Origin of the sequence: Actinoplanes regularis (genome assembly GCF_900188005.1) — a bacterium.
GTDB classification, from domain to species: Bacteria; Actinomycetota; Actinomycetes; order Mycobacteriales; family Micromonosporaceae; genus Actinoplanes; species Actinoplanes regularis.
In genome coordinates this window covers 1-230,686 of sequence record NZ_FZNR01000015.1, presented here as the reverse complement: position 1 = coordinate 230,686, position 230,686 = coordinate 1, and the positions used below count along the sequence as shown (strand labels likewise).

General features: G+C 71.0%; 205 protein-coding genes, 3 pseudogenes and 1 riboswitch (1 of these 209 cut by a window edge). Of the genes and pseudogenes, 145 read left to right on the top strand and 63 right to left on the bottom strand.

From position 1 onward, the window contains the following. Both CHC09_RS31785 and CHC09_RS31780 read right to left on the bottom strand, forming a co-directional pair. Positions 1-441, bottom strand: partial view of an SRPBCC family protein gene (locus CHC09_RS31785; protein WP_089296930.1) — the 5' portion only. It extends 24 nt beyond the left edge of the window; 441 of the gene's 465 nt are visible here — the first part of the coding sequence; it begins with the start codon at positions 439-441; its stop codon lies off the left edge, out of view. Further along, on the bottom strand, positions 438-836 hold the full coding sequence (locus CHC09_RS31780; protein WP_089296929.1) for a DUF2795 domain-containing protein: 399 nt from the start codon (positions 834-836) through the stop codon (positions 438-440). The genes CHC09_RS31785 and CHC09_RS31780 overlap by 4 nt, the downstream gene beginning before the upstream one ends. Positions 837-894: 58 nt before the next feature. Here CHC09_RS31780 and CHC09_RS31775 point away from each other — a divergent pair, with 58 nt between their 5' ends. The 6 genes and pseudogenes from CHC09_RS31775 (at position 895) to CHC09_RS31750 (ending at position 7,440) form a co-directional block, all read left to right on the top strand. Further along, positions 895-2,478 carry a phytoene desaturase family protein gene (locus CHC09_RS31775; protein WP_089296951.1) on the top strand — a complete coding sequence of 528 codons (1,584 nt, stop codon included), beginning with the start codon at positions 895-897 and terminating at the stop codon, positions 2,476-2,478. 146 nt (positions 2,479-2,624) lie between these two features. Continuing rightward, complete coding sequence (locus CHC09_RS31770; protein WP_089296928.1) at positions 2,625-3,794, top strand: glycosyltransferase; 1,170 nt, start codon at positions 2,625-2,627, stop codon at positions 3,792-3,794. 82 nt (positions 3,795-3,876) lie between these two features. Then, a pseudogene (locus tag CHC09_RS31765) lies at positions 3,877-4,771 on the top strand (ABC transporter ATP-binding protein). A 2-nt stretch (positions 4,772-4,773) separates the two neighbouring features. Beyond that, the gene (locus tag CHC09_RS31760; RefSeq protein WP_089296927.1) at positions 4,774-5,514 is read left to right on the top strand and encodes an ABC transporter permease; all 741 of its coding nucleotides are present in this window, start codon (positions 4,774-4,776) and stop codon (positions 5,512-5,514) included. A 28-nt stretch (positions 5,515-5,542) separates the two neighbouring features. Continuing rightward, positions 5,543-6,805, top strand: coding sequence for a sensor histidine kinase (locus tag CHC09_RS31755; RefSeq protein WP_089296926.1), 1,263 nt, complete (start codon positions 5,543-5,545; stop codon positions 6,803-6,805). Further along, entirely contained in the window at positions 6,802-7,440 is a 639-nt protein-coding gene (locus CHC09_RS31750) for a response regulator (RefSeq protein ID WP_089296925.1), read from the top strand. The genes CHC09_RS31755 and CHC09_RS31750 overlap by 4 nt, the downstream gene beginning before the upstream one ends. A gap of 83 nt (positions 7,441-7,523) precedes the next feature. Here CHC09_RS31750 and CHC09_RS31745 read toward each other — a convergent pair whose 3' ends face one another. Beyond that, positions 7,524-8,027, bottom strand: coding sequence for a hypothetical protein (locus CHC09_RS31745; RefSeq protein ID WP_089296924.1), 504 nt, complete (start codon positions 8,025-8,027; stop codon positions 7,524-7,526). Positions 8,028-8,202: 175 nt separating this feature from the next. Beyond that, complete coding sequence (locus tag CHC09_RS31740; RefSeq protein ID WP_089296923.1) at positions 8,203-9,252, bottom strand: class I SAM-dependent methyltransferase; 1,050 nt, start codon at positions 9,250-9,252, stop codon at positions 8,203-8,205. Positions 9,253-9,420: 168 nt separating this feature from the next. On the opposite strand from CHC09_RS31740, the gene CHC09_RS31735 reads away from it, so the two are divergent. Beyond that, positions 9,421-10,071 carry an MBL fold metallo-hydrolase gene (locus tag CHC09_RS31735; protein WP_239138586.1) on the top strand — a complete coding sequence of 217 codons (651 nt, stop codon included), beginning with the start codon at positions 9,421-9,423 and terminating at the stop codon, positions 10,069-10,071. Positions 10,072-10,101: 30 nt separating this feature from the next. On the opposite strand, the gene CHC09_RS31730 is transcribed toward CHC09_RS31735, so the two are convergent. Next, the gene (locus tag CHC09_RS31730) at positions 10,102-11,772 is read right to left on the bottom strand and encodes a RecQ family ATP-dependent DNA helicase (RefSeq protein ID WP_089296921.1); all 1,671 of its coding nucleotides are present in this window, start codon (positions 11,770-11,772) and stop codon (positions 10,102-10,104) included. 18 nt (positions 11,773-11,790) lie between these two features. Next, the gene (locus CHC09_RS48535) at positions 11,791-11,919 is read right to left on the bottom strand and encodes a hypothetical protein (protein WP_275407904.1); all 129 of its coding nucleotides are present in this window, start codon (positions 11,917-11,919) and stop codon (positions 11,791-11,793) included. 142 nt (positions 11,920-12,061) lie between these two features. On the opposite strand from CHC09_RS48535, the gene CHC09_RS31725 reads away from it, so the two are divergent. The 8 genes from CHC09_RS31725 to CHC09_RS31690 all read left to right on the top strand — a co-directional run bounded on the left by CHC09_RS31725 (position 12,062) and on the right by CHC09_RS31690 (position 17,858). Next, the gene (locus tag CHC09_RS31725) at positions 12,062-13,591 is read left to right on the top strand and encodes a glycoside hydrolase family 3 protein (RefSeq protein WP_089296920.1); all 1,530 of its coding nucleotides are present in this window, start codon (positions 12,062-12,064) and stop codon (positions 13,589-13,591) included. 91 nt (positions 13,592-13,682) lie between these two features. Further along, a complete protein-coding gene (locus CHC09_RS31720) occupies positions 13,683-14,000 on the top strand; it encodes a hypothetical protein (RefSeq protein ID WP_089296950.1) in 318 nt (105 codons plus the stop codon). 43 nt (positions 14,001-14,043) lie between these two features. Next, entirely contained in the window at positions 14,044-14,862 is an 819-nt protein-coding gene (locus CHC09_RS31715) for a DUF1206 domain-containing protein (protein ID WP_089296919.1), read from the top strand. A gap of 123 nt (positions 14,863-14,985) precedes the next feature. Beyond that, positions 14,986-16,182 (top strand): mechanosensitive ion channel family protein, encoded by a 1,197-nt coding sequence (locus CHC09_RS31710; protein ID WP_089296918.1) that lies wholly within the window; start codon positions 14,986-14,988, stop codon positions 16,180-16,182. A 65-nt stretch (positions 16,183-16,247) separates the two neighbouring features. Beyond that, positions 16,248-16,679: a phage holin family protein gene (locus CHC09_RS31705; RefSeq protein ID WP_089296917.1), complete on the top strand. Its 432-nt coding sequence runs from the start codon at positions 16,248-16,250 to the stop codon at positions 16,677-16,679. After that, entirely contained in the window at positions 16,676-17,035 is a 360-nt protein-coding gene (locus tag CHC09_RS31700; protein ID WP_089296916.1) for a DUF3618 domain-containing protein, read from the top strand. The genes CHC09_RS31705 and CHC09_RS31700 overlap by 4 nt, the downstream gene beginning before the upstream one ends. Then, positions 17,035-17,307, top strand: a complete 273-nt coding sequence (locus CHC09_RS31695) for a DUF4235 domain-containing protein (protein ID WP_089296915.1) — start codon at positions 17,035-17,037, stop codon at positions 17,305-17,307. The genes CHC09_RS31700 and CHC09_RS31695 overlap by 1 nt, the downstream gene beginning before the upstream one ends. Before the next feature lie 347 nt (positions 17,308-17,654). Beyond that, a complete protein-coding gene (locus tag CHC09_RS31690) occupies positions 17,655-17,858 on the top strand; it encodes a cold-shock protein (protein WP_011905669.1) in 204 nt (67 codons plus the stop codon). 310 nt (positions 17,859-18,168) lie between these two features. On the opposite strand, the gene CHC09_RS31685 is transcribed toward CHC09_RS31690, so the two are convergent. Next, on the bottom strand, positions 18,169-18,417 hold the full coding sequence (locus CHC09_RS31685; RefSeq protein WP_089296914.1) for a hypothetical protein: 249 nt from the start codon (positions 18,415-18,417) through the stop codon (positions 18,169-18,171). Beyond that, positions 18,411-19,388 carry an aldo/keto reductase gene (locus CHC09_RS31680; RefSeq protein WP_089296913.1) on the bottom strand — a complete coding sequence of 326 codons (978 nt, stop codon included), beginning with the start codon at positions 19,386-19,388 and terminating at the stop codon, positions 18,411-18,413. The genes CHC09_RS31685 and CHC09_RS31680 overlap by 7 nt, the downstream gene beginning before the upstream one ends. A 65-nt stretch (positions 19,389-19,453) precedes the next feature. Here CHC09_RS31680 and CHC09_RS31675 point away from each other — a divergent pair, with 65 nt between their 5' ends. Beyond that, on the top strand, positions 19,454-20,209 hold the full coding sequence (locus tag CHC09_RS31675) for a trans-aconitate 2-methyltransferase (protein ID WP_089296912.1): 756 nt from the start codon (positions 19,454-19,456) through the stop codon (positions 20,207-20,209). An 8-nt stretch (positions 20,210-20,217) separates the two neighbouring features. Further along, positions 20,218-21,234, top strand: coding sequence for an adenosine deaminase (locus CHC09_RS31670; protein ID WP_089296911.1), 1,017 nt, complete (start codon positions 20,218-20,220; stop codon positions 21,232-21,234). Between the two features lie 4 nt (positions 21,235-21,238). Here CHC09_RS31670 and CHC09_RS46665 read toward each other — a convergent pair whose 3' ends face one another. From CHC09_RS46665 to CHC09_RS31655, 4 genes are all read right to left on the bottom strand, one after another. Then, positions 21,239-21,385: a hypothetical protein gene (locus CHC09_RS46665; RefSeq protein ID WP_179277361.1), complete on the bottom strand. Its 147-nt coding sequence runs from the start codon at positions 21,383-21,385 to the stop codon at positions 21,239-21,241. Positions 21,386-21,439: 54 nt separating this feature from the next. After that, positions 21,440-23,542 carry an RICIN domain-containing protein gene (locus CHC09_RS31665; protein ID WP_239138587.1) on the bottom strand — a complete coding sequence of 701 codons (2,103 nt, stop codon included), beginning with the start codon at positions 23,540-23,542 and terminating at the stop codon, positions 21,440-21,442. 335 nt (positions 23,543-23,877) lie between these two features. Beyond that, on the bottom strand, positions 23,878-25,272 hold the full coding sequence (locus tag CHC09_RS31660; protein WP_089296910.1) for a HAMP domain-containing sensor histidine kinase: 1,395 nt from the start codon (positions 25,270-25,272) through the stop codon (positions 23,878-23,880). A 2-nt stretch (positions 25,273-25,274) separates the two neighbouring features. Then, on the bottom strand, positions 25,275-25,964 hold the full coding sequence (locus CHC09_RS31655; RefSeq protein WP_089296909.1) for a response regulator transcription factor: 690 nt from the start codon (positions 25,962-25,964) through the stop codon (positions 25,275-25,277). A 96-nt stretch (positions 25,965-26,060) separates the two neighbouring features. Between CHC09_RS31655 and CHC09_RS31650 the strand changes: the two genes are divergently transcribed. From CHC09_RS31650 to CHC09_RS31640, 3 genes are all read left to right on the top strand, one after another. Continuing rightward, positions 26,061-26,978 carry an ADP-ribosylglycohydrolase family protein gene (locus tag CHC09_RS31650; RefSeq protein WP_089296908.1) on the top strand — a complete coding sequence of 306 codons (918 nt, stop codon included), beginning with the start codon at positions 26,061-26,063 and terminating at the stop codon, positions 26,976-26,978. Between the two features lie 97 nt (positions 26,979-27,075). Next, entirely contained in the window at positions 27,076-29,073 is a 1,998-nt protein-coding gene (gene thrS, locus CHC09_RS31645; RefSeq protein WP_179277360.1) for a threonine--tRNA ligase, read from the top strand. An 81-nt stretch (positions 29,074-29,154) separates the two neighbouring features. Continuing rightward, positions 29,155-29,685, top strand: a complete 531-nt coding sequence (locus tag CHC09_RS31640; RefSeq protein ID WP_089296948.1) for an HIT family protein — start codon at positions 29,155-29,157, stop codon at positions 29,683-29,685. A 19-nt stretch (positions 29,686-29,704) separates the two neighbouring features. Here CHC09_RS31640 and CHC09_RS31635 read toward each other — a convergent pair whose 3' ends face one another. Beyond that, the gene (locus CHC09_RS31635) at positions 29,705-30,280 is read right to left on the bottom strand and encodes a TetR/AcrR family transcriptional regulator (RefSeq protein ID WP_089296906.1); all 576 of its coding nucleotides are present in this window, start codon (positions 30,278-30,280) and stop codon (positions 29,705-29,707) included. 54 nt (positions 30,281-30,334) lie between these two features. Between CHC09_RS31635 and CHC09_RS31630 the strand changes: the two genes are divergently transcribed. Beyond that, the gene (locus CHC09_RS31630) at positions 30,335-31,513 is read left to right on the top strand and encodes an FAD-dependent monooxygenase (RefSeq protein ID WP_089296905.1); all 1,179 of its coding nucleotides are present in this window, start codon (positions 30,335-30,337) and stop codon (positions 31,511-31,513) included. An 8-nt stretch (positions 31,514-31,521) separates the two neighbouring features. Here the strand turns inward: CHC09_RS31630 and CHC09_RS31625 are convergent, their stop codons facing one another. Continuing rightward, the gene (locus CHC09_RS31625) at positions 31,522-33,675 is read right to left on the bottom strand and encodes an elongation factor G-like protein EF-G2 (protein WP_089296904.1); all 2,154 of its coding nucleotides are present in this window, start codon (positions 33,673-33,675) and stop codon (positions 31,522-31,524) included. 174 nt (positions 33,676-33,849) lie between these two features. Here CHC09_RS31625 and pgsA point away from each other — a divergent pair, with 174 nt between their 5' ends. From pgsA to CHC09_RS31605, 4 genes are read left to right on the top strand one after another with little or no spacing between them, the layout of a single operon-like run. Continuing rightward, a complete protein-coding gene (gene pgsA, locus CHC09_RS31620; protein ID WP_089296903.1) occupies positions 33,850-34,470 on the top strand; it encodes a phosphatidylinositol phosphate synthase in 621 nt (206 codons plus the stop codon). Beyond that, positions 34,467-35,333: a phosphatidylinositol mannoside acyltransferase gene (locus CHC09_RS31615; protein ID WP_089296902.1), complete on the top strand. Its 867-nt coding sequence runs from the start codon at positions 34,467-34,469 to the stop codon at positions 35,331-35,333. The genes pgsA and CHC09_RS31615 overlap by 4 nt, the downstream gene beginning before the upstream one ends. A 10-nt stretch (positions 35,334-35,343) precedes the next feature. Beyond that, positions 35,344-36,480, top strand: coding sequence for a glycosyltransferase family 4 protein (locus CHC09_RS31610; protein WP_089296901.1), 1,137 nt, complete (start codon positions 35,344-35,346; stop codon positions 36,478-36,480). Positions 36,481-36,523: 43 nt separating this feature from the next. Then, complete coding sequence (locus CHC09_RS31605) at positions 36,524-37,057, top strand: hypothetical protein (protein WP_089296900.1); 534 nt, start codon at positions 36,524-36,526, stop codon at positions 37,055-37,057. Positions 37,058-37,349: 292 nt separating this feature from the next. Here CHC09_RS31605 and pdxS read toward each other — a convergent pair whose 3' ends face one another. After that, positions 37,350-38,246 carry a pyridoxal 5'-phosphate synthase lyase subunit PdxS gene (gene pdxS, locus CHC09_RS31600; RefSeq protein ID WP_089296899.1) on the bottom strand — a complete coding sequence of 299 codons (897 nt, stop codon included), beginning with the start codon at positions 38,244-38,246 and terminating at the stop codon, positions 37,350-37,352. Positions 38,247-38,423: 177 nt separating this feature from the next. Between pdxS and pdxT the strand changes: the two genes are divergently transcribed. From pdxT to CHC09_RS31585, 3 genes are read left to right on the top strand one after another with little or no spacing between them, the layout of a single operon-like run. Further along, positions 38,424-39,029: a pyridoxal 5'-phosphate synthase glutaminase subunit PdxT gene (gene pdxT / locus CHC09_RS31595; RefSeq protein WP_089296898.1), complete on the top strand. Its 606-nt coding sequence runs from the start codon at positions 38,424-38,426 to the stop codon at positions 39,027-39,029. Between the two features lie 15 nt (positions 39,030-39,044). Further along, on the top strand, positions 39,045-39,797 hold the full coding sequence (locus CHC09_RS31590) for a YebC/PmpR family DNA-binding transcriptional regulator (RefSeq protein WP_089296897.1): 753 nt from the start codon (positions 39,045-39,047) through the stop codon (positions 39,795-39,797). Positions 39,798-39,828: 31 nt separating this feature from the next. Beyond that, positions 39,829-40,395: a Uma2 family endonuclease gene (locus CHC09_RS31585; RefSeq protein WP_089296896.1), complete on the top strand. Its 567-nt coding sequence runs from the start codon at positions 39,829-39,831 to the stop codon at positions 40,393-40,395. Here CHC09_RS31585 and CHC09_RS31580 read toward each other — a convergent pair. Continuing rightward, complete coding sequence (locus CHC09_RS31580; protein WP_089296895.1) at positions 40,392-40,931, bottom strand: hypothetical protein; 540 nt, start codon at positions 40,929-40,931, stop codon at positions 40,392-40,394. The two genes, CHC09_RS31585 and CHC09_RS31580, sit on opposite strands and share 4 nt — an antisense overlap. Before the next feature lie 97 nt (positions 40,932-41,028). Here CHC09_RS31580 and ruvC point away from each other — a divergent pair, with 97 nt between their 5' ends. From ruvC to CHC09_RS31540, 8 genes are all read left to right on the top strand, one after another. Then, on the top strand, positions 41,029-41,556 hold the full coding sequence (ruvC, locus tag CHC09_RS31575; protein WP_089296894.1) for a crossover junction endodeoxyribonuclease RuvC: 528 nt from the start codon (positions 41,029-41,031) through the stop codon (positions 41,554-41,556). After that, positions 41,553-42,155 carry a Holliday junction branch migration protein RuvA gene (ruvA, locus tag CHC09_RS31570; protein WP_089296893.1) on the top strand — a complete coding sequence of 201 codons (603 nt, stop codon included), beginning with the start codon at positions 41,553-41,555 and terminating at the stop codon, positions 42,153-42,155. The genes ruvC and ruvA overlap by 4 nt, the downstream gene beginning before the upstream one ends. Beyond that, entirely contained in the window at positions 42,152-43,195 is a 1,044-nt protein-coding gene (gene ruvB, locus CHC09_RS31565) for a Holliday junction branch migration DNA helicase RuvB (protein WP_089296892.1), read from the top strand. Before ruvA ends, ruvB begins: the two co-directional genes overlap by 4 nt. A gap of 185 nt (positions 43,196-43,380) precedes the next feature. Continuing rightward, positions 43,381-43,728 carry a preprotein translocase subunit YajC gene (yajC, locus tag CHC09_RS31560; protein WP_089296947.1) on the top strand — a complete coding sequence of 116 codons (348 nt, stop codon included), beginning with the start codon at positions 43,381-43,383 and terminating at the stop codon, positions 43,726-43,728. A 169-nt stretch (positions 43,729-43,897) separates the two neighbouring features. After that, positions 43,898-45,814 carry a protein translocase subunit SecD gene (secD, locus tag CHC09_RS31555; protein ID WP_089296891.1) on the top strand — a complete coding sequence of 639 codons (1,917 nt, stop codon included), beginning with the start codon at positions 43,898-43,900 and terminating at the stop codon, positions 45,812-45,814. Between the two features lies 1 nt (position 45,815). Further along, complete coding sequence (gene secF / locus CHC09_RS31550) at positions 45,816-46,964, top strand: protein translocase subunit SecF (RefSeq protein ID WP_089296890.1); 1,149 nt, start codon at positions 45,816-45,818, stop codon at positions 46,962-46,964. 107 nt (positions 46,965-47,071) lie between these two features. Continuing rightward, positions 47,072-47,617, top strand: a complete 546-nt coding sequence (locus CHC09_RS31545; protein WP_244911621.1) for an adenine phosphoribosyltransferase — start codon at positions 47,072-47,074, stop codon at positions 47,615-47,617. A 175-nt stretch (positions 47,618-47,792) separates the two neighbouring features. Further along, positions 47,793-50,255 (top strand): RelA/SpoT family protein, encoded by a 2,463-nt coding sequence (locus CHC09_RS31540; protein ID WP_089296889.1) that lies wholly within the window; start codon positions 47,793-47,795, stop codon positions 50,253-50,255. Positions 50,256-50,536: 281 nt separating this feature from the next. Here the strand turns inward: CHC09_RS31540 and CHC09_RS31535 are convergent, their stop codons facing one another. Then, the gene (locus tag CHC09_RS31535) at positions 50,537-51,373 is read right to left on the bottom strand and encodes a peptidylprolyl isomerase (protein ID WP_089296888.1); all 837 of its coding nucleotides are present in this window, start codon (positions 51,371-51,373) and stop codon (positions 50,537-50,539) included. A gap of 29 nt (positions 51,374-51,402) precedes the next feature. Beyond that, complete coding sequence (locus CHC09_RS31530) at positions 51,403-52,266, bottom strand: peptidylprolyl isomerase (protein WP_089296887.1); 864 nt, start codon at positions 52,264-52,266, stop codon at positions 51,403-51,405. Between the two features lie 148 nt (positions 52,267-52,414). Between CHC09_RS31530 and CHC09_RS31525 the strand changes: the two genes are divergently transcribed. Then, positions 52,415-53,113 carry an MBL fold metallo-hydrolase gene (locus tag CHC09_RS31525; RefSeq protein WP_089296886.1) on the top strand — a complete coding sequence of 233 codons (699 nt, stop codon included), beginning with the start codon at positions 52,415-52,417 and terminating at the stop codon, positions 53,111-53,113. Positions 53,114-53,121: 8 nt separating this feature from the next. Next, positions 53,122-54,438 carry a histidine--tRNA ligase gene (gene hisS / locus CHC09_RS31520; protein ID WP_089296885.1) on the top strand — a complete coding sequence of 439 codons (1,317 nt, stop codon included), beginning with the start codon at positions 53,122-53,124 and terminating at the stop codon, positions 54,436-54,438. Between the two features lie 105 nt (positions 54,439-54,543). On the opposite strand, the gene CHC09_RS31515 is transcribed toward hisS, so the two are convergent. Continuing rightward, positions 54,544-55,065, bottom strand: coding sequence for a PaaI family thioesterase (locus CHC09_RS31515; protein ID WP_089296884.1), 522 nt, complete (start codon positions 55,063-55,065; stop codon positions 54,544-54,546). Between the two features lie 55 nt (positions 55,066-55,120). On the opposite strand from CHC09_RS31515, the gene CHC09_RS31510 reads away from it, so the two are divergent. The 7 genes from CHC09_RS31510 to CHC09_RS31480 all read left to right on the top strand — a co-directional run bounded on the left by CHC09_RS31510 (position 55,121) and on the right by CHC09_RS31480 (position 64,312). After that, positions 55,121-55,636: a winged helix-turn-helix transcriptional regulator gene (locus tag CHC09_RS31510; RefSeq protein WP_089296883.1), complete on the top strand. Its 516-nt coding sequence runs from the start codon at positions 55,121-55,123 to the stop codon at positions 55,634-55,636. 68 nt (positions 55,637-55,704) lie between these two features. Beyond that, positions 55,705-56,592, top strand: a complete 888-nt coding sequence (locus CHC09_RS31505) for a cyanophycinase (protein ID WP_089296882.1) — start codon at positions 55,705-55,707, stop codon at positions 56,590-56,592. Then, on the top strand, positions 56,483-59,233 hold the full coding sequence (gene cphA / locus CHC09_RS31500; protein ID WP_089296881.1) for a cyanophycin synthetase: 2,751 nt from the start codon (positions 56,483-56,485) through the stop codon (positions 59,231-59,233). Before CHC09_RS31505 ends, cphA begins: the two co-directional genes overlap by 110 nt. Positions 59,234-59,582: 349 nt before the next feature. Then, entirely contained in the window at positions 59,583-61,514 is a 1,932-nt protein-coding gene (locus CHC09_RS31495; RefSeq protein WP_239138588.1) for a serine/threonine-protein kinase, read from the top strand. Between the two features lie 323 nt (positions 61,515-61,837). Continuing rightward, a complete protein-coding gene (locus tag CHC09_RS31490; RefSeq protein ID WP_089296879.1) occupies positions 61,838-62,089 on the top strand; it encodes a hypothetical protein in 252 nt (83 codons plus the stop codon). Positions 62,090-62,292: 203 nt separating this feature from the next. Next, positions 62,293-63,195 (top strand): sigma-70 family RNA polymerase sigma factor, encoded by a 903-nt coding sequence (locus tag CHC09_RS31485; protein ID WP_089296878.1) that lies wholly within the window; start codon positions 62,293-62,295, stop codon positions 63,193-63,195. 76 nt (positions 63,196-63,271) lie between these two features. Then, on the top strand, positions 63,272-64,312 hold the full coding sequence (locus tag CHC09_RS31480) for an alcohol dehydrogenase catalytic domain-containing protein (RefSeq protein WP_089296877.1): 1,041 nt from the start codon (positions 63,272-63,274) through the stop codon (positions 64,310-64,312). Positions 64,313-64,320: 8 nt separating this feature from the next. Here CHC09_RS31480 and CHC09_RS31475 read toward each other — a convergent pair whose 3' ends face one another. The 7 genes from CHC09_RS31475 to CHC09_RS31445 form a co-directional block, all read right to left on the bottom strand. Beyond that, positions 64,321-65,076, bottom strand: a complete 756-nt coding sequence (locus CHC09_RS31475; RefSeq protein ID WP_089296876.1) for an urease accessory protein UreD — start codon at positions 65,074-65,076, stop codon at positions 64,321-64,323. Positions 65,077-65,089: 13 nt separating this feature from the next. Further along, positions 65,090-65,863, bottom strand: coding sequence for an urease accessory protein UreG (gene ureG, locus CHC09_RS31470; RefSeq protein WP_089296875.1), 774 nt, complete (start codon positions 65,861-65,863; stop codon positions 65,090-65,092). Next, positions 65,853-66,497: an urease accessory protein UreF gene (locus tag CHC09_RS31465; protein WP_089296874.1), complete on the bottom strand. Its 645-nt coding sequence runs from the start codon at positions 66,495-66,497 to the stop codon at positions 65,853-65,855. The genes ureG and CHC09_RS31465 overlap by 11 nt, the downstream gene beginning before the upstream one ends. 13 nt (positions 66,498-66,510) lie before the next feature. Then, positions 66,511-68,229: an urease subunit alpha gene (locus tag CHC09_RS31460; protein ID WP_089296873.1), complete on the bottom strand. Its 1,719-nt coding sequence runs from the start codon at positions 68,227-68,229 to the stop codon at positions 66,511-66,513. Continuing rightward, positions 68,226-68,549 (bottom strand): urease subunit beta, encoded by a 324-nt coding sequence (locus tag CHC09_RS31455; protein ID WP_089296872.1) that lies wholly within the window; start codon positions 68,547-68,549, stop codon positions 68,226-68,228. The genes CHC09_RS31460 and CHC09_RS31455 overlap by 4 nt, the downstream gene beginning before the upstream one ends. Beyond that, positions 68,546-68,848, bottom strand: a complete 303-nt coding sequence (locus CHC09_RS31450) for an urease subunit gamma (protein WP_089296871.1) — start codon at positions 68,846-68,848, stop codon at positions 68,546-68,548. Before CHC09_RS31450 ends, CHC09_RS31455 begins: the two co-directional genes overlap by 4 nt. Positions 68,849-68,939: 91 nt before the next feature. Continuing rightward, positions 68,940-69,515, bottom strand: a complete 576-nt coding sequence (locus tag CHC09_RS31445; RefSeq protein WP_179277359.1) for a TetR/AcrR family transcriptional regulator — start codon at positions 69,513-69,515, stop codon at positions 68,940-68,942. Positions 69,516-69,558: 43 nt separating this feature from the next. On the opposite strand from CHC09_RS31445, the gene CHC09_RS31440 reads away from it, so the two are divergent. Further along, complete coding sequence (locus CHC09_RS31440; protein WP_203833264.1) at positions 69,559-72,726, top strand: bifunctional cytochrome P450/NADPH--P450 reductase; 3,168 nt, start codon at positions 69,559-69,561, stop codon at positions 72,724-72,726. Between the two features lie 85 nt (positions 72,727-72,811). On the opposite strand, the gene CHC09_RS31435 is transcribed toward CHC09_RS31440, so the two are convergent. The 5 genes from CHC09_RS31435 to CHC09_RS47960 all read right to left on the bottom strand — a co-directional run bounded on the left by CHC09_RS31435 (position 72,812) and on the right by CHC09_RS47960 (position 79,854). Beyond that, the gene (locus CHC09_RS31435; RefSeq protein WP_089296869.1) at positions 72,812-74,218 is read right to left on the bottom strand and encodes a serine/threonine-protein kinase; all 1,407 of its coding nucleotides are present in this window, start codon (positions 74,216-74,218) and stop codon (positions 72,812-72,814) included. A 269-nt stretch (positions 74,219-74,487) separates the two neighbouring features. Beyond that, positions 74,488-76,284 carry a serine/threonine-protein kinase gene (locus CHC09_RS31430; RefSeq protein ID WP_089296868.1) on the bottom strand — a complete coding sequence of 599 codons (1,797 nt, stop codon included), beginning with the start codon at positions 76,282-76,284 and terminating at the stop codon, positions 74,488-74,490. Positions 76,285-76,646: 362 nt separating this feature from the next. Next, a complete protein-coding gene (locus CHC09_RS31425; RefSeq protein WP_089296867.1) occupies positions 76,647-77,027 on the bottom strand; it encodes a RidA family protein in 381 nt (126 codons plus the stop codon). Beyond that, complete coding sequence (locus CHC09_RS31420) at positions 77,027-78,319, bottom strand: amidohydrolase family protein (protein WP_239138589.1); 1,293 nt, start codon at positions 78,317-78,319, stop codon at positions 77,027-77,029. The genes CHC09_RS31425 and CHC09_RS31420 overlap by 1 nt, the downstream gene beginning before the upstream one ends. Continuing rightward, positions 78,316-79,854, bottom strand: a complete 1,539-nt coding sequence (locus tag CHC09_RS47960) for a helix-turn-helix domain-containing protein (RefSeq protein ID WP_239138590.1) — start codon at positions 79,852-79,854, stop codon at positions 78,316-78,318. The genes CHC09_RS31420 and CHC09_RS47960 overlap by 4 nt, the downstream gene beginning before the upstream one ends. Before the next feature lie 74 nt (positions 79,855-79,928). Here CHC09_RS47960 and CHC09_RS31405 point away from each other — a divergent pair, with 74 nt between their 5' ends. Beyond that, positions 79,929-81,557 (top strand): beta-N-acetylhexosaminidase, encoded by a 1,629-nt coding sequence (locus CHC09_RS31405; RefSeq protein ID WP_089296866.1) that lies wholly within the window; start codon positions 79,929-79,931, stop codon positions 81,555-81,557. 98 nt (positions 81,558-81,655) lie between these two features. On the opposite strand, the gene CHC09_RS31400 is transcribed toward CHC09_RS31405, so the two are convergent. Then, entirely contained in the window at positions 81,656-82,576 is a 921-nt protein-coding gene (locus CHC09_RS31400) for an aminoglycoside phosphotransferase family protein (RefSeq protein ID WP_179277358.1), read from the bottom strand. 53 nt (positions 82,577-82,629) lie between these two features. Here CHC09_RS31400 and CHC09_RS31395 point away from each other — a divergent pair, with 53 nt between their 5' ends. The 4 genes from CHC09_RS31395 (at position 82,630) to CHC09_RS31380 (ending at position 87,211) form a co-directional block, all read left to right on the top strand. After that, positions 82,630-83,820 (top strand): alanine racemase, encoded by a 1,191-nt coding sequence (locus tag CHC09_RS31395; protein WP_089296864.1) that lies wholly within the window; start codon positions 82,630-82,632, stop codon positions 83,818-83,820. An 89-nt stretch (positions 83,821-83,909) separates the two neighbouring features. Next, positions 83,910-84,254, top strand: coding sequence for a hypothetical protein (locus tag CHC09_RS31390; protein WP_089296863.1), 345 nt, complete (start codon positions 83,910-83,912; stop codon positions 84,252-84,254). 255 nt (positions 84,255-84,509) lie between these two features. Further along, positions 84,510-86,312 carry an aspartate--tRNA ligase gene (gene aspS, locus CHC09_RS31385; RefSeq protein ID WP_089296862.1) on the top strand — a complete coding sequence of 601 codons (1,803 nt, stop codon included), beginning with the start codon at positions 84,510-84,512 and terminating at the stop codon, positions 86,310-86,312. Between the two features lie 410 nt (positions 86,313-86,722). Next, the gene (locus CHC09_RS31380) at positions 86,723-87,211 is read left to right on the top strand and encodes a GyrI-like domain-containing protein (protein ID WP_239138593.1); all 489 of its coding nucleotides are present in this window, start codon (positions 86,723-86,725) and stop codon (positions 87,209-87,211) included. A gap of 330 nt (positions 87,212-87,541) precedes the next feature. Here CHC09_RS31380 and CHC09_RS31375 read toward each other — a convergent pair whose 3' ends face one another. Continuing rightward, the gene (locus CHC09_RS31375) at positions 87,542-88,588 is read right to left on the bottom strand and encodes a questin oxidase family protein (RefSeq protein WP_089296943.1); all 1,047 of its coding nucleotides are present in this window, start codon (positions 88,586-88,588) and stop codon (positions 87,542-87,544) included. A 125-nt stretch (positions 88,589-88,713) separates the two neighbouring features. Between CHC09_RS31375 and CHC09_RS31370 the strand changes: the two genes are divergently transcribed. The 18 genes from CHC09_RS31370 to nusB all read left to right on the top strand — a co-directional run bounded on the left by CHC09_RS31370 (position 88,714) and on the right by nusB (position 109,909). Continuing rightward, positions 88,714-89,316 (top strand): winged helix-turn-helix domain-containing protein, encoded by a 603-nt coding sequence (locus tag CHC09_RS31370; RefSeq protein WP_089296860.1) that lies wholly within the window; start codon positions 88,714-88,716, stop codon positions 89,314-89,316. Then, on the top strand, positions 89,313-90,593 hold the full coding sequence (locus CHC09_RS31365) for an MFS transporter (RefSeq protein ID WP_089296859.1): 1,281 nt from the start codon (positions 89,313-89,315) through the stop codon (positions 90,591-90,593). The genes CHC09_RS31370 and CHC09_RS31365 overlap by 4 nt, the downstream gene beginning before the upstream one ends. Then, the gene (locus tag CHC09_RS31360) at positions 90,593-90,808 is read left to right on the top strand and encodes a hypothetical protein (protein ID WP_089296858.1); all 216 of its coding nucleotides are present in this window, start codon (positions 90,593-90,595) and stop codon (positions 90,806-90,808) included. Before CHC09_RS31365 ends, CHC09_RS31360 begins: the two co-directional genes overlap by 1 nt. 127 nt (positions 90,809-90,935) lie before the next feature. Next, positions 90,936-92,684 carry a replication-associated recombination protein A gene (locus CHC09_RS31355; RefSeq protein ID WP_089296857.1) on the top strand — a complete coding sequence of 583 codons (1,749 nt, stop codon included), beginning with the start codon at positions 90,936-90,938 and terminating at the stop codon, positions 92,682-92,684. A gap of 4,337 nt (positions 92,685-97,021) precedes the next feature. Beyond that, positions 97,022-97,819, top strand: a complete 798-nt coding sequence (locus CHC09_RS31345; RefSeq protein ID WP_089296855.1) for a hypothetical protein — start codon at positions 97,022-97,024, stop codon at positions 97,817-97,819. Positions 97,820-97,899: 80 nt separating this feature from the next. Next, positions 97,900-98,349 carry a DUF948 domain-containing protein gene (locus tag CHC09_RS31340; RefSeq protein ID WP_089296854.1) on the top strand — a complete coding sequence of 150 codons (450 nt, stop codon included), beginning with the start codon at positions 97,900-97,902 and terminating at the stop codon, positions 98,347-98,349. A gap of 26 nt (positions 98,350-98,375) precedes the next feature. Next, positions 98,376-98,666: a hypothetical protein gene (locus CHC09_RS31335; protein WP_089296853.1), complete on the top strand. Its 291-nt coding sequence runs from the start codon at positions 98,376-98,378 to the stop codon at positions 98,664-98,666. Next, on the top strand, positions 98,663-101,344 hold the full coding sequence (alaS, locus tag CHC09_RS31330) for an alanine--tRNA ligase (RefSeq protein WP_089296852.1): 2,682 nt from the start codon (positions 98,663-98,665) through the stop codon (positions 101,342-101,344). The genes CHC09_RS31335 and alaS overlap by 4 nt, the downstream gene beginning before the upstream one ends. A 242-nt stretch (positions 101,345-101,586) precedes the next feature. Next, positions 101,587-102,048: a Holliday junction resolvase RuvX gene (gene ruvX / locus CHC09_RS31325; RefSeq protein ID WP_244911619.1), complete on the top strand. Its 462-nt coding sequence runs from the start codon at positions 101,587-101,589 to the stop codon at positions 102,046-102,048. After that, positions 102,049-103,233, top strand: coding sequence for an endolytic transglycosylase MltG (gene mltG, locus CHC09_RS31320; protein WP_089296850.1), 1,185 nt, complete (start codon positions 102,049-102,051; stop codon positions 103,231-103,233). Positions 103,234-103,375: 142 nt separating this feature from the next. Next, positions 103,376-104,563 carry an endolytic transglycosylase MltG gene (gene mltG, locus CHC09_RS31315; RefSeq protein ID WP_089296849.1) on the top strand — a complete coding sequence of 396 codons (1,188 nt, stop codon included), beginning with the start codon at positions 103,376-103,378 and terminating at the stop codon, positions 104,561-104,563. Positions 104,564-104,621: 58 nt separating this feature from the next. Then, complete coding sequence (locus CHC09_RS31310) at positions 104,622-105,488, top strand: shikimate dehydrogenase (RefSeq protein WP_089296848.1); 867 nt, start codon at positions 104,622-104,624, stop codon at positions 105,486-105,488. A gap of 110 nt (positions 105,489-105,598) precedes the next feature. Beyond that, positions 105,599-106,777 (top strand): chorismate synthase, encoded by a 1,179-nt coding sequence (gene aroC / locus CHC09_RS31305; protein ID WP_089296847.1) that lies wholly within the window; start codon positions 105,599-105,601, stop codon positions 106,775-106,777. Next, a complete protein-coding gene (locus CHC09_RS31300; protein ID WP_089296846.1) occupies positions 106,777-107,286 on the top strand; it encodes a shikimate kinase in 510 nt (169 codons plus the stop codon). Before aroC ends, CHC09_RS31300 begins: the two co-directional genes overlap by 1 nt. Before the next feature lie 78 nt (positions 107,287-107,364). Next, entirely contained in the window at positions 107,365-108,426 is a 1,062-nt protein-coding gene (aroB, locus tag CHC09_RS31295) for a 3-dehydroquinate synthase (RefSeq protein ID WP_244911618.1), read from the top strand. Then, entirely contained in the window at positions 108,423-108,842 is a 420-nt protein-coding gene (gene aroQ / locus CHC09_RS31290) for a type II 3-dehydroquinate dehydratase (RefSeq protein ID WP_089296844.1), read from the top strand. Before aroB ends, aroQ begins: the two co-directional genes overlap by 4 nt. 75 nt (positions 108,843-108,917) lie before the next feature. Continuing rightward, positions 108,918-109,475: an elongation factor P gene (gene efp, locus CHC09_RS31285; RefSeq protein WP_089296843.1), complete on the top strand. Its 558-nt coding sequence runs from the start codon at positions 108,918-108,920 to the stop codon at positions 109,473-109,475. Next, positions 109,475-109,909, top strand: a complete 435-nt coding sequence (gene nusB / locus CHC09_RS31280) for a transcription antitermination factor NusB (protein ID WP_089296842.1) — start codon at positions 109,475-109,477, stop codon at positions 109,907-109,909. The genes efp and nusB overlap by 1 nt, the downstream gene beginning before the upstream one ends. Positions 109,910-110,055: 146 nt before the next feature. Here the strand turns inward: nusB and bldD are convergent, their stop codons facing one another. Then, complete coding sequence (bldD, locus tag CHC09_RS31275; RefSeq protein ID WP_014446326.1) at positions 110,056-110,544, bottom strand: transcriptional regulator BldD; 489 nt, start codon at positions 110,542-110,544, stop codon at positions 110,056-110,058. A 290-nt stretch (positions 110,545-110,834) separates the two neighbouring features. On the opposite strand from bldD, the gene pyrR reads away from it, so the two are divergent. The 20 genes from pyrR to CHC09_RS31175 all read left to right on the top strand — a co-directional run bounded on the left by pyrR (position 110,835) and on the right by CHC09_RS31175 (position 132,981). Further along, positions 110,835-111,419 (top strand): bifunctional pyr operon transcriptional regulator/uracil phosphoribosyltransferase PyrR, encoded by a 585-nt coding sequence (gene pyrR / locus CHC09_RS31270; RefSeq protein WP_373871976.1) that lies wholly within the window; start codon positions 110,835-110,837, stop codon positions 111,417-111,419. Further along, the gene (locus tag CHC09_RS31265; protein ID WP_089296840.1) at positions 111,416-112,336 is read left to right on the top strand and encodes an aspartate carbamoyltransferase catalytic subunit; all 921 of its coding nucleotides are present in this window, start codon (positions 111,416-111,418) and stop codon (positions 112,334-112,336) included. The genes pyrR and CHC09_RS31265 overlap by 4 nt, the downstream gene beginning before the upstream one ends. Then, positions 112,333-113,601 (top strand): dihydroorotase, encoded by a 1,269-nt coding sequence (locus CHC09_RS31260; protein WP_089296839.1) that lies wholly within the window; start codon positions 112,333-112,335, stop codon positions 113,599-113,601. The genes CHC09_RS31265 and CHC09_RS31260 overlap by 4 nt, the downstream gene beginning before the upstream one ends. A 23-nt stretch (positions 113,602-113,624) precedes the next feature. Beyond that, positions 113,625-114,749 carry a glutamine-hydrolyzing carbamoyl-phosphate synthase small subunit gene (gene carA, locus CHC09_RS31255; RefSeq protein ID WP_089296838.1) on the top strand — a complete coding sequence of 375 codons (1,125 nt, stop codon included), beginning with the start codon at positions 113,625-113,627 and terminating at the stop codon, positions 114,747-114,749. 5 nt (positions 114,750-114,754) lie between these two features. Continuing rightward, positions 114,755-118,069 carry a carbamoyl-phosphate synthase large subunit gene (gene carB / locus CHC09_RS31250; protein WP_089296837.1) on the top strand — a complete coding sequence of 1,105 codons (3,315 nt, stop codon included), beginning with the start codon at positions 114,755-114,757 and terminating at the stop codon, positions 118,067-118,069. Next, positions 118,066-119,094 (top strand): quinone-dependent dihydroorotate dehydrogenase, encoded by a 1,029-nt coding sequence (locus CHC09_RS31245; RefSeq protein ID WP_089296836.1) that lies wholly within the window; start codon positions 118,066-118,068, stop codon positions 119,092-119,094. The genes carB and CHC09_RS31245 overlap by 4 nt, the downstream gene beginning before the upstream one ends. Next, positions 119,091-120,365 carry an adenosylmethionine--8-amino-7-oxononanoate transaminase gene (locus CHC09_RS31240; protein WP_089296835.1) on the top strand — a complete coding sequence of 425 codons (1,275 nt, stop codon included), beginning with the start codon at positions 119,091-119,093 and terminating at the stop codon, positions 120,363-120,365. Before CHC09_RS31245 ends, CHC09_RS31240 begins: the two co-directional genes overlap by 4 nt. A gap of 21 nt (positions 120,366-120,386) precedes the next feature. Continuing rightward, positions 120,387-121,217, top strand: coding sequence for an orotidine-5'-phosphate decarboxylase (pyrF, locus tag CHC09_RS31235; protein ID WP_089296834.1), 831 nt, complete (start codon positions 120,387-120,389; stop codon positions 121,215-121,217). 174 nt (positions 121,218-121,391) lie between these two features. Next, positions 121,392-121,709, top strand: coding sequence for an integration host factor, actinobacterial type (gene mihF, locus CHC09_RS31230; protein ID WP_067705076.1), 318 nt, complete (start codon positions 121,392-121,394; stop codon positions 121,707-121,709). Between the two features lie 32 nt (positions 121,710-121,741). Continuing rightward, a complete protein-coding gene (gene gmk / locus CHC09_RS31225; RefSeq protein WP_089296833.1) occupies positions 121,742-122,359 on the top strand; it encodes a guanylate kinase in 618 nt (205 codons plus the stop codon). 10 nt (positions 122,360-122,369) lie between these two features. Further along, on the top strand, positions 122,370-122,633 hold the full coding sequence (gene rpoZ / locus CHC09_RS31220) for a DNA-directed RNA polymerase subunit omega (RefSeq protein WP_067705078.1): 264 nt from the start codon (positions 122,370-122,372) through the stop codon (positions 122,631-122,633). Between the two features lie 102 nt (positions 122,634-122,735). Continuing rightward, positions 122,736-123,953, top strand: a complete 1,218-nt coding sequence (gene coaBC, locus CHC09_RS31215; protein WP_089296832.1) for a bifunctional phosphopantothenoylcysteine decarboxylase/phosphopantothenate--cysteine ligase CoaBC — start codon at positions 122,736-122,738, stop codon at positions 123,951-123,953. Between the two features lie 42 nt (positions 123,954-123,995). Further along, a complete protein-coding gene (gene metK / locus CHC09_RS31210; protein WP_089296831.1) occupies positions 123,996-125,186 on the top strand; it encodes a methionine adenosyltransferase in 1,191 nt (396 codons plus the stop codon). A 309-nt stretch (positions 125,187-125,495) separates the two neighbouring features. Then, complete coding sequence (locus CHC09_RS31205) at positions 125,496-126,059, top strand: histidine phosphatase family protein (RefSeq protein WP_179277356.1); 564 nt, start codon at positions 125,496-125,498, stop codon at positions 126,057-126,059. An 85-nt stretch (positions 126,060-126,144) separates the two neighbouring features. Further along, positions 126,145-128,184, top strand: coding sequence for a primosomal protein N' (locus tag CHC09_RS31200; protein ID WP_179277355.1), 2,040 nt, complete (start codon positions 126,145-126,147; stop codon positions 128,182-128,184). Between the two features lie 48 nt (positions 128,185-128,232). Beyond that, positions 128,233-128,790, top strand: coding sequence for a peptide deformylase (gene def, locus CHC09_RS31195; protein ID WP_089296829.1), 558 nt, complete (start codon positions 128,233-128,235; stop codon positions 128,788-128,790). A gap of 4 nt (positions 128,791-128,794) precedes the next feature. Beyond that, entirely contained in the window at positions 128,795-129,721 is a 927-nt protein-coding gene (fmt, locus tag CHC09_RS31190; RefSeq protein WP_089296828.1) for a methionyl-tRNA formyltransferase, read from the top strand. Between the two features lie 55 nt (positions 129,722-129,776). Beyond that, complete coding sequence (locus CHC09_RS31185; protein WP_089296827.1) at positions 129,777-131,246, top strand: RsmB/NOP family class I SAM-dependent RNA methyltransferase; 1,470 nt, start codon at positions 129,777-129,779, stop codon at positions 131,244-131,246. A 54-nt stretch (positions 131,247-131,300) separates the two neighbouring features. Then, on the top strand, positions 131,301-131,975 hold the full coding sequence (gene rpe, locus CHC09_RS31180) for a ribulose-phosphate 3-epimerase (RefSeq protein WP_089296826.1): 675 nt from the start codon (positions 131,301-131,303) through the stop codon (positions 131,973-131,975). A 1-nt stretch (position 131,976) separates the two neighbouring features. Then, the gene (locus CHC09_RS31175; protein WP_373871977.1) at positions 131,977-132,981 is read left to right on the top strand and encodes a GGDEF domain-containing response regulator; all 1,005 of its coding nucleotides are present in this window, start codon (positions 131,977-131,979) and stop codon (positions 132,979-132,981) included. A gap of 2 nt (positions 132,982-132,983) precedes the next feature. Here CHC09_RS31175 and CHC09_RS31170 read toward each other — a convergent pair whose 3' ends face one another. Together CHC09_RS31170 and CHC09_RS31165 are read right to left on the bottom strand one after the other, a co-directional pair. Beyond that, positions 132,984-133,628 (bottom strand): lysophospholipid acyltransferase family protein, encoded by a 645-nt coding sequence (locus tag CHC09_RS31170; protein ID WP_089296941.1) that lies wholly within the window; start codon positions 133,626-133,628, stop codon positions 132,984-132,986. Between the two features lie 5 nt (positions 133,629-133,633). Continuing rightward, positions 133,634-134,194 (bottom strand): TetR/AcrR family transcriptional regulator, encoded by a 561-nt coding sequence (locus CHC09_RS31165; protein ID WP_239138595.1) that lies wholly within the window; start codon positions 134,192-134,194, stop codon positions 133,634-133,636. A gap of 110 nt (positions 134,195-134,304) precedes the next feature. On the opposite strand from CHC09_RS31165, the gene CHC09_RS31160 reads away from it, so the two are divergent. From CHC09_RS31160 to ribH, 5 genes are all read left to right on the top strand, one after another. Next, the gene (locus CHC09_RS31160) at positions 134,305-135,486 is read left to right on the top strand and encodes an aminotransferase class V-fold PLP-dependent enzyme (RefSeq protein ID WP_089296824.1); all 1,182 of its coding nucleotides are present in this window, start codon (positions 134,305-134,307) and stop codon (positions 135,484-135,486) included. 61 nt (positions 135,487-135,547) lie between these two features. After that, a riboswitch (FMN riboswitch) is annotated at positions 135,548-135,720 on the top strand. 137 nt (positions 135,721-135,857) lie between these two features. Beyond that, positions 135,858-136,955: a bifunctional diaminohydroxyphosphoribosylaminopyrimidine deaminase/5-amino-6-(5-phosphoribosylamino)uracil reductase RibD gene (gene ribD / locus CHC09_RS31155; protein WP_089296823.1), complete on the top strand. Its 1,098-nt coding sequence runs from the start codon at positions 135,858-135,860 to the stop codon at positions 136,953-136,955. Then, positions 136,956-137,555 (top strand): riboflavin synthase, encoded by a 600-nt coding sequence (locus tag CHC09_RS31150; RefSeq protein WP_089296822.1) that lies wholly within the window; start codon positions 136,956-136,958, stop codon positions 137,553-137,555. It abuts the gene before it with no gap. Continuing rightward, positions 137,548-138,756, top strand: coding sequence for a bifunctional 3,4-dihydroxy-2-butanone-4-phosphate synthase/GTP cyclohydrolase II (locus CHC09_RS31145; RefSeq protein ID WP_089296821.1), 1,209 nt, complete (start codon positions 137,548-137,550; stop codon positions 138,754-138,756). Before CHC09_RS31150 ends, CHC09_RS31145 begins: the two co-directional genes overlap by 8 nt. Before the next feature lie 48 nt (positions 138,757-138,804). Further along, positions 138,805-139,284 carry a 6,7-dimethyl-8-ribityllumazine synthase gene (gene ribH, locus CHC09_RS31140; protein WP_089296820.1) on the top strand — a complete coding sequence of 160 codons (480 nt, stop codon included), beginning with the start codon at positions 138,805-138,807 and terminating at the stop codon, positions 139,282-139,284. A gap of 141 nt (positions 139,285-139,425) precedes the next feature. On the opposite strand, the gene CHC09_RS31135 is transcribed toward ribH, so the two are convergent. Genes CHC09_RS31135 through CHC09_RS31125 form a run of 3 tightly spaced genes read right to left on the bottom strand, consistent with a single transcriptional unit; the run spans position 139,426 to position 141,873 of the window. Then, positions 139,426-140,166 carry an amino acid ABC transporter ATP-binding protein gene (locus CHC09_RS31135; RefSeq protein WP_089296819.1) on the bottom strand — a complete coding sequence of 247 codons (741 nt, stop codon included), beginning with the start codon at positions 140,164-140,166 and terminating at the stop codon, positions 139,426-139,428. A gap of 1 nt (position 140,167) precedes the next feature. After that, entirely contained in the window at positions 140,168-141,007 is an 840-nt protein-coding gene (locus CHC09_RS31130) for an amino acid ABC transporter permease (protein WP_089296818.1), read from the bottom strand. Then, positions 141,004-141,873, bottom strand: coding sequence for an ABC transporter substrate-binding protein (locus tag CHC09_RS31125; RefSeq protein WP_089296817.1), 870 nt, complete (start codon positions 141,871-141,873; stop codon positions 141,004-141,006). Before CHC09_RS31125 ends, CHC09_RS31130 begins: the two co-directional genes overlap by 4 nt. A gap of 77 nt (positions 141,874-141,950) precedes the next feature. Here CHC09_RS31125 and CHC09_RS31120 point away from each other — a divergent pair, with 77 nt between their 5' ends. The 9 genes from CHC09_RS31120 to pheT all read left to right on the top strand — a co-directional run bounded on the left by CHC09_RS31120 (position 141,951) and on the right by pheT (position 149,771). Further along, entirely contained in the window at positions 141,951-142,214 is a 264-nt protein-coding gene (locus CHC09_RS31120; RefSeq protein ID WP_089296816.1) for a phosphoribosyl-ATP diphosphatase, read from the top strand. A gap of 41 nt (positions 142,215-142,255) precedes the next feature. Continuing rightward, entirely contained in the window at positions 142,256-143,098 is an 843-nt protein-coding gene (gene hisG, locus CHC09_RS31115) for an ATP phosphoribosyltransferase (protein WP_089296815.1), read from the top strand. Next, a complete protein-coding gene (locus CHC09_RS31110; protein ID WP_089296814.1) occupies positions 143,098-143,553 on the top strand; it encodes a PH domain-containing protein in 456 nt (151 codons plus the stop codon). The genes hisG and CHC09_RS31110 overlap by 1 nt, the downstream gene beginning before the upstream one ends. Before the next feature lie 376 nt (positions 143,554-143,929). Next, entirely contained in the window at positions 143,930-144,538 is a 609-nt protein-coding gene (infC, locus tag CHC09_RS31105) for a translation initiation factor IF-3 (protein ID WP_089296813.1), read from the top strand. Positions 144,539-144,596: 58 nt separating this feature from the next. Beyond that, positions 144,597-144,791 (top strand): 50S ribosomal protein L35, encoded by a 195-nt coding sequence (rpmI, locus tag CHC09_RS31100; RefSeq protein ID WP_089296812.1) that lies wholly within the window; start codon positions 144,597-144,599, stop codon positions 144,789-144,791. Between the two features lie 38 nt (positions 144,792-144,829). Further along, a complete protein-coding gene (gene rplT, locus CHC09_RS31095) occupies positions 144,830-145,222 on the top strand; it encodes a 50S ribosomal protein L20 (protein WP_089296811.1) in 393 nt (130 codons plus the stop codon). Positions 145,223-145,288: 66 nt separating this feature from the next. Next, positions 145,289-146,062 carry a TrmH family RNA methyltransferase gene (locus CHC09_RS31090; protein ID WP_089296810.1) on the top strand — a complete coding sequence of 258 codons (774 nt, stop codon included), beginning with the start codon at positions 145,289-145,291 and terminating at the stop codon, positions 146,060-146,062. A 171-nt stretch (positions 146,063-146,233) separates the two neighbouring features. Continuing rightward, on the top strand, positions 146,234-147,298 hold the full coding sequence (pheS, locus tag CHC09_RS31085) for a phenylalanine--tRNA ligase subunit alpha (protein ID WP_089296809.1): 1,065 nt from the start codon (positions 146,234-146,236) through the stop codon (positions 147,296-147,298). Between the two features lie 4 nt (positions 147,299-147,302). Further along, positions 147,303-149,771: a phenylalanine--tRNA ligase subunit beta gene (gene pheT, locus CHC09_RS31080; protein WP_089296808.1), complete on the top strand. Its 2,469-nt coding sequence runs from the start codon at positions 147,303-147,305 to the stop codon at positions 149,769-149,771. A gap of 352 nt (positions 149,772-150,123) precedes the next feature. Here the strand turns inward: pheT and CHC09_RS31075 are convergent, their stop codons facing one another. Then, positions 150,124-150,477, bottom strand: a complete 354-nt coding sequence (locus CHC09_RS31075) for a hypothetical protein (RefSeq protein ID WP_089296807.1) — start codon at positions 150,475-150,477, stop codon at positions 150,124-150,126. Positions 150,478-150,566: 89 nt separating this feature from the next. Here CHC09_RS31075 and CHC09_RS31070 point away from each other — a divergent pair. Then, positions 150,567-151,310, top strand: a pseudogene (locus CHC09_RS31070) (hypothetical protein); the annotation flags it as partial. On the opposite strand, the gene CHC09_RS31065 reads toward CHC09_RS31070, so the two are convergent. From CHC09_RS31065 to CHC09_RS31055, 3 genes are all read right to left on the bottom strand, one after another. Beyond that, on the bottom strand, positions 151,295-152,038 hold the full coding sequence (locus CHC09_RS31065; protein ID WP_089296805.1) for a GNAT family N-acetyltransferase: 744 nt from the start codon (positions 152,036-152,038) through the stop codon (positions 151,295-151,297). The pseudogene CHC09_RS31070 and the gene CHC09_RS31065 sit on opposite strands and share 16 nt — an antisense overlap. A 136-nt stretch (positions 152,039-152,174) precedes the next feature. Then, positions 152,175-153,545: a M20/M25/M40 family metallo-hydrolase gene (locus CHC09_RS31060; protein WP_089296804.1), complete on the bottom strand. Its 1,371-nt coding sequence runs from the start codon at positions 153,543-153,545 to the stop codon at positions 152,175-152,177. Positions 153,546-153,593: 48 nt separating this feature from the next. Then, positions 153,594-154,151: a TetR/AcrR family transcriptional regulator gene (locus tag CHC09_RS31055; RefSeq protein ID WP_089296803.1), complete on the bottom strand. Its 558-nt coding sequence runs from the start codon at positions 154,149-154,151 to the stop codon at positions 153,594-153,596. On the opposite strand from CHC09_RS31055, the gene CHC09_RS31050 reads away from it, so the two are divergent. Beyond that, positions 154,048-155,655, top strand: coding sequence for an FAD-dependent monooxygenase (locus CHC09_RS31050; protein WP_342352363.1), 1,608 nt, complete (start codon positions 154,048-154,050; stop codon positions 155,653-155,655). The genes CHC09_RS31055 and CHC09_RS31050 overlap by 104 nt on opposite strands. A 121-nt stretch (positions 155,656-155,776) precedes the next feature. Here CHC09_RS31050 and CHC09_RS31045 read toward each other — a convergent pair whose 3' ends face one another. After that, positions 155,777-156,472 (bottom strand): SanA/YdcF family protein, encoded by a 696-nt coding sequence (locus CHC09_RS31045; protein ID WP_089296939.1) that lies wholly within the window; start codon positions 156,470-156,472, stop codon positions 155,777-155,779. Between the two features lie 200 nt (positions 156,473-156,672). Next, positions 156,673-158,919: an exo-beta-d-1,3/1,6-glucosidase gene (locus tag CHC09_RS31040; protein ID WP_089296801.1), complete on the bottom strand. Its 2,247-nt coding sequence runs from the start codon at positions 158,917-158,919 to the stop codon at positions 156,673-156,675. Between the two features lie 282 nt (positions 158,920-159,201). Here CHC09_RS31040 and egtA point away from each other — a divergent pair, with 282 nt between their 5' ends. The 12 genes from egtA (at position 159,202) to argG (ending at position 171,585) form a co-directional block, all read left to right on the top strand. After that, entirely contained in the window at positions 159,202-160,407 is a 1,206-nt protein-coding gene (gene egtA, locus CHC09_RS31035) for an ergothioneine biosynthesis glutamate--cysteine ligase EgtA (RefSeq protein WP_089296800.1), read from the top strand. Between the two features lie 64 nt (positions 160,408-160,471). After that, complete coding sequence (gene egtB, locus CHC09_RS31030) at positions 160,472-161,761, top strand: ergothioneine biosynthesis protein EgtB (protein WP_089296799.1); 1,290 nt, start codon at positions 160,472-160,474, stop codon at positions 161,759-161,761. Next, positions 161,761-162,504: an ergothioneine biosynthesis protein EgtC gene (gene egtC, locus CHC09_RS31025; protein WP_089296798.1), complete on the top strand. Its 744-nt coding sequence runs from the start codon at positions 161,761-161,763 to the stop codon at positions 162,502-162,504. Before egtB ends, egtC begins: the two co-directional genes overlap by 1 nt. Before the next feature lie 30 nt (positions 162,505-162,534). Next, entirely contained in the window at positions 162,535-163,506 is a 972-nt protein-coding gene (egtD, locus tag CHC09_RS31020; RefSeq protein WP_089296797.1) for an L-histidine N(alpha)-methyltransferase, read from the top strand. Between the two features lie 219 nt (positions 163,507-163,725). After that, entirely contained in the window at positions 163,726-164,727 is a 1,002-nt protein-coding gene (gene argC / locus CHC09_RS31015) for an N-acetyl-gamma-glutamyl-phosphate reductase (protein ID WP_089296796.1), read from the top strand. Continuing rightward, a complete protein-coding gene (gene argJ, locus CHC09_RS31010; RefSeq protein WP_089296795.1) occupies positions 164,724-165,893 on the top strand; it encodes a bifunctional glutamate N-acetyltransferase/amino-acid acetyltransferase ArgJ in 1,170 nt (389 codons plus the stop codon). Before argC ends, argJ begins: the two co-directional genes overlap by 4 nt. Beyond that, positions 165,890-166,756, top strand: a complete 867-nt coding sequence (argB, locus tag CHC09_RS31005; RefSeq protein WP_089296794.1) for an acetylglutamate kinase — start codon at positions 165,890-165,892, stop codon at positions 166,754-166,756. The genes argJ and argB overlap by 4 nt, the downstream gene beginning before the upstream one ends. 55 nt (positions 166,757-166,811) lie before the next feature. After that, the gene (locus tag CHC09_RS31000; protein ID WP_089296793.1) at positions 166,812-167,966 is read left to right on the top strand and encodes an acetylornithine transaminase; all 1,155 of its coding nucleotides are present in this window, start codon (positions 166,812-166,814) and stop codon (positions 167,964-167,966) included. Next, positions 167,963-168,895 carry an ornithine carbamoyltransferase gene (argF, locus tag CHC09_RS30995; RefSeq protein WP_089296792.1) on the top strand — a complete coding sequence of 311 codons (933 nt, stop codon included), beginning with the start codon at positions 167,963-167,965 and terminating at the stop codon, positions 168,893-168,895. The genes CHC09_RS31000 and argF overlap by 4 nt, the downstream gene beginning before the upstream one ends. A 49-nt stretch (positions 168,896-168,944) precedes the next feature. After that, on the top strand, positions 168,945-169,451 hold the full coding sequence (locus tag CHC09_RS30990; RefSeq protein WP_089296791.1) for an arginine repressor: 507 nt from the start codon (positions 168,945-168,947) through the stop codon (positions 169,449-169,451). Further along, on the top strand, positions 169,448-170,344 hold the full coding sequence (locus CHC09_RS30985; protein ID WP_089296790.1) for a hypothetical protein: 897 nt from the start codon (positions 169,448-169,450) through the stop codon (positions 170,342-170,344). Before CHC09_RS30990 ends, CHC09_RS30985 begins: the two co-directional genes overlap by 4 nt. Continuing rightward, on the top strand, positions 170,341-171,585 hold the full coding sequence (gene argG, locus CHC09_RS30980; protein ID WP_089296789.1) for an argininosuccinate synthase: 1,245 nt from the start codon (positions 170,341-170,343) through the stop codon (positions 171,583-171,585). Before CHC09_RS30985 ends, argG begins: the two co-directional genes overlap by 4 nt. Before the next feature lie 58 nt (positions 171,586-171,643). Here argG and CHC09_RS30975 read toward each other — a convergent pair whose 3' ends face one another. Together CHC09_RS30975 and argH are read right to left on the bottom strand one after the other, a co-directional pair. After that, on the bottom strand, positions 171,644-172,048 hold the full coding sequence (locus CHC09_RS30975; protein ID WP_089296788.1) for a hypothetical protein: 405 nt from the start codon (positions 172,046-172,048) through the stop codon (positions 171,644-171,646). 236 nt (positions 172,049-172,284) lie between these two features. After that, the gene (argH, locus tag CHC09_RS30970) at positions 172,285-173,721 is read right to left on the bottom strand and encodes an argininosuccinate lyase (RefSeq protein WP_089296787.1); all 1,437 of its coding nucleotides are present in this window, start codon (positions 173,719-173,721) and stop codon (positions 172,285-172,287) included. 125 nt (positions 173,722-173,846) lie between these two features. On the opposite strand from argH, the gene dapE reads away from it, so the two are divergent. Beyond that, on the top strand, positions 173,847-174,905 hold the full coding sequence (gene dapE, locus CHC09_RS30965) for a succinyl-diaminopimelate desuccinylase (protein ID WP_089296786.1): 1,059 nt from the start codon (positions 173,847-173,849) through the stop codon (positions 174,903-174,905). A gap of 59 nt (positions 174,906-174,964) precedes the next feature. Here dapE and CHC09_RS30960 read toward each other — a convergent pair whose 3' ends face one another. Continuing rightward, positions 174,965-175,831: an ABC transporter permease gene (locus CHC09_RS30960; protein ID WP_089296785.1), complete on the bottom strand. Its 867-nt coding sequence runs from the start codon at positions 175,829-175,831 to the stop codon at positions 174,965-174,967. Positions 175,832-176,495: 664 nt separating this feature from the next. Continuing rightward, positions 176,496-177,545 (bottom strand): LacI family DNA-binding transcriptional regulator, encoded by a 1,050-nt coding sequence (locus CHC09_RS30955; protein WP_089296784.1) that lies wholly within the window; start codon positions 177,543-177,545, stop codon positions 176,496-176,498. Positions 177,546-177,728: 183 nt separating this feature from the next. Between CHC09_RS30955 and CHC09_RS30950 the strand changes: the two genes are divergently transcribed. Genes CHC09_RS30950 through pulA form a run of 5 tightly spaced genes read left to right on the top strand, consistent with a single transcriptional unit; the run spans position 177,729 to position 188,665 of the window. Continuing rightward, positions 177,729-178,985, top strand: a complete 1,257-nt coding sequence (locus CHC09_RS30950; protein ID WP_089296783.1) for a sugar ABC transporter substrate-binding protein — start codon at positions 177,729-177,731, stop codon at positions 178,983-178,985. Continuing rightward, positions 178,985-180,556 (top strand): ABC transporter permease subunit, encoded by a 1,572-nt coding sequence (locus tag CHC09_RS30945; RefSeq protein ID WP_143232694.1) that lies wholly within the window; start codon positions 178,985-178,987, stop codon positions 180,554-180,556. The genes CHC09_RS30950 and CHC09_RS30945 overlap by 1 nt, the downstream gene beginning before the upstream one ends. Beyond that, positions 180,553-181,401, top strand: a complete 849-nt coding sequence (locus CHC09_RS30940) for a sugar ABC transporter permease (RefSeq protein ID WP_089296782.1) — start codon at positions 180,553-180,555, stop codon at positions 181,399-181,401. Before CHC09_RS30945 ends, CHC09_RS30940 begins: the two co-directional genes overlap by 4 nt. Continuing rightward, positions 181,398-183,194 carry a glycoside hydrolase family 13 protein gene (locus CHC09_RS30935; RefSeq protein WP_089296781.1) on the top strand — a complete coding sequence of 599 codons (1,797 nt, stop codon included), beginning with the start codon at positions 181,398-181,400 and terminating at the stop codon, positions 183,192-183,194. Before CHC09_RS30940 ends, CHC09_RS30935 begins: the two co-directional genes overlap by 4 nt. A 38-nt stretch (positions 183,195-183,232) precedes the next feature. After that, the gene (gene pulA, locus CHC09_RS30930; RefSeq protein ID WP_089296780.1) at positions 183,233-188,665 is read left to right on the top strand and encodes a pullulanase-type alpha-1,6-glucosidase; all 5,433 of its coding nucleotides are present in this window, start codon (positions 183,233-183,235) and stop codon (positions 188,663-188,665) included. A gap of 63 nt (positions 188,666-188,728) precedes the next feature. Here the strand turns inward: pulA and CHC09_RS30925 are convergent, their stop codons facing one another. The 3 genes from CHC09_RS30925 to CHC09_RS30915 form a co-directional block, all read right to left on the bottom strand. Further along, positions 188,729-191,131 carry a putative bifunctional diguanylate cyclase/phosphodiesterase gene (locus CHC09_RS30925; protein WP_089296779.1) on the bottom strand — a complete coding sequence of 801 codons (2,403 nt, stop codon included), beginning with the start codon at positions 191,129-191,131 and terminating at the stop codon, positions 188,729-188,731. Between the two features lie 58 nt (positions 191,132-191,189). Beyond that, complete coding sequence (locus tag CHC09_RS30920; protein WP_089296778.1) at positions 191,190-192,086, bottom strand: sulfite exporter TauE/SafE family protein; 897 nt, start codon at positions 192,084-192,086, stop codon at positions 191,190-191,192. An 85-nt stretch (positions 192,087-192,171) separates the two neighbouring features. Continuing rightward, the gene (locus CHC09_RS30915; RefSeq protein ID WP_239138596.1) at positions 192,172-193,182 is read right to left on the bottom strand and encodes a hypothetical protein; all 1,011 of its coding nucleotides are present in this window, start codon (positions 193,180-193,182) and stop codon (positions 192,172-192,174) included. A gap of 382 nt (positions 193,183-193,564) precedes the next feature. Here CHC09_RS30915 and CHC09_RS30910 point away from each other — a divergent pair, with 382 nt between their 5' ends. Next, complete coding sequence (locus tag CHC09_RS30910) at positions 193,565-193,768, top strand: hypothetical protein (protein ID WP_143232692.1); 204 nt, start codon at positions 193,565-193,567, stop codon at positions 193,766-193,768. Between the two features lie 129 nt (positions 193,769-193,897). Then, positions 193,898-195,547, top strand: coding sequence for an alkaline phosphatase D family protein (locus CHC09_RS30905; protein ID WP_089296775.1), 1,650 nt, complete (start codon positions 193,898-193,900; stop codon positions 195,545-195,547). 280 nt (positions 195,548-195,827) lie between these two features. Here CHC09_RS30905 and CHC09_RS30900 read toward each other — a convergent pair whose 3' ends face one another. Then, a complete protein-coding gene (locus CHC09_RS30900; RefSeq protein ID WP_089296774.1) occupies positions 195,828-197,297 on the bottom strand; it encodes a PucR family transcriptional regulator in 1,470 nt (489 codons plus the stop codon). Between the two features lie 111 nt (positions 197,298-197,408). Between CHC09_RS30900 and CHC09_RS30895 the strand changes: the two genes are divergently transcribed. The 6 genes from CHC09_RS30895 to CHC09_RS30870 all read left to right on the top strand — a co-directional run bounded on the left by CHC09_RS30895 (position 197,409) and on the right by CHC09_RS30870 (position 204,871). After that, positions 197,409-198,824: an aldehyde dehydrogenase family protein gene (locus tag CHC09_RS30895; RefSeq protein ID WP_239138597.1), complete on the top strand. Its 1,416-nt coding sequence runs from the start codon at positions 197,409-197,411 to the stop codon at positions 198,822-198,824. Further along, entirely contained in the window at positions 198,821-199,840 is a 1,020-nt protein-coding gene (locus CHC09_RS30890; protein ID WP_089296773.1) for an ABC transporter ATP-binding protein, read from the top strand. Before CHC09_RS30895 ends, CHC09_RS30890 begins: the two co-directional genes overlap by 4 nt. After that, positions 199,830-201,032, top strand: coding sequence for an ABC transporter substrate-binding protein (locus CHC09_RS30885; RefSeq protein ID WP_089296772.1), 1,203 nt, complete (start codon positions 199,830-199,832; stop codon positions 201,030-201,032). The genes CHC09_RS30890 and CHC09_RS30885 overlap by 11 nt, the downstream gene beginning before the upstream one ends. Before the next feature lies 1 nt (position 201,033). Further along, a complete protein-coding gene (locus CHC09_RS30880; protein WP_089296771.1) occupies positions 201,034-201,891 on the top strand; it encodes an ABC transporter permease in 858 nt (285 codons plus the stop codon). Continuing rightward, positions 201,888-202,703 carry an ABC transporter permease gene (locus CHC09_RS30875; RefSeq protein WP_218827179.1) on the top strand — a complete coding sequence of 272 codons (816 nt, stop codon included), beginning with the start codon at positions 201,888-201,890 and terminating at the stop codon, positions 202,701-202,703. Before CHC09_RS30880 ends, CHC09_RS30875 begins: the two co-directional genes overlap by 4 nt. 161 nt (positions 202,704-202,864) lie before the next feature. Beyond that, the gene (locus tag CHC09_RS30870) at positions 202,865-204,871 is read left to right on the top strand and encodes an ATP-binding protein (protein WP_179277354.1); all 2,007 of its coding nucleotides are present in this window, start codon (positions 202,865-202,867) and stop codon (positions 204,869-204,871) included. 78 nt (positions 204,872-204,949) lie between these two features. Here CHC09_RS30870 and CHC09_RS30865 read toward each other — a convergent pair whose 3' ends face one another. Together CHC09_RS30865 and CHC09_RS30860 are read right to left on the bottom strand one after the other, a co-directional pair. After that, positions 204,950-205,807 carry a hypothetical protein gene (locus CHC09_RS30865; protein WP_089296769.1) on the bottom strand — a complete coding sequence of 286 codons (858 nt, stop codon included), beginning with the start codon at positions 205,805-205,807 and terminating at the stop codon, positions 204,950-204,952. 53 nt (positions 205,808-205,860) lie between these two features. After that, a complete protein-coding gene (locus CHC09_RS30860; protein WP_089296936.1) occupies positions 205,861-206,370 on the bottom strand; it encodes a hypothetical protein in 510 nt (169 codons plus the stop codon). Between the two features lie 162 nt (positions 206,371-206,532). Between CHC09_RS30860 and CHC09_RS30855 the strand changes: the two genes are divergently transcribed. Next, positions 206,533-208,791 carry a HelD family protein gene (locus CHC09_RS30855; RefSeq protein ID WP_089296768.1) on the top strand — a complete coding sequence of 753 codons (2,259 nt, stop codon included), beginning with the start codon at positions 206,533-206,535 and terminating at the stop codon, positions 208,789-208,791. A 50-nt stretch (positions 208,792-208,841) separates the two neighbouring features. Here CHC09_RS30855 and CHC09_RS30850 read toward each other — a convergent pair whose 3' ends face one another. From CHC09_RS30850 to CHC09_RS30840, 3 genes are all read right to left on the bottom strand, one after another. Continuing rightward, on the bottom strand, positions 208,842-210,215 hold the full coding sequence (locus CHC09_RS30850) for a M1 family metallopeptidase (protein ID WP_089296767.1): 1,374 nt from the start codon (positions 210,213-210,215) through the stop codon (positions 208,842-208,844). Further along, positions 210,212-214,129, bottom strand: a complete 3,918-nt coding sequence (locus CHC09_RS30845) for a Pls/PosA family non-ribosomal peptide synthetase (protein ID WP_089296766.1) — start codon at positions 214,127-214,129, stop codon at positions 210,212-210,214. The genes CHC09_RS30850 and CHC09_RS30845 overlap by 4 nt, the downstream gene beginning before the upstream one ends. 275 nt (positions 214,130-214,404) lie before the next feature. Continuing rightward, positions 214,405-215,019, bottom strand: coding sequence for a DNA-3-methyladenine glycosylase (locus tag CHC09_RS30840; protein ID WP_089296935.1), 615 nt, complete (start codon positions 215,017-215,019; stop codon positions 214,405-214,407). 117 nt (positions 215,020-215,136) lie between these two features. Here CHC09_RS30840 and CHC09_RS30835 point away from each other — a divergent pair, with 117 nt between their 5' ends. Continuing rightward, positions 215,137-216,435, top strand: a complete 1,299-nt coding sequence (locus CHC09_RS30835; protein WP_089296765.1) for a hypothetical protein — start codon at positions 215,137-215,139, stop codon at positions 216,433-216,435. Here the strand turns inward: CHC09_RS30835 and CHC09_RS30830 are convergent. After that, positions 216,393-216,644, bottom strand: coding sequence for a hypothetical protein (locus tag CHC09_RS30830; protein ID WP_089296764.1), 252 nt, complete (start codon positions 216,642-216,644; stop codon positions 216,393-216,395). The two genes, CHC09_RS30835 and CHC09_RS30830, sit on opposite strands and share 43 nt — an antisense overlap. A gap of 240 nt (positions 216,645-216,884) precedes the next feature. On the opposite strand from CHC09_RS30830, the gene CHC09_RS30825 reads away from it, so the two are divergent. The 3 genes from CHC09_RS30825 (at position 216,885) to CHC09_RS30815 (ending at position 218,816) form a co-directional block, all read left to right on the top strand. After that, positions 216,885-217,760 carry a helix-turn-helix domain-containing protein gene (locus tag CHC09_RS30825; protein WP_089296934.1) on the top strand — a complete coding sequence of 292 codons (876 nt, stop codon included), beginning with the start codon at positions 216,885-216,887 and terminating at the stop codon, positions 217,758-217,760. Continuing rightward, on the top strand, positions 217,753-217,965 hold the full coding sequence (locus CHC09_RS30820) for a DUF397 domain-containing protein (RefSeq protein ID WP_089296763.1): 213 nt from the start codon (positions 217,753-217,755) through the stop codon (positions 217,963-217,965). Before CHC09_RS30825 ends, CHC09_RS30820 begins: the two co-directional genes overlap by 8 nt. Positions 217,966-218,081: 116 nt before the next feature. Continuing rightward, on the top strand, positions 218,082-218,816 hold the full coding sequence (locus tag CHC09_RS30815; protein WP_089296762.1) for a CAP domain-containing protein: 735 nt from the start codon (positions 218,082-218,084) through the stop codon (positions 218,814-218,816). An 11-nt stretch (positions 218,817-218,827) separates the two neighbouring features. Here CHC09_RS30815 and speB read toward each other — a convergent pair whose 3' ends face one another. Then, positions 218,828-219,862 carry an agmatinase gene (speB, locus tag CHC09_RS30810; protein ID WP_089296761.1) on the bottom strand — a complete coding sequence of 345 codons (1,035 nt, stop codon included), beginning with the start codon at positions 219,860-219,862 and terminating at the stop codon, positions 218,828-218,830. A gap of 86 nt (positions 219,863-219,948) precedes the next feature. Here speB and CHC09_RS47945 point away from each other — a divergent pair, with 86 nt between their 5' ends. The 3 genes from CHC09_RS47945 to CHC09_RS30795 are packed head-to-tail and all read left to right on the top strand — an operon-like array spanning position 219,949 to position 221,828. Then, on the top strand, positions 219,949-220,548 hold the full coding sequence (locus CHC09_RS47945; protein WP_239138598.1) for a type II toxin-antitoxin system PemK/MazF family toxin: 600 nt from the start codon (positions 219,949-219,951) through the stop codon (positions 220,546-220,548). A 26-nt stretch (positions 220,549-220,574) separates the two neighbouring features. Continuing rightward, a complete protein-coding gene (locus CHC09_RS30800) occupies positions 220,575-221,147 on the top strand; it encodes a hypothetical protein (RefSeq protein ID WP_089296760.1) in 573 nt (190 codons plus the stop codon). 21 nt (positions 221,148-221,168) lie between these two features. After that, positions 221,169-221,828, top strand: coding sequence for an adenylate kinase family protein (locus tag CHC09_RS30795; RefSeq protein WP_089296759.1), 660 nt, complete (start codon positions 221,169-221,171; stop codon positions 221,826-221,828). A gap of 129 nt (positions 221,829-221,957) precedes the next feature. Here CHC09_RS30795 and CHC09_RS30790 read toward each other — a convergent pair whose 3' ends face one another. After that, positions 221,958-223,340 carry an MFS transporter gene (locus tag CHC09_RS30790; protein ID WP_089296758.1) on the bottom strand — a complete coding sequence of 461 codons (1,383 nt, stop codon included), beginning with the start codon at positions 223,338-223,340 and terminating at the stop codon, positions 221,958-221,960. Positions 223,341-223,412: 72 nt separating this feature from the next. Here CHC09_RS30790 and CHC09_RS30785 point away from each other — a divergent pair, with 72 nt between their 5' ends. From CHC09_RS30785 to ptsP, 5 genes and pseudogenes are all read left to right on the top strand, one after another. Next, positions 223,413-224,342 (top strand): LysR family transcriptional regulator, encoded by a 930-nt coding sequence (locus CHC09_RS30785; RefSeq protein WP_089296757.1) that lies wholly within the window; start codon positions 223,413-223,415, stop codon positions 224,340-224,342. 10 nt (positions 224,343-224,352) lie between these two features. Then, positions 224,353-225,114: pseudogene (locus tag CHC09_RS30780) on the top strand (PTS transporter subunit EIIC); the annotation flags it as partial. A 270-nt stretch (positions 225,115-225,384) separates the two neighbouring features. Then, on the top strand, positions 225,385-225,693 hold the full coding sequence (locus tag CHC09_RS47200; RefSeq protein WP_203833268.1) for a PTS sugar transporter subunit IIBC family protein: 309 nt from the start codon (positions 225,385-225,387) through the stop codon (positions 225,691-225,693). Then, positions 225,686-226,132: a PTS mannitol transporter subunit IIA gene (locus tag CHC09_RS30775; protein ID WP_089296755.1), complete on the top strand. Its 447-nt coding sequence runs from the start codon at positions 225,686-225,688 to the stop codon at positions 226,130-226,132. Before CHC09_RS47200 ends, CHC09_RS30775 begins: the two co-directional genes overlap by 8 nt. Further along, positions 226,125-227,780 carry a phosphoenolpyruvate--protein phosphotransferase gene (gene ptsP / locus CHC09_RS30770; protein ID WP_089296754.1) on the top strand — a complete coding sequence of 552 codons (1,656 nt, stop codon included), beginning with the start codon at positions 226,125-226,127 and terminating at the stop codon, positions 227,778-227,780. The genes CHC09_RS30775 and ptsP overlap by 8 nt, the downstream gene beginning before the upstream one ends. 68 nt (positions 227,781-227,848) lie before the next feature. Here the strand turns inward: ptsP and CHC09_RS30765 are convergent, their stop codons facing one another. Then, on the bottom strand, positions 227,849-228,319 hold the full coding sequence (locus tag CHC09_RS30765; protein WP_143232688.1) for a hypothetical protein: 471 nt from the start codon (positions 228,317-228,319) through the stop codon (positions 227,849-227,851). A 32-nt stretch (positions 228,320-228,351) separates the two neighbouring features. Continuing rightward, entirely contained in the window at positions 228,352-229,119 is a 768-nt protein-coding gene (locus CHC09_RS30760) for a polyphosphate kinase 2 family protein (RefSeq protein WP_089296752.1), read from the bottom strand. A 60-nt stretch (positions 229,120-229,179) separates the two neighbouring features. Here CHC09_RS30760 and tyrS point away from each other — a divergent pair, with 60 nt between their 5' ends. Next, complete coding sequence (gene tyrS, locus CHC09_RS30755) at positions 229,180-230,439, top strand: tyrosine--tRNA ligase (protein ID WP_089296751.1); 1,260 nt, start codon at positions 229,180-229,182, stop codon at positions 230,437-230,439. Positions 230,440-230,686: the final 247 nt, after the last annotated feature.

Below are 230,686 nucleotides of genomic sequence, written 5' to 3'. Positions count from 1 at the left end.
GCCCCGCCAGCCACCGGTGGCGATGCCACCGCGGCTCTCGATGAACTCCTTGAAGCGGTGCAGGTCGCCCTTGATCCGGCGATCCACCAGGCCGAGCTTGTCACCGGCCTTCTCCATGAAGCCCTGCGGATCGAAATCGAGTTGAACCGTCACCCGGGTGTGCGTGTTGTCGAGCCGGTGGAAGGTGACCACGCCGGCCTGCTTCTCGCCCTCCGTGGCGGTCCAGGCGACCCGTTCGTCCGGTAGCTGCTCGGTGATCTTCGCGTCGAATTCCCGCGTGATCCCCGCGATGTGGGTCTTCCAGTGCATGTGGGTGTCGTCGAGCTGCTGGATCTCCTCCACGCCCTCCATGAAGCGCGGAAATTCCTCGAACTGGGTCCACTGGTCGTAGCAGGTTCGGACCGGGACGTTGACGTCAACGAATTCGGTGACCGTGCTCACGCGCTTCCTCCCTCGGTTGCTCTCCATGCTTCGGCGGCGTTCTGGAAGGTTCTGTCGTACGGCAGGGCCGCGATGCGCCGCATCACGTCGTCCGGAGCGGACATGGCCCGCGCCGAGGCCTCCAGCGCGGCCTGGTCGCCCGGGAACGCGGACCGGCCGAGAAAACTCCCGAACCGGCTGAACGCCTCGCCCTGCGTGCTGCCGACGCCGCCCGGGATGTTCCGGCCGAAGTCGCCGTTGGGTGCCATGGCGACTTCCGGCTGGTCATCGCCGGCCGGCTCGGGCATGTGCCATTCCTCGGCACGGCTGCCGGCGGGGCTTCGGAAGATGTCCCGCACCTCCTGAGCCATCCACTCGTCGAGCACCGCGCCGTGCTTGCTGTTTCCCCGTTCCATGATCTCGAGGTGCCCGCGCGGATGCGGGCTAAACGTGGCTAACGTGCGGGATGTGGACATGGTTGACGCGGTCGTCGTCGGGGCGGGGCACAACGGGCTGGTGGCGGCGAATCTGCTCGCCGACGCGGGCTGGTCGGTGCGGGTGCTGGAAGCGACCGGGGCGCCGGGCGGCGCGGTCCGGTCCGGCGAGATCACCGCCCCCGGATACGTCTCCGACCTGTTCAGCGCGTTCTACCCGCTCGGGTACGCCTCCCCGGTGCTGCGCGACCTGGAGTTGAACCGGTACGGGCTGACCTGGACGCACGCGCCGGCCGTTCTCGCGCACCTGCTGCCGGACGGGCGCTCCGCGACGCTCCACCGCGATCTGGCGCGGACGATGGCGTCGCTGGAGGAGTTCGCGGCGGGCGACGGGGAGCGGTGGCGGCGTGCGTACGACGAATGGACCGCCGTCTCCGGCCGCATGCTGGACGTGATCCTGCGGCCGTTCCCACCGGTCCGGGCGGGTCTGGGCCTGGCTCGCGGCCTCGGCGTCGCGGATTCCCTGCGGCTGGGCCGCCGGATGGTGCTCTCGGCACGCGAGCTGGGATCGGAGCTGTTCCGTGGGGAGGGGGCCAAGGTCCTGCTGGCCGGGTGCGCGCTGCACACCGACCTGTCGCCGGAGGAGGCGGGCGGTGGGGTGTACGGCTGGCTGTTGACCATGCTCGGCCAGCAGGTCGGCTGGCCGGTGCCGGTCGGCGGGGCCGGACAGCTGACCGAGGCGCTGGTACACCGGCTGCGGGCCCGGGGCGGCGAGATCGTCTACGGCGCGCCGGTGAGCCGGGTCCTGGTGGCGCGTGGGCGGGCGATGGGCGTGCGGACCGCGGACGGGCGGGACTGGCGGGCCGCCCGGGCGGTGATCGCGGACGTGCCAGCACCGGCGCTCTTCCTGGACCTGGTCGGCGAGCGATGGCTGCCGTCCCGGATGGTCGAGGATCTCGCGCACTTCCGCTGGGACGGGGCGACGATCAAGGTGGACTGGGCGCTCGACGCACCGATCCCGTGGTCGAACACGGAGGTCTGCGGGGCGGGGACGGTGCACCTGGGAGCGGATCTGAACGGGCTGACGCGGTACGCCGCGAAGATCGCGACCGGGGAGGTCCCGGAGGATCCGTTCCTGCTGCTCGGGCAGATGACCACGGCTGATCGGAGCCGGTCACCGTTCGGGACGGAGAGCGCGTGGGCGTACACCCACCTGCCACATCGGGCGGAATGGTCGGTCCAGGAGATCGCCGCGCGGGTCGAGCGGATCGAGGCGGTGATCGAGGGGCAGGCGCCCGGGTTCCGCGGCCGGATCGTCGGGCGGAACGTGTTCGCGCCGGGTGACCTGGAGCGGGAGAACCCGTCACTGGTCGGCGGGGCGCTCGGCGGGGGGACGTCGGCCGCCTTCCAGCAGCTGTTCTTCCGGCCGGTTCCGGGGCTGGGGCGCGCCGACACCCCGGTCGACCGGCTCTTCCTGGGCAGCTCGTCGGCGCATCCGGGCGGTGGGGTGCACGGCGCACCGGGGGCGAACGCGGCCCGGGCGGCGCTGGCCCGGGATCGTGGGCTGTTCGGGGGCGCCTATCGCGCGGCCGTCAGCGGCGCACAGCGGGCGATCTACGGCTGAGCGCCGGCGAAGTCGAGGAGTGCCGCGAAAGGGCTGGTGGTTGACCGGTAACCCCCGACCGGCGCGGCTCTCGATGTTTACGCTGAGGGCCGACGGGCAACGTGTCCTGCCGTCACAACCTTTGTTCAGTCGCGTGAGGAGACCCCGTGCGGATTGCGATGATCTCCGAGCGCGCCAGCCCGCTCGGCGTGGCCGACCTGTCGAAGGCGCTTGTCGATTCCGGGCACGAGGTGCGGGTCTACACCCGCCGCACCGATCCTGACGCCGCCGAGGTCGTCACCGTCGCGGACGGCGTGCGCGTCCTCCACGTGCCGGCCGGCCCGGCCCGGCCGCTGCCCGCCGAGGAGCTCCTGCCGTACATGGGCGAGTTCGCCCGGCTGCTCGGCGAGTACTGGCAGCGGGACGGCTGGACCCCCGACGTGCTGCACGCCCACTCCTGGACCAGCGGCCTGGCCGCGGTCACCGCGGCCAAGCAGATCAACATCCCGGTCGTGCAGTCGTTCTACGAGCTCGGCGCGATCGAGCCGCACCGGCCCGGCCCGTCCCGCACCGGTTACGAGCGAGCGCTCGGCCGGGCCGTCGACCGGGTGGTCGCGCAGAGCCATGACGAGATGCTCGGTCTGGTCCGGATCGGGGTGCCGCGGGCACAACTGACCGTCGTCCCGGGCGGCGTGGACAGCGATCGCTTCAGCCCGGACGGCCCGGCCGTCCCGCGCGACCCGGATCGGCCCCGCATCCTCTCGGTCGGCCGGCTGGTCGAGCGCAAGGGTTTCGGCGACGTCATCCAGGCGATGCGGTACGTGCCCGGCGCCGAGGTGGTCGTCGTCGGCGGCCCGCCGGCCGATCAGCTCCCCGCCGACCCGTGCGCCAGGTCGCTGCGCGCGCTCGCCGAGCGCCTCCAGGTCGCCGACCGGTTCCGGTTGGTCGGTTCGGTGCCGCACCGCGACATGCCGAGCTGGTACCGGTCCGCCGACCTGCTGGTCGCCGCGCCCTGGCAGGAGGAGTTCGAGCGGTCCGCGCTGGAGGCGATGGCCTGCGGCGTGCCGATCATCGGGACGGCGGTGGGCGGTCTGACCGAGACCGTCGTGGACGGTCTGACCGGCGATCTGGTCCCGGCGCGGGACCCGCACGCGCTCGGCGGCGCGGTGCGCCGCCTGATCAACGACAAGGTGCGGCGGTTCACGTACGCGACGGCCGCGCTGGACCGGGCCCGGCAGGCGTACTCCTGGAAGCGGGTCGCCGCGCAGGTCGGCTCGGTCTACTCGGCGGTGACCGGCCTGCGCCGCAGCAACACCGAGCCGGAGACGGTGGTGTAGTCCCCCATCCACCGATCGGTGGATGAAAGGGTTCGCTCGCTGGTCGATTCGGGCACCGGGGCCGGTCCGTGACGCTGGATCCATGACAGTGATCGAGGTCAGTAACCTCAGCAAGCGTTACGGGGACACGGTCGCGGTACGTGACGTGTCGCTTGCCGTCGAGGCGGGGGAGATCTTCGGGATCCTCGGCCCGAACGGGGCCGGCAAGACCACCACGGTCGAGTGCGTCGCCGGGCTGCGGACGCCGGACTCCGGCACGATCAGCGTCCTCGGCCGCGCTCCGCGCGATCCCGCCCTGCGCACCGAGGTCGGTGTGCAACTCCAGGACGGCCAGCTTCAGGAGAAATTGACGGTACGGGAGGCGCTCGAGCTCTACAGCGCCTTCTACCCGAACCCGGCCGACTGGCGGGTGCTCGCCGGTGACCTGGGGCTCGAGGCCAAGCTGCGGGCGTCGTACGGAAAACTCTCCGGTGGCCAGAAGCAACGCCTCTCCATCGCTCTCGCCCTGATCGGCAATCCCCGGATCGCGATCCTGGACGAGCTGACCACCGGCCTCGACCCGCAGGGACACCTGGGACCTGATCGAGTCGATCCGCGACCGCGGCGTCACGGTCGTGCTGGTCACCCACTTCATGGAGGAGGCCGAGCGGCTCTGCGACCGCCTCGCCGTGATCGACAAGGGTCTCGTGATCGCCCTGGACACCCCGGCCGGCCTGGTGGAGGGCACCGCCGTGGAGCAGACGATCCGCTTCCGCCCCTCCGCGCCGTTCGACGACGCCCTGCTCACGAGCCTGCCCGAGGTGCGCAAGGTGCGCCGCCAGGGCAGCCGCGTCGAGGTGGTCGGCACCGGCAACCTGCTGCACGCGGTGAGCTCGGTGCTCGCCGTCCACCAGATCGTCGCCGCCGACCTGCGGGTGGAGCAGGCCAGCCTCGACGACGCCTTCGTCCGGCTCACCGGCCACGAGATCCAGGAGTGACCATGACCGTCTTCGCCAAGACCACCCGGACCGAACTCAAGCTGCAGCTCCGCGAACCGGTCACGGCCTTCTTCACGCTCCTCTTCCCGACCATCCTGGTCGGCATCCTGGGCAGCATCCCGGACTTCCGCGAGCCGTCCCCGGAACTCGGCGGCGCCCGCACGATCGACGTCTACGTCGGCATCGCGATCGCCCTGTCCCTGGCCATGGTCGGCCTGCAGGTGATGCCGGCGGTGCTGGCCACGTACCGGGAGAAGGGCGTGCTGCGCCGGATCGCCACCACTCCGGTCCGCCCGCTCACCCTGCTCGCCGCGCAGATGACGGCGTCGGTGCTGATCGCTCTGGTCTCCTCGGCGCTCTGCATCGCGGTCGGCTACTTCGCCTTCGATGTGCCGCTCGCCGGCAACCTCGCCGGTTTCGCGCTGGCCTTCCTGCTCTGCGCGGCCGGGGTCTTCTCGATCGGGCTGCTGATCGCCGCCCTGGTCCCGACCGGTAAGGCCGGCAACGCGGTCGGCACGCTGCTCTTCTTCCCCTCGATGTTCTTCGCCGGGCTCTGGACGCCGCGCGAGATGATGCCGGACTGGGCGCAGCAGGTCGGCGACTACACCCCGCTCGGCGCCGGGGAACGGGCCCTGCACGAGACGATGACCGGGCACTGGCCGAACTGGCTCTCCGCGGTCGTCCTGATCGGATACCTGATCATCTTCGGGCTCGGGGCCGCGCGCCTCTTCCGCTGGAACTGACAGACTGAACACGGAGAGGGGAGCGTCGATGAGTGGGGAAGCGAGGACCGGGGAGCGCCCGGAGCTGAACGCGCGCCGGTTGATCTTCGTGTCCCTCGGCCTGCTGATCGGCTCGACCGTGCTGGCGATCCTCACTCTGCACACCGAGGTGCCGCAGCAGCCGCTGCCGGTCACCCTCGCGGCGGTGGCCGGCACCGCGGCCTGGGTCCTCGGCGGGATCCGGCTGCTGGCCCGTTTCCGGCAGCCGGGCCCTGCCTCGGCGGTGTTCGTCATCGGGTACGTCGTACTGTCCGGCCTGTTGATCTGGTGCAACCCGTTCTTCGGCTTCTTCGCCTGGAGCGGCTACCTCTTCATCGTGCACACGCTCTCCGAGCGCTGGCTGATGGCCGGTGTTTCGGGCGTCGCGCTGGTGACGGCGCTTTCGCAGACCGGTGGATTCGAGACGTTGCAGGACACCGGCGGGCGGGTCTTCTTCGCCGGCCTGTTCCTGGCCAACGCGGTGCTGGCCTTCATCATGACCCGCTTCCAGCTCGGACAGCTGCGGAACTCGCAGCGGCGGCTCGCGGTGATCGACGAACTGGCGCAGGCGAACGCGAAGCTCGAGGCGGCCCTGAAGGAGAACGCCGGCCTGCACGCCCAGCTGCTGGTCCAGGCGCACGAGGCGGGCGTGCTGGACGAACGGCAGCGGATGGCCGGTGAGATCCACGACGTGCTGGCGCAGGGCCTGACCGGCATCGTCACCCAGCTCGAGGCGGCCGAGGCGCAGCCGGGGGAGCGGGACCGGCACCTGGGCGCGGCGAAACGCCTGGCCCGGGAGAGCCTCGCCGAGGCGCGCCGGTCGGTGCGGGCGCTGCGCCCGCAACAGCTCGACGGCGCCGGCCTGCCGGCCGCGCTCGGCGAGGTGGTGGAGACGTGGGCCAGCCTGCACGACATCCGCGCCGATCTGATCATCACGGGCACCGAGCGGCGGCTGCTGCCCGAGATCGAGGCGACCCTGCTGCGTACGGCCCAGGAGGCGCTGGCCAACGTGGCCCGGCACGCCGGCGCGGGCCGGGTCGGACTGACCCTTTCCTACATGGAGGATCTGGTGACGCTGGACGTCCGCGACGACGGCGCCGGTTTCGACCCGGAGGAGCCCCGCGAGATCACCGAGACCGGCGGGTTCGGCCTCGCCGCGATGCGCGAACGGCTGACCCGGATCGCCGGCACCCTGGCGGTCGAATCCGAACCGGGCGCCGGCACCGCGCTGTCGGCCTGTGTCCCGGCGATCGCCCTCGGAGGTACGCCGTGATCGGGCTGCTCATCGTCGACGACCATCCGGTGGTACGGGACGGGCTGCGAGGCATGTTCTCCGGCGACGACCGGTTCACGGTGCTCGGCGAGGCCGGGGACGGGCGGGAGGCGCTCGCGGTCGCCGCGGCGGTGCACCCGGACGTCATCCTGATGGATCTGCGGATGCCGGTGATGGACGGCGTGACGACGATCCACTCGTTGAAGGAGGCCGGGTCGGCGGCTCGGGTGCTGGTGCTGACCACCTACGACAACGACAGTGACGTGCTGCCGGCGATCAAGGCCGGGGCCACCGGATACCTGCTGAAGGACGCTCCGAGGGAGGAGCTGTTCCGGGCGGTGGTGGCCGCCGACCGCGGCGAGTCGGTGCTGTCGCCGTCGGTGGCCGGCCGGTTGATGGGCCGGCTCCGTTCCCCCGCGGCCGAGAAGGAGCCGCTCAGCCAGCGGGAGCTGGAGGTGCTGACGCTGATCGCGCGCGGTTGCGGCAACCGGGAGACCGCCCGGAAGCTGTTCATCAGCGAGGCGACGGTGAAGACCCACCTGCTGCACGCGTACGCCAAATTGGGGGTCCGGGACCGCGCCGCGGCCGTCGCCGCGGCCTTCGAACGGGGTCTCCTGGGTCGCGAACCCCGCTGAGCGGCGCGCGGCGGGGACGCGATCTCGGCGAGTCGCCCGGCGGCCGGGCCGCCTCGCCGAGATCGCGACGAAGCCGGTGGTGCTCAGCCGGCCAGGGCACTCGCCAGATGGTCGCGGAAGCTGCGCTCGTCCTCGGTCACGGTCTCGCCGCCCAGACCCAGGATGCCGCCGGTCGAGGCGGCGCCGACGACGGCGTCGGTGATCTCCAGCAGCCAGTGGCGGTAGGTCTCGGCGTCGGCCACGGAGGCCTTCGCCGACAGCAGGCCGGCGGTCTCGGCCGCCCGGTCCAGGACATCCCGGAGGTATGCGGCGGGGTTGGCCGGCTCGATCACCGGCGGCTCCTCGCCGAGCTCCGGGTCGCCGGCTTCGGCGACGGCGGCCGTGGCCACCGCGGTCACCAGGGTGCTCGCCGAAGCGCGGGCGTCGGAGATCCGGTTCAGCCCGGCCGCGCTCTCCGCCCGGGTCTTTCGCGCGCTGTCTTGGGTGGCGGCGCTCGCCGCCGTGAGTACCGCGTGCGGCAGGCCGACCAGCAGCCCCCACTCACCATCGGTGAAGCCCAGCTTGGCGTAAAGCGGTTCGTCCGTCACTCGGGTTCCTTTCGCTTCCGTCGGCTCCGACAGCGCATTCTTTCGCACCGGCGGGCCGGCGCCCTCCCACCCCCCTTTACCCGATCATGTCTCCGCTCACCCACGATGTCGACGGTGCCGGCGGCGGCGACCAGGTTCGGGTCACCGCCGCTGAACGGTCCCGCCCGGTCGCCGTTCAGGGCCGGACCTCGTAGACGATGTTGAACGGGGTTTCCGCCGCGCGCCGGAACCGGGTGAAGCCGGCATCGGTCGCCAGCCGCCGGATCGGCTCCTCACCCGCCTGGGCGCCGAGCGAATAGCCACCCTCCTGGGAGAGCGCGTTGGGCACGCACAGGAACGCGGAGAAGGAGTAGTAGACCCGCCCGACCGGGTTCAGGTTCGCCTCGACCGAATCGCCGGCCGCCGGCTCCACGATCATCCAGGTGCCGTCCGCGGCGAGCTGGGAGCGCACGTGCCGGGCCGCGCCCAGCGGATCGCCCATGTCGTGCAGCGCGTCGAACGTGGTGACCAGCTCGTACGGCCCGCCGGTGAAGCTCTGCGCCCCGGCGACCTCGAACCGCGCCCGGGAGTCCAGCCCCGCGTCCGCCACGCGTTTGCGAGCCTGGTCCACCGAGTCGGCGTGCAGGTCCGAGCCGGTGAAGACCGAGGCCGGGTACGCCGCGGCCATCAGCGCCGTCGACGCCCCGTGCCCGCACCCGACGTCCGCGACCCGGACCCCGCCGCGCAGCTTCTCCTCCACCCCGTCCAGTGCCGGCAGCCACGCGGTGACCAGGTTCGCGCTGTACCCCGGCCGGAAGAACCGCTCGCACCCGGCGAACACGTCCTCGTCGTGCTGGTGCCAGCCCAGCCCCTCGCCGGACCGGAACGCCGCCTCGATCCGCTGCTGGGCACGCAGGGCGCCCAGCGCGAGCTGGAACGCCCCCGGCGCGAAGACCGGCCCGTCCGGATCGGTCAGTGCGAACGCCTGCTCCTCGGTGAGCGAGTACCGCCCGCTCGCCGGGTCGTAGGTGACGTAGCCGCCGGCCGCCTGCCCGCGCAGCCACTCCTCGACGTAGCGTGGCGCGGTCCCGGTCCGCTCGGCGAGTTCCTCCGGTGACGACGGGCCGGCGGTCAGGCCCCGGTAGAGCCCCAGCCGGTCGCCGAGTACGACGCCGCCCGCGGCGATCGTCGCGCCCAGATCGCCGACGAATTTCTGCACGAACTCCATCAACCTGTTCTCGTCCACGCACCTGTTTCTACGGATGCGCGGCGCTCGCCGGGCCCGTTCCCGGAATTGATCTGTCGGGTGGGGGTGGGCGAGCGCCGGCTTCCGCTACGAGGCGGCGCTCGCCCACAGCCACAGTAACGACGCTGTCGAACGGGACGGGGCGTCACGGTCTGTAAGAATCACGGCGTGCGGGAAGTGGTCGACGGAGTCTTCGAGCTCCGCCTCGGATTCGTCAATGTTCACCTGGTCGTCACCGACGACGGGGTGGTTCTGCTCGACACCGGCGTGCCCGGGCAGGCCGCGGCGATCGAGCGGGCCCTGCGTCCGCTGGGTGAGCTGCACGCGATCCTGCTGACCCACCACCATCCCGACCACGCCGGCAACGCGGCCGCCCTGCGCGAACGCACCGGTGCCCGGCTGATCACGCACGCCGCCGAGGCGCCGTTCATCAACGGGGCGTTCCCGGCCGAGGAGCCGACCGGTTGGTTGCGCAAGTTCGTCTTCCGCCGGATCGGCCGGGTCGAACCCACCAAGATCGACCAGTTGATCGGTGACGGCGCCGAGCCGATTGCCGGGTTCACGGCCGTGCACACGCCCGGCCACACCCGCGGCCACTTGTCGTTCCTGCTGGACCGGGCCGGTGGCGTCCTCTTCGCCGGGGACGCCGCGGTCAGCGATCGGGGTAAGGTCGCCGCCTCCAGGGTTCTCGACGACCCGGCGCGGGCCGCCGAGAGCCTGTCCCGGCTGGCCGAGCGGGAGTTCGAGCATGCCGTCTTCGGCCACGGGCCGGCGATCAGCGGCCAGGCCGCCGCGCGCTTCCGGGAGGCGGCGGCCTGACGGAACCCGGGAGATCGAAACCGGGACGTATCAAGCCGACCGCAAGCCATGTCCGCGGCGCTCTTTGACGGGAACCAGCAGGGAGTTCTCGACGACGACCGGCACTGACAACGTCTTGTAGCCGACGTCATCGAACAGGACGGTCATCCGCTCCTTCTCGTAGCCCATCACCATGCCGGTGCCCCACTCGCCGTGCCGCACCCGGCTGTGCACCGGGAACGGGCCCTCCTCCTCGACCGCGTTCACCGCCTCGGCGCTGCCGTCCGCGCAGTTGTCGCAGTGTCCGCAGGCGCGCCGGATCTCCTCGCCGAAGTAGGCGAGCAGGGTCTCGGTGCGGCACTGCCGGCTCTCCGCGAAGCCGCGCATCATGTCGGTGCGCGATTTGATCACGGCCTGCTGCCGGGCGAACTCCGCGACCGCGGCCTCGGCGGCCGCGGCCGGAAGCGGTGCGCCGGGTGGGACGGTCAGCTTGCCGCCCTTTCCGGTACGGACAGCGCCCGCCTGCTCCAGCAGAGCCAGATACTGTCCGAGACGGCGTACACCCAGCCCGGTCTCCTTCTGCAGCGCCGTTTTGGTCGCCGGGCCCTTGTGCAGGATCCCGGCCAGCTCCCGCAGCTCGTCCCCGTCGGGGCCGCCGCCGTTGAAGAAGCGCTGGATCGCCTCGTCCTCGGCCCGCCAGAGCAGCAGGACCCGACCGGCCTCGCCGTCCCGCCCGGCCCGGCCGATCTCCTGGAAGTAGCTGTCCGGCGAGTCGGGTAGAGCCATGTGCGCGACCCAGCGGATGTTCGGCTTGTCGATGCCCATGCCGAACGCCGACGTGGCCACCATGATGTCCACCTTGTCGTCGGTGAAGTCCTCGTGGCGCTGCTCGCGCAGGCCGGCGGCCATCCCGCCGTGGTAGTGCTCAGCGGGGTAGCCCGCCTGGGTGAGCCGCGCGGCGAGCTCCTCGGCGGCGCGCCGGGTGGCGACGTAGACGATGCCCGGGCGCCGGCCCTCGTCCAGCATCGCGGTCAGCCGCTTCCACCGGTACGTCTCGTCGGGGCAGTGCGCCACCTCGAGGAACAGGTTCCGCCGGTCCAGCCCAGAGATGTGGATCTCGGGTTTGCGCAGCCGCAGCCGGTTGATGATGTCCTCACGCACCGGTGGGGACGCGGTGGCGGTCAGCGCCAGCACCGGTGGGCTGCCCAGTTCTTTGATCATGTCGCCGAGGGCGAGGAAGTCCGGCCGGAAGTCGGGTCCCCAGGCGGAGATGCAGTGCGCCTCGTCGATCGCGACCAGGCCGGGCTTCAGGGCCCGGACCTCGGCCAGCCGCTCCGGGTTGGCGAGCTGTTCCGGGGTGATGAAGAGGAACTCGGCGCGTCCGGTGCGGAGTTCCTCGATCGCCTCGCGCTGTTCGCGTGGTGTCTCGGCGGAGCTGACCCGGACCGCGCGGAGCTTCGGGTCGTTCCGCTCGTTGAGGGCGGCGATCTGGTCCTGCTGCAGGGCGAGCAGCGGGGAGACGACCACGGTCGGGCCGGGCAGCAGCACCGCCGGGATCTGGTAGATCGCCGACTTGCCGGCTCCGGTGGGGAGCACGACCAGGGCGTCCTTGCGGCGCAGCACGGCGCGCATCGGTTTGAACTGGCCGGGGCGCAGGGACGGCCAGCCGAAGTGGGCCCGGGCCACTCTGCGCAGGCGGGGGCCGTAGATGGGGAGTCTCATCGGGGCGCCTTCGTACCCCTATTTGCCGCCGAACATGCGGCGGATCGCCCAGAGCAGGAAGAGCAGGGCGAGGGCGATGCCGAGGAGCCGGACGGCGTGGATCTCGGACCAGTCGACGGTGGCTTCCGCGAGGGGGGTGAGCGGCACGACGTCACTCTACCGACGTATCGCTCACAGCTAATAGAAAGGTTTGTTGACTAATCGCTGCGAGTGATGTGACCATAGGTCGCCGAACGAGAGAGAACGTTCACATAGACGTTTGCGCCTATTGACGGAGGTACGGGGGCTCATGTCGAACCACGGCGAACTGCCGGAACTTGCCGCTGCGGTCCTCCAGCCGGGGTTCGTCGGCACCTCCGCTCCGGACTGGATCCGCCGATGGCTCGGCGACGGCCTCGGCGGCGTGGCGCTCTTCGCCCGCAACGTCGAATCGGCCGCTCAGGTCGCCGCGCTCACCGCCCAGCTGCGCGCCGAGCGCCCCGACGTGATCGTGGCGATCGACGAGGAGGCCGGCGACGTCACCCGGATCGAGTCGCGGCTGGGCAGCTCCCGGCCGGGCAACCTGGCGCTCGGCACCATCGACGACCCGCTGCTGACCGAGGCGGTCGCCCGGGACCTGGGCCGCGAGCTGGCCGCGGCGGGCATCACCCTGAACTACGCCCCGGACGCGGACGTCAACAACAACCCCGACAACCCGGTCATCGGGGTCCGGGCCTTCGGCGCGGAACCCCTGCTGGTGGCGCGGCACACCGCCGCCTTCGTGCGGGGCCTGCAGACGTACGGCGTGGCCGGTTGCGCCAAGCACTTCCCCGGCCACGGCGACACCAGCGTCGACTCGCACCACGACGTGCCGCTGATCGACCGCACCGCCGAGGAACTGGCCACCGGCGAACTGGTCCCGTTCCGCGCCGCGATCGCCGCCGGCACCAAGGTCGTGATGACCGGCCACCTGCTCGTTCCCGCCTACGACGCGGACCTTCCGGCCACCCTCAGCCCGCGGATCCTGACCGGGCTGCTGCGCGAGGAGCTCGGCTTCGACGGCCTGATCGTCACCGACGCCATCGAGATGCAGGGGGTGCGCCGCCGCTTCGGCCTGGCCGGCGCCACCGTGCGCGCCCTGGCCGCCGGGGTGGACGCGATCTGTGTGGGCGGCGACCACGCCGACGAGGAGACCGCGGTCCGCCTGCGGGACGCGATCGTCGCCGCGGTGCGCAGCGGCGAACTGCCCGAGGAGCGGCTGCGTGACGCCGTGGCCCGGGTGCGGGCGCTGGGCGACTGGACCACCCGTACCCAACGGGAGGCCGGAGTGGTCCGCGGCCCGCGACCCGCCTCGGAGATCGGCTTCGCGGCGGCCCGGCGCGTGGTCCGGGTGACCCGCGCCGAAGGCGCGCCCGAGTTGCCCGTCACCGGCGTCCCGCACGTCGTCGAGTTCGCCCCGACGCGGAACATCGCGATGGGCAGCGAGACGCCGTGGGGCATCGGCGCGCCCCTGGCCGACCTGCTGCCCGGGACCACCTCGGTCCGCTTCGGCGCGGAGGACCTGGAGGGTTCGAGCGACCCGGCGAGCCTGGTGCTGGCGGGTGCGGGCGGTCGGCCGCTGGTCCTGGTGGTCCGGGACGTGCACCGGCACCCGTGGGTCGCGGACGCTCTGGCCGACGTCCTCGAGATCCGCCCGGACGCGATCGTGGTCGAGATGGGCATCCCGGTGAAGGTGGTCGGCGGCGTCCATGTGGCCACGTTCGGGGCCACCCGCGCCTGTGGCCTCGCGGCCGCCGAGATCATCTCCGGCGCGGTGGTCCCGGAGCCGGTCGCCGCCTGATCCAGGGGCGGCGGGCCTCACGGGCCGTCCCCTCCGGGGCGACGCCCTGGCTCGGCGAGCGCCTGTCTCGTACCGTGGAAGGGTGTCGATCATGAAGCAGCGCCGCGCCGCCGCCCTCCTCGTCTCCGCCGCCCTCGGGGCGGCCCTGCTCACCGGTTGCAGCAGCGACGGTGTCGACTGCAATCTCGACCAGTGCACGGTGACCATCCAGCGGGAGACCGACGCCTCGGTCGAGGTCCTCGGCGTGGAGGCGGAGTTCGTCAGCGCCGACGACGACTCGGTCACCCTGCAGGTGGCCGGCCAGCAGGTGACGCTGGAGAAAGGGCAGCAGGCGGTCGAGGTCGGTGGCTTGCAGCTGTCCCTCTCGAGCGTGACGAAGAGCGAGGTCCAGGTCCAGGTGTCGCGGTAGCACGCGAGTTTGGCGCGGGGCGCGCCCGGTCACATTGAGAGGCATGTCCTCCAGCACCGTCAAGAATCAAGCGTCCCGCGCCGCCGACAGCAAACTTCTGGAGTACCTGGCCCGTGGTGGCTTCGTCGGGTACGGCGTCATCCATCTGCTCTTCGCCTGGATCGCGCTGGAGGTTGCCTTCGGCGGATCCCGGCAGGAGAGCGACCAGTCCGGTGCCCTGCGGGAGTTGGTCGGCCACTCCTACGGCAGGACGCTGCTGGCCGCCATCGCGATCGGCCTGGTGGCGATGGCGATCTGGCAACTCCTCGTGGCGATCGTCGGGCAGCGGGGCGAGCGGAACCGCGGCGCGATCGCCGAGCGGGTGATCTCCGCCGTCCGCGCGGTGCTCTACGTCTACCTGGCCTGGCTCGCGGTCAAGGTGATCCGGGGCGGCAACGCCTCGATGGCGGACAACTCGGAGAACAGGTCGGCCGGGTTGATGCAGGACTCCGGCGGCCGATTCCTGGTGGCCCTGGTCGGCGTGGTGATCGTCGGCGTCGGCGTCGGGATCTTCGTGTACGGCCTCAAGCGCAAGTTCGCCGAGCACCTGAGGGTGGAGCGGATGCCGGCCGCCGGTCGCCAGCCGATCCTCCGGCTCGGTATGGCCGGCTACATGGCCAAGGGCGTCGCGTACGCGATCGCCGGTGTCCTGTTCGTCGCCGCGGCGGTGACCTACGACCCGGACAAAGCCCGTGGCCTGGACGCGGCACTGAAGACGCTGGCCGGGTACTCGTGGGGCGTCTGGCTGCTCGCGTTGATCGCGGCCGGCATCGCGGCTTTCGGCGTTTACTGCCTCGCGCAGGCGAAGTATCGCAAGATCTGACTGACACACCGCGGCGGCCTGGTGTGAGCTTGTAACCACATATCCGCCACAGCGGGTGTGCCGGTGGCCGGAGCGGGCAGGTTGAAGTGCCGGCACAGCACTCGACCGTGGAGAGGAAACCTCGTGTCCGACGTTCTGACCGCCGTGCTCGGCGTCGCGGGAGCCGCGGTCGTGGCCATCGTGATCGTCGAGGCGTCGCGCTGGGTGATGATCCGTATCGGCCGTGGATCCGGGCTTGTCGTCAACCTCGCGAAGGACCTGCACAAACCGTTGCTGGTAACCCTGACCCTGGTCGCGGTGCAACAAGCGATCAGGGTCTACGCCGGAGAGTTCGCGGGCCGGGCCAGCGTGGTGCACGTGCTCGTGATCGCGTGTATCGCCGCGTCCGCCTGGCTGGTGGCCGCGCTGCTCCTGGCCCTGGAGGACGTGGCCCTGGCGCGATGGCGCACCGACGTGCCGGACAACCTGCGCCGCCGCCGGATCAAGACCCAGGTGGTGATGCTGCGCCGAATCACCGTCGCGTCGATCGTGGTCATCACCGTCGGCGTCATGCTGATGACCTTCCCCGAGATCCGGGCGCTGGGCGCCAGTGTCCTCGCCTCGGCCGGGCTGCTCAGCGTGATCGCGGCCCTGGCGGCCCAGAGCACCCTCGGCAACGTCTTCGCCGGCCTGCAGCTCGCGGTCAGCGACGCCATCCGGGTCGACGACGTGGTCGTGGTCGAGCAGGAGTGGGGCCGGATCGAGGAGATCACGCTGACCCACGTCGCGGTGCAGATCTGGGACGACCGGCGGCTGATCCTGCCCACCTCGTACTTCACCACCAAGCCGTTCCAGAACTGGACCCGGACCAGTTCCGCGCTGCTCGGCACCGCCGAGGTCGACGTGGACTGGTCCACTCCGATCGAGCCGCTCCGGGCCGAGCTACGGCGCCTCTGCGAGGCCTCGGAGCTGTGGGACGATCGGGTCTGCGTGTTGCAGGTGACCGAGGCGACCGGCGGGATGATCCGGCTGCGCGCGCTGGTCAGCGCCGCCGACGCGGGCGCGCTCTGGGACCTGCGCTGCCTGATCCGGGAGGGGCTGGTCGGCTGGGTGTGGGAGAACCAGCGTGGTGCGCTGCCCCGAACGCGTACTCAGCTGTACGACTTCGACGACGAGCTGGCGCCGATGCGTCAGGCTCGGAAGATGTCCGCGGAGGTCTCCGAGGACGCCCGGGTGTTCAGCGGCGGTCACGATGGCGAGGCCCGCGGGGCCGCGTTCGGTGCCGGCGACGGACACGTGGCGGAACCCGGCGGGCCCCATCCGGCCCCGGCCGGGCGATGACGGGTTTCAAAGGATTGAGACATAGGTGATCAGGGCATACACCGGACACAGCGAAAGGGGGAACGATGGCCGATGTGCTCAATGGCAGGGCTCGACCATTGAACGAGCAGTCGACCGCGGAACTGGTGCAGCGCGCCAGTGAGCAGCTCAGCAAGTTGGTCCGGGACGAGCTGACCCTGGCCAAGGCCGAGCTGGCCGAGAAGGGCAAACACGCCGGGATCGGCGCCGGTCTCTTCGGTGGCGCGGGCGTGTTCGCCATGTACGGTGTCGGTGCCCTGATCGCGACCTCGGTCATCGCGTTGGACCTGGTCTGGCCGCTCTGGCTGGCCAGCCTGGTGGTCACTGTAGCGATCTTCCTGGTGGCCGGCGTGCTGGCGCTGGTCGGCCGGGCGCAGCTGCGCCGAGCGGTCCCGCCCGAGCCGCAGGCCGCGATCGCGAGCGTGAAGGCCGATGTCGACGAGGTCAAGCAGGCGGTCAAGGAACGAGGCCGGGCATGAGCGAGATCATCAGTGAGAGAAACGGTACGGCGAAACCTGACCTGGTGGCGCTGCGCGCGGAGATCAAGCAGACCCGGGCCGAGCTGGGGGAGACGGTCCAGGCCCTGGCCGCGCGGGCGGACGTGAAGGCCCGCGCCCGCGAGCAGGTCTCGCAGACCAAGCAGCGGCTGCTCGATCAGGCGGCGCTCGCCACTGGACGGCTGCGGGACGCGACGTCGAGCGCCAAGGACACGTCCGGCGACCTGGCGCACGGCGCCGTCGCCCGGGTGCGGTCGAATCAGCTTCCCGCGGCGCTGATCGTGGCCGGTCTGGCCGCGGTGGTCGGGGCCATTCTCATCATGCGGGGGCGGCGCTGATGGCGGGCAGGCTGGGGAAGGTGGCGCTCAAGCCGGTGAATCTGGCGCTGGGCGTCGCCGCCGGTGCGCTCGCCGGGGTGCTTTTCAAGCAGGTCTGGAAAATGGCCTCGGGTGATGACGACGCTCCGGACGCCGGTGACGAGGAACGCGGCTGGGGTGAGGTGCTCGCCGCCGCCGCGTTGCAGGGCGCGATCTTCGCGGTGGTGAAGGCGGCTGTCCATCGTGGCAGCGCGATCGGCACCCGGCGGCTCACCGGTCAGCGGCCCGACTAGATCATCACCGGTATAGACAGGAGTCTTGACGGCTCCCCTCTTCGTAAGCGCGAAGTGGGGAGCCTTTTCCATATCTGGCACGCTTTATTGGATTCCTTCGAGGGGCAGCTTTGCGGCCCGTTTTTCGGGTACAGTGTGGCCAGTTTTTGCGTACGTGGTTCGCTGCTTCCGCCAGGCGGCGCGACACCGACCCGATCCCGGGAGGGTCACCAGGTGTCTCAAAGCCGAACGGATGGGACGTCCTCTGAAAGGGCCGCCTCGCGGCGCCGCTGCTCGAAAACGGTCATCGGCCCCGCGCTCCGCTGCCGCGGTCGGGCGGGCCGGCATTTTCAGAAGGAGAGTTCAGCATGGCGCAAGGAACCGTGAAGTGGTTCAACGCAGACAAGGGCTTCGGCTTCATCACCGTCGACGGCGGGGGTGCTGACGTGTTCGTCCACTTCTCGGCCATCCAGACGAGCGGCTACCGCACTCTGGAGGAGAACCAGCGGGTCGAGTTCGAGATCGCCCAGGGCCAGAAGGGCCCGCAGGCGGAGCAGGTTCGCCCGCTCTGAGACCAATCCGCCGGTCGCGAGGCCGGCATGCCGGCCGCCTGGCGGAGGCCGGCCTGACCGTGGCCCCGCACCCTCGCCGAGGTTGCGGGGCCTCTTCTGTACGGCCTTTGTTGCGGGCCGCATTATCGACCAATTCAGTGACGATCCGGTCGCGTGCGACGCCCACCTGCCAAGAGGTGGTCGCCGGGCGCGACCGGTCGCGCTTCATGGGCCGCCCCGCCTTCGTTCCAATGGCGCGTGTCGATGGTTGCGGCGGATATCGGCGGTTCTGTGGTGTTCTTGCCGCCGTGCTGGTGGCGGAGGTCGATGGTTATGCGGTTGTCTTGCCGCCGCTGCGCCGACGCATGCCGATCACCACGAGCGCCAGGCCCAGCAGGGCCACGACACCGCCGACCGCGGCCCAGGCGGTCTTGCCACTCATCAGTTCGTGCTCGAACAGGTCAAGCCCCTGCAGGGTCCAGACCGAGCCGAGCACGATGCAGACCAGGCCGAGGGACATGGTCAGCCACCCGCGCAGCCGGACCGGCTCAGCCGCGGTGCCGGTTTCATTGTTCACCATTTGTCGTGCACCTGAGGGCGAATCAGCTCATCGTAGACGGCGATGATCTTTTCCTGGGTTTCCGGCGAAAGGGATGCCAGTTCGGCGGCGTGCGCGTTGGCGCGAGCCTGTTCGGGATTACGAGCACCGGGGATCACCACAGTGGTCCCCCGCTGATCGAGGATCCAGCGCAGTGCGAATTGCGCCATCGTGACGCCGTCCGGAACGAGCGGCCGGAGCCGGCGAACCGCTTCCAGCCCGGTGGCGAAGTCCACTCCGGAGAAGGTCTCGCCGACGTCGAACGACTCGCCGTGCCGGTTGTAGTTGCGGTGGTCGTCGGCGGCGAACGTGGTGTTCTCGTCGTACCGGCCGGAGAGCAGGCCGCTGGCGAGCGGGACCCGGGCGATGATGCCGACCCCGGCCTCGGCGGCGGCGGGTAGCACCCGCTCCAGCGGCTTGAGCCGGAACGCGTTCAGGATGATCTGGACGCTGGCGACACCGGGACGAGCGATCGCGGCGAGCGCCTCCTCGACCTTCTCGACGCTCACGCCGTACGCCGCGATCCGCTTCTCCTGCACCAGCGTGTCGAGCGCGTCGAAGACCTCGGCGCTGTGGAACACCGGGGTCGGCGGGCAGTGCAGCTGAACCAGGTCGAGAGTGTCCACCCCGAGGTTGGCCCGGGAGCGGTCGGTCCAGGCGCGGAAGTTGTCCAGGTGATAGTTCGCCGGCTCCTGGGGGAGTCGGCGACCCATCTTGGTCGCGACGGTGAGGCCGGGCTTGTCCTTCACGAACGCGCCGACGATCTGCTCGCTGCGGCCGTCGCCGTAGACATCGGCGGTGTCGATGAAGGTGACCCCGGCGTCCACCGCGGCCTGAAGGGTGGCGTGCGCGTCGGCCTCGCTGACATCGCCCCAGTCGGCGCCGAGCTGCCACGCGCCCAGCCCGATCACCGAGGCGTCGCGGCCCATCCGGCGAAAGCTTCGTTTTTCCACGTGGAGACCCTACCGCCCGCCTGTTATTTTCAAACAAAACGTACGTACGGTTTAAGGGGTGCGGCATGTGGGATCCCGCTGTCTACCGGCGCTTCGGCAACGAGCGCTCCCGTCCGTTCTTCGATCTGACCGCCCGGATCGGCGCCGACTCGCCGCGGACCGTGGTGGACCTGGGCTGCGGGCCCGGCGAGTTGACCCGGACCCTGGCCGAGCGCTGGCCGGGCGCCAGGGTGACCGGTCTGGACTCCTCGCCCGAGATGATCGCGAAGGCGTCCGCCGCATCCGGTGGCGTGGAGTTCCGGCTGGCGGACATCGCGAGCTGGCGGCCCGGGCCGGAGACCGACGTGGTCGTCACCAACGCCGCCCTGCAGTGGGTGCCGGGGCACCAGGAGATGCTGTCGCGCTGGGTGGCCGGTCTGCCGGGCGGGGCCTGGCTGGCCATGCAGGTGCCGGGGAACTTCGACGCGCCCTCGCACCGCCTGCTGCGGGAGACCGCCGCCGAATTCGGTGTCGACCGGGTGCTCCGCGAGTCACCGGTCGACGAACCGGTCGAGTACGCGGAGCGGCTGACCGCGGCCGGCGCCACCGTCGACGCCTGGGAGACCACCTACCTGCACCTGCTGCCGGCCGACGACGCCGAGCACCCGGTACTGCGCTGGATGGAGGGCACCGCGCTGCGCCCGGTCCGGGCCGCGCTGGACGAGCCCGGGTGGGAACGGTTCCGCGCCGCGCTGCGGAATCGACTGGTCACGGCGTATCCGGCCGGACACGGCCACGTGGCGTTTCCGTTCCGCCGTATCTTCGTGGTGGCTGCTATCTAGGAGAGACTTTGACGGACCTGACGAAATTCATCGCCGGCCTGCCCAAGGCCGAGCTGCACGTGCACCACGTGGGCTCGGCCTCCCCGCGGATCGTGGCCGAGCTGGCCGCCCGGCACGAGGGCACCTCGCCGGTGCCGGCCGATCCGGCGGCCCTCGCGACGTATTTCGAGTTCCGGGACTTCGCCCACTTCATCGAGATCTACCTCAGCGTGGTCGACCTGATCCGGGACGCCGAGGACGTACGGCTGCTGACCTACGAGATCGGCCGGGAGCTGAGCCGGCAGCAGGTGCGGTACGCCGAGCTGACCGTCACGCCGTACTCGAGCGTCAAGCGGGGCATCCCGGCACCGGCGTTCTGCGAGGCGATCGAGGACGCCCGGACCGGCGCCCGCCGTGACTTCGGGGTCGACCTGGCCTGGTGCTTCGACATCCCGGGCGAGGCGGGCCTCCCCGCGGCCGAGGAGACGCTGCGGGTCGCGCTCGAGGAGCGGCCGGACGGTCTGATCAGTTTCGGACTGGGCGGGCCCGAGATCGGGGTGCCGCGGCCGCAGTTCAAGCCGCACTTCGACCGGGCGCGGGCGGCCGGGCTGCACAGCGTCCCGCACGCCGGGGAGACCACCGGACCGGAGACCATCTGGGACGCGATCCGCGAGTTGGGCGCCGAGCGGATCGGGCACGGCATCGCGGCGGCTCAGGACGAGAGCCTGATGGCGTACCTGGCCGAGCACCAGATTCCGCTGGAGGTGTGCCCCACCTCCAACCTGCGCACCCGGGCGGTCACCGACCTCGCCGAGCATCCGATCGCCAAACTGGTCGCGGCCGGGGTGCCGGTCAGCGTGAACTCCGACGACCCGCCGATGTTCGGCACGACGCTGGAGCAGGAGTACGCCGTCGCCGCCGACCTGCTCGGCCTCGACCGGGCCGGCGTGACCGAGCTGGCCCGCGGCGCCGTGCGGCACAGCTTCCTCTCCGCGAGCGGCAAGGCCGCGCTGCTCGCCGAGATCGACGCCTACGCGGCCGGCTGACCGCCTACGGGTACAGCGGGTCCTGCCAGCAGGCCAGCATCACCAGGGTGCCGACGGTGAGGATGGTCAGCCAGCGGACCAGCCGCCGCCGGTTGAACCGGGCCGGATCCTCCTCCGGCCCGGTCTCGGGCCTGCTCACCACGTCGCGCATCGCTTCTCCTGTCGTTCCTGGTGGTCCAGCTGCCACACCGGCTGATGAAGGGTGTCAGCTGGGCACAGCGGTCCAGCTCTGGTGGCGTTGCCCGGTGTCCGGTTCCAGGGCCAGCACCCGGTGCCAGCCGAAACGCTGGCCGCCGACGCCGACCGTCAGGTCGCCGGTCTCGCTGCGCAGCGTGAAGCCGAAGGCCGAGGCCTGCAGGCGCCAACTGGTGCCGGGGCTCTGGCAGTCGCCCTGGACCAGCGGCGCGCCGGCCACCGGGGCGCCGCCGAGCGGCATCAGGCACTTGCCGCTGGCCCGGGAGACCAGGGTGTAGCTGCCGGAGTCGGCCGCCGGCACCAGCTGCCACTGCTGCTGGTTGCCGCCGTCGGCCGGGCCGAGCGTGGCCGGGGTCCCGTCGGCGGCGCGGGCCGCGTAGAGGTCGGCGGCGCCGCCGGTGAGGGAGTTCGTCAGCACGAACCACGAGTTCTGCACCGGCCGGGCCGCCGGGGCGGTCCGCGCGGAGCCGGTCGCGTGGTAGTCGAGCGTCTTGCTCTTGATCTCCACCCGGTACGTGGTGTCCGGCTTCAGCCCGATCAGCAGGGCCCGGGTCGCCTTCGTCGTGGCCACCGGCTCGCCGTCCACGGAGACCTCGTACTTCGCGTCGTCGGAAGCGGCGCTCCAGTTCAGGCGGACCGACATGCTGGTCGCGTCCCGGATCTCCAGCGCTGCCTGCCCGGCACCGGGCACCGGCGCGCCCGAGTCCTGGTCCCCGGAACCCTGGTTGCCGCTCCCGGCGTGGAACGCGGCCGGCTCGGTCTCGAGGCCGTCCACCGGTCCGGTGCTGACCCCGGGCAGCGGCGACGAGGTGCTCGGCGACGCGCTGGGACCGGCCGTGGGGGCGCTGGTCGGCGCGGCGGTGCTGGGCGACGGGTCCGGCCGGGCCGGCGTGCTGGTGGCCGGCGCGCTCGGCCGGACACCCGGGACCGCGCCGGGGACGTCCGGGATGTCGTCGCCGCCGTCGCTGCGCAGCAGGAAGTCGCTGAGCGCCACGTTCCAGTGCGTGTCCAGGTAACTGCCGGGCCTCGGGTTCGTGTTGAAGTAGTCGTCGTGGCCGCAGTCCAGGCGCACCTCGTGCGACTTCGGGCAGACCGAGCGGACCTCCTTGCCGGACCGGTCCCGGCCGCAGAGCAGGTCGTAGTCGTCCAGGCAGCCGCCCGCGCCGGTGCCGTTCGGGGCGCCGTTCAGCACCGCGCCGAGGATGCGGGTCAGCTCGCGCGCGGCCATCGCCGAGCTCCAGCAGCCGGAGTCGACCCGGGCGTACGACGGCCCGGCGTTGTTGCGGTTGGTGCGGCCCGCGCGCTTGTCGTCGACGTACGTGCCGATCCCGCAGTAGACGTTCGCGTCGGAGAAGAGCAGGTACTTGCGGTCGGCGCGGTTGTAGCCGAGGTTGCCCAGCGCCTTGACGGTCGCGGCGAACGAGTCGAGCGACCCGGCCGGCAGCTCCACCTCGGAGACCGAGACCGCGCACTCCGGAGTGGTCACATAACGCACGTGCCGGGAACCGCCGGTCTCGCCCGCGCTCGCGTCGAAGATCGCGTCGACGCCGGCCGCCCAGGTGCGGAACGAGTCGACGTACTCGTTGTAGCGGGTGGTCGTGCCGGCGGCGTACAGGTACAGCGGCTGGACCCGCTTGCCGTTCTGCCCGTCACCGTCGCAGGCCACGCCGTCCGGGCCGAGGACGAAGTCGGCGTTGCCCGGTGCCGGGTCCGCGATCAGGGCCGGGGCGGCCGGGGTCAGCGCGCTGCCGCCCAGGTCCCGGGCGATCTCGGCGTCCGAGGGCACGATCACGGGCTGCATCGTGCTGACCGTGCCGGGCAGCCGGGTGGCGGTGGTGACCGGGCTGACGTCCGTACGGACGTTCAGGCCGGTGGGCGCCGGGTCCGGCCCGGCGGTGCAGGTCTCGTCGAAGAGCAGATACGACCCGGCGCAGAGCCGGTCCGCCGCGGCCGGCTTCAGCCCCGCGTAGACCAGTCCCTGATCGGGAACGTCCTGGGGGAGCGCGGTCAGCTCGAAGTTGCCCGGGTCGTCCGCCGAGGAGGCGCCGATCACGCTGGGCCCGACCACGCCGCCGACCCCGAGCAGGGCCAGCCCGAGAGCCACCGGAAGCATCCGGCTGGTGACGGAGCGTGATGATTGTCGCTGCTCGGCCTCGGCGCGGCGCCGCCCGGCGGGCGACCCACGGAACGCTGACCGGCGATGCGCGGGCAAAGCGTCTCCTCGTCGAGCTGGCACGCGGTGGGAGGTGGCCATGGGGTGCCCGCCTCCCACCACGCCGGGGCTCCGCCGGCCGCGGCGATGGGGACGTGCTGCGGTGAGCGAACCGGGGAGCCGGTTGGGATCGGAGCGAACACTGCCAGGCCGCAAGAGCCAGGGGAACACTCTTAAAACAGATCTAAGCAACTCTTGTTCCGTCTGGGGGAGTAGTCCGTCACTGCTCTTGCACTTCAGCTGCCGCGCTGCCCACGGCGGCCGCGGGGACCGCGACCGACCAGGCCGAAGCGGCTCGGCGTCTTCGGGGTGGCCTCCGCGTCGGCGATCAGCATCACCACGCTCGCGCCGCCCATCGCCGCCCGGTCCAGGCTGACCGAGCCGCCGCTGGACTGGGTCATCCGGCGGGCGATGTCCAGGCCCAGGCCGGTGGAGCCCTGCTGGCTCTGGCCCCGGCGCAGCGCCTTCTCCGGGTCCGGGATGCCCTGGCCGGCGTCGTCGACCCGCAGCGCCACCCAGCCGTCCCGGCGGGAGAGCGCCACCTCGAACGCCGTGCCCTGCGGGGTGTACCGGAACACGTTGCCGAGCACCGCGTCCAGCGCGGCGGCCAGCTCGGCGCGGGCCACCGGCACCGGGATCCGCATCTGCGCTCCGAGCACGCGGTGCTGCCGGTTCTGGTCGTCGGCGAGCGCGGACCAGAACGTCATGCGTTCCCGGACCACCTCGCTGGCGTCACAGAGCCCCTCCTCCGAGGCCGCCGCCACCTGCGCGGCGACCGCCTGCCGGGTGGTGTTGATCAGCTGGTTGACCTCGTCGTCGAGGGAGGCGATGGCCTGCCGGATGCGCCGGATGCCGCGGCGGCGGTCGACCTCCTCCGCGGTCAGATCGATGATCTGGGTGTCGTCGGGGTCGAGCGCCTCGGCGTCCAGCCGCAGCGCGGTCAGCGGGGTGCGCAGCCGGTGCGACAGGTCCGCGACCAGCTCCCGCTCGTCGGTGCGGGAGGTGACCAGGCGGTCGGCCATCCGGTTGAACGCGTACCCGACCTCGGCCAGCTCGCGCGGGCCGGAGGGGTGGATGCGCACGCCCAGATCGCCGTCACCGACCGCCAGGGCCGCCTCGACCAGATTGTTGGCCGAGTCCACGGCACCCCGGGCGAGCCGGTCCACCACGATCACCGAGCCGCCGACCAGCAGCACCGCCAAGCCGAGCAGCAGCCACCAGTCACGCGCGGTGTTCTCGCCCAGCGCGGCGTCCGGCACGAAGGTCTCGATCACCCACGACTTGCCGTTCGCGGTGACCGGGTGCAGGCGGATCACGCCGCCGGCGACGTCCAGGGTGCTGGTCTCGGCGCCGGTCGCGGCCCGGTCGATCTCGGCGGCGCTGGCCCGGCCGCCGGCGCTGGGCGCCAGGCCGGGGGTGTGCACCACCGGGTCGCCGGCGGCCTCGACCGCCGCGGCCACGCCCTTGTCCCCGGCGCCGGCCACCAGCGCGCCGGCGACCGTCGCGGTCTGCAGCGCGGCGTCGGACAGCGCCTTCTCCCGATGGTCGGAGCGCAGGCCCCAGCCGAGTGGGACGAGGAAGACCAGGGCGGCGACGGCGGTCGTGGCGGCGGTGATGTACGCCAGCCGCAACCTCAGTCCGGCGCCACCAACCGGAATCCGACCCCCCGCACGGTGCGCAGGTAGCGGGGCTTCGCCGCGGATTCGCCCAGTTTCCGGCGCAGCCAGTACAAATGCACGTCGATGGTCTGGTCCTCGCCGACCGAGGGCTGCCGCCATACCTCCTCCAACAGCTCACGACGGGAAACCACTCGGCCCGGGCGGGCGGCGAGGTACGCCAACAGGTCGAACTCCTTGCGAGTCAGAGCCAGTGACTGGTCGCCGAGCGTAGCGCTGCGCTCGCCCACGTCAACCCGCAATTCACCCACCTCGTGGACGGCCGGCTGGGCGGCGCGGCTGGCGCGGCCGACCCGGCGCAACACGGTGGCTATCCGGGCGTCCAGGTGTGCACCGGTGAACGGCTTGACCATGTAGTCGTCGGCGCCGGCCCGGAGCAGGCGCACGACGGTCTGCTCGTCGTCCCGCGCGGTGGCGATGATGATCGGCACGTCGGTGATGCCCCGGAGCATCCGCAGCGCGTCCGAACCGTCCAGGTCGGGCAGCCCGAGATCGAGCACGACCAGGTCGGGAGTCTCCGCGGCGACCCGCCGGAGGGCCTCCAGCGCGGTGCCGACGGCGTGCACGGCGTGCCCCCGGTCGGCGAGCGAACGGAGCATGGCGCCACGCACGACATGGTCGTCTTCGACGAGCAACACCGTGGCCATGCGAAGACCGTACCGGCCCCCGCTGGCAGAACCTAAAAGGTGATGGAGCGAGATGTTTTGATGACTCTCAGTGATGGAATACGATCTGAGGCACCGATGTCATTCACTCTCTTTCCTGACACGCGACTCGCGCTGGCCCGCGAGAGCCTGGCCGGCCTCAGTGTCGGTGACGCGCTCGGAGCGCAGTACTTCGTACCCGGCAACCACCCGTCCGACCTGCTCGAAGCGCGGGTCCCGGACCCGCCGTGGGACTGGACCGACGACACCGAACAGGCCTGTTGCCTGGTGGCGACGCTCGCCGAGGGCGACTTCGACCGGGACGCGTTCGCCGAACGGCTGGGCCGGTACTTCGAGCCGTACCGGGGGTACGGTCCGGGCGCGGTGGTGATGCTCCGCCAGATCCGCGAGGGGCTGCCCTGGCCGATCGCCGCCGCCGCGGTCTTCGACGGCCAGGGTTCGTGCGGCAACGGGGCGGCCATGCGGGCCGCGCCGCTGGGGGCCTGGCACGCGGACTCCCTCGCCCGGGCGGCGACCCAGGGGGCCCGCGCCGCCGAGGTGACCCACGCGCACCCGGAGGGCGTCGCCGGCGGGGTGGCGGTCAGCGTGGCCGCGGCGTTCGCGGCGGCCTCCCGCCTCGACGGGCACCGGCCGGACCCGGGGCAGTTGCTGCGCGTCGCTGCGGCGCACACCGCGCCGAGCGTGGTCCGGGACGGGCTGACCGAGGCGGCCACCCTGCGGGTCCGGCTGGCGGAGGCGGCGGAGCGGCTGGGCAACGGGGGCCAGGCGACCGCGCAGGACACCGTGCCGTTCGCGCTCTGGGTCGCCGACCGGTACCTCGAGGACTACCCGGCGGCCGTGGCGGCGTGCGTGGTCGCGGGCGGGGACGTGGACACCACGGCGGCGATCGCCGGGGGAGTCGTGGCGGCGTACACGGGAATCGACGGGATCCCCGGTGAGTGGCTCGGTCACCGCGAGCCACTGCCCGCCTGGCTGGTCGCCGACGGCGACGAGTGAAGCTTGCGCGCCGCGCGAAAAGCGGATATCCGCGACGGATAGCATTCTTGACGGCCCGGAGCAGCCGGGTCGTCACTCTTGGCGAATGGAGATCACCGTGTCTGCACCCCGTACACCCGTCGCGGCCGACCCCCTAGTCGTCCCGGCCGGGACTACGGCGGCCGACGCGGTGGCCGCCGCCGGGCTCCCGGCGAACGGGCCGAAGGCGATCGTCGTGGTCCGCGAGGCCGACGGGCGCCTGCGCGACCTGGCCTGGGCGCCCGCGGCCGACACCGAGGTCACCCCGGTCGCGATGGACGAGCCGGATGGGCTGGACGTGCTGCGCCACTCGACCGCGCACGTGCTGGCCCAGGCCGTGCAGGACGTGTTCCCGGAGGCGAAGCTGGGCATCGGCCCGCCGATCCGGGACGGGTTCTACTACGACTTCGACGTCGAGAAGCCGTTCCAGCCGGACGACCTGACCAAGCTCGAGAAGCGGATGCAGGAGATCGTCAAGGCCGGGCAGACGTTCCGCCGCCGGGAGTACTCGTCGCTCGACGAGGCCAAGGCGGAGCTCAAGGACGAGCCGTACAAGCTGGAGCTCGTCGACATCAAGGGTGACGTGGACGCGGAGGCCGCGGCGGTCGGCGCCGGCGAGCTGACCCACTACGACAACCTGGGCAAGGACGGTGAGCGGGTCTGGGGCGACCTGTGCCGTGGCCCGCACCTGCCGTCGACCCGGCTGATCCCGGCGTTCAAGCTGATGCGCTCGGCCGCCGCCTACTGGCGGGGCAGCGAGAAGAACCCGCAGCTGCAGCGGGTCTACGGGACGGCGTGGCCGTCGCGGGACGAGCTCAAGGCGTACCTGAACCGGCTCGCCGAGGCCGAGCGCCGGGACCACCGCAAGCTCGGCACCGAGCTGGACCTCTTCTCCTTCCCGGACGAGATCGGCTCCGGTCTCGTGGTCTTCCACCCGAAGGGTGGCGTGATCAAGCGGGAGATGGAGGACTACGTCCGGGCCCGGCACATCGAGGAGGGCTTCCAGTACGTCGGCAGCCCGCACATCACCAAGGAGGGCCTGTTCCACACCTCGGGACACCTGCCCTACTACAAGGACACGATGTTCCCCCCGATGGAGCTGGAGGGGGCGAACTACTACCTCAAGGCGATGAACTGCCCGATGCACAACCTGATCTTCAGGTCGCGCGGGCGGTCCTACCGTGAGCTGCCGATGCGGCTGTTCGAGTTCGGCACGGTCTACCGGTACGAGAAGTCCGGTGTGGTGCACGGCCTGACCCGGGTGCGCGGCCTGACCCAGGACGACTCGCACTCCTACTGCACCGCCGAGCAGGCCCCGGCCGAGATCAAGCACCTGCTGAACTTCGTCCGCTCGCTGCTGGACGACTTCGGCCTGGACGACTACTACCTGGAGCTGTCGACCCGGGACCCGAACAGCGACAAGTTCATCGGGACCGACGAGCAGTGGGCGAAGGCGACCAAGGTCCTCGAGGACGTGGCGACCGAGTCCGGCCTGGAGCTGGTGCTCGACCCGGGCGGCGCGGCGTTCTACGGCCCGAAGATCAGCGTGCAGGCGAAGGACGCGATCGGCCGCACCTGGCAGATGTCGACCATCCAGTACGACTTCAACCAGCCGGCCGGATTCGGTCTGGAGTACCAGGCGGCGGACGGTTCCCGGCAGGAGCCGGTGATGATCCACTCGGCGAAGTTCGGCTCGATCGAGCGGTTCTTCGGCGTGCTGGTCGAGCACTACGCCGGCGCGTTCCCGGCCTGGCTGGCGCCGGTGCAGGTGGTCGGCATCCCGATCCGCGACGACCACGCCGGCTACCTGGAGGAGTTCGTCACCCGGCTGCGCAAGGCCGGCATCCGTGCCGAGGTGGACCACTCGCCGGAGCGGATGCAGAAGAAGATCCGGACCGCGCAGCAGCAGAAGATCCCGTTCATGGCGATCGCCGGCGACGACGACGTGAACGGCGGCACCGTGTCGTTCCGCTACCGGGACGGCTCGCAGCGCAACGGGGTCTCGCTCGACGAGGCCGTCGCGCACGTGACCGAGGTGGTCCGCTCGCGGGTCAACACCGGGCCGTCGGCGGTCTGACCCCGTCCCGCCGCCACGCCGACCGGCGTGGCGGCGGCCACTGTCCCAACCCGGCGGACACCCGCATAGGATGCGATGGTGATGGAAGCCACGGGCGAGCCGGACGGTCTGGAACGGCTCTGGACTCCGCACCGGATGACCTACATCACCGGTGAGGACGCGCCCGAGGGTGGGTATGAGAAGCCGTCCGGGTGCCCGTTCTGTCTGGCGCCCGGGGTCTCCGAGGCGGACAGCCTGGTGGTGGCCCGTGGCGAGCTGGTCTTCGCGGTGCTCAACCTGTACCCGTACAACCCCGGTCACCTGATGGTCTGTCCGTACCGGCACGTCGCCGACTACACCGAGCTGACCGAGCCGGAGACGGCCGAGGTGGCCGCCTTCACCCGGACGGCGATGCGGGTGATCCGCACGGTGAGCCGGCCGCACGGCTTCAACCTGGGGATGAACCAGGGCTCGGTGGCGGGCGCCGGGATCGCCGCCCACCTGCACCAGCACGTGGTGCCGCGGTGGGGCGGCGACGCGAACTTCATGCCGGTGATCGGGCGGACGAAGGTGCTGCCTCAGCTGTTGACCGACACCCGGCTCCTGCTGTCGAAGGCCTGGCCGGCGGAGTAGCCGGCGACCCCGCCCCACCTCAAGCGGCCGGTGGCACGACCGCGTTCAGCGCCCGGATCCCGGCGACGATCTCCTCCGCGGACGGCGCGTTCTTCGGGTCGGTGAGCCACTGCGTGAGCACGCCCGACATCAGGGCCATCTGCACCGAGCCCAGCGAGCGCACGGTCGCCTCGTCCAGCTGATCCTCCGGCGTGCCGGTGAGCATCGCCGCCATGCCCGAGCGCCCGGCCTGGATCCCGCCGGCGAGCTGTTCCCGCAGCTGGGGGTTGTGCTCGGCCTGCAGCGCGACCTCGATGCTGGCCAGCCAGAGCGGCCGATCGGTCTGGATCGACCGGATCACCCGCCGCCAGAAGTCGAGCATCGGGTCGTCGCCCGCCGCCGGCTCGCCGAGGGCCCGGCCGACGGTGTCGCCCCACTCCTCCATCGCGCTGAGCATCGCGGCGGTCATCAGGGCCTCGGTGGAGCCGTAGTGGTAGCCGATCGACGCCAGGTTGGTGGCGGACAGCGCCACGATGTCCCGGGCCGTGGTGCGGGCGTAACCCTTCTCCAGCAGCGCCTTCTTGGCGCCTTCCAGCAGCTGTTCGCGATGCCCCATGGTCAGTGATCCTAGTTTCTATACAAGCGTATAAGACATTTGTATAGTAGCGGCATGACGAACTCACGGGTACTGATCTCAGGCGCCGGCATCGGCGGTCCGGCTCTCGCCTTCTGGCTGGTCAAGCGCGGCTTCCAGGTGACCGTCGTGGAGCGGGCGGCCGAGCTGCGCGCGGCGGGCTACAAGGTGGACGTGCGCGGCGCCGCGACCGAGGTGCTGCGCAAGATGGACCTGCTCGCCCCGGCCCAGGCCGCCGACACCGGCATGCGGCGGATCACCTACGTGAAGCGCGACGGTGGCTCGATCGCCGAGCTCCCGGCCGACCTGCTGATGGGCCGCCGCGGCGACGACCTCGAGATCATGCGGGGCGACCTGACCCGGATCCTGTACGACGCCACGGCCGCCGAGGTGGAGTACGTGTTCGGTGACTCCGTGACGTCCCTGGTGGACGGCCCCGACGGCGTGGACGTCACCTTCGAGAAGGGCGCGCCCCGCCGCTTCGACCACGTGGTCGGCGCGGACGGGCTGCACTCGGCCACCCGGCGGCTCGTGTTCGGCGAGGTCCCCCTGGACCACCTGGGCGCCTACATCTCGATCTTCTCGCTGCCGAAGGTGCCGAACGACCTCGGTGTGGTGCGCGAGGAGCTGATGTACTCGCGCCCCGGCCGGCTCGTCTTCGCCTACGCGATGGACCCGGACCAGCCGGCCCGGGTCGGTATGGCCTACGCGTCACCCGAGGTGGCGTTCGACCGCCGCGACACCGCCGCGCAGAAGGCGATGGTCCGCGCGGCGTTCGCGGGGCAGGGCTGGCGCGTCGACGAGTTCCTGGCCGCGATGGACGCCGCGCCGGACTTCTACTTCGACTCGATGAGCCAGGTCCAGCTGCCGTCCTGGTCGTCCGGCCGGGTGGCGCTGCTCGGCGACGCCGCCCACTGCCCGTCGCCGGCCTCCGGCCAGGGCACCAGCCTGGCCCTGGTCGGGGCGTACGTGCTGGGCCGGCACCTGGGCGAGCCGGACGGCTTCGCGGCCTACCAGGACGCGATGCGGCCGTACGTCGAGAAGAACCTCGCCTTCGGCCGGAAGATGGCCAAGGACATGGTCCCGAGCAGCCGCCTCAGCATCGCCTTCCGCAACTACGGCATGCGGACCCTGAAGTTCCACCCCTGGAAGGAGCAGATGATCGACAGGGTCCTTGCGCCGATGCACGAGGCGGCCAACGCCATCGCGGTGTGACCCGGTGGCTAGTGCTGCTGCTTCTTGACCGCCTCGGCGAGATGCGTGGGCATCGGCTCGTGCCGCAGGTACGAACGGGAGAACGTGCCCGCCCCGGACGACAGGGCGCGTAGCTCCACCGCGTACCGGACCAGCTCGATCGCCGGCACCTCGGCCCGGACCAGGCTGTGCCCGCCGTCGTCCTCGGTCTCCGTGCCGAGCGGCCGGCCCCGCCGGCCGGACAGATCACTCATCACCGCGCCGACGTAGGTGTCCGGCACCCGCACCACGATCTCGTCCACCGGCTCCAGCAGCGTCATCTGTCCCGCGCCGGCCGCCTCGCGCAACGCCAGTGCCCCGGCGGTCTGGAACGCGGCGTCCGAGGAGTCCACACTGTGCGCCTTGCCGTCGAAGAGCGTGACCTTCAGGTCGATGACCGGGTAACCGGCCACGAGGCCCTTCTCCAGCTGCGCGCGGACACCCTTCTCCACGGACGGGATGTAGTTGTGCGGCACGGCGCCGCCGACCACCTTGTCGACGAACTCGAAACCGGAGCCGCGGGGGAGCGGTTCGACCTCCAGGTCGCAGACCGCGTACTGCCCGTGGCCGCCGGACTGCTTGACGTGCCGGCCGTGCCCCTTGGCCGACGCGCCGAAGGTCTCCCGCAGCGCCACCTTCACCGGCTCGGTCTCCAGCTCGACACCGCCGGCGCGGAGCCGGTCCAGCACCACGTCGGCGTGGGACTCACCCATCGTCCAGAGCACCAGCTGGTGGGTGTCCGCGTTGCGCTCCAGGCGCAGCGTCGGGTCGCCGGCGACCAGCCGGGCCAGGTTCTTCGCGAGGGCGTCCTCGTCCGCGCGGGACTTGGCGACCACCGCGATCGGCAGCAGCGGCTGCGGCATCGACCAGGGTGCCATCAACACCGGGTTGTCCTTGCTGGAGAGCGTGTCACCGGTCTCCGCGCTGCCCGACTTGGTGATCGCGCAGAGGTCGCCGGCGATGCACTGGGAGACCTCGCGCAGCTGCGCGCCGAGCGGCGTGTAGATGTGCGCGACCCGCTCGTCGGCGTCGTGGTCGGGGTGGCCACGCTCGGCCAGGCCGTGCCCGGAGACGTGCAGCGTCTGGTCCGGCCGCAGGGTGCCGGAGAAGATCCGGACCAGCGAGACCCGGCCGACGTGCCGGTCGATCGTGGTGCGGACCACCTCGCCCACCAGCGGGCCGTTCGGGTCGCAGGTCAGCGGCGGCCGGGGCGAGCCGTCCAGGCCGGTGATCACCGGCAGGTCGTGCTCCAGCGGCGACGGGCCGGCGTTGACCAGGCAGTCGAGCAGCGCGTCCAGTCCGACACCGGTGGCCGAGCAGACCGGGATGACCGGGTAGAAGTTGCCCCGGGCGACCGCCTTCTCCAGGTCCGGGATCAGCGCGTCGGTGGAGATCAGCTCCCCGCCGATGTACCGGTCCATCAGGGTCTCGTCCTCGCTCTCGGCGATGATCCCCTCGATGAGCTGGTTCCGGTCGTCGGCGATCGGGTTGAGGTGTTCCGGTTCGGCCTCGCCGGCGCGGGGCGGGTACCCGTTCGAGTAGTCCAGCACCTGGAGCGTGATCAGGCCGATCAACCCGACGGTCGACTGGCCGTCGTCGCCCAGCATCGGTTGGTAGATCGGCATCACGTTCTCGCCGAACGCGTCCTGGCAGTCCTGCAGCGTCTCGTCGTAGTCGGCCCGCGGGTGGTCCAATCGGGTGATTGCGACGGCCCTTGGCATGCCGACCGTGGCGCACTCCTCCCAGAGCGCGGTGGTCGCGTCGTCCACCCCATCGACCGCGGAGACCACGAACAGCGCCGCGTCCGCCGCGCGCAGCCCGGCCCGCAGCTCACCGACGAAGTCGGCGTAGCCCGGCGTGTCCAGCAGGTTGATCTTCACGTCCTGATGCATGACCGGTGCGCAGGAGAGCGCCACCGAGCGCTGCTGCCGCACCGCCGCCGGATCGTTGTCGGTCACCGTGGTGCCGTCCGCGACGCTGCCCGCGCGAGGGATGGTCCCGGTGGCCGCGAGCAGCGCCTCCACCAGGGTCGTCTTCCCCGCGCCGGAGTGGCCCACCAGCACCACGTTGCGTACTCTGCCGGGCTCTGTCACCACCGGCGCGGCCGCGCCGGCGAACCCCTTCTCCGAGCTTTTCTGCGCCATGCCGAGCGCTCCTGTCGTTTCCGGTTCGTTACACCGCTGTTCTATGAATCCCACACCCGGGGCTGCCCCGTCGCAAGGACCGATGGCCATCCGACGTTCCGGATGGTGACGATCCGGCCAACCGGGGGGCGAGCCTTACCGCTATCCGGTACACGCCGTTATGGTGGGACGGCCATGGCAAAGATCGTTCAAGTAACGGCCCGTGCCGTCGTCTCGTACGGCGTCAACCCGGTCGCACGTTTCCTGCTCAAGATCGGCGTTACCCCTAACGCCGTCACCATCGCGGGCACCGTCGGAGTGCTCATCGGTTCGTACTTCGGTGCGCGAGGACATCTCCTCGCCGGCACCGTGATCGTAACCGCCTGCGCGCTCACAGACGCACTCGACGGCACGATGGCCCGCATGAGAGGCGGAACCGGCAGATTCGGGGCACTCCTCGACTCCTCCATGGACCGGCTCGCCGACGGGGCGGTGTTCGGCGCGGTCGTCTATTACCTGGCCGGACAGGGCAATCCGTACGGCGGAGTGGTCGCCGCCCTGATCAGCCTCGTCGCGGGTCAGGTCGTCTCCTACGTGAAGGCCCGGGCGCAGAGCCTCGGCCTGAACGCCGACGTCGGCCTCGCCGAGCGTCTGGAGCGCCTGCTCATCGTCGGGGTCGGCGGCCTGCTCGGCGCGGCGGGACTGGAGTGGGGCCTGCCGGCCGCGCTCTGGGTGCTCGCGGTGCTCTCCCTGGTCACCGTCTTCCAGCGGCTCATCCACGCGGCCCGCACCGAGCCGAAGGTCTCGGCCGAGTGAAGGACCAGCTGACCACGCTCGGCTTCACCGCCGGGTGGCGCCTGGTCCGCGCGCTGCCGCTGCCGGTCGCCCAAGCGCTGTTCAGGCGGGTGGCCGACCGGGCCTGGAAGGCGAACGGCCCGGGCACCCAGCGGCTGCGCCGCAACTACCAGCAGGTGGTGGGCGCGGACATGCCGGAGACGCTGGTGCGGGACGGGCTGCGGTCGTACGCGCGGTACTGGATGGAGGCGTTCCGCCTGCCGTCGCGGACGCGCGAGCAGAACGCGGCCGGCTTCAACATGCGCGCCGACTGTCACGAAGAGATGAAGAGCGTCATCGCCGAGGGCAACGGCCTGGTCCTGGCCCTGCCGCACGTGGCGAACTGGGACGCGGCCGCCGCCTGGGTGGTCGCCAACGACTGGCGGATGATCACCGTCGCCGAGCGGCTCAAGCCGGAGGCGGTCTACCGGAAGTTTCTGGACTACCGCGAGAGCCTGGGCATGCGGGTGCTGCCGCTCACCGGCGGCGACCGTCCCCCGCTGGACGTGCTCGCCGAGCACCTCGAGCAGGGCTGGGTGGTCCCGCTGCTGGCCGACCGGGACCTGTCCCGTGGCGGCGTCGAGGTGGACTTCTTCGGCGGGAAGACCCGGATGCCGGCCGGCCCGGCGCTGCTCGCCATCCGCACCGGCGCCCCGATGTACACGGTCGACTGCTGGTACTCGGAGGACCGGGTCGAGGCGGTGCTCCGTAAGATCACACCGCCGGCGGAGGGGCCGCTCGACGAGCGGGTCAAGCGGACCGTGCAGCTGATGGCCGACGCCTTCGCGATCGGCATCGCCGACCATCCGCAGGACTGGCACATGCTCCAGAAGCTCTGGCTCTAGGGGGAGTGCCGTGCGGATCGGGATCGTCTCGCCCTACTCGTTCGACGTCCCCGGCGGCGTGCAGAACCACATCATGGACCTGGCCGAGGCGCTGATCGGCCTGGGCCATCACGTCAGCGTGCTCGCGCCCGCCGACGAGGACGCCGACCTGCCGGAATATCTGGTGCCGGCCGGGCGGGCGGTGCCACTGCCGTACAACGGCTCGGTGGCCCGGATCGCCTTCGGGCCGGTCTCCACCGCCCGGACCCGCCGCTGGCTCGCCCGCGGCGAGTTCGACGTGCTGCACGTGCACGAGCCGCTGACGCCCAGCCTGTCGCTGCTCGCGGTGCTCTCCGCGCGCGGCCCGGTGGTGGCCACCTTCCACACCGCGATGACCCGGTCCCGGGCCCTCGCCGTCGCGCAGAACTTCCTGCAGCCGGTGATGGAGAAGATCACCGCCCGGATCGCGGTCAGTGAGCTGGCCCGCAAGGTCCAGGTGGAACACCTCGGCGGCGGCGCGGTCGAGATCCCCAACGGGGTCGCGGTGCGGAAGTTCGCCACGGCGGACGCGCTGCCGGGATGGCCCGGCGAGGGCGGCACGCTCGGTTTCCTCGGCCGTTTCACCGAATCCCGCAAGGGGTTCCCGCTGCTGCGTACGGCGTTCGTCACGCTCGCCCGGCAGCGCCCCGGCCTGCGCCTGCTGGTGGCCGGCCCCGGCGACCGCGACGAGCTGTTCGCCGGGATCCCGGCCGAGCTGCACTCCCGGGTCGAGTTCCTGGGCCTGGTCAGTGAGGCGGACAAGGCCCGGATGCTGCGCAGCGTCGACGTCTACGTCGCCCCGAACACCGGCGGGGAGAGCTTCGGCATGATCCTCACCGAGGCGATGGCGGCCGGCGCGACGATCGCGGCGAGCGACCTGGACGCGTTTCGTCGGGTATTGGACGGTGGCCGGGCCGGCGCGCTCTTCCCGAACGGCGACGCGGACGCGCTCACCACCCTGCTCGGTGACCTGCTCGACAGCCCCGATCACCGGGCTGACCTGGCCTCCCGTGCTCGGGTGGCGGTCGGCGCGTTCGACTGGCCGAGTGTGGCCGCCCGGGTTCTCGAGGTCTACACCACGGCGATCGAGGCCACCGACGGGCGGGTTTTCGACGACGAACCGGCATGATCGACTCGGGGCAGGTGACAGCCGGAGACGTTTCGGCACTACGATGCCCCGCATGTGGTGGGTGGTGGGTGCCGTCGTGCTGGCCGCGATCTTCTCGGCGTACCTCGGATGGACCGCCCAGCGGGTCGAGCGGGTGCACGCCCGCGCCCAGTCCGCCGAGCGTGCCCTCGACGCGCACCTGCTGCGCCGTGCCGCGGCCGCCGCGGTGGTCGCCGAGCAGATCGAGTCGGTCGAGCTGTACGCCGCCGCCCGGCTCGCCCTCGACGCGGAGCCGGACGAGCGCGAGTCCGCGGAGAACGACCTCACCCGCCATCTGCAGGGCATCGTCCTGGACCCGGCCGACCCGGCGGCACGCACGCTGATCGGCAGCAGCCGGCGGGTGGTGCTGGCCCGCCAGGTGCACACCGACCTGGTCCGGGACGCGCTCACCGCGCGGCGGCGCAAGCTGGTGCGGGTGCTGCGGCTGCCCGGGCGGTACCCGCGGCCGCGCTACTTCGACATCGTCGAGCCGGTCATGCCGCCGCTGCCGGTGCCGAGCGCCGCGCCCGCGACACCGCAGCCGGTACAGACCGTCTGAGCGCGGTAAGCCGGGCCGCAGCCACCGGCCAACCGCGAGCGGCGTCAACCACGGCAACCAGGTGGCCACCCTGCCTGGCCAGCCAACCCCAGCCGACCACGGACCGCGGCGCGCGGCAGCGGCCCGCACGACGGCACGGCCCCGCGCGAGATCGGCACGGCAACGAGGCCGCGAGGCCTGCTCACGGGGCTCCATCGGTCGTACCGGGGAAATGGGATCTTAAAATTGATCGCCGGTCGCCTTGAGCCGAAAAAGGGCCGCCCACCAGGGCGGCCCTTCCTCGTGACAGCGATTACCAGCCGCGCTCGGCGAGGCGGTGCGGCTGCGGGATCTCGTCGACGTTGATGCCGACCATGGCCTCACCCAGGCCACGCGACACCTTGGCGATCACGTCCGGGTCGTCGTGGAACGTGGTGGCCTTGACGATCGCGGCGGCCCGCTGCGCCGGGTTGCCGGACTTGAAGATGCCCGAGCCGACGAAGACACCCTCGGCGCCCAGCTGCATCATCATCGCGGCGTCCGCCGGGGTGGCGATGCCGCCCGCGGTGAAGAGCACGACCGGCAGCTTGCCCGCCTCGGCAACCTCCTTGACCAGCTCGTACGGCGCCTGCAGCTCCTTGGCGGCGACGTAGAGCTCGTCCTCGGGCAGGGTCTGCAGCCGGCGGATCTCGGCCCGGATCTTGCGCATGTGGGTGGTCGCGTTCGAGACGTCGCCGGTGCCGGCCTCGCCCTTCGAACGGATCATCGCGGCGCCCTCGGTGATCCGCCGCAGCGCCTCACCCAGGTTGGTCGCACCACAGACGAAGGGGACGGTGAACTGCCACTTGTCGATGTGGTTCGCGAAGTCGGCCGGGGTCAGCACCTCGGACTCGTCGATGTAGTCGACGCCGAGCGACATCAGGACCTGGGCCTCGACGAAGTGTCCGATCCGGGCCTTGGCCATCACCGGGATCGAGACGGCGTTGATGATGCCGTCGATCATGTCCGGGTCCGACATGCGCGAGACGCCACCCTGAGCGCGGATGTCCGCGGGGACCCGCTCCAGCGCCATCACGGCGACCGCGCCGGCGTCCTCGGCGATCTTCGCCTGCTCGGGGGTGACGACGTCCATGATCACGCCGCCCTTGAGCATCTCCGCCATACCGCGCTTGACGCGGGCGGTTCCGACGGCGGGCTGGTTCTCAGACATACGACTCCTCGTGCGGGGTTTGTTACGGCGATCCTACGAAGTGGGCCGCCGACGCCTCGATAGCCAATCGACCCCACGGTGGCCTGCATTAGCGGTCGGCGGCTCGGGCGGGGGTTTGTCCAAGGTCACCCGCGGCCGCCTCTGACCAGCCCGGATCGGGGTCCTAGAGTTGGTGGCGTGAACATCGGAGTGCTGGCCCTGCAGGGCGACGTGCGCGAACACCTGTCCGCTCTGGCCGAATCAGACGTGCTTGCCCGGCCGATCCGGCGGCCCGAGGAACTGGCCGACGTCGACGCACTGGTGATCCCCGGGGGCGAGTCCACCGCGATCAGCAACCTCGCGATCACTTTCGGCCTGCTCGACCCGATTCGGAAGCGCATCGCGGACGGCATGCCGGTGTACGGTTCCTGCGCCGGCATGATCATGCTGGCGACCACGGTTCTGGACGGCCGCCCCGACCAGGAGTCCTTCCAGGGGATCGAGATGACCGTCCGGCGTAACGCGTTCGGCCGGCAGGTCGACTCGTTCGAGGCGGATGTGGAGATCGAGGGCATCGAGGGCGGCGACTTCCACGCCGTTTTCATCCGGGCCCCGTGGGTCGAGCAGATCGGCCCCGACGTGCGGGTGCTGGGGCGAGTGGCCTCCGGTGACGCCGCCGGTAGGATTGTCGCCGTTCGGCAGGGGAACCTGCTCGCCACGGCATTCCACCCGGAGCTGACCGGCGACCTTCGCGTCCACCGGTACTTCGTCGAGATGGTCCGCCAGGCCGCACCCGCACGGTAGACACGGAGGTTACGCATGTCCGGCCACTCCAAGTGGGCGACGACCAAGCACAAGAAGGCGGTCGTCGACGCCAAGCGCGGCAAGATGTTCGCCAAGCTGATCAAGAACATCGAGGTCGCGGCGCGTACCGGTGGCGGCGACCCGTCCGGTAACCCCACGCTCTACGACGCCATCCAGAAGGCGAAGAAGTCGTCGGTTCCGAACGACAACATCAACAACGCGGTCAAGCGCGGCTCCGGCCTCGAGGCCGGCGGCGCCGACTGGCAGACGATCATGTACGAGGGGTACGGCCCGAACGGCGTCGCCCTGCTGATCGAGTGCCTCACCGACAACCGTAACCGCGCCGCGACCGAGGTGCGCACCCGGCTGACTCGTAACCACGGCACGTTCGCCGACGCGGGCTCGGTGTCCTACCTGTTCAACCGTAAGGGCGTGGTGATCGTCCCCAAGGGTGAGCTGACCGAGGACGACGTGATGCTCGCGGTGCTGGAGGCCGGCGCCGAGGAGATCAACGACCTGGGTGACTCGTTCGAGGTGGTCAGCGAGCCGACCGACCTGGTCGCGGTGCGCACCGCGCTGCAGGGCGCCGGCATCGACTACGACTCGGCCGAGTCGCCGCTGCTCCCGACCATGACGGTTGAGGTCGACGAGGACGCCGCCCGCAAGGTGTTCAAGCTGATCGACGCGCTCGAGGACTGCGACGACGTGCAGAACATCTACGCGAACTTCGACGTCTCCGACGAGGTAATGGCACTCATTGACGCGTGACATCTAGTCGCAGGGCAACTAGGCTGAGGGGGTGCTTGCTTTGACCGAGCCATCAATACCCCTGTCCGTCATCAAAGATCTGGACGTTGATGATCTTGTCAAGCTGCCCCGCGGCCGATACGAACTGCATGACGGAAACCTCGTCATCATGACCCCTACGTCCTTTTGGCATAAGGACATGGTGTTGCGGATCTGTTCAATGCTGGTCGCGGCCGGCGCCCGAGCGTTCCAGGATCCTGGGGTGCGCGGGAGTCGGCCGCGAGACTGCCGCCTTCCGGATGTCGGTGTGGCCATCGCGCCCCCGCCGAATACCGCCGACTATTCGAATCTGCCCGGTTCTGCCTACAGCCTCGTGGCCGAAGTCGTCTCCGAAAACTCGCCGAACGGCGAGTACACCCACAAGGCGGACTGGTATGCCGAGCAGGGCATCCCGGAATACTGGATCGTCGAGCGGGATTCTGAGCGCTCCCATGACGATGCCACGGTCATCATTCAGCGGCTGACCGCAGGCGTGGGCGGCCAGGCTTATACCCATGTGCGGACCCTCAGGCTCTCCGAGCTGGAAGCCGAGTATCGCGCGAAGCGAGTTGCCGGCTAAGCCGGTGGGCCGGCGAGCCAGGCCATGGACTGGACCATGGTGGCTACCAGGAGCAGGCCGCCGATGATCAGGCGGGCGATGCGGCGGTGTTCGGAGCGGCGCCAGGCGTGGACCCAGGCGACGGTCGCGTCGGCGAGGGTGCGGAGGCCGGCCCGGGTCGTACCGTCGAGCACGGCGGCCTTGCGGAGAGCGAGGCTGGCGGCCGGGCCGCTTACCTGTGCGAAGACGCTCGCCGGCGGGCGCAGTACGCGGACCTCGACCTCGTAGATCTGATCCTCGCGCCAGGCGTGGGCCCGTTTGGAGAGGCGTTTGCGCAGGTAGAGGCCGGGGGTGTCGGAGTGGGTGAGGCGGCCCCACCAGTACAGCCGGCGCCAGTGGCCGGCCAGGTCGACCAGGGCCTCCTGGTAGATCTCGTGACCCACCGGATCGCCGCCGGCCAGGCGCAGTGCATCGTGCCGCAGCTCCTGCTCGTGAGCCGCGACGGTGCCGACGAACTCCGGCGGCGGGTCGTCGGCCATCGGCGGTATGAGGTACATGACGTCCTCCCGCCTCCATCGTCGGAGCGTGTCGGCGGTGAATGCAAGCGGTGACCGTATTAGGGTGTCGAACACACGTACGTGAGGGGAGGCCGCGGTGCGCGTACTCGGCATCGACCCGGGTCTCACCCGGTGCGGCGTCGGCGTGGTCGAGGGGGTGCCCGGCCGGCCCGGCAGGATGATCGGCTACTACGTCGTCCGCAGCGAGCCCGGCGAGGACATCGCGCTGCGCCTGCTGAACCTGGACCGGTCGCTGGCCGAGTTGATCGCCGAGCACAAACCGGACGCGGTCGCGGTCGAGCGGGTGTTCGCCCAGCACAACGTGCGGACCGTGATGGGCACCGCGCAGGCCAGCGGTGTCGCCGTGCTCGCCGGGGCACGGGCCGGACTGCCCGTGGAGACGTACACGCCGAGTGAGGTCAAAGCGGCCGTCACCGGGTCCGGGACCGCCGACAAGGCGCAGGTCACCTCGATGGTCACGCGCCTGCTGCAGCTCGACGCGCCACCGAAACCGGCCGACGCGGCGGACGCCCTCGCCCTGGCCATCTGTCACATCTGGCGCGGCGGAACCCGCGCGAAGATCCAAGCCGCGGCCCTGGCCGCCGCCCGCAGGAGCCCTCGATGATCGCCAGCGTGCGCGGCGTGGTCGCCGCGATCCTCCATGACAGTGCCGTGATCGAGGTGGGTGGTGTCGGCATGCGGGTCTTCTGCACGCCGAACACGCTCGCCGGGCTGCGCGTCGGCGCGGAGGCCCGGCTCGCCACCACCCTGATCGTCCGGGAGGACTCGCTCACCCTCTACGGCTTCGCCGACGACGACGAGCGGCAGCTCTTCGACCTGCTGCTGACGGCGAACGGGGTCGGGCCGCGGATCGCGCAGGCGGTGCTCGCGGTGCACCAGCCCGACGCGGTGCGCCGGGCGATCGGTGGCGGCGACCTGGCGGCCCTGACCCAGGTCCCGGGCATCGGCAAGCGCGGCGCCGAGAAGCTGATCGTGGAGCTCAAGGGCAAGATCGGCCCGGTCGGGCTCGGCGACGGCGGCAGCACGAGCGTGCTGGCCGGCGCCTGGCAGGAGCAGGTCCGCCAGGGTGTGCTCGCGCTCGGCTGGAGCGCCGCCCAGGCCGATCAGGCGGTCGCCGCGATCGGCGAGACGATCGAGGGTGAGCCGCCGTCGGTGCCGGTGCTGCTGCGCCAGGCGATCCGGCTGCTGGGCAAGACGCGATGAGTGACGAGCTCTCACCGGAGGCCCGGGACGAGGAACTGGACGCCGAGGCGAGCGTCCGCCCGAAGCGACTGGCCGACTTCATCGCCCAGCACCGCGTCCGTGACCAGCTCGAACTGCTGCTCAAGGGAGCGATGGGCCGCGGTTCCCCGCCCGACCACATCCTGCTCTCCGGCCCGCCCGGCCTCGGCAAGACGACCTTGGCGAACATCGTGGCGGCGGAGCTGGGCACCGGGATCAGGACCACCAGCGGGCCGGTGATCGAGCGTTCTGGCGACCTGGCCGCGATCCTGACCGGGCTCGGACCGGGCGACGTGCTCTTCATCGACGAGATCCACCGGATCGCCAAGCCGGCCGAGGAGCTGCTCTACAGCGCGATGGAGGACTTCCGGGTCGACGTGGTGGTCGGCAAGGGGCCGGGCGCCACCGCGATCCCGCTGGACGTGGAGCCGTTCACGCTGGTCGGCGCGACCACCCGGGCCGGCCTGCTGACCGGGCCGATGCGCGACCGCTTCGGCTTCGTCGCGCACCTGGACTTCTACTCTCCCGCCGACCTGGACGCGCTGCTGCACCGCTCGGCGCGGATCCTCGGGGTGCCGATCACCGCGGCGGGCGCTGCGGAGATCGCCGGACGCTCCCGGGGCACGCCGCGTATCGCGAACCGGCTGCTGCGCCGGGTCCGCGACTTCGCCGAGGTGCGGGCGGACGGCGTGGTCACCGACGAGGTCGCGCGCGCGGCGCTGAAGGTGTACGACGTCGACGAACTCGGCCTGGACCGGCTGGACCGGGCGGTGCTGCGCGCGCTGATCGAGTCGTTCAAGGGCGGCCCGGTCGGCCTCTCCACGCTCGCCGTCGCGGTGGGGGAGCAGTCCGACACGGTCGAAGAGGTGTGCGAACCGTTCCTGGTGCGGGCCGGTCTGCTCGCGCGCACCTCACGTGGCCGGGTGGCCACCGAGGCCGGTTGGGCACATCTCGGCCGCACTCCGCCGCAAGACGGCAGGTCGGGCGTGTTTCAGGGTGACCTGTTCGCACGAGATACGTAAATATCCCTCGTGATGTGAACGTGACGTGTGCCGCATTCGTAGTCTCCAGGTTGACCGATTAGACTCGCCCCCGCTCAACCCGGATGTTTTGACGCCCCGGCACACCTCAACAGAGGGTGTCGGAGGCCTACGGAAGGCTGTTTCTCGTGTACCTGGCCGCTTCCAACAGCTCCAACCCGCTGGGGATGGTTCTGCCCTTCATTCTGATCATCGGCGTGATGTATCTGCTGGTCATCAGGCCGCAGCAGAAGCGGCGGCGGGAGGCGATGGAGCTGCAGAACAAGCTCGGAGCCGGGGACGAGATCGTCACCATCGGCGGCCTGCACGGCACCGTGGTGAGCGTCGAGGACGACGTGGTGACTCTGGAGATCGCGCCCGACGTGCAGGTCCGGTTCGCCCGGCAGGCGATCTCCCGGGTGATCACCCGCGCCGACGAGCCGGCCGCCGAGACCGTCGAGGCCGAGCCGGTCGCCGCCTCGGAGACCGTCGAGGAGCCGGTGAGCCCGGTCGTCGAAACCCGGAAGCAGGACTGACAAGAGTTCGACCCCCGGACCGGGCCGCGGCGTCCCTGCCTGCGGCTCCGGTCCGTCCCGGCCGCCGTTCGAACGGTCGTCGGCCGGCCATCGATCGACAGCGCCGCGCGGTGCGCGCGGCCTGAACACAGGGAGACCTAACGCCGTGGCACGACCACCACAGGGACAGATGCATCCTGGACGCCAACTCGGCGTGCTCGGCCTGATCTTCGTCGTCCTGTATCTGCTCGTCTTCTTCGGCGGTGGAGCCAAGGGCAGCTTCGCCGATCGCCTTCAGCCGAAGCTCGGCCTCGACCTGGTCGGCGGCACGCAGGCGACGTACATCGCGAGCCAGGCCGGTGGCAAGCCGAGCAAGGACGCGATGGAGCAGGCCCGCACGATCATCAACAACCGGGTGGACGCCCTCGGCGTCTCCGAGGCCGAGGTGGTCGTCCAGGGTGACAACACCATCGTGGTCTCCCTGGCCGGTAAGGCGGACGACCAGCTCAAGGACCTTGCGCAGGCCGCCAACATGCGGTTCCGGCTGCTGATCGGCACGACTCAGGACGTCTCCGCGACCGCGTTGAACCCGCCGTCGCCGTCGCCCAGTGTCTCGGCGAGCGGCGTCCCGTCGGCGGCCCCGTCCGGCTCGGTCGCTCCGAAGAGCAGCGCCAGCGCCCCGTCGGTGGTGTCGAGCCCGTCGGGCGGCACGGGCGGCCAGGGCGGTGGCGAGGCGGTGCCCAGCGCCACCCCGTCGGCCAACCCGAGCGCCTCGGCGTCGGCCCCGGCTGCCACTCCGAGCGCGTCCTCGTCGCCGGCTCCGGTGACGGCGGACGTGAAGGCGCAGCGTGCGGAGGTCGAGAAGAAGGTCGGCGCGGCACTCTGGGCGCAGGCCGAGAAGCTGACCGCGCCGGTCGACCTGTCCAGCGACCCGAAGGCCGGCCTGGCGTACAAGCCGTTCTCCACGCTGACCCCGGCGGAGATCGCCGTGCTCAGCCCGGAGATGCAGTTCAACGTCCCGACGATCAGCTGCGACCAGCTCGACAAGCGGCCGAACGGCTCGATCGACAACGAGAAGTCCCAGGTGGTGGCCTGCTACGGTGGCCAGGCCAAGGTCCTGCTGGACAAGGCGACGGTGGTCGGTGACGACATCGCCAACGCCAGCCCGCAGCTCGACCAGCAGAACGGCCAGTGGGTGGTCTCGCTCGACTTCAAGAGCGAGGGCCAGAAGAAGTGGGCCGACCTGACCCGGGTGGCGTACAACGCGACCTCCAGCGACCCGTGCTTCACCGCCGTCCAGGCGCTCTACGGCTCGGCCGAGCACTGCGCGGTCGCGGTCGTGCTCGACAAGGAGATCCTGTCGGCGCCGCAGATCCAGGGCGTGCTGACCGGCTCGTCGCAGATCACCGGCAGCTTCACCGCGGCCTCCGCCAAGCAGCTGGCCGACCAGCTCAAGTTCGGCGCCATCCCGGTCACCTTCGAGGCCGGCCCGATGCAGACCATCTCCGCGACGCTCGGTTACCAGCAGCTTCAGGCGGGCCTGATCGCCGCTGGGATCGGCCTGGCGCTGGTGGCGATCTACGCGTTCTTCTACTACCGCCTGCTCGGCTCGGTGATCTTCCTGAGCCTGCTGCTCTCCGGTCTGCTCACCTTCGGCGCGCTGGTCTTCCTCGGCCGCACCATCGGGTACACGCTGACCCTGGCCGGTATCGCCGGCTTCATCGTGTCCCTAGGTGTCGCGGCGGACTCGTTCGTCATCTACTTCGAGCGGCTCAAGGACGAGATCCACGAGGGCCGCTCGCCGCGCAGCGCGGTGCCGCGGGCGTGGCACCGGGCCCGGCGGACGATCATCTCGGCGAACACCATCACCATCATGTGTGCGGTGGTGCTCTACATCGTGTCGATCGGCGCGGTGCAGGGCTTCGCGTTCGCGATGGGTCTCTCGACCATCCTCGACCTGCTCGTGGTGTTCCTCTTCCGGCACCCGATCATGACCATGTTCGCCAACACCAAGGCGTTCATGTCGCCGCGGGTCAGCGGCCTCGGCCGCGTCCTGCGCCGCACCCCGACCGAGGAGTCCGGCTCCTCGCGTGTGAAGGAGGCCTGACATGGCCCGTCCCGGTCTCGCGACCCGTCTCTACGCGGGTGAAGCGAACATCAACATCGTGGGCCGCCGGAAGATGTGGTTCACCATCGCGACGGCGCTGGTGCTGATCGCGATCGGCAGCTTCGTGATCCGCGGCTTCGAGCTCGGCATCGAGTTCGCCGGTGGTACCTCGTTCAGCGTGCCGGCCTCGGTCGAGGGCAAGACGCTGACCCAGGACGAGGTCGCCAAGGCGGTCGACAAGGCCGTCCGGGAGGCTGACCCGGAAGCCTCGACCACCGCGGTCCAGCAGGTCGGCGAGGGCGCCGATGCCAGCTTCACGGTGCGTGCGTCGGCGCTGTCGGCGGACGAGGTGAGCAAGGCCAAGGCCACGCTCGTCACCGATCTCGGGGTGGAGGCCAAGAAGATCAGTGACAGCCAGGTCTCGGCGGCCTGGGGCGGCAAGGTCACCCAGCAGGCCATTCTCGGTCTGATCATCTTCCTGGTCCTGGTGGTGGCGTACCTGATCGTCCGGTTCGAGTGGCGGATGGCGGTGGCCGCGCTGGCCTCGCTCGTGCTCGACCTGGTGCTCACCGCCGGTGTGTACTCGCTGGTCGGCTTCGAGGTGACGCCCTCCACGGTGATCGGCTTCCTGACGATCCTCGGTTACTCGCTGTACGACGTCGTCGTGGTCTTCGACAAGGTGCAGGAGAACACCCGGGGGATCACCGCGGGCAGCACCCGCACCTACGCCGAGGCGACCAACCTGGCGGTCAACCAGACCCTGATGCGGTCGCTGAACACCGGTCTGGTGGCGCTGCTGCCGGTCGGTGGCCTGCTCTTCATCGGTGCCGGCCTGCTCGGCGCGGGCACCCTGAAGGACCTGGGCCTGGTGCTCTTCGTCGGCATGGGCTTCGGCGTCATCTCGTCGATCATGTTCGCCGCGCCGGTGCTGAGCGCGCTGAAGGACCAGGAGCCGAAGATCAAGGCGCACAACGCCCGGGTGCTGGCCCGCCGGGCCAACCGCTCCGACGACGTGGCCCGCGGCGACCAGGGCCGCCCGGCGAACGCCACCGACTCGGACGTCCCCGCGATGGCCGGCAGCACGGCCCCGCGCCCGGGCGCCCGTCCGGCCAACCGTCGCTCCGGCAACCGTCCCGGCGGCAAGCGGTAAACCTGTAAGCAGTTCGATCGAGCGGCCCGTCACCGATGGTGGCGGGCCGTTTCGTCGGCCCGTTCCGGCCCGCCGCTAGGCTGTCCGCCGTGACTACCGAGATTCCCCTGGCGACCGGTGACTGCGGGGCCGAGCTGGCCGCTCTGGTCGCGGGCGCCAGCATCGACGTGCCGGACTTCCCCAAGCCCGGAGTCGTCTTCAAGGACCTGATGCCGCTCTTCGCGGACGCCGAGGTGTTCCGGCGGGTGATCGACGGCATCGCGGCGCACCACGGTCCCGGCTCGTTCGACGTGGTGGCCGGGGTGGAGGCGCGCGGGTTCGTGGTGGCGGCGGCGCTCGCCTACGCGGCCGGCACCGGGGTGGTTCCGATCCGCAAGGCCGGCAAGCTGCCGCGCAAGGCCCTGTCCGCCTCGTACGCGCTGGAATACGGCGAGGCCACCCTGGAGGTGCATGAGGACGCGTTCGTGGCCGGGCAGCGGGTTCTGGTGGTCGACGACGTGCTCGCCACCGGGGGGACCGCGGCCGCGGCGATGGACCTGGTGGAGCGGGCCGGTGGCACGGTCTCCGGCTTCACCGTGCTGCTCGAGTTGGGATTCTTGAACGGGCGGGCGAGGCTGAGCTCGCGTGCGGTGCGCTCGCTGCTGACCGTTTGATCCCCGTTCGTTGTTGTTCGCCCCGCCGGTCCTGGCCGAATCGGAGGTTCGGCCGGGCCAACAGCGATGTCGGTGCGGGTAGGATGGTCGTTCCAGAGGGCCACCCCTGGATGAAATCGTCTTCGACGGGCTTCAGACTCCGGCGAGGATCATGGCGAAGGTGATGAGGAGGCCGGTGTCCAGCGACGTCGTCCCTCCGGCGGAGGGCACGGTGCAACCGACCCAGAACTCGCGGACCGGCACGGGCGAGGTTTCGCCCGATGGCCAGGCTCGCCTCGACGAGAAGACCGCTTCCGACGGGGCCGCGCCCGCGGCTGTCGGTGACCCGGAGACCACCCAGCCATCCCCGCTGACCGGTGAGACGACCGGCTTCGGCTTCGCCAGCGCGCCCACCGGCCGGCGGGTGCGGGCACGACTGGCCCGGTTCAACGCACCCTGGCAGAGCACGCAGGTCAGCGAGGTCCTCGAGCCGCTGATCGCCACGCACCGGGCGAGTCACCCCAAGGGTGACGTGCGCCAGTTGCAGAAGGCGTTCGACGTGGCCGCCCGCTGGCACTCCGGGCAGTACCGCAAGTCCGGCGACCCGTACATCACGCACCCGCTCGCCGTGGCGACCATCCTGGCCAACCTGGGCATGGACACCACGACGCTGGCCGCCGCGCTGCTGCACGACACGATCGAGGACACCGACTACGGCCTCGAGCAGCTGCGCAACGACTTCGGCGCCGAGGTGGCGCTCCTGGTCGACGGTGTGACCAAGCTCGACCGGGTGAAGCTCGGCGACGCGGCGAAGGCCGAGACGATCCGCAAGATGGTCGTCGCGATGGCCAAGGACCCGCGCGTCCTGGTGATCAAGCTGGCCGACCGGCTGCACAACATGCGTACCCTCACCTTCCTGCCCCGCCCCAAGCAGGAGCAGAAGGCGAAGGAGACGCTGGAGATCCTGGCCCCGCTGGCCCACCGGCTGGGTATGAACACGATCAAGTGGGAGCTGGAGGACCTGGCCTTCGGCACCCTGTTCCCCAAACGGTTCGAGGAGATCAACCGCCTGATCGGCGAGCACCAGCCGCAGCGCGAGGCGCTGCTGCGCCAGGTGACGAACCGGGTCAGCCTCGACCTCAAGTCGGCGAAGATCAAGGCCGAGACGACCGGCCGCCCCAAGCACCTCTACTCGATCTATCAGAAGATGATCGTCCGGGGCCGGGACTTCAACGACATCTATGACCTGGTCGGCGTCCGCATCCTGGTCGACACGGTCCGCGACTGCTACGCCGCGCTGGGCGTGATCCACGCGAACTGGCAGCCGGTGCCGGGCCGGTTCAAGGACTACATCGCGATGCCGAAGTTCAACATGTACCAGTCGCTGCACACGACCGTGATCGGCCCCACCGGCAAGCCGGTCGAGATGCAGATCCGGACGTTCGCGATGCACCGGACGGCCGAGTTCGGCATCGCCGCGCACTGGAAGTACAAGGAGCAGAAGGGCGCGACGATCGTCGGCCCGCCGGCGCACATCGACGAGATGACCTGGCTGCGGCAGCTGCTTGACTGGCAGCGGGAGGCGAGCGACCCGTCCGAGTTCCTGGACGCGCTGCGGTTCGACCTGTCCAGCCAGGAGGTCTACGTCTTCACGCCGAAGGGCGACGTGATCCCGTTGCCGACCGGCTCCACGCCCGTCGACTTCGCGTACGCGGTGCACACCGAGGTCGGGCACAAGTGCATCGGCGCGCGGGTGAACGGCAAGCTGGTGCCGCTGGAGTCGACGCTCTCCAACGGCGACGTGATCGAGATCTTCACGTCCAAGTCCGCCACGGCCGGCCCGACGCAGGACTGGCTCGGCTTCGTGAAGAGCCCGCGGGCGCGGACGAAGATCCGGCAGTTCTTCAACAAGGAGCGCCGCGAGGAAGCGATCGAGGACGGCAAGGACGCGATCGTCAAGGCGATGCGCAAGCAGGGCCTGCCCCTGCAGCGCATGCTGACCAGCGACAACCTCACGACCATCGCTCGTGACCTGCACCTGGCCGACGTCTCCTCGCTCTACGCCGCGGTGGGCGAGAACACCGTCTCCGCGCAGTCCGTGGTCGCCAAGCTCGTCGCCGGTTTCGGTGGCGAGGAGGGCGCGGTCGAGGACATCGCCGAGACCGCCGTCGCGACCCGGCCGCCGCGCAACCGCAGCACCGCGCAGGACCCGGGTGTGGTGGTGAAGGGCGTCTCCGACGTCTGGGTGAAGCTGGCCCGCTGCTGCACCCCGGTTCCGGGGGACGTGGTGTTCGGCTTCGTCACCCGCTCCGGCGGGGTGAGCGTGCACCGGGAGGACTGCGCCAACTCGCAGGACCTGCGCGATCAGGACGAGCGGGTCGTCGAGGTGAGCTGGAAGCCGACGTCCGCGTCGACGTTCCTGGTCGCCATCCAGGTGGAGGCGCTGGACAGGCACAAGCTGCTGGCCGACGTGACCCGGGTGCTCTCCGAGGAGCGGGTGAACATTCTGTCCGCGACGGTCACCACGACCCGCGACCGGGTGGCGGTCAGCCGGTTCACCTTCGAGATGGCCGACCCGAAGCATCTCGGTCACCTGGTGGCGGCGGTGCGGAAGGTCGACGGCGTGTTCGACGCGTACCGGGTGACGTCCGGCGCCTGAGCCTCCATGACCGGGCTGGGGAGCGCGCGGCGCGCCTCGGCCCGAGCCGGTGCCGGGATTTGCCGTGAGCGTGCCCTGATCTGGTCCTGTGTCCGAGTTTGCGCGTGATCTAAGCCTGTTTCAGGGCTTACGTGCGGCGCGCTGCGGTCCGGGGTTGCGCGGACCTCGCGCGAGATTGCCACAGCGCTTGGGCCGGGAGGCCTGGGGGCGGGACCTCATCGGTCGTACCGCAAAGAAAAGGGCGGCCCGAAGCGGGCCGCCCGTTTCTCGTGGACCTTGCGTCAGGAAACCGTCATGGTCTTGATGTCGAGTTCCTTCTTGGGGTGACCGCCGCCGGCGCTCGCCGCGAACGCGCCGTCGTCACCGGCCTTGACCACGCTCTGCACCACGTCCATGCCCTTGGTGATCTTGCCGAGCAGGGTGTAGCTCGCGGGGAGCTGGGTGTCCTCCGCGCAGATGAAGAACTGGCTGCCGGTGGAGCCGGGCTGGCCGGTGTTGGCCATTGCGATCGAACCCGCGGGGTACGGCTTGGTGGTGTCGGTCGGCAGGTTCTCCTCGGCCATGGTGTAGCCCGGGCCGCCGGTGCCGTCGGTCTCGCGGTAGCCCTTGCCGGTGGCGAACGGGTCGCCGCACTGCAGGACCTTGAACTTGTCCTCGTTCACCAGGCGGTGGCACTTGGTGTTGTCGAGGAACTTCTTCGACGCGAGGAACTTGTAGCTGGCGCCGGTGCAGGGAGCCTTGGACAGATCGATGTTCGCCTCGATCGGGCCGAGGTTGGTGTCGAGGGTCAGCGTGCTGGTCCCGGTGTTCGGCACCGTGGCCGGCGGCATGCCGACGTCCTTGACCTTGCCACCGCCGGCCGCGCTGGACGGGGTCCAGGTGCAGGCGACCATGCCGGCCGGGACGGTGTTGGCGCTGCCCGCGGACGTCTTCTTGTCGTCCTTGCGCAGGGCGCTCGCGATCCACACGGCCGCGCCGGCGATCACCACGACGGCGAGGGCGGAGCCAATGATCGCCTGGCGGCGGCGCCGGCTGCGAGCCGACGCGGCACGCTCGGCCATCTCCTTCTCGAGCCGGGCTCGCGCCGCCGCGCGCTGCCGGTCCTTGATCGACGACACGTCGTTCCTCCTGCTGGTCTCTTCCGAACTCACGACTGCGCGCTCGCCGAGGGAGCTGCCGCGGCTGCGTCCGCGGCGACGGTCAGGCTCTTGATGGTGATCTTCTCCTTGGGCTTGACCTTGTCGCCCGCGTTGTCGGCCACCGTGGGAATTTTGCCCATCTTCGCCAGGGTGTCCAGTCCGCCGGTCACCTGGCCCACGATCGAGTACTTCGGCGCCGCCGTGGTCGGTGCGTAGTCCTTGAAGAAGATCAGGAACTGGCTGCCGTTGCTGTTGGCCGGGTTACCGATCGTGGCGACGGTGCCCTTGGGGTAGAGCACGGCGGCCTTCGCCCCGGTGCTCGCGCTCGCCGACGGCTCCGGCTGGGCCGGAGCGTTCTCGTCGTAGTAGCTGTACGTGGGACCGCCCTGGCCGGTGCCGCTCGGGTCACCACAGTGCACCGCGCCGATGTCGAGGATCTCGTGGCAGTCGGTGTTGTCGAAGAACTGCTTGCCGGCGAGGTAGGAGAAGCTGGCGGCGGCACAGGGAGCGCTCGCGACGTCCAGGCTCGCCTTGATCGGATCACCCTGGTTGGTGGCGATCGTCATGATCTCGGTGCCGGTCTCCGGAAGGTTCTTGGTGGGCGGGGTGCCCACCTCCTTCAGTTCGGCGTTGGTCGACTTGTCGAGCGGCGACCACAGGCAGACGTCGACGGCCTCGGTGGAAGTCTTCTCGTCCTTGTCGAACGCGCCACCGATCCAGGCGCCGCCCACCGCGACCACCAGAACTGCGAGAGCGATACCGCCACCGGCCAGGACGCGGCGGCGCCTGCGCTCCCGGACGGCCCGGCGAGCCATCTGGCGATCGAATTTCGCGCGCGCGAGCTTGCGCTGCCGGTCCTTGCTGGAGGCCACTTAACGCTGTCCTTCCCTGTGCATGTCAAGGGGTGCGGCACGCCACACGCCCGCAAGAGTGTACGGGTACCTCCTGAGAAAGTGGTGTGCGGCTGCCCAGCTAGGCTCGTTACAATTCGCACCTGTTTTCTGTGAGGGGGACCGGCTCGTGCTCGTCGCCAGCTTTCCGGCGCAGGCCTTCGGCACCAACTGTTATGTGTTGGCCGCCGGCCCGGGCGAGCAGTGCCTGATCGTCGACCCCGGCATCGGTGTGTTGGACCAGCTGGACGAGGTGCTCGCACAGCACCGGCTCGCCCCGGCGGCGGTGCTTCTCACGCACGGTCACCTGGACCACACGTTCTCCGTCGCGCCCGTCTGTGGGGCCCGCGGGATCACCGCGTACGTGCACCCGGACGACCGGGAGATGCTCGCCGACCCGTCGAAGGGGCTGAGCGCCGACCTGAGCTCGCTCTTCGGCGGCCGCCTGGAGTATTCGGAGCCGGACGACGTCGCCTCCCTGACGGACGGCGCGGTGCTGAGCATCGCCGGGCTGGAGATCACGGTCGATCACGCTCCCGGCCATACCGGCGGGTCGGTGCTGTTCCGCCTGCCGGGCGCGACCTCGTCCTGGGACGCGGACGAGGTCTGCCTCTCCGGGGACGTGCTCTTCGCGGGCTCGATCGGACGCACCGACCTGCCGGGTGGCAGCACCCCGACGATGATGGCCACGCTGCGGGACAAGATCCTGCCGATGGCCGACGACACCGTCGTGCTGCCCGGCCACGGACCGGCCACCACCATCGGCCGTGAGCGCGCGTCGAACCCGTACCTGCGGGAGCTGACCGCGGCGCCCGGCCGCTTCCTTTAGGAGAACCAGTGCCCATTTCCGGCTTCCCTGAGTGGCTGCCGTCCCAGCGCATGATCGAGCAGTTCACGCTCGACAAGATTCGCTCCACCTTCGAGCTGTACGGTTTCGCCCCGCTGGAGACCCGTGCCGTCGAGCCGCTGGAGACGCTGCTCTCCAAGGGCGAGACCTCGAAGGAGGTCTACCTGCTGCGCCGCCTGCAGGACACCGCCGACGCACCGGCGAAGGGTGAGGACCAGCTCGGGCTGCACTTCGACCTGACCGTCCCGTTCGCGCGGTTCGTCGTGGAGAACCACGGCAAGCTGCAGTTCCCGTTCCGGCGCTACCAGATCCAGAAGGTGTGGCGGGGGGAGCGGCCGCAGGAGGGCCGCTACCGCGAGTTCCTGCAGGCCGACATCGACGTGGTCAACCGGGACACGCTGCCGTTCCACTTCGACACCGAGATGCCGCTGGTGATCGGTGACGTGTTCCGCTCGCTGCCGATCCCGCCGGTGGTCATCCAGGTCAACAACCGCAAGGTGTGCGAGGGCTTCTACCGCGGTCTCGGCCTCGCCGACACCGGTGAGGTGCTGCGCACGGTCGACAAGCTCGACAAGATCGGCCCGGAGAAGGTGGCGGCCCTGCTGGTGGAGACCGCGGGCGCGACGGACGCGCAGGCGGCCGCCTGTCTGAAGCTGGCGGAGATCTCCGCGTCCGACGGGTCGTTCGTGGACCGGGTGCGGGCGCTGGGCGTCGACGCCCCGCTGCTCGACGAGGGGCTGAGTGAGCTCCTGCAGGTCGTGGAGACGGCCGGTGAGCACGCGCCCGGCCTGGTCCGCGCCGAGCTGAAGATCGCCCGGGGCCTGGACTACTACACCGGCACGGTCTATGAGACCCAGATGCGGGGGTACGAACAGCACGGCTCGATCTGCTCCGGTGGCCGCTACGAGACGCTCGCCTCGGTCGGCAACACCCGCTTCCCCGGCGTCGGCATCTCGATCGGCGTGTCCCGGATGCTGGGCCTGCTCTTCAAGCAGGACGCGCTGAGCGTCTCGCGCTCGGTGCCGACCTGCGTCGTGGTCGCGCTGCCCAGCGACGACCAGCGGGCCGAGTGCGACCGGATCGCGGCCGCGCTGCGCAAGCGGGGCATCCCGACCGAGGTGGCGCCGACCGCGGCGAAGTTCGGCAAGCAGATCCAGTTCGCGGACCGGCGCGGGATTCCGTACGTCTGGTTCCCGGGGTCGCCGAGCACGGTCAAGGACATCCGCTCGGGGGAGCAGGTCGAGGCGGACGCCTCGACCTGGATGCCGCCGGCCGCCGACGTGCACCCGCTGGTCACCGGAGTCTGACGGTACGACCGTGAGCGTCCCGCCCTCGTCGGCGGGGCGCCGGCGGACCTGAGCGGGCCGGGGACCGGACCTCGGACGGGTTCCGGGAGCGGGCCCGTCCGGTGGTCAGCTGGTGGGCAGGTCGAAGATCAGGCAGCTCGACGTGGCGTGGGCGATCAGGCGGCCGCGCGAGTCGGTCAGGCGCGCCTCGGCCAGTGCGGTGCGGCGGCCCTGCTGCAGGACGGCGCCGGTGCAGGTCACGATGCCGGTGTCGACGGTGATCGGGCGCAGGAACTTCACGTTCAGGTCCATGCTGGTGTAGCCGGTGCCGGCGGGCAGGGTGGACTGCACCGAGCAGGCGGCGGCGGTGTCCAGCAGGGTGGAGATGATCCCGCCGTGCACGGTGCCGATCGGGTTGTAGTGGAACTCCTGGGGATCCAGGGTGATGACGACACTGCCCGGCTCGACCACCATGCTGTTGCCGCCGATGAGCTGGAAGACCGGCGGGGGCGGGACGTCGCCGGCCGCCATCGCCCGCAGCACCTCCAGGCCGCTGCGGTGTGCGAACAGCTTGACGTGCTCGGTCGGGTCGGTCCAGGAGAAGGTGCGGGTCCGGGAAGTGACCGAAGCTTCCTGAGTCTGCGTCATAGACGCAGGCTGGCACGGGCTTGCTGCGTCTGTCAACGAGACCTAGCCTGACGGCATGGTCGGTAAGGTCACAAAGCCGAGCGCCCTCGACTGGGACGTGGACAACTGCACCATCTCGCGTGCCATGGAGATTCTCGGCGAGAAGTGGACGATGGTGGTGCTGCGCGAGGTCTTCACCGGCCTCCGCCGCTTCGACGACATGCGGGTGCGGACCAGGATCCCCCGGCAGGTGCTGGCGAACCGGCTGTCCGCGCTGGTCGAGCACGGGGTGCTGCGCCGCGAGCCGTACCAGGAGCCCGGTGCCCGGGTGCGCCATGAGTACCGGCTGACCGAGAAGGGCTTCGACCTCTATCCGGTGCTGATCGCGCTGGCCGGCTGGGGCAACCGGTACCTGGCCGATCCGGAGGGGCCGCCGATCCAGCTCGTGCACCGGGACTGCGCCGCCGAGCTGCACGTCGAGATCTACTGCGCCGAGGAGCACCCGGTGACCGAGCACCGCGACGTCCTGCCGCGGCTGGGGCCCGGTGCGCGGAGGCGGGAGGATACGACCTCCACCGAGCATTCCGATTAGGGGGTTGTTTCGGTTTTGTTCTGATTAGTCTCAGCAGTGGCCGATCTGAGCCCTGCTGAGGAGGCGCGGTGGAGGCCCGACTACTGATCATCGGAGGCGCCGCCGGGCCGGGACTGCTCGTCCGCTTCGTGGAGCTGGCCGGGGCCCGGGCGGCCCGGATCGTGGTGATCGCGACCGCGAGTGAGGCTCCGGAGACCGCCGAGGCGTTCTACGCCCGCACGTTCACCTCGCTGGGCGCGGGCTCGGTCCGCGCGCTACGCCTGAGCACCCGGGCCGAGGCGAACGATCCCGGGGCGGCGGACGTCCTGAGGGACGCGACCGGGGTCTTCTTCACCGGCGGCGACCAGGAGCGGATCACCGCGGTGCTGGGTGGTACGGCCACCGACTCGCTGCTGCAGGAGCTGGTGACGGACGGCTCCGTGGTGCTCGGCGGGACCAGCGCGGGCGCGGCGATGATGTCGGCCACCATGATCGTCGACGGGGACGGCCCCGGGGTGACCGCGGCCAGCGTGCGCACCGGCCCCGGCCTGGAGTTCCTTCCGGGCGTGCTGATCGACCAGCACTTCGCCCAGCGCGGGCGGCTGAACCGGCTGCTCAGCGCGGTCGCCCTGTACCCGCACGAGCTCGGGCTGGGCATCGACGAGGACACCGCGATCCTCACCCACGGCGACCGTTTCGAGGTGCTCGGCAGCGGTGCGGTCACGGTCGTCGACGCGGGCGCCGCCACGGACATCCGGGTGCCGGCGAGCGGGCCGATCGCGCTGGCCGGGGCACGCATCCACGTGTTGCCGGCGGGGCACACCTTCCACCTGACCGGCCGGCGGCCGGGGATTGGGGACCACTCGAATGAGGATCGAGAGTCTGCGCCGCCTGCGCGGCCCCAACGTGTACCTGTCCCGGCCGGCGGTGGTGGCCCGGCTCCGGCTGGAAGAGCTGACCGACCGGGAGACCTCTGACGTCACCGGTTTCACCGAGCGTCTGCTGCGGGCGCTGCCCGGGCTGGCCGAGCACCACTGCGCGGCGGGTGCCCCGGGCGGGTTCGTCAGCCGGCTGCGGGGCGGCACGTACTTCGGTCATGTCGTCGAGCACGTCTGCCTGGAGCTGTCCCAGCTGATCGGCCGGGACGTGAATTTCGGGCGTACCGTCCCGGCCGGCGAACCCGGTGTCTACGACGTGATCGTGGAGTGCCCGCTGGACGAGTCGCCCGAGTCACGAACGCCGGGCGAGCTCTTCGACGTCGCGGTCGACCTGGTGCTGGCCGTCCAGGCCGGGCGGGCCGGCGTGGCGCCGGACGACCGGCTCGCCGGGCTGGCCGCCTTCGCCGAGCGGGAGGCGACCGGTCCGAGCACCCGGTCGATCATCGCGGCCGCCCGGCGGCGGGGTATCCCGGTGGAGCGGTTCGACGACCTCAGCCTGGTCCGGCTCGGCTGGGGTGTGCGGCGGCGGATGGCCTGGGCCGCGATGACCGATCGGACCAGCGGGGTGGGCATCGACATCGCCGGCGACAAGGAGATCACCCGGCGGCTGCTCGGGGAGGCCGGCGTCCCGGTGGCGGCCGGCGGCGCGGCCGACAGCGCGCGGGAGGCGGTCCGGCTCCTGCACGAACTGGGCGCGCCGGTCGTGGTGAAGCCCCGGCAGGGACGGCACGGGGAACACGTCGTGCTCGGGCTGAGCACGCCGGAGGCGGTCGAGCGGGCCTTCGCCGAGGCGGGCGGCGACGTGGTGGTCGAGCGGCAGCTCGCCGGCCGGGACTACCGGGTGCTGATGGTGGCCGGCGAGCTGGTGGCCGCCGCTGAGCGGGTCGCCGCGCATGTTGTCGGCGACGGCCGGTCCACGCTGGCCGAGCTGGTCGAGCGGACCAATGCCGATCCGCGCCGCGGGGTCGGGCACTCACGGGTGCTCACCCGGATCACCCTGGACGAGGCGGCGCTGCGGCTCGCCGGCCGCGCCGCCGACGACGTGCCGCCGGAGGGCGCGATCGTCTGGCTGCGCGACGGCGCCAACCTCTCCACCGGGGGGACCAGCCGGGACGTCACCGACCAGGTGCACGAGGACGTGATCCGGTTGTGCCGGCGGGTGGTCGCGCTGATCGGGCTGGATGTCGCCGGGATCGACCTGCGGCTGCCGGAGATCGCCGCGCCGCTGCCGCCGCCCGGTCCGGAGGACCCGGTGGCCGGGGTGATCGAGGTGAACGCGGTTCCCGGGCTGCGGATGCACCTGGCGCCGGTCCGCGGCCGGGCCCGGGACGTGGGCGACGCGATCGTCCGGGCGATGTTCCCGGGCGGCTCCGACGGCCGGATCCCGACGGTCGCGGTGACCGGCACCAACGGCAAGACGACCGTGACCCGGCTGATCGCGCACCTGCTCAGCGGTGGTGGCCAGCGGGTCGGCGCGGCGACCAGCGACGGGGTCTACGTGGACGGGCGCGCGGTGTTCCTGGCCGACGCGACCGGTCCCCGCTCGGCGCAGCAGGTGCTCGGCGATCCGCAGATCGAGGTGGCGGTGCTGGAGACGGCGCGCGGCGGGCTGTTGCGGCGCGGGCTCGGCTACGACTGGTCGGACGTCGGGGTGATCACCAACATCACCGCCGACCATCTCGGACAGGACGGGCTCGACTCGGTCGAGGACCTGGCGCACGTCAAGGCGGTCGTCGCCGAGCGGGTCCGGGACGGCGGCACGCTGGTCCTGAACGCGGACGACCCGTGGGTGCGCGACCTGGCCACCCGGCCCCGGGTGCGGGCCGACCGGAAACGCCTGGTCTGGTTCGGACTGGACCCGGCGAATCCGGTGCTGACCGAGCACCTGGCGCGGGGCGGTACGGCGTACCTCCTGCACGACGGCTGGCTGACGCAGGCGACCGGAGCGCGGCGCACCCCGCTGCTGCGCCTGACGGAGGTACCCGGGGCGTACGGGGGAGCCGCCCCGTACGCCGCCGCCAACGCTCTCGCCGCGATCGCCGCGGCCCGTGCCGTCGGCGCCCGGCCGGAGACCGTGGCCACCCGGCTCGGCGAGTTCGACCCGAGCGTCGACAACCCGGGCCGGGGCACGCTGCTGCGACTCGGCGACGTCTCGATCTTCCTGGACTACGCGCACAATCCGGCCGCGCTGGCCGCGACGCTGCGCACGCTGCACCGGCTGTGGGGGATGAACCGCTGCCTGGCCGCGGTGACCCTGCCCGGCGACCGCCGCGACGACCTGCTCGCCGCGTCCGCGCAGGTCCTCGCGGACGGGCTGACCCGGGTCGTGCTCTACGACGACCAGGATCGCCGGGGGCGCCCGGCCGGGGAGGTCTCCGCGCTGGTCGAGCGGGAGATGCGGGCGCGCCGGCCGCGGATCCGGGCGGTCCGCGCGGACGGCTGGCGGGAGGCGGTGACCACCGCACTGGGCCTGGCCGCGCCGGGCGATGTCCTGCTGGTCATCTATGAAAAATGGGCGCCGATACGGGAATATCTGGAGGAATTGGGCGCGGCGCCGGCCGATACGCATCCGGTCCTGCCGGCCATGACGACGATCCGGGCGACCCCGCGACTCACCCGGCACCTCGCGGAGAGCGCCCTGGGGGTGTCCGGGAGTGTGACAGATCATGGACATCCATGATCTCTCTGTGTAATTGAACATTGACCGATCGTGCATATGTCCACGATGGGGTGACCCGGGAAGTTGAAACCGCAAGTTCCGACGAAGCGGGCAATCTTGTGTGGACCTGCGTAGGAAAGCGCTTTCCTGCCCTTTCGGGTAACTGCACGCGCCGCTCGGCTGATCCAACTGACCGTAATTATTGCCTGGTAGATCGCGTGCTGATGGGTCGAACTGAGGGGCGATAGGTACTAACATCCTCGCCGTCGATGGGAGATGCTCGGGATCCGATGGCGGGCCCGACTCGCCCGGCGTTGGACAGCATGGCGGTGCGGTCCGGCGTTTCCTCGAAGCGCGCATGTGGGGGCACATGAGCACGACGGACCTGCCCGGTTCGGGTCTGCTCGCCGGCCGATACCGGCTGGTGGAGCGGCTCGGAGCCGGCGGGATGTCAGTGGTTTGGCGAGGGTTCGACGAAGTGCTGGGGCGTCAGGTCGCCGTCAAGGTCCTGCCCCCGTCCACCAGCGCCGATCCCTCCTTCCGTCGACGGCTGCGCGCGGAGGCCCAGGCCGCGGCGCGGCTGAGTCACCCGCACATCACCAACGTCTACGACTACGGCGAGGCCACCACGATCGACGGCGAGCCCGTGCCGTACGTCGTGATGGAGCTCGTCGACGGCGAGTCGCTCGCCGCCGTGCTGGCCCGGGTCCGGACCCTGCCGTGGAACAGCGCCGTGCGGATCAGCGCCGACGTGGCGGCCGCCCTGGCCGCCGCGCACGCGCGCGGGATCGTGCACCGCGACGTCACCCCGGCCAACGTCATGCTCACCCAGTCCGGGGCGAAGGTGGTCGACTTCGGCATCTCCGCCCTGATCGGGGAGAACGACACCGACCCGGACGGCAGTCTGCTCGGCACCCCGGCCTACCTGGCGCCCGAGCGCCTGGAGGGCGGCCAGGTCAGCCCGGCCACCGACGTCTACGCGGTCGGCCTGCTGATCTACCGCATGCTGATCGGTCAGCTCCCGTGGGACGTGGGCACCACCACGGCCCTGCTCCGCGCCCACCAGTACGTGGAGCCCGATCCGCTGCCGCCGGTCGACGGGCTGCCGCACGAGGTCGACGCGCTGGTCGGCCGTTGCCTGGAGAAGCGCCCGGCGGACCGCCCGCCGACCGCCGAGGTGGCGCACCTGCTGGCCGCCGTCGCGGCGGGCGCCCCGATGCCGGGCAACAGCGGCTTCCACGGTGGCTGGGAGGACAGCGGCGAGGACACCACGATCCTTCCGTCGGGCTACCCCTACGCCGGGCTGGGACCGGCGGCCGCTGCCGCCGCGGCGCTTCCGCCCGCTTACCAGGAGATCGGCCCGCGGGGCCCGCAGCTGCGTCCCGGAGCCGGTGGGCCGTCGACCGCCCCGGCGGACAATCGCCCCCCGGCCCGCAGCCGGAAGCAGCTCCAGGCCCGCCGCGCCCTGGTGGTGGCGGGCACCGTCGCGCTGATCAGCGCGCTGACGTACGGCTGGAGCCTGGCCGCCGGCCTGACCGAGGGCGACGATCGGGCCAACGCGGTCACGCCCGGCCCCAGCCTGGTTCCGGCGGCCGGCAACTGCATCGTCAGTTACGCCGTCTGGTCGCAGGGCAACGGCCGGTTCAAGGCCCAGGTGACCCTCGCCAACCGGGACGACAAGCCGGTCGACAATTGGAAACTCTGGTTCCTGATGCCGGGCGACCAGACGATCTCCGGCCAGGGCAAGGTCGACCTGACCCAGGACCAGCGCGCGGTCACCGTCCAGTCGGCCGGCCCGCTCGAGCCGCAGAAGAACACCACCCTGCAGATCACCGGACGGTTCGCGCAGAGCAACGCCGCCCCGATGCTCTTCCAGCTGAATGGGAAGAACTGTCAGGCGTACGTGTCCAGCGAGCCGGGCGAGCCGTCCCGGCCGGTGGAGCAGCTCTCCGACGGCACGGTCCGGCTCGGCGCGCCGGCGTCGGAGTCCACGCCGACGCCCGGCATCTCCGTCGACCCGGGCGGCATCGTGCACATCACGCCCACCAGCGGCGCGCCGGCCGCGACCACGACGACCACCCCGGCTCCCGGGTCGAGCAACTCGTCGGCGCCGATCAACGGCGGCGACGATCCGACCGGTGGGCCGACCGACACCATCCCGCCGAAGCCGGGCGATTCGCCGACACCGACGACCGTGGCGTCGACCTCCACCAGCAGTCCGGCCGTGGAACCGCCGCCGGCGCCGGGCACGTCGGTGGACGGCTGCGACGTGGTCGACTGTGTGGATATCGTCGACGAGTGAGCCGATCGGGTCGGGCGTGATCGGCCGACCCGGCAGGGTTCGCCGGGGCTGAGAAAACAAGAGGTCGAATCGGTGTGAGCCGCGTTACGGTGGGATCGAGAAACGACAGACGCTCTGCTTTGATCCGCCCCGGTTCAGCGTGTTGCTCAACCGAACTTCTACTGCCGGGATTGCGGTGCTTTCGCACGGCGTGGCTGCCAACCGGCAGGCGCCTCACGGGGATCATGGTGATCACCGTGGGGCTGAGAACGGCGGCCATGTCTGCGTCCGCGTGAGCGTCGGCCGGACCAAACAAGCAGGTCGTCGCAACGGGGAGTTCGACAATGATCAGCACTGTGAAGGATCTGGCCGCCGAGGCACTTTTCGTCTCGTGCCTGCAGCCGTCTGAGTGCCCCAGCCGCATTGCCGTGGAGGAGGCGATCACCAACATGATCCTCCTGTACGGCAGCGATGGATGCGCCGCCGGCGTGGCCACCGAGTTCGGTGATCACCCCGACGTGGCGGTCCGCCGGATGCGCTGGGTGCAGACGGCGCTCGCAGAGGTCGTGACGATGTGTGTCCCGTCGCTGCACTGAAGATTTCCCAACATAGAGAGACGACCCGCAGGCCAGCCCCGGCCGAGCGGGTCGTTTTTTTGCAGTGATCTGCCGGACCTGAGGGTTTATGCGAAAAAACTCCACAAAAGCAACTGAGTTCGGGCCCCACTGCACCCGAAGGCGGCAAGTGTTCTTCTCGTCAGCCGGTTCACCAGCCGGTTCGTACGAGCGAGGAGGACTACGTGACCGCCACGACCCAAGTCCCCGCCGCCATCGGCATCACTCATGACGCGCCCTCCGCGCGCGACATCGAGGACCTGATCCGCGAGAACATGCCGATGGTTGGCCACCTGGTTCGGGAATTGCTCAACCGGGTGCCCGGCCACGTCCACGCGGACGACCTCTCCTCAGCCGGGTTCGCGGCACTGCTCGGAGCGGCTCGTTCCTTCGACGTGACCCGCGGGATCCCCTTCCACCGCTTCGCCGCCGTGCGGATCCGGGGCGCGCTGCTGGACGAACTCCGGGGTCAGGACTGGGCGAGCCGATCGGTGCGGGCCAGGGCGCGGCGTGCGGCCACCGCCCGCCAGGAGCTCACCGCCGCGCTCGGGCGAACCCCCAGCGACGCCGAGGTGGCCGAGATGCTCGGCGTCGGGGTCTCCGAGCTGGCGAGCGTCGAGGACGACGTGCAGAAGGCGTCGTTGCTGAGCCTGCAGGGCTTCCCCACCGGGGCGGCTGAGGAGATGGTGCCGGAGCTGTCCGAGGGGCCCGAGGACCTGCTGCTCAAGCGGGAACGCCTGGGCTATCTGCACCAGGCCATCCAGGCGCTGCCCGAGCGCCTGCGCCAGGTCGTGGAGGAGTCGTTCCTGCAGGAACAGCCGCTCAGCGAGGTCGCGGCCCGGCTCGGGGTGACCGAGTCGCGGATCTCCCAGCTCCGGACCGAAGCGCTGCGGCTGCTGCGGGAGGGCCTGAACAGCTCGCTCGCGCCGGAGTTGCTCACCGTCGCGGCCGGCGGACCGCGTACCCGAAAGGGATGTCTGCAGCGGCGCCGCAGCGAATACTTCGCGAAGGTGCAGCAACAGGGCAATCTGCACACGCGGCTCGCGCTGACCGACAGCCACGGCGTACCCATCGCGGTCGCCGCCTGAGGTCCGCGGGCGGCTCCCGCGCCGCTGTGCGCGGAGCCGATTGCGGCGGTACGACGTACCGCCGCACGATGTACCGATGCGTGCCGTAGTCATCGATGCCGTCCGTGCCCGGCCCGAGGTCCGGGAGGTTCCCGATCCCACGGCCCCGCCCGGCGGGGTGGTGGTCCGGGTGATGGCCACCGGGATCTGCCGCAGCGACTGGCACGGCTGGGCGGGCCACGACGACGAGATCGTCTTCCCGCACGTGCCGGGCCATGAACTCGCCGGTGTGGTGACCCAGGTGGGCCCGGGGGTCGGCCGCTGGACGGTTGGCGACCGGGTGACCGTCCCGTTCGTCTGCGGCTGCGGCCGGTGCGAGTGGTGCCGGAGCGGGCAGGCGCAGATCTGCCCCGACCAGCGGCAGCCGGGGTTCACCCACTGGGGGTCGTTCGCCGGGTACGTCGTGCTGCACGCCGCCGACACCAACCTGGTGGCCATCCCCGAACAGGTCGGCTTCGCGGCCGCGGCGAGTCTCGGCTGCCGGTTCGCCACGGCCTACCGCGCCCTGGCCGGCCGCGCGAGGGTCGCCGAGGGGGAGTGGGTGACCGTGGTCGGCGCGGGCGGCGTGGGGCTGAGCGCCGTGATGATCGCCCGCGCCCTGGGCGGCCGGGTGATCGCGGTGGACCGGAATCCGGAGGCGCTGGCCGTGGCCGCCGCGCTCGGCGCGGAGCACACCCTGCGCGTCGGTGACGCCGACCTCCCGGCCGCGGTCGCGGAACTCACCGGCGGTGGCGGCCACGTCGCCGTCGACGCGGTCGGCAGCGAGCAGGCGTGCGCCGACGCGATCCTCAGCCTGCGCCGCCGGGGCCGGCACGTCCAGATCGGCCTGCTGCCGCCGGTCGGCGGGCACCCGCGGGTGCCGATGTCGCGGGTGATCGGCTGGGAACTCGATCTGCTGGGCAGCCACGGGATGGCGGCGGCCGACTATCCGGGCATGCTGGCGCTGATCGAGCGCGGTGTGCTGCAACCCCAGCGCTTGATCGAACGCACCGTCGGGCTCGACGAGGCGGCGTCGCTGCTGCCCGGCTTCGACCAGGCGACGGTCGCGGGCATGACCATCGTCGACCCGGCCCACTGACGACCGGGTCAGGCCGGGACGGGCGCCTTCGCCGTCGGGTGAGCGGCGCAGAACGGGTCGAGGACCGCGCGGACCGCACGGATGTCCGCGTCGACCGCGGTCGCCAGCAGGCCCGGCCCCGCGAGCGGCATGACCGCCGCGTTCGGCGTGGCCGATCCGGCGGTCAGGGTGGCCGGACCCGCCGTGACGACGGTGCCGAGGGCGCGGGCGTCGCCGAGCACCGCGGCGCCGTTCCAGCCCGCCGCGCGGGGGCCGACGGCGAGCTCGTGCCGGTGCAGGGTGCTGCCGTCGTACCTGATCAGGGTGTCAGCGACGAAGTCGCCGGGGTCCTCACCGTGCCGGCCGCAGACCAGGTCGTCGCGCCACAACAGCGCCCCACCCGCCGCCACCGCGACCCTGGTGATCGCGAGGTGATCGCAGCCGGCGGCGGCGATCAGCGGCTCCGGGATCCACCGCAGCGTCCCACCCGCCGCGACCGTCGCGTTGATCGTCAACCGGGAGGCCGGCGCGGGCCGCCCCGGGAGCGCGAGCTGCGCGGCGACACTGAGCAGCTCCAGCCAGGCCCCGGGGCCGACCTCGATGTCCAGCCGCAGCTCGTCACCGCGCAACGGACCCGCGGCGCCACCGACGAGATGCACGGTGACGCCACCGGCCACCCGGGGTCCGGTCTGCCGCAGCAGCAGCGGCGACTGTCCGCGCAACACCGCGAGCCGGGTGCCGCCGAGCCCGTCCGACTCCGCGACGACCCGTGCCTCAGCCTTCAAACCGGCGCTCCCTCTACAGCTCTCGTCCGTGCTCGCGGGCCGCCACCAGGCCGCGGATCCAGTCGGCGACCGGCGCCGCGGCCCTGTCCTCGGCCAGGGACAGGAAGACCGTCGGCAGCTCGTGCCGGCGGGCCTTCGCGTCCCGTTCCATCACCGAGAGATCCGCGTTCACCAGCGGCGCCAGATCAGTCTTGTTGATCACGAGGAGGTCCGCGGTGGTCACCCCCGGCCCGCCCTTGCGCGGCACCTTGTCGCCCCCGGACACATCGATCACGAAGATCTGCCGGTCGATCAGACCCTTGCTGAACGTGGCGGTCAGGTTGTCTCCGCCGCTCTCCACCAGCACCAGGTCCAGCGGCCCGAGCGAGGACTCCAGGTCCTCCACCGCGTCGAGGTTGGCCGAGATGTCGTCCCGGATCGCGGTGTGCGGGCAGCAGCCGGTCTCCACCGCCCGGATCCGCTCCGCCGGGAGAACCCCGTTGCGCAGCAGGAAGTCCGCGTCCTCGGTGGTGTAGATGTCGTTCGTCACGACGGCCAGCCGCAGCTGTTCGCCGAGCGCCCGGCAGAGCGCCGCCACCAGGGCGGTCTTGCCGGAGCCGACCGGCCCGCCGATGCCGACGCGCAGGGCCCGCGGGCCGCTGTGCAGGGGGGCGTGCGGGTCGACACCCGGATCGGGGTGCGTGTGCGGAACCTCATCGGGGCCGTGTTCGTGCGGCTCAAGATGCTGCGGTTCAGAATGCTGCGGTTCAGGATGCTGCGGTTCAGGATGCTGCGGTTCAGGATGCAAAGAGACGCACCTCCCAGGTGGCGTGATGCTCGGCGCCGATGTCGAGCAGGGGAGCGCCCGCGGCCGGCAGTTCGTCGACCGGGTCACCGGACCGGGCCGCGGCGAGTTCCGCGATCCGGTCGCATTCGGGGGCGAGTCGCGCCAGCAGCGCGTGCACCGCGTACGGATCGAGTCCCAGCAGCCGGACCGCCGCGCTGGCCGAGCCGGTGATCGTGCCGTGCGCCGCCGCGACCGCCGCCTCGTGGGGCGACAGCCCGGCGGCCGACGCCAGCGCGCCGAGCGCGACCGGCTGATGGGGTTCGCGGCCGATCGCGGCGACCGGCCACATCGCCCGTCCGGCCCGCAGCAGCGCCCGTCCCTGCGCCCGCGACGCCTTCCGCAGCGCCGGCGACGGGGTCCGGGCGTCGAGTCCGGCGTCGAGCCCCGCGAAGGCCGCGGGCGCGGCACAGGCCGCCGCCGCGAACGCCGCCGAGACGAGCGCGCTGGTCGCCAGCTTGCCGCGGAGGAACCCGTCCAGGTCGGCGACGGACCGCACCCGGCCGGCGGAGACCTGGGCCTCCAGACCGGCCGAGTGCGCGTGCCCGCCGGACGGCAGCCGTCCGTCGGCGAGCAGCAGCAGCGTGGCGAGACTCATCGGGCTGTGCTCGTCAGAACAGGAAGTACCGCTGGGCCATGGGCAGTTCGGTGACCGGATCGGGCTCGACGACCTCGCCGTCGATCCGGACCTCGAACGTGTCGGCGCTGACCTCGATCCGCGGCATCGCGTCGTTCAGCGGCATGTCGGTCTTGCCGACCGATCGCGTGTCGCCGACCGGGACCAGCGTGCGCTTCACCCCGATCCGGTCGCCGAGCAGCGCGTCGATGGCCGCCGGGGCGACGAACGCGAGCGAGGTCTGCGCCGGGACGACACCGTAGGAGCCGAACATCGGGCGCGGCAGCATCGGCTGCGGCGTCGGGATCGACGCGTTCGCGTCGCCCATCTGCGCGTACGCGATCATTCCGCCCTTGATCACCAGAGCCGGCCGCACGCCGAAGAAGGCCGGATCCCAGAGCACCAGGTCGGCGAGTTTGCCCTCCTCGACCGACCCGACCTGGCTCGCCATCCCGTGTGCGACGGCCGGGCAGATCGTGTACTTGGCGACGTACCTCTTGGCCCGGTTGTTGTCGGCCCGCCCGTCGCCGGCCAGCGCGCCGCGGCGCGCCTTCATGACGTGCGCCGTCTGCCAGGTCCGCATGATCACTTCGCCGACCCGCCCCATCGCCTGCGAGTCGGACCCGATCATCGAGATCGCCCCGAGGTCGTGCAGCAGATCCTCGGCCGCCATCGTCGACGGCCGGATCCGGCTCTCCGCGAAGGCCAGGTCCTCCGGCACCGCCGAGTTCAGGTGGTGGCAGACCATCAGCATGTCGAGGTGCTCGGCGAGGGTGTTCCGGGTGTACGGCCGGGTCGGGTTCGTCGACGACGGCAGTACGTTGGGGTGCGACGCCACGGTGATGATGTCCGGCGCGTGGCCGCCCCCGGCGCCTTCGGTGTGGTAGGCGTGGATCGACCGCCCGCCGATCGCCCGGATCGTCTCCTCGACGAACCCGGCCTCGTTCAGGGTGTCCGTGTGGATCGCCGCCTGGACGCCGGAGGCGTCACACACCTTGAGGCAGGCGTCGATCGCGGCTGGCGTCGTACCCCAGTCCTCGTGCAGTTTGAAGCCGCCCGCACCGCCCCGGAGCTGCTCCCACATGGACTCCTCGGAGACGGTGTTGCCCTTGCCGAGCAGCAGCACGTTGATCGGGAACGTGTCGATCGCCTCGAGCATCCGCGCGAGGTGCCAGGCGTTCGGCGTGACGGTGGTCGCCTTGGTGCCCTCGGCCGGGCCGGTCCCGCCGCCGATGATCGTGGTGATGCCGGACGCGATCGCGGTGTCCAGGATGGTCGGGCTGATCAGGTGCACGTGACTGTCGATCGCCCCGGCCGTCAGGATCTTGCCGTTGCCCGCGATGATCTCGGTGCTGGCGCCGATCATCAGGGCCGGGTGCACGCCGTCCATGGTGTCCGGGTTTCCGGCCTTGCCGATCGCGGTGATCCGCCCGTCGCGGATGCCGACATCGGCCTTGACGATGCCCCAGTGGTCGAGCACGACCACGCCGGTGATCACGGTGTCCGGCGCGCCCTCGGCGCGGGTGACCCGGGACTGGCCCATCGACTCGCGGATCACCTTGCCGCCGCCGAAGACGACCTCGTCACCGGGGGCCGGCCCGGCGCTGCGGTCCTCTTCGATCTCGATCAGCAGGTTCGTGTCGGCGAGCCGGATCCGGTCGCCGGCGGTCGGTCCGTAGAGCGCCGCGTACCGGTCGCGGTCCAGCGAGGTCATGCCGGCTCTCCGCGGTCCAGCGGGCCGGCGGCCAGGCCGCGCAGGCCCGGCACCACCCGGTTGCCGGCGAGCGGGACCAGGGTGACGTCGCGGGGCATGCCCGGTTCGAAACGGACCGAGGTGCCGGCCGGGACGCCGAGCCGGTGGCCCCAGGCGGCGGTGCGGTCGAACTCCAGGGCCGCGTTCGACTCGGCGAAGTGGAAGTGCGAGCCGACCTGCACCGGCCGGTCGCCGATGTTGTGGACGGTCAGGATCAGCGTCGTCCGGCCCGGATTGATCGCGATCGTGCCGTCGCCGAGGAGGACCTCGCCCGGGATCACGAGATCGGCCCGTGGACGGTGACCAGCTTGGTGCCGTCCGGGAAGGTGGCCTCCACCTGCACCTCGGCGAGCATCTCGGGCACTCCCTCCAGGACGTCGTCGCGGGTGAGCACCCGGCGCCCGGCGTCCATCAGCTCGACGACGCTTCTGCCGTCGCGCGCCCCCTCCAGCAGGAAGGCGGTGATGATCGCGGTGGCCTCGGGATGGTTCAGCTTGAGTCCGCGGTCGCGCCGCTTCTGAGCGACGTCGGCGGCCACGTGGATGAGCAGTCGGTCCTGCTCGTGCCGGCTGAGGAACAAAGGAACCTCCTGGGTGCGCCCGGAGATGCTCGCATTTGGAAGTTTCCGACGTGTAACCGTTCCGTGTTTCACCGTGATGACGACGAGCGGGTCAGGCGCCCAGGCGGGCCTCGATTCCGTCCACGAGCAGGCTCACGGCGAGGGCGAAGCCGGCGTCGTCCGCCTCCCCGGTGCCGATCAGGCGCTGCATCGTCCCGTTGACTTCGGTCAGTAACAATCCGCCCACCATCACCGCCAGGACGGCGCCGGTCTGCTCCACCTCGGGATCGGGCAGTCCGGCGCTGCGCAGCACCACGCAGAGTGATTGCCACATCGGGCCGCGCCGCTGGATGAAGTCGTCGTCGGCGAAGGCGTGCCGCATCAGGTGCGGGTGGGCCAGGCTCAGGGCGCGGAACTCGTAGGCGAGCCGGGTCAGCTGCTCCTGCCACGTGCCCGGTCCGACTGCGATGTGTCGAGCACCCTCCGTGACGAGCCGAGTAATTCCGTCGACCACGGCTGCCTTGTTCGTCACATGGTGGTAGAGCGACATCGGGTTCACTCCGAGTAGTGCTGCCAGCTTGCGCATGCTCAGAGCCTGGATGCCGTCGGCGTCGACCATCTCCAGCGCGGTCGACAAGATCAGATCTTTTGTTAAACGTTGATCAACTGAATTTGCACCCACAGCCATACGCCGTATGGTACAGCCATACACCGTATGGCGGAGGAGCCAAGTGGAAACGAACGCCCCCATCCCCACCCCGCGTGGCCTGCCCATCGTCGGCAACGGACTGCAGGTCCCGGTGGAGGGAACGCACCAGTTCTTCGCCGACCTCGCCGCCCGCCACCCCGGCGGCCTCTTCAAGCTCAACATGGCCGGCCGGCACGTCGTCCTGGTCTACGACCCGGACCTGGTCACCGAGGTGTGCGACGAGTCCCGCTTCTACAAGCCGATCGACCCGCCGCTCGCGCACGTTCGGGACTTCGCCGGGGACGGCCTCTTCACCGCGCGGCAGGAGGAGCCGGCCTGGGGTCAGGCGCACCGGATCCTGCTGCCGGCGTTCAGCCAGCGGTCGATGAAGGCGTACTTCCCGCAGATGCTCGAAGTCGCCGAGGACCTCGTCGCGGCGTGGGACGGGAAGACGGATGTCGACGTCACCGACGACATGACCCGGCTGACGCTGGACACCATCGCCCTCGCCGGGTTCGGGCAGCGCTTCAAGTCCTTCGAGCAGCCGGAGCTCCACCCGTTCCTGCAGGCCATGGGGAACGCCCTGACCGAGGCGATGGACCGGACCCGGCAGCTGCCGGTGGTCACCGGGCTGAAGCGGCGCGCCGACGCGGCGTACCGGGCCGACATCTCCATCATGCAGGCCACGGTGGACGAGGTGATCCGCGCGCGCCGGCAGACCAACGACAAGTCGCGGGACCTCCTCGGCCTCATGCTCGACGCCACCGACCCGCTCACCGGAGAGCGGCTCTCCGACGAGAACATCCGCAACCAGGTGCTCACCTTCCTGATCGCGGGCCACGAGACCACCAGCGGCACCCTCTCCTTCGCGCTGCACCACCTGATGCGCAACCCGCACGTCCTCGCGCAGGCCTACGCCGAGGTGGACCGGATGCTGCCCGGCGACACCGAGCCGACCTACGAGACGATCATGAAGCTGGACGTGATCCCGCGGATCCTCGACGAGACGCTCCGGCTGCACTCGCCGATCACCGCGATCGGCCTGGCCGCGCGGGAGGACACGACCCTCGGCGGGCGGTATGCGATCCCGGCGAACCAGAAGATCGCCGTACTGATGAAGCCCCTGCACACCCACCCGTCGGCCTGGACCGACCCGGAGACCTTCGACATCGACCGGTGGCTGCCGGAGGCCAAGGCCACGCACCACCCGCACGCCTACAAGCCGTTCGGCAACGGGGAACGGGCCTGCATCGGCCGGCAGTTCGCCCTCACCGAGGCGCGCCTCGCGCTCGCGCTGATCCTGCGCCGGTTCGTCATCTCCGACCCGCAGGGCCACCAGCTCAACATCAAGCAGACCCTGACGATCAAGCCGCAGGAATTCACCCTGCGGATCCGGCCGCGGCAGGACCACCAGAGGCTCGCCACGGTCGCGGTCGCCGACGAGGCGCCGGCGACCGCCTCGGCCCAGGTGCAGGCTTCGGGTGTACGGATGAGAGTCGCCTACGGCTCCAACCTGGGCACCTCCGAGGACCTCGCCCAGCAGCTCGCCGACCGGGCACGGCGCTCCGGCTTCGACGTGACCGTGCAGACGCTCGACGAACTCGCCGACGACCTGCCGACCGACGGGCTGCTCACCGTCGTGACGTCCAGCTACAACGGCAAGGCGCCGGACAACGCGCAGCGGTTCGACCTCGTGGACCTTCCCGCCGGCGCCCTCGCCGGGGTCTCGTTCGCGGTGCTCGGCAACGGCAACACGCAGTGGGCCACCTACCAGGCGTTCCCCAAGCGGGTCGCGGAGAAGCTGGCCGTCGCCGGCGCCACCGAGCTGGTCGAACGAGGTGAGACGGACGCCGCCGGCGACTTCGACGGCATGGCCACCGCCTGGTCGGAGCGGCTGTGGACGGCGCTCGCCGCCTCGTTCGGCGCGACCGCCGCCGAGGTGTCCGGTCCGCGATACACCGTCGAGGTGCTCGGCGAGGACCAGGTGCGACCGGCCGTGGTGTCCGGCAACGCCCACCCGATCATGGTCGAGGCGGTGCGTGAGCTGGTCGGCGACGCGGACGGGCTGTGGGACTTCAGCAGGGAGGCGCCCCGGCCGGGCGTCAAGGCGATCACCGTGCGTCTCCCCGAGGGCATGACGTACGAGGCCGGCGACCACCTCGCGGTCTACGCGAAGAACGACCCGGAGCTGGTCGACTGGGCGCTGCACACCCTGCGCGTCACCCGCGACATGGTGATCCGTCTCGGTCAGGGCGGCGACCGGCGAACCGGCCTGCCGATCGGGGTCCCGATCACCGCCGGACTGCTGCTCACCGACTTCGTCGAGCTGCAGGAGCCGGCCACCCGCGGCCAGCTCGCCATCCTCGCCGAACACACCCAGTGCCCGTGGACGACCCGGCAGCTGGCCGCCTGGACCGCGGACACGCCCGCGGCGAACGAGACGTACGCGAACGAGATCCTGGCCAAGCGCGTCTCGGTCCTCTCCCTGCTCGAGCGCTTCCCCGCGATCGAACTGCCGTTCGCGGTCTTCCTGGAGCTGGTCGGCACGATCCGGCCGCGGTTCTACTCGATCTCGTCGTCGCCGAAGGTCGACCCGGCCGCGGTCACGATCACGGTCGGCCTGGTGGACGGGCCGTCCCGGACGGGACAGGGCCGCTACCGGGGGATGTGCTCGCAGTACCTGGCGGGGCTGACCGAGGGCGACATCTTCTACGGGCACGTGCGAGTGCCCGCACCGCCGTTCCGGCCCCCGGCCGACCCGGCCACGCCGATGATCCTGATCGGTCCGGGAACCGGCTTCGCGCCGCTGCGCGGCTTCCTCCAGGAGCGGGCGCTCCAGGCGCCGTGCGGTGCCGTCAAGGTGTTCTACGGCTGCCGCCACCCGCAGCACGACTGGCTGTACCGGGAGGAGATGGAGAAGTGGGCGCAGGACGGGGTCGCCGAACTGCACCTCGCGTTCTCGGCGGTGGACGGGCACCCGCACCGGTATGTGCAGGAGGCGCTCGCGGAGGCGGGTGACCAGGTGTGGGAGCTGCTGGAGCAGGGGGCGCACGTGTACCTGTGCGGGGACGGGGCGCGGATGGCGCCGGCGGTCCGCAGCGAGCTGGCCGCGATCTATCGGAGCCGGACCGGGGCCGGGGCGGAGCAGGCGGACGAGTGGTTGCGGTCGCTGGAAGCGTCCGGCCGGTACCAGCAGGACGTCTTCGCCTGACAGGGTGCTCATCAGGGGCCGGCGGACTCGTTGTTCGCCGGCTCCGAGCCGCTCGGATTTCCATGCGGACCGGGAGGTTGCCGGCTCACGGACCGTTTGACGGTGGGTCGCTCGGACTTGCGGGAGCGGACGACGGGGTGGTCGCCGCCGGTGTGTCCTGCCGGCCGAGCGGGGAAGAGACCAGGGCGACGGCGGTCGCGCCCCACAGGGCGGCCAGGAGTACGACGAGGATTGGTAGCCAGAGCCGCGTACCCGATGGGCTCCGGGCCGTTATGGGTTCTGCGGCCGCCGGCGGCGACAAGGGCACCGTGTCGTTCCCGATGTCGTCTTCATCGTTCGGGAGCGATAGGGGTCGTAGGTCGTTGTCGTTGGTGCCTTTACCGGCCAGCAGTGACAGGGGCACCGTGTCGTTCCCGATGTCGTCTTCATCGGTCGGGAGCGATAGGGGCCGTAGGTCGTTGTCGGTGGTGCCTTTATCGGCCGGCAGTGACAGGGGCACCGTGTCGTTGTCGGTGCTGTCTTTGCTGGTTGGCAGTGACAGGGGCATTGTGTCGTTGTCGGTGCTGTCTTTGCTGGTTGGCAGTGACAGAGGCACCGTGTCGTTCTCGGTGCTGTCTTCAGCGGTTGGCGACACTGACAGGGGTACCGTCTCGGGCTCGGTCGCGAGCAGGTGAGCGGGCGCGCCGTCGATCGCCGAGGCGGCGGCCGCGGCCATCGCCGCCGCCGACGGGTGCCGGTGCGCCGGATCCTTGGCCAGCGCCTGGGCGACCAGCGCGCGGACCGGGAACGGCAGGCTGGTGGGGAGCGGCTCCGGCTTCGCCGAGACGTGCCGCAACGCGACGGAGATCGCGTCGCCCTCGAACGGGGGCCGGCCGGTCAGGCAGTGATAGGCGACCGCGCCGAGGGCATACAGGTCGGCGGCCGGACCGACGATCTGCTTGGCCACCTGCTCCGGCGCCATGTAGCTTGCTGTGCCGATCACGTTCCGCGCCCCGGTCAGCGTGACCGACAGCGCCGAGCGGGCCACTCCGAAGTCGACCAGGACCACGTGCCCGTCCGGTTCGATGATCATGTTCCCGGGTGTGACGTCCCGGTGCACGATCCCCGCCCGGTGCACCGCGTGCAACGCCCCGGCCACCTGCGCCACCAGCGCCATCGTCTCGCCGGGGGAGAGGCGCCCGTACTCGGCGATCCGGCGGTCCAGCGGCTGTCCGTCGATCCGCGCCATCACCAGGTAGGCGCCGGAACCGAGAGTGCCGTAGTCGTGGACCGCGGCCACCCCCGGATGCCGCAGCGCGGCCATCGACCGGGCCTCATGCTCGAAGCGCTGACGAAAACCGGGTTCACCGGCCCGCTCGACCAGCAGCATCTTCACCGCGACCGGCCGCCCCAGCACCGTGTCCGTGGCCCGCCACACCTCACCCATCCCGCCGGCCGCGATGCGATCGTCCAGCCGGTATCGCCCATTCAGCGACTCACCGGGCGCGGGCATGAACTCAGCCTACCGGCAGCATCAACGCCTATCGATCTAGATGCTCTTCGGTGACGCCGCTTCCTCCAGCCGCCGGTCTCATCGGTCAGCGATAGAACGCCGGTCTCTGCTTTACGCTCCCGGTCGCCTGCCCGCTCCCGGTCGCCTGCCCGCTCCCGGTCGCCTGCCCGCTCCCGGCCGTTTGCCGCTCCCGGCCGCTCTCCGCACTCCACCGGTCGCCGCTTCCGCTGGCCGCCGGGAGAAGGCCGGAATCTACCGGTCGCTGGAGGTCAGCCCTCGTACTTGCCCGATCCGTTGTTTCCGTTGCCCGAGCCGCTGTTGTCGGTCTCACCGCCGCTGTCGTCGTCTCCGCCGTTGTCGTCGTCGCTGGAGGTCTGGGTCGGGACCGCCGTGGTCGGCTCCCGGGTCGGGGTCGTCGTCTCGGTGCTGGTCGTCTCCGCCCCGGTCGGCTGCGCGGGCCCGGTCGTCTTCGTCTTGTCGCCGGTCGGCGCACTTGTCGGCCGGGACCGACGTGGCCCGCCGGTGTTGTCACCCCGGTTCGTCCCCTTCGGGGTCGGACGGGCCGAGACGGAAGCAGAAGGTTTCCCGGTCCCGGATGGATTGCTGCCCGCAGGCTTGTCACCGAACAGCCCGAACGGATCCGCAAGCGCGATCGTCGCACCCAGCCCGAGCAGGACCAGGACGGCCGCCGCAACGGCGACCAGGGCCCGTCTGCGCGGCGCGACGTTCACACCGGAGGCCACTTCTGACGCCGTCCAGTTCACCGATGTTGGTCCTGGCGCCGCTCCGGCTCCCGGCCCTGTTGTTCTCGTCGCGGCTGCTGCTGCCGATCCTGTCGCTCCCGCTCCGGTTGCGGCTTCCGGTCTTGTTGCTCTCGTCGCGGTTGCCGCTTCTGGTCCCGTTGTTCCCGTCGCGGTTGCCGCTTCTGGTCCCGTTGCTCTCGTCGCGGTTGCCGCTTCCGGCCGTGCTGCTTCCGTCGCGGTTGCTGCTTCGGGCCATGCTCCCGCCTCGGCGGCCGATGCCACGGCCGCGTTGTCGCCGGTCGCGTTGAGCGCAGCGAGGCTTTCGTCCGCATTGGTGTTGCCGTCCCGGGCCGGACCGGTAGGCAGAGGGACCCCGAACCGAGGCCTTCCTACCATCGCTCGCCCTGCGAATCCCGCGACTGCCCCGACCGGCATCACCCGGGTAACCGCGTCCCGATCCTCGCTCTCCGGCTCCGTCTCCGCCGCCGTACCGCCCGGGAGGGCGACGCTCTCCGCAGCGGCGGCTTCCGCGGCCGTGGCCATCGCGGCAGCGGACGGGAAGCGCTCATCCGGCTGCTTCGCCAGAGCGGTGCCGATCAGGTCGCGGACCGGCTGGGGCACGTCCCCGGAGAGCGGCGAAGGCTCGTCCGTGATGTGTTGAAGGGCGACCGCCAGCGGGTTGTCCCCGACGAACGGCGGCCGTCCGGTGATGCAGTGATACGCCAGCGCGCCGAGCGCGTAGACGTCCGCCGCCGGCCCCGTGGCCCGTTTCGACACCTGCTCGGGCGCGATGTAGAGCGCCGTGCCCACCACCTCGCGTGCTCCGGTCAGAGTGACCGAGTTGGCTGAACGCGCCACTCCGAAGTCGACCAGCACCACCGTCCCGTCCGGTTCGATGATCAGATTGCCGGGCTTCACGTCCCGGTGCACGATCCCCGCCTCATGCGCGGCCTGCAACGCCCACCCAGCCTGGGCCACGATCGACATCGTCTCCGCAGCCGGGAGCCGACCACGATCGGCGAGGATACGGTTCAGCGGTTGTCCGCCAACCCGCGCCATGACCAGGTAGGCGCCGTCCTCGGTGTCCCCGAAGTCGTACACCGCGACCACACCCGGATGCCGTAGCGCCGCCATGGTCTGCGCCTCATGCCGGAACCGGTTCAGGAAGCCGGGGTCGGAATCACGACCACCCAGCAGCGTTTTCACCGCGACCGGCCGGTCGAGCACGGTATCGATGGCCGCCCAGACCTGACCCATGCCACCTGCAGCGATCCGGTCGTCCAGCAGATACCGTCCGCCGAGCAACTCTCCGGGTCTGGGCATAGGTGTTCCTCTACCCAGGAGTGCCGTCGGCTATCCCGCCCGCGCTCCCCGACGTGGGCCGTGCACGTCCACCCCACCGCCCCAGCCGACCTCCTCCCCGCGTGCGTGCTGCGTGCCGCTCTTGCCCGGGAGGCCCGATGTCGGTGTGCTGGCTCGCGTGCTGCGTGCCGCTCTCGCCCGGGAGGCCCGATGTCGGTGTGCTGGCTCGCATGCTCCGCGCCGCCCTTGCCCGGGAGGCCCGATGCCGGCGCTGGCTCGCGTATTCCCTACCTCGCCCGGGTCGGGCAGCAACATTCGAGCCGGCCAGGCCCGGCTGGCTGGCGCACGTCACGACACGACACGACACGACACGAGGCTCAGCATCACTCCCCGACGTAGAGGACGGCGTCGATCTCGATGTCGAAACCGACCAGCGGCACCGGCAGGGTCGTCCGTACCGGCAAATGCTCGCCCTTGATGTACTGCCGGTAGATCTCGTTCAGCTCGGCGAAGTCCTCGAAGTCCCGCAGGTAGACGCCGACCCGGACGGCATCGTCCAGGCTGGCCCCGGCCGCCTCGGCGACCGCGGCGAGATTCTGAAACGCGGCGTGCGCCTGCTCGGCGAAGCTACCGGTCACCCAGGTGCCATCCGGCCGGGCGGGCACGGCGCCGGCCAGGTAGATGGTGTCGCCGGCCACGACCGCATGCGAGTACGGCCCACCGGCGGGCGCCGCCTTGTCGGTGATGACAGCTCGTTTCGGCATCAGGAACTCCTCGGTCGGTTTCGCGGGAACTGTTCGGCCAGCCCGTCCACTCCCACCAGGGGCGTGGCGAGCAGGTCACGGATGTGGTGCGCGCGGCGGTCCAGGGCGGTGCGCTGCGCGTCGGTGAGCGGGACCCACGGCGCCGGCGGGGCGGGCAGCCGCGGGGTGAGCGGCCGGCCCGCCACGTAAGTCGCCTCATTGACCAGTCGAACCGGCGATACCCGGATCGTCCGGTGCGCGTCGGCGACCGGGAACTCCTCCGCTCGTACCTCGAAAACCGCGAGGTCGGCAGGAGCGCCGACGGTGAGCGTCCCGCCGGGCAGGCCCAGCGCCCGGGCCGGCCGCGCGGTGACCGCCGCGATCACCTCGGAGAGCGCGACGCCGACTGCCAGTAGCTTGGCCATCGTGGTCGGCAGGTCGAAGACTGGCCCGTGCAGCGACCGGGAGTGCAGGTCGGTCGAGATCGTGTGTGGCCGGAGCCCCGCGTCCAGCTGTGCCTCCAGCACGTCGAAGGCGAAGCCGCCGGAACCGTGCCCGAGATCCAGCAGCACACCGCGCCCGGCCGCGGCGTGCACCGCCGGGCCGAGCGGGGCGGCGATCCCGCTCGCGCAGTGAGTCACGATGTCGCCGGGCCGCAGCAGCCCGAACACCTCGTCGAGCCGCGGTGGAGCAGTCCCGATGTGGACCATCACCGGCACCCCGCAGGCCTCCGCCGCTGCCAGGCCGCGGCGTAGTGGCTCGATGCCGTTGTCTCCCACCGTCTCCCGGTCGATGCGGACCTTGATGCCGCGGATCAGCTCGCGGTTCGCCTGAACGGTGTCGATCGCCAGCGCGACGTCGCAGTTGGCCAGGTCCCGGCTCTCCCCGGTGCGCCCGGCCAGGCCGACGGCGGAGATGTTCAGCAGCGCCGGCACCCGGACGGTGGCCGTGGCGGCGACCCGGCGCAGGCCGTCCAGTGTGTACGCCCCGGCCGAACCGGCGTCCACCCAGGTGGTCACTCCGGAGTGCCAGGCCACCGGATCCGGATCGATGCCCCAGTAACCCGTACCGACATGCGTGTGCAGATCGATCAGCCCCGGGGTGACCAGCCGCCCGGCGGCGTCGATCACCTGTCGCGCGAGGCGGGGCAGATTCGGCCCGATGGCCGCGATCCGCCCGTCGCGGATTCCCACATCCCCGACCACCCCGCCGGTCAGCGGCCCAGGTTGGACCGTTCCGCCGGTCAGTGGCTCGCGTCCGGCAGCCCCGCCGGTCAGTAATGTGCCGCCGGTCAGGAGCAGGTCGAAGGTCACCGGTCACCACCCGGTGCAAGTGCGGCCCGGATCGCCAACCGGTAGAGCCGGGTGGGGCGGCCCTTGTGGTGCGGTTGAGCGCTGCCGTCGGCGGCCACCAGCCCGGCTTCGCCGAGCTTCCGGATCAGCCGGCGCCCGCTCGGATCGGTGATCCCGAGCGCCCGTGCCAACTCCCCGGGGCTGATCGGGCGCCCGGCCAGCGAACGCTCCAGCGCGGCGAGCCGGGACATCGTGGCGGCACTTAGCCCAGCGCGGACAGCCAGTTCCTCGAGGCCGCCGTGCTCCCGGTAGGTGTAGGCCAGCGGTGGCCCGGCTGCCCCGATCGGCCCGATCATCATGCCGTCCTCGGTGATCAGGTAGCCGATCGTGGAGCCGTCCCGTTCGGCGCGATCCGCGGCCTGCTCGGCCAACGCCACGCTGCTGCGCGCGGAGGCTCCGATGCCGAAGCCCGCCGCCGGGCCGCGGCCCCGCGGTGTGCCCGGGCCTGCCGCCCCATCGGCCGTCGCCCGCTGATCTGCCAGGCCCGCCTCGTCCCTGAAGGCCGCGCCACCCTCCGCCAGGTTCGGCGGCTCAGCGACCGTCGTTTCGTCCACAGCCGGACTTGACCCGGCGGCCCTTGTGCCGTCCACAGCTGGGCTCGGTGACTCAGCGGTCGTCGTGCCTGTCTCCTCCGGGCTTGGTGGCCTACCGGATGCAGCGCTGTTCGCTGCGGGGGACCGGGTGCCGTGGAAGCCGCTCATCTCGCCGAGGGGCAGGCTGACCCAGTGCTGGGTCAACGTCTCGAAGACACCCGCCGGTGCGAAGGCGATCACCCCGCGTGGCCCGTGCTCGTCGATCCAGGCGTCGGCCAACTCGGGCAGCTCGGACAGCGCCTGCCGCAGGGCCTCGCGGGCGCCCGGCTCGGGGGCGCGGAAGACCGCGGCGGCGAATCGCTGCTCATCGGCCTGCTGGCTGCGCACCCGCGAGACCAGGTCGTGCAGGTCGGCGCGGATCGTGCCGGGCGTGGCCATCGCCGGTAACACGGCGGTCCGCCCGTCCAGCGCGGCGGCCACCTCGGTGCGCACGGTGATCACGTAGGTCGCGCCGGTGCGTTCCAGATGCTCCCGGTGGAACTCCACCACCTCGCCGACCGGTTGCTCGGGCCGGAACGGGAGGGTGGCGATCGCGGCACGGTCGAGGCCGAGCGCGGCCGCCACCTCGGTGACCGTCTCGTCGGGGAAGGTGTCGATGCTGACCGGAGTGGCCGGCCAGCCGTTGCCCCGGGCGCGGGCCCAGGCCAGCGCCAGGTCGAGCGCGGCGGAGCGGGTGATCACGACGGGCAGGCCGGGCGGCAGCAGGTCGCGTGCCCGCGCGTGGGGAACCGGCCCGAGCAGCAGACCGTCCAGCGTGCCAGTGGCCAGCAGATCGCCGACCCGGTCGCGGATCTCCGCCTCCCGCTCGTAGACCGCCCACGCGAAGGAGACGCCGGTCAGCGTGCGTGCCGCCTCGGCGAAACAGCCCCGCTGACCGGAGTGGACCACGATCCCGATGACCATCTCGCCTCCTCTGGTGGTTCGTATGTGGCTCGTAGTAGCGTGCAGGAAAACGCCAGGCAGGTCAAGGAGGCGACATGAGCGAGCCACTTACGAACCTTGTTCCGCGACCTCTCCTGGCCGTTCCGGCCGAGGGCGACTTCCAACTCGACACCACGACGCCGCTCGACGCCGCTCCAGAGCTGACCGGCGTGGCCGTCTGGCTTCGTGGTGTGCTCGGCCCGGCGACCGGCTGTCAGTTGCCGCCCGGGCCCGGCGGCGTCCGCCTGCAATTTGATCCGGGACTGCCGGCCGAGGGCTATGAGCTGGACATCCGTCCCACCGGCGTCGACATCCGAGGTGGCTCCGCAGCCGGTGTCTTCTACGGCGCGCAGACCCTGCGACAGCTGCTGCCCCCGGTCACGCTACGCCGTGCACAGCTCTCCCGCGGCCCGTGGACGCTGCCCGGCGGTCGGATCGAGGACGCGCCCCGATTCGCCTGGCGAGGGGTGATGCTCGATGTCGCGCGACACTTCATGCCGGTCGCGGACGTGCTGCGCCTGATCGACCTGATCGCGTTCCACAAGATCAACATGCTGCACCTGCACCTCACCGACGACCAGGGCTGGCGTCTCGAGGTGCCGGGCCGGCCCCGGCTCACGTCGGTCGGTGGCTGGCGCCCGGCCACGATGCTGGGCTCCCGGCAACATGAGCGCCACGACGGCCGGCCGCACGGCGGTTTCTACTCCAGTGACGATCTGCGGGAGATCGTGGCCCATGCCGCGGCGCGCCAGATCACCGTCGTGCCCGAGGTCGACATGCCGGGGCACATGCAGGCCGCCATCGCGGCCTACCCGGAGCTCGGCAACGGCTACTCCGGCCCGGTCCGCACCGCCTGGGGCATCTCCCCGCACGTGCTCAATCTGGGCCCGGAAGCGCTCGACTTCTGCCGCGCCGTCCTCGACCACGTCTGCGACCTGTTCCCGAGCGGGCTGATCGGGATCGGCGGCGACGAGTGCCCGGTCGATGAGTGGCGTGACAGTCCGGTCGCCCGGGCCCGTATCCAGGCGGAGGGCCTGGCCGGACCCGAGCGCTTGCAGTCCTGGTTCACCGCGCGAATGGCCGAGCATCTCGCCGGGCGCGGCCGGCGCGTGTTCGGCTGGGACGAGATTCTGCTGGGTGGGGCGCCGCCCGGAGCGGTGATCGCCGCCTGGCGGGGCACCGGGCCCGCGGTTCACGCTGCCCGGGCCGGGCACCCCGTCGTGTCCTGCCCCGACACCTCGGTCTATCTGGACTATCGCCAGTCCGACGACCCGGCCGAGCCGACTCCGGTGGGCACCCGTCTCACCCTCGCCGACGTCCACGCCTTCGACCCCGTCCCGCCGGGCCTCACCCCGCCCGAGGCCGGCCTGGTCCTCGGTGGGCAGGCGAACCTCTGGACCGAGCACATGGAGTCCTCCCGCCGCGTCGACTACCAGGCGTTTCCCCGCCTCTGCGCGTTCGCCGAGACGGTCTGGGGTCCGGCAGGGCGCGACTTCACCGAGTTCTCCGTACGGCTTTCGACCCACCTGGGACGGCTGGACGCCCTCGGGGTGAACTATCGGCCGATGACCGGGCCTCGACCGTGGGACGCGCGGCCCGACGCCCCCGGCAACCCTCGTACGCTTGATGATCGTCTCGCGGAGTTGCGGGAGATGACCGCCGGCCTCGACCGGGTGCCGACATGATCGCCGCAGACCGCGACAGTGCAGACGGTGACCGGCCTCGGTCAGGCACCGACATGATCGTCACGGGTCGTGCCGGTGCAGGCGGTGACCGGCACGGCTCAGGGCAGCTGGGGCAACAGCAGACGCGCCAGTCGCAACGGCCGCCCGGTGTCGGCGCCGTCACCTTCGGCGTTCCAGACCTCGGAGAGCACCGCCTGCACGAAACCCCAGGCGACCACTCGCTCGATCGGCATACCGAGCCCGTCCGCGAGCTGCTCGATCCGGGTCGGCACCAGCTTCAGCACGGTGTCGTCGGCATCCATCGGATCAGGGTTGTAAAGCATGGCCCCGATCTCGTAACCGGGGTCGCCCACCACGCCGTGCGGATCGATCGCCAGCCACGGCTCTCGGCCGGCGGTGAGCACGTTGTCGTGATGCAGGTCGCCGTGCAGCACGACCCGCTGGGTCGCGGTCGCGCACAGCTCGCCGAGCAGACGCCGCGCCCTTTCGACCAGGTGCCGTGGCACCGGGCCGTCGCCGGGGAAGCGGCGCAGGTGTGCGTCGAAGGATTCGCGCCGCGTTGCCAGTTCCGGGAGCGCGATGCCGGACGGTGCCGGGCGGTGCAGGCGTCGGATCACTCCGAGCAGCGCCGCCGTGGCGACCTCGTCCCGCCCGGGCACCAGCGACCGCGCTCGTTCACCCGGCGTGGCCTCCTCGAGCAGCAACGCGCCGCGCTTGGCGTCATGACCCAGCACCGAGATCGCGCCGCGCCCGCCGAAGAACGCCAGCGCGGCCGCCTCTCGCGCCAGGTGATCCGATTCTGGTACGCCCATCTTCAGCACCGCGGTGGACCCGTCGGCCCGACGCACCCGCGTCACCCAGTTGAGACTCAGCGGATAGGCCCGCTCCAGACGGAGATCCCAGTCCCGGAGCACCTTGGTCGCGATCGCGGGCAGCTCCGTGAGCCATCGGGCGCCGGCAGCGCCCCAGTTCTCGGTGACCTGACGCGTGAACGTGTCCGGCAGGGCGATCTCCACCATGCGCGCAGTCTCGCAAGCGGCGGCAACACCAGGATCGATCGAAGGAGGCCGGAATGACGATCGACTGGCGGAGCAAGGGCTTCTGGCTTCCGCACGGGACATGGAAAGCCGAACAGAGCGCGGCGGAGCGACCGAGCATCTTCGACGGCGGCTTCACCTGGCCGCTGATGGTGGTGCGCCACGCGGCGGTGGAGGCGAACATCGCCACCATGGCTGCCTACTGCCGGCGGCACGGGTTCGACTTCGCCCCGCACGCCAAGACGACCATGGCACCCGGCCTGATCGAGGCCCAGTTGCGGGCCGGTGCGTGGGGGATGACGGTGGCCACCGCCAATCAGGCCCTGGTGCTGCGGCGGCTCGGCGTCGAGCGGGTGCTGATCGCCAACCAGGTGCTCGATCCCACCGCCCTGCGCTGGCTGGCCGCGGAGAGCGCCGCCAGCTGGGAGGTCTACTTCCAGGTCGACTCGGGGGCCGGGGTGCGGGCGGCGGCCGCGGCCGGCCACGCCCGAGTCCTGGTCGAGCTGGGCCATCCCGGCGGGCGGACCGGCGTTCGCACGCTCGACCAACTGGAAGAGGTTGCCAGGGCCGCCGTCGCCGCCTCCGGGGTCGAGCTCGTCGGCGTGACCGGATATGAGGGTCAGCTCGCCGACCGCTCCGGCGTGGACGCCTTCCTGGACCGGCTGGTCGCAGGGGTCGACCGGCTGTCCGAAGCCGCGTTGCTGCCGGAGCGGCCGCTGGTCTCGGCCGGTGGCAGCGCGTGGTTCGACCGGGTCGCCGATCGTCTCGGCGGGTTGAGCCCACGGGCACGCCTCGTCCTGCGCAGTGGGGCCTCGGTCACCCACGATGATGGGTTCTACCGGGAGCGGACGCCGTTCGCGCGGGTCCCCGGGGAGGGTCCGCTGGCCGCGGCGTTGGAGATCTGGGCGCAGGTGCTGTCCGCGCCGGAACCGGGGCTGGCGCTTGCCGGGATGGGCAAGCGGGACGCCCCGTTCGACGAGGGGTTGCCGGTGCCGCTCGGGATCCGGCGCGCGAACGGGGCGACCCGGTCGGCCGACGGGCTGCGGGTAACCCGGCTCAACGATCACCACACGTACCTCGAGGTGGCCGACGGGTGCGAGGTGGGGCCCGGAGATCTGGTCCGATTCGGCATCTCACATCCGTGTACCGCGTTCGACAAGTGGCGGGACATCCCGGTGGTGGATGAGGAACGGCGTGTGGTCGATGTGCTGCACACCTATTTCTGACCCGGCTTCGTCCTGTGGAGGCGAGAGCGTGGTCGGCAGCGGGAGAAAATGCGTGACGGACAGAAGTCGATCTTGGGAGACTGCGCGGCATGACAGCGACACTCACGCTCTGGCGGCCGACCGGACCGCAAGAGCTCGACCTGGTACGGGCTTCGGGGTGGCGGCGGTGGCCGCCGAGGCTGCCGGACCAGCCGATCTTCTACCCGGTGCTCAACGAGGACTATGCGGTGAAGATCGCTCGGGATTGGAATGTGCCGGCCTCGGGGGTCGGATTCGTGACCCGGTTCGAGGTGGATGCGGCGTTCGCGGCTCGGTATCCGGTGCGCCAGGCCGGTGGGGACACGATTCTCGAGCTCTGGGTGCCGGCCGAGGAGTTGGAGGAGTTCAACGACCACATCATCGGCACGATCGAGGTCGTCCGCGAGTTTCGCTGACCGCCGTCCCGGCGTGAGAAGAGCCCGCCGGGACGGGACCTACCGGGTCCGGGAAGCGGACGAGGCTAGGAAGCGGACAAATTCAAGAGCTGGCAAAGGCGCGGAAGCGGGGAAGGGCGAGCCAGGAGCGGCGGAAGATCAGTGCGAGTGGGTGAAGCAGAAGAAATTATCGTAAAACGGCCCGTCACACGCGGCTCGGGGCGGTCCTGACAGAATGTCAGGTGCGCCCAGCGAACTCGGTTAGGAGACATTTCCGTGATCAGGACCCATGACGCCGGAAGCCTGCGTGCGACTGACGCCGGCACTACGGTGACGCTCGCCGGTTGGGTGGCCCGCCGGCGCGACCACGGCGGTGTCATCTTCGTCGACCTGCGGGATGGCTCCGGCGTGGTGCAGGTGGTCTTCCGCGAGGAGGACGCGCACGCGCTGCGCAACGAGTTCTGCGTGAAGGTGGTCGGCGAGGTCAACGCCCGCCCGGCCGGCAACGAGAACCCGGATCTCGCCACCGGCGCGATCGAGGTGGTGGCCAGCGAGCTGACCGTGCTCTCCGAGGCCGCGCCGCTGCCGCTGCCGATCGACGACACGATCACCGCGTCCGACGACATCCGGCTCAAGTACCGCTACCTGGACCTGCGCCGCTCCGGCCCGGCGAAGGCGCTGCGCCTGCGCAGCCGCGCCAACCAGATCGCGCGTGAGGTGCTGCACGCCCGCGACTTCAACGAGATCGAGACGCCGACGCTGACCCGGTCGACGCCGGAGGGTGCGCGCGACTTCCTGGTCCCGGTCCGCCTGCAGCCCGGCACGTGGTACGCCCTGCCGCAGTCCCCGCAGCTGTTCAAGCAGCTGCTGATGGTGGCCGGCATGGAGCGCTACTACCAGATCGCCCGTTGCTACCGCGACGAGGACTTCCGTGCCGACCGGCAGCCGGAGTTCACCCAGCTCGACATCGAGATGTCGTTCGTGACCCAGGACGACATCATCGCGCTCGGCGAGGAGATCGTCAGCAAGCTCTGGAGCGAGCTGGCCGACCACGAGATCCCGCTGCCGATCCCGCGGATCACCTGGACCGACGCGATGAACCGGTACGGTTCCGACAAGCCCGACCTGCGCTACGGCGTCGAGTTGGTCGAGCTGACCGACTACCTGCGCGGCACCGAGTTCCGGGTGTTCGCCGGCGCGATCGACGCGGGTGGCTACGTGGGCGCGGTCGTCATGCCGGGCGGCGCCTCGCAGACCCGCAAGGAGCTGGACGGCTGGCAGGACTGGGCGAAGGCTCGTGGCGCCCGTGGTCTCGCCTACGTCGTGCTCGACGCGGAGACCGGCGCCCCGCGTGGCCCGGTCGCCAAGAACCTGTCGGACGCGCACCTGTCCGGCCTGGCCGACGCGGTCGGTGCCAAGCCGGGCGACGCGGTCTTCTTCGCCGCTTCGACCGAGCGGCGCGAGGCGCAGGAACTGCTCGGCGCGGCCCGTATCGAGATCGCCAAGCGTGCCAAGCTGATCGACGAGAGCGCCTGGGCGTTCTGCTGGGTTGTCGACGCCCCGATGTTCGAGAAGACCGACGAGGGCGGCTGGACCGCGGTCCACCACCCCTTCACCTCGCCGAACGACGAGTGGCTCGACCGCTTCGAGGAGGCGCCCGACAAGGCCCTCGCGTACGCGTACGACATCGTCTGCAACGGCAACGAGATCGGCGGCGGCAGCGTCCGTATCCACCGCGGCGACGTGCAGAGCCGGGTCTTCGACCTGCTCGGCATCACGCCGGAGGAGGCGCAGGACAAGTTCGGCTTCCTGCTGGAGGCGTTCAAGTACGGCCCGCCGCCGCACGCCGGTATCGCCCTGGGCTGGGACCGGACCTGCATGCTGCTCGGCGGTTTCGACTCGATCCGTGAGGTCATCTCGTTCCCGAAGAGCCGCGGCGGTTTCGACCCGCTGACCGGCGCGCCCACGCCGATCACGGCGCAGCAGCGCCTCGAAGCGGGCGTCGACGCCAAGCCGAAGGCGAACGCCGGCATGCCCGGCACCGACGGGCAGGCCGTTCCGGTCCTGCACTCGAACTGACGGGTAGCCTGGTCCGGTCCTGCACCCGAGCCGAGTGGCAGACCGCTCCGGCCGAGTGCTCGAACTGACGAAGACGCCGCGGTCCCGCAAGGGACCGCGGCGTCACTGCGTGCGGGGCTACTGCGTCACTGCGTGCGGGGCTACTGCGTCACTGCGTGCGGGGCTACTGCGTCACTGCGTGCGGGGCTACTGCGTCACTGCGTGCGGGGCTACTGCGTCACTGCGTGCGGGGCTACTGCGTCACTGCGTGCGGGGCTACTGCGTCACTGCGTGCGGGGCTACTGCGTCACTGCGTGCGGGGCTGATGGTCATCGGGTCCGCTAAGGGGCGGCCGACGCTGGCTCGGCCGACATTGCGTCACTGCGCAAGGGGAGATGCGGGGACGCGTCGATCCTGTGAGACTGTTCGGCGTGGAGCCGACCATCGTCCGGTGCGCCGAGCAGTTGTATGTCGGTCGCCGGGAATCGATCACCATGACCGAGTTCGCCCGCGTCGCCGATCATCTGCCCACCATGTTCTCCGGCCTCGCGCAGCGTGGCATCCAGGTCACCGGCGCGCCGTTCTTCCGCTATCGCATGATCGACATGGCGGCGGAGATGGTGGTCGAGGCCGGCATCCCGGTCGCCGGACGGGTTCTGGTGGAACCGCCTGACTTCATGGACAAGCTGCCAGCGGGCCGTTACGCGACGGTCTCTCACGTGGGTCATCCGGACCAGCTGATGGGAATCACCGCCCGCCTGCTGGACTGGGGCCAGCGGAACGGCCTCGTCTGGGACATGACGCCGACGCCGACCGGCGAACGGTGGAACGCCCGCCTCGAGATCCTGATGACCAATCCCGCCGAGCAGCCGGACATGCACAAATGGGAGACCGTGCTGCTCTTCAAGCTCGCCGACTGACAGTCGGGGCCTGGGTTCAACCTGCCTGGAACCTTGGCCACCTGTGCCATGTTTCAGCCACAACTTGCCAAGATCTAAACCAAGGCGGTCGTACGGCTGGAAGGCCCGTTGGTCCTGAACGCCGGGCGGCGCAGCGCGGAACAGGCCCGATCCAAGGCGCGCAGCGCATTAGCGGATGCCCATTAAAAAGGTGGGGCTGCTCCGAAAGCGGGGCCCGCGGGCAGTCAGGTGGCGGGGTCACACAAAGCTGGTCGGGTGACGAGTCTGCGAGGGGCTGTTCAGGTGACGAGGCCGCGCGGGCTGTTCAGGTGATGGAGCCGTGGGGGCGGTTCAGGTGGCGGGGCCGATCAGGTCGGTGTTGTGCCTGGCGGCGAGCAGGAGGACGGGATCGCCGGTGACCCGCCACGCCTCGACGGCGGCGTCGGCGAACTTGATGGCGTGAGGGTCGCCCGAGACGACCGCCCGGTCGAAGGTCTCGTCGGGATCCGGCGTCGAGCCCATTTCGAGCAGGACCGACCGAGCAGCCGGGTCCGGATACGGGGCTGAATAGGCCGCCGAGACAGCGGCGGCCGCGGCCCACCCGGCGGCCAGCGAAGGGGCGGCCAGCCCGGGCGGCAGCGCGGGCAGGGTGCGTAGAACAGCCGCCGGCGCGGTTGCCGCGTGCACCAGCATGACCGGGTTGCCGTACCCGTAAGTGAGATGCCGGCGCACCGCGGCCGCGACGATGCCGCGAAGCCGGTCCCGTTCCGGGCCGGCGCCGGGAACCGCGCCGGCCGCCTGCGGCCAAGCCGGAAGGTCGGCGAGCTGCGCGAGCCGGTGCCGGATGCCGAGGCGCTGATCCGGCACGCGCGGGACGGCGTCCAGCGCCGTCCGTGGGTCGGAACTCGGGTACGGCCCCTGCCCGGCCGGAACGAGAGGCTGCCACCGCGCCGCCCAGTAGGCCAGCCCCTGCCCCAGCTCCGCGACCCGCGCCGGAGTCTCCTCCGCCAGCAGCGCCCGCACGGCGTGTCCGACCCGGATCACCCCGTGCGTGGCCCCGGCCGCGATCCCCGGCAGGAGCCGGGGCCACCAGGCCGCGAGCACCTCCCGCCACGGCGCGGATTGCGCCTCCCGCTCGAAGAATGCGAGCCAGTCACCGGCACGGGAGGCGTTCCCGAGCGGTTCCCGCCACTCCTCGGCGGAGATCGGCGAGATCCCGCGAGGCGTCTCCTCGAGCCGGTCCAGGTAGCCATCGATCCATCGGTGTACGGCCGCAGAATGTCCGTTCTGAATCAGTGCTTCGGTGGCCATCGGCGCGTGATTGGAGAGCCAGCCGTCGAACTCCGGCCCGGTCCTGTGCAGCCGTTCCAGCGCTTCGTCGAGCACGTCATTTCCCATGTTCACAAGCTTGCAACTTAAACTCGCCTTTAATGCAAGTGGCAGGAACCGGCAGGTCAAAGCATATGCATGCCAGTTATGCACAAAAACTTTGCATAGATTCCATGCATAGATACTGTGGATCCATGGCCGACGAACTCAGTCACGTACACCTGACCGGCGCGCAGATCCGCGCTCTCGCGCAGCCCCTGCGCCTGCGACTGCTCGGCCAGCTGCGGCTCGCCGGGCCGGCCACCGCCACGAAGCTCGCCGCGGAGCTGGGCACCAACACCGGTGCGACCAGTTATCACCTGCGCCAGCTCGCCGAGGTCGGCCTGGTGATCGAGGAGGAGCGTCCCGGATCGGGCCGGCAGCGCTGGTGGCGGGCCGCCCACGACATGTCCGGCTTCCGGCGCAGTTTCTACGAGGGTGATCCGGAGGCCACCGCGGCCGTCGACTGGATGGAGGCGCAGCAGGTCAGCCGCTTCGCCGAGCTGGCGCAGAACTGGCGGCAGGCGCTGCCGGAGGAGAGCGAGGTCTGGCAGGACACCGCCGAGATCTCCGACTACATGGTCCAGTTGGGCTCGGCGCAGACGACCGCCATGATGCGTGAGATCGAGGAGGTCATCGAGCGGTACCGGCGCGACGGCCTGGACGATCCCGCCCCCGACGCCCGCTTCGTCGCGGTGTATGTGTCCGCGCTCCCGCTCGTCGACGGCCTCATCGAGGCGGGGGAGAACGAGTCGTGAGCCTCTCCATGCGCCAGACGCGGTTCCGCTATCTGCTGCTGATCGTGCTCCGCTGGCTCCCGGTCGGCTTCACCATCCCGGTGCTCACCCTGCTTCCGCTTGACCGGGGGCTGACCATCGCGCAGGCCGGCGCGATCGTCGCCGTCCAGGGCGTGACCGTCCTCGTCCTGGAGTTGCCCACCGGTGGTCTCGCCGACGCGCTCGGCCGTCGCCCGGTGCTGCTGCTGGGCGGCGTGATCAATGTGGTCTCGCTGGCCGTGTTGTGCGTCGCCGACTCGATCGCCCTCTTCGCGGCCGCCTGGCTGCTGCAGGGCGTCTATCGGGCTCTGGACAGTGGGCCACTCGACTCCTGGTATGTCGATCGGTCCCTGGCCGCGGATCCCGACGCCGACATCGAGACCGGACTGAGCCGCGGCTCGGTCGTGCTCAGCCTCGGCATCGCCGCCGGTGCACTGATCAGCGGTGGCCTGATCTGGCTCGGCCCGATCGGATCGGTGCGTGCGTTGACCGTACCGGTGCTGGTCGCTCTCGGGTTGAGCGTGCTGAGCACGCTGTCGGTGGCGCTGCTGATGCGGGAGGATCGCCCGGCTCGCGGAATGGCGGCCTGGGCCGCCTCGGTCCGTGGCGTGCCGGTCGCGATCGGCTCCGCTCTCGGCCTGGTTCGCAGGTCCCGGGTGGTGTTCGCGTTGATCATGGTGGAGCTGCTGTGGAGCTTCGGCATGGTCACCTTCGAGAAGCTGATGCCGATCCGGCTCAGCGAGGCCGTGTCCGGCAAGGAGGCGGCGGCTTCCCTGATGGGCCCGGTCAGTTCGGTCGGGTGGGCGGCGTCGGCGGCGGGGGCGGCGCTGATCCCGCTGCTGATCAGGCGGATCGGTGCATCGTGGACCGGCTTCGCGCTGCGAATCCTGCAGGGGCTGACGATCGTCGGGATGGGCCTGCTGGCCGGCCCGGCCGGAGTGATCACCGGATTCCTGCTCACGTACGCCGTGCACGGCGCGGCCAACCCGGTGCACGCGGGACTACTGCACCGGCAGGCCGAGGGGGAGTACCGGACGAGTCTGCTCTCACTCAACTCCATGGTCGGGCAGCCCGGCTTCGCGATCGGCGCGATCGTGTTGACCGGGATCGCACAGAGCGTGAGTGTCAGCGTGGCCATGCTCGTCGGGGCTGTGGTGCTGGCCGCGGCCGCGCCGCTCTATCTGGTGAAACCCAAGTTTCGGGAACCCATCGACGGGGGTACCAGCCCAGCATCGGCTCTCACCCCCGGAGGAATCTGATGCTCGCTATCGCCGCCGCCGTCGTCTTCGGTGTCTACCTGCTCGCTGACCTGCTGGACACGAACTTCGGCGCCCCCGACCTGTTCAACTTCAGCACCATGGCCTCGCTCGGCCTGCTGTTGCTCGCCCTTTACCTCGCGGGTGTCGGCAGGGGCTCGGCCACCGGCACCGGCACCGGCCGCCGGTTCTACGGCCGTCGCCCCGGACGCGGCTGAGTTTCCACGCTCCCGCAGGCCCGCTTATGCACGGTGAGTAGTCGTGCGTTCGCGGGCCGGGAGCTTGTCCACAGGTGCCGCGATCGCATTTCGGATCGGCCTCGAGGGGCCGGTACTGTCGGTTGCGATGGAAACGGACGGGCTTTTCTCTCTCGCGCAGCCGGACCTGTCGACCGTGGTTCCGGCCGCGGGCTTCGGCGCTCCGGCGGCCGACGCACCGCTTCCCGTCCGGATGCGCCCGACCGGTCTGGACGAGCTCGTCGGGCAGCAGCACCTGCTCGCGCCCGGCGCCCCGCTGCGGCAACTGGTGACCGGCTCCAGCCCGATGTCGGTGATCCTCTGGGGCCCGCCGGGCACCGGCAAGACCACCATCGCCCACCTGGTCGCGCACGCCACCGACCGCAAGTTCGTGGCCATGTCCGCGCTGACCGCCGGGGTGAAGGACGTGCGAGCCGTGATCGACACCGCGCGTCGCCAGCGGCGCTCCGGCGGTCCGCCGACCGTGCTTTTCATCGACGAGGTGCACCGCTTCAGCAAGACCCAGCAGGACTCGCTGCTCGCCGCGGTCGAGGACCGGACGGTCACGCTTCTCGCGGCGACGACCGAGAACCCGTACTTTTCAGTGATCTCGCCCCTGCTCTCCCGCTGCGTGCTGCTGACCCTGCAGGCGCTCGAGGAGGACGACGTGCGCGGGTTGATCCGCCGCGCGGTCTCCGATCAGCGTGGGCTGGGCGGCGCGGTCATGCTGACCCCCGAGGCCGAGGATCATCTGGTACGTCTTGCCGCCGGTGACGTCCGTAAAGCGCTCACCGCCCTGGAAGCCGCCGCCGGTTCCGCGATCGCTCAGGGCGCCACCCGGATCGACCTGGCCACCGCCGAGCGGGCCGTCGACGTGGCGGCGGTCCGCTACGACCGGGACGGCGACGCGCACTACGACGTGACCAGCGCGTTCATCAAGAGCATGCGGGGCAGCGACCCGGACGCCGCGCTGCACTATCTGGCCCGGATGCTGGTCGCCGGGGAGGATCCACGGTTCATCGCCCGGCGCATCGTGATCTTCGCGAGTGAGGACGTCGGGATGGCCGACCCGCAGGCGCTGGTCGTGGCGACCGCGGCGGCCCAGGCGGTGCAGCTCATCGGCCTGCCCGAGGCGCAGCTCAATTTGGCACAGGCGGTCGTGCACATGGCCACCGCCCCCAAGTCGAACAGTGTCACCACGGCGCTCGGCGCGGCGATGGCCGATGTCCGGGCCGGCCGCGGCGGCCCGGTCCCGATACACCTGCGTGACGCGCACTACTCCGGCGCGCGTGGTCTTGGTCACGGTCGCGGCTATCGGTACCCGCATGACGACCCTCGGGGCGTTGTCCGTCAGCAGTACGTCCCCGACGATCTAGTCGGCACCGACTACTATCGGCCGACCGAGCACGGGGCCGAGCGTGCCGTCGGCGAGAGGGTGCCGCGTCTCCGCCGGATCGTGCGAGGGCTGACGTCCCGTACCGCTTCGGCCGGCGGTGCGGACCGCGCGGCGGGTGGTGCTCCGGTCCCGGATGCGTCACAGTCGTCGGCGGCTCCGGCGTCGGTGGGTGCTCCGGCGGCTTCCGCCTCGGTGGAGGACGTGGGTGCTTCGGCGGCCTCCGTCTCGGCGGAGCGTGGTGCCGGTGCGGCGGCGGTCCCCGTTTCCGCGGGTGACGGTGACGGCGCGCCGGCTGTTCCCGTTCCGGCGGGTGGCGGCGTTGACGGGGCCGGGCCTGGCGGGGCGACGAACCCAGCGGGAACGGAGACGGGATCAGGTGCGGCGGCTGCCGGACCGGGTGCCGACAGTGACGAGAAGCGGTCAGACCAGAGCGGCGACGCCGCCGGGAAGGAACAGCCGTGACACCGCGCGGTGCCGAACGGCCCGACGACGACGCTGGACACGACGGCGGCAAGAAGGGCCGCCGCTTCGGGCGTGGCCGCGCCGAGCAGCCGGTGGAGCCGGCTGAGATTCCGCGCGAGGAGACCGGCTGGCTCGATGACCTGCGTACGGCCAAGGAACAGGCCGGCGCGATCGGTCCCGGTACGCGCCCCGGCGAGGCTCGGGTGAGCAAGTCGGGCCGGATGGCGCCGGGCCCGGACGAGACTCCCGATGACGCCGGGCCGGTCTTCGGTGGCGGCTTCGATCTCGAGCAGCCCTCCGGTGCCGGGCCGGCCGCCCGGCCCGCGGACGGTCCGCAGCCCGGCTGGCAGGCCGCCTCCGGTCAGTACGCCACCGGACGGCCGGGCGATGCAGCGGCTCAGCGGCCGCCGGCGCCCGGACAGCGTCCCGGTCAGGTGCCGGGCGGCGCTCCCGCCGCGGGAGCGGCCGCCGCGGTTCCCGGCGTGGCCGGGCCAGGGCAGGCTCCACCGGTCCGGCGGACCGGGCCGAATGCCGGCCAGGGACCGTCCGCCGTGCCGGTCAACCCGGGGGCCGGACAGGCTCCGCCGGGTTCGGGCCCCGGCAGGGCCGCGCAGGTTCCGCCTGGTCAAGGTCCCGGTGTGCCCGGGCGGGTTCCGCCCGCGCCGGTTCCTGGTCAGATGCCGCCCGCCGGCCGACCGGGTCCGGCGCCGCAGGGGCAGATGCCGCCCGGGGCGGTTCCGCCCGCTCAGCGAGGCGGCCCGATGCCCGGCCGCCAGCAGATGCCGCCCGGTCAGATGCCGCCCGGTCAGATGGCGCCGGGTCAGGTGCCGCCGGGTCAGGTGCCGCCGGGCCAGGGGGCTGCCGCACCGGTGCCGCCGTCCGCGCGGCGGGATGGTCCTGGCGCGCCTGTCGTTCCGCGTTCCGGCAATGCTCCGGAGATCCCCGGGCCGCGCTCCATGGCGCCGGATCCGAACGGCGCGGCTCCCAGTGCCCGCCCGGTTTCTCCCGGTGTACGGCCGGTTTCCCCCGGAGTGCGACCGACGTCGCCGGCCGCTCCGGCCCGTGACCGGTTCCGCACCGACGCCCAGCCGTCCGGGCCGATCCCGCCCGCCGTGTACCAGACCGGGCCGATCCCGCCCGCAGGCGGCGGATTCCCGGCCGACACGGTGCCGCCCAGCGTCTACCAGAACGATCCGGTGCCGCCCAGCGTTTACCAGACAGGCCCGATCCCGGGCGGCGAGGAGGACGGCCGCCGCTCCCGGCAGCGCCAGGGCGGTGACGGCTTCCCGGCCGAGTCTGGCGAGCCGACCAGCCGTGGACGCAACCGCCGTGCTCGCGGTGAGACGACCGGTGGTCCCGAGGGTGTCTACGGCGGCCGGCCGGAGGGCTCGCACGCCGCGCCGGACGGTACCTATGGCGGTCGCCCGGCGGAGGGCGCGCACACTTCCCACACCGCGCCCGACGGTGTCTACCCGGGTCGCGGGCCACGGCCCGTTTCCGGTGCGCCGACCTCGCATGCTGCCCCGGACGACTCGGCGCATTCCGGGCCGGGTTCCCGCGCGGCCAACGGCGGACCGGCACGTTCCGCCCCGGGACCGCAGATGGCGGGCCCGGCCGGGATGCGTGGCGGTGCCGCGCGGCCGACCTCGGGCGCACACGCTATGCCGGAGGACCGCTTCGGCCTCTCCGCGGCCGGCCCGCAGGGTGGCAGAGGCGCCCAGGACCCGCGTGAGCAGGGCAGCGGTCGGCACGAGGCGGCCGATGTCCGTGGACCCGGAGCGCCTGGACCCGGCATGCCGGGGGCCGCTCCAGGAACTCCAGGAGCCGGACCCGGGGTCTCCGGTGCCGCGGTGCCCGGACCTCGGCGGGTCGGGCCCGGTGACGGGCGGCCGATCCGGGCTGCCGCGGCCGTGGTGCCGCCCGTGGTGCCGGGCCGCCAGGGGAAGCGTTCCCCGGCGGTGCCCGGGCGGGCCGGTGCGATGGCGGAGAGCACCTCCGGAGTCATTCAGCGTCCTGCCCCGCGCAGCGGCAATGGTCAGTTGCATCCCGATGAGGACGGATTCACCACCGACCGGCGTGCCCTGGAGGGCGGCCAGACCGGTGCGGTGATTCCCAGCCAGGGCGGCGGAGTCTCGGTGCCCGGACAACCGGGTCCGGGCCGACGTGGGCCCGGTGATGCCGGAGGTGGGCCGGCGGCGGCCGATTCGCCCTTCGCGGACCTGGTCGGTGCGCAGGTCGATCCGGGCGCGAACGAGCAGGCGGCGCGCGCGGCCGGTAGCCCCGGCCGCCGGGGTGAGAGCGGCGCGCCCCGTGGCCCTCGCCGCGCGCCGGGTCCGGAGCAGAGCCAGGGTTTCCCGGCGGGTGCGGGTGGTCCTGAGCAGAGCCAGGGTTTCCCGGCCGGCATGGGCGGGCCGGACCAGAGCCAGGGCTTCCGGGCTGGCATGGGTGGTCCCGAGCAGAGCCAGGGCTTCCGGGCTGGCATGGGTGGTCCTGAGCAGAGCCAGGGTTTCCGGGCCGGTGCGGGTGGCCGTGGGCAGGGTCCGGCCACTGGTGGCCCGGGGCAGGGTCCGGGCGTGGGTGGTCCGCAGCAGAGCCAGGGTTTCCCGGCTGGCATGGGTGGTCCTGAGCAGAGCCAGGGTTTCCGGGCCGGTGCGGGTGGCCGTGGGCAGGGTCCGGCCACTGGTGGCCCGGGGCAGGGTCCGGGCGTGGGTGGTCCGCAGCAGAGCCAGGGTTTCCCGGCCGGCATGGGAGGACCGGACCAGAGCCAGGGATTCGCGGCCGGAACGGGCGCGCCGGAGCCGACCTCGCGGGGGCGCCGTCGACGGGCTGTTCCCGAGCAGAACCAGGGTGAGGGGCGCGGACCGGACCAGAGCCAGGGCTTCCCGCCCGGCGCCAGCCCCGCTACGGGCCGGCGTGCGGCGAACCCCGGCCAGGGCCCGGGTGGTCCGGGGACAGGTCGGCGTGGCCCGGGCCCGGAGCAGAGCCAAGGTTTCGTGGCCGGCGAGCCAGGCCCGGCGGGTCGCCGGGCGATGGGACCGGAACAGAGCCAGGGCTTCCCGGCCGGTGCCCGTGGGGCCGAGCGTGGAATGTCCAGCGGGCCGGTTTCGCCGGCGCCGGGACCTCGCGGTGGCGGGCCCGCGCGCGGTGGCGCGCCGGTGGGCGGCTCGGCGCGGGTCGGTGCGGCGGGCGCCGCGGCGGTTCCCGGGCCGGGTGGCCCGGGCAGCGGTTCCGCCCGAGTGCCGGGCAGCGGTTCGGCCCGAGTGCCCGGAAACGGCCCCGCCGGTCCGGACGGCCCCGCTGGGCCCCGGGGTCCCGGTGGGCCCGGTGGGCCGAATGGGCCAGGCGGACTCAACGGACCCGGCCGTGCCGGTGTGCCCGGCGGTCCCAATGGACCCGGCGGTCCTAGTGGGCTGGGTGGTCCTAATGGACCTGGCGGCCCCGGTGGGCTGGGTGGTCCCAATGGACCCGGCGGGCCCAGTGGGCTGGGTGGTCCTAATGGACCTGGCGGCCCCGGTGGGCTGGGTGGTCCTAATGGACCTGGCGGCCCCGGTGTGCCCGGCGGTCCCAATGGACCCGGCGGTCCCAATGGACCTGGCGGGCCCGGTGGGCTGAGTGGGCCAGGCGGTCCAGACGGGCCTGGCGGCTCCGGTGGCCCCAGGCGTGGTGCGGCTTCTGTCGCGGTGCCCGGCCAGGATGATCTTGATAACGGTGGGCCGGGCGGCCCGCCGCGTGGCGCGGCGTCCGTCGGCATGCCCGGGAGCAACCGGGGCACCGGCGCTGCAGCCGTGCCCGGAAACAACCGGGGTGCAGGGCAGGGAGAGAACGGGGCTCCCGGACCTGGAAGCAACCGGGCCACCGGCCCTGGAAGCAGCCGGGCTGCCGGGCCCGGAAGCGGTCCGGGTGGCCCAGCGCGCGGCACCGGAGCCGCCGCCGTGCCCGGAAGCGCCGGTTCTGCGGCGGTCGCCGGCCGTGGCACCGGATCAGCATCGGTGCCGGGAATCACATCCGCGCCGGGCGTTGGGAACAGGCCGGGTGCTGGGAACGGGCCGGGCGCTGGGAACGGGCTGGCTGGTGGGAACGGACCGGGTGCTGGGAACGGGCTGGCTGGCGGGAACGGGTCGGGTGCTGGGAACGGGCTGGGCGCCGGGAACGGGCTGGCTGGCGGGAACGGGCCGGGCGCTGGGAACGGGCCGGGCGCTGGGAATGGGCCGGGTGCCGGAAACAGGCCGGGGAACGGGCGCGGGAACGCACCTGGCCCCGGAAAGGGCCCGGGCAACGGTCCAGGACCCGAGAACGGCCAGACCGACGGCCCGGGGAACGGAACCGGAACCATCGCGGTGGCCCGCGTCGGCGCGAGCGTTCCGCCGCCCGGGAACGGTGCCGCGCCCGTACCGCGAAATGCGAACGCGGCCGGGAGCGGACCGCTCAGCAGGACCGGCGACGAGTTCGGTGCCGAGCCCGAGGGCAGCCTGTCCGAGCTGCGCCAGAAGCTGCGCACGCAGCGGCGGCTCCGGCTGATCACGCTCACCACGCTGGCGGCGCTGGTCCTGCTGGTGTTGCCGGCGTTCTTCGGGATCCGCGCGGTCAGCAGCGACCCGGTCTTCGCGTCCCTCGACGCGCTGAGCGTGCCGTCCTGGGCCGCCCAGAAGACCAAGGACAACGGCAGCGGCAGCCGCTGGTGTCTCATCGACTGCCGGTTCCGGGAACGGGTGACCGATTCGGAACGGCCGTTCAAGGAGACCACCGAGGCGTACACGAAGGCTCTCAAAGCCGCCGGTTGGACGCAGTGGAAGGTCGTGGACTGCCCGGAGTCGCCGGTCAAGGCCGAGGAGGGCACCTACACCTGCTGGAAGCGGGACGAGTTCACTCTGGACCTGGCCATCGGCCTGCCCAGCTGTGCGCTCGACCAGCTGGCCCTGGACGCGTATCCGGCGGCCGGCACCGAGGCGGCCGAGGCGGGCGAGGGCGCCCCGGAGAAGTGTGAGGGGTCGACGGTCAGCATCAAGGTGCGGAACGAGATCGCCGACGATCGGGGCAAGACCGACAAGAAGCCGGGACCGGTCGGCGTGACGCCGGAGCCGGTCCTGGACGAGAACGATCCGCTCCTGCAACAGCCGACACCAGAGGCGTCGTGACGCGCGTGGTGGTCACGGACGGTAGGGTCTGCACGTTGTCCCCACCGTTACCGTGACCACCCGATGAGGAGACGCGCTACATGAACGCCGGAGATACCGCTGGTCTGATCGCGGCGGGCGCCTTCCTGATGCTCGTCCTCGTGCTCGCTGTGCCGCTGCTGAAGCTGGGTCGTACCGTGGACGCCGCGACTCGGGCGATCAACGAGGTGACCGATCGCACCGGACCGCTGCTCGGCAACGTCAACACCACGGTGGAGAACGTGAACACCGCGCTCGGTCAGGTCCAGGTCTCTTTGGACGGTGTGAACCTCCAACTGGCCAAGGTCGACACGATGACCGAGCACGCGCAGAACGTCACGGCCAATGTCGCCAACCTGGTCACCGTGGTCTCCGCCGCCGCGGCCAACCCGCTGGTCAAGGTTGCCTCGTTCGGGTATGGCCTGCGTAAGGCCGCCGCCGCCCGCCGGCACGCCGAGGATGAGCGTGAGGTCCGCACCGAGATCAAGCGGCGCCGCAAGGCCGGTCGCTGAGCTACCCGGAAGAGGGGAACGCTGCCATGAAACGCCTGCTTTGGCTCGGTGTCGGGCTGGCCGTCGGAGCCATCGTCGTCCGCAAGCTGACGCAGAAGGCCGAGGAGTTCACCCCGACCGGAATAGCCACGTCGCTCTCGCAATCCGCTGGCGGGCTCGTCGAGTCGGTGCGTAGCTTCGTGGAAGACGTCCGCGAAGGCATGGCCGAGCGGGAACAGCAGATCCAGGCGGCATTCGCCGCCGGTGAGCTGTATGAAGACAAATTCGCCGAGCTGCGCGACGACTCGTGGCCCGGTTCGCAGGAGGGGTTTCGATGAAGACGGCGGAAGTAAAGCGGCGCTTTCTGGCGCATTTCGAGGCCAACGGGCACACGGTGGTCCCGAGTGCCCCGCTGCCGGCCATCGATGACCCGAACCTGCTGTTCATCAACGCCGGCATGGTGCAGTTCGTGCCCTTCTTCCTGGGCCAGCAGACCCCGCCGTACGCGCGCGCCGCGAGCGTGCAGAAGTGCATCCGTACGCCGGACATCGACGAGGTCGGCAAGACCAGCCGGCACGGCACGTTCTTCCAGATGAACGGCAACTTCTCGTTCGGCGACTACTTCAAGGCGGGCGCGATCCCGCTGGCGTGGGAGCTGTCCACGAAGCCGGTCGAGCAGGGCGGTTTCGGCCTCGACCCGGAGAAGATCTGGGCGACCGTGTATCTCGACGACGACGAGGCGATCGAGATCTGGAAGCAGACCGGCCTGCCCGCGGAGCGGATCGTGCGCCGCGGCAAGAAGGACAACTTCTGGTCGATGGGCATCCCCGGCCCGGCGGGCCCGTGCTCGGAGCTGTACTACGACCGAGGACCCGCGTACGGCCGGGAGGGCGGCCCGGAGGTCGACGAGGACCGGTACCTGGAGTTCTGGAATCTGGTCTTCATGCAGCACGAGATCACCGACGTGAAGTCGAAGGAAGAGTTCCGGATCGTCGGTGACCTGCCCAAGCAGAACATCGACACCGGCATGGGCCTGGAGCGCATCGCCTCGATCCTGCAGGGCGTCGACAACCTGTACGAGATCGACGAGGTCCGCCCGATCCTGGCCCGCGCGGCGGAGATGACCGGCAAGAAGTACGGCGCGCACTCCGGGCACGCGGCGAGCCAGAGCCACCCGGACGACGTCCGCCTGCGGGTGATCGCCGACCACGTGCGCACCGCGCTGATGCTGATCGGTGACGGCATCGTCCCGTCGAACGAGGGCCGTGGCTACGTGCTGCGCCGGATCATGCGCCGGGCGATCCGGGCGATGCGCCTGCTCGGCTGGCAGGAGCCGGCGCTGCCGATCCTGCTGCCGATCGCGCGCGACTGCATGTCCCCGTCGTACCCGGAGCTGGCCGAGGAGTTCGGGCGGATCTCCACGTACGCGTACGCGGAGGAGGACGCGTTCCTCTCCACGCTGAAGGCGGGCACCACGATCCTGGACACCGCGATCACCGAGACCAAGTCCGGTGGTGGCAAGCAGCTCTCCGGTGACAAGGCGTTCCAGCTGCACGACACGTACGGTTTCCCGATCGACCTGACCCTGGAGATCGCCCAGGAGCAGGGCCTGCAGGTCGACCAGGACGGCTTCCGCCGGCTGATGGCCGACCAGCGGGCGCGGGCGAAGGCGGACGCGGCGGCGCGCAAGACCGGTCACGCGGACCTGTCGGCGTACCGTTCCGCGCTGGACGCCGGCGGCAAGGTCGAGTTCACCGGTTACCAGGAGATCTCCCGGGAGTCCCGGGTCCGGGCGCTGATCACGGACCGGGGCCGGGTCGAGGTGGCCGGTGAGGGTGACTTCGTCGAGCTGGTGCTGGACACCACCCCGTTCTACGCCGAGGGCGGTGGCCAGCAGGCCGACACCGGTGTGATCAAGGTGGGCGGCGGCCAGCTCGAGGTGGTCGACGTCCAGCAGCCGATCCCCGGCCTGATCGTGCACAAGGCGCGGGTGATCCGCGGTGAGGTGCGCGCGGGTGAGGCGGGCCTCGCCGAGATCGACGTGACCCGCCGTAAGGCGATCTCCCGCTCGCACACCGCGACCCACCTGGTCCACCAGACCATGCGGAACTTCCTCGGCGAGTCGGCGACCCAGGCGGGTTCGCTGAACGCGCCGGGCCGGCTGCGGTTCGACTTCCACACCCCGGGCGCGGTCAGCCCGTCGGTGCTCTTCGACGTCGAGCAGCAGATCAACGAGGTGCTGCTGCGCGACCTGGAGGTCAACGCGTTCGTCACCTCGCAGGAGGAGGCGCGCCGGCTCGGTGCGATGGCGCTCTTCGGCGAGAAGTACGGCGACGAGGTCCGGGTGGTCGAGGTCGGTGACTACGCCCGCGAGCTGTGCGGTGGCACCCACGTGGCCCGCTCCGGCCAGCTCGGCCTGGTGAAGATTCTCACCGAGTCGTCGATCGGCTCCGGCGTGCGCCGGGTCGAGGCGCTGGTCGGCATCGACGCGTTCGGCTTCCTGGCCAAGGAGCACCTGCTGGTGTCCCGCCTGGCCGATCTCTTCCGGGTCCCCGGCGATCAGGTCGCCGACCGGGTCGAGCAGACCGTCACGGCGCTGCGCGACGCGGAGAAGGAGCTGGAGAAGCTGCGGGCGCAGATGGTCCTGGGCGGGGCGGGCGCGCTCGCCGGCCAGGCCAAGGACGTGCGCGGCGTGGCGTGGGTGGGTACGGAGGCGCCGGAGGGCGCGGCCGGCAACGACGTGCGCACGCTGGCTCAGGAGATCCGCGGCAAGATCGATCCGGCGCGGCCGGCGGTGGTCGCGGTGACCTCCCGGGCGGGCGGCAAGGCGTCGCTGATCGTGGCGATCAACGCGGCCGCGAAGGGCCGGGGCCTGTCCGCGGCCGACCTGGTCAAGGGCGCGCTCTCCGGACGCGGTGGCGGCAACGCCGACCTGGCGCAGGGCGGCGGCGTGCCGGCGACCGAGGCGGCCAACCTGCTGGCGTCGATCGAGAAGGCGCTGTCCGAGGCCGGCTGAGGCCGCGGCGGGCTGGAATGTGATTGGTAAGGGATCCGTCGCCCAGTGCGACGGATCCTTTCCTTTTCCTTGAGAATTCCTGGCTCAAGCACAGGCGGCAGTTGTAATGGGGGCCGAAGCGGTTAAGCTTTGCCCGCGATCGAGAGCAAGTTATCGGCGTAAGTCGATATAGGCCCTCGTCGCGTTACGGAGCTTGTTCGCAGGACACGGAGATGCGGTTTGCTGGTGTGCGGGGAGAGAGCGTGACGCACGGCTTCACTCGGGGGGTGCGCCTCGGGGTGGACGTCGGACAGGTGCGGGTCGGGGTCGCCAAGTGCGATCCGGACGGGATCCTGGCCAGCCCGGTGGCGACCGTGGCACGGGACCAGCAGGCCGGCGCGGACACGGTCCCCGCCGACATGGCCGAGCTGGCCCGGCTGGTGGAGGAGCACGAGGCCGTCGAGGTCGTCGTGGGTCTCCCGGTCGCACTCAACGGGCGGGAGGGCGTGGCGGCCGGCCACGTCCGGGCGTACGTGCAACGGCTCGGCGAGCTTCTCGCGCCGCGGCCGGTCGTGCTCTCCGACGAGCGGATGTCGACCGTCGTCGCCAGCCGTAGGCTGAGCGAGCGGGGCGTCAGAGGTCGTCGGCAGCGTGCGGTCGTGGACCAGGCGGCCGCCGTGGAGATCCTGCAGGGCTGGCTGGACGCGCAGCGGAGGCAGACTTAATTGAGCGACAACGACCTGGATCTTTCGTTCGCCGGAGCCGAAGACCGAGGCCGCTGGAGACATCGCGAGAGAAAAGGCGGACGAGGGCGTACGTTCCTGGCCCTCATCCTGGTCCTCGTGCTGTTCGGTGGGCTCGGCGGTGTCGCCTATGTCGGTTACGGCAAGGTGAAGGGCTTCTTCACCGCTGAGGACTACAGCGGCCCGGGCACGGGTGAGGCCGTCATCGAGGTGAAGCCCGGCCACACCGCGACCGACATCGCCAACACCCTCTACAAGGCGGGCGTGGTGAAGAGCGCGGCAGCGTTCGTCAACGCTGCCGAGGACAACCCGAAGAGCTCCGGCATTCAGGTTGGATCCTATCTGCTCCGCAAGCAGATGAAGGCCAGTGACGCGCTGGCCATGCTGCTGGATTTGAAGAACAAGAACGTCAACCGGGTGACGATCCCCGAGGGCCTCATCTCGTTGCAGATCTACGACCGGCTGTCGAAGGCGACCGGCATCCCGGTGAACGACTTCAAGAAGGCCGCCAAGGATCCGCAGAAGCTGGGCGTGCCGGCACTGTGGTTCAAGCGAACCGACGGCAAGAAGGTCGACAAGACCAACATCGAGGGCTTCCTGTACCCGGCGACCTACGAGTTCTCCAAGAACGACACGGCCACGGACATCCTCGAGGACATCATCGCGCACTTCAACGATGAGATGGAGAAGCTGGACTTCGTCAACCAGGCGAACACGAAGCTGCACATCTCGCCGTACGAGGCGCTGGTGGCCGGGTCGATCGCTCAGGTCGAGGCGCTGCTGCCGGAGGACATGGGTCCGGTGGCACGGGTCCTCTACAACCGGGCTTACACCGGGAACTTCCCGTGTACCTGCCTTCAGCTGGACAGCACGGTCAACTACTGGCTGCGGATCACCGGCAAGAGCGCGAAGTCGTCGGAGAAGCTGCTCGTCACGGAGTTGCACGACCCGAAGAACCCCTACAACTACGACGTCAAGGGCATGGCGGTCGGACCTATCAGCAGCCCGGGCGAGGTTGCCCTGAAAGGTGCGATCACCGCCCCGAAGAGTGATTACTACTTCTTCGTGACTGTCGATAAAAAGGGCGCAATGGCGTACGGCAAGACCAATGACGATCATGAGGCTAACATCAAGATCGCCTGCAAGAACGGCATTCCGATCTGCTGACGAAGTATTGCGGCATCAAGGCCGGCCGACGACAGTCGGCCGGCCTTTGTCGTAAGGTGGCGCCGATAGTGGATCCGTGACAGCCTTCGCGACATAACGCCGATCGAGGGTTTGTCATGCTGGACCCGCAGCGGAGGCGGAGATGCTCGACGACCTGGATTCGGTACTGGAGGAAGAACAGCAGTCGAAAGCGGAGGCGCCACGCAACAACACCCGTGCCGGACGCTCGACGATCGCGTTCTTCCTCAGCCTGGTCCTGCTCAGCCTGCTGGCCGGCGGCGGGTGGTTCGCGTACAGCAAGGTGACGGGCTTCTTCGTCGCCGACGACTACCCGGGCCCCGGCGGAGCCGAGGCGATCGTGCAGGTGAAGACCGGTCAGTCGGCCACCGAGATCGGCAACCTGCTGTACCAGCAGAAGGTCGTCGCCTCGGTGGACGCCTTCGTCGACGCCGCCGAGGACAACAACCGCAGCAAGAACATCCAAGCCGGCTGGTACAAGCTCAAGGTGGAGATGAAGGCGAGCGACGCGCTCGCCCTGCTGCTCGACCCGAAGAGCCGCTGGGTCGTCAAGGTCACCCTCCCGGAGGGGCTGACCTACCAGCAGAGCTTCCAGAAGCTGTCGGAGGCCACCGGGATCCCCGTGGCGGAGTTTCAGAAGGCCGCGAAGAATCCGGTCGGGCTCGGGGTGGACGAGTCGTGGTTCAAGCGCAGTGACGGCAAGAAGATCGACAAATCCAACATCGAGGGCTTCCTGTTCCCGGCGACATACGACCTGTCCCCGAAGGCCGACGCCACCGAGGTGCTCAAGACGATCATCGGGCACTTCAACTCGGAGATGGAGCGGCTGGAGTTCGTCCCGACCGTCCAGAAGTCGCGCGGGGGGATCACGCCGTACGAGGCGCTGATCGTCGCGTCGATCGCGCAGGGCGAGGCGCTCAAGGACGAGGACATGGCGAAGGTGTCCCGGGTGGTCTACAACCGCGCGTACAGCGATGACTTCCCCTGCAACTGCCTCGGGATGGACAGCACGGTCAACTATTGGCTGCGGCTCAACGGGAAGGACATCAAGGCGTCCGAGCATTTGACCCAGGCGGAGTTGCACAATCCGAAGAACCCGTACAACACGCACGACAAGCCGGGGCTGCCGCCCGGGCCGATCGGCAATCCCGGCGAGGTCGCGCTGAAGGGCGCGATGAACCCGACGAACAACTTCCCGTACTTCTACTTCGTCACCGTCGACAAGGACGGGACCATGGCTTACGGCAAGACCGCCGCCGACCACGACAGAAATCTGCAGATCGCCTGCCAGAACGGCATTCCGTTGTGTTGATGCCGGCTTCGTAGAATACGGCGGCGACTTCGATCTCTCGACCAGGACGGGACCCGCTGTGCAGACTTCCAGCCCGCGACGGGCAGCCGTCCTCGGCAAGCCGATCGCCCACTCGCTCTCGCCCGTGATCCACCGCGCCGGGTTCGCCGCCGCCGGCTTGACCGACTGGACGTATGAGGCGATCGAGTGCGCCGAGTCCGAGCTGCCCGACCTGGTGGCCGGGTTCGGCCCGGAGTGGGCCGGTCTGTCGCTCACCATGCCGCTCAAAGAGGCCGCGCTCAAGCTGGCCACCTCGGCGACCCCGGTCGCGATCGCCGCCGGCGTGGCCAACACGCTGGTCCGGCAGGCGGACGGCGGCTGGCACGCCGACAACACGGACGTCCCCGGGATGGTCCGGGTGCTGCGGGAGGCCGGCGTGGGCGCCGGCACCGGCCGGCACGCCGCCAAGGAGGCGCCGCCGCGGATCACCGTGCTGGGCGGCGGCGGCACCGCACGTGCCGCCCTGGCCGCCGCGGCCGAGCTGCGCGCCGAGGTGGTCACCGTGGTCACCCGCCGTCTCGCCGCCCTCGCCGACCTGGAGCCGGTCGCCGGCGCGCTCGGTCTGAAGCTTACGGGCGTGGCCTGGTCCGACGCGCCCGGCGCCTTCGACACCGACGCGGTGATCTCCACAGTTCCCAAGGGCGCGGCCGACCAACTGGCCGCCGAGGTCACCTGGCGGGCGGGGACGGTGCTCTTCGACGCGATCTACGACCCGTGGCCGACCCCGCTCGCCGCCTCGGCGGTCGCGGCGCAGCTGCCGGTGCTCTCCGGGCTGGATCTGCTGCTGGCCCAGGCGCTGAGCCAGTTCGAGCAGTTCACCGGCGTGGCCGAGGCCCCGGAGGAGGCTATGCGGGCCGCTCTCGACGCGGCGGTCGCCAGCCGCTGATCCAGGGATCAGATTCAAGATCCCGATTTGGTACGCCCATTGCTGTCCGGAACGCGGGACGAGGTATGCCTGGTTCCGGGCTGTTCCGGCGTCGTGCCAGACTGTGAATCGTGTTGCGCTGGCTAACCGCAGGTGAATCGCATGGACCGGCGCTCGTCGCGCTGCTGGAGGGTGTTCCCGCCGGGGTGGAGGTGACGAGCGCGGACATCAGCCGGGATCTGGTGCGTCGCCGCCTGGGTTATGGGCGTGGGGCGCGGATGAAGTTCGAGCAGGACGAGGTCGAGTTCATCGGTGGTGTCCGGCATGGGTTGACGCTGGGTAGTCCGGTTGCGATCCGGGTTGGTAACACGGAGTGGCCGAAGTGGGAGACGGTGATGTCTCCGGATCCGGTTGATCCGCGGGTGCTGGCCGAGCAGTCGCGTAATGCGCCGTTGACGCGTCCGCGGCCGGGTCATGCGGATCTGGCCGGGATGCAGAAGTACGGGCACACCGATGCTCGTCCGATTCTGGAGCGGGCCAGTGCGCGGGAGACCGCGGCGCGGGTTGCTGTCGGTGTGGTCGCGAAGCAGTTGATCCGGCAGGCGTTGGGGATCGAGATCGTCTCGCATGTGATCGAGCTTGGTCCGGTCGCCGCGAAGTCCGGTCTGATTCCGACGCCCGATGACTTCGACCGGATCGACGCGGACCCGCTGCGTTGCCTGGATCCGGAGGCGAGTGCCCGGATGGTTGCCGAGGTCGACGCCGCGAAGAAGGACGCTGACACGCTCGGCGGGATTGTTGAGGTTCTGGCGTACAACGTTCCGCCGGGTCTGGGTTCGCATGTGCAGTGGGATCGCAAGCTCGATGCCCGGCTGGCGACGGCGTTGATGTCGATCCAGTCGGTCAAGGGCGTGGAGATCGGTGACGGGTTCACTCAGGCCCGGTCTCGCGGTTCGGTCGCTCATGATGAGATCGTTCCCACGCCTGAGGGGGTCAAGCGGGTCACTGACCGGGCCGGTGGCCTGGAGGGTGGCATCACCAACGGTGAGCCGTTGCGGGTGCGTGCCGCGTTGAAGCCGATCTCGTCGTTGAACCGGGCGTTGCAGACCATCGACATCACCACGGGTGAGCCGGCCACGGCGATCAACCAGCGTTCGGATGTCTGTGCGGTGCCGGCCGGTGCGGTGGTGGCCGAGGCGATGGTCGCTCTGGTGCTGGCCGAGGCCGCGACGGAGAAGTTCGGTGGTGACTCGGTCGGCGAGATCCGCCGCAACCTCGCGTCGTACCTGGAAAACCTGGTGATCCGCTGATGCGCCCGGTCGCCGTCCTGGTCGGACCGCCCGGCGCCGGCAAGACCACGATCGGTGAAGCCGTCGCCGCGGCCCTGGGCACGGCCTTCGCCGACACGGACTCGATCATCGAGACCCGAGCCGGCAAGCCCATCCCGGAGATCTTCATCGACGATGGCGAGCCCGCCTTCCGCGCGCTGGAGCGCACGGTGGTCGCGGAGTCCCTGGAGACGTTCGACGGGGTCCTCGCTCTCGGTGGCGGTGCCATCCTGGACGAGGGCACCCGGAAGCTCCTCGTGGAGCACACGGTGGTTTTCCTCTCGGTGGAGCTCGCCGACGCCATCAAGCGGGTCGGCCTCGGCGCCGGCCGTCCGCTGCTGGCGATGAATCCGCGGGCCACGATGAAGTTCCTGCTGGAGCAGCGCCGCCCGCTCTACACCGAGGTCGCCGCGCACACGGTCAGCACCGACGACCGTGAGCCCGAGGAGATCGCCGCCGAGATCGCCGCCCTGCTGCGCGGTCCGGCTTAGGTCACCCGGAAGTCCCGGCTGGCGGAACGCGCACAACCACGGCGAACCGGAAGCCGGGGCACGGATAGGGTGACGCCCGTGGTGACGCGAATTGCAGTGACGGGTGACCGTCCGTACGACGTGGTCGTGGGCCGTGGGCTGACCAAGGAGCTGCCGCCGTTGCTGGAGGGCGCGGCCCGGGTGGCCGTGCTCCATCCGCCGGCGCTGCGGGCTCGCGCCGAGGCGGTGGCCGAGGCGACGAATCTGAAGACCGTGCCGATCGAGGTGCCCGACGCCGAGCGGGGCAAGTCGATCGAGGTCGCGGCGCGGTGCTGGGACGAGCTCGGGGCCGCGGGCTTCACCCGTACCGACGTGGTCGTCGGGGTCGGCGGGGGCGCGACCACCGACCTCGCCGGATACGTCGCGGCCGCCTGGCTGCGCGGCGTCCGCTGGATCCCCGTCGCCACCTCGGTCGCCGGCATGGTCGACGCGGCCGTGGGCGGCAAGACCGCCGTCAACATCGCGGCGGGCAAGAACCTGGTCGGCGCGTTCCATCCGCCGGCCGGTGTGCTTTGCGACCTGGACGCCCTGGACACGCTGCCGCGGGAGGACATCGCGGCCGGCCTTGCCGAGGTGGTCAAGGGCGGCTTCATCGCCGACCCGCGCATCCTGGAGCTGGTCGAGGAGAACCCCGAGGCGGCCCTGGACCCGCACAGCGACGTGCTGCGTGAGCTGATCGAGCGCAAGATCCAGGTGAAGGCGGACGTGGTCGGTGTGGACCTGAAGGAGTCCGGCCTCCGGGAGATCCTGAACTACGGCCACACGCTGGGCCACGCGATCGAGCGGCGTGAGAAGTACACCTGGAAGCACGGCCACGCGGTCGCGGTCGGCATGATCTTCGCGGCCGAGCTGGGCCGGCTCGCCGGACGGCTGGACGACGCGACCGCCGCGCGGCACAGGGCGATTCTGGAGCTGCTGGGGCTGCCCACGTCGTACCCGGAAGAGGGTTGGAGCGAGCTGCTGGCCGGGATGCGCGTGGACAAGAAGACGCGGGCCGCGACCTTGCGGTTCGTGGTGCTGGACGGCCTGGCGAAGCCGGGCGTCCTGGCCGGGCCGGACGACGGCCTGCTGCGGCGGGCCTACGCGGAGGTGGCGCGATGATCTACGTGCTGAACGGCCCGAACCTGAACCGGCTGGGCACCCGGGAGCCGGAGATCTACGGCAAGACCACGTATCAGGACCTGGTGGACATGTGTGAGAGCGTGGCCGAGGACCTGGGGGTGACCGTCGAGATCCGGCAGACCAACGCCGAGCACGAGATGATCGAGTGGCTGCACCGGGCCGCCGACGAGGGCGCCGACGTGGTGCTGAACGCGGGCGCCTGGACGCACTACAGCTTCGCGATCCGTGACGCGTGTGCCATGTTGCGCGGCACTCTGATCGAGGTGCACATCTCGAATGTCCACCAGCGGGAGGAGTTCCGGCACCATTCGGTGATCACCGGGGTTGCGACCGGGGTGATCGCCGGGCTCGGTATCGACGGGTACCGGCTTGCTTTGGAACACATCTGCCGGTAGGCCCGATTCGCCCTCACCAGGTCATCGCCGGTAAAGTGGTTCGGTCAGCGATTCGCGTCAAGATCAAGGCAGGACATGGCTTCCACCAACGACCTGAAGAACGGCCTGGTTCTCAACCTCGACAAGGAGCTGTGGTCCGTCGTTGAGTTCCAGCACGTCAAGCCCGGTAAGGGTCCGGCCTTCGTGCGGACCACGCTGAAGCACGTGCTGTCCGGCAAGGTCGTCGACAAGACCTTCAACGCGGGCACCAAGGTCGAGACCGCGACCGTGGACAAGCGTGCGATGCAGTACCTCTACCAGGACGGTGAGGACTTCGTCTTCATGGACCTGGACACCTACGAGCAGATCCACGTCTCCGGCGCCACGGTCGGTGACAACGCCAACTACCTGCTGCCCGAGGCCGAGGCCACGGTCGCGCTGCACGAGGGCGTGCCGCTCTACATCGAGCTGCCGACCAGCGTCTTCGTCGAGGTCACCTACACCGAGCCGGGTCTGCAGGGCGACCGCTCGACCGGTGGCACCAAGCCGGCGACGATCGAGACCGGCGCCACGGTTCAGGTTCCGCTCTTCATCACCACCGGTGAGAAGATCAAGGTCGACACCCGCGACGGCCGCTACCTCGGCCGCAGCTGATGGCTGAAGGTCCCAAGAAGGAACGGCTTGCGCGCCGCAAGGCGCGCAAGCGGGCGCTGGATGTCCTCTTCGAGGCCGACCTGCGTGATCTGCCGCCGCCCGAGGTACTGGTCAGCTACCTGGGGCGGATCGCCAAGCCGCACCCCGAGCACCTGGCGTACGCGATCACCCTGATCGAGGGCGTCGCCTCGAACCTGAACCGGATCGACGAGTTGATCGCCAGCTACGCCGAGGGCTGGACGATCGACCGGATGCCGGTGGTCGACCGCAACCTGGCCCGGATCGCCGTCTACGAGCTGATCTACGAGCCGGAGGTGGATGATCCGGTGGCGATCACCGAGGCGGTGGAGCTGGCGAAGGAGATGTCGACCGACGACAGCCCGCGCTTCCTCAACGGTCTGCTGGACCGGATCGCGGCGTTCGCGACGAGGTGACGACAGCCGGATCGCGGTGTTCGCGACGGTGGCAAGAAACGTGAAACGGCCTGGACCGCGTGGTCCGGGCCGTTTTCATATTGAGCAGTTGGAGAAGCCCGCGTCGATCTGGGGGGCCGACGCGGGCTCTTCTTTCTGCGGCAGGCTCAGCTGGCGAAGAACGCCCGCGGGTCGGCCACCAGAACACCCTGCTCAGTCAGTCGCTCGATCAAGCCGGACGGCGAGATGTCGTAGACGATGGCGAGGGCGCGCAGGTCGTCGGCGCGGATCGAGAGGACCCGGCCGTTGTAGTCACCACGCTGCTGCTGGATGGCCCGCGCGTACCGCGCCACGTAGGCGAGGTCCTCACCGGTGGTGTCGTACAGCTTCTCGAGGTCCAGGACGATCTTGTTGGTGGCCTCGAGTCGGATGCCACTGCCATCGGGCAGCAGCTCGGAGACGGGCACCCGGTAGAAGTCGGCCAGTTCGGCCAGACGGGACACGGTTACCGCACGGTCGCCTCGCTCGTACGAGCCGACGACAACGGCCTTCCAGCGGCCGTTGGACTTCTCTTCCACGCCCTGCAGGGACAGGCCCTGCTGCTGACGGATGGAGCGCAGACGAGCGCCCAGCGACTTCGCGTACTCAGACGGCATTCGGACACTCCCAGTACTGTGCTCGGCCCGGAGGGTTCTTCCTCACGGATCGCTACGCTGCGTGACGGTACGGAGTTTGTGAGCGCCGGTCAAGTGCTGGTTACCGATGAGTCGTGCGGGCCGCACCAAAGTTACCGACTGTATCCCTTGTTGTTAGATTTGTCCGTCTTGTTCTTGGGTAGGGCAGGTCACCCTGGTCAACGCCTTGTCCACTGGTAACGTAGCGTCAGCCATAGGGTCGGTAACCGCACGGAAACCGTCCCGACAGACGTCCTTTAACGACCCGTCCAGTGAGGCGGGGAAGGAGGTCCGCCGTGGCACAGCCACGCGCAGACGCGCCAAGCAAGATCATTCTTGCCGGATCCGACCTGTCCCGGGTCGTCGACCGGATCGCCCATCAGATTCTGGAGAAGACCTCCGGAGCCACCGGCACCGTGCTGCTCGGCATCCCCACCCGGGGTGTACCGCTGGCGCACCGCCTGGCCGCCCGGATCCACGCCTTCGAGGGCGTCGAGGTCCCGGTCGGTTCTCTGGACATCACGCTCTACCGCGACGACCTGCGGCTGCAGGCGACCCGCGCGCTCGGCAAGACCGAGCTTCCGGCCGGCGGCATCGAGGGCCTGCGGGTGATCCTCGTCGACGACGTGCTCTTCTCCGGCCGCTCGGTGCGCGCCGCCCTGGACGCGCTGAAGGATCTCGGCCGGCCCAGCTCGGTGCAGCTCGCGGTGCTCGTCGACCGGGGGCACCGGCAGCTGCCGATCCGCGCCGACTACGTGGGCAAGAACATCCCGACCGCGCACAGCGAGAGCGTGAAGGTCGCGCTCACCGAGGTGGACGGCGCCGATGAGGTGCGCCTGATCGGAGGTCTCCAGTGATCAAGCACCTGCGCTCCGCCGCGGACCTGGACGCCGCGACCGCCACCCTGATCCTGGACACCGCCGCCGAGATGGCCGCGCTCTCCGGGCGCGAGGTGAAGAAGCTGCCCGCGCTGCGCGGCCGCACCGTGGTGAACCTCTTCTACGAGGACTCCACACGCACCCGGATCTCCTTCGAGGCGGCCGCCAAGCGGCTCTCCGCCGACGTGATCAACTTTTCCGCCAAGGGCTCCAGCGTCTCCAAGGGTGAGAGCCTCAAGGACACCGCGCTGACCCTGCAGGCGATGGGTGCCGACGCCGTGGTGATCCGGCACTCGGCGAGCGGCGCGCCGCACCGGCTGGCGAACTGGGTCGAGGGCTCGGTGGTGAACGCCGGTGACGGCACCCACGAGCACCCGACGCAGGCGCTGCTGGACGCGTACACGATGCGTTCCCGCCTGGGCCGCCTCGACGGCCTCAAGGTCGCGATCGTGGGCGACGTGCTGCACAGCCGGGTGGCCCGCTCCAACGTGCTGCTGCTGACCACGCTCGGCGCACAAGTCACCGTGGTCGGCCCGCCGACGCTGATCCCGCTGGAAGTCGGTGCCGCGCTGTCGGACAAAACCCAGGTCTCCTACGACCTCGACGCGGTTCTGCCGGAGAGCGATGTGGTGATGATGCTCCGCGTCCAGACCGAGCGGATGCAGGACTCGTACTTCCCGTCCGCGCGCGAGTACAGCCGCCGCTACGGGCTCGACGTGCCGCGGCTCAAGAGGCTGCCGGAGCACGCGATCGTCATGCACCCCGGCCCGATGAACCGCGGGATGGAGATCGCGCCCGAGGTGGCCGACTCACCCCGCTCCACGATCGTCGAACAGGTCGCCAACGGCGTCAGCGTCCGGATGGCCGTCCTCTACCTGCTCCTGGGAGGCAAGTGATGGCGTACCTTCTCAAGGGCGTCTCGGTCCTCGGCGCCGCGCCGACCGACCTGCTCATCAAAGATGGCGTAATTTCCGATAAAACGGACAAGGATGCGGTCGTCATCGACGCCGCGGGGCTGGTAGCCCTGCCGGGCCTCGTGGACGTCCACACCCACCTGCGTGAACCCGGCCGCGAGGACGCCGAGACGGTCGAGACCGGCTCCCGCGCCGCGGCCCTGGGCGGCTACACCGCGGTCTGCGCGATGGCGAACACCTCGCCGGTCGCGGACACGGCCGGCGTGGTCGAGCAGGTCTGGCGGCTGGGCCGGGAGGCGGGCCTGGTCGACGTGCAGCCGATCGGCGCCGTCACCGTCGGCCTGGCCGGCAAGCAGCTGGCGGAGCTGGGCGCGATGGCCGACTCCGCGGCCACGGTCCGGATCTTCTCCGACGACGGCTTCTGCGTCGCCGACCCGAAGCTGATGCGCCGCGCGCTCGAATACGTGAAGGCGTTCGACGGCGTGATCGCCCAGCACGCCGAGGAGCCGCGGCTCACCGAGGGCGCGCAGATGCACGAGGGCGAGGTCAGCACCCGGCTCGGCCTGACCGGCTGGCCGGCGGTCGCCGAGGAGGCGATCATCGCCCGGGACGTGCTGCTCGCCGAGCACGTCGGCAGCCGCCTGCACGTCTGCCACGTCTCGACCGCCGGTTCGGTGGAGGTGCTGCGCCAGGCCAAGGCCCGGGGCGTCCGGGTCACCGCCGAGGTCACCCCGCACCACCTGCTGCTGACCGACGAACTCGCGGCCGGCTACGACCCGGTCTTCAAGGTCAACCCCCCGCTGCGTACGTCCTCCGACGTGATGGCGCTGCGCCAGGCGCTGCGGGACGGGGTGATCGACGTGGTCGCCACCGACCACGCCCCGCACGCCGTGCAGGACAAGGAGTGCGAGTGGTCGTACGCCCGCCCCGGAATGTTGGGTCTGGAGACCGCGCTGCCGATCGTGCTGAGCGTCTTCGGTGAGCAGTGGGACCTGATCGCCGACCGGATGTCGATCGCGCCGGCCCGGATCGCCGGACTGGACGGGCACGGCGGGGACCTGACGAAGGCCGGCACGCCGGCCAACCTGACGCTGGTGGACCCGTCGGCGAGCTGGGTCGTCGACCCGAGCGGGCTGGCGAGCCGCAGCAGGAACACGCCGTACGCGGGTATGACTCTGCCGGGTCGCATCGTCGCGACCTTCCTGCGGGGCGAAGCGACGGTTCTGGACGGGAAGGCAGTTAAGTGACCCCCTCTAACGATTTTCCGGGATTGCGACGGAGTCGCCCTGGAAGCGCAGCGATTCTCGTTCTCGAGGACGGGCGTTCGTTCGCCGGTACGGCGTACGGCGCCGTCGGCGAGACGTTCGGCGAGGCGGTCTTCACCACCGGCATGACCGGGTACCAGGAGACGCTGACCGACCCCTCCTTCCACAAGCAGGTCGTGGTGCAGACCGCGCCGCAGATCGGTAACACCGGCGTCAACGACGAGGACGACGAGTCGGACCGGATCTGGGTCTCCGGCTACGTGGTCCGCGACCCGGCTCGCCGCCCGTCGAACTGGCGCTCCAAGGGCGACCTGGGCGAGCGCCTGGCCGCCGAGGGCGTCGTCGGCATCAGCGGCATCGACACCCGCGCCCTGACCCGCCACCTGCGCTCGCTGGGTGCGATGCGGGTCGGCGTGTCGAGCGTCGACCTCGACCCGCACTCGCTGCTGGAGAAGGTGCGCAGCCAGCCGCAGATGCTCGGCGCGGACCTCTCCGCCGAGGTCACCACCGGCGCGAAGTACACGGTCGCCGCCGAGGGCGAGCACCGCTACACGGTCGCCGCCCTGGACCTGGGCATCAAGCGCAACGTCGCGCGGCGGCTGGCCGCCCGCGGCGTCACCACGCACATCTTCCCGGCCTCCTCCTCGATCGAGGACCTCCTGGCGGTCAGCCCGGACGCGGTGTTCTTCTCGCCCGGCCCGGGCGACCCGGCCACCGCCGACGGTCCGGTCGCGCTGGCCCGCGAGGTCATGCGCCGCGAGGTGCCGCTCTTCGGCATCTGCTTCGGCAGTCAGATCCTCGGCCGCGCGCTCGGGTTCGGCACCTACAAGCTCGGTTACGGCCACCGCGGCATCAACCAGCCGGTGCTCGACAAGACGACCGGCAAGGTCGAGGTGACCAGCCACAACCACGGCTTCGCGGTCGACGCCCCGATCGACAAGGTGATCGACACCGACTTCGGTGGTGTCGAGGTCTCGCACGTCTGCCTCAACGACAACGTGGTCGAGGGCTTGCGTGGCATCGAGGTGCCCGCGTTCACCGTCCAGTACCACCCCGAGGCCGCCGCCGGCCCGCACGACGCCGACTACCTGTTCGACAGGTTCGTCGAGCTCGTCGAGAAGAAGGGCTGACACAGATGCCGAAGCGTGAGGATCTCAAGCACGTCATGGTGATCGGGTCCGGCCCGATCGTCATCGGCCAGGCCTGCGAGTTCGACTACTCCGGCACCCAGGCGTGCCGGGTGCTGCGCGAGGAGGGCATCCGCGTCTCGCTGGTCAACTCCAACCCGGCCACGATCATGACCGACCCGGAGTACGCCGACGCGACCTACGTCGAGCCGATCACGCCGGAGTTCGTCGAGCTGGTCATCGCCAAGGAGCGCCCGGACGCGATCCTGCCCACCCTGGGCGGCCAGACCGCGCTGAACACCGCGATCGCCCTGCACGAGAGCGGCGTGCTGGAGAAGTACGGCGTCGAGCTGATCGGCGCGAACGTCGAGGCCATCCGCAAGGGTGAGGACCGCCAGCTCTTCAAGGAGATCGTCGCCAAGGCCGGTGGCGAGACCCCGCGCTCGCGGGTCTGCCACTCGATGGACGAGGTCCGGGAGACGGTCGCCGAGATCGGCCTGCCGGTCGTCATCCGCCCGTCGTTCACCATGGGCGGCCTCGGCTCCGGTATGGCGCACACCGACGCGGACCTGGAGCGGATCGCCGGCGCCGGCCTGGCCGCCTCCCCGGTGCACGAGGTGCTCATCGAGGAGAGCGTGCTCGGCTGGAAGGAGTACGAGCTCGAGCTGATGCGCGACAAGCACGACAACGTCGTGGTCGTCTGCTCGATCGAGAACGTCGACCCGATGGGCGTGCACACCGGCGACAGCGTCACCGTCGCCCCGGCCATGACGCTCACCGACCGGGAGTACCAGAAGCTGCGTGACCTGGGCATCGCGGTGCTGCGTGAGGTCGGCGTGGACACCGGCGGCTGCAACATCCAGTTCGCGATCAACCCGGACGACGGCCGGATGATCGTGATCGAGATGAACCCGCGGGTCTCCCGCTCCTCGGCGCTCGCGTCGAAGGCCACCGGCTTCCCGATCGCCAAGATCGCCGCGAAGCTGGCCATCGGCTACACCCTGGACGAGATCCCGAACGACATCACCCTGAAGACGCCGGCCGCGTTCGAGCCGGCGCTGGACTACGTGGTCGTCAAGATCCCGCGGTTCGCGTTCGAGAAGTTCCCCGGCGCCGACCCCGAGCTGACCACCACGATGAAGTCGGTCGGCGAGGCGATGAGCCTGGGCCGTAACTTCGCCGAGGCGCTCAACAAGGCCATGCGCTCGATGGAGACCAAGGCCGGCGGCTTCTGGACCACCCCCGATCCCGACGAGACTCTCGAGGAGACGCTGGCCGCCCTCCGGGTGCCGCACGACGGGCGGCTCTACACGGTCGAGCGGGCGCTGCGGCTGGGCGCCACGGTCGAGCAGGTGCACCAGGCCAGCGGCCGGATCGACCCGTGGTTCCTGGACGAGATCAAGGCCCTGGTCGACCTGCGGGCCGAGCTGCTGGCCGCGCCGGTCCTGGACGAGGAGCTGCTGCGCAGGGCGAAGCGCTCCGGGCTCTCCGACAAGCAGCTGGCCGCGCTGCGGCCGGAGCTGGCCGCCGAGGACGGGGTCCGCGTGCTGCGGCACCGGCTGGGCGTACGCCCGGTCTACAAGACCGTGGACACCTGCGCGGCCGAGTTCGAGGCGAACACCCCTTATCACTACTCGACGTACGACGAGGAGACCGAGGTCGCGCCGAGCGACCGGCCCAAGGTGCTGATCCTGGGCTCCGGTCCGAACCGGATCGGGCAGGGCATCGAGTTCGACTACTCCTGTGTGCACGCGGTTCAGGCGCTCCGGGGTGTCGACTACGAGACGGTCATGGTCAACTGCAACCCGGAGACGGTCTCCACCGACTACGACACCGCAGACCGGCTCTACTTCGAGCCGCTCACCTTCGAGGACGTCCTCGAGGTGTTCCACGCCGAGGACTCCTCCGGCAAGGCGGCCGGCGGCCCGGGCGTGGTCGGCGTGATCGTCCAGCTCGGCGGCCAGACCCCGCTCGGCCTGGCGAACCGGCTCAAGGCGGCCGGCGTCCCGATCGTCGGCACCTCGCCGGAGTCGATCGACCTCGCCGAGGACCGCGGCCTGTTCGGCACGCTGCTGAACGAGAACGACCTGCGCTCGCCCGACCACGGCACCGCCACCTCGTTCCAGGAGGCCAAGGCGATCGCCGACACGATCGGCTACCCGGTGCTGGTCCGCCCGTCGTACGTGCTGGGCGGCCGGGGCATGGAGATCGTCTACGACGAGCCCACCCTGAAGGGCTACATCGAGCGGGCCACCGAGATCTCCCCGGACCACCCGGTGCTGGTCGACCGGTTCCTGGACGACGCCGTCGAGATCGACGTGGACGCGCTCTGCGACGCCACCGGCGAGGTCTACCTGGGCGGCGTGATGGAGCACATCGAGGAGGCCGGCATCCACTCCGGCGACTCGGCCTGCTCGCTGCCGCCGATCACGCTCGCCGGCTCGCACCTGGCCGAGGTGCGCCGCTACACCGAGGCGCTGGCCCGGGGGATCGGCGTGCGCGGCCTGATGAACGTCCAGTACGCGCTCAAGGACGAGACCCTCTACGTCCTGGAGGCGAACCCGCGCGCCTCGCGGACCGTGCCGTTCGTCTCCAAGGCGACCGGTGTGCAGCTGGCGAAGGCCGCCGCCCGGATCATGCTCGGCGCCACCATCGCCGAGCTGCGGGCCGAGGGCATGCTGCTGACCGAGCGGGACGGCGGTTCCGTCCCGGCGGGCACCCCGATCGCGATCAAGGAGGCGGTGCTGCCGTTCAAGCGGTTCCGCACCCCGGCCGGGCACAGCGTGGACAACCTGCTCAGCCCGGAGATGAAGTCGACCGGCGAGGTGATGGGTATCGACGCCGGCTTCGGTCAGGCGTTCGCCAAGTCGCAGGCCGCGGCGTACGGGTCGCTGCCGACCGCCGGCAAGGTCTTCGTCTCGGTGGCGAACCGGGACAAGCGGTCGATGATCTTCCCGGTCAAGCGGCTCGCCGACCTCGGCTTCACCATCGTCACCACGGCCGGTACCGGCGAGGTGCTCAGCCGCTACGGCATCGAGTGCGAGGTCGTCCCGAAGCACTACGAGAGCCCGGTGATGAACGCCGTCGAGCTGATCCTGGCCGGCGAGATCGCTCTGATCATCAACACCCCGCAGGGGTCGGGCGCCAGCGCCCGGCAGGACGGCTACGAGATCCGCAGCGCCGCGGTCACCGCCGACATCCCGTGCATCACGACGGTGCCGGGCGCGGCCGCCGCGGTGATGGGCATCGAGGCCCTGATGCGTGGCGACATGCGGGTCCGGCCGTTGCAGGAGCTCCACGAGCTGCTCCGGAGCGAACGGTGAACCTGTTCACCAAAGCCGTCCGGCCGGTGCTGTTCCGGCTGGGCGGCGGCGACGCCGAGGCCGCCCACGAGTGGACCCTGCACCGGCTCGCCTCGATGCCACCCGCCGCCCGCGAGGTGATGCGCCGCCGGTTCGCCTTCTCCGCCCCGGTGGACGCGTTCGGCGTCCGGTTCCCGAACCGGGTCGGCCTGGCCGCCGGGATGGACAAGAACGGTCTGGCGCTGCCCGCCTGGCCGGCCCTCGGGTTCGGCTTCGTCGAGGTGGGTACGGTCACCGCCAAGGCTCAGCCGGGCAACGACAAGCCGCGCCTGTTCCGCCTCCGCGAGAGCGAGGCGATCATCAACCGGATGGGCTTCAACAACGCCGGCGCGGCCGCCCTCGCCGAGCGGCTGCGGGAGCTGGGACCGATCGGGGTGCCGCTCGGCGTCTCGCTGGGCAAGTCCAAGGTCACCCCGCTGGACGAGGCGGTCGAGGACTACCTCGAGTCCTACCGGCTGCTGCACCCGTACGCGGACTACATCGCGATCAACGTCTCCTCACCGAACACGCCCGGTCTGCGGAGTCTCCAGGACCGGGAATTCCTCACGACCCTGCTGAAGGCGCTGAGCGGCCCGGTGCCGGTGCTCGTGAAGATCGCCCCGGACCTGACCGAGCCGGCTATCGCCGAGCTGCTGGAGGTCTGCCTGGAGCAGGGCGCGGCCGGCCTGATCGCGACCAACACCACGCTGGCCCGGGACGGTCTCGCCCCGGCGGACCAGGGACTGGCCACCGAAGCCGGTGGGCTCTCCGGCAGGCCGCTCACCGAGCGGTCCCGGGCGGTGGTCAAGTTCGTGCACGACGAGACCGGTGGAAGGCTGCCCATCGTCGGGGTCGGCGGGATCCTCTGCGCCGACGACGCCGCGCGGATGCTGGACGCCGGCGCCACGCTGGTGCAGCTCTACTCCGGGTTCATCTACAAGGGCCCGGACCTGGTCAAGGCGGTCGCGCAGGGCGCCCGTCCGGCCCGCGCGCACGTGACGCGATGATCCCGGCCGGGCGCGACCTGCTTGCGCTCGACCGGGCGCACGTCTGGCACCCGTACGGCCCGATGCCCGGCAGCGGCGATCCCTATCTGGTGGAGAGCGCTGCCGGGGTCCGGCTGCGGCTGGCCGACGGCCGGGAGCTTGTCGACGGGATGTCGTCCTGGTGGGCCGCCGTGCACGGGTACCGGCATCCGGTGCTGGACGCCGCCCTGGCCGACCAGGCCGGGCGGATGAGCCACGTGATGTTCGGCGGTCTCACCCACGAACCGGCCATCACCCTGGCCACCACGCTGGTCGAGCTGACCCCGCCGGGCCTGGAGCACGTCTTCCTGTGCGACTCGGGGTCGGTGAGCGTCGAAGTCGCGATCAAGATGGCGTTGCAGGCCCAGCGGGCGCTCGGGCACCCGGCGCGGCAGAAGCTGGCGACCTGGCGTGGCGGATATCACGGCGACACTTTTCACCCGATGAGCGTCTGCGACCCGGAGGGCGGGATGCACTCGCTCTGGACCGGCGTGCTGCCCGCGCAGGTCTTCGCCGGTCCGCCGCCGGCCGGGTACGAGCCGGCGTACGCCAGCGCCCTGGCCGACCTGATCGAACGGCACGCGGGTGAACTCGCCGCGGTGATCGTCGAGCCGGTCGTGCAGGGCGCCGGGGGGATGCGCTTTCACGACCCGGGGTACCTGCGTGTGCTCCGTGAGGTGACGGCCGAGCACGGCATCTTCCTGATCTTCGACGAGATCGCCACCGGGTTCGGCCGCACCGGGAGGTTCTTCGCCGCCGAGCACGCCGGGGTGAGCCCGGACATCATGTGCCTGGGCAAGGCGCTGACCGGCGGGTACCTGAGCCTCGCCGCCACGCTCTGCACGCCCGGGGTCGCGGCGGCCATCTCGGCGGGGGAGGGCGGTGGGCTCGCGCACGGACCGACGTTCATGGGCAACCCGCTCGCCTGCGCGGTGGCGAACGCCTCGCTCGGGCTGCTGCGCGAGGGGGAGTGGGCGAGCCGCGTACCGAGGATCGAAGCCGCCCTGCGAAGCGGCCTGGAACCGCTGCGCGGCGCGGCCGGGGTCGCGGACGTGCGCGTCCTGGGCGCCATCGGCGTCGTCCAGTTGGACCACCCGGTGGACGTGCCGCGGGCGGCCGCGGCCGCGGTCGCCGAGGGCGTCTGGCTCCGGCCGTTCCGGGACCTGATCTACACCATGCCGCCGTACGTCACGGACGACGCCGACGTGGCTCGTATTACCGCCGGAATCGCCGCCGCGGTGGCGGCTAGCTGACACGGGAGAGGGGTCTGCCCCATGGAAACCTTCGGCGAACGACTGCACGCCGCGATCACTCAGCGCGGTCCGCTGTGCGTCGGCATCGATCCGCATGCCGCTCTGCTGGCTCGTTGGGGCCTCTCCGACGATGTCGCCGGCCTGGAACGCTTCGCCCGTACGGTGGTCGAGGCGCTGGCCGATCGGGTGGCTGTTCTGAAGCCGCAGGCGGCGTTTTTTGAGAGATTTGGGTCACGTGGCGTCGCGATTCTTGAGTCAACTATCCGACAGTCTCGAGAGGCCGGAGCCCTCGTCCTGCTCGACGTGAAGCGCGGCGACATCGGCTCGACGATGGCCGCGTACGCCTCCGCGTATCTCGATCCGGCGAGTACTCTCCGCTCCGACGCGATTACTGTGAGTCCCTATCTCGGAGTGGGTTCATTGCAGCCGGCCTTCGATCTCGCGTCCTCGACCGGTGCCGGAATTTTCGTACTAGCACTGACTTCGAACCCTGAGGGCGCTTCGGTCCAGCACGCCGTCGCGCCTGGTGGGAAGACCGTCGCGCAGACCGTGATCGACGAGATTTCCCAGCTCAACGCGGGTGTGAGCCCGCTCGGAAGTTTCGGCTTGGTGGTTGGCGCGACGATCGGGAAGACCGGTCACGAGCTCGGCGCCGTCAACGGTCCGCTGCTCGCGCCGGGCCTCGGAGCCCAGGGCGCGACCCCCGCCGACCTGCGCGCGGTCTTCGGCGAAAGCCTGCACAACGTGTTGCCGTCGTACTCACGGGAAGTTCTGTCGGCGGGCCCGGAGATCACCGCTCTGCGGGCCGCGGCGGACCGTGTTCTGACCGACTGTCGCACCGCGCTCGGGTGAAACAGCCTGCGTACCGGGCCGGGGAGTGGGGTACCCCCACGTTGCCGAATGCGCCGTTGACCGCTAGTTTTCCCGGCGCCGGGAACCACATGCCCCTTTGGTTCCATGGCACACCACGTTTCACAGAAGCGCCGGTATTGAACCACCGCCGCGTTAGGGACCTGAGGAGAACTGGTGCCGCTCCCGTCACTGAGCCCCGAGCAGCGCGCTGCCGCGCTGGAGAAGGCCGCGGAAGTTCGCAAGGCTCGGGCTGAGCTGAAGGAACAGCTCAAGTCCGGCAAGACCACCCTCGCCGCCGTGCTGGACCGCGCGGAGGGCGACGAGGTCGTCGGCAAGCTGAAGGTCTCGGCCGTGCTTCAGGCGCTGCCGGGCATCGGCAAGATCCGTGCGACCCAGATCATGGAGAAGCTCAAGATCGCCGAGAGCCGCCGGCTCCGGGGTCTTGGCGACCAGCAGCGCAAGGCCCTCCTGGGGGAGTTCGCTGCGAACTGACTCACCGGCTCGTGTAGGAATGAGCCGTGAGCATGGATGACGACGCGCGCCCGGCAGCACGCCTCACCGTCCTTTCCGGCCCCTCCGGGGTCGGCAAGGACAGCGTGATCGAGCTGATCCGGGCGCGCTCGCCTTGGATCCGGTTGTCGGTGTCGGTCACGACACGCAAGAAACGCGACTACGAGACCGACGGCGAGCACTACCACTTCGTGACCAGGTCCGAGTTCCAGCGTTTGATCGACGGCGACCAGCTGCTGGAGTGGGCGGAATTCGCGGGCAACCTCTACGGCACGCCCCGCGCACAGGTCGAGGGCTGGCTCCAGCAGGGCCGGCCCGTTTTGTTGAAGATCGACCTCCAGGGCGCCCGTCAGGTACGGGCCACCATGCCGGAGGCGCTTCTGGTCTTCCTGGCCCCACCGAGCGTCGAGGAGCTGCGGCGCCGGTTGATCGGCCGGGGCACCGACGACGAGGAGACGATCCGCCGCCGGCTGGCCCACGCGGACGAGGAACTCGCCGCCGAGGCCGAGTTCGACGTCACCGTGGTGAACGACTTCGTCGAGCGCGCCGCGGACGAGCTGGTAGGCTTGCTCGGTTCGTCTTTTTTAGCGCCGGCGTCCCTTATCGGACCGGCACCAGCTAACGAGCATTAAGGATTTTTCAGTGGGAACTGTCGCCAACCCCGAAGGCATCACCAACCCGCCGATCGACGAGCTGTTGGACAAGACCTCGTCGAAGTACTCGCTGGTGATCTTCGCGGCCAAGCGCGCCCGCCAGGTGAACGCCTACTACAGCCAGCTCGGCGAGGGTCTGCTGGAGTACGTGGGACCGCTGGTCGAGACCACTCCGCAGGAGAAGCCGCTCTCCATCGCGATGCGGGAGATCAACGCTGGTCTGCTGACCGCCGAGCCGACCGACCACCCGTAACCACCTGCCCTGGTGCCCTCTGTTCGCCGAAAGTGCGGACCGGGGGCACTTCGCATATCCGCTCCCAGTCGTTCTGACTGACGTGAACCCAGGAGTCGTGACGTGACCGAAGTCGTCCTCGGCGTCTGTGGGGGCATCGCCGCCTACAAGGCGTGTGAGCTGCTCCGGCTGTTCACCGAGTCCGGGCACGGCGTCCGCGTGGTGCCGACCGCCTCGGCGCTGAAGATGGTCGGCGAGCCGACCTGGGCCGCGCTCTCCGGTCGCCCGGTCGCCACCGAGGTCTGGGAAGAGGCCCACGAGGTGCCGCACGTGCGGATCGGCCGGGCGGCCGAGCTTGTCGTGGTCGCGCCGGCCACCGCCGACATCCTGGCCAAGGCCGCCCACGGGATCGCCGACGACCTGCTCACCAACACCCTGCTGACGGCCACCTGCCCGGTGGTCTTCGCGCCGGCGATGCACACCGAGATGTGGGAGCACCCGGCGACCCGGGCCAACGTCGAGACGCTGCGCTCGCGGGGCGCGATCGTCATCGAGCCGGCCGTCGGCCGGCTCACCGGCAGGGACACCGGCAAGGGCCGGCTGCCGGATCCCTCGGCGATTTTCGAGTACGCCCTGCGTGTTCTGCATCATGGTGCGAAATCTGATCTTTCGGGCCGGCACGTCGTGGTGACCGCGGGCGGGACCCGTGAACCACTCGATCCGGTGCGTTTCCTCGGCAACCGTTCCTCCGGCAAGCAGGGCTACGCGCTGGCCAGGGCCGCTCTCAGCCGGGGCGCCCGAGTGACTTTGATCGCGGCGAACGTGGGTCTGCCCGACCCGGCCGGTGCCGAATTGGTCCGCGTGGGTACCACCGAGGAGCTGCGCAAGGCCACCGTCGAAGCGGCCGCCTCGGCGGACGTCGTGGTGATGGCCGCCGCCCCGGCCGACTTCCGCCCGGCCACCGTCGCCGAGCAGAAGATCAAGAAGGCCGACGACGGGACGCCGGCGCCGATCACCCTGGTCACGAACCCGGACATCGCGGCCGAACTGGGTGCCGCCAAGCGTCCCGGTCAGCTGCTCGTGGCGTTCGCCGCGGAGACTCACGACGCACTCGAACACGCCCGGGGAAAAATGGTCCGAAAGCGGGCAGATCTCATCATTGTGAATGAGGTCGGCGTCGACCGCGTTTTCGGCCAAGACCGCAACACCGTCACTGTGCTGGGCGCCGACGGTTTTGCCGAAGCTCTCGACGAACTCTCTAAAGATGATGTGGCCGATAGGATTTTTGACCATGTCGTGGACCGGCTGGACAGCCAGGTCGGCGCCGGTCGGTCGCTCTGATTACACTTCCGCGTTACCTGTATTCGACAACTGAGGAGCACCGTGGCACGCCGCCTGTTCACTTCCGAGTCGGTCACGGAAGGCCACCCGGACAAGATCGCTGACCAGATCAGCGACGGGATTCTCGACGCCCTGCTCGCGCAGGACCCGCGGAGCCGTGTCGCGGTCGAGACCCTGATCACCACCGGCCAGGTGCATGTGGCGGGTGAGGTCACCACGCAGGCCTATGCCGACATTCCCAAGATCGTGCGGGACACCATCCTGGGGATCGGCTACGACTCGTCGAAGAAGGGCTTCGACGGCGCGTCCTGCGGCGTGAGCGTCTCCATCGGCTCGCAGTCCCCGGACATCGCGCAGGGCGTCGACAGCGCCATCGAGCTGCGCGAGGGTGACTCCGAGCACATCCTCGACCAGCAGGGCGCCGGCGACCAGGGCATGATGTTCGGCTTCGCCTGCTCGGAGACCCCCGAGCTGATGCCGCTGCCGATCGCCCTCGCGCACCGGCTGGCCCGCCGGCTCGCCACCGCGCGCAAGGGCGGCACGATTCCGTACCTGCGCCCGGACGGCAAGACCCAGGTCACCATCGAGTACGACGGCCTGCGCCCGGTCCGGCTGGACACGGTCGTGGTCTCCTCGCAGCACGCCGCGGACATCTCGCTGGAGTCGCTGCTGACCCCGGACGTGCGCGAGCACGTCATCGCCCCCGAGCTGGAGGGCCTCGGTCTCGACACCGAGGGCTACCGGCTGCTGGTGAACCCGACCGGCCGCTTCGAGATCGGTGGCCCGATGGGCGACGCCGGCCTGACCGGCCGCAAGATCATCGTTGACACGTACGGCGGGTACGCCCGCCACGGTGGCGGCGCGTTCTCCGGCAAGGACCCGTCGAAGGTGGACCGGTCGGCGGCGTACGCGATGCGCTGGGTCGCCAAGAACGTCGTCGCGGCCGGGCTGGCCGAGCGCTGCGAGACCCAGGTCGCCTACGCGATCGGCAAGGCGCACCCGGTCTCGCTGTTCGTGGAGACCTTCGGCACCGAGAACGTGCCGGTCGAGCGGATCGAGAAGGCCATCAAGGAGGTCTTCGACCTGCGGCCGGCCGCGATCATCCGGGACCTGGAGCTGCTGCGCCCGATCTACCAGCAGACCGCGGCCTACGGCCACTTCGGCCGGGAGCTGCCGGACCTGAGGTGGGAGAGCACCGACCGCGCTCAGGACCTGAAGAACGCCGCGTCCTGATCGTCGCTTTCGTGAAGCCGGCGCCCTTTCGGGGCGCCGGCTTTCGCATGTCCGGCGCCGGCCGGAGGCGCGGCAGCGGCCCGGGGCGCGTGAACCTCGCGCGGGAGCGCCACGGGACTCGGCTCGAGCCTGGCCACGGGGCTCCACAGGTCGTACCTCGGAATGGGTCTTGAGGGTTTTGAGATCTTGGCGAGGTCTGGCGGGTCGTCAAGATCTCGTTGGGCCGGGTCTTCGGTGATCCGGGGGACGGTCTTTTGCGTGATTGTTCGCATGAGAGTCCTCGGTGGCCCAAACGGCTACTCTGACGCGATGGCGGCTGTCCAAGGTGAACGGCTGTTCCTGGTCCGGCACGCGAAACCCGTGGTCGACCCGGAAGTGCCGGCTGAGCAGTGGCAACTGGCGCAGGAGAGCCGGGTCGCGGCCCGGCTGATCCGGCTACATGTCAAGCATCCGGCGTACTACGTGGCCAGCAGCGAGCCGAAGGCCGCCCAGACCATGCAGGAGATCGCCGGGGCGCAGCGGGTGGTGACCGACGACGATCTGACCGAGGTCCATCGGCCACACGTCTGGCTGACCGACGAGGACTACCACGGGGCCGCGCTGGCCTACGCGAACGGGCGCTGCCCGGACGGGTGGGAGTCACTGGAACGGGTGATCGAGCGGTTCGACGCGGCCGTGGTGCGGCATGCGGCGGCGGCCGCGGAGCGCGGGCAGACGCTGGTCGTCGGGACGCACGGGCTGGCGCCGACGGTCTGGATGGCCAGTCGCTACCGGCTGGACCCGGATCCGGCGCGGTTCTGGGAGGGTTTGCGCTTCCCGGACATCGTCGAGATCGATCTGCAGAGCCAGACGGTGAGCTGCCTGGCCCACTGATCCGGCGGACCCGGATGGTGAGCTGCCCGGCCCGCTGACCCGGTGCGCCCGGAAGTGTCAGGGGGTCCGGGCAGAATGTTCGGCGATGGCGACCAAGGGTGTGCGAGCGGATCGGGAGCCGGCGGAGCGTCTGCCGGTGGCCCGGGTCTGCGTCGACGTGCAGCTGCCGCACCTGGACCGGCCGTTCGACTACCTGGTCGCCGACGCCGAGGACGAGGCCGCGCAGCCGGGCGTGCGGGTCAAGGTGCGGTTCGCCGGGCAGCTGGTGAGCGGGTTCCTGCTCGCCCGGGCCGAGGCCTCCGAGCACCAGGGGAAGCTGGCCTACCTCGAGAAGGTGGTCTCCCCGGAGCGGGTGCTCGACCCGGAGGTCGCCCGGCTGGCCCGGGCGGTGGCGGATCGTTATGCGGGGAGCCTCGCCGACGTGCTGCGCCTGGCGGTGCCGCCGCGGCACGCCCGCGTGGAGGCCCAGGCCGCGAAGGACCAGGCGAGCGCCGAACCCGACGAGCCGGGAAGCGATGCGGCGGGAAACGACGCGGTGGATGATGACGCGGCGTCGCCGGGGCCCTGGGCGCCCGCGCCGGGCGGCTGGGATTCGTATCCGGCGGGCCCGGCCTACCTGCGGGCCCTGACCGAAGGGCGACCCGCCCGGGCCGTCTGGTCGGCGCTGCCGGGGGAGGACTGGCCGGTCCGGGTCGCGGAGGCGGCCGCCGCGACCGTCGACGGCGGCCGGGGCGTCGTGATCGTCGTCGCCGACGCCCGTGACCTGGAGCGGGTCGACCGGGCCCTGGGCCAGGTGCTCGGCCCGGGGCGGCACGTCGCGCTGAACGCGGCGCTCGGCCCGGCCGAGCGGTACCGGCGCTTTCTCGCCGCCAGCCGGCACCAGGTCCCCGTGGTCGCCGGGACCAGGGCGGCGATCTGGGCCCCGGCCGCCGAGCTGGGTCTGGTGGTGATCTGGGACGACGGCGACGACCTGCACGCCGAGCCGCGCTCGCCCTATCCGCACGCCCGGGACGTGTTGCTCACCCGCGCCCAGCTGGCGGGCTGCGCGGCCCTGGTCGGCGGCTTCGCGCGTACCGGGGAGGCGCAGCTCCTGCTGGAGACCGGGTGGGCCCGGGAGATCGTCGCGGAGCGCGGCGTGCTGCGGCGGCGCCAGCCGGCGATCTCGCCGACCGGGGACGACCCGCAGCTGGCCCGGGATCCCGGTGCGGTGACCGCCCGCCTGCCGAGCCTGGCGTGGCTGACGGCCAAGCAGGCGCTGGAGGCCGGTCATCCGGTCCTGGTCCAGGTCCCGCGGCGGGGTTACCTGCCGGCGGTCGCCTGCGCCGAGTGCCGCAGCCCGGCGCGGTGCCCGGAGTGCTCCGGGCCGCTGGGCCTGCACAGCGCCCGGGATGTGCCGGTCTGCCACTGGTGCGGGCGCTCCTTCCCGGCGTACAGCTGCCCGGTCTGCGGCGAGCGGCGGCTGCGCGCCTCGGTGACCGGGGCCCGGCGCACGGCCGAGGAGCTCGGCCGGGCGTTCCCGAATGTGCCGGTGCGCACCTCCGGCCGGGACGAGATCTTGGACACGGTGCCGGCCGGCCCGGCGATGGTCGTCGCCACCCCGGGCGCCGAGCCGGTCGCCGCCGACGGCTACGGCGCGGTGCTCCTGCTGGACACCTGGGCGCTGCTCAGCCGCGCCGACCTGCGGGCCGCCGAGGAGACCATGCGGCGCTGGCTGAACGCGTCCGCGCTGGCCCGGCCCGGTTCGCGGGGCGGCCGCGTGATCGTGGTCGCGGACGGCTCGCTGGCCCCGGTGCAGGCCCTGCTGCGCTGGGACCCGGGCTGGTTCGCCGCCCGTGAGCTGGCCGAACGCCGCGAGCTCGGCTTCCCGCCGGCGGCCCGGATGGCCAGTGTCACCGGCCCGGCGCCGGCCGTCGCCGAGCTGCTGACCATCGCCGACCTGCCGGACGGCACGGAGCAGCTCGGCCCGGTGCCGGCCGGCGAGGAGCAGGAACGGATGCTGCTGCGGGTGTCCCGGTCCCGGGCCGCCGGGCTGGCACACGCCCTGCACGTGGCCGCCGGGGTCCGCAGCGCGCGTAAGGCGGCGGTCGCGGTACGCATCCAGGTGGACCCGGCCGAGCTCTTCTAAGTCCGTAGACTGGGGCAAGTCGTTTCCAAGATTTAGGAGTTCCGCCGAGTGACCGTCCAGCCCATCCGTCTCTTCGGCGACCCGGTTCTGCGCACCGAGGCCGACCCGGTCGTCGACTTCGACAAGGAACTCCGCAAGCTGGTGAAGGACCTGACCGACACGATGCTGGACGAGGGCGGCGCCGGCCTGGCCGCCCCGCAGCTCGGTGTCGGCCTGCGCGTGTTCACCTTCGACGTCGACGACGTGGTCGGGCACATCGTCAACCCGGTGCTGTCGTTCCCGGACGAGGAGGAGCAGGACGGCCCCGAGGGCTGCCTCTCCATCCCCGGCATCTACATCGACACCAAGCGCCGGCAGAACGTGGTGGCGAACGGTTTCAACGAGCACGGTGACCCGATCCAGCTGGTCGGCACCGGGCTGATGGCGCGCTGCGTGCAGCACGAGACCGATCACCTGGACGGCGTGCTCTTCCTGGACCGGCTGGACTCCGCCGCCCGCAAGGAGGCGATGAAGCAGATCCGCTCCGCCGAGTGGTACGACGTGGCCAAGCCCCCCACCATCAAGGAGAGCCCGCACGGCCGGGGCGTCTTCGGCCTGGGACGGTGACCTGATGCGACTGGTCTTCGCCGGCACGCCCGAGGTGGCGCTGCCCAGCCTGGACGCGATCGCCGCGTCCGGGCACGAACTGCTCGCCGTGGTCACCCGGCCGGACGCTCCCGCGGGCCGGGGCCGTCACCTGGTCCGCTCGCCCGCCGGCGCGTGGGCCGACGAGCGCGGCATCGAGGTGCTGACCCCGGAGAAGCCCCGCGATCCCGAGTTCCAGCAGCGGCTGCGCGATCTGGCGCCGGACTGTGTGCCCGTGGTGGCGTACGGCGCGCTGGTCCCGCCGTCAGCCCTGGAGATCCCCAAGTTCGGCTGGATCAACCTGCACTTCTCGCTGCTGCCCGCCTGGCGTGGCGCCGCGCCCGTGCAGCACGCCGTGCTGCACGGCGACGAGGTGACCGGGGCCAGCGTCTTCGAGCTCGAGGCGGGCCTGGACACCGGCCCGGTCTACGGCACGGTGACCGACCAGATCCGGTTCAACGACACCTCCGGCGACCTGCTGGGGCGCCTCGCCCACGAGGGCGCGGGGCTGCTCGTCGCGGTGCTCGACGCGATCGAGTCGGGTACCGCCCGGGCGCACCCGCAGCCGCGGGACGGGATCAGTCTGGCTCCGAAGGTCACCACCGACGACGCGCGGATCCGCTGGAGCGACCCGGCGTTCGCGGTGGACCGGCGGATCCGGGCATGCACCCCGGCGCCGGGCGCGTGGACCACGCTGCGCGGCGAGCGGCTGAAGCTGGCTCCGGTACGGCCGATCGCCAACGGGCCGCACCTGGAGCCGGGCGAGCTGCGGGTGGAGCGCACCCAGGTGCTGGCCGGCACGGCCACCACCCCGGTGCAGCTGGGCGAGGTCCGCGCGGCGGGCAAGAAACCGATGGCCGCGACCGACTGGGCGCGCGGTATGCGTATCGAAGCAGGGGAAAAGCTCGCGTGATCGACTGCACCGCAGCGAAGCAAGGGCCAGGAGAGCACGCCGAAGGAGACCCGAAGTGACGGAACACAGGGCTTCACGGCCGCACAGCGCCGGCCCACGGCGGCCGGCCGGGCCGGGACATTCGCGTGACGATCGCAGCGGGCGGGCGCCGCGGGCCGGTCGGCCGCCGTCGGACCCGGCGCGGCAGGCGGCGTACGAGGCGATCGCCGCCGTGCACCGTGACGACGCGTACGGGAACCTGGTCCTCTCCGACATCCTCAGCGAGATGGGCCTGCACGGGCGGGACGCGGCGTTCGCCACCGAACTGACCTACGGCACGCTGCGTGCTCTCGGCACCCTCGACCTGATCGTCGCCTCGGCCGCCGGCCGGGACGTGGCCCGGATCGACCCGCCGGCCCGGGACGCCCTGCGGCTCGGCGCCTATCAGCTGCTCTACACCCGGGTGCCGTCGCACGCCGCGGTCAACCAGACCGTCGACCTGGTGCGCTCGGTGGCACCGGCGGCCTCCGGGTTCGCCAACGCGGTGATGCGCACCATCTCCGAGACTCCGCTGGACGCCTGGCTGGAGAAGGTCACCCCGAAGTACGAGGACGACCCGATCGCCAGCCTCGCGGTGCAGCATCATCATCCGCAGTGGATCGTCCGGTCGTTCGCCGAGGCGCTCGGCGGCGATCTGGAGGAGACCGCCCGGCTGCTGATCGAGGACAACCAGCCGCCGGCCGTGCACCTGTGCGCCCGTCCGGGGCGGTCCGACGCGATCGACCTGGCCGACGAGGTGAACGGGGTGCCCGGGGCGTTCTCGCCGTACGCGGTGTATCTGCACGGGGGTGCGCCGCGTGACCTGGCCGCCATCCGGACCGGTCGCGCGCACGTCCAGGACGAGGGCTCCCAGCTGGTCGCGGCGGCGCTGCTGGCCGCCCCGATCGAGGGCCGCGACACCCGCTGGCTGGACCTCTGCGCCGGGCCGGGCGGCAAGACCGGCCTGATCGGTGCGATCGCCGCCGGCCGGGGTGCCGAGGTGACCGCGGTCGAGGTGGCCGAGCACCGGGCCCGCCTGGTCGAGCAGGCCACCGAGGGCATGCCGGTGACGGTCTTCCCGCTGGACGGGCGCTCGGTGGGCCGCGACCCGGACCTGCCCGAGGAGTCGTTCGACCGGGTGCTGGTGGACGCGCCGTGCACCGGGCTGGGTTCGCTGCGGCGCCGGCCCGAGTCGCGCTGGCGCCGGCAGCCGGCCGACCTGCCGCCGCTCACCAAGCTGCAGCGGGAGCTGCTGGTGGCGGCGCTGCGGGCGGTCCGTCCGGGCGGCGTGGTGGCGTATGTGACGTGTTCCCCGCACATGGTCGAGACCCAGGTGACGGTGAGCGAGGGCGCCCGGCGCAGCGGCGTCGAGGTGGATTTCGTGGACGCGCGTCCGCTGCTGCCGCCGGGCATGCCGGGGCTGGGCGCGGGCCCGACGGTGCAGCTGTGGCCGCACCGGCACGGGACCGACGCGATGTTCCTCGCGGTCCTGCGCCGCACCAGCTGACGGGTTGTCCACAGGGCGGTCGGGAGGCTCGGCGTGAGGTCATACACTGCATCGGTGACGCCTTCACCGATCATCGCGCCGAGCATCCTGGCCTCCGACTTCTCGCGCCTCGCCGAGGAAGTGCACGCCATCGAGGGGGCGGCCGACTGGGCACACGTGGATGTCATGGACAACCATTTCGTGCCCAACCTGACGATCGGCCTCCCGGTGGTGCAGAGCCTGCGCAAGGCCACCAAGATCCCGTTCGATGTGCACCTGATGATCAACGACCCGGCGCGCTGGGCACCGGCCTACGCCGAGGCGGGGGCGTACAACGTGACGTTCCACGCCGAGGCCTGTGACGACCCGGTGGCGCTGGCCAAGACGCTGCGCGCGGCGGGGGCCAAGGCGGGGCTGGCGATCGACCGCGACACCCCCGTCGAGCCGTACCTGGAGTTGTTGCCCTATCTGGACACCGTGCTGATCATGACGATCAAGGCCGGGTTCGGTGGGCAGAAGTTCCTGCCCGAGATGCTCGACAAGGTGCGTGACGTGCGGCGCCGCGTCGAGGTCGGTGGCCTCGAGGTCCGCATCGAGGTGGACGGCGGCATCGCGGCGGACACCATCGAGCAGGCCGCCGAGGCGGGCGCGGACGCGTTCGTGGCGGGCACCGCGGTCTATGGGGCTGCCGATCCGGCTGAGGCGGTGCGTAAGCTTCGGGCACAGGCCGCCAAGCACATGGGAATCTGATGTGAGTACCGCCGAGCCGGGGCCCGTGGTCGACGACCTCGGGCTCGACGCCGAGGAGCAACGACCCGACCTGATCCTGGTCGTCGACGACGATCAGGACATCGCGAGTTTCGTCGAGTTCAACCTCAAGGTGCACGGCTTCGACGTGGTCAGCGCGCGGGACGGGCAGGAAGCGCTCGACATCATGGAGACGCACCGGCCGGACCTGGCGATCGTCGACTGGATGATGCCGCGGATGGACGGGGTCGAGCTGATCCAGGCGCTCCGGGCCGATCCGCTGACCTCGGCGCTCCCGGTGATCATGCTGACCGCCAAGAGCATGACCGTCGACAAGGTGGTGGGGCTGACCACCGGCGCCGACGACTACCTCACGAAGCCGTTCGACACCGCGGAGCTGATCGCCCGGGTGTCGACGACGTTGCGCCGCAACAAGGAGTTCCGCGAGGTCTCCCCGCTGACCGGTCTGCCCGGCAACGCCCGGGTGCGCCGGGAGATCAATGACCGGATGCGGGCCGGCGGCGACTACTCGGTCGGTTACATCGACATCGACAGGTTCAAGAGCGTCAATGACGTGTACGGCTTCGACCGCGGCGACGAGTTCATCATCGCGATGGCGCGCAGCCTGCAGCGGGCCAGCGCGTCGACCGGGAAACCGTCGATCTTCCTCGGCCACATCGGCGGCGACGACTTCGTGTTCATCTGCCACCCCGATCAGGTGTTGCCGCTGACCAAGAGCATGGTCACCGACTTCGAGTCGGCCGCCGACCGGCTCTATGACCAGAAGGACGCCCGGCGCGGCTACATCGAGGTTCCGGATCGGCGCGGCGGCAAGCAGCGGGCCGCTCTGGTCACCCTCTCGATCGGGGTCGCGCAGGCGACCGCCGGGGGCCGTCAGTTCAACGACCCGCGGACGGTGATCGCGGTCGCCTCCGAGATGAAGAAGGTCGCGAAGTCGCAGCCAGGCTCCTACGTCGCCATCGACCGCCGCCGCGAGGCGGAGAGCTAGCGTCAGCCCACTCGGGCGGGTGCGTAGGACGGGACGTACTCCTGGCCGGTGAGGGCCTGGATCCGCGCGATCAGCTCGTCGGTGAGCCGGCGGGCGTCCGCCGCCGATCCGACCTCGACCGGCAGGGCCGGGCCGAAGGTCAGCGACACCGCGTGCCGCCGGGGAAGACGGCGACCGGCCGGCCGGATTTGATCGGTGCCCCGCAGCCCCACCGGAACGATGGGAACGCCGGCCTGGGCGGCGAGCCGGACGGCCCCGGTCCGGCCCCGGTAGAGCCGCCCGTCGGGCGACCGGGTGCCCTCGGGGAAGACCGCGACCAGACCCCCGCCGCGCAGGATCGGTACCGCCGCGTCGAAGGCGGCCAGGACGGCCCGGCCACCGGCGCGGTCGACCGGAATGGCGCCCATGCCGGTCACCACCCGCCGGGTCAGGCCGGAGGAGCGGAAATACTCCGCCTTGGCCCAGAAGGCGATGTGCCGTGGGGTGTTCACGCCGAGGAAGAGCTGGTCGGCGATGGCGTGATGGTTGGCGCACAGGATCGCGCCGGAGTCGGCGGGCAGGTTCTCCAGCCCGGTCACGGTGGTCGGCCAGAGGCCGCGCAGCAGGCCGCCGAGGGTGCGATGGGCGGCGGCGTAGAGGGGTGGCATCCGGGTCACGGCTGGCCTTCCGGGTCGGGCCCGAGATGGGCGGCGAGGATCGCGTCGATGAACGGCGCCGGGTCCGCGGCTCCGGCGGCGAGGGTCAGCGATCCCCAGTTCCAGAGCTCCGCGGTTCCGTGCAGGGCGGCCCAGATGGCGCCCGCGGTGATCTCGGCGGGCGGGCCCGGGTCGGGGCGGGCGGCGGTGACCAGCTCGACCAGGAGGTGGAAGAGGGGGACGGACGCGTCGCGCAGTCCCAGCCGGCCACCGCTCTGCAGGATGTCGTGGCGGAACATCAGCTCGAACATGCCGCGGTTGGCGGCCGCGAATCGTACGTAGACCCGGGCCAGCACGGTGATCCGCGCGCGCGGAGCCGGCCCGGCGGCCCGCAGCGCCGCCTCCACCTCGGCGGAGAGGTCGGCGAAGCCGGACCTGGCGATGGCGGAGAGCAGCGACAGGTGGGTCGGGAAGTAGCGGCGCGGAGCGCCGTGGGAGACGCCGGCGCGGCGGGCAATCTCACGTAGTGAGAGAGCGCCCGGCGCTTCGGTGCGCAACAACTCGGCCCCGACGCGCACCAGTCGATCGTGTAAGGCGTCGTCAGGAGGCATAGACACTGTCTACCAGAGCGCCGTAGACAGTGTCTACGGCAGGTGCGCCGAGCCCCCGGTTCTGACAATCTGCGGGTATGGACGTCGACGCGCTTCGGGCCGGCACGCCCGGCTGCCGCCACCGGATTCACCTCAACAACGCGGGTGCGGCGCTGATGTCGCAGACGACCCTGGACGCCGTCGTCGGGCACCTGCGACTGGAAGCGGAGATCGGCGGCTACGAGGCGGCCGGCGCGGCCGCCGGCCGGGTAGCCGCGGTCTATTCCGGGCTGGCCGAGTTGCTCGGCGGGCGGGCCGACGAGATCGCGCTCTTCGACAACGCGACGCACGCCTGGCAGGCGGCGTTCTACGCGGTGCCGCTGCGGGCCGGGGACCGGGTCCTGACCGGGCGCAACGAGTACGGCAGCAACGTCCTGGCCTACCTGCAGGCGGCGCGGCGGGTGGGCGCCGAGGTCGTGGTGGTGCCGAACGACGAGCACGGGCAGATCGACACACAGGCCCTCGCCGCGTTGATCGACGACCGGACGAAACTGATCGGCCTGACCCACGTGCCCACCGCGGGTGGCCTGGTCAACCCGGCCGCCGCGGTGGGGCGCGTGGCCCGGGCGGCCGGCGTGCCCTACCTGCTGGACGCCACGCAGTCGGTCGGCCAGTTCCCGGTCGACGTCACGGAGATCGGCTGTGACCTCCTCTGCGGCACCGGGCGCAAGTTCCTGCGCGGGCCGCGCGGCACCGGCTTCCTCTGGGTGCGCGACGGGATCCTGGACCGGCTCGACCCGCACATCGTGGAGATCCAGTCGGCGGAGTGGGACGGCGCGCGCGGCTTCGGGTGGGTGCCGGGGGCGCGGCGGTTCGCCACCTGGGAGCTCAACTACGCGGCGGTGCTCGGCCTGGGCGCGGCCGTGGACCAGGCCCTCAACCTGGGGCTGGTGGAGATCGGCAAGCGCAACGCGGAGCTCGGCGACCGGATGCGCGGCCTGCTCGAGGACACCCCCGGCGTGACCGTCTACGACCTCGGCCGCGAGCAGTGCGCGATCGTCACCGCGAAACTCGACGGGGTGGCGTCCGAGCGGGTGGTCGCCCGGCTGGCCGAGTACGGCGTGAACGTCACCAGCACCGTGCCGGCACACCAGCAGTTCGACACCGAGGACCGCGACCCGCCGCCGCTGGTCCGCTTCTCGCCGCACTACTACAACACCGAGGACGAGGTCGAGCACGCGGCGGCCCTGGTAGGGGCCATGGTCGACAAGCCGGTGTGAGATCCGCGACGCCTGGGGTGGCAAATCCGCGAGCGCGTGCAAGACTCGGGGTTAACCCACCACGCGCTGGCGGGACTCGGTGAAATTCCGAACCGGCGGTGATCCGCTGCGAAAGCAGCGGTAAGCCCGCGACCCGGACGCCTCCTAGGCGGCCGGTGGACCTGGTGAGACTCCAGGGCCGACGGTTGATCGGGCGAAAGCTCGGTCAGACAGTCCGGATGGGAGACAGCGCGCGGAGTCGGACGGGTGTGCCCTGATCAGGGCCGCATCCGGACCGGGGCGCGCGAAGCGTACCCTCGGTGTCCGATTCCTGGCGTCTTCTCCCAAACCTGTCGCGCGTGACTAGACCGCGCGAGAGGAATGCGACGCAGATGGTGACCGAGGACGAGGCGATGCGCCGCGCGATCGCGCTGGCCGCCCGGGGCCTCGGCACGACCAGCCCCAACCCGGTGGTCGGTTGCCTGCTGCTCAGCGCCGACGGCGAGGTCGTCGGCGAGGGCTTCCACGCGTACGCAGGTGGCCCGCACGCCGAGATCGTCGCGCTCGCCCAGGCCGGCGAGCGGGTCCGCGGCGGCACCTGCGTCGTCACCCTGGAGCCCTGCAACCACACCGGCCGCACCGGCCCCTGCTCGGAGGCGCTGATCCAGGCCGGCCTGCGCCGGGTGGTGATCGCGGTGGACGATCCGAACCCGGTCGCCTCCGGTGGCGCCGCCACCCTGCGGGCCGCCGGCCTCCAGGTGGCGACCGGGGTGCGCCGGGCCGAAGCGGAGCTGGGCAACATCGCCTGGCTGACCGCCGTGCGCCGGTCCCGCCCGTTCGTGACCTGGAAGTTCGCCGCCACCCTCGACGGCCGCTCGGCCGCCGCCGACCGCACCAGCCAGTGGGTCAGCTCGGCCGAGTCCCGATTCGACGTGCACGCGCTGCGCGGCACGGTGGACGCGATCGTGGCCGGCGTCGGCACCGTGCTCGCCGACGACCCGCAGCTGACCGTCCGTGACCTGCGGGACGGCTCGCTCGCCATCAAGCAGCCGCTGCGAGTCGTGGTCGACTCCGAGGGGCGCACCCCGGAGAACGCCCGCGTCCGTGACGCCGCCGCGCCCACCTGGATCGTCACCGCGGCCGAGGCCGGTCGTGGGCCGGACGGCCGGGTCGACCTCAACGCCGTGCTCACCGGCCTCTACGCCCGCGGCGTCCGTAGCGTCCTGCTGGAGGGCGGCCCGACCCTGGCCGGCGCGTTCCTCGCGGCCGGCCTGGTCGACCGGGTGATCGGCTACGTCGCGCCGAAACTGCTCGGCGCCGGGACCTCCGCCCTGGTCGACGCGGGTGTCGGCACCATCGCCGACGCCATCGAGCTCGACTTCACCGACATCGCGCAGATCGGGGGCGACCTGCGCTTCACCGCCACGCTCCGCCAAAAGCCATCCGACCACCCCATCCACCACCCACAAGCGGATTGGAAGGCCAACTGAATGTTCACGGGCATCGTCGAGGAGTTGGGTGAGGTCATCAGCCTCACCGAGGGCAATGAAGACTCCGCCGTCATCGCCGTCCGGGGACCGCTGGTCACCTCGGACGCCCGCGACGGCGACTCGATCGCCGTCAACGGGGTCTGTCTCACCGTCATCGACAACGTCGACGGCGTTTTCACCGCGGATGTGATGGGCGAGACCCTGCGGCGCTCCTCCCTGGGCGCGCTGAAGGTCGGGGGCAACGTGAACCTGGAACGGGCCGCCGCGCTCGGCAGCCGCCTCGGCGGTCATCTGGTGCAGGGCCACGTGGACGGGGTGGCGAAGCTGGTCGGCCGGGAACCCGCCGACCAGTGGGAGGTCGTGACCTTCTCGCTCCCCGCGGAACTGGCGCGCTACGTGGTCGAGAAGGGCTCGATCACGGTGGACGGGGTGTCGCTGACCGTCATGACGGTCACCGACGACACGTTCGCGGTCGGGATGATCCCGGCCACCTCCAAGCACACGGTGCTGGGCAGCAAGGCCATCGGCGAGCCGGTCAACCTCGAGGTCGACGTGATCGCCAAGTACGTCGAGAAGATGCTGGGGAGCCGCAATGTCTGAGAGCATCGAGCGCGCGATCGCCGAGATCCGGGCCGGTCGCCCGGTGATCGTGGTGGACGACGAGGACCGGGAGAACGAGGGCGACCTCATCTTCGCGGCCGAGCACGCCACCCCGGAGCTGGTCGCGTTCATGGTCCGTTACACCTCCGGGTACATCTGCGTGGCGATCACCGAGGCCGAGGCCGATCGGCTGGACCTCCCCCCGATGTACCACACGAACCAGGACAAGAAAGGCACGGCGTACGCGGTCGCCGTCGACGCCAGGCACGGCGTGAGCACCGGCATCTCCGCCGCCGACCGGGCCCGCACCATCAACCTGCTCGCCGCGGCGAGCACCGAGCCGACCGACCTGTCGCGCCCGGGGCACGTCGTTCCGCTGCGGGCCAAGGCCGGCGGCGTGCTGCGTCGCCCGGGCCACACCGAGGCCGCGATCGACCTGGCGGTGCTGGCCGGGTGCCGTCCCTCCGGCGCGCTCTGCGAGATGGTCAACGACGACGGCACCATGCAGCGCCGCCCCGACCTGGAGAAGTTCGCGATCGAGCACGACCTGGTGCTGGTCAGCATCGCCGATCTGGTGGCCTACCTGCGGGAGCGGAACGGCAAGCAGGTCGAGCGGGTCGTGGAGACGGTCCTGCCGACCGAGCACGGTGTCTTCACCGCGGTCGGTTACCGCTCGCAGACCGACAACGGCGAGCACGTCGCCCTGGTCTACGGCGACCTGGCCGACGGTGAGGACGTGCTGGTCCGGGTGCACTCCGAGTGCCTGACCGGGGACGTCTTCGGCTCCCGGCGCTGCGACTGCGGCCCGCAGCTGGACGCCGCCCTGGAGCGGGTCGCCACGGCCGGCCGCGGGGTGGTGCTCTACATGCGCGGGCACGAGGGGCGGGGCATCGGCCTGCTGCACAAGCTGCAGGCCTACCAGCTGCAGGATCGCGGCTTCGACACGGTCGACGCCAACCTCGAGCTCGGCCTGCCGGCCGACGCCCGCGATTACGGCGTCGGCGCGCAGGTCCTGTACGACCTGGGCGTGCGGTCGATGCGGCTGCTCACCAACAATCCGGCGAAGCGGGCCGGCCTGGAAGGATATGGCCTGCGGGTCACCGGCCGGGAGTCGCTGCCGGTCCGCCTGCACCCGGAGAACGTGCGCTACCTGCGGACCAAGCGGGACCGGATGGGCCACCTCTTCGAGGCGTTGGGCTGACTCGGGCCGATTCTGCGGTGATGATGACGACGATAGAGGGGGAAGATCATGGCCGGCTTCGGTGATCCACACACCCAGCCCGTCGACGCGGCCGGGCTGCGGCTCGGCATCGTCGGCTCGCGCTGGCACAGCGACCTGGTCGATCACATGGTCGAGCGGGCGAAGGCGGCTGCCGAGGCGTGCGGCGTCACGGAGATCCACGTGGTCCGGGTGGCCGGCTCGGTCGAACTGCCGGTGATCGCGCAGGCGCTAGCGAAGCGTTGTGACGCGGTGGTCGCCCTCGGCGTGGTGATCAAGGGCGAGAGCCAGCACTTCGAATACGTCTGCGACGCCGTCACGGCCGGCCTGACCCGGATCGCGCTGGACGAGCGGACGCCGGTCGCGCAGGGCGTGCTCACCGTGCACAGCCTGGGCCAGGCCCGGGACCGGGCGGGTCTGGCGGACTCGATCGAGGACAAGGGCTGGCAGAGCACGATCGCCGTGCTCGACGCCGCACTCGCCCTCCGCGAGGTCCAGAAGCTGGGCTAGCTGTGCTTATCGGCGTCGCCTTCGGCTCGCGGGCATTGCGCCCTTGGCGGCCGACGTCGAGAGGCCCGAAAAAGACCACGGCTCCGCCTAGCCTTTTTCGGGCCTCTCGACGTCGGCGGGCGCAATGCGTTTGTGGCTGGGCTACAACCGGCCGGCCTCGATGATGCGGGACAGGAACTGACGGGTGCGCGCTTCGACGGGGTCGCCCAGCACCTGTGATGGCGGCCCCTGTTCGAGGACCCGGCCGGCTTCCAGGAAGGCGACGCGGTCGGCTACCTGCTTGGCGAAGCCCATCTCGTGGGTGGCCAGCACCATGGTCATGCCCTCGCCCTTGAGGTCGCGGATCATCGTGAGCACCTCGCCGACCAGCTCCGGGTCGAGCGCCGAGGTGACCTCGTCGAGCAGCAGCAGCCGGGGGCTGTTGACCAGGGCGCGCACGATCGCGACACGCTGCTGCTGGCCGCCGGAGAGCCGGTCCGGGTAGGCGTCGGCCTTGCCGGCCAGGCCGACCCGCTCCAGCCACTGCACGGCCTGGTCGCGAGCCTCGGCGGCGGGCCGCTTGTGCACCCGGACGGGCGCCAGCGTGATGTTGTCCAGGACGGTCATGTGCGGGAACAGGTTGTAGGACTGGAAGACCAGGCCGATCTTCTGCCGTACGAGATCGGGGTCGGCCCGGGGGTCGGTGATCTCCTCGCCGTCCAGGTGGATCGTCCCGTCGTCGATCTCGGCGAGCAGGTTCACGCAGCGCAGCAGCGTCGACTTGCCCGAGCCGGAGGCACCGATCAGTGCCACCACCTCGTGCTCCGCGACGTCCAGGGTGAGGTCGTCGAGGACCACGTGGTCGCCGAAGACCTTGCGCACGTTCTGGCAGGAGAGCACCACGTCAGGTCCCCGCGTTCTGGCGGCGGGCCGCGCGCAGCGTCACCCAGTCGGTGACCGCGATCAGCGGCAGGGCGAGAAGGACGAAAAGAACACCGGCGACGATGTACGGCGTGAAGTTCGCCGACTGGGCCACGCCGATCTGCGCGGCCCGGATCGCGTCGATCGGCCCGGCCAGCGAGATCAGCCCGACGTCCTTCTGCAGCGCGACGACGTCGTTGAGCAGCGCCGGAGTGACCCGCCGGACGGCCTGGGGCAGCACCACGTGACGCATGGTCGCTCGGTAGCCGAGACCCAGCGACCGGGCCGCCGCCACCTGGCTGGGATGCACCGACTCGATGCCGGCCCGGAACACCTCGGCCAGGTAGGCCCCGTAGGTGATCACGATCGCCGCCCCGCCGAGCACCAGCACGTCGGGGGTGCCCTGCAGCCGGAGGCCGGGGATGCCGAACGCGAACAGGTAGATCACGATGATCAGCGGCAGGCCGCGGAACGTGTACGTGTAGCCGGTGGCCAGCGCCCGTACCGGAAAGAAGACCGCGCCCCGCATGGTGCGCAGCACCGCGATCAGCAGCCCCAGCGCGAGCGCCAGCACCGCGCAGAAGACGAGCAGCTGCAGGTTGAGCCAGAGGCCGGTCAGGATGTCCGGAAGGAACTTCCGGGCCACGTCCGGGTCGAAGAACGACTGCCTGACCCGCGGCCAGCCGGGTGACCCGGTGATCCCGACGGCGAGCAGCGTGCCGACGACGGCGGTGGAGAGAGCGGCGAGCAGGACCGAGCGGATCGCCTGCCGGCGACGGAAGGCGATCCGCTCCTGCTGTCGAGCGCTTGGTGCATGGGTCACTTGAGTTCGGGTGCTCCCGCGTCGGACAGCCAGGTCTTCTCCAGCGCCGAGAGGGTGCCGTCCTGGCGCAGCTGATCGACCACCGTGCTGACGCAGCCGGTCAGCTTCGAGCCCTTGTCCAGCACCAGGCCGAACTGCTCGGGCACACCGACCTGCGGCAGCTGGCCGACGATGACGCCGTCCTTCAGCTCGGCGCCGGTCATGTAGAACGCGGTGGGCAGGTCCACCACGATGCCGTCGACGGTGCCGTTCTCCAGCGCCGCCTTGGCGTCGTCGTTGCTGTTGAACACCGACGGCTTGGTGGTCGGCTTGATGATGTCGGTGATCGCCTGGTAGCTGGTCGTGCCCACCTGGGCGCCGAGCTTCGCGCCGGCCAGGTCGGCCAGCGACTTGGCGCCAGCGATCTTGGACTTCTTGGTGGTGATCACAGTCTGCCGGACCAGGTAGTACGGCGAGGAGAAATCGACCGCCTGCTTGCGCTCGTCGGTGATGGAGAACTGGTTGATGTCGAAGTCGAACTTCTTGGGCCCCGGCGCGATGGCGTTGTTGAACGTCACCGGTGTCCAGACGACCTTGTCCTTCGGGTACCCGAGCCGCGCGGCCACCTGGTAGGCGACCGCGGATTCGAAGCCCTTTCCGTTGTCGGGCTTGTTGTCGGAGAACCACGGCTCGTACGCCGGGTTGTCCGTGCCGACGGTGAGTTTGCCGCTCGTCACCGTGGTGAGGGCGCCGGACGGGCAGGCGTCGGCCACGGTGGCGGGGGATGCGGACGTGGTGGTGTCGTCCTCGACCGGGGAACAGGCCGTGACGGTGGCGAGCGCCAGCGCGGCGCCGCTCACGAGGAGTGGGGTGAAACGGCTGACCATGCGGGCAGCTTAGAAGACGTCCCACGGGCTGGGGTCGTTCGTAGTCAAACCGTGAAGAGCTGCAACAATCGGTTCCCGTGAAGACGTTCGAAGAACTGTTCGCCGAGTTGCAACGCAAGGCGGCGGAGCAGACCCCTGGTTCGGGCACGGTCGCCGCGCTCGAACGCGGAGTCCACTTCATCGGGAAGAAGGTCGTCGAGGAGGCGGCCGAGTCCTGGATGGCCGCCGAGCACGAGGGCCCCGAGCGGGCCGCCGAGGAGCTCTCGCAGCTGTTCTACCAGGCACAAGTTCTGATGATCGCTACCGGTCTCGAGCTCAAGGACGTGTACCGACATCTCTGACGTGCGCCCCGACCCGTCCGTGAGAACGAAGGAGCACGTCAATGCTGCGTATCGCCATTCCCAACAAGGGCACTCTCTCCGCGCCGGCCTCCCAGATGCTGAAGGACGCGGGCTACCGTCAGCGCACCGATCTCAAAGACCTGGCCTGCCGTGACGAAGCCAACAACGTCGAGTTCTTCTACCTGCGGCCGCGCGACATCGCGACGTACGTCGGCTCGGGTGATCTGGATCTCGGCATCACCGGCCGGGACCTGCTGGTCGACTCCGGGGTGCCGGCCAACGAGCTGCTCGACCTGAAGTTCGGCGGCGCCACGTTCCGCTGGGCCGCCCCGGCCGGTTCGCTGACCTCGGTCGACCAGATCGGCGGAAAGCGGATCGCCACCGCGTACCCCGGGGTGGTCAACAGCTACCTGGACGAGCACGACCTGAAGGCCGAGGTGGTCCGGCTGGACGGTGCGGTGGAGAACGCGGTCCGGCTCGGGGTCGCCGACCTGATCGCCGACGTCGTGGAGACCGGCGCGACGCTGCGCCAGGCCGGCCTGGTCACGCTCGGCGAACCGCTGATGCGCTCGTCGGCGGTGCTGATCGGCCGGCTGGCCGAGCCCCCGACCGGCGCCTTCCAGCTGCTGCGGCGACTCAACGGTGTGCTGGTCGCCCGCAACTTCGTGATGCTCGCCTACGACGTCCGGGCCGACCTGTTGGAGCAGGCCACCGGCCTGACCCCGGGCATCGAGTCGCCGACCGTCTCGCCCCTGCACCGGGAGGGCTGGGTCGCCGTGCAGGCGATGGTCCAGCGCAGCCAGGTGCACCGGGTGATGGACGAGCTGTACGAACTCGGCGCCCGTGCCATTCTGGTAACCGATATCGCGAACTGCAGGTTGTGATGGCTGACGTGATCTACCGCCCACAGAAGATCCGCTGGGTCGCCGGCTCGCTGGCGGGCGCCGTGGTGGTGCTCTTCACCGTGCTCAGCTTCGGACTGCACGGCCAGGCCGGCTTCGAGAACGCCGGCCAGGTCGGCTCGGGCAGCTTCCAGCGCGGCGACCAGGCCGCCATGATCGGTCTCGGGGTGCTGATCGGCCTCGGCATCCTGACGTTCTGCCGGCCCCGGGTCACGGCGGACGACCAGGGTGTGCACGTGCGCAACGTGATCGGCGGCTACGACCTGCCGTGGACCGTGGTCCGCGCGGTGCGGTTCGACCGCAACTCGCCCTGGGCGCAACTGGACCTGCTCGACGACGAGCAGGTGTCGATCCACGCGTTGCAGGCGGTCGACAAGGACTACGCGGTGGACGGGGTTCGTACCCTCCGGGCCTTGCATTCGTCCTCCAAGGCATGACCGGCCGAGCAATGGCCGGGAGGGCGTGCCGAGGCAGCTCAGGGGCCTGATAGACTGGCGGGCAGTCGACCACGTCCTGCCCTTGGGCAGGGCGCGAAAGAGGAGCCCGCTGGTTCCCACCCGAGTCATTGACTATGGCCGGGTCCGGTCACCCGAGCAGGGAATATTTCCTGTACGGGGCGCGTCCTCCCTTGGACGCCGATGACCGGTCGAGCGGGCCTCGGCATGCGCTTCTGAGCTTTCTGGCTCGGTGCGCGGCCGAGGTCTTCTGCTTTCCCGGCCGCTTCCGCCCTCGGGTGGAAGCGGTGACTCGGGGCCGACCGACATTGGCAGAGTAGGTACGTTCTGAGGAGGCCCCATCAGCGTCGAACCACGCGTGAACGAACAGATCCGGGCTCGTGAGGTCCGCCTGGTCGGTCCGGAGGGTGAGCAGGTCGGCATCGTGCCGGTCGAGCGTGCCCTTCAGCTGGCCGCGGATGTAGACCTGGACCTGGTCGAGGTTGCTCCGATGGCGCGGCCGCCGGTGTGCAAACTCATGGACTTCGGCAAGTTCAAGTACGAGAGCGCACTCAAGGCCCGCGAAGCGCGGCGCAACCAGCAGCAGACCGTCATCAAGGAAATGAAGCTCCGGCCGAAGATCGACCCGCACGACTACGAGACCAAAAAGGGTCACGTGGTGCGGTTCCTCAAGGCGGGCGACAAGGTCAAGGTGACGATCATGTTCCGCGGCCGCGAGCAGAGCCGCCCCGAGCTGGGCTTCCGGCTTCTGCGCCGGCTCAGCGAGGAGATCTCCGAGCTGGGCTTCGTGGAGGCCAGCCCGAAGCAGGACGGTCGGAACATGATCATGGTGCTGGCGCCGCACCGGGCCACGAAGGCCGCTGCGGTCGCCGCCACGGCGGCCGGAGGCAAGCCCGCCCGTGAGCCGCGTGAGGGCGACGGTACTGAGGTCCCGCCGGCCGACCCCGCCGACACCACCGCAGAGTAGACAGCTTTTCCGCACGTCCCCCCGGTACGAGCGGAAAGATCAGAAAGAGGCGTTCTAAGTGCCGAAGATGAAGAGCCACACCGGCATGGGTAAGCGGGTGAAGGTCACCGGCAAGGGCAAGATCGTGCGTGAGCTGACCGGCAAGCGCCACCTGCTCGAGCACAAGTCCTCCCACGTGACCCGCCGGATGACCGGCACTGTGGTCGTGGCCAAGGCCGACACCGCCCGTGTGAAGAAGCTTCTGGGCCGCTGACGCGCGCCTGACACGTTCCCCTGTAAGGAGTACTTGAAATGGCACGCGTCAAGCGGGCGGTAAACGCCCAGAAGAAGCGCCGCACCCTGCTCGAGACCGCGAGTGGTTACCGCGGTCAGCGCTCCCGCCTGTACCGCAAGGCCAAGGAGCAGGTGCTGCACTCGATGCAGTACTCGTACCGCGACCGTCGTGACCGCAAGGGTGACTTCCGTCAGCTCTGGATCACCCGCATCAACGCGGCGTCCCGGGCCAACGGCATGACCTACAACCGCCTCATCCAGGGCCTGAAGCTGGCCGAGGTCGAGGTCGACCGCAAGATCCTGGCCGACCTCGCGGTCAACGACGCTGCCGCGTTCGCGGCGATCGTCGAGATCGCTCGCGCGGCCGTCGCGGCCGAGGGCATCGGCGGCGCCGCCGCTCAGGCTGCCTGAGTTCACGCATCGCCAGGCGCCCCCCGAGAAATCGGGGGGCGTTTCCTTTTGAGAAGCCCGGAGCAGATGTTCACACCGCGTACCCCGAGAATCGTCGCGGCCCGGCGCCTGCAGCGCCGTAGGGACCGCGATCACGTCGGCCGGTTCCTCGCCGAGGGGCCGCAGGCCGTTCGCGAGGCCCTCGCCGCCGGCGTCGTGCTGGAGCTGTTCGGCACCCCGGCCGGGCTGAACCGGTACGCCGAGCTGACCGCGCAGGCGCCGGAGGTCTCCCCGGTCACCGATGAGGCGCTGGCCGCGCTCACCGAGACGGTGCACCCGCAGGGCCTGGTCGCGGTCTGCGAGCAGGTGGACGTGCCGATCGCCGCCGCGCTGGCCAAACGGCCCGGGCTGGTCGCGGTGCTGGCCGAGATCCGGGACCCCGGCAACGCCGGGACCGTGCTGCGTACGGCCGACGCCGCCGGGGCCGGCGCGGTGATCTTCGCTGGTGACGCGGTCGATCCGTACAACGGCAAGTGTGTCCGGGCGTCGGCCGGCTCGCTCTTCCACCTCGACGTGGTCCGGGCCCCGCTGGACGTGCTCGACCTGCTGCAGGACTCCGGCCTGCAGGTGCTGGCCACCAGCGGCACCGGCTCGGACGATGTGGACTCGCTGCTGGACGGCGGCCTGCTGAGCGCGCCGACCGCCTGGCTGTTCGGCTCCGAGGCGCACGGCCTGTCGCCCGCGATCCTGGCCGCGGCGGACCGGCGGGTGCGCGTGCCGATCTACGGCGGCGCGGAGAGCCTCAATCTGGCCGCGGCGGCCGCCGTCTGCCTGTATGCGAGTGCTCGCGCGCAGCGCTGAGGGTATGCTGGCCCGCATGTCAGGTCCGAGGTCTCTGTTTATCCGGCCCGCTGGTCGCGGGCGCCGGATCTGACCCTCCTGCGCGAACTTCGCTGACCGGCGGGCTGCGGCTCAGCCGTGCCTCCGTACACTGCCCGATGGCACATCCGGTGTGAGGGAGTTCGCCCGACCATGTCCTACCGCAACGATCCGTACGACCCGAAGCAGGCCGCCCTGCTCGACCCTTCGTCGCTCGAAGAGTTGATCAAGCTGGCCGAGGTGGCCTTCGCCGAAGAGGCGAACACCCTCGACGAGCTCCGGGCCTTGAAACCCGTGCACCTCGGCGACCGCGCGCCGGTGTCGCTGGCCCGCCGTGAGATCGGCTCGCTGCCGCCGCACGCGAAGTCGGAGGCGGGCAAGCGCGTCAACGCCGCCCGCCAGACGGTCCAGGCGGCCTACGACGCCCGCGAGGCCGAGCTCGAGGCCGAGCTCGCGGCGCGGATCCTGGTCGACGAGCGGGTCGACGTCACCCTGCCGTGGACCCGGCGCCCGCGCGGCGCGCGCCACCCGTTGACCACGCTGATGGAGCACATGGGCGACGTCTTCGTCGGCATGGGCTACGACATTGTCGACGGTCCCCAGCTGGAGCTGGAGTGGGCCAACTTCGACGCGCTCAACATCGGCCCGGACAACCCGGTCCGCGGCGCCTCCGACACGTTCTTCGTGGACCTGCCGGGCCTGGTGATGCGGACCCACACGTCTCCCGGCCAGGTGCGCACCATGCTCACCCGGACGCCGCCGATCCGGGTCGTCAGCCCCGGCCGGGCGTACCGGACCGATGAGCTGGACGCCACCCACAGCCCCGTCTTCCACCAGATCGAGGGCCTGGTCATCGATGAGGGCATCACCATGGCCCACCTGCGCGGCACGCTGGACCACTTCGCCAAGGCGATGTTCGGCCCGGACGCGCGGACCCGCTGGCGGCCGCACTACTTCCCGTTCACCGAGCCGTCCGCCGAGTTCGACGTCTGGTTCGCCCAGCACCGCGACGGCCCGCGCTGGGTCGAGTGGGGCGGCTGCGGCATGGTCAACCCGAAGGTCCTGGTTGCCTGCGGCATCGACCCCGCCAAGTACTCCGGGTTCGCGTTCGGCATGGGTGTCGAGCGGACCCTGATGTTCCGCAACGGCGTGAGCGACATGCACGACATGGTCGAGGGCGACGTGCGGTTCACCACGAACTTCGGAATGGAGTCCTGACGCGATGAAGACGTCACTGTCGTGGCTGCGCGAGTACGTCGAGCTGCCCGCGGACCTCACCGCGGCGCGGCTCGACGAGGCGCTGACCAACCTCGGCATGGAGGTCGAATCGATCGTCGACCAGGCCGCCACCGTCCTGGGGGACCTGGTCGTCGGCCGGGTGCTGACGATCGAGGAGCTGACCGGGTTCAAGAAGCCGATCCGGTTCTGCACCGTCGACGTCGGCCGGGAGGCGCCGCAGGAGATCGTCTGCGGCGCGAGTAACTTCGCCGAGGGCGACCTCGTGGTGGTCATCCTGCCCGGCGGTGAGCTGCCCGGCGGATTCAAGATCGGCGCGCGGAAGACGTACGGGCGCAACTCGCACGGGATGATCTGCTCGGCGGCCGAGCTGGGGCTCTCCGGCGACCACTCGGGCATCATCGTGCTGCCCGCCGGCTCGCAGACGCCCGGTGTGGACGCGCGTCCCGTGGTCGGGCTGAACGACGTGCTGGTCGACGTCGAGATCACCCCCGACCGCGGGTACGAGATGAGCGTCCGCGGTATCGCCCGCGAGCTCGCCACGCACTTCGGGGTCGCCTACACCGATCCGGCGGCGATCACCTTCCCGGTGGGCACCGCAGACGCCCCGTGGCCGATCACGGTCGAGGACACCGTCGGATGCGACCGGTTCTCCGTCCGCGTCGTGCGCGGCGTCGACCCGGACGCGCAGTCGCCGGAGTGGATGCAGCGCCGCCTGATCCAGGCCGGTATCCGGGCCATCTCGCTGCCGGTCGACATCACCAACTACCTGATGCTCGAGTTCGGTCAGCCGATGCACGTCTTCGACCTGCAGCGGCTGCGCGGCGGCCTGCTCGTGCGCCGGGCCCACCCGGGCGAGAAGCTGACCACCCTGGACGGTGTCGCGCGGGTGCTCGACGCCGAGGACATGGTGATCTGCGACGAGACCGGTCCGATCTCGCTCGCCGCCGTGATGGGTGGCGAGACCAGCGAGTGGCAGCCGGGCACGGTCGACGTGCTCCTCGAGGCCGCGCACTGGGACCCGGTGATGGTCGGGCGCACCGCCCGCCGGCACAAGCTGTTCAGCGAGGCCGCGAAGCGCTGGGAGCGCGGCGTCGACCCGCAACTGACGCTCGCGTCGCTGGAGAAGGCGGTCGCGATCCTGGTCGAGCACGCCGGTGGCACCGTCGACGAGCGGATCCTCGACATCGATCACGTGGCCCCGCCCGCCGTGATCCACCTGCCGGCCGACCTGCCGTCCCGGATCATCGGCCTGCCGTACGGCCCGGACCGGATCGCCGAGCTGCTGACCGCGGTCGGCTGCACGGTCTCCGGGAGCGACGTCGTCCCGCCGAGCTGGCGTCCCGACCTGCTCGCCCCGATCGACCTGGTCGAGGAGGTGGCGCGGCTCGGCGGCTACAACGACATCCCGAGCGTGCTGCCGCCGGCCGGCGCCAGTGGCGGCCTCACCCCCGCGCAGCGGCGCCGGCGCTCGGTGGGCCGGGCGCTGGCCGAGAACGGGTACGTCGAGGTGCTGTCCTACCCGTTCGTCACGCCCGCCACCGCGGACCAGCTCGGGCTGCCCACCGGCGACCCGCGACGCAGCGCGGTGCGGCTGGCCAACCCGCTCTCCGAGGAGGAGCCGCTGCTGCGGACGAGCCTGCTCGGCCCGCTGCTCGGCACGCTCAAGCGCAACCTGGGCCGCGGCCAGCGGGACGTCGCGCTCTTCGAGGCCGGCACGGTGTTCCTGCCGCGCCTGGCCGCCGCCGCCCCGCCGGTGCTGGGTGTCGACCGCCGGCCGGACGCCGAGGAGTGGGCGCAGGCCAACGCGATCGTGCCGGACCAGCCGTGGCACCTCGCCGCGGTACTGGCCGGCGACGCCGAGCCGTCCGGCTGGTGGGGCGCGGGCCGCACCGCGAGCTGGGCCGACGCCGTCGAGGCGGCCAGGATCGCGGTCAGCGCCGCGGGCATCCCGGCCGACCGCGTCACGGTCCGCGCCGCCGAGCAGGCGCCCTGGCACCCGGGTCGCTGCGCCGCGATCGTGGTCGACGGCAACGTCGTCGGCCACGCCGGCGAACTGCACCCGGCCGTGGTCAACACCCTCGAGCTGCCCAAGCGCACCAGCGTGATGGAGCTCGACCTGGACGCCCTGCCGGACGCCCCGGTGATCGACGCCCCGCGGATCTCCACGTTCCCGCCGGCGCTGATCGACGTGGCCCTCATCCTGGACCACACGGTCCCGGCCGAAGAGGTCCGCGCCGCGCTCGTCGAGGGCGCGGGGGAGCTGCTGGAGTCGGTCGCGCTCTTCGACGTCTACGAGTCGTCGCAGCTCGGCGAGGGGAAGCGGTCGCTGGCCTACAAGCTGACCTTCCGCGCCCCGGACCGCACGCTCACCTCCGAGGAGACGATCGCGGCCCGCGACGCCGCGGTCGCCGTCACCGCTACGCGTTTCGGCGCCACCCTCCGGGGCGCCTGACCGCTGGTTTCGGCGCCGCCCGTTGACGGCGCCTGACCGCTGCACCACCGGCTGGGCCCGCGACTTCTTGTCGCGGGCCCATCCGCGTTCCAGCCGGCCTCGATGGTGGCATCGACCGCTGCCATCACCAGGACCAGCCCGGCCGAGACCCCACGTTCAACCCCATTCCCGGGTACGGCCTACGCCTCCCGTCCGTGGGCCTTTCGGCCCAAGCCCCGCCCCCACCCACCGCGAGACCCGCACCGCACCAGGCAGCCTCGCGCCGTCACCCGGCCCGGCGGCTGGGCGCCATCGTCGTGCTGCGCCTGACGACCACCATGGAAGCCGGCCCGGAGGGCAGGGCTCGTGGAGGTCAGGGAGCCCCGGGCGGGCGAGCGCCGGCTCGCAGCAGTCGGCGGGCGTGCGGGCGCTCCTCCGGGGCGATCCGGGCGCAACCCGATTCGATCAGCTGCCACGGCCCGGCGCGGAGCGCCGCGTCGATCCTGCCGCGCACCTCGTCGACCCGGTCCGGCGCGGTGGCGAACAGGATCCGCAGGCGCAACCGCGAACCGTCCGGCTCGGCCGCGGTGTGGTGCGCCGCGAGCGGACACGGCGGCTCGTGCTCCCAGGATCCGCAGAGCGCAACGGTGATCGCCCCGCCCGGCGCCCGCGGATCGGCGCCCGGCTCGAGCACGAGGGTGGCGTGGTGCACGTAAACCTGCCGCATGACCGCAAACCTAACCCGGACGCCGCACCGATGATCGCCGCGTGCTGACCGGACACCACACTCCGACATGACGTGCCGACCGGGCGTTCTGGCAGCGGATTCTCAAATTGCGCCAGGGGTCCGGCGGTGACCGGGCAACCGGCTGGGTCACCCGGTTCTATCCCTACCTGGGCGAGCGGGACCAGCCCAACCCCTTGCTCGACCGGCCGATCGACGACATGACCGAGCCTGGGATCGTGTCCGACGACGCGACGGCCACCCTGTCCCGGGTCAAGGTGCTCTACGAGGACCTGCGCATCGGCACCCAGACCCTGCTGGCCCTCAACGCCGGGTTGATCGCGGTCGTCCAGGACACCGACGGCTCGCTGCGCCCGATCGCGGGCTGCCATCTCACCCGGAGTGGCCCTGAACTGTCCGACGTCCTGGACCGTGTCGAGCGGGAGGGCCGGATGGGCGAGCCGGCGGAGTACCCGCCGTATGTCGACACCCCCGTGCTCACCGCGCTGTACGGACGTTTCGAATCAGGCGCCCTGTTCGACGGCGCCTGGCGTCTGCGACCGTTCGACACCTCCAACGACCTCGGCGGCCATTGGTGGATCGCGCCGGTTTTCGACCTGAGTGACGGTCGCTCGCTCTGCGTGGTCGGCGAGTTCGCGAGCGACCGCAACTACTGGACGATCGCTCACTGGGCCGACCGGAAGCTGGTGGACGACCCCGCCGGCCTCCGGGTCTTCGGGCAGTCCCTGGCGGAGCTGCTCGAAGTGGCCCTGGACACCGGCGGGGACGTCACTCACCTGGACAGTGGCGCGCTCTCCGACTACTTGGAGATGTAGAGGCGCTGCCCGGAGGGCCGGAACCCGACCCGCTCGTAGACCCGCCACGAGTCGTCACCGGAGGCCTCCAGCCAGGCGACCTCCGCCCCGCCGGCGAACAGTTCGGCGGTGATCGCGGCGGTGATCGCCCCGGCCAGGCCCTGCCGGCGGAACCGTTCCCGGACGGCGATCCCGGCGACCTCGCTGAGCCCCTCGTTCGGGGCGACCGCGGTGCCGCCACCGGCGAACTCGCCGTCGGCCGTCCGGGCCGCGATCATCACGCCGCCCGCCGACCGGTTGCGTCGGTACCGCTCGACGTCGGCCGGCGTCGAGCGGAAACCCCCGCCGAACGCGTCGTTCTGCGCCGCGATCATGCCGGCGAATTCCTCGTCGGACTTCGGGGCGAAGACCTCGAAGCCTTCGGGTACGGACGGAACGGCGAGGGTGTCCGGCGTGCAGATCAGGTACTCGTTGCGGGACTCGACGGTGAAATCCGCGTCCAGCAGCAGCTTCTCCAGCGTGGGAGCGCAGCTGATGACGTACTCCAAGCGAGGTTTGCGGCCGTCGAAAGCCGCGACCAGATCGCGGACGTCGGTCGCGGTGATCTCGGCGCCGGGAACCGGCGTCGCGTAGTTGATGTGGGGACTGTCGGTGCTCAGATCCAGCCCGAGCACGAACGGCCCGGTCTCGACCGGGTTCGGCCGGTTACGCAGATTGGCGACGACAGAGCGCTGAATGCGCAGATCCATGGTGGGAAGACCCTTCCGAGGGCTCAGAGAAAAAGGGAAGCAAGAAGCCGTTGGTGGACACCGGGGCAATCATTGGCTTCACTCTTTCGAGCACTCGGGGATCACGCACCAGGAGCGTGGTCGTGGAGCGAACCTATCAGGCCGAGGGGCGTGGCGCAGCAGCCGGACTGCGGTGTCCGGAAGTGTCCACCGCTCGTACGCCGAATTGCACGTTGTCTTTGGAGATGTCCACGGTCGCCGTGTCGACCTTGCCCACCGCGACCACGTCGGTCCAGTCCGCGGCGGTCGTCTCCCGCCAGAGCACCTCGTAGCCGGCCAGGTCGGGCTCGCTGCCCAGAGTCCAGCGCAGGGTCGTCCGGTTGGTCAGCTGGGTGGTGTCGATGACCACGCCCTTCGGCGTGCCGGGCGCGTTGGCGAGCGACCAGAGGGTGGCCGCGTTCACCCGGGCGACCCGCGCGATGTAGCCGAAGTCGCAGAACTCGACCAGGTCGCCGTACTGCACACCGTCGACGACCTTGACGTCCTGGTGCTCGTGGGCGAAATTCTCCCGCGGCTCGGTGAACCGGGCCGCCGGATAGCCGCGCAGCAGGAACGAGACGTGGTCGCTGCCGCGCAGGTAGCGGTCGCGACGCCAGACGACCCGGACGTCCATCCCGGTCTGCGGGTTCGCCGCGACCTCGCCCACGAAGCGGCCGAGCTGGCGCGACGGCCCGTCGTTCTCCCCGCCGACACTGCGCCGGGTGCTCGCCTCGGCCACGGTCTCGGCGGTCGGCACGCCCTCGACGAAGAGCCGGACGGTGTGCGGCGCGGGCCGGCTGCCGTCGTGCGCGTCGCCCGTCCCGACGATGTCGTTGCTGAACATGCCCTGGATGTCGGCGCCCGCGTCCCGGTAGGCCTGGGCCAGGTGGTCGGAGCCGTAGAGGCCCTGCTCCTCGCCGGCCACCGCGGCTAAGACCAGGGTCGCCTCGGGTGCCCGCCGGGCCAGCACCCGGGCCAGTTCCAGGACGACCGCGACCCCGGAGGCGTCGTCGTCGGCGCCCGGCGCGTCGCTGGTGAAGTCGAGCACGTCGGTGGCGCGGGAGTCGTAGTGGCCGGTGACCACGTAGATCCGTTCCGGGGTGACGCTGCCGCGCAGGGTGGCGATCACGTTGGTGATGGTCGTCGGCGTGGGTACGCGCGGGGAGACCGGCTGCACGAAGGACTGGAGCTCGACGGTCATCCGGCCGCCGGAGGCCGCGGCGTGGCCGGTCAGCTGCCGGTGGATCCAGTCACGGGCGGCGCCGATGCCGCGTACCGGATCGTCCTGTGCGGACAGCGTGTGCCGGGTGCCGAAGGCGGCCAGCCGCCGGACGGTGGCCTCGATCCGCCGTGGATCGATCTCCCGCAGGATCTCCTTGAGCTCGGAGCCGGGCGGGCGCCGGCGCGGGCCGGCCGCCTGCGCGGCCCGCGCCGGCGCGACCAGGGGTGCCGCGACCGCGGCGGTGAGCAGGGCGCGCCGTCTCGTCATGCCCGTCACTCTCGTCCACTCTGGACAAGATGTCCACGTTCGTCAATGTCAGATGCTGCCATGCAGGTAGCGCTGCACGGTCGGCCCGAGCCAGGCGACCGCCGCGTCCCGGTCGAGATCGGCCACCGGGGGCAGCTTCAGCACGAACCGGCAGAGCGCGAAACCGAGGATCTGGGTGGCGACCAGCCCGGCCCGGGTCGCGGCCGTCGCCGGATCGGGCGCCACCCGGGCGGCGATCGGCCCGAGTTGGGCGGCGAAGATCTCCCGCATCCGCTCGGCGGCGGCCTCGTAGGTGACTCCGGCCCGGAGGAGCGCGAGCAGCTTGTCGTCGCCGGCCCAGCGGTCCAGGAAGTGCTCGACCAGGGCGGCGCCGTGCCGATCGGGCGGCACCCCGTCGAGGTCGGGCAGGCGCAGGTCGAACTCGGCGGCCGCCGCGAACAGCTTCTCCTTGTTGCCGTAGTAGCGCATGACCAGGGACGGGTCGATGTTCGCGTCGGCGGCGATGGCCCGGATGGTGGCCCGCTCGAAGCCGTCGGCGGCGAACCGCTCGCGCGCCGCGGTGAGGATCGCGGCTCGGGTGCTGTCGGAGCGGCGTGGTGCTGTCATGCCACAAATCTATGTCAACGCACGTTGGCCAACAAGTGTTGACGAGGGCGCTGAATCCTGCCTATCGTTGTCAACAAGCGTTGGCCAACAAGCGTTGAGGGAGGTAGTCATGCACACCACCGTGGCGATCGTCGGAGCCGGCCCGACCGGCCTGCTCCTGGCCGGAGACCTGGCCCGGGCCGGGGTCGAGGTGACCGTCTTCGAGCGCCGGTCCGACACGTCGAATCTGACCCGTGCCTTCGGCGTCCACGCCCGGTCCCTGGAGGTTCTCGACGCCCGCGGTCTCGCCGACGACCTGATCGCGACCGGCGCCAAGATCGAGGGGCTGCGGTTCTTCGACCGGATCCGGTTCGACCTGTCCGGTCTGCCGTCCCGGTTCCCGTATGTGTTGATCACGCCGCAGTACAACGTCGAGCACCTTCTGGAGGAGCGAGCCGTCAAGGCCGGCGCGCAGATCGTCCGCGGTGCCTCCGTGACCGGTCTGGATCAGGACTCCGACCGGGTCACGCTGACCTTCGCGGACGGCGCGACGGTCACCGCGGACTGGGTGGTCGGCGCCGACGGCGTGCACAGCGCGGTCCGCGCGGCGATCGGGCAGCCGTTCCCCGGGCGCTCGGTGCTCACCTCGATCATGCTGGCCGACGTCCGGCTGGCCACTCCGCCGCCGGACGCGCTCACGGTCAATGCGGTCGGTGGCGCGTTCGCGTTCGTCGTCCCGTTCGGCGACGGGTGGTATCGGATCTTCGCTTGGGACCGCCGTAAGCAGGTCTCCGACGAGGTCCCGGTCACCCTCGAGCAGATCCGCGAGGCCACCCGCCAGGCGCTGGGCACCGACTTCGGTGTCACCGAGAGTCGCTGGATGTCCCGTTTCCACAGCGACGAGCGCCAGGTCCCGAACTACCGCGTCGGCCGGGTGCTGCTGGCCGGTGACGCCGCGCACGTCCACTCACCGGCCGGCGGCCAGGGCATGAACACCGGCCTCCAGGACGCCGCCAACCTCTCGTGGAAACTCGCGGCCATTGTCCAGGGCTGGGCACCGGCCGGTCTGCTCGACTCCTACCAGGCCGAACGCCATCCGGTCGGCAGGCTGGTGCTCCGTAGCAGCGGCACCCTGATCCGCCTTGCGCTGCTCCGCACCGCCGCGACCCGCGCGATCCGCAACACCGTCGGCTCCGTGCTGATGTCGCTGCCGCCGGTGCGGCGCAAGGCCGCCGGCATCCTCTCCGGCGTCGGCATCGACTACGCGGGCGCTCCGCGCGCCGCGGACGTCACGCTGCGCGACGGAAGCCGGCTCTACGAGGCGCTCCGCTCCGGGAAGCACGTGCTCCTGACCGATGAGGATCAGACCCCTCGGGGGTACGACCTACGCCTGCACGTGGCTACGCCACAGGCGAAGTCCCGCCTCGCCACCCTCGTCCGCCCCGACGGCTACATCGCTTGGCAGGGCCCCGCCGCCGAAGTGGAGTCCGCTCTCCGCACCCACCTCGGCCCCGCCGAGCGGTAACAGGCGGCCCGGACCAGCCACCGGCGATCCGGACCCTCCACGCCGACCTCGTGCGGGGGTCTCGGGTCAGCTGTTGGCGGTCCGGGGTCGTCATGGTGCTTTCGTGGGGGAGAGCCTCCGGTCAGCCGTTGGCGACCGCGGTCTCCACGCCGATCTCGTGCGGGCCGAGGAAGATCGGGTCCCGGCGGATGCCCAGATCCCAGGCGGCCTTGACCGCGGCTGCCCACTCCCGGGTCTGGCCGCGCGCCCACAGCGGCTTGTAGAGGCGAGCCGTGTCGTCGCCGACCCCGGTGGCCTCGATGCCGAGCGCCCGGCACAGCGCCACCGCCCGCGGCACGTGGAACGACTGGCTGACCACGATCGCCTGACGAACCCCGAAGATCTGGTTGGCCCGGGCGCAGGAGTCGTACGTGTCGAAGCCGGCGTGGTCCATCACGATCCGGTCGGCCGGCACACCACGGGCGACCAGCCAGACCTGCATCGCGCCCGGCTCGTCGTAATTCCACTCGGCGTGGTCACCGGAGACCAGGATCGCCTTGACCTTGCCGGCCTCGTAAAGCTGCCGGGCGATCTCCAGCCGCGCGGCGAGGAACGCGGACGGCACGCCGGGCGCGTCGACCTGCGCGCCGAGCACCAGCGCCACCGGCGCGCTCGGCACGTCCGCCAGTGAGTACACGTGGCCGGCCGACTCCTGGCGTACCCACAGGTTGCTGGCCGCCACGGTGAGCACGGCGAGCGCGGTACTCAAACCACCCAGGAGGATCAGGCGGCGCAACGACCGGGACCTGCGGAAACGAGCGAACGATAGCTTTGGCACGCCGCCCACTCTGGCAGGCTTCGACAACGAGCACCTACCCCGATCGTGCCATCCGTCCCGGAGACCGGCCGCTGTTAATGCTGGTCACGCCCCCAGCGCAGCCGGGCCTCGCCGGCTGGGGGTCATGGTGGTGGCGATACCACCACCCGGCCCAGCCGGGGGTCGGTGGCTGGTGCGGGTGGCGGTATCGCCGGCTCGGTCTAGCTGATCCGGAACTTGGCGGACTGCAGGGCGGACAGGCGCGAGTTCGGCCCGACGAGCAGTTCGAAGTCTCCCGGCTCGACGACCCGCCGGCCGTCCGCGTCGACCAGCGTGCACTCCGCCGCCGGGATCTCGATCTCCACGGTCAGGCTCTCGCCCGGCGGCACGGTCACCTGCCGGTACGCCTTGAGCTCACGATGTGCCCAGGTCACGCTGGTGACCAGGTCGCTGACGTACGCCTGAACGGTCTCCACCGCCGGCCGCGTCCCGGTGTTGGACAGCCGCACGGTCGCCCGCACGACCCCGTCGGCCGGCACGTCCGGCTCGCCGATGGCCAGTCCGTCGTACACCACCGTGGTGTAGCTCAGTCCCTCGCCGAAGGCGAACAGCGGGTCCTGGGTGAGGTCCGCGTACCGCGTGCCGTGCTGGCCACGCAGCTGGTTGTAGTAGACCGGCTGCTGCCCGACGTGACGGGCGGCCGAGATCGGCAGCCGCCCGCTCGGCTCGATGAACCCGAGCAGCAGCTCGGCGAGCGCCTGCCCGCCGCGCATGCCGGGGTTGAACGCCTGGATGATCGCCGCCGCGCCGAGCGCCGACGGCGGCAGGACGAGGGGCTTCGAGTTGATCAGTACGACGATCATCGGGGTGCCGGTCGCGGCGACCGCGTCGAGCAGCGCGATCTGCCCGCCGAGCAGGTCCAGGGTGGCCGTCGAGCAGCCCTCCCCGGTCAGGTTGACGGTGTCGCCGACCACCACGACCGCGTAGTCGGAATCGGCGGCCAGGGCGGCGGCCGCGGCGATGCGCGCCGGGTCGACCGGTGCGGACTCGGAGACCGGCGGGCGGGGCTGCCCGTCCGGGAACGTCTCGCCCTCCGGGTCCGGGACCAGGCGTTCGATCTCGGCGCCCCGCTCGTGGACGACCTCCCAGCCCGCCGGGACGGTCGCCCGGATCCCGTCCAGCACGGTCGAGGTCAGCTCGCGCGGGTGCCCGTCCATCAGCCAGCCGACCTGGCCGGAGTCGCCGGCCCAGTCGCCGAGCTGGGCGGAGACGTCGTCGGCGTTCGGGCCGAGCACGGCGATCCGGCGGGGGCCGCCGGCCGGGTCGATCGGCAGGGTGCCGTCGTTGCGCAGCAGCACCAGCGAGCGGCGGGCAACTTCGAGGTTGAGCTCGCTGTGCGCGCTGCAGCCGATCACCTCGCGCTGCCGGGCGGCGTCCGGGGTGCGCGGGTTCTCGAACAGGCCCAGTTCGAATTTGAGGCGCAGGATCCGGCGTACGGCGGAATCGATGTCGGCCTCCGCGAGCAGGCCCCGCTCGATCGCCTGCTGGGCGCCCTCGAAGAATCCGGGGGTCGTCATGACCAGGTCGTTCCCGGCCTTGACCGCCAGCGCCGCGGCCTCCGCGTAGTCGGCGCAGACCTTCTGTTCCCAGACCATCCGCCCGACGTTGTCCCAGTCGGTGACCAGCGTGCCGGTGAAGCCCCACTCGCCCTTGAGCACGTCGTTGAGCAGCCACTTGTTCGCGGTGATCGGCACGCCGTCCATCGACTGGTAGCCGAGCATGAAGACCTGGCAGCCCTCCCGGGCGGCCCGCTCGAACGGCGGCAGGAACCACGAGCGCAGCTTGCGCCGGCTGATGTCGGCCTCGCTGGCGTCCCGGCCGCCCTGGGTCTCGGAGTAACCGGCGAAGTGTTTGGCGGTGGCCAGGATGCCGGTCGGGTCGGTCAGGCCGGCGCCCTGGTATCCGCGGATCATCGCCGCGCCGAGGTCACCGATCAGCAGGGGGTCCTCGCCGAAGGTCTCGTCGACCCGGCCCCAGCGCAGGTCCCGGGCGATGCACAGCACCGGGGAGAAGGTCTGGTGGATGCCGGTCGCCGACACCTCGACCGCGGTCGCCCGGGCGACCCGTTCCAGCAGCTCCGGGTCCCAGGACGCGGCCATCGCCAGCTGGGTCGGGAAGATCGTCGCGCCCGGCCAGAACGAGTGGCCGTGGATGCAGTCCTCCGCGGTGAGCAGCGGAATTTTCAGTCGGGTGCGGGCCAGCAGCTCGCTCGCCTCGATCAGCTTGGCGGGCGAGGTGTGCAGGATGGATCCGGCCAGTTTGTCCTGAATGATCTCGGCCAGGTCCTGCCGGGCGTCCAATTGCAGCATCTGCCCCACCTTCTCGGGCAGGGTCATGCGGCTGAGCAGGTCGTCGACGCGCTGCTCGACGGCGAGAGCGGGATCCAGGTAGGGGAATTCTGCGGGCATGCGGGCCCCCGGTCGTCATGACCGCGAAGCACGGTCTGCCAAACATGAACGTCTCGGAGTCTTCCAGTCCGGAACCGGTTCCGGCACCCCGGCCCGGTTCCGGAACTTTTAGATCCTCGCCGATGGTGGCCGGACGGTGCGGAAACATCTGGAAAGCGGGTGAACCGGGACGGCGGAACCTCGTCGATGCGGGTAAGGTCCGATAGGATCGCACATATCGGAGTCTTTCGATTACTCTGAGTAATCGTCTCGGTGTCGCTGTCCGAGACGGTGAGGGGGAGCATGAGGTCGGTCGATCGGGTGCTGCAAGACAGCTCGGAGGCGATCGAACACATCGAGGGCATCTGTTTCAAGACCGGACCGCCCCGGTGGATCGGCGCCGAACTGGAATGGACCACACATCGCGCCGGCGACCCGGCCGCCCACCTGCGGCCCGAGGAGCTGCGCGCCGCACTCGGCGGGCACGCGCCCGCCAGCCTCGGCAATCCGGAGCCGGAGCCACTGCCCAGCGGTGGCGCGGTCACCGTCGAACCGGGCGGCCAGGTCGAGATCTCCTCGGCCCCGGCGGAGTCCCTGCCCGCCCTGCACGCCGCCGTCACCGCCGATCACGCCCTGCTCGCCGAGTTGCTCGGCCGGAGCGGGATCGTGCTGGGAGAACGCGGTATCGACCCGCATCGCGAACCGCGCCGCATCCTCGACACCCAGCGGTACGCCGCGATGGAGCGCGCCTTCGACCGGGCCGGCCACACCATGATGAGCAGCACGGCCGGCCTGCAGATCTGCCTGGACGCCGGGGAGGCCGGTTCGGCCCCCGCGCGCTGGGCGGCACTGCACGAGATCGGGCCGCCGCTGCTGGCCCTCTTCGCGAACTCCCGCGAGCACGCCGGCCGGGACACCGGCTGGGCGTCCGCCCGGATGGCCGCCTGGTACGGCATCGACCCGCGTCGCAGCGGACCGGCGCTGAACGGCGGCGACCCGGCCGGCGACTGGGCCCGGTACGCCCTGGCCGCTCCGCTGCTCTGCGTGCGCCGCGACGGTGACTGCTGGGACGCGCCACCCGGCGTCACCTTCGCCGACTGGATCACGTCCGGCGTGTTCGTGGAGCGGCCACCGACCGTGGCCGACCTCGACTATCACCTGAACACCCTGTTCCCGCCGGTACGGCCGCGCGGCTACCTGGAGGTCCGCTACCTCGACACCCAGCCCGGTGAGGAGTGGATCGTCCCGGTCGCCGTGATCGCCGCGCTGATGGCGGACGACTCGATCACGGCGCGGGCCCGGGAGATCGCCGCCCCGGCCGCCGATCGCTGGTGGGTGGCCGCGCGGGACGGGCTCGGCGATCCGGTCGTCCGCACGGCGGCGGCCGGGCTGGCCGAGCTGGCCTGCCGGCACTGCGACGCGGTCGGGCTGCCGCCCTCCGTACGGGAAACGGTTTTCGACGTGGTCACCCGGCGCCTTCAGGCGTTCCTCAAGACCAGCCCCCTGTGAAGGCCGGCCCGTTTCCGGGTAGGCCGGCTTTCCCTGTGAAGGCCAGCGTGGAAGGAACCGCACGATGACCCCTGACAAGAATCTGATCGCGGCGGAGCTGGAGCGGACCCGGGCGCGCACCGCCCTGCTCACCGAGGCGGTCGACGACGACGAGCTGATCCGGCAGCACTCCCCGCTGATGTCCCCGCTGGTCTGGGACCTCGCGCACGTCGGCAACCAGGAGGAGCTCTGGCTGGTCCGCGACGTCGGCGGCCGGGACCCGGTCCGGCAGGACATCGACCACCTCTACGACGCGTTCAAGCACGCCCGCGGCGACCGCCCCGCCCTGCCGCTGCTCGACCCGGCCGAGTCGCGGAAATATCTGACGCAGGTCCGGGAGAAGGCCCTGGACGTGCTGGACCGGGTGCGGATCGACGAGCGGCCGCTGGTCGCGGGCGGCTTCGCGTTCGGGATGATCGTGCAGCACGAGCAGCAGCACGACGAGACCATGCTCGCCACCCACCAGTTGCGGGCCGGCGGCCCGGTGCTGTCCGCGCCGGAGCCGCCGCCGGGCAACGCCCGGGTGCGCGGTGAGGTGCTGGTCCCGGGCGGCCCGTTCACGATGGGCACCGACACCGACCCGTGGGCGCTGGACAACGAGCGGCCGGCGCACGCCGTCGACCTGCCGGCCTTCCTGATCGACGCGGTGCCGGTGACCAACGCCGCCTACGCGAGCTTCATCGACGCCGGCGGCTATGACGATCCGCGCTGGTGGAGCTCGCGCGGCTGGGCGTACCGGCACGAGGCCGGGCTGACCGCGCCGCTGCACTGGATCCGGGACGGCGGTGACTGGCTCTACCGGCGGTTCGGCCGGGTCTCGCCGGTGCGGGGCGACGAGCCGGTGGTGCACGTCTGCTTCTTCGAGGCCGAGGCGTACGCGAAGTGGGCCGGCAAGCGCCTGCCGACCGAGGCCGAGTGGGAGAAGGCGGCCCGCTGGGATCCGGAGACCGGCCGTTCCCGGCGCTACCCGTGGGGTGACGACCCGCCCGGCCCGGAGCACGCCAACCTGGGCCAGCGGCATCTCGCCCCGGCGCCGGTCGGTGCCTATCCGGCGGGTGCGTCGCCACTCGGCGTGCACCAGCTGATCGGCGACGTCTGGGAGTGGACGTCGACCGTCTTCCACGGCTACCCCGGCTTCAAGGTGTTCCCGTACGCGGAGTACTCCGAGGTGTTCTTCGGCGGGGACTACCGGGTGTTGCGCGGCGGCTCGTTCGGCACCGACGCGGCCGCCTGCCGGGGCACGTTCCGCAACTGGGACCACCCGATCCGGCGGCAGATCTTCAGCGGCTTCCGATGCGTGCGGGAGCTGGCCTGATGTGCCGCCACCTGGCCTATCTCGGCCCGCCCGTGCCGCTGGCGGCATTGCTGCTGGACCCGCCGCACGCGCTGGCCCACCAGGCCTGGGCGCCGGCTGACATGCGCGGCGGCGGCACCATCAACGCGGACGGTTTCGGCGTGGGGTGGTTTCCGCCCGGCGCCGACCGGCCCGTCCGGTACCGCAGCGCGATGCCGATCTGGACGGATGCCGCGCTGCCCGCGCTCGCCGCGGCCACCCACTCCGGGGCGGTGCTCGCCGCTGTCCGGTCGGCCACGATCGGGATGCCGGTGGTGGAGACCGCGGCCGCGCCGTTCGCCGACGGCCGCTGGCTGTTCAGCCACAACGGCGTGGTGCGGGGCTTCCCCGGCGCCCTCGCCGGGCTCGCCGCCGATCTGCCGATCGAGGACCTCCTGACACTGGACGCGCCGACCGACTCGGCGGCGCTCTTCGCGCTCGTCCGGCATCAGTTGCGCGCCGGGAAACCCCCGGACGAGGCGATGGCCGCGCTGGTCCGGGAGATCCGGCGGACCGCGCCCGGCTCGCGGCTGAATCTGCTGCTCACCGACGGCTCGCGGATCGTCGCCAGCGCGGCCGGCCATGCACTCTCGGTCCGGGCCGGTGACGGGGCGGTGCTGGTCGCCTCCGAGCCGCTGGACGCCGATCCCGCCTGGCGGCCGATCCCGGACGGGAATCTGCTGGTCGCCACGCCGGTTCACCTAGCAATTACCTCTCTTTCCTGAAATTTCCCGCTATTCGTACCTGGGAGAAGCATGTCTGTGCTGGAGAAGCATCTCGACGAGCAGGACCTGGCCCGATCCCTGCGCGACGACGTGCGTGTGGGTCTCACCGCCACCCCGAAAAGCCTGCCACCCAAGTGGTTCTACGACGCCCGCGGCAGCGAGCTCTTCGAGGAGATCACCCGCCTGCCGGAGTACTACCCGACCCGCACCGAGCGTTCGATCCTGCGGGAGCACGCCGGCGCGATCGCCCGGATCACCGAGGCGAAGACCCTGGTCGAACTCGGCTCCGGCTCGTCGGAGAAGACCCGCCTGCTGCTCGACGCGATGCTCTCCCGGGGCACGCTCGGGTCGTTCGTACCGCTCGACGTGTCCGAATCCGCCCTCTCCTCGGCGGTCGACGCCCTCGGCCTCGCCTACCCCGGCCTGAGCGTCACCGGCGTGGTCGGTGACTTCATCCGCCACCTGCGCCGACTCCCCGACGGCGACGGCCGCGTGGTGGCCTTCCTCGGCGGCACGATCGGCAACCTCGTCCCCGCCGAGCGCTCCGCGTTCCTCGGCGACCTGCGCTCCGTCCTGCACCAGGGGGAGTGGCTGCTGCTCGGCGCCGACCTGGTCAAGGACCCGGGCACGCTGATCCCGGCGTACGACGACGCGGCCGGCGTGACCGCCGAGTTCAACCGCAACGTGCTCCGGGTCATCAACCGCGAACTGCGGGCCGATTTCGATCCCCTCGCCTTCGAGCACGTCGCGCTCTGGGACGCGGAGCGGGAGTGGATCGAGATGCGGTTGCGCTCGCTGCGGGACCAGCGGGTGCACGTCGCGGAGCTGGATCTGGACGTCGCCTTCGCCGAGGGCGAGGAGCTGCGGACGGAGACCTCCGCCAAATTCCACCGGGTCGGCCTCGCGGAGGAGCTCGCCGCGTCGGGCTTCGCCCTCCGCCACTGGTGGTCCGACCCGCAGGACTGGTTCGGCGTCGCCCTCGCCCAGGCGATCACGACCTGAGACCCCGCTCCCGTACGACCTGAGCCCGCCCGGTCAGGCCCGATGCCCGCGGACATCGGGCCTGACCGGGCGGGCCGCTCCGTCTCCGGCCGGGTGATGCCCAGGATCGGCAAGTCGCGCACGCGGCGTTCCCGTTCGGACGACGATCGAGTCGCGGTTGCCGCGCGGAATGTGAGTTGATACGGTTCTCTGCATAGTCATGCGGAGATGGGGTGTCTCATGGGAGTCCGGGTCGCGGTTGCCGGGGCGAGTGGTTACGCCGGTGGTGAGTTGCTGCGCCTGCTGGCCGGTCACCCCGAGTTCGAGCTGATCGCGGCGACCGCGCACAGCCAGGCCGGGCAGCACGTGACGTCGGCGCATCCGCAGCTGACCGGGCTGGACCTGACGTTCAGCAGCACCGACGCGGCCGCGCTGAACGGTGCTGACCTGGTCTTTCTCGCCCTGCCGCACGGGCAGTCGGCGGCCGTGGCGGCCCAGCTGCCCCAGACCGTCAAGGTGGTCGACCTGGGCGCGGACTTCCGACTGGAGAGCGCCGAGCAGTGGACCCGCTACTACGGCGGCGGCCACGCCGGCACCTGGACCTACGGCCTGCCCGAGCTGCCCGGCGCGCGCGCCGCGATCGCGGCCTCCAGCCGGGTGGCGAACACGGGTTGTTATGCGGCCACGATCATCCTGGCCCTGGCCCCGCTGATCGCCGCCGGTGTCGCCGACCCGCAGGACGTCGTGGTGGTGGCCGCCTCCGGCACCTCCGGCGCCGGCCGCAACGCCAAGGTGCACCTGCTGGGCAGCGAGATCATGGGTGACCTCTCGCCGTACAAGGTGGGTGCCCACCAGCACGTCGCCGAGATCAAGCAGGCCACCGGCGCCGCGTCGCTGTCGATGACCCCGATCCTGGCGCCGATGCCGCGCGGCATCCTGGCGACGGTCACCGCGAAGCGGCTCAACGGCGGCGACCCGCGCGAGGCGCTCCAGGCGGCGTATGCGGACGAGCCGTTCATCCACGTCCTGCCCGAGGGCGTCTGGCCGCACACGGCCGCCACCTCCGGTTCCAACTCGTGTCACCTGCAGGCCACGGTCGATGTCGACTCCGGCCGCATCATCGTCGTCAGCGCGCTCGACAACCTCGGCAAGGGCGCCGCCGGCCAGGCGGCGCAGAACGCCAACATCATGTTCGGCCTGCCGGAAACCGCGGGCCTCAGCGTCTTCGGAGTTGCCCCGTGACCGTCACCCATCCCAAGGGATTCCGTGCCTCCGGCGTCGCCGCCGGGCTCAAGCCCAGCGGCAACCCCGATGTCGCCCTCGTCGTCAACGACGGTCCCGACTACACCGCGGCCGCCGTCTTCACCGCCAACCGGGTCAAGGCCGCGCCGGTGCTCTGGAGCCAGCAGGTGGTCAAGGGCGGCGTGATCCGCGCCGTCGTGCTCAACTCCGGCGGCGCCAACGCCTGCACCGGTTCGCAGGGCTTCCGTGACACGCACGCCACCGCCGAGCACACCGCCTCGACGCTGCGCACGACCAAGAAGATGATGATCGGCCCCGGCGACGTCGCGGTCTGCTCGACCGGCCTGATCGGCGAGCTGCTCCCGATGGACAAGCTGCTGCCGGGCGTGAACGCCGCGGTCAAGGCGCTCGCCGCGGACGGTGGCGAGCAGGCCGCCCAGGCGATCATGACCACCGACACGGTCGCCAAGAACTCGGTGGCGTCACGTGACGGCTGGTCGGTCGGCGGCATCGCCAAGGGCGCCGGCATGCTCGCCCCGGCCCTGGCCACCATGCTCGTGGTGATCACCACGGACGCGTCGGCCGACAACGAGACGCTGGACGCGGCGCTGCGCGCGGCCACCCGGGTCACCTTCGACCGGATCGACGCCGACGGCTGCATGTCCACCAACGACACCGTGCTGCTGCTGGCCAGCGGCGCCTCCGACCGGCAGCCGTCGCTCGAGGAGCTGACCGCCGCGGTCACCGAGGTCTGCCACGACCTCGCCCAGCAGCTGATCACCGACGCCGAGGGCGCCACCAAACACATCGCGATCGAGGTGGCCGGCGCGGCCACCGAGGCCGACGCGGTGCAGGTCGGCCGGAGCGTCGCGGGCAACAACCTGGTCAAGACGGCGTTCTTCGGCAACGACCCGAACTGGGGCCGGATCCTGGCCGCCGTCGGCACCACGACCGCCGCCTTCGAGGCGGACCGGATCGACGTGGCGATCAACGGGGTCTGGGTCTGCCGCAACGGCGCCGCAGCCGAGGACCGGTCGAAGGTCGACCTCTCCGGGCGGGACGTGCGGGTCACGATCAACCTGCACGAGGGGGAGCTGAACGCGACGATCTGGACCACGGATCTCTCCCACGCGTACGTCCACGAGAACTCGGCGTACTCGTCATGAAAGCCCAGGAGAAGGCCGCGATCCTGATCGAGGCGCTGCCCTGGCTGGAGCGCTTCCGCGGCGCCACGATCGTGATCAAGTACGGCGGAAACGCCATGATCGACGCCGAGCTGCAGCGCGCGTTCGCCGCCGACATGGTGTTCCTGCGCCACGTCGGCATCAAGCCGGTCGTCGTGCACGGCGGCGGCCCGCAGATCAACCGGATGCTCAAGCGCCTCGGCATCGAGTCCGAGTTCCGCGGCGGCCTGCGGGTGACCACCCCGGAGACCATGGAGGTCGTCCGGATGGTGCTCACCGGCCAGGTCGGCCGTGAGCTGGTCGGCCTGATCAACCAGCACGGCCCGTTCGCCGTGGGCCTCTCCGGTGAGGACGCCGGCCTGTTTACCGCGGTCCGCCGCGGCGCGACGATCGACGGCGAGGAGGTCGACATCGGTCAGGTCGGCGACGTCGAGCGGGTGGACACGTCCGCGGTCGACGACCTGATCGCGGCCGGCCGGATCCCGGTGATCGCCACGGTCGCCCCCGACGCCCGGGGCGTGCTGCACAACGTCAACGCCGACACCGCCGCCTCCGCGCTCGCGGTCGCGCTCGGTGCCCGCAAGCTGGTGGTCCTCACCGACGTGCCCGGGCTCTACACCAACTGGCCGGACACCTCGTCGCTGACCAGCGAGATCGATGTGGACGCGCTGGCGAAGCTGCTGCCCGGCCTGGAGGCCGGGATGGTGCCCAAGATGGAGGCCTGCCTGCGCGCGGTGCGCGGCGGGGTCCCGTCAGCGCACGTGGTCGACGGCCGGCTCGCCCACTCGACGCTGCTCGAAGTCTTCACGGAAGAAGGAATCGGAACGATGGTGGTCCCGTCATGAGCGAGCTTGCGAGCGAATCGGCCGCTGGCATCGGGAGCGAAGCAGAGGTGACAGCGTGAGCACCCTGCCTGAGCGCTGGCAGCAGTCCATGATGAACAACTACGGCACCCCGGCGTTCGGTCTGGTCAAGGGCGCGGGCGCGGTGCTCACCGCGGAGGACGGCAAGCAGTACGTCGACTTCCTCGGCGGCATCGCGGTCAACGCCCTCGGGCACGCGCACCCGGCCGTGGTCGCCGCGGTCACCCAGCAGATCCAGCAGCTGGGGCACGTCTCCAACTTCTACGTCTCCGAGCCGTCGGTGGCCCTGGCCGAGCTGCTGCTCGCGCTGGCCGGCCGGGCCGGGCGGGTGCTGTTCTGCAACTCCGGCGCCGAGGCCAACGAGGCCGCCTTCAAGATCTCCCGGCTCACCGGCCGCACCCACGTGGTCGCCACCGAGGGCGCCTTCCACGGCCGGACCATGGGCGCGCTGGCCCTGACCGGTCAGCCCGCGAAGCAGGATCCCTTCCGGCCGCTGCCGGGCGACGTCTCCCATATCCCGTACGGGGAGATCAGCGCCCTCGAGGCGGCCGTCACCGACGCGACCGCGATGGTCATCCTCGAGCCGATCCAGGGCGAGAACGGCGTGGTCGTCCCGCCGGCCGGTTACCTGACCGCGGCCCGGGAGATCTGCACCCGCCACGGCGCGCTGCTCGTCCTCGACGAGATCCAGACCGGCGTCGGGCGGACCGGGCACTGGTTCCACCACCAGAGCGAGGGTGTCGAGCCGGACATCGTGACGCTGGCCAAGGGGCTCGGCGGCGGGCTGCCGCTGGGCGCCTGCATCGCCTTCGGCGCGGCCGCCGACCTGCTGCAGCCGGGCATGCACGGCAGCACGTTCGCCGGCAACCCGGTCGCCTGCGCGGCGGGCCTCGCGGTGGTCCGGACGATCGCCGGGGAGGGGCTGCTCGACCACGTCAAGCGGGTCGGTGAGCAGCTCCGTCGCGGGATCGAGGGGCTGAACCACCCGTACGTGAAGAAGGTCCGTGGCGCCGGGCTGCTCCTCGGCATCGTCCTCAACGAGCCGGTCTCCGCGGAGATCGCGGCGAAGCTGCGCGACGCGGGCTTCCTCGTCAACGCGACCAAGCCGGACGTCGTCCGGCTCGCCCCGCCCCTGATCATCTCCTCCGATCAGGTGGACGCCCTGATCGCTGCCCTGGACGGTATCCGGTGACCCTGCGCCACTTCCTCCGCGACGACGACCTCAGCCCGAAGGAGCAGTCCGACGTCCTCGACCTGGCCGCCGAGATGAAGGCGAACCGGTTCGGGTTCACCCCGCTGGCCGGCCCCCGCTCGGTCGCGGTCTTCTTCGACAAGGCCAGCCTGCGGACCCGGCTGTCGTTCGAGGCCGGCATCGCCGAGCTGGGCGGTCAGCCGATCATCGTGGACACCCAGAACACGCACTTCGGCCGGGGCGAGAGCCTGGCCGACGCGGGGCGGGTGGTCTCCCGGTACGTCGCGGCGATGGTCTACCGCACGCACGGAGACGAGCGCCTGGCCGAGCTGGCCTCCGGCGTCGACGTGCCGGTGATCAACGCGCTCTCCGACGGCTACCACCCCTGCCAACTGCTGGCCGACCTGCTGACCATCCGGGAGCGGTTCGGCACCACCGGGGGGAAGACCCTGGCGTACGTCGGTGACGCCGCCAACAACATGGCCCACTCCTACCTGCTGGCCGGGGCCACCGCCGGGATGAACGTGCGGGTGGCCGGCCCGTCCGGTTTCGACCCGGCCCCGGCCGTGGTCGCCCGTGCCGCCGAGATCGCCGCGTGGACCGGCGGTTCGGTCGAGGTGCTGCGCGACCCGCGTGAGGCCGCGGACGCCGCGCACGTGGTGGCGACCGACACCTGGACGTCGATGGGGCAGGAGGCGGACGGCAAGGACCGGCTCACCCCGTTCCGGCCGTACCAGATCAACAAGGAACTGCTGGCGGTCGCCGATCCGGAGGCGATCGTGCTGCACTGCCTGCCGGCGCACCGCGGCGACGAGATCACCGACGAGGTGATGGACGGCCCGCAGAGCGTCGTCTTCGACGAGGCCGAGAACCGCCTGCACGCCCAGAAGGCGCTGCTGGCCTGGCTGCTGGCGGTCAACGAGGCATGAGCGACCGGAAGGAGCTCCTCATCGGCGCGGAGCGAAGCGGGGTGTCGAAGTGAGCGGACCGATCACGAGGGCGGGACGGCACGCCCGGATCGTCGAACTGATCCGGGGTCGCACCGTGCGCTCGCAGACCGAACTGGCCGACCTGCTCGCCGCGGAGGGCGTGCAGGTCACCCAGGCCACGCTCTCCCGTGACCTGGAGGAGCTGAACGCGGTCAAGGTCAGCGGCGCCTACCTGATCCCGGAGGACGGCAAGCGGCCGCTGCGCGAGACCACCGGGCAGGGGCCGGCCCGGCTGATCCGGCTGCTCAGGGAGCTGCTCACCGGCGTCGACTCGAGCGGGAACATCGCGGTCCTGCGTACCCCGCCGGGCGCCGCCCAGTTCCTGGCCAGCGCGCTGGACCGCTCCGGCCTCTCGGATGTGGTCGGCACCATCGCCGGCGACGACACCATTTTCGTGGTGGCCCGCGACAACGGACCCGATTCCGGTGCCGCCCTCGCAGAGAAGCTCGGAAACTGGAGCCGGTCGGACGCCGACCGCCAGGAGGAGAACCGATGACGCACTTCCCGCCCGCGGTGGAAACCCGCTTCCCGGACTTCGCCGACCACACCGGCAAGCTGGCCGGGCTCGGCGTGGAGTTCTTCCTCGCCTCCAACGAGACGATCCGGCCGCACCTCAACGAGACGCCGTACGGGCACAAGCTGACCTGGCTCGACTTCACCGACACCACGGAGAAGGACTGGTCGATCCGGGAGTTCCTGAACCTGTTCAACGTGATCAACGGCATCGCGTTCGGCGACCGGGGCATCCCGATGCCGCAGTGGGTGATGGTCGACCTGATCCTGATGCCGGCCGCCGCGCTGATCGCCAGCCTGCCGCAGGACGAGTTCGCGGCGATGGTGGAGCGTTCCACGTTCCGCTTCGACACCGACGTCAAGCAGCTGCTGCGCAAGGTGCAGGAGGACATGCGGGCCAGCGGCTACACCGGCCCGGTGCCGGTCGGTGGCTACTGTGCGGCGCCGTCCGCCGAGCCGGGCCGCTGGGTGGGCTGGTCGCTCTGGTCGCTGATGCCGGCCGTCGGGCTCGGCAAGGCCGCCAAGGCCCTGGCCCTCTCCGCCTACCGCGCGCAGAAGCTGGACGGCGTCACCCAGTACGACAACAGCGCCCTCAAGGTGCACACCGAGTTCGGCGCGCTCAAGGTGCTGGTCGCCACCGTGCCGTTCCACACCGCGCCCGGATCGTTCGTCTACCAGAGCGACCTCACGCTCCCGGCCGGGGGCGGCTTGTCCGAGCCGAGCTTCCTGCTCGATCCGTTCGACTACAGTCGCCAGCAGGCGATGCAGAAGGACATCGAGTCGGGGCGCTCTGAGTTCTATGTCCTCCCGCCCGGCCATGTTCGCCGGGACGGTAAGACATATGTGCCGATTCTCGAAAAGGAACTGCCGCGATGACCAAGCGCAAGATCGTTCTCGCCTTCTCCGGTGGGCTGGACACCTCGTACGCCCTCGTGGACTTCCGCGAGAAGGGCTGGGACGTGGTGACCGCCAACATCGACACCGGCGGCCTGCACAGCGGTGAGGCCGAGGTGGTCTCGGCCCGGGCGCGGGAGCTGGGCGCCGTCGAGCACCACGTCGTCGACGCGCGCGCCGAGCTGTACGACCGGGTCGTCACCTACGCGATCAAGGCGAACTACCTGCGCAACGGCGCCTACCCGTCGTGCGTCGGCGCGGAGCGGCTGATCCAGGCGGAGAAGGTCGTCGAGGTGGCGCTCCAGGTCGGCGCGGACGCCGTCGCGCACGGCTCGACCGGTGCCGGCGCCGACCACGTCCGCTACGACGCGGTGATCCGCGCGCTCGCCCCGCACCTGGAGATCATCACCCCGGTCCGGGACGAGCGGCTGGTCCGCGAGGAGGAGGCCGAGTTCCTGCGCAGCCGGGGCTTCGCGGTCAGCGAGAAGGTCAAGAAGTATTCGATCAACGAGGGCCTGATCGGCACCTCGATCGGCGGCGAGGAGACGTACGGCTCCTGGGAGTACCTCCCCGAGGACGCCTGGACGTACACGAAGTCGATCGACGCCGCCCCCGAGCAGGGCGTCGAGCTGCTGCTGACCTTCCACAAGGGAGAGGTCGTCGCGGCCACCACGGCCGGCGGCGACGCCGTCGAGGGCACCGGGCCGGGCGCGCCGAACTACGCGATCCTGCGGGCGCTCAACGTGCTCGGCGGTGAGCACGGCGTCGGCCGGGGCATCCACATGGGCTCGACCATGGTCGGCAACCTGGCCCGGGTCGGCTTCGAGGCGCCCGGCATGCTGATCCTCATCGCGGCCCACCGCGAACTGGAGAAGCTTGTCCTCTCCAACCGGCAGCAGGCCACCAAGGCCACCCTCGGCAACACGTACGGCGACCTGCTGCACGAGGCCGTGTACTTCGACCCGATCATGGACGACTTCCGGGCGTTCCTGGACTCCAGCCAGAACCGGGTCACCGGGACCGTGCGGGTGCTGCTGCACAAGGGCAACATCGTGCTGCTGGGCAGCAAGAGCCCGCACAGCCTGCTGGACGCCGCGACCCGGCAGGGCGTGGTCTACGGCCACGGATCGTCGGCGTGGACCGGCGAGCAGGCGCGGGCGTTCGCCCACATGTACGCCATGCCGGGCAGCATCGCCCGCGTCGCCGGCCAGCCCGCGGAGTGACAACACGGCCGTCGGGACGCTCGTCGCTCATGGCATCACCGCGACGAGCGTCCCGCGGTCAGTGCTCCAACGGTGGTGAGGCCTCAGCGGGTAGCGCGAAGACATCGTCGCTACGCAGGCAATCCCCGCGCGGCTGAGGAGACAGCGGCCAAGGCTCGTCCGTCACGACCTCGGCACGCCATCCACCGATCGCGAGCCCGTCCCCGGCATACGCGGTGAACCGGTCGTCGACCGCGTCCCCGAGCAGCCCGGCATGCTCGAGAACGACGAACAGCGCGTCCGCCGCACACGACACCATCTCGGCCGCGTCCTCAGCGCTCGCGCCCGGCTCGAGTTCCTGATGGATCCGCCGAGCGGCGGCGAGCAGCCGCCCGGCATCGGTAACGGTGAAGTCCCGCCGCAGCCGCACGGACAGGTTCATCCCGTCGACGAGCGGCTCGGCCCCAGCAATCCCGTCGGTCACGTCAGCACGATACGACCAGCGCCGCCGAATTACCGGCCCGGCGTCCAGCCCAGCGTGCTGCCCACCCCTCGGTCGAGCCGGCCCTGTCGGCTGGCGCCCATAGCCGTCAAAATGCCGCGACACCGCCACCGAGCCCAGCCTGTTTGCGATGGCTGGGTCCGGTGGCGGTGTCGCCGGTACGGACAGCTATGTGCGAACCAGCCGGCTGCGGCTGGCTGGGCCCGGTGGTGGTGTCGTCAGCGGGGGACGACCTTCTCGACCGCCCACTGGCGCCAGGTGTCCAGTTTGTGTTCGACCGTGGCGAGCTGCTCCCGGACCGGACCGGGGCCGGTCGAGCCCGGCGTCGTCCGGGCGGCCAGGGCCGAGGAGACCGAGAGGACCTCGCGGACCGCCGGGTCCAGGTGGTCGCTGACCGACTTCAGGTCGTCGTCGGTGAGATCGTCCAGTTCGCACTCCCGGGCCGAGCAGAGCGCGACCAGCTTGCCGGTGATCTCGTGGGCGTCACGGAACGGCACGTTGCGGCGGACCAGCCAGTCGGCGACCTCGGTGGCCAGGGAGAAGCCGACCGGGGCGGCGGCGGCGAGGCGGTCCACCCGGACGGTCATCGTGGAGACCATCCCGGCCAGGGCGGGGAGCAGCAGCTCCAGGGTGTCGACCGCGTCGAAGGCCGGCTCCTTGTCCTCCTGCATGTCCCGGTCGTACGTCAGCGGCAGGCCCTTGAGCATGGTCAGGACCGTGACCAGGCCGCCGATCAGGCGGCCGCTCTTGCCCCGGGCCAGCTCGGCGATGTCCGCGTTCTTCTTCTGCGGCATGATCGACGAACCGGTGGCGAAGGCGTCGTCGAGCTCCACCCAGCCGAACTCGGTGGAGGTCCAGAGCACCACCTCCTCGCCGAGCCGGGACAGGTGCACGCCGATCAGCGCGGTGATGAAGAGGAACTCGGCGACGAAGTCACGGTCGGCGACGGCGTCCATCGAGTTCGGCGCGGGGGCGGCGAAGCCGAGTTCCTTGGCGACCGCCGCCGGGTCGAGCGGCAGCGAGGAGCCGGCCAGGGCGCCGGAGCCCAGCGGGCTGATCGCGGTACGCACGTCCCAGTCGCGCAGCCGCTCCAGGTCGCGCAGCAGCGGCTGGACGTGGGCGAGCAGCCAGTGGCCGAAGCTGACCGGCTGGGCGTGCTGCACGTGGGTCAGGCCCGGCGCCGGGGTGTCGACGTTGCGAGCGGCCTGCTCGGTGAGGGCGTCGGCCAGCTCGATCAGCGCGACGGCCACCCCGCGGGCGTGATCACGCAGGTAGAGCCGCAGGTCGGTGGCGACCTGGTCGTTGCGGGACCGGCCGGCGCGCAGCTTGCCGCCGAGCGCGCCGAGGCGCTCCAGCAGGCCGCGCTCCAGGGCGGTGTGCACGTCCTCGTCCTCGATGGTGGGGCGGAACTCGCCGGTGGCGCAGGCCGACTCCAGGTCGTCCAGCGCGGCCAGCATCCGGCCCAGCTCGTCCGCGTCGAGCAGGCCCGCGTTGGCCAGCACGCGGGCGTGCGCGCGGGAGGCGAGCAGGTCATAAGGCGCCAGTCGCCAGTCGAACTGGACGCTGACGCTCAACCGGGCCAGGGCCTCCGCCGGGCCACCGGCGAATCGCGCACCCCAGAGCCGGGTCGGCTCGTCACTCTCCGGCACACCCACTCCTCGATCGTTGGCTCAGCGCTGGCTTCCCGACCCTATCGTCGCGAGGGGGCGACGAGGTGTCACCCGACGGTGCCGGGAAGGCCGTGCGCATAAAAATGCTTTGTCTCTGATAATATTACAGCATGGCAGATCTCGATCTCACCGGCGACGTGGTCGCTCTCACCCGCACCATCTGCGACATCCCCTCGGTCAGCGGCGACGAGAAGGAGCTCGCCGACGCGGTGGAGGCCGCCCTGCGGGGGTGTGCCCACCTGGAGGTGCTGCGCGACGGTGACGCCGTGGTCGCCCGGACCAACCTCGGCCGCCCGACCCGGGTGGTGCTCGCCGGCCACCTCGACACCGTGCCGATCAAGGACAACGTGCCGGTCGTGGAGGACGGCGAGATCCTGCGTGGCCGTGGCACCGTCGACATGAAGGCCGGCGTCGCCGTCATGCTTCAGCTTGCCGCGCTCCTGGAGACGCCGCGCTACGACGTCACCTACGTCTTCTACGACCACGAGGAGGTCGCGGCCGCGCTGAACGGGCTCGGCCGCCTGGTCCGCAACCACCCGGAGTGGCTGGCCGCGGACTTCGCGATCCTCGGGGAGCCGAGTGACGGCACCGTCGAGGGCGGCTGCCAGGGCACCATGCGCGTGAAGATCACGGTGCCCGGGGAGGCCGCGCACGCCGCCCGTTCGTGGCGCGGCAGCAACGCGATCCACAGCGCCGGCGCGGTTCTCGACGTGCTGCGGGCCTACGAGCCGCGGCGGCCGGTCGTCGAGGGTCTGCAGTACCGCGAGGGTCTGAACGCGGTGAAGATCGAGGGCGGCATCGCCGGCAACGTCATCCCCGACCTGTGCACGATCTTCGTGAACTATCGCTTCGCCCCGGACCGCGACACCGACGTCGCCGAGGCCCACCTGCGCGAGGTCTTCGCCGGCTTCGAGCTCGAGGTGACCGACCGGGCGCCGGGTGCGCGGCCGGGGCTGGACCAGCCGGCCGCCAAGGAGTTCGTCGAGCTTGTCGGCCGTACGCCGCAGGCGAAGCTGGGCTGGACGGACGTGTCGCGCTTCGCCGGTCTGGGCATTCCGGCGGTCAACTACGGGCCGGGGGATCCGCTGCTGGCCCACACGGACGGCGAGTTCATCCCGGTGCCGGAGATCCGCGTCGCCCTGCAGAACCTGACGAACTGGCTGAGCTGACCGCCGCTACGGGGGACATATGGCCGGTCCGCGGAAACAAGCGGCGAGAGTCTGGGTGGTCACAGCGAGGCCACCTTCCGGTAACGGGCGAGCAGGAGCAGGAGGCACGCGGCGACCAGGCATGCCGCCTCGATGCCGTAGATCGGGCCGAATTCGCCCACGCCCACGTCGAGCTGGCTCTCCCTCTCGGTGAGCCACTCGCCGACGCCTCCGATCAGGAAGGCCGGGCTGGCCAGCCCGGACAGGCTGTTGGCGGTGGTGCTCGGCAGCGAGGCGAGTACGCCGACGACCGGGACGGTCATCATGAAGACTGCCACGATGCCACCGGCGGCGAACGCCTGCTTTCCGGTGAGCGACGCGATCAGCAGGCTGAGACCGGCGAACATCACCGCCCAGAGCAGGTTGTAGGCCCAACCGGGCAGCAGGTCCCAGAGCTCGTCGAACACCCCGCTGACGCCGGTCCTGGTGGTGAACGCGGCGCCGAGGAACATGATGAACTGCGGCACGCCGAGCAGCAGCCAGATCGCGGCCGTCATGGCGGCGAACTTGGCGATCACGTAGTCGGCCGCCCGCAACGGACGGCTGAAGTAGAGCGGCAGCACCCCGGCCCGCAAGTCGCGGGAGACCAGTTGCGGCGCGACGATCGCCGCGAAGAAGACGATCAAGAGGCTCATCTGGTCGGCGTACTGGACGTAGCTGAAGAACATCTCTCCGGTGATCGACCGGACGGCCGCCGCGATGACGGCGACCAGCAGCATGATGCCGGCCACGAGCCAGGGGAAGATTTTCGCCTTGGCGGAGCGGCCGAGCCCGAAGGCGGCGCGCAACCCGTGCACGAAGAGGGCCCGCTGCATCGCGACGCGACCCAGCCGGGGACCGGAGTACCGCTGGTAGCCGATGTCATGGATGACGCCGGTCTCGGACATCGGCGGTCTCCTTCGGGGTGAAGAGGCAGCCGCCGTTTTTATTGGCGTCACCGTGACGGAAGTACGAACGCGGGGACCCTGGCCCGTCGGCCGCCGCTCACGCTACCTGCGAAACCGGGTTGAGAAACACCCGCTCAGCGCTGCAACCGGGCCCGGTCTGGGCGCTGAGGCCCAGCCGAGTCTGTTGTCACCGACGGTCGGCGACAGCGCCGGCAGCAAGCCGCGCGACGCTGAACCGGTTCAGAAAGTTGGAGCGACCTGGATCGCCGCTAAAAAGTGACGCGGGTCACATTGAAAGAGTTGCGAAGAGTGATGGCCGAGGCGGGTTCTCGTCACCCGGCGTTGCAAGTCGCGCGCATGCCCTTGCGACGGGTGTCCGAAAACGTCGCCGATTCCTGGAAACCTTGCGGGAAGGCCGCCTCAACCTGGGCCGACGCCGCCCGCCCGAACGAGTTCAAGAACACGCTCTCCCGAGCAATCTCGCATCTTTGTCTTGCAGATCGTGCAAGAAATTGCAGCAAGTTTCTTCAGCCGGCCACGGGATCGGGTGCGGCGGGTACCCGGAAGATCGGCCGGGCGGCGGTTGGCCGAAGGGCCGGCCGGGCGGCGGGCAGCCGAGGGACCGACCGGCCGAGCGGGCGTCGGCTGCGGCGGTGACCAGTGCTTATGCGGCAGGAGCTTCGGCGGTCAGAGCCCGCCGCGCGGGTGCCATCGCCGTCGAGTTACGCACCACCAACTCCGGCCGGAAGAGGTACTCCGACCTGGGCGCACCATGCCCGTTGATGTCGTCGACCAGCGACCGCACCGCCGCCACCGCCATCGCCGCCACCGGCTGCCGCAACGTCGTCAGCGGCGGATCCGTGAACGCCATCAGCGGCGAGTCGTCGAACCCGATGATCGAGACGTCACCGGGAACTCTCATCCCACGGCGCCGGGCGGCCCGGATCGCGCCCAGCGCCATCATGTCCGACCCGCAGATGATCCCGGTGACGCCCTTGTTCAGCAGTCGTTCAGCAGCCACCTCGCCCCCTTCGACCCCGAAGAGTGTCAGCTCCACCAGGTCATCCACTTCGGAGGCGAGGACGCCGAGTTCGCGCTGCATGGCGGCCCGGTAGCCGTCGAGTTTGCGCTGCACGGGGCTGAACCGGTGAGGTCCGGAGATCATCCCGATCCGCTGATGGCCGAGGGAGGCGAGGTGCCCGACGGCCAGGTCGCCGGCAAGCTGCTCGTCGCAGGAGACGAACGGCGCGTCGATGCCGGCGGTGTGGCCGTTGACCAGCACGATCGGCAGCGGGCGGGTGAGCAGCCGCTGGTAGCGCTCGATGTCGGCGGTGGTGTCGGCGCGCAGGCCGGAGACGAAGACGATGCCGGAGACCTGCCGGTCCAGCAGCATCTCCACATACTCGTCCTCGGTGACGCCGCCGGGGGACTGGGTGCAGAGCACCGGCGTGTAACCGGACTGGGCCAGGGTCGACTCGATGACCTGCGCGAACGCCGGGAAGATCGGGTTGTCCAGCTCGGGCACGACCAGGCCGACCAGGCCGGCGCTGCGCTTGCGCAGCCGCTCGGGGCGCTCGTACCCCAGCACGTCGAGGGCGGTCAGGACCGCCTGCCTGGTTTCCGGGGAGACACCGGGGCGGTCGTTGATGACGCGAGAGACCGTCGCCTCGCTGACCTGGGCTTGACGGGCAATGTCCGCCATCCGTGCACGCATGTTGCCACTGTAGTGCCGGGCCGTTACAGGTCATGAGCCTGCAAGCCCTTCCATTGGCTGCAAGAGCTTGCTAACGTCCCCGCAACAAGGACGACACCTTACCGATCTTGTGGGCGCCGAGCTATGTCCGCGCTCAGGTCATATTTTCTCATGCAAAATCCGTCTAAGAACGGGAGTACTACCATGCGCATCCGAACTGCGGGTGTGATCGCCGCAAGCATGCTCTGCCTGGCCGGCGTCGCCGCGTGCGGCGACAAGAAGGACGACAAGGCCGCTGGGTCGAACCCGTCCGCTGCCGCCGCCTCCGGCGAGCTGGTCATCTGGGCCGACGACAAGCGCTCCGCCGCGCTCAAGCCGTTCGCCGACAAGTTCGGCCAGGAGAACGGCGTCACGGTCAAGATCCAGGCGATCTCCAAGGACCAGCAGACCGCCTTCCTCACCGCCTCCCAGCAGGGCAGCGGCCCGGACGTGATGGTCGGCGCGCACGACTGGATCGGCAACCTGGTGCAGAACGGCGCCATCGACCCGGTGCAGCTCTCCGACGCACAGAAGAGCGGCATCCAGGCCGGCGCCATCAAGGCGATCACCTTCAACGGCCAGACGTACGGCGTTCCGTACGCCACCGAGAACCTGGGCCTGATCCGCAACACCGAGCTGGCCCCGACCGCCCCGGCCACCATCGAGGACCTGGTCGCCACCGGCAAGAAGCTCAAGGCCGAGAAGAAGGCCTCCGAGATCCTCTGCCTGCAGTCCGGCCAGAACGGCGACGCGTACCACTCGTACCCGCTGTACGCCTCGGCCGGCGGCTACCTGTTCGGCACCACCGCCAGCGGCGACTACGACGCCAAGGACCTGGGTGTCGGCAAGCCGGGCTCGATCGCCGCGTTCGAGAAGCTGCGCGCGCTCGGCGAGAAGGGTGACGGCGCCCTGAAGCGCTCGATCACCGGCGACAACTCGATCGCCACCTTCACCGGCAAGAAGTGCGCGTTCCTGGTCTCCGGCCCGTGGGCGACCGCGGACGTCAAGAAGGCCGGCATCAAGTACGACATCTCCCCGATCCCCGGCTTCAAGGGCGGCAAGGAAGCCACGCCGTTCCTCGGCGTGCAGACGTTCTACGTCGCGTCGAAGGGCAAGAACAAGGCCCTGGCCCAGGAGTTCGTCACCAACTACGTGACCACCCCGGACCTGGCCGTCGCCCTCTACAACGCCGAGCCCCGGCCGCCGGCGCTGACCGCCGCCCTGGAGCAGGTCAAGGGACAGGACCCGGACCTGGCCAAGTGGGCCGACGCCGGTAAGAACGCCATCCCGCTGCCGGCGATCCCCGCGATGGCCGCCATCTGGGAGCCGTTCGGCAAGGCCGAGGCCGCCGTCATCGGTGGTGCCGAGGCCAAGACGACCGTCGAAGCCGCCGCCAAGACGATCTCGTCCTCGATCAAGTAATGACGACGCAGCTCGAAGGGCCCGCTACGCGGGCCCTTCCCGCCCCCGAGGAAACGACGCCCGAGCGGAGTACGACGACTGCCGGGCTGCTGGTCAAGATCGTGCTGCTCGGCCTGCTCGTGGCAACCGCGGTCTGGGCGGCTTTCCCGCTGGCCAGTGGTGAACACTGGGTCGGTCTGGGAATCCTGCTGGCGACCACCGCCGGGCTGCTCTACCTGTACATCACCCCGCGGCACATCCCGGCGAAGTACCTGGTCCCCGGCACGATCTTCCTGATCATCTTCCAGATCTTCCCGGTGCTCTACACGGCGAGCACGGCGTTCACCAACTTCGGTGACGGCCACCGGGGCACCAAGGCGGAGGCGGTCACCGCCATCCAGACCGCGTCGGTCACCCGGGTGCCCGGCTCCACCGAGTACCAGCTGAAGATCGTCACCGAGGGCGATCCGGCCACCGGTGCGCTGGCCTTCCTGATCACCGACCCGAAGAGCGGTCAGGTCTCCATCGGCGACGCCGACGGCCTCAAGCCGGCCGACGGGAACCCGCCGGCGGGCTGGACCGTGCTCAACGCCGGTCAGGCGAGCGCGCGCAGCAAGGAGATCACCGACTTCGCGGTGCCGACCGCGGCGGGCGCGATCCGCTCGGCGGGGCTCTCCCGGGCGTACGAGGGAAAGGCTGTTCGGGCCTTTGATCCCGCGACCGACAGCATCACCGACACCACCAGCGGCAAGGTGTGGAAGGCCGACGACGACGAGGGCGCGTTCATCGCGGCCGACGGCGAGCGGCTGGCCCAGGGCTGGAAGGTCGACGTCGGGTTCGCGAACTTCACCCGGGTGCTCACCGACGAAACCATCTCCAAGGACTTCCTGCGGACGCTGATCTGGGACTTCATCTTCGCGATCGCGTCCACCGGCGGCACCTTCGTGCTCGGCATGTTCTGCGCGATCGCGTTGCAGTCCAACCGGATGCGGTTCAAGGGCTTCTACCGGGTCGCCATGGTCCTGCCCTACGCCATGCCGTCGTTCGCGATGCTGCTGGTCTGGCGGGACATGTTCAACACCGACTTCGGTCTGATCAACAACGTGCTCGGCATCCATGTCGACTGGCTGGGCAGCGCGTTCTCCGCGCAGATCGCGGTGCTGCTGGTGCAGCTCTGGCTCGGCTACCCGTACATGTTCCTGGTGACCACCGGCGCGCTGCAGGCGATCCCGGGTGAGCTGACCGACGCCACCAAGGTGGACGGCGCCGGCCCGTTCCAGGCGTTCCGGGCGGTCAAGCTGCCGCTGCTGCTGGTCGCGCTGAGCCCGCTGCTGATCTCGTCGTTCGCGTTCAACTTCAACAACTTCAACGCGATCTACCTGACCACCGAGGGCGGCCCGTTCCCGGCCGACAACCCGAGCAACGGCGCGACCGACCTGCTCATCACGTACACGTACCGGCTGGCCTTCGGCGGGTCCGGCGCCCAGTACGGCTTCGCGGCGGCCATCTCGATCTTCATCTTCCTGATCGTGGCCGTGGTCTCCGTGGTGAGCTTCCGGCGCACCCGCGCTCAGGAGGAGGTCTACTCATGATCAGATGGATGAAGCAGGTCGGGTGGCGGCATCTGGTTGCCATTCTGGCCGTGCTCTTCTCGCTGGGGCCGATCGTCTTCGTGCTCTCGGCGGCGCTCAACCCGCTGGGCACGCTCTCGTCGAGCACCCTGATCCCGAGCGGCGCCTCGGCCGACAACTTCACCCGGCTGCTTCAGGACACGAACTTCCCGTCCTGGTTCCTGAACTCGGTGGCGATCGCCGGGCTGGCCAGCCTGATCTCGCTGTTCCTCTCCGCGCTGGCCGCGTTCGCGTTCAGCCGGCGGCGGTTCAAGGGGCGTCGTACCGGCCTGCTGTCCCTGCTGTTGATCCAGATGTTCCCGCAGTTCCTGGCCGTGGTCGCGCTCTTCCTGATCTTCTCGAAGATCACCGACCTGTGGCCGGCGATCGGCTTCAACACCTGGTGGGGCATGATCCTGCTCTACCTGGGCGGCGCGCTCGGCGTGAACACCTGGCTGATGAAGGGCTTCTTCGACACGGTTCCGAAGGAGCTGGACGAGTCGGCGACCGTGGACGGCGCCTCGCACACCGGGATCTTCTTCAGGATCCTGCTGCCGCTGGTCTCGCCGATCCTCGCGGTCAGCGGCCTGCTCTCGTTCATCGGCACGATCAACGAGTTCCTGCTGGCCAACCTCTTCCTCACCGACGGTGGCTCGAAGACCCTCGCGGTCGGGCTGTACGGCCTGGTCCAGGGCTCGGAGCGGAACACCAACTTCGGGATCTTCTGCGCCGGCACGCTGCTGACCGCGATCCCGACCGTGGGTGTCTTCATGTACCTGCAGCGCTACATCGTGGAGGGCCTCAGCGCGGGTGCGGTGAAGGGATGACCCGGCTGCTCCTGCCGCACCATGACGGCTCCGAGGGGTACGTCTCGAACCCCACGCCGGCCCTGGGCGAGACGGTCACCGTCTTCGTCCGGGTGCCGGCCGGAGCCCGGGTGTCGCGGGTGCATCTGCGCTGGGTCCACGACGGCGAGCCGGTCTTCGCCCCGGCGGTGGTGGACCGGCGGGACGGCGGCGGGGAGTGGTGGCGGGCCGAGCTGGAGGTCCGCAACCCCGTCACGCGGTACCGGTTCCTGCTCCGGACCGCGGGCGGTGAGGTGCGCTGGCTGACCGGCTGCGGCCTGACCGGGCACGACGTCCCGGACGCGACCGACTTCCGCCTGGTCGCCTACGCCCCGGGGCCGGCCTGGGCGCGCGACGCGGTGGTCTACCAGATCTTCCCGGACCGCTTCGCGCGCTCCGCCGCCGCAGACTCCCGGCCCACCCCGGACTGGGCGGTGCGTTGCGCCTGGGACGAGCCGGTCGCGGCCGCGGGCCCGCTGCGCGCGACCCAGCTGTACGGCGGGGACCTCGACGGCGTCGCCGAGCACCTGGACCACGTCGCCGACCTCGGCGCGAACACGGTCTACCTGACCCCGTTCTTCCCGTCCCGCTCCAACCACCGCTACGACAGCGCCTCGTTCGACGCCGTGGATCCGCTGCTCGGCGGGGACGCGGCGCTGGTCCGGCTGGCCGAGGCGGTGCACGCCCGGGGCATGCGCCTGATCGGTGACCTGACCACCAACCACACCGGCGACGCGCACCCGTGGTTCCCGCGCGAGCGGGACCTCTATTACTTCACCGCGGACGGCGGTTACGAGTCCTGGATGGGCGTACCGAGCCTGCCCAAGCTCAACTGGGGCGGCCACGAGCTGCGCCGCCGGTTCGCGCGGATCGCGCAGCACTGGCTGACCTATCCGTACGCCCTGGACGGCTGGCGTGTCGACGTCGCCAACATGACCGGCCGCCGCGGCGCCGACGACTGGTCCCGCGAGGCGGCCGTCCTGCTTCGCCGCGCGGTGCAGAAGGTCCGCCCGGACGCGCTGCTGCTCGCCGAGCACGCCCACGACGCCACCGGCGACCTGGACCGCAACGGCTGGCAGGGCACGATGAACTACGCCGGCTTCACCCGCCCGGTGTGGAGCTGGCTGCGCGCCGACGAGCTGCCTTTCCCGGACTTCCTGGGCGTGCCCGGCGAGGTGCCGCACCGGGACGCGGCGGCCCTGGTGGCGACGATGAGCGCGTTCTCGGCGCAGATGTCCTGGCGGTCGTGGACGAGCTCGTGGCAGATCCTCAGCTCGCACGACACCCCGCGGATCCGGTCGGTGGTCGGCGACGCCGCTCGCCACGAGGTCGCCACCGGCCTGCTCTGCACCCTGCCCGGCACGCCGATGATCTTCGCCGGCGACGAGCTCGGGCTGACCGGCTTCAACGGTGAGCACTCCCGGACGCCGATGCCGTGGCGCCGGCCGGAGACCTGGGACCGCCGGACCCTCGGTGCCTACCGCGAGCTGATCGCGCTGCGCCGGACCCAGCCGGCGCTGCGTGCCGGCGGCCTGCGCTGGGCGCACGCCGACGGTGACACCCTCGCCTTCCTGCGGGAGACCCGGGACGACGCGGTGCTCGTGGTGGCCCGGCGCGCGGCGGGGGAGCCGCTCCGGTTGTCCGGGCTGCCGGCCGCGGTCAGCGGAGAGAACCTCTACGGCGGCGCCGAGGACCTGAAGGTCGCCGCAGATGGATGTATTGAAATATGTGGTGACGGACCCACCTTCCAGGTGTGGTCCGTGCGTAACACCTGACGAATCACCCGATATTCACCGATCGGAAGGGTGCACCTGTGGCATCGAAAAGAACCCGGTTGGGGACCGCGTTGTTCAGCCTTCTCCTACCTCTGATCGCGGTCCCGGCCGCCGAGGCGTCCGCCGCCCCGGCCGAGCCGAGCGCGTCCGTCATCGCCAACTGGGGATCCGACCAGCCCGCGACCGATGAGCAGTACTACTTCGTCCTGCCGGACCGGTTCGCCGACGGCAACCCGGCCAACAACAAGGGGAACCTCTCCGGCGACCGGCTGTCCACCGGGTACGACGTGACCGACAAGGGCTTCTACCACGGCGGCGACCTCGCCGGCGTGATCGACCGGCTGGACTACATCCAGGGGCTCGGCACGACCGCGATCTGGCTCGCCCCGATCTTCAAGAACCAGCCCGTGCAGGGCACCGGCAGCGACATCTCGGCCGGCTACCACGGGTACTGGGTCACCGACTTCACCCAGGTGGACCCGCACTTCGGCACCAACGCGGACCTGAAGAAGCTGGTCAAGCTCGCTCACCAGCGGGGCATGAAGATCTTCCTGGACATCATCGTCAACCACACGGCTGACGTGATCAAGTACCGGGAGAACCAGTACACCTACATCGACAAGGCGACCTCGCCGTACACCGACACCGAGGGCCAGCCGTTCGAGGACCGGAACTACGCGTCCTCGAACTCGTTCCCGGCGGTGGACTCCAGCGGCTACCCCTACACGCCGATCTTCGCCAACAGGGCGGACGCCTCGGCCAAGGTGCCGGCCTGGCTGAACGACGTGAACATGTACCACAACCGCGGCAACTCGACGTTCTCCGGTGAGAACAGCGAGTACGGCGACTTCTTCGGCCTCGACGACCTGTGGACCGAGCGTCCCGAGGTGGTCAAGGGGATGACGAAGATCTACTCCGACTGGATCGCCGCCACCGGCATCGACGGTTACCGCCTCGACACGGTCAAGCACACCGACCTGGACTTCTGGCCGCAGTTCACCAAGGGCGTCCAGGCCGCCGCGGCCAAGGTCGGCAAGAAGGACTTCTTCATGTTCGGCGAGGTCTACAGCGCCGACCAGGAGGTCGAGTCCACCTACGTCCGCAAGGGCGGGCTGCCCGCCACCCTGGACTTCTCGTTCCAGGAGGCGGCCCGGGCGTTCGTCACCGGCGCCGGCAACGCCACGGCACTCTCCGACGTGTACGCCAAGGACGACCTCTACACCACGCCGACCACCAGCGCCGAGCGGCTGCCGACCTTCCTCGGCAACCACGACATGGGCCGGATCGGCTCGTTCATCGCTGCCGCCGCCACCGCGGACACCCAGCTCAAGCGCGACCAGTTGGCGCACGAGCTGATGTTCCTGACCCGCGGCCAGCCGGTCGTCTACTCCGGTGACGAGCAGGGCTTCACCGGGCCGGGCGGCGACAAGGACGCCCGCCAGGACCTGTTCGCCAGCAAAACCGCGGACTACCTGGACGACGACCTGATCGGCACCGACCGGACCCACGCGGTCGACAACCACAACACCGGCCACCCGCTCTACCAGGCCATCGCCGCGCTCGCCAAGCTGCGCAAGGCGAACCCGGCCCTGGTCGACGGCGTGCAGGTGACCCGGTACGCGGCCGCCGGCGCGGGCGTCTTCGCGGTCTCCCGGATCGACCGGGCGAAGCGCTCCGAGTACCTGGTCGCCGCCAACAACGCCACCACCACCCAGACCGTCAGCTTCGCGACCTCGTCCCCGGGCGCCACCTTCACCGGCCTCTACGGCGGGTCGGCCCCGGTCGTCGCGGACGCCGCCGGCCGGGTCACGGTGACCGTGCCGGCGCTCTCCACCGTCGTACTGAAGGCCGGCGTCAAGGTCGCCGTGCCGTCCGCCGCGCCCACCGTCAGCATCACCGCGCCGAAGCAGGGCGCCTCGGTCCCGACCCGGACCGAGCTGACGGCCGCGACGACCGGCGACCCGCTCGCCACGGTGACCTTCGCGGCGCAGGTCGGCAACGGCCCGTGGCAGCTGCTCGGCACCGCCGACAAGGCCCCCTACCGGGTGTACCACGACCTGGAGGGGGTGGCCGGCGGCGTTCCGGTGAAGTACAAAGCGGTGGTGCGCGACAGCAACGGGCGGCTCGCCTCGTCCTCGGCGGACATCACGGTCGGCACCCCGGTTCCGGCCTCCAGCGTCGAGTACGCGATCGTGCACTACCAGCGCCCGGCCGGCGGCTACGCCGACTACGGCCTCTACACCTGGGGCGACGTCGACGCGTCGATGTCCACCACCTGGCCGAACGGGCAGCCGTTCGCGGGTGAGGACTCCTACGGCCGGTTCGCCTACGTCAAGCTCGCGCCGAACGCCAAGAGCGTCGGGTTCATCGCGGTCAGCAAGGACGGTGTGAAGGACACCGACGCCGACCGGTCGCTCGATCCCACGAAGACCCCGGAGGTCTGGCTCAAGCAGGGCGACCCGGCGGTCTACACCTCCCGGCAGGCGGCCACCGGCCAGCCCGACCCGGCGCAGGACCAGAGCACGGCGGTCATCCACTGGCGTAAGGCGGACGGGGACTACGACGGCTGGGGGCTGCACCTCTGGGACGGCGCGGCGTCCGGCACCGACTGGGGAAGCCCGCTCAAGCCCACGAAGATCGACTCGTTCGGCGCCGTCTTCGAGGTTCCCCTCGCCGACGGGGCGACCGGACTGAGCTACATCATCCACAACGGCGACGCCAAGGACCTCCCGGCCGACCAGCGGCTCACGTTCGCTGAGACGGGGCACGAGGTCTGGCTGCTCGGCGGGCAGACGAATCGGCTGCTTCCGCTGGTCAAGACCGCGGGTGGCGGCGGCACGGTCGACCTGGCCAAGGAGTCGGCGGTCTGGATGGACCGCTCGACGATCGCCTGGCGGACCAGCACCGGCACCACGTTGCAGGAGGTCGGCGCGGGCACCGACGGCAAGGTCTACGACCTGGTCTACTCGGCGGCCGGCGGGATCGGGGTCGCCGAGGGCGAACTCACCGGAGACTTCGAGAGCCTGCGGCTCAGCTCGCGGCGCAACGGCCTGACCGAGGCCCAGCGGGCGAAGTTCCCGAACCTGTGGCAGTACGGCGCGTTCAAGGTTTCCGCCTCGAACATCTCGGACATTCTGCGGGGCCAGGTCGTGATCACCGAGCGGGACGCCGCCGGCAAGCTGCTCTCGGCGACCGGGGTGCAGACCGCGGGCGCGCTCGACGACGTGTACTCGTCGGCGGTGAACGCGGAGCTCGGCTACGTCCACGGCGGCGTCTCGGTCTGGGCGCCGACCGCTCGCAGCGTCGAGCTGGAGATCTACGACAACGCCACCTCCTCGGCCGCGACCCTGAAGCCCATGATCCGGGACAACCGGACCGGCGTCTGGTCGCTGCGCGGGGAGAAGGGCTGGTACGGCAAGTACTACAAGTTCCGGGTCACCGCGTGGCAGCCGGCCGCGCAGAAGATCGTCACCGCCTCGGTGACCGACCCGTACTCGGTGGCGCTCTCCACCGACTCCAAGCTGAGCCGGTTCCTCGACCTGAACGATCCGGCGCTCGCACCGGCCGGCTGGAACAAGCTGAAGAAGCCGGCCGCCACCGCACCCGCGAAGATCCAGATCCAGGAGCTGTCGGTACGGGACTTCTCCATCTCGGACAGCTCGGTCCCGGCCGCCCAGCGGGGCACCTACGCGGCGTTCACCGGTTCGTCCAGCGGGATGAAGCACCTGACGGAGCTCGGCAAGTCCGGCGTCACGCACCTGCACCTGCTGCCGGTCTTCGACTTCGCGACGATCCCGGAGAACCGCGCCGCCCAGGCCCAGCCCGACTGCGACCTGGCCGCCCTGCCGGCCGACTCCGACCAGCAGCAGGCGTGCATCGCGAGGGTGGCCGCGACCGACGGCTACAACTGGGGCTACGACCCGTTGCACTACACGGTCCCGGAGGGTGGCTACGCCGTCGATCCCACGAACCGCACCAGGGAGTTCCGCTCCATGGTCACCGGGATCAACAAGGCCGGCCTGCGCGTGGTGATGGACGTCGTCTACAACCACACCTCGGCCGCCGGTACCGATCAGAACTCGGTGCTCGACCAGATCGTCCCGGGCTACTACCAGCGGCTGCTCGCCGACGGCACGGTGGCCAACTCGACCTGCTGCGCCAACACCGCGCCGGAGAACGCGATGATGGGCAAGCTGGTCGTCGACTCGATCGTCACCTGGGCCAAGCAGTACAAGGTCGACGGGTTCCGCTTCGACCTGATGGGCCACCACCCGAAGGCGAACATCCTGGCCGTCCGCGCGGCGCTGGACCGGCTCACCCTCGCGCGCGACGGCGTCGACGGGAAGAACATCTACGTCTACGGCGAGGGGTGGAACTTCGGCGAGGTGGCGAACAACGCCCGCTTCGTCCAGGCCACCCAGGTCAACATGGCCGGCACCGGGATCGGCACGTTCAACGACCGGCTCCGGGACGCGGTCCGCGGTGGCGGCCCGTTCGACGACAACCCGCGCATCCAGGGCTTCGGCTCCGGCCTCGCGGACCAGCCGAACGGGGACGCGGCCAACGGCACGGCGGCCGAGCGGAAGGCACGGCTGCTGCACTACCAGGACCTGATCAAGGTCGGGCTGAGCGGCAACCTCGCCTCCTTCAGCTTTACCGGCAGCTCCGGCGAGACCGTCAAGGGCTCGGAGGTCGACTACAACGGCTCACCGGCGGGTTACAACGCCGCGCCGAGCGAGGCGATCACCTACGTCGACGCGCACGACAACGAGATCCTGTACGACGCCTTCGCCTTCAAGCTGCCCCAGGCCACCTCGGCGGCCGACCGGGCCCGGATGCAGTCGGTGGCGCTGGCCACCACCGTGCTCGGCCAGGGGGTCGGCTTCGTGGCCGCCGGCAGTGAGCGGCTGCGCTCGAAGTCCCTCGATCGCAACTCGTTCAACTCGGGTGACTGGTTCAACGAGATCGAGTGGAACTGCGCCAACGGCAACGGCTTCGGCAAGGGCCTGCCGCCCGCGGCGGACAACCAGTCCAAGTGGCCCTACGCCAAGCCGCTGCTCGCCGACCCCGCCCTCAAGGCGGACTGCGCGGCGATCAACCTGGCCGACGCCCGCTACCAGGAGCTGCTCCGGATCCGGAAGTCGTCGCCGGTGTTCGGGCTGGCCACCGCGAAGCAGGTGCAGGACCGGCTCTCCTTCCCGCTCTCCGGAAAGGACGAGACGGCCGGCGTGATCACCATGACGCTGGACGCGCGCGGCCTCGACGGGAAGTGGAAGTCGATCACCGTGGTGTTCAACTCGACCGCCACGGCGGCGACGCAGCGGGTCCCCGGGCTCGCCGGTAAGAAGGTGGCGCTGCACCCGGTTCAGCAGACCTCCGCCGACCCGCTGGTGCGGACCGCGTCGTTCGCGTCGGCGACCGGCACGTTCACGGTTCCGGCCCGTACCGTCTCGGTGTTCGTCCAGGGCTGACACCCGTACCGTAAACGCCGGCCCCGCTCACCCGATCAGCCCGGGAGGGCGGGGCCGGTTCCGTCAGGCGTGCAGGACCGGGGCGGAGAGCCGGGCGTGCAGGTCGTCGGCCGGCTCGGGGAAGCCCAGGTGGTAGCCCTGTGCGTACCTGCAGTCCATGACGCTGAGCAGGTTCAGCTCCGAGGACTCCTCGACGCCCTCGGCGACCACGCGCAACCCGAGCGTGTGACCGAGCTGGATCACCGCGTTGACCAGCTCGCGCTGCCGCCCGTTCGCGGCCAGCCCGGTGATGAACGAGCGGTCGATCTTGAGCTCGTCCACCGGGATGTCCCGCAGGTAGCCCAGCGACGAGTAGCCGGTGCCGAAATCGTCGATGGCGATCTTCACGCCGAGCTGGCGCAGTTCCTCGAGGCGGGCCGTGGAGACCGCCAGGTCGCGCATCAGGACCGTCTCGGTCAGCTCCAGCACCAGGCAGTTCGGCGCGAGACCGGTGGCCGTCAGGGCGTAGGCGACCTGGTCGGTCACGTCCGGCTCGTCCAGGTGAGCGGCGGAGAGGTTGACGCTGACCCAGGCCGGCGCGGTCTCCGGGTCGTCGTCCTGCCACTGCTTGACCACGCGGCACGCTTCGAGCAGCATCCACCGGTCGATCTCCACGATCATGCCGGTCTCCTCGGCGAGCGGGATGAACGAGCCCGGTTGCCGCAACCCCTGGACCGGGTCCTCCCAGCGGACCAGGGCCTCGGCGCCGACCATCCGGTTGTCCGGCAGGGAGAACACCGGCTGCAGGTGCAGCCGCAGCTCGCCCCGGTGCACCGCCTGGCTGAGCCGGCACTCCTGGTCCAGGCGGTCGAGCAGCTGCTCGTGCATCCGGTCCTCGAAGAGCAGCCAGCGGTTCTTGCCCTGGTCCTTGGCCGCGTACATGGCCACGTCGGCGTTGCGCAGCACCTCGTCGGCACCGGTGTAGCGGGCCGCGTCGGTGATCACGCCGACGCTCACCGAGACCAGACTCTCCCGGCCGTTCAGGACGAACGGCTCGGACAGGACGTCGAGGCAGGACTGGGCCAGCAGCTCCACGGTCGCCTGGTCGGCCCCTTCCAGCAGGACGGCGAACTCGTCGCCGCCGAGGCGGGCCACGGTGTCCTGCTCACGCAGCGCCCCGGTCAGCCGCTGGGCCGCGGTCTGCAGCAGCAGGTCGCCGGCGGTGTGCCCGAGGCTGTCGTTGACCCGCTTGAAGCCGTCCAGGTCCAGGTAGAGCACGGCGGACAGGTCGCCGGTCGCCCGGGAACGGACGAGGGCGTGCTCCAGCCGGTCCAGCAGGAGCTTGCGGTTGGGCAGCCCGGTCAGGGTGTCGTGCAGCGCCTGGTGACGCAGGTCGAACTCGAGGGCGCGCTGCCGGCTGACGTCGCGGAGCACGATCACCGAGCCGATCTTCCGGCCCGCCTTCTCGATCTCACTGACCGTGTACTCGACGCGCACGCTCGAGCCGTCCGGGCGGTGCAGGAGCCGCTCGCTGGTGCCGGGGGTCAGGACGGTCGCCAGCACCTCGGCCGCGCTCTCGAGCAGCTCGGGAACCTCGATCCCGGTGATCCGGCCGGCCGCCGCGTTGGCGAAGGCGATCCGGCCGTGGGCGTCCAGGCCGCAGATGCCCTCACCGGCGTTGGCCAGGATGCTGTCGGTGTACTCCTTGGCGAGGATCTGCCGGGCCGAGTGGTCGAGCTGCTCGGCCATGCTGTTGAAGGCCCGGGCCAGCGCGCTGATCTCGTCGCGGTTGTCGGTCGTCGGCACGCGATGCGAGTAGTCGCCGGTGCCGATCACGCCGACGGCGTCGGTCAGGGCGGTGATCCGCCGGGTGACGGAGTTGGCCACCGTGTATCCCAGCAGCAGTACGAGGAGGAAGGCGACCGACGCGGTGACCATGATGATGTATTGGGTCTGCCGGGCGCCGGCCAGCATCTGCTCGTAGAGCGGGCTGTACTCCAGGATGACCGCGCCGATCACCTGACCGCTGGAGAGGGCCATCGACACCACGACCTGCTTGATGCCCTCCGGGTGGTCGGCGCTCGACTCGACGAAGACCCGGGGCTTGCCGTCGTCGATGGTCTTGCCGACCTCGTTGCCGGGGTCGGCGTCGAAGCGCAGGCCGACGTTCTCCCGGTCGACGTCACCCAGGATGTACTTGCCGGCGTCCACCGCGACGATGTCCCGGTTTTGGGCCTCGTGCAGCCGGTTGATGTAGTTCGTCAGCGCGGTCGGGCTGTAGAACAAGGGTGCGGCCAGCTCGCCGGGATTGTCGATGGAGAGCCCCAGCGCGATGTCCTTGCCGATCCCGTCGGCGACCTGCGCGGCCTCGGTGGCCGCGGCTTTCTGCACCGAGACCGTGTTGCTGTACCAGGCGACGGTCGCGGTGGTCGCGACCAGAAGTGCCACCACCAGGTATCCACCCAGCAGCTTCTGCCGTACGTTCATCGACCCTCCCCAGCGCAGACCGCCTTCAGATCGGCGCTGTGGGGTGGGAAATAAGGGGTCAGACCGAGACCGGCTCGCGGAGCGGCTCTTCAGCGTTTTTGTCGGACCTTTGCCGGAGTCGTCCGGTGACCCCGAGAACGATCGCCACCATCGCCGCGGCACCGGTCACCGCGCCGACCACCTGGGTGGGCAGGTCGAACAGCTTGAGCGAGCTGGCCAGCAGCACGATGATCAGCGCGGACCGGACCAGGCCGCCCGGGGCGCGTGACGAGATCCGGGAGCCGATCAGCACGCCGGGGATGGAGCCGAGCATCACCGCTCCGGCGATGTCCAGGTGCAGGTCGCCGAAGAAGGCGTGGCCCAGGGCCGCCGCGGTGACCAGCGGGACGGCCTGCACCAGGTCGGTGCCGACCAGATCGTTGGCGCGCAGCCGGGGGTAGAGCGCGAGCAGCGCCACGATGATCAGCGAGCCGGAGCCGACCGAGGTGAGCCCGACCACCAGGCCGCCCATGACGCCGATCAGCAGGGTCGGGACCGGCTTCACGGTGATCTCGGCGGGCGGGCCGTCGCCGTTGCGCCGGGCGGCCCACGCTTTGAGGATCATGCCGCCGGCGGCCAGCAGCAGTGCCGCGCCCAGCGAGAGCTTGACGATGTGCTGCACGTTCTCGTCGTCCCCGAGCAGGCGGAGCAGCAGCACCCCGAGGAAGGCGCTGGGCACGCTGCCGGCGCAGAGCCAGCCGACCAGCCGCCAGTTCACCGTGCCGCGCCGGGCGTGCACCGCGCCGCCGAACGGCTTCATCACCGCGCTGGCCGCGAGGTCGCTGGAGATCGCGGCGACCGGGTTGACGTGGAAGAGCAGCACCAGGATCGGTGTCATCAGGGCGCCGCCGCCCATGCCGGTCAGCCCGACGATGATGCCGACGCCGAGACCGGCGAGCGCCATGCTGAGGTCCATGCCCGGAAGTTTGCTGGGTGATCACCCACCTTGTCTACTAAATCAGTTGAGATTGTCGAGTTTCCCGTGGGCTGGGACGACACGCTCAACGCGAATCGGTGAACGACTCCCAATCCAGGCCGAGCTTGCGGAGGCGGCGCAGCAGGCCGGGGTGGCGGACGCCGACGTACATCTCGAACCAGTCCGTGTCGTCCTCGCCGATCAGCACCACCGTGCCGGGCCCGGCGTAGCACCGGGAGAACAGGCACGGCCAGCGCATCGGCCGCAGCGGCACCTGGCGCAGCGGCGCGACGATCCGCCGCGCCTGCGGCCGGTCGACGAACGCCATCCCGCCGAGCGGCCCGTCCATCGCGGCGCGGGCGAGGGTGGAGTGCAGCAGGTAACCGCCGAGCCGCTCCCGCTCGGGGAGCAGCCGGTCGCTCAGCCCGTCGTACCAGAGCCGTGGGTCGTCCCGGTCCGGCTCCATCACCAGGGTGAACACGCCGTCACCCGCCTGGCCGAAAGTGAGCAGGCCGTCCGGGCGGCCGGCGAGCGACTCCTCGAAGATCTGGGTGGAGACACCGTACACCTCGGGCCGTCCCGCGGCCGCCCGGCGGAAGGCCCGCAGCGCGGCGGGCTCCCCGGAGTGCGCCGGCTCCTTCGCGGCGGGAGCCTCGCCGTACCAGTCCGCGATGAACCGCTCCATCGCGCCGGCCGGGTCGTGGCCCACCAGATCCAGCCAGCCCAGCCCCGGCGTGACCCGGCCGAGCAGGTCGGGCGGGACCGGCGCCTCGAACCGCAGCCGGATGTCGTGCAGCGCGCCGCGGCGGTAGCCCAGCTCGGTGGCCTGCGCCACGCCGAGCGCCAGGCACCCCTGGGGCAGCCGGGCGAACGCGTGGACGGCCGGTCGCAGCACCGTGCCCAGCCGCTCCTCGACCAGGTCGGGGAACGGCCCCGGCAGGGTCATCTCCGTGCCGGTCGCCGTGGTGGCGATCACGACGAGGGTGTCCGAGCCGACCGCGTAGGCGGTGTCCGCGTCGGTCAGCAGCGCCGCGCCCGGCCCGGCCAGGGCGAGCGCCTCGGGCTCCTCGACCACCGACCAGAGTCCGATCTCCACCGCCACACGGTAAACGTCCCGGCGGCGCGAGACGGGCACAGTGACGCAGCCCTCACCGCCGAACGATGTCGTCTGGTGGCGGCCGCACTCGCCGGGCTCGGCTGACCGATTCTCGGCACCCGAGCGACTCGGAGTCTTTTTGGCACATCCGAGCCGCTGCCTGCGGCGTCGAGGTCCGGGCGGACGGCCGGCGAACGGGCGCGCTCCCAGGTCAGCGGTGCGACCGGCGGATCGCCCGGAAGGTTCCGCGGCTCGGAAATTCACAAGCATCTAACCGCGACAACAAGAAGTAAACGTAGGATCTACGACAAGTGACCAGTCGACCTCTTTGGGGCTCGGTGCGGAGCCTGATCGCGGGGGCGTCGTTACGGAGGCACCCACCATGCATGATCAAGTGCTGGCGTTGATCGATGACTGTCTCACCAGGATGATGCTGCTGCGCAGTGATCTGGCCGCGGCGCGCTGTGTCCGCCTGGGGGAGCGGCGCGGCACCGTGCTGGAGGCGATCGGCGCCGCGGAGGAGTTCGCCGCCTCCGCCGCCCTGGCGATCGGTGAGCCGGCGCGCACCACCGAGCCCGCCCGCTGACGCCGCGGGGTGCACCAGGGTCCCCGCAAGTTACCGGCGAGTCAACTGTCCGGCTCCATCGATGAAGCCTCGCTGAAAATTGGATTGATCCCGGCCTGGCCCGGCGTCGCCCTTGCTAGATAGAAGGGCATGACTGTCCTTCCTGGAGCCACGGTCCATCGTCGTACCGTTCTGCTCGCCGGCCTGTCCGCCGGTGCGGTCGCGGCCGCCGCACTGCCCTCGGCCGTCTCCGCGGCCGAGTCCGTCTTCCAACACGGGATCGCCTCCGGTGATCCGCTCCCAGGCGGCATCCTGCTCTGGACCCGGGTGACCCCGACCCCCGAGTCGGTGCCGGCCTCCGGCGCCGGCCCGGACGTGGAGGTGACCTGGCAACTCGCCACCGACTCGGCGTTCGCCACCGTCGTGCGCTCCGGCACGGTCGGCACCGGTCCGGCCCGCGACCACACGGTGAAGGCCGACGTCACCGGGCTCAGCCCGGCGACCACGTACTGGTACCGCTTCGGCCTGAACGACGTCTGGTCGCCGGTCGGCCGGACGATGACCGCCCCGGCCGCCACCGACGCCATCGCCCGGCTCCGGGCCGGCGTGGTGAGCTGCGCCAACTGGGAGGCCGGCTACTTCGCCGCCTACCGGCATCTGGCCGAGCGCGGCGACCTCAACCTGGTGGTGCACCTCGGCGACTACCTCTACGAGTACGCCACCGGTGAATTCGGCGCCGGCGACACCGTGGTGCGCAGGACGTCCCCGGAGCACGAGACGGTGAGCCTGGCCGACTACCGGACCCGGCACGCGCTCTACAAGACCGACCCCGACCTCAAGGCGCTGCACGCCTCGGTCCCGTGGGTGATCACCTGGGACGACCACGAGGTCGCCAACGACATGTGGAGCGGCGGCGCGGAGAACCACACGCCGGGCACCGAGGGCGACTTCGCCGCCCGGGTCGCGGCCGCGCGGCAGGCGTACGCGGAGTGGATGCCGGTCCGGCTCGCCGAGGACGGGCACATCTACCGCAGGCTGCGCTACGGCGACCTGTTCGAACTCTCCATGCTGGACCTGCGGACCTACCGCTCGGAGCAGACCGGCGGCGCGGACGTCGACGACGAGGACCGGACGATCGCCGGCGCGGCCCAGATGTCCTGGCTCACCGCCGGCCTGGTCGACTCGACGGCCATCTGGAAGATCGTCGGCAACCCGGTGATGATCTCCCGCCTGGACGTCCTCGCCCTGCCGGCCTGGCTGCTCGGCCCGCTCGGCAAGCTGATCGGCGTCCCGCAGAACGGCGTGGTGCTCAACGCCGACCAGTGGGACGGTTACAACGCCGACCGTGAGCGCCTGGTCGACACGCTGCGCGCGCACCGGACGAAGGACGTCGTCTTCCTCACCGGCGACATCCACACGAGCTGGGCCAACGAGCTGACCACCAAGGACACCGGCACCGCGAACCCGGCCGCCGCCGAGTTCGTCGTCCCGTCGGTGACCAGCGACAACATCAATGATTTTCTCGGCACCAGCGCGGGTGGCCCGCTCAGCCTGCTCGCCGCCGGCCTGATCAGGGGCACCAACCCGCACGTGCGATGGGTGGAGACCGACGGGCACGGCTTCGGCGTGCTCGAGGTGACCCGCACCCGCTGCCGGATGGACTGGTACCACCTGGCCGACCGCACCAGAAAGGACACCTCGGCAAGGTGGGTCCAGGGGTGGTCCGTCGGGCGCGGCTCCTCGAAGATCCGCAAGGAGTCCGCGCCGGCTCAGCGCCCGCGTTCCCAAGAAAAACCATAGATTCCTTTCTCCGGTACGACCGGTGGAGCCCCGTGGCCGGCCCTCTCGGGCCAAGCCCCGGGGCGGACCCGCGCGTCATCGTCGCGCCGGGAGGACCCGGCCGCGCGCAGCGGCCGGGCGGCGCGGAGACCTCGCGCGAGACCGGCGCGGGGCTCGGCCGAGAGGCCTGGTCACGCGACTCCATCGGTCGTACCTGGAAAGGGTCTTCGGGGTTGATCGCCGGGTGTCGGTCCGAGCGGTCTTGACCGGCCGGGACCGCGGGGGATCCGGATTCGCGTCCTCACATGTTGTCGAGGCGGGTGGCGGCGAGGGCGAGCCAGAGCTGGACGCGGTCGGCGGTGGAGGTGAGCGAGCGCCCGGTCAGCTTCTCGATCTGGTCCAGGCGGTAGCGGACCGTGTTGCGATGGACGATCAGGCGCTCGGCGACCGCGGCCACCGACCCGTTCTCGTCCAGGTAGGCGTGCAGCGTCTCGACCAGCGACCCACCGTGCTCGGCGTCGAAGTCGCGCAGCGGCCGCAGCACATCCCGGGCCAGGTCCCGCAGCGGCACGTCCTCGCTGGCCAGCAGCAGTCCGGAGAGGCTCATCTGCTCCCGCTCGTTGATCCCCGGGCCACGGGTCATCGCCTCGTGCGCCTCGTAGTAGCTCCACCGCAGACCGGTCATCCCGGCGTACCAGCCGCCGACGCCGACCCGGGCCGGGTTGCCGTGCCGGCTCAGGTGGGCGTGCAGCAGCAGGGCGGCGTCGCGCGCCGACTGGCCCGGCTCCAGGACCGCGATCAGGCAGTCCTCGACGACGGCGGTGGTCGCGCCGGGCAGCGGGGGAGCGGTCAGCAACCGCCGCCCGTCGGCCGCGGCGACCGTGGCCACCAGCAGCGCGTGCTCGTCGGCGGCGCGGATCCCGAACGGCGCGAGCCGCCGCTCCGACTCCGGGCCGCCGATGACGCCGCGCACCAGGTCCTCCAGGACCTGCCCGGCGAGCTGCCGCTTGCCGGCCAGCTCGGCGCGGCGCCGGGCCAGCTCCAGACCGACCAGACTGACCGCGTACGGCAACACGTCCGCCGATCGCCGCGGCCGCCGGCAGCAGAGGTACGCCTCCACACTGTCCTCCACCGTGATCGGCAGGATCGCCGGCTGGTCCGCCTCCCGCCGCCCCGCCGAGCGCGCCGCGAAGAGGATCTGCTCCACCGGCCACGCCGCGCTCGCCGGAGCCGTCGCCAGCACCCCGCCGTACACGTCGAGCACCATCGCCGGCGCGCCCAGGATCTGGTGCAGTGACTCGATCAGCGCGCCCAGCCCTCGCCCGGAGAGCAGCGACTTCGCCAGCGTGTCGTGTTCGTCGAGCAGGTCGGCGAACCGGCCGTACTGCTCCTCCAGGATCCGGTCGGCGACGAACCGGTCGACCGCGATGAACGGCGTCTCGTACGGGATCTCCAGCACCGGCAGCCCGTGCAGCCGGGCCTCGGCGAGCGTGCCGGCCGGGATCCGGTTGTGGGTCAGCCCGATCCCGAAGCCCAGCCCGGCCGCCTTCCCCTCGGCGACCCGGGCGACGAATTCGCGCTGTACCCGCGCCGACCGCTGCCGCAGCCCGGTGGTGAGCACCAGTTCGCCACCGCTGAGGAAGGGTCGCGGGTCGGCCAGTTCGGTCACCGCCACCCAGCGGACCGGCTGGTTCAGCGCCGTCTGCGCCCCGTCGACCAGGCGCAGGCTCAGGTCGGGGTCGGCGAGCACATCGGCCAGGCGCAGCGTCATGGCGGGACTGTACGGCTGCACAAAGCGTCTGCGTAAGGACTGGACACATGTCCATTTACCACTACGCCCCGCTGCTCCTACGGTGACCGGAACGTCACGGGAGGTTGAAACGTGTTGCAGGTTCCGGCCCGGATCGGCGGGCGCCCGGTGAGCGCCGCGGAGTGGATCGAGGTGCGCAGCCCGTGGGACGGCGCTCCGGTCGGCCGCGTGCCCGCGCTGACCGGCGCGCACATCGCCGAGGCCTGTGAGGCCGCCGCGAAGGTGCTGGCCCGTCGTGACTTCCCGCAGCACGCCCGCGCCGAGGTCCTGGCGCGCGCCGCCGAGATGCTGACCGAGCGCGTCGAGGAGTTCGCGGTCACCGTCGCCCGGGAGTCCGGCAAGCCGATCGCGGACGCCCGGGCCGAGGCTGCCCGCTGCGCGGACACCCTGCGCTTCTCGGCGGTGGAGGCGCGCAAGCTGGCCGGTGAGCTGGTCCCGATGGACGCGTCGCGGGGTGGCCTGGGACGGCTCGGCCTGGCGATCCGGCATCCGGCCGGCGTGGTCGCCGCGATCACCCCGTTCAACTTCCCGCTCAACCTGGTGGCGCACAAGCTCGGCCCGGCGATCGCGGCGGGCTGCCCGGTGGTGCTCAAGCCCGCGGAGCTGACCCCGATCTCCGCGATCCGGCTGGTCGATCTGCTGGTCGAGGCCGGTCTGCCGGGGGACTGGATCTCGGTGGTGACCGGCACCGGCCCGGAGACCGGCACCCCGCTCGTCGAGCACCCGGTGCCGGCCGTGGTGTCGTTCACCGGCAGCGTGCCGGTGGGGCGGCGGATCCAGCGGACCGCGGCGGGCAAGCGGGTGCTGCTCGAACTGGGCTCGAACGCCCCGGTGCTGATCGAGCCGGGCGCGGACCTTCAGCGCGCGGTGGCCGCGATCCGGCGCGGCGGGTTCGCCTACGCCGGCCAGGTCTGCATCTCCACCCAGCGGGTGCTGGCCCACCGGTCGGTCTACGACCGGGTCCTGGAGCTGCTCCGGGAGGCGGTGTCCACGTTGCGCCTCGGTGATCCCCTCGACGAGCGGACCGAGGTGGGCCCGCTGATCTCGGCGGCCGCCACCGACCGGGTCGTGGACTGGCTGGACACGGCCCGGGCGGCGGGCGCGTCCGTCACCGGAGGCGAGCGGAACGGCCCGCTCCTGGCTCCGGCCGTGGTCGCCGACCCGCCCCGGCATCTGGACGTCTACCGCCAGGAGGTGTTCGGGCCGGTGGTGACCGTCACGCCGTACGCGGGGATCGACGAGGGCATCGCGCTGGCCAACGACAGCGACTACCGGTTGCAGGCCGGAATCTTCACGCCGGACCTCGCCGTGGCCCTGCGGGCCGCGAGCGAGCTGGACTTCGGCGGGGTCCTGGTCAACGACGTGCCGACCTTCCGGGCCGATCAGCAGCCGTACGGCGGGGTCGGCGACGCCGGCAACACCCGGGAGGGCCCGGCGTACGCGATCAACGAGATGACCGAGCTGAGATTCGTGAGTGTGAGCGCATGACTTCTTCTCCGGCGATCCGGCTGACCGGGTTGCGCAAGTCGTTCGGCGCGGTCGAGGCGGTGGCCGGGGTCGACCTGGAGATCGCCGACGGCGAGTTCTTCTCCATGCTGGGCCCGTCCGGCTCCGGCAAGACGACCGTGCTCCGGCTGATCGCCGGTTTCGAGCTGCCCACCGGCGGCACCGTCGAGCTCGGTGGCCGCGACGTTACCCGGCTCGCCCCGTTCGAGCGGGACGTGAACACGGTCTTCCAGGACTACGCGCTCTTCCCGCACTTGAGCGTGCTGGAGAACGTCGAGTACGGCCTCAAGGTCCGCAAGGTGCCCAGGAGGGAGCGCCGGGAGCGCGCCGAGCAGGCGCTGGCGAGCGTCCGCCTCGAAGGTTTCGGCAAGCGCCGGCCGGCCGCCATGTCCGGTGGCCAGCGGCAGCGGGTGGCGCTCGCCCGGGCGCTGGTGAACCGTCCCAAGGTGCTGCTGCTCGACGAGCCGCTCGGCGCCCTCGACCTCAAGCTGCGCGAGCGGATGCAGGTCGAGCTGAAGGCGATCCAGCGCGAGGTGGGCATCACCTTCGTCTTCGTGACCCATGACCAGGACGAGGCGCTGACCATGAGCGATCGGGTGGCGGTCTTCAACGACGGAAGGATCGTGCAGGTCGGCAGCCCGGAGGAGGTCTACGAGCGGCCGGCCAGCTCGTTCGTGGCCGGGTTCGTGGGCACCTCCAACGTCTTCACCGACGAGGTGGCCAAGGCGCTTTTCCGTCGTGAGGGGACTTTCTCGGTACGTCCGGAAAAAGTAGATATCTCGGTCGACGGTGTGACCAACGGAGTCGTCGCCGAAGTGATCTACGCGGGCCCGGTCACCCGCTACGTGGTGGACCTGGACGCCGGCGCCCGCGCGGTGGTGGTCGAGCAGAACCGCATTCTGCGGACCGGGCTGCGGGGGCAGCGGGTCCGGCTCAGCTGGCACGACGAGCACGTGATCGAGATCCCCCAGGGAAAGGACAGCGCTGATGCGGCATAACGGCAGATGGAGGACGGCGATACTGGCGGCGGGCGTGCTGACGCTGGCCGCGTGCGGTGGTGGCGCCGACAAGGGCGGCGGCTCCGGCCCCGGCGGGCTCACCGTCCCGAAGATCGACAAGCTGGCGTCGCTCGGCGCGGGCGAGGGCTCGGTCAACATCGTCTCGTGGGCCGGGTACGTCGAGGACGGCACCACGGACAAGGCCGTCGACTGGGTCACCCCGTTCGAGAAGGAGACCGGCTGCCAGGTCAACAACAAGGTGGCGGCCACCTCGGACGAGATGGTCACGCTGATGAAGACCGGCGAGTACGACGTGGTCTCGGCCTCCGGGGACGCGTCGTTGCGGCTGATCTACGGCGGTGACGTCGCCCCGGTGAACACTTCTTTGCTTTCGAGCTACCAGGACGTCTTCGACGGGCTGAAGAACAAGGTCTGGAACTCGGTCGACGGCGTGGCGTACGGCCTCCCGCACGGCCGCGGCGCGAACGTGCTGATGTACCGCAAGGACACGGTCAACCCGCCGCCCACCTCGTGGGCCGCGGTGTTCGACCCGAACTCGCCGTACAAAGGCAAGATCACCGCGTACGACTCGCCGATCTACATCGCCGACGCCGCGCTCTACCTGATGAAGACCAAGCCGGACCTGGGCATCAAGAACCCGTACGCCCTCGACGACAAGCAGTTCGAGGCCGCCGTGAGCCTGCTCAAGGAGCAGAACAAGGCGATCGGCGAGTACTGGTCGGATTACACCAAGGAGGTGCAGGCCTTCAAGGCCGGCAACTCCGTGCTCGGTACGTCCTGGCAGGTCATCGTCAACCTGGCGCAGGCCGACAAGGCGCCGGTCGACGCGGTTCTGCCGACCGAGGGCGCGACCGGCTGGTCGGACACCTGGATGATCTCGTCGAAGGCCAAGCACCCGAACTGCGGCTACCTGTGGATGAACTACATCGTCTCGCCGAAGGCGAACGCCCAGGTCGCCGAGTGGTTCGGCGAGGCGCCGTCGAACCGGCTCGCGTGTGAGCAGACCGCCGCCAAGGACCACTGCAAGACGTTCCACGCCGACGACGAGTCCTACCTCGACCAGGTCTGGTACTGGACCACCCCGCTGGCCCGGTGTGTCGACGGCCGCACGGACGTGACCTGCAAGGACTACGCGGCCTGGACCCAGGCCTGGACGACGATCAAGGGATAGCGTGACCAGTCTCGGTTCGTACCTGCACCGGCACCCGCGCCTGCGCCTGGCCGGGCTGCTCTCGGCGCCCCTGCTCTGGCTGGTCGTCGCGTACCTCGGCGCGCTCGCGGTGCTGCTGGTGTCGGCGTTCTGGACCGTGAACGGGTTCACCGGCGGCGTGGTCCGGCGGTTCTCGCTGCAGAACTTCCGGACCCTGCTCGCCGAGGAGGTGTACCGCGCCGTCACCCTGCGCAGCATCGGGGTGGCGGCGGCGGTCACGGTCCTCTGCGTCGTGCTCGCGGTGCCGATGGCGTTCTTCATGGCCAAGGTCGCGTCGGCGCGGGCGCGGCATGCTCTGGTGATCGCGATCCTCACCCCGCTGTGGGCCTCGTACCTGGTCAAGGCGTACGCCTGGCGGATCCTGCTGGCCAACGGCGGCCCGATCGACACGCTGCTCGGCGGGCCGGGACACGGTCCGGGCTACGGCCTGCCGGCGACGGTCATCGTGCTGTCGTACCTCTGGCTGCCGTACATGATCCTGCCGATCTACGCCGGCCTGGAACGTCTCCCGGACTCCCTCCTGGAGGCCTCGGCCGACCTCGGCGCCCGGGCCGGCCGCACGTTCCGCGCCGTGGTGCTGCCGATGCTGGTCCCGTCGATCTTCGCCGGCTCGATCTTCACGTTCTCGCTGTCGCTCGGCGACTACATCGCCGTGCAGATCGTCGGCGGCAAGACCCAGCTGATCGGCAACCTGGTCTACGCCAACATCGGCGCGGCCAACAACCTGCCGTTCGCCGCCGCGATCGCCACCGTCCCGGTCGTGATCATGGTGATCTACCTGTTCGCGGTCCGCCGCTCGGGCGCCCTGGAGGAGTTGTGACGCTGTCCGGCCCGGCTCGCTGGGCACTGCGCCTGTTCATGGTCGCCGGCCTGACCTTCATCTACGTCCCGCTGCTGCTGGTCCTGGTCAACTCGTTCAACGGCGACCGCACGTTCGCCTGGCCGCCGCACGACCTGACCACCCGCTGGTGGTCGGCCGCGTGGGAGAACGAGGGCGCCCGGCAGGCGCTGATCACCTCGATCCGGGCCGGGCTCGGTGCCACCGTGTTCGCGCTGGTGCTCGGCACCATGGTCGCGTTCGCGGTGCAGCGCTTCGCGTTCTTCGGCCGCGACACGATCTCGCTGCTGGTCGTGCTGCCGATCGCGCTGCCCGGCATCGTCACCGGCATCGCGCTGGACAGCGCGTGGCGCTCGGTGATGGGCGACCTCGGGATCGGCAAGGGCTTGTTCTCCGTGGTCGTCGGGCATGCGACGTTCTGCGTGGTCACGGTCTACAACAACGTGCTGGCGCGGCTGCGCCGCACCGGCACGAACCTCGAGGACGCCTCGGCCGACCTGGGCGCGTCACCGTCACAGACTTTCCGGTACGTCACCTTCCCGCTGATCAGGTCGGCCCTGCTGGCGGGTGGACTGCTCGCGTTCGCGCTCAGCTTCGACGAGATCATCGTGACCACCTTCACCGCCGGCCCGGGCGTGACCACACTGCCCATCTGGATCTTCAACAACCTGTTCCGGCCCAACCAGGCGCCGGTGGTCAACGTGGTGGCGGCGGTGCTGATCGTGTTCTCGGTGCTCCCGGTCTGGCTGGCGCAGCGCCTGGCCGGACCCGAGGCCGGCGCCAGCCGAACGTAGCCCGCGCCGTCCCGGCCGGGCTGCAGTGTCCTATCAGCACCGAGCGCCCGCGCTCGGGCCACGTTCGCCGTGCAGATCCTCGGTCTGACCATTCCGTCCCCCGGCTTGAGCAGATGAGCCGATTCGGCCCGTCGCGCTTTCCCGCCGTCAAGAATGGAGAGATGGCGTGCGGCACCGTGTGGGGCACGCGGAACCTGGCCCGGCTCGCCGGTGGATGCACGGTGGCGGCGGGTGCTGCGGTGCTGCTCGGATACGCCGGCGGGATCCGCGGGCTCGCACGTCCCGTGCCGGCCGGTCCCTTCATGGTGCCGCTGACCGCGGTGGCCTTCGTCCTGGCCGGAGCAAGCTTGTGGCTGCTCGCGCCGCGCCCCGCCGCCAACACGCCGCCACGGCTGGCCGGACAGCTGCTCGGCTGGCTGGTGGCGATCATCGGCGCCGCCACGCTGGCCGAGTACGGCACAGGCCGGAGCGTCGGCATCGATCTCCTGTTGTTCCCGGACCGGACGCGGGTGTGGTCGATCGGCGGCAACCCCGGACGACCGGCCCTGTACGCCGCCGTGGCGTTAACGGCTGTCGGCATGACCCTGGCCCTGCTGGACCTCGACGCATCCCACGGATACCGGCCGGCCCGCATCCTCCTGCCGGCCACGGCCCTGGTGACGGTGATGGTCACCCTCGGCAGCGCCTACAACCTCCCCGTCGTCACCTCGCCGGACATCGGGCTGGCCCTCAATGCCAACGCCGTCCTGGTGATCCTGACCATGGGCCTCCTGCTCTGCCGGCCGCAACTGCCACCCACCCGGGTGTTCTGCGGCCACGGACCGGGCGCGCTCGCGGGCCGGCGTCTGGCCCCGTTGCTGGCTCTGGTGCTGTTCGCCGGCATTTTGGCGATCGTCGCCTCCGGCCGGCGGATGCCGGACGGAGGACTCGCCGTAGCAGCCGTCACCATGCTCCTGCTCCTGGCGCTCTACCTGGTGTTCGCGCGTGCCGGCGCCGCGCTGGACAAAGCCCAGCGCGAACGCGAGGACTTCATGCACCAGCTCGAGGCCCGCGAACGGCTCGAGGCCCTCGGCGTCCTCGCGGGCGGGGTGGCACACGACTTCAACAACGCCCTCGCCACCATTCTCGGCACCGCGGCGCTGATCGCCGAGGATCTCGGCCCCGGGCATCCCAGCCAACCCGACATCGAACGAATCCAGGCCAGCGCGCAACGGAGCGCGGACCTCACCAGCCAATTATTGATCTTCGCCCGGCAGGAGCCGCGGCGCGCGGAGGCCATCGATGTCGGCGCTGCCATCCGCGGGATCGAAGACCTCCTTCGCCGCACCATCGGTGAGGACATCGACTTCAGCTGTCAGACGGCCGACGGCCTCCCGCCGGTGATCCTCGACCGCAGCGACCTGGAGCAGATGGTTCTCAATCTTTCGATCAACGCCCGCCACGCCATGACCGACGGCGGGTCGTTGACCATCCGCGTCGCGTCGCTCACGCTGCCGCCCGACGCCACGCCGTCGCTGCCACTGCCGGCCGGCCGCTACCTCCACATCGCCGTCGCGGACACCGGCACCGGCATGCCGCCCGAGGTGGTCAGACACGCCTTGGAACCGTTCTTCACCACGAAACCCGCCGGCCAGGGCACCGGGCTGGGGCTGGCCAACGCCTACGGCGTCGTCACCCAGGCCAACGGCCATATCGCCATCGACAGCGAACCCGGCCGTGGCACGACCATAAACATCTATCTGCCCGCCGCCACTACCACCGCGGCGGATCCCGACACTTCGACGCCGGCGCGCACCGCCCCGACCGGCCACGCCGAGACGATTCTGCTCGTCGAGGACGAACCCGCGGTGCGCCATACCGTTGCCCGGACGATGACCCGCCACGGATACCAAGTCCTGGAAGCCCGCTCCGCCGACGAGGCGAGCGGCATCTTCCACCGGCCCGCCGTGCACGTCGACCTGCTGCTCACCGATGTGATCATGCCCGGCGCCTCCGGCTACCAACTCGCGGAGCAGTTGCACGAGGAGAAGCCGGACCTGCCGGTGGTCTTCATGTCCGGCTACAGCACGACGACGCCACCGGACGACGACACCACCTACTTCATCCGCAAGCCGTTCAGCTCCCAGGAGCTGCTGACCTTGGTATCCAAAGCGCTGGGAGCGCGATGAGCGCGGCATCGATTGCCGGTCGCCGCACGTGGCTTCGGTCAACCCGCGACACCCGATCCGGGTGCGGTGCCGGACAGGCTAACCGGGCAGCTTGCAGATCCGGCGGAGCATCCGGTCCAGGGCCGCCTTGTCGTCGTCGCTGACCGGCACGGCGGTGACCAGCGGGTCGCCGCCCTCCAGTGTGACCGTCGCGAGGAACTCGAACGGTTTCTTGATCTCGGCCAGCGCGTGCGCGTCGCAGCGGGCCGGCCTGGCGGTCAGCGGCACGGACACGGTCGGCTGTGCGGCGGTGACCTCGGCGAGCGGCACCGCCGAGGGGAGCTCCAACCTGTACATCACGTTGCCGTCCAGCTCCCGCACCTGGACGGTGCCGGTCGCGGCGGCGGTGCGCTCGACGACCAGATCGCCGCGCAGCCCGGCCGCGCCCGCGTCGGTCCACGGCCCGAAGCGCAGGGTGACACTCCGCTGGATCCGCTGGGTGGCGCAGTCGGCGGCGAGCAGCCGGTCCAGCAGCGGGTTCGGGTCGGGCAGCGGGATGGTGATCCGCTGGGTGGCGGCCGAGCCCTCGGGGTGGGCGGTCACCACGACGTGCGACGCGGCCGCGGTGGGTACACATGTGCCCGTCCCGTAGGAGACCGGCACGTCCACCCGCAACCCGCCGACCGGCAGCAGGGCGTCGGTGCCGACCGTGGCCTCGCCGTCGAAGGACGGCAGCACCGGCTCCACCCGGGTGACCCGGACCGGCACGTCACCGTTGTTGTGCAGGGCGATGGCCAGCTGCCGGTTCACCTCGTGGACGCGCCACTGCTCGGCGGTGGCCGACAGGTGCAGCGTGGGAACAGTGGCCTTCCGGGTCGACGCCCGGACCGTGACGGCCCCGGCGGCGGCGAGCAGCACGACGGCGGCGGTGAGGAGCAGGGCCGGCCGCCAGCGCATGCCCGTGACTGTAGACGCTCGGCCGCGCTCGTGGTGGCCGTGGCCTCGGGCGTTCAGCCGGGCTCGTGGTCGGTGGCGCGGGCGGCGCAGAGGAAGGCGCCACCGGTCGCGAAGGCGCCCAGGACGCCAAGCGAGATCTGCTGCGTGTGGTCGAGTTGCCGCTCGTAGGTCGCCTCGTCGACGACGGTGGTCCGGTCCAGGACGTACGCTCCGTCCGCGTTTATCCCGGGGTTGCCCTCCAGCGCGAAGAAGGCCAGCACGATCGCCAGCCAGAACCCGAAGAAGACCACCCCGGTGGTGAGCGCCGCCCACATCGGCACGTGCGGTGGCACCCAGGAGGAGAGCGCCCACAGCCGCCGGGGCTGCTGGGTGCGGTAGCCGCGCCGGTTCGACAGGATGCCGGCCGCGAATCCGGGCACGGTGAGCAGCGCCGCGACTCCCACCACGACGACCTTGTCCACCGGCCGATGACCCAGCGCGAGCGCCAGGATCAGGCCGCCCGACCACAGCACCCCGGCTCCGCACAGCACGCTGTAGCAGAGCAGTGCTCGACGCGACATCATCACCGGGAAACGCTAGTGCCCGTCCGCCCGCGACGTGGACTGTTTCAGCGACGGGTCAACCCCTGCACAGGGGCGCGGAACGCTGCTAATCTGACAAGTTGTCGCGTCATTTTTCGACGCGAGCGGAGAAATCCACTATCAGAATAAGCCTTGGAGGCACGGGTGTCAAGTCTGTCAAGTCTCGCCGAGGAACAATCTCACCTCAGCGCGATCTACGGCCGCCTCGACGAGCTCCGGGCAGAGACCCGGGAGCGCCTGGCCGAGACCCGGCTGCGCGCCGGCGGTGCGGTGGAAGGACTCTTCCAGCGGGACGTCGCCGTCCACCGGTACGCCGAACGCCTCGCCCAGTACGACGCCGTCGAGCAGGGCCTCTGCTTCGGACGGCTGGACCGGCGCGACGGCGAGCGCCTGCACATCGGCCGGATCGGGATCCACGACACCGACCACCCGCTGCTCGTCGACTGGCGGGCCCCGGCCGCCCGCCCGTTCTACGTGGCGACCGCGATCACCCCGTACGGCGTGACGCTGCGCCGCCACATCCGCACCCGGGACCGGACCGTCGTGGAGCTGGACGACGAACTCCTCGACCTGGACGCCGCCACCGACCACACCCTGGTCGGCGAGGCCGCCCTGCTCTCCGCGCTGACCGCGAACCGCACCGGCCGGATGCGTGACATCGTCGAGACCATCCAGGCCGAACAGGACCGGGTGATCCGCGCCGAACCGGGCGGCGTCCTGGTCGTCCAGGGCGGCCCCGGCACCGGCAAGACCGCGGTCGCGCTGCACCGCGCCGCCTACCTGCTCTACACGTACCGGGAGCAGCTCTCCGCCCGCGGCGTCCTGATCGTCGGCCCGAACACCACTTTCCTGCGCTACATCTCGCAGGTCCTCCCGTCCCTCGCGGAGACCGGCGTCATGCTCGCCACCCTGGGCGATCTCCATCCCGGAACCGTCGCGCGCCGCGCCGAGCCGCCGGCGGTCGCGGAGATCAAGGGCCGGGCCGCGATGGTGGACGTGCTGGCCGCCGCCGTCCGCGACCGCCAGCGGATCCCCGCGGAACCGCTGGAGATCGAGGTCGACCGGCACGTGCTGCGCCTCACCGCGGAAGACTGCGAACCGGTCCGGCGGCGCGCCCGGGCCGCGGACCCGCGGCACAACCTGGCCCGGCCGGTCTTCGTCGCCGGCCTGCTGGACGTGCTCGCGGCCCAGGTCGCCGAGCGGATCGGCGCCGACCCGTTCTGGGACGATCCGCTCGGCGAGAACGACGCGCTCTCCTCGCCGAACGTGCTCGACGAGACCGACCTGGCCGACCTCCGCGGTGACCTCGCCGCGAACGCCTCGGTCCAGGCCGCGATCGACGCACTGTGGCCGGTGCTCACGCCGTTGCGACTGCTCACCGACCTGTACGCCGCGGCCGCCGCCCTCGACTCCGCCGCGCCGCTGTTCAGCCCCGCCGAGCGTGAACTGCTGCGCCGGGCACCCGGGGGTGGCTGGTCGCCGGCCGACGTGCCGCTGCTCGACGAGGCCGCCGAACTGCTCGGCGAGGACGACCGGGCGACCCGCGCCGCACAGGCCCGCGAACAGTCCAGGCGTCTCGCGTACGCGCAGGGCGTCCTGGACATCACGGCCGGTTCGAAGTCCTACGAGCTGGAGGACGACGACGAGGCCGCGATCCCGAACATCGCCGACATCATGGAGGCCGACATGCTGGCGGAGCGCCTGGACGAACGGGAGTTCCGCTCGGCCGCCGACCGCGCCGCCGCCGACCGGGACTGGGTCTTCGGCCACGTGATCGTCGACGAGGCGCAGGAACTGTCCCCGATGGCCTGGCGGCTGCTGATGCGCCGCTGCCCGAGCCGCTCCATGACGGTCGTCGGCGACCTCGCCCAGACCGGTGCTCTCGGGGCTCCGGCGACCTGGGCGGAGGTGCTCGCGCCGTACGTCGCGGACCGCTGGCGGCTGGCCGAGCTCACGGTGAGCTACCGCACCCCGGCCGAGATCATGGACTACACCGAGCGGGTCCTGGCCACCGCCGACCCGGCGATCGTCCCGCCCCGCCCGGTCCGCTCCAGCGGTGTCGACCCGTGGGAGGCGACCGGCTCCCTGTCCGACCTCGTGGCCCGGGTGTCGGACGAGATCGGATCGCTCGGCACGGGCCGGCTCGCCGTGATCGTCCCCGCCGGCCTCCGGACGGCCCTGGCCGCCGCCCTCCCGGCGCTGACCACGGGCGCGTCGCCGGACCTGGAGGAGCGCGCCGTCCTGCTCACGGTCGCCCAGGCCAAGGGCCTGGAGTTCGACACGGTCGTGGTCGTCGACCCGGCCGAGATCCTGACCGGCTCCCCGCGCGGCGCCAACGACCTGTACGTCGCCCTCACCCGCCCCACCCAGCGCCTCGGCGTCTTCACCCTGCTCGCGGCCTGACCGCACCCGCCGGGCCGGGCCGCGTCAGGCCCGGCCCCGGCGGGCAATGGTCATCCGCGCGCGCCTCGCGCCACCGGCCGGTCCGGGTTGCGGGGCAGCGGCGGCAGCTCCGGGCGGTCGAGCCACGCTATGAACAGATCGTCCAGGGGCCGCGTCGCGAACCGCCCGGCGTGCTCGCGGAACTGCTCCGTCGTCACGGTCTGATGCTGGTGCTCGGCGACCCACGACCGCAGCAGCGCGAAGAACGCCGCCTCGCCGACCCGCAGGCGCAGGGCGTGCAGGGTGAGCGCGCCGCGCTTGTAGACCAGCGGGTCGAACATCCGCTCCACCCCCGGGTCGCCGATGGCGAGGTCCGCCGGCTGCGTCGCGAGCCAGGCGTGCCACTGGGCCGCGTGGGCGGCCGCCGACGGGCCACCGGAGGCGCCGGACCAGAGCCATTCGGCGTACGTCGCGAAGCCCTCGTTGAGCCAGATGTGCCGCCAGTCCGCGACCGTCAGGCTGTTGCCGAACCACTGGTGGGCGAGCTCGTGCACGATCAGCCGCTCGTGGGTGCGCTGCCCGTCGACATGGTTGCGCCCGAAGACGGACATGCCCTGTGCCTCGATCGGGTCGTCCAGGTCGTCGTCGACGACCACCACGACGTACTCCGGGAACGGGTACGGCCCGAACAGCCGCTCCAGGTCGGCCATGATCTCGCCGTGCCGCCCGAAGTCGTACCAGAACACGTCCTGTACGCGGGGCGGGATCGCGGCCCGCTGGACCACCCGGCCGGCGGCCAGCTCCACCAGCTCGTAGCGTCCGACCTGGACACCCATCAGGTACGGGGCGGTCGGCTCGTTCCGCTCGTACACCCAGGTGGTGTTGCCCGCCCCACGGCGCCGGGTGACGAGGTCGCCGGTGACCACCACCGTGTACGGCGACGCGGCGGCGACCTTCACCCAGAAGGTGGCCTTGTTGTCGGGCCGGTCGTTGCACGGGAACCAGGACGGCGCCCCGATCGGCTGGCTCGCGACGAGCGCCCCGTCGGTCAGCTCGTCCCAGCCGATGTCACCCCAGTGGCCGGAGATCGGTACGGGCTTCCCGGCGTACCGAATCTCGATCTTGAAAATGGCCCCGTGCCGGATGGCGTGTTCCGGTTTGATCCGGAGCTTGTCCGGCCGATGGGCGAATTTCGCCGGCCGCCCGTCCACCCGGACGTCCTGGACGCGGAACCGCCCGAGGTCGAGGGTGAAGCGGGACAGCGACTGGGTGGCACGCGCGGTGATGACCGCCTTGCCGGCCAGCCGGTTCGACGTGATCCGGTAGTCGAGGTCGAGGTCGTAGTGGAGCACCCGGTAGCCACCGTTGCCGTGTCCGGGAAGATAGGAATCGGCCGAATGGTCGGCGCCCGGTGCGGCGCCGACCGGTCCCGCCGCCGGAGTCATGGCAGTTGCGAAGCCGTGGCCGGCCAGGCCGCGATCGGGTTGCCGAGCCACTGGCTGTCGTCGGGAACCGCGTCACCGCGGGTGACCAGCGAACCCGGCCCCACGGTGGTGCGCGCGCCGATGCTCGCGCCGGGCAGCACGATGCCGTGCGGGCCGAGCGTGGCGCCCGCGCCTAGAGTCACCTCGTCCATGCTCATGATCCGATCATGGAACAGATGGGTCTGGACCACGCACCCCCGGTTCACGGTCGATCCCGCGCCGAGCCGCACCAGATCGTACTCGGGCAGCCAGTACGTCTCCAGCCACACACCTCGGCCGATCCGCGCGCCGAGCGTCCGCAGCCATATGGTCAGCAGCGGTGTGCCGGTGGCGAAGCGGAACAGCCACGGCGCGGCGAGCACCTCGACGAACGTGTCGGCGAGCTCGTTGCGCCACACGAACGACGTCCACAGCGCCCGGTCGGTGACCCGGAACCGGCCGATCAGCAGCCACTTCGCGGCCGTCGCGGTCAACGCGGCGACGATCGCCGCGGCGAGCGTCACCGGCCCGGCGGCGAGCGCCGCGGCCCAGCCGCCCCCGGTCCGCCAGATCAGCGCCAGCGCGGCGAGAACGAGGATCGCCAGTGCACCGGCGCAGATCACCGGGATGATCCGGCACAGTTCGATCGCGGCCCGGGCCACCTTCAGCCGGAGGGGCGGGTCGAAGGTGCGGCTGGCGTCGGCCGCCTCGACGGTCCGGCGCAGCGGCATCGGCGGGGCGCCGAGCCACGACGAGCCCTTCTTCGCCTTGTGCGGCGCCGACGAGAGCACCCCGACCAGGCCCCGCTTGGGAACCGACCGGCCGGGCGCCGCCATCCCCGAGTTGCCGAGGAACGCCTGCTTGCCGATCCGGGCCGGCGCGACCCGGAGCCAGCCGTGGCTCAGCTCGTACCGGGCCACCATCGTGTCGTCGGCCAGGAACGCCCCGTCGTCCACCGTCGTCATCGCGGGCAGCGCGAGCACCGTGGAAGCCTCCACGCCACGGCCCACCTTGGCGCCGAGCAGTCGCAGCCACACCGGGGTGAAGAGGCTGGCGTACATCGGGAACAGTGCGATCCGGGCCATCCCCATCAGGCGTTCGGTGGCCCAGACCTGCCAGGCCACCCGGCCCTGAACGGGGTGGAAGCCGGTGCGCAGACCGATGCTGAGCACGCGGACGGCGACCAGCACGACGAGGGCGTAGCAGGCCAGATAGGCGACGGAGGCCACCGGGACGGCGATCAGCGCGGCCTGCAGAGCCGGTCGGCCGGAGACCGCCCAGCCGAGCACGGCGAGCGCCGGCAGCACGGCCACGACCGGGACCAGGCCCAGCAGGTGGGCGGTCAGCCCGTACCAGGCGACCCAGAACCGGGACCCCAGTCGTGAGCGGTCCGGACGCTGCGCCGGCCAGCCCTCGGTGTTCTTGGCGGCGGCGGGAACGGCCGGGGAACCGGCCCAGCGCTGGTTCGACGGCACGGCACGGGCTACGGTCGAGCCCGCGGCGATCTTCGCGCCCTTGCCGATCCGCGCGTCCGGCATGAGGGTGCTCCGGGCGCCGACCCGGGCGCCGCCGCCGACCCGCACCGTGCCGATCCGGACGACGTCCCCGTCGACCCAGTAGCCGGAGAGGTCGACCTCCGGCTCGATCGCCGCCCCGCGGCCGATCTTCAACAGGCCGGTCACCGGCGGCGCGGAGTGCAGGTCCACGTCGCGGCCGATGCGCGCGCCGAGCAGCCTGGCATAGGTGATCATCCAGCCCGCGCCGGCGACGCCGTTCGCACCGGTCAGCTCGGCGAGCCGCTCGGCGGCCCAGAGCCGCAGATGGACACCGCCGCCGCGTGGGTGGTCACCCGGGCGGACGCCGTGCAGCAGCACCCGAGCGCCCGCGGCCGCCACCGCGATCCGGCCGGCCGGGCTGAACAGCAGCACCCAGCCCGCCGCGAGCCACCACCAGGAGACCCGCGGCGCCCAGGGCGCCGCGTCGAACAGGGCGAGAACCCGCCCCATCGCGGCGAGGGCGGTGAGCCAGCGGAGCCCGACGAGCGCGAGCATCGGCAGCAGCAGCACGACCTGCGCCAGACCGGCCCGCCGGGGAGTGGGCCGGACCTCGGGGCGGGCCGTCGTCTCCGCGCTGATCGCCTCGAGCACCGTCACCATCTGTGACAGGCGGGGGTTCTGGTAGACGTCGGCCACCGACACCTGCGGGTACGTCTGCCGGATCCAGGCCACCAGCTGTGCCGCGTTCAAGCTGCTGCCGCCGCTGCTGAAGAAATCGGCGGCCCGGTCCGCCGGGCGTACGCCGAGGATCTCCTCCCAGCCGTCGGCGAGCCACTCCTCGGCCGCGGTCAGCTCGGTCGCCGGCCCGGTGGCGACCGCCAGCGGCCAGGGCAGCGCCGCCCGGTCCACCTTGCCTGACGTCCGGGTCGGCAGGCCGTCCACCACGGCCAGCAGCGGGACGAGCGCGGCCGGCAGCCGCTCGCGGATCCGCCGCGTCGCGGCCGCCAGGTCGAACTCGCCGCCGTCACGGGTCACCAGGTAGCCGACCAGGAGCTGGTTGCCGCCGGCGGTCTGTTTCACCGCGGCGGCCGCCCCGGCGACGCCGGGCAACGCCTGCAGCGCGGCGTCCACCTCGCCCAGCTCGATCCGGCGTCCGCCGAGCTTCACCTGCTCGTCGCCGCGCCCGAGGAACAGCAGCCCCTCGGGCTGCGCGCGCACGATGTCCCCGCTGCGGTAGGCCCGGCTCCAGTCGAGGGCGGGCAGCGCCGCGAACTTCTCGGCGTCCTTGGCCGCGTCGAGGTAGCGCGCGAGGCCCACGCCGCCGATGACCAGCTCGCCGGTCTCGCCCATCGCCACCGGCTCGCCCGTGGGGTCGACCACGGCGAGCTCCCAGCCGGCGAGCGGCAGGCCGATCCGCACCGGTCCCTCGCCGGTCAGCCGCGCGGCGCAGGCGACCACGGTCGCCTCGGTCGGCCCGTACGTGTTCCAGACCTCCCGCCCCTCGACGGCCAGCCGCTCCGCCAGCTCCGGCGGGCACGCCTCCCCGCCGAAGATCAGCAGCCGGACCCGCTGGAGCGCCTCAACCGGCCACAGCGCGGCGAGCGTCGGCACCGTCGACACGACCGTGATGCGCTGCTCGGCCAGCCACGGGCCCAGGTCGACGCCGCTGCGGACGAGCGCGCGGGCGGCGGGCACCAGGCAGGCGCCGTGCCGCCAGGCGAGCCACATCTCCTCGCACGACGCGTCGAAGGCCACCGAGAGACCCGCGAGGACGCGATCCCGTGGCCCGAGCGCCCCGGCGGCGTCGTCGACGAGGAACAGCTGCGCCTCGGCGTCGACGAACGCGGCCGCGGAGCCGTGCGAGACCGCGACCCCCTTCGGGGTGCCGGTGGAACCGGAGGTGAAGATGATCCAGGCGTCGTCGGCCGGTCCCGGCCGTCCGGGGCGACCCTCCGGGGTACGGCGCGGTGAGACGGTCAGGCCGTCACCCAGCACGGCACAGACGCCCGCCTCGGCGAAGACCAGCTCGGCGCGCTCCTCGGGATCGTCCGCGTCCACCGGTACGTACGCGGCACCGGCCGCGAGCACCCCGAGGATCGCGAGGTACAGTTCCGCCGAACCGGAGGAGATCCGGATGCCGACCCGGTCGCCGACGCCGACCCCGTGCCCGCACAGGGTCTTCCGCAACGCCTCGACCTCGCCGGCCAGCTCACGGTAGGTCAGTCCGGTGGCCCCGGCGTCGATCGCGGGAGCCTCCGCGTGGTCGCGCACCGTCGCGTCGAGGATGTCGAGCAGTGTGCGGCGGATCGGGGCGGACCGGGAGTGGAACAGGGCCGGAGCCCCCGGCGGATCTTCGATCTCGGAAAGCTCGATCAGCCGTAGGTCAGTGGTCACGGTCACCGGGCGCACTCCATCTCCGCCCGGGTTAGCCCCGAGGCAGCCCTCAAAGCTACGGGTGGAGAACGCAGAGTGGCGGCTTGATGTCGAATACGTGACAGCCGACACACCGGCATTCGGGGGCCGGAGCGCGAGTCATTCCACTGTCGACTGTTGTGCGGCGATCCGCCGGCCCGTACGGCGCGCCGCGCCGGCAAGCGTGTACTTCGCGTCGTGGCTGTACCGGGTGTGCACGTGGTGATCGCCGACCAGGTCCGGATCGTCGTGGCCGGGACGGGTCAGCCGCCGTGGGCCGGCGTGCCGGTGCGCCGCCGGGGAACGTGCCGCCGATAGGCGCTGACGGTCGGGTCGTCCTTGATCCAGAAACGCCACGGGAGGTCGTGGGCGGAGGTCACGCCGACCCGCGGTCCGCTTTCGATCAGCTCTTCCGGTATCGGTGCCGGCGGCGGCGTGATCGTCAGCGGGCCGGTGCCGTCGACCACCGAGGTTCCGTACGCCGACCGGTCCAGGCCGAGCACCTGGGTCAGCTTTCCCGGCCCGGCGGCGAGGTCTCGATCGGCTTTCACGGTGGGGCGTCGCTCACGGGCCCGATCGACGCCGTCGACGACCTCTCCGGCGCGCAGGAGGACCGCCGCGGCGACCCCCTCCTCGCCGCAGACCACGTTCAGGCAGTTGTACATGCCGTAGATCTGGTAGACGTAGAGCCGGCCGGCCGGGCCGAACATCACCGCGTTCCGGTTGGTGGGTCCGCGGTGGGCGTGGCTGGCCGGATCCGTGCCGAGACCGCTGTAGGCCTCGACCTCGGTCAGTCGCACGGTCACCCCGTTCGCGGTGAGCCGCCATCCGAGCAGCCCTCGGGCCGCCTCGTCGGCCGCCTCCGCCGGCAACCGCATCCACCCGTACTCCACCACCTCACCCAATCACAACCGCCCGCGCTTGCCGCACCCAGTGACGAACGTGTTACTGGTCGGTATAGTTCGCCGCCATCGGGACGGGCTGGGGAGCTGACAATGGCGCAGGCAGGGGAGCCGCGGGGCGGCGAGGAGGCCGCGACCACTCCGGAGGCGGCAGTCGAGCCGGTTCCGGACGGTGGTGGCGCGGATCCGGGTGCGGCCGGGGAAGCCGGGGAGCCGGACGGTGCGGCGGATCCGCTGGAGACGACGCGGGTGCTCGGTCCGGAGGTGGTCGCCGGGCTGCGAGCCGCCATCGCGGAGCGGGACCTCGCGGCGGCGGGCGGGACCGTGCAGCCGGAAGTCGCACCGCAGCAGAACATTCCACAACAGACCGTGCTGCAGCAGGCCGTGCCGCAACAGGCTGTGCCGCAACAGGCTGTGCCGCAACAGGCTGTGCCGCAACAGGCTGTGCCGGAACAGGGCGTGCCGCAGCAGAACACACCACAAGCCGTGCCGCACCGGGCCAGGCCGCAGCGATTCGTGCCGCAACGGGTCGGGCCGCAACGGGCCGCGCCACAACGGGCCACGCCACAACGGGCCACGCCACAACGCGCCGTGCCACAGCAGGCCGCGCCGGTAGAAGCCGTGCCGGCGGCGCCCGCGCAACCGGACCAGGCTCCCGGCCGTACCCCCAAGGATCTGAAATCCAAGTCGCGCCGCAACTGGGTGCTCACCGGCGCCGCCGCGGCCGTCGTGATCCTGATGTGCTGGGCCTGCAACGGCCTGGGCGGCGGCGCCGCGCCGTCCGCGGAGACCTCGGCCGGGGGCGTTCCCGGCGCACCCAGCGCCTCGGCCTCGGCGGCCCCGGCCAGTCCGCGGGCCGCCACCCGTCCGGTACGCAAGGTCAGCGACCTGCACTCGGTCTGCTCGCAGACCTACTTCCCGGCAGCGCCGAAGTACCGGGGCAAGGCCCCGCACCCGATCGTGATCAGCGCCCAGGAGCGCCTCGACCTGGGGGACCGCTCGGTCCGGACGCTGAACCGCTATGCCTTCTCCGGCTCGGCGGCGGGGAAGTCGGCCTGGGCGCCGGTCCCGGCCAAGGGACAGCTCGTCGCGTGCCTGGATCTGCTCGGTGGCGGCGCGAAGCTCAAGGACTGTCCGGGCGACAGCGCCAAGGCGCCGAAGGTGCCGCTCATGGTGGGCCGTTACCGGCTCGCCGTCTATGAGGTGGCCACCGGCCGGAAGCTGTCCGAGACCACTCTGAACGGCTCCGGCAAGGTCTGCCCGTGGGTCGCCGTGACCGGTTCCGATCCCACGCTGTACACGCCCGTCGACGACAGCCAGTTGTATCGCGCGCTGCGCCCGAAGGTGGCTCAGAGCGTGTCGTCGCCCGTCCAGCCCAAGAAGCGTTCGTAGAGGTCGGAGGGGGTGCCGCCGGTGCCGGCGGCCCAGTCGTCGATCGCCTCGATCAGGCATGAGCCGAGGTAGACGGCGAGGCCGCGCGGAAAGTTCCGGTACTGATCGGTGAGCTCGTCCTTGGCGGTGGCGCACGGCCAGGGCTGACCGCAGACCCGGCAGTCCCACCGGGGGCGCTCACCGACATGTTCGGTCCGCGGCACGAGCATATCCACTCCCCGTAACCCCTTACCTTCCGCGACTCTACGACTACACAATGGAGCGTTGCGTGCCCTAGGCTCGGGCTCAAGCCGTGGCGGCGAGAATCCCGGAAATGGATTCTCGGCGTCTCGATGCAGTCGTTCCGATCGTCTCGAACGAGACAGCCCGGATGACCGCGCCGAGACGCAGCGGCGCGCGATGTGCACGCCGCCAGGCGGGGTGGCGTGCGACGGGAGGAGGTCGCCGGCATGTCCGAGACGGGTTCGACGGTACCGAGACGGCAGGTCGGGCGGCTGCTCAGGCAGTTACGGGAGCAGGCCGGCATCTCCCTGATGGCGGCGGCGCAGGAGCTGGAGTTCTCCCGCGCCCGGATGTACCGGATCGAGAACGGTGAGGTTCCGGTCCGCAAGCACGACGTGATCGCCATGTGCGGGGTGTACGGCGCGCCCGGCCACATGACCGAGGTGCTGATCGGGCTGGCCCAGGAGTCCAAGGCGAAGGGCTGGTGGCACGCGTACGGCGACGTCGTACCCACCTGGTTCGAGCTCTACGTCGGCATGGAGCAGGCCGCGTCCCGCCTGCGGCAGTACGCGCCGGGCGTCATCCCCGGCCTGCTGCAGACCCGGGAGTACGCGGAGTTCGTCTTCGGCCGTTGGCAGGGCGACGACCCGGCCGCCGTGGAGAACGCGGTGGCCGTCCGGCTGGAGCGGCAGTCGCTGCTGAACCGGAGCCGGCCCAGGCCACCACGACTGGACGTGATCATCGACGAGGGCGTGCTGCGGCGGTGCGTGCCGGACACCCTGGGCATGCAGAAGCAGCTCGCGCACCTGGTGAACGTCTCCACCCGGCCGGACATCAGCGTCCGGGTCGTCCCGTTCGCCGCCGGCCCGCACCAGGCCTCCAGCTCCGGGCAGTTCACCGTGCTGGAGTTCCCGGCGCTCGGGACCGCCTCGCCGGAGCCGACCATCATCTACTGCGAGAACCTCACCGGCGCCCTCTATCTGGACAAGCTCGCCGAGGTCGAGACGTACGAGAACATCTGGGCCGCGCTCGAGGCGGCCGCGCTGAGCCAGTCCGATTCAGACGATCTCATCGGCACGATCATCAAGGAGAGCGATGGTTGACCTGAGCGGTGCCGTCTGGCACAAGAGCACCCGCAGCGGCGGCAACGGTGGGGACTGCGTCGAGGTGGCCGCCAATCTCCCCGGCATCGTGGCCCTGCGCGACACCAAGGACCCGGACGGCGCCACCCTGATCTTCACGCACGCGGAGTGGCGCGCGTTCCTGGAGGGCGTGCGAGCCGGCGAGTTCGATCTCGGGGAGCGGTGACTTAGAAGTCCGTGAGCCGCACCTTAAGGAATCCTTTGCGGGCGCCTGCGCGCCCGGCCGGTCACGCATAGTCGTGGGGCGCCGTCCCCCTGTCCGGTCTCCCGAGGTGAATATCCGTGTCGCTCTCCGCTGCCGTCCGTCTCCGGTACAAGCTGGCGGCGGGTTCGACAGCCGTGGTCCTCGGTGCTGGGCTCATCGTGACGGGCCTGGGTCAGCAGGCCGCCGCCGAATCCGGCGGCCCGGCCGACGTCCCGCTCGCCGCCACCGTTCCCGGCAGCGCCCTCCCCGTCGACGAGGAGGTCGTGCAGAGCCCGTCTCCCTCGCACACGGCCACCCCCAGCCGGAAACCGAGCTCCTCGCCGGCGGTCAGGAAGACGCCCAAGCCGGCGAGCACCACGAAGAAGGCGGCCTCCGTGTCCGGTACCGGCTCCCCCGTGACCGGCGTCGTCGACGCGCTGCTGAAGCACATCAACGCGGCCCGCGCCGACGAGGGCCTGCCCGCGCTGAAGCTGGACACCGAACTGTCCAGGGCGTCCACCCTGCACAACCAGCTGATGATCGACGGGTGCGGGCTGTCGCACCAGTGCGACGGGGAAGCCGGGATCGGGGACCGGTTCATCGGTGTCGAGTTCCGTACCGCGGGCGAGAACATCGGCTTCGGCTCCAGCAAGGCCGGCGCCGCCGCGATGATCGAGGCGGCCAACGGGCTGACCGACTCCATGCTCGCCGAGGTCGCGCCGAACGACGGGCACCGCAAGAACCTGCTCAACGAGGACTTCACCCGGATCGGGCTGAGCGTGATCCGCGACAGTCAGGGCCGGACCTGGATGACCCAGGACTTCGTCGGATGAGGACGCGCTAGCTAGCTCGCCCGGCCGGTCGTGCCCCGGTCCCGCAGCAGCGGCGTCGACCGCTTCCAGCGCGGTCCGTCGCCGTCCTTGCGCCTGCGCGCCATCCCGGAGAGCGCCTCGAGGACGACCCGGTTGCCCAGCAGGGCGGTGATCTCCGCGTGGTCGAACGGCGGGGACACCTCGACGATGTCCATGCCGACCACCGGCAGCTCGTGGCAGATCCGGGAGACGCTGTCGAGCAGCTGACGGGCGGTGAAGCCACCCGGTTCGGGGGTGCCGGTGCCGGGCGCGTGCCCGGGGTCGCAGACGTCGATGTCGACGGAGAGGAAGACCCCGTCGCAGCCGTCCAGGGCGATCTCGAACGCGCTGTCCAGCACCGCGTCCAGCCCCCGCTCGACGATCTCGCTCATGTGGAACGAGTTCATCCGCTGATCGGCCATCCAGTCCAGGATCTCCGGGCCCGGCCAGTAGCCGCGCAGGCCGAGCTGCAGGAACCGGTCGCCGCGGACCGCGCCGGACTCGATCAGCCGGCGCATCGGCTGGCCGTGGCCGTAGAGCGAGCCGAACTCGATGTCGCCGGTGTCCGCGTGCGCGTCGAAGTGGATCACCGAGATCCGGCCCTTGCCGTGCGCGTTCGCCACCCCGGTCACGTCCGGCCAGGTCACCGTGTGGTCGCCGCCCAGGATCAGCGGGATCGTCCCCTGCCCGGCGAGGAAACCGACCGCTTCTTCGATGGTCCGGCAACTGCGCTCGATCTCGCCGCTGAAGACCTCCAGGTCGCCGGCGTCCTTGACGGTCAGGTCGGTGCTGAGCGCGTCGACCCGCATCGCCATGTGCGGGCGGGAGCCGTCGTGCGCCAGGTAGTCGGTGCCGCGGATGACCTGCGGGCCGAATCGCGCGCCCGGGCGGTGCGAGGTGCCGCCGTCGAAGGGCGCGCCGATGATCACCACGTCGGCGTCGGAATACGTCTCCGGCTCCCGCCAGTCGCAGGCCGGGATGCCGAGGAACGTGTAGTCCGGTCCGAACATCGGTCCATAGCGCGTCATGGTGGGTATCCTGCCCGGCTGCCGGTACCGGCGGGAGCCGTATCGCCATTCTGTATGGCCGTACCGGAAAGGCTTAAGGTTCAGCGGTGTTCGCAAAGCTGATCTCCTTCCTGCGCGGGTTGTTCGGAACGGCGCCGAGGCCGACGGCTCCCACCACCCGGCCGGCGCCGCGCCCGGCGCCGCCGAGACCCACGACCCCTCCTCGCGCGGACGCGCCGCGGAAACCCAGGCCGTCCGCGGGACCCAAGCCGGCGGCGCCCAGACCCAAGCCGGCGGCGCCCAGGCCGCGCCCGCCCCGGCAAGTCCCCACCCAGGATCGTGGCCGCACCATCGCCTATGCCCCGAACCTCGACGGCGACGCCGACCCCGGCGAGATCGTCTGGACCTGGGTCCCCTACGAGGACGACCCCGCCCAGGGCAAGGACCGCCCGGTCCTGGTCGTCGGCCGGGACGGCCGCAGCCTGCTCGGGCTCATGCTCTCCAGCCAGAGCGAGCGCGACGGCCAGCGCAACTGGCTGGCTCTCGGCGCCGGCGAATGGGACCGCACCGCACGTCCCAGCTGGATCCGCCTGGACCGGGTCCTGGAGATCGAGGAGGACGGCATCCGCCGCGAGGGCGCCATCCTCGACCGGGGCCGCTTCGATCGGGTGGCGGCCCGGCTCCAGGGTGACTACGGCTGGGCGTGATCGGACGGCCGGATAGCGTTGCGGTCATGAATGAGGACGTCATGACCGGCTTCGGCGGCAAACAGGCGTGGCTGGCGATCGCCGGCCGGGACCAGGTGGCCGTGACCGCGGCCCTCGGCCTGCGCGATCTCGGCCCGGTCCGCTGGCGCGACGGCCTCGACCTGGCTCATCTGACCGGCGACCGGGTGGCGGTGACCCCGCCGCTGCCCGGTGCCCGTGACACGTCCTGGGTGCTCGTCGCCGGCCGTTGGCTGCTGAACCCGGGCCCCGACGTGGTCGCCCTCTCCGATGTCCTCGAGACCGAGGTGCAGTACTTCGCCACACATCGCGTAACAGAGTTGCATCGATGGCAGCGGGCAGTGAAGGGTGACCTCGTGCGAGCGTTCGGGTACGTCGGCCAGACCGGCGAGGTCACCTCGTGGTTCGGCGAGCCCGGCCCGGCGGAACGGGAGGCCGGCCTGCCCGGTGAGCTCGACCCGGAGGCCAGCGTGCTGGTCTCCGAGCGTGACGTGTTCCGGGTCGCCGGCGCCTGGAGCATCGATCCCACCACGTTGACCGGGCTCCCGCCCGGCCCGCTGCGGATCGGCGCGGCGGATTGACTTCCCCCCGGAGGCCACCACATGCGCAAGTACGTGATCATGGGAGTCCAGGGCAGCGGCAAGGGCACCCAGGGTCAGCTGCTCGCCCGCGAACTCGATCTGGTGCACATCAGCGTCGGTGACATCTTCCGCTGGAACGTGCGCAACCACACCAAGATGGGTGCCCAGGTCAAGCGGATCATGGCGGCCGGTGAGCTGGTCGGCGACGACCTGGTCGAATCGGTCGTCCGCCACCGGCTGCAGCAGCACGACTGGAACTACGGCTTCGTCATCGACGGCTTTCCGCGCAACGGCGCGCAGGCCGAGTTCTTCATGGAGAGTTACGACCTCGACGCGGTCATCCACCTGGAGCTCCCCGACCACGAGGTGCGCCGCCGGGTGCTCAGCCGCCGCCTCTGCCCGAGCTGCGGCATGGACTACAACCTGATCGCCGACCGCCCGGAGCAGGAGGGCCGCTGCGACATCTGCGGCCACGAACTGGTCACCCGCGCCGACGACACGCCGGAGGCGCTCGAGGCCCGGCTCCGCGACTATCACGAGAAGACCCGCCCGGTCCTCGAGCTCTTCCAGCGCAAGGAGGTCGTCCACGACGTCGACGCGCGCCCTCCGGTCGACGAGGTCCAGGCCGCCATCCGCAAGACCCTCGCCCTCCCGCCCTACATCCCGGCGCTCCCGGCCTAGACCATTCATTTCGCGGTACGACTACGGAGCCCCGTTCGCAGCCCTCTCGGGCCAGGTCCCGGGTCCTCCCGCGCGGTGTCGCGCCGCCTGGCGGGCCGCGACGCGCCGCCCGGTCCGTCCCGCCAGGGGTCAGACCGTCGCCGGCCGGCGATCGTGGGCCGGTGACGGCCAGGTGGCCACCACCGCGACCGTCGCGACGGCGAGGAGGCCGGCCAGCACGCGATAGCCGACGGTCAGACCGGCGAGGAAGTCGTCGGCGGAGCGCAGCGCGTGGTGCTCGTTGAGCACGGTGCCGATCAACGCGACCCCGAGGGCCGCGCCGACCTCCCGGGCCGCCGAGTTCAGCCCGGAACCGAGCCCGGCGCTGCTCGCGGGCAGCCCCGCCAGGATCCCGCCGGTCAGCGCCGGTGCGCACAGCCCCATGCCGGCCGCCATCAGCAACAGGTAGGCGGCGTAGATCGGGTACGGCGTTCCGGCGTCCACGCTCGACAGCAGGAGCAGCCCGGCGACGATCCCGGTGAGCCCGGCCGCGATGACCGGCCGGGGCCCGTACCTCTCGGTCAGCGGCACCGCCCGCCGCGAGACGACCCCCATCCCGATCGCGAGGGGCCCGATCGCCAGCCCGGTGACCAGGGTCGAGTACCCCTTCACGTTCTGCAGGAACTGCGCGTTCACATAGAACAGCCCGAACAGCGCGAGAAACGTCGCCCCGACACCGAGGGCCCCGGCCCGTACCGACGGGATCCGGAAGACCCGCGGGTCGAACAGCGGCCGGCGGGAGCGCAGCGCATGCCCGCCGAAAGCGCCGAGCAGGACCAGGCCCGCCGCGAACGACCCGAGCACCAGGGTGCTGGCCCAGCCCTTCTCCGGACCCTCGATGATGCCGTGCAGCAGCGCGAACAACCCGCCGGTCAGCAGCACCGTGCCGACCGGGTCGACCGGCGCGTCATGCCGCGGGGCCCGCGGCACGTACCTCGCGACGCCGGCCACCAGGAGCACGGCCACGGGGACGAAGGTGAGGAACAGGGCCGGCCAGTCGAAGTACTCCAGCACCGCGCCGGCGACCAGGTTGCCGACCATCCCGCCGAGCCCCATGCAGGCGGTCCACAGTGCGATCGCGTGCGGCCGGCGCTCCGGGCGGGTGGCGTGCAGCAGCAGGGCCAGGGTGGCGGGTTGCGCGAGCGCGGCCGCGACGCCCCCGAGCGCCCGGCCGGCCTGGAGCGCGGCGACGTTCGGGGCCAGCGCGCTGATCAGGTTGGCCGCGCCGAAGAGGGCCAGGCCGGCGAGCAGGACTCCCTTGCGGCCGATCCGGTCGCCGAGCGCGCCGGCCGGGATCAGCAGCCCGGCGAAGGCGAGCACGTACGCGTCGACGATCCAGACCAGATCGCTCGCGCCCGCGTGCAGGTCGCTCGCGGCGAACCGCGGGATGGCCAGGTTGATGCCCGCGACCAGGGACTGGAGGGTGAGCACGGTCAGGCACATCAGGACCAGAGTGGAGTTCTCCCGTTTCATGCGATCGACGCTAGGATCGGCGATATCTAACGTCAAATGCATGCTTAGCAAGGGAAGGTTGCGCCAGACGCAATGAATCTGGATCTCAATCTGCTGATCGCCCTGGACGCGTTGCTGGAGGAGGGCAGCGTCGGTGGAGCGGCCCGCCGGCTGCACCTGTCCGAGCCCGCCGCCAGCCGCGCGCTGGGCCGGATCCGGACCGTGATCGGCGACCCGATCCTGGTCCGCGCCGGCCGGCGGATGGTGCTCACCCCGCGCGCCCAGGAGCTCCGGACCGAGGTCCACGCGCTGGTCGAGCGGGCCCGCGCGGTGTTCACCCCACCCGGCCCGCCGGACCCGGCGACCCTGCGGCGGGTCTTCACCGTTCTCGCCGACGACGTGGCGATCGCGTTCGGCCCCGAGCTGCTGGCCCGGGTCCGCACCGAGGCGCCCGGCGTGAGCCTGCGATTCCTCGGCGAGGACTCGTCACCGGACGGCGGGCTCGCGCTCCGCGACGGCCGGGCCGACCTGGACATCGGCGTGGTGCAGGACGCGCCGCCGGAGATCATCGTCGAACCGCTCTTCACCGACCGGATGGCCGGGGTGGTGCGCGCCGGGCACCCGCTCACCGAGGGCGAGCTGACCCCGGAGCGGTACGCCGCGGCCACCCACGTGAGCGCGTCCCGCCGCGGCAAGCTGACCGGCCCGATCGACGACGCGCTGGCCGAGCTGGGCCTGACCCGCCGGGTGGCCCTCGCGGTGCCGACCTTCGGTGCGGCGCTGATGGTGGTCGCCCGTACCGACCTGGTCGGGGTGATGCCCTGGCGGCTCGGCCGCCGTGCGGTCGAGGCGCTCGGCCTGGTCGCCCTGGAGCCGCCGATCAGCCTGCCCGCCAAGGAGATCGCCATGGCCTGGCACCAGCGTTACGACGCCGACGGTGCCCACCGCTGGCTGCGCGCCCGCGTCCGCGAGACCATCGCCCACCTCACCGCTCCGGGCCCGGCTGCTGAGACTCGGCGGTAATCTGGCCGACATGGTCATGCCCAACGTCGGGGCGCTGATCGCATGGGGTCTGATCACGGCGTTGTTCATCCCCGCCGGGTGGTTTCCGAACGGGAACCTGGCTCAGCTCGTCGAGCCGATGATGATGTATCTGCTGCCGACCCTGTTCGGTCTCAGTGCCGGCCGGGTGGTGCACGGACAGCGCGGCGCGGTGATCGGCGCGGTCGCCACCTTCGGCGTCATAGTCGGTTCCGACGTGCCGATGTTCCTGGGCGCGATGATCATCGCCCCGCTCGCCGCGTACACCCTGAAGCGCTTCGACAACGCGGTCGACCGCAAGGTCAGACCGGGCTTCGAGATGCTGGTGGACAACTTCTCGGCCGGCATCCTCGGCGCCCTCTTCGCGATCCTCGGCAAGCTGGCCGTCGGCCCGCTCGTCGACATCCTGACCAGGGCGGCCGGCAAAGGCGTCGACTGGCTGCTCGAGCACCACCTGACACCGCTCTCCTCGGTGCTGGTCGAGCCCGCCAAGGTGGCCTTCCTGAACAACACGATCAACCGCGGCGTGCTGGGCCCGCTGGGCGTGCAGCAGGCGGCGGCGAACGGCAAGTCGATCCTGTTCCTGATCGAGACGAATCCCGGCCCGGGTCTCGGTCTGCTCACCGCGTACCTGCTCTTCGGCCCGAGGTCGCTGCGGCCGAGCACCCCGCCCGCGATGATCATCCATTTTTTCGGCGGCATCCAGGAGGTCTACTTCCCGTACGTGCTGATGAAGCCGCGCCTGGTCCTCGCGATGATCGCCGGCGGCGTGGCCGGCGTCACCGTCTTCATGATCACCGGGACCGGTGCGGTCGCCATCCCCACCCCGGGCAGCATCTTCGCCTACTTCGCGGTCACCGCGAAGAGCGGCTATCTCGGTATGCTCTTCGGCGTGGCCGCCGGGGCCGCGGTCACCTTCGTGACCGCCTCGACGCTGCTCGGTTTCGGCAGGCTGAAGTCCGATCGGAAGACCGACGAGGTGGCCGTGGACCTTTCAGGGAAGACGCTGGACGCGGGCCCGGTCGTGGTCACCATCAACGGCAAGGACATCCACAAGCTGGTGGTCGCCTGCGACGCCGGCATGGGCAGCAGCGTGATGCTCGCCGGCACCCTGCGCAAGCAGCTCGGCAAGTCCCACGTCACGGTGGAGCACACCGCTGTCAGATCGATCCCGGCCGATGCCGACATGGTGGTCTGCCACGAGGGCCTGGCCGCGCGGGTCCGGTCGGCCGCCCCCGGCAAGCCGGTCGTGCCGTTCCAGATCTTCCTCGGCGACCCGGCGATCACCAGGGTCGTCGAGGCCATCCAGCAGGGCACCGACCTCGATGTCTGAGCTGCTGGACCGCCGGGCGATCAGGCTCGCCGAGCCGGCGGCCGACCGTGACGACGCGATCCGCCGCACCGGCGCGGCCCTGGTCGGGATCGGCGCGGCCGCGCCGGGATACGTCGACACCATGCTCGTCCGCGAGCAGTCGATCTCCACCTACGTCGGCGCGGGTGTCGCGATCCCGCACGGCACCGTCGACGGCAGGGGCCTGGTCGAGCGCGACGCCCTCGCGGTGCTGCGCTTCCCGGACGGCGTCGACTGGGGCGGCGAGCGGGTCACCGTCTGCGTCGGCATCGCGGCCCGCGCCGACGGGCACGTCGGGCTGCTCGCCGCCCTCGCCGCGGTGCTGCTCGACGAGGACCAGGCTCGTGAACTGCGCGAGGCCACCGATCCGGAGACCGTGATCCGGCTGCTCGGCCCGGTTCAGGCCGCCGGCGATGCCTGAGCGGGCGAGCCTCTCGGGGATCGGGGTCTGCCCGGGCGTCGCCGCCGGGCCGCTTATCCGCCTCGCCGGCGCGCCGGTGCTGCCCCCGCCGGTGCCGGTCGGCGACGCCGGGGCGGAGACGGTACGGGCCTACGGGGCCCTCGCCGAAGTGGTCGCCGACCTGGAACGGCGTGCCGCTCGTGCGGCCGAGGCGACCGTGGCCGAGGTGCTGCGCGCCGAGGCGACGATGGCCGGCGACGAGGAACTGCGCGACGCGGTCCGGGAACACGTCGAGGCCGGAGCCGACGCACCGCACGCGATCGCCGCCGCCTTCGGCACGTTCCGGGAGCTGTTCGCCGCGGCCGGTGGCCACCTCGCGGAACGGGTCGCGGACCTGGACGACCTGCGTGACCGGTCGGTCGCCGTCCTGCTCGGCCTGCCGATGCCCGGCCTGCCCCCGCCCGGCCACCCGTACGTGCTGGCCGCCCGCGACCTCGCTCCCACCGTCACCGCCGACCTCGACCCGGAGCAGGTCCTCGCCCTGGTCACCGAGGCCGGCGGTCCGACCAGCCACACCGCCATCCTGGCCCGGGCGCTCGGCCTGCCCGCCGTGGTGGCCTGCCCCGGCGTGCTGGAGGTCGCCGAGCACACTCTGGTCCTGGTGGACGGCGCGACCGGCCGGGTCGAGATCGGCGTCGACGAGGAGACCGTGGCGGCCGCCCGGCTCGGCTCCGCCGGCTCCGTCGGCTCCGCCGGGGACGAGGCGATCACCGGGCCGGGCGGCACCTCCGACGGAGCTCCGGTGAGGCTGCTGGCCAACGTCGGTTCGGTACGCGACGTGCCGGCCGCCGACCGGGCACACGCCGAGGGGATCGGGCTGTTCCGCACCGAGCTGCTGTTCCTCGGCCGCACCTCGGAACCGTCCAGGGGTGAGCAGGTCGCGGCGTACCGGGACGTCTTTCGCGCGATGGCCGGGCGGCGCGTGGTGATCCGGACGCTGGACGCCGGCGCCGACAAGCCGCTGCCGTTCCTGCACCAGGACGAGGAGCCCAATCCCGCCCTGGGGATTCGCGGCCTGCGCGTGGCGCGGCGACGTCCGGGCGTGCTGACCACCCAGCTCGCGGCGATCGCGGACGCCGCCGCGGAGTGTGGCGCGGAGGTCTGGGTGATGGCCCCGATGGTGTCCACCCTCACCGAGGCGACCGAGTTCGCGGCGGCGGTGTACGAGGCGGGCCTGCCGAAGGCGGGCGTGATGATCGAGGTGCCGGCCGCCGCGCTGCGTGCGGCCGAGCTGTTGCGGGCGGTCGACTTCCTCAGCATCGGGACGAACGACCTGAGCCAGTACGCGTTCGCCGCCGACCGGAGCGGCGGCGACCTGGCCGACCTGCTCGACCCGTGGCAGCCGGCGCTGCTGCGGCTGATCGAGATCTGCGGGGACGCGGGACGGGAGACCGGGAAGCCGGTCGGGGTGTGCGGGGAGGCGGCCGCGGATCCGCGGCTCGCGCCGGTGCTGGCCGGGCTCGGGGTGAGCAGCCTGTCGATGTCACCGCGGGCGTTGCCGGGGGTGCGGGCGTCGCTGGCGCGGTATTCGTACACGGAATGCCGTCGCCTGGCCGAACTCGCCGTCGTCGCCCCCGACGCGGCCTCGGCCCGCGACCTCATCGGATAGCGCCCCGGAGAAGTCGAAGGCCCCCGCCGGCGGCGGAGGCCTTTCATCGGTCGATCCTCGGCCTCTCACTAGTTGAACGGGAATCCGGGCCCGAAGTTCAGCCGCACGTTGTCCAGGTTCATCCCACGCACGTTCGTCATCATCCGGATCACGTCCAGCGCGACCTGGGGCGTGCCGGGCGCACCCTGGACCACGATCACCCGCTTCGTGGTTCTGTCCCGGTAACCCGCCTCGATCCGGTAGGTGAACCGGTTGGCGGGGACGCGCGCGATCGTGTACGACGGCCGCAGCGCCAGGAAGGCCGCGCTGGACGCCAGCCGCAGCACCGCCGCGTCCTCCCGGGTGTTGGCGCCGACCAGGGTGGTCACGGCTTGGCCGCTCCCGCCACCGGTGCGGACGAGGGCCACGGCGACCGCCTGGCGGGTGACGACCGGCGAGGTCTGTGCGGACGGCGCGGCCGGCTCGGCCGCCACGGCGGGCGCGGCGGTGCCGGTCAGGCCCGCCAGCAGTACAGCAGCGCTTAGCAGAAATCTACTCATGTGGCCATAATAATGGCGTATAACGGACTAGATTATGCAAATGCCCCAAGTCTTACAAGACGCTCCTCAATCACTTCACAGACCCGCTCCACCACCGCGAACCGGGCGTACTTCTTGTCGTCACCGGGGATCACGTGCCAGCGGGCCCGCGGCTGATCCGTGCGCGCCAGCATCTCGTCGATCGCCTCGGTGTAGAGGCCGCGCTTCTCCCGGTTCCGCCAGTCCTCGTCGGTCAGCTTCCAGGCCCGCAACGGGTCGTTCGCCCGGCTCTCGAACCGGCGCAACTGCTCGGCGGCGGAGACGTGCATCCAGAACTTGATCAGGATCATGCCCTCCGCGGTCAGCATCCGCTCGAACTCGTTGATCTCGTCGTACGCCCGCATCCACTGTTCCTCGGTGGCGAACTTCTCCACCCGCTCCACCAGCACCCGCCCGTACCAGGACCGGTCCAGCACCGCCATCCCGCCGGCGCCGGGCAGCACCCGCCAGAACCGCTGCAGGAAGTGATGCCGCTTCTCGTCGTAGGTGGGCGCGGCGAACTGCGACACCCGCACGTGACGCGGGTCCAGCGGCGACACCAGCCGCCTGATCGCCCCGCCCTTGCCGGACGCGTCCCACCCCTCGAACACCACGCAGAGCGGCGGCCCGATCCGCTTCTCCCCGGCCTGCCCGCCCCCGCTCATCTGACCGCCGAGCATCAGGCGCAACCGGAGCAGCCGCTGCTGAGCCTTCTCCAGCCGCTCCGTGGCCTTCTTCTCGCTGATCCGCACCGGAGGTTTCGCGCTGCTCAGGTGATCCATTCGCTCAGCATCCCGCAAACCCGGTGTGATCCGCAGCCGGCGGTGCGGGAGAATCCGTGCGTGACTCTCGTAGACGACCTGACGTGGCGTGGACTGATCCAGGACTCGACCGACCCCGATGAGCTGCGCAAGGCACTCGACGGCTCCTCGATCACGTTCTATATCGGGTTCGACCCGACCGCCGCCTCGCTGCACGTGGGCAACCTGATGCAGCTCGTCACGGCCCGCCGGCTCCAGCTCGGCGGACACCGGCCGCTGCTGCTCGTCGGGGGCGCCACCGGCCAGATCGGCGACCCGGGCGGCAAGTCCACCGAGCGCACGCTCAACTCGCAGGAGGTCACCGCCGGCTGGGCCGGGCAGATCCGGGAGCAGGTCGCGCCGTTCGTGACCTACGACGGGGACAACGCCGCCACGGTGGTGAACAACCTGGACTGGACCGGCCCGATGTCGGTGATCGACTTCCTGCGGGACGTCGGCAAGCACTTCCCGGTCAACAAGATGCTGGCCCGCGACGTGGTGCGCAACCGGCTGGAGACCGGGATCAGCTACACCGAGTTCAGCTACCAGCTGCTGCAGGCCAACGACTTCTACCAGCTGCACGAGAAGTACGACTGCCGGCTGCAGTTCGGCGGCTCCGACCAGTGGGGCAACATCACCGCCGGCGTCGACTTCGTGCGCCGCCGCGAGGGCGGCCCGGTGCACGCCTTCACCACCCCGCTGGTGCTGAAGGCGGACGGCACCAAGTTCGGCAAGAGCGAGTCCGGCACGGTCTGGCTCAACCCCGAGATGACCTCGCCGTACGCGTTCTACCAGTTCTGGATCAACGCCGACGACCGCGACGTCGTCACCTACCTGAAGTACTTCAGCTTCAAGAGCCGCGAGGAGATCGAGGAGCTGGAGAAGGCGACCGCGGAGCGGCCCCAGGCCCGGCTCGCGCAGCGGGCGCTCGCCGAGGAGATCACCGCGCTGGTGCACGGCGATGAGGAGGCCCGGCAGGCCATCGCGGCCAGCCAGGCGCTCTTCGGGCGAGGCTCGCTCGACGAGCTCTCCGCGGACACCTTGCGCGCCGCTCTGGCCGAGGCCGGACTGCTGTCGGTACGGGGTGAGCTTCCCGCTGTGGGCACCCTGCTGAAGGAGTCGGGACTGGTGGCCAGCGCCAACGAGGCCCGGCGCACGATCAGTGAGGGTGGCGCCTACCTGAACAACGAGCGGATCACCGACGGTGAGGCGGTCGTGCCCGCGTCCGCGCTGCTGCACGGGCGGTTCCTCGTGCTGCGGCGGGGGAAGCGGACGTTCGCCGGCGTGGAATTCTCGTCCTGACGGTTTCTCGAAAGCCCCGGTCCCGCCTGGGACCGGGGCTTTCGCGTTCGTCCGCAGCGCCCTGACCTGAGGGTTTTAACTCGCATGGGTGGTGTGACCACGGTCGCTGCTTGCTGATTTGAAGTTGCGGGCATCGGCGAGTAATGTTTTCGAAGCCGCCAGGGAGACGGGCGAGCGAACGAGACCTGTGAGGGGCTCGGAGCGGCCGTCCTGACGGAAATCCTTCCAAGATCTCGCGGTCTAGTGT

What these genes read in the sequence shown, in the direction of transcription:
- CHC09_RS31780 (WP_089296929.1), bottom strand. Translation starts at nt 836, where the DNA reads ATGGAACGGGGAAACAGCAAGCACGGCGCGGTGCTCGACGAGTGGATG.
- CHC09_RS31775 (WP_089296951.1), top strand. Translation starts at nt 895, where the DNA reads ATGGTTGACGCGGTCGTCGTCGGGGCGGGGCACAACGGGCTGGTGGCG.
- CHC09_RS31760 (WP_089296927.1), top strand. Translation starts at nt 4,774, where the DNA reads ATGACCGTCTTCGCCAAGACCACCCGGACCGAACTCAAGCTGCAGCTC.
- CHC09_RS31755 (WP_089296926.1), top strand. Translation starts at nt 5,543, where the DNA reads ATGAGTGGGGAAGCGAGGACCGGGGAGCGCCCGGAGCTGAACGCGCGC.
- CHC09_RS31730 (WP_089296921.1), bottom strand. Translation starts at nt 11,772, where the DNA reads ATGAGACTCCCCATCTACGGCCCCCGCCTGCGCAGAGTGGCCCGGGCC.
- CHC09_RS31725 (WP_089296920.1), top strand. Translation starts at nt 12,062, where the DNA reads ATGTCGAACCACGGCGAACTGCCGGAACTTGCCGCTGCGGTCCTCCAG.
- CHC09_RS31720 (WP_089296950.1), top strand. Translation starts at nt 13,683, where the DNA reads ATGAAGCAGCGCCGCGCCGCCGCCCTCCTCGTCTCCGCCGCCCTCGGG.
- CHC09_RS31715 (WP_089296919.1), top strand. Translation starts at nt 14,044, where the DNA reads ATGTCCTCCAGCACCGTCAAGAATCAAGCGTCCCGCGCCGCCGACAGC.
- CHC09_RS31705 (WP_089296917.1), top strand. Translation starts at nt 16,248, where the DNA reads ATGGCCGATGTGCTCAATGGCAGGGCTCGACCATTGAACGAGCAGTCG.
- CHC09_RS31700 (WP_089296916.1), top strand. Translation starts at nt 16,676, where the DNA reads ATGAGCGAGATCATCAGTGAGAGAAACGGTACGGCGAAACCTGACCTG.
- CHC09_RS31695 (WP_089296915.1), top strand. Translation starts at nt 17,035, where the DNA reads ATGGCGGGCAGGCTGGGGAAGGTGGCGCTCAAGCCGGTGAATCTGGCG.
- CHC09_RS31690 (WP_011905669.1), top strand. Translation starts at nt 17,655, where the DNA reads ATGGCGCAAGGAACCGTGAAGTGGTTCAACGCAGACAAGGGCTTCGGC.
- CHC09_RS31685 (WP_089296914.1), bottom strand. Translation starts at nt 18,417, where the DNA reads ATGGTGAACAATGAAACCGGCACCGCGGCTGAGCCGGTCCGGCTGCGC.
- CHC09_RS31675 (WP_089296912.1), top strand. Translation starts at nt 19,454, where the DNA reads ATGTGGGATCCCGCTGTCTACCGGCGCTTCGGCAACGAGCGCTCCCGT.
- CHC09_RS46665 (WP_179277361.1), bottom strand. Translation starts at nt 21,385, where the DNA reads ATGCGCGACGTGGTGAGCAGGCCCGAGACCGGGCCGGAGGAGGATCCG.
- CHC09_RS31665 (WP_239138587.1), bottom strand. Translation starts at nt 23,542, where the DNA reads ATGCTTCCGGTGGCTCTCGGGCTGGCCCTGCTCGGGGTCGGCGGCGTG.
- CHC09_RS31655 (WP_089296909.1), bottom strand. Translation starts at nt 25,964, where the DNA reads ATGGCCACGGTGTTGCTCGTCGAAGACGACCATGTCGTGCGTGGCGCC.
- CHC09_RS31650 (WP_089296908.1), top strand. Translation starts at nt 26,061, where the DNA reads ATGTCATTCACTCTCTTTCCTGACACGCGACTCGCGCTGGCCCGCGAG.
- CHC09_RS31640 (WP_089296948.1), top strand. Translation starts at nt 29,155, where the DNA reads ATGGAAGCCACGGGCGAGCCGGACGGTCTGGAACGGCTCTGGACTCCG.
- CHC09_RS31635 (WP_089296906.1), bottom strand. Translation starts at nt 30,280, where the DNA reads ATGGGGCATCGCGAACAGCTGCTGGAAGGCGCCAAGAAGGCGCTGCTG.
- CHC09_RS31630 (WP_089296905.1), top strand. Translation starts at nt 30,335, where the DNA reads ATGACGAACTCACGGGTACTGATCTCAGGCGCCGGCATCGGCGGTCCG.
- CHC09_RS31625 (WP_089296904.1), bottom strand. Translation starts at nt 33,675, where the DNA reads ATGGCGCAGAAAAGCTCGGAGAAGGGGTTCGCCGGCGCGGCCGCGCCG.
- pgsA (WP_089296903.1), top strand. Translation starts at nt 33,850, where the DNA reads ATGGCAAAGATCGTTCAAGTAACGGCCCGTGCCGTCGTCTCGTACGGC.
- CHC09_RS31605 (WP_089296900.1), top strand. Translation starts at nt 36,524, where the DNA reads ATGCCCCGCATGTGGTGGGTGGTGGGTGCCGTCGTGCTGGCCGCGATC.
- pdxS (WP_089296899.1), bottom strand. Translation starts at nt 38,246, where the DNA reads ATGTCTGAGAACCAGCCCGCCGTCGGAACCGCCCGCGTCAAGCGCGGT.
- CHC09_RS31590 (WP_089296897.1), top strand. Translation starts at nt 39,045, where the DNA reads ATGTCCGGCCACTCCAAGTGGGCGACGACCAAGCACAAGAAGGCGGTC.
- CHC09_RS31580 (WP_089296895.1), bottom strand. Translation starts at nt 40,931, where the DNA reads ATGTACCTCATACCGCCGATGGCCGACGACCCGCCGCCGGAGTTCGTC.
- ruvA (WP_089296893.1), top strand. Translation starts at nt 41,553, where the DNA reads ATGATCGCCAGCGTGCGCGGCGTGGTCGCCGCGATCCTCCATGACAGT.
- ruvB (WP_089296892.1), top strand. Translation starts at nt 42,152, where the DNA reads ATGAGTGACGAGCTCTCACCGGAGGCCCGGGACGAGGAACTGGACGCC.
- yajC (WP_089296947.1), top strand. Translation starts at nt 43,381, where the DNA reads ATGGTTCTGCCCTTCATTCTGATCATCGGCGTGATGTATCTGCTGGTC.
- secD (WP_089296891.1), top strand. Translation starts at nt 43,898, where the DNA reads ATGCATCCTGGACGCCAACTCGGCGTGCTCGGCCTGATCTTCGTCGTC.
- secF (WP_089296890.1), top strand. Translation starts at nt 45,816, where the DNA reads ATGGCCCGTCCCGGTCTCGCGACCCGTCTCTACGCGGGTGAAGCGAAC.
- CHC09_RS31515 (WP_089296884.1), bottom strand. Translation starts at nt 55,065, where the DNA reads ATGACGCAGACTCAGGAAGCTTCGGTCACTTCCCGGACCCGCACCTTC.
- CHC09_RS31510 (WP_089296883.1), top strand. Translation starts at nt 55,121, where the DNA reads ATGGTCGGTAAGGTCACAAAGCCGAGCGCCCTCGACTGGGACGTGGAC.
- cphA (WP_089296881.1), top strand. Translation starts at nt 56,483, where the DNA reads ATGAGGATCGAGAGTCTGCGCCGCCTGCGCGGCCCCAACGTGTACCTG.
- CHC09_RS31495 (WP_239138588.1), top strand. Translation starts at nt 59,583, where the DNA reads ATGAGCACGACGGACCTGCCCGGTTCGGGTCTGCTCGCCGGCCGATAC.
- CHC09_RS31490 (WP_089296879.1), top strand. Translation starts at nt 61,838, where the DNA reads ATGATCAGCACTGTGAAGGATCTGGCCGCCGAGGCACTTTTCGTCTCG.
- CHC09_RS31480 (WP_089296877.1), top strand. Translation starts at nt 63,272, where the DNA reads ATGCGTGCCGTAGTCATCGATGCCGTCCGTGCCCGGCCCGAGGTCCGG.
- CHC09_RS31465 (WP_089296874.1), bottom strand. Translation starts at nt 66,497, where the DNA reads ATGAGTCTCGCCACGCTGCTGCTGCTCGCCGACGGACGGCTGCCGTCC.
- CHC09_RS31460 (WP_089296873.1), bottom strand. Translation starts at nt 68,229, where the DNA reads ATGACCTCGCTGGACCGCGACCGGTACGCGGCGCTCTACGGACCGACC.
- CHC09_RS31445 (WP_179277359.1), bottom strand. Translation starts at nt 69,515, where the DNA reads ATGGCTGTGGGTGCAAATTCAGTTGATCAACGTTTAACAAAAGATCTG.
- CHC09_RS31435 (WP_089296869.1), bottom strand. Translation starts at nt 74,218, where the DNA reads ATGCCCGCGCCCGGTGAGTCGCTGAATGGGCGATACCGGCTGGACGAT.
- CHC09_RS31430 (WP_089296868.1), bottom strand. Translation starts at nt 76,284, where the DNA reads ATGCCCAGACCCGGAGAGTTGCTCGGCGGACGGTATCTGCTGGACGAC.
- CHC09_RS31425 (WP_089296867.1), bottom strand. Translation starts at nt 77,027, where the DNA reads ATGCCGAAACGAGCTGTCATCACCGACAAGGCGGCGCCCGCCGGTGGG.
- CHC09_RS47960 (WP_239138590.1), bottom strand. Translation starts at nt 79,854, where the DNA reads ATGGTCATCGGGATCGTGGTCCACTCCGGTCAGCGGGGCTGTTTCGCC.
- CHC09_RS31405 (WP_089296866.1), top strand. Translation starts at nt 79,929, where the DNA reads ATGAGCGAGCCACTTACGAACCTTGTTCCGCGACCTCTCCTGGCCGTT.
- CHC09_RS31400 (WP_179277358.1), bottom strand. Translation starts at nt 82,576, where the DNA reads ATGGTGGAGATCGCCCTGCCGGACACGTTCACGCGTCAGGTCACCGAG.
- CHC09_RS31395 (WP_089296864.1), top strand. Translation starts at nt 82,630, where the DNA reads ATGACGATCGACTGGCGGAGCAAGGGCTTCTGGCTTCCGCACGGGACA.
- CHC09_RS31390 (WP_089296863.1), top strand. Translation starts at nt 83,910, where the DNA reads ATGACAGCGACACTCACGCTCTGGCGGCCGACCGGACCGCAAGAGCTC.
- CHC09_RS31375 (WP_089296943.1), bottom strand. Translation starts at nt 88,588, where the DNA reads ATGGGAAATGACGTGCTCGACGAAGCGCTGGAACGGCTGCACAGGACC.
- CHC09_RS31370 (WP_089296860.1), top strand. Translation starts at nt 88,714, where the DNA reads ATGGCCGACGAACTCAGTCACGTACACCTGACCGGCGCGCAGATCCGC.
- CHC09_RS31360 (WP_089296858.1), top strand. Translation starts at nt 90,593, where the DNA reads ATGCTCGCTATCGCCGCCGCCGTCGTCTTCGGTGTCTACCTGCTCGCT.
- CHC09_RS31355 (WP_089296857.1), top strand. Translation starts at nt 90,936, where the DNA reads ATGGAAACGGACGGGCTTTTCTCTCTCGCGCAGCCGGACCTGTCGACC.
- CHC09_RS31340 (WP_089296854.1), top strand. Translation starts at nt 97,900, where the DNA reads ATGAACGCCGGAGATACCGCTGGTCTGATCGCGGCGGGCGCCTTCCTG.
- CHC09_RS31335 (WP_089296853.1), top strand. Translation starts at nt 98,376, where the DNA reads ATGAAACGCCTGCTTTGGCTCGGTGTCGGGCTGGCCGTCGGAGCCATC.
- alaS (WP_089296852.1), top strand. Translation starts at nt 98,663, where the DNA reads ATGAAGACGGCGGAAGTAAAGCGGCGCTTTCTGGCGCATTTCGAGGCC.
- mltG (WP_089296849.1), top strand. Translation starts at nt 103,376, where the DNA reads ATGCTCGACGACCTGGATTCGGTACTGGAGGAAGAACAGCAGTCGAAA.
- CHC09_RS31300 (WP_089296846.1), top strand. Translation starts at nt 106,777, where the DNA reads ATGCGCCCGGTCGCCGTCCTGGTCGGACCGCCCGGCGCCGGCAAGACC.
- aroQ (WP_089296844.1), top strand. Translation starts at nt 108,423, where the DNA reads ATGATCTACGTGCTGAACGGCCCGAACCTGAACCGGCTGGGCACCCGG.
- efp (WP_089296843.1), top strand. Translation starts at nt 108,918, where the DNA reads ATGGCTTCCACCAACGACCTGAAGAACGGCCTGGTTCTCAACCTCGAC.
- nusB (WP_089296842.1), top strand. Translation starts at nt 109,475, where the DNA reads ATGGCTGAAGGTCCCAAGAAGGAACGGCTTGCGCGCCGCAAGGCGCGC.
- bldD (WP_014446326.1), bottom strand. Translation starts at nt 110,544, where the DNA reads ATGCCGTCTGAGTACGCGAAGTCGCTGGGCGCTCGTCTGCGCTCCATC.
- carB (WP_089296837.1), top strand. Translation starts at nt 114,755, where the DNA reads ATGCCGAAGCGTGAGGATCTCAAGCACGTCATGGTGATCGGGTCCGGC.
- CHC09_RS31240 (WP_089296835.1), top strand. Translation starts at nt 119,091, where the DNA reads ATGATCCCGGCCGGGCGCGACCTGCTTGCGCTCGACCGGGCGCACGTC.
- pyrF (WP_089296834.1), top strand. Translation starts at nt 120,387, where the DNA reads ATGGAAACCTTCGGCGAACGACTGCACGCCGCGATCACTCAGCGCGGT.
- gmk (WP_089296833.1), top strand. Translation starts at nt 121,742, where the DNA reads ATGGATGACGACGCGCGCCCGGCAGCACGCCTCACCGTCCTTTCCGGC.
- CHC09_RS31205 (WP_179277356.1), top strand. Translation starts at nt 125,496, where the DNA reads ATGGCGGCTGTCCAAGGTGAACGGCTGTTCCTGGTCCGGCACGCGAAA.
- CHC09_RS31200 (WP_179277355.1), top strand. Translation starts at nt 126,145, where the DNA reads ATGGCGACCAAGGGTGTGCGAGCGGATCGGGAGCCGGCGGAGCGTCTG.
- fmt (WP_089296828.1), top strand. Translation starts at nt 128,795, where the DNA reads ATGCGACTGGTCTTCGCCGGCACGCCCGAGGTGGCGCTGCCCAGCCTG.
- CHC09_RS31170 (WP_089296941.1), bottom strand. Translation starts at nt 133,628, where the DNA reads ATGCCACCCCTCTACGCCGCCGCCCATCGCACCCTCGGCGGCCTGCTG.
- CHC09_RS31160 (WP_089296824.1), top strand. Translation starts at nt 134,305, where the DNA reads ATGGACGTCGACGCGCTTCGGGCCGGCACGCCCGGCTGCCGCCACCGG.
- ribD (WP_089296823.1), top strand. Translation starts at nt 135,858, where the DNA reads ATGGTGACCGAGGACGAGGCGATGCGCCGCGCGATCGCGCTGGCCGCC.
- CHC09_RS31150 (WP_089296822.1), top strand. Translation starts at nt 136,956, where the DNA reads ATGTTCACGGGCATCGTCGAGGAGTTGGGTGAGGTCATCAGCCTCACC.
- CHC09_RS31145 (WP_089296821.1), top strand. Translation starts at nt 137,548, where the DNA reads ATGTCTGAGAGCATCGAGCGCGCGATCGCCGAGATCCGGGCCGGTCGC.
- ribH (WP_089296820.1), top strand. Translation starts at nt 138,805, where the DNA reads ATGGCCGGCTTCGGTGATCCACACACCCAGCCCGTCGACGCGGCCGGG.
- CHC09_RS31125 (WP_089296817.1), bottom strand. Translation starts at nt 141,873, where the DNA reads ATGGTCAGCCGTTTCACCCCACTCCTCGTGAGCGGCGCCGCGCTGGCG.
- hisG (WP_089296815.1), top strand. Translation starts at nt 142,256, where the DNA reads ATGCTGCGTATCGCCATTCCCAACAAGGGCACTCTCTCCGCGCCGGCC.
- CHC09_RS31110 (WP_089296814.1), top strand. Translation starts at nt 143,098, where the DNA reads ATGGCTGACGTGATCTACCGCCCACAGAAGATCCGCTGGGTCGCCGGC.
- rplT (WP_089296811.1), top strand. Translation starts at nt 144,830, where the DNA reads ATGGCACGCGTCAAGCGGGCGGTAAACGCCCAGAAGAAGCGCCGCACC.
- CHC09_RS31090 (WP_089296810.1), top strand. Translation starts at nt 145,289, where the DNA reads ATGTTCACACCGCGTACCCCGAGAATCGTCGCGGCCCGGCGCCTGCAG.
- pheS (WP_089296809.1), top strand. Translation starts at nt 146,234, where the DNA reads ATGTCCTACCGCAACGATCCGTACGACCCGAAGCAGGCCGCCCTGCTC.
- pheT (WP_089296808.1), top strand. Translation starts at nt 147,303, where the DNA reads ATGAAGACGTCACTGTCGTGGCTGCGCGAGTACGTCGAGCTGCCCGCG.
- CHC09_RS31075 (WP_089296807.1), bottom strand. Translation starts at nt 150,477, where the DNA reads ATGCGGCAGGTTTACGTGCACCACGCCACCCTCGTGCTCGAGCCGGGC.
- CHC09_RS31065 (WP_089296805.1), bottom strand. Translation starts at nt 152,038, where the DNA reads ATGGATCTGCGCATTCAGCGCTCTGTCGTCGCCAATCTGCGTAACCGG.
- CHC09_RS31060 (WP_089296804.1), bottom strand. Translation starts at nt 153,545, where the DNA reads ATGACGAGACGGCGCGCCCTGCTCACCGCCGCGGTCGCGGCACCCCTG.
- CHC09_RS31050 (WP_342352363.1), top strand. Translation starts at nt 154,048, where the DNA reads ATGGCCCGGATGGTGGCCCGCTCGAAGCCGTCGGCGGCGAACCGCTCG.
- CHC09_RS31055 (WP_089296803.1), bottom strand. Translation starts at nt 154,151, where the DNA reads ATGACAGCACCACGCCGCTCCGACAGCACCCGAGCCGCGATCCTCACC.
- CHC09_RS31040 (WP_089296801.1), bottom strand. Translation starts at nt 158,919, where the DNA reads ATGCCCGCAGAATTCCCCTACCTGGATCCCGCTCTCGCCGTCGAGCAG.
- egtA (WP_089296800.1), top strand. Translation starts at nt 159,202, where the DNA reads ATGAGGTCGGTCGATCGGGTGCTGCAAGACAGCTCGGAGGCGATCGAA.
- egtB (WP_089296799.1), top strand. Translation starts at nt 160,472, where the DNA reads ATGACCCCTGACAAGAATCTGATCGCGGCGGAGCTGGAGCGGACCCGG.
- egtC (WP_089296798.1), top strand. Translation starts at nt 161,761, where the DNA reads ATGTGCCGCCACCTGGCCTATCTCGGCCCGCCCGTGCCGCTGGCGGCA.
- egtD (WP_089296797.1), top strand. Translation starts at nt 162,535, where the DNA reads ATGTCTGTGCTGGAGAAGCATCTCGACGAGCAGGACCTGGCCCGATCC.
- argC (WP_089296796.1), top strand. Translation starts at nt 163,726, where the DNA reads ATGGGAGTCCGGGTCGCGGTTGCCGGGGCGAGTGGTTACGCCGGTGGT.
- argB (WP_089296794.1), top strand. Translation starts at nt 165,890, where the DNA reads ATGAAAGCCCAGGAGAAGGCCGCGATCCTGATCGAGGCGCTGCCCTGG.
- CHC09_RS30985 (WP_089296790.1), top strand. Translation starts at nt 169,448, where the DNA reads ATGACGCACTTCCCGCCCGCGGTGGAAACCCGCTTCCCGGACTTCGCC.
- argG (WP_089296789.1), top strand. Translation starts at nt 170,341, where the DNA reads ATGACCAAGCGCAAGATCGTTCTCGCCTTCTCCGGTGGGCTGGACACC.
- dapE (WP_089296786.1), top strand. Translation starts at nt 173,847, where the DNA reads ATGGCAGATCTCGATCTCACCGGCGACGTGGTCGCTCTCACCCGCACC.
- CHC09_RS30960 (WP_089296785.1), bottom strand. Translation starts at nt 175,831, where the DNA reads ATGTCCGAGACCGGCGTCATCCATGACATCGGCTACCAGCGGTACTCC.
- CHC09_RS30955 (WP_089296784.1), bottom strand. Translation starts at nt 177,545, where the DNA reads ATGCGTGCACGGATGGCGGACATTGCCCGTCAAGCCCAGGTCAGCGAG.
- CHC09_RS30950 (WP_089296783.1), top strand. Translation starts at nt 177,729, where the DNA reads ATGCGCATCCGAACTGCGGGTGTGATCGCCGCAAGCATGCTCTGCCTG.
- CHC09_RS30945 (WP_143232694.1), top strand. Translation starts at nt 178,985, where the DNA reads ATGACGACGCAGCTCGAAGGGCCCGCTACGCGGGCCCTTCCCGCCCCC.
- CHC09_RS30940 (WP_089296782.1), top strand. Translation starts at nt 180,553, where the DNA reads ATGATCAGATGGATGAAGCAGGTCGGGTGGCGGCATCTGGTTGCCATT.
- CHC09_RS30935 (WP_089296781.1), top strand. Translation starts at nt 181,398, where the DNA reads ATGACCCGGCTGCTCCTGCCGCACCATGACGGCTCCGAGGGGTACGTC.
- CHC09_RS30925 (WP_089296779.1), bottom strand. Translation starts at nt 191,131, where the DNA reads ATGAACGTACGGCAGAAGCTGCTGGGTGGATACCTGGTGGTGGCACTT.
- CHC09_RS30920 (WP_089296778.1), bottom strand. Translation starts at nt 192,086, where the DNA reads ATGGACCTCAGCATGGCGCTCGCCGGTCTCGGCGTCGGCATCATCGTC.
- CHC09_RS30910 (WP_143232692.1), top strand. Translation starts at nt 193,565, where the DNA reads ATGCATGATCAAGTGCTGGCGTTGATCGATGACTGTCTCACCAGGATG.
- CHC09_RS30905 (WP_089296775.1), top strand. Translation starts at nt 193,898, where the DNA reads ATGACTGTCCTTCCTGGAGCCACGGTCCATCGTCGTACCGTTCTGCTC.
- CHC09_RS30900 (WP_089296774.1), bottom strand. Translation starts at nt 197,297, where the DNA reads ATGACGCTGCGCCTGGCCGATGTGCTCGCCGACCCCGACCTGAGCCTG.
- CHC09_RS30890 (WP_089296773.1), top strand. Translation starts at nt 198,821, where the DNA reads ATGACTTCTTCTCCGGCGATCCGGCTGACCGGGTTGCGCAAGTCGTTC.
- CHC09_RS30885 (WP_089296772.1), top strand. Translation starts at nt 199,830, where the DNA reads ATGCGGCATAACGGCAGATGGAGGACGGCGATACTGGCGGCGGGCGTG.
- CHC09_RS30870 (WP_179277354.1), top strand. Translation starts at nt 202,865, where the DNA reads ATGGCGTGCGGCACCGTGTGGGGCACGCGGAACCTGGCCCGGCTCGCC.
- CHC09_RS30865 (WP_089296769.1), bottom strand. Translation starts at nt 205,807, where the DNA reads ATGCGCTGGCGGCCGGCCCTGCTCCTCACCGCCGCCGTCGTGCTGCTC.
- CHC09_RS30860 (WP_089296936.1), bottom strand. Translation starts at nt 206,370, where the DNA reads ATGATGTCGCGTCGAGCACTGCTCTGCTACAGCGTGCTGTGCGGAGCC.
- CHC09_RS30850 (WP_089296767.1), bottom strand. Translation starts at nt 210,215, where the DNA reads ATGACTCCGGCGGCGGGACCGGTCGGCGCCGCACCGGGCGCCGACCAT.
- CHC09_RS30840 (WP_089296935.1), bottom strand. Translation starts at nt 215,019, where the DNA reads ATGCGGTTGCCGGCGGAGGCGGCCGACGAGGCGGCCCGAGGGCTGCTC.
- CHC09_RS30835 (WP_089296765.1), top strand. Translation starts at nt 215,137, where the DNA reads ATGGCGCAGGCAGGGGAGCCGCGGGGCGGCGAGGAGGCCGCGACCACT.
- CHC09_RS30830 (WP_089296764.1), bottom strand. Translation starts at nt 216,644, where the DNA reads ATGCTCGTGCCGCGGACCGAACATGTCGGTGAGCGCCCCCGGTGGGAC.
- CHC09_RS30825 (WP_089296934.1), top strand. Translation starts at nt 216,885, where the DNA reads ATGTCCGAGACGGGTTCGACGGTACCGAGACGGCAGGTCGGGCGGCTG.
- CHC09_RS30820 (WP_089296763.1), top strand. Translation starts at nt 217,753, where the DNA reads ATGGTTGACCTGAGCGGTGCCGTCTGGCACAAGAGCACCCGCAGCGGC.
- speB (WP_089296761.1), bottom strand. Translation starts at nt 219,862, where the DNA reads ATGACGCGCTATGGACCGATGTTCGGACCGGACTACACGTTCCTCGGC.
- CHC09_RS30800 (WP_089296760.1), top strand. Translation starts at nt 220,575, where the DNA reads ATGAATGAGGACGTCATGACCGGCTTCGGCGGCAAACAGGCGTGGCTG.
- CHC09_RS30795 (WP_089296759.1), top strand. Translation starts at nt 221,169, where the DNA reads ATGCGCAAGTACGTGATCATGGGAGTCCAGGGCAGCGGCAAGGGCACC.
- CHC09_RS30790 (WP_089296758.1), bottom strand. Translation starts at nt 223,340, where the DNA reads ATGAAACGGGAGAACTCCACTCTGGTCCTGATGTGCCTGACCGTGCTC.
- CHC09_RS30785 (WP_089296757.1), top strand. Translation starts at nt 223,413, where the DNA reads ATGAATCTGGATCTCAATCTGCTGATCGCCCTGGACGCGTTGCTGGAG.
- CHC09_RS30775 (WP_089296755.1), top strand. Translation starts at nt 225,686, where the DNA reads ATGTCTGAGCTGCTGGACCGCCGGGCGATCAGGCTCGCCGAGCCGGCG.
- ptsP (WP_089296754.1), top strand. Translation starts at nt 226,125, where the DNA reads ATGCCTGAGCGGGCGAGCCTCTCGGGGATCGGGGTCTGCCCGGGCGTC.
- CHC09_RS30765 (WP_143232688.1), bottom strand. Translation starts at nt 228,319, where the DNA reads ATGAGTAGATTTCTGCTAAGCGCTGCTGTACTGCTGGCGGGCCTGACC.
- CHC09_RS30760 (WP_089296752.1), bottom strand. Translation starts at nt 229,119, where the DNA reads ATGGATCACCTGAGCAGCGCGAAACCTCCGGTGCGGATCAGCGAGAAG.